This is a genomic window from Gordonia jacobaea (genome assembly GCF_965344965.1).
Taxonomy (GTDB): domain Bacteria; phylum Actinomycetota; class Actinomycetes; order Mycobacteriales; family Mycobacteriaceae; genus Gordonia; species Gordonia jacobaea.
Genome location: NZ_CBDRLS010000002.1, coordinates 629,512 through 860,197, shown reverse-complemented (window position 1 = coordinate 860,197; position 230,686 = coordinate 629,512). Strand labels below are relative to the sequence as shown.

199 protein-coding genes and 2 pseudogenes (2 of these 201 running past the window's edge) are annotated in these 230,686 nt (G+C 64.6%); 110 read left to right on the top strand and 91 right to left on the bottom strand.

Translation table 11 applies throughout. The features are described from left to right. Positions 1-135: the 3' portion of a UDP-glucose dehydrogenase family protein gene (locus tag ACRVY7_RS10040; protein ID WP_431816940.1), read on the top strand. Its footprint begins 1,287 nt before the window's first position; the window shows 135 of its 1,422 coding nt (coding positions 1,288-1,422); its start codon lies beyond the left edge, outside the window; the stop codon is at positions 133-135. A 135-nt stretch (positions 136-270) separates the two neighbouring features. Next, positions 271-1,662 (top strand): hypothetical protein, encoded by a 1,392-nt coding sequence (locus ACRVY7_RS10035; RefSeq protein ID WP_431816939.1) that lies wholly within the window; start codon positions 271-273, stop codon positions 1,660-1,662. Here the strand turns inward: ACRVY7_RS10035 and ACRVY7_RS10030 are convergent. Together ACRVY7_RS10030 and ACRVY7_RS10025 are read right to left on the bottom strand one after the other, a co-directional pair. Then, positions 1,639-2,493: a MerR family transcriptional regulator gene (locus tag ACRVY7_RS10030; RefSeq protein ID WP_049700486.1), complete on the bottom strand. Its 855-nt coding sequence runs from the start codon at positions 2,491-2,493 to the stop codon at positions 1,639-1,641. The two genes, ACRVY7_RS10035 and ACRVY7_RS10030, sit on opposite strands and share 24 nt — an antisense overlap. Positions 2,494-2,509: 16 nt before the next feature. After that, positions 2,510-3,088, bottom strand: a complete 579-nt coding sequence (locus ACRVY7_RS10025; RefSeq protein WP_431816938.1) for a TetR/AcrR family transcriptional regulator — start codon at positions 3,086-3,088, stop codon at positions 2,510-2,512. 48 nt (positions 3,089-3,136) lie between these two features. On the opposite strand from ACRVY7_RS10025, the gene ACRVY7_RS10020 reads away from it, so the two are divergent. Continuing rightward, a complete protein-coding gene (locus ACRVY7_RS10020; protein ID WP_431817072.1) occupies positions 3,137-4,741 on the top strand; it encodes a DHA2 family efflux MFS transporter permease subunit in 1,605 nt (534 codons plus the stop codon). Here ACRVY7_RS10020 and ACRVY7_RS10015 read toward each other — a convergent pair. The 5 genes from ACRVY7_RS10015 to ACRVY7_RS09995 all read right to left on the bottom strand — a co-directional run bounded on the left by ACRVY7_RS10015 (position 4,703) and on the right by ACRVY7_RS09995 (position 13,004). Further along, positions 4,703-5,842 carry a PDR/VanB family oxidoreductase gene (locus tag ACRVY7_RS10015; RefSeq protein WP_431816937.1) on the bottom strand — a complete coding sequence of 380 codons (1,140 nt, stop codon included), beginning with the start codon at positions 5,840-5,842 and terminating at the stop codon, positions 4,703-4,705. The genes ACRVY7_RS10020 and ACRVY7_RS10015 overlap by 39 nt on opposite strands. Before the next feature lie 23 nt (positions 5,843-5,865). Beyond that, positions 5,866-6,807: a metal-dependent hydrolase gene (locus tag ACRVY7_RS10010; RefSeq protein WP_431817071.1), complete on the bottom strand. Its 942-nt coding sequence runs from the start codon at positions 6,805-6,807 to the stop codon at positions 5,866-5,868. 47 nt (positions 6,808-6,854) lie between these two features. Next, entirely contained in the window at positions 6,855-7,856 is a 1,002-nt protein-coding gene (locus tag ACRVY7_RS10005) for an alpha/beta fold hydrolase (protein WP_431816936.1), read from the bottom strand. A gap of 164 nt (positions 7,857-8,020) precedes the next feature. Further along, positions 8,021-9,274, bottom strand: coding sequence for a pyridoxal phosphate-dependent aminotransferase (locus ACRVY7_RS10000; protein WP_431816935.1), 1,254 nt, complete (start codon positions 9,272-9,274; stop codon positions 8,021-8,023). A gap of 151 nt (positions 9,275-9,425) precedes the next feature. After that, positions 9,426-13,004 carry a (Fe-S)-binding protein gene (locus ACRVY7_RS09995; RefSeq protein WP_431816934.1) on the bottom strand — a complete coding sequence of 1,193 codons (3,579 nt, stop codon included), beginning with the start codon at positions 13,002-13,004 and terminating at the stop codon, positions 9,426-9,428. 758 nt (positions 13,005-13,762) lie between these two features. On the opposite strand from ACRVY7_RS09995, the gene ACRVY7_RS09990 reads away from it, so the two are divergent. Together ACRVY7_RS09990 and ACRVY7_RS09985 are read left to right on the top strand one after the other, a co-directional pair. Further along, positions 13,763-15,424: a glycosyltransferase family 2 protein gene (locus tag ACRVY7_RS09990; protein ID WP_049700423.1), complete on the top strand. Its 1,662-nt coding sequence runs from the start codon at positions 13,763-13,765 to the stop codon at positions 15,422-15,424. 38 nt (positions 15,425-15,462) lie between these two features. Then, positions 15,463-16,401, top strand: coding sequence for an STAS domain-containing protein (locus ACRVY7_RS09985; RefSeq protein WP_431816933.1), 939 nt, complete (start codon positions 15,463-15,465; stop codon positions 16,399-16,401). Here the strand turns inward: ACRVY7_RS09985 and ACRVY7_RS09980 are convergent. Continuing rightward, complete coding sequence (locus ACRVY7_RS09980) at positions 16,337-17,326, bottom strand: glycoside hydrolase family 26 protein (protein ID WP_431816932.1); 990 nt, start codon at positions 17,324-17,326, stop codon at positions 16,337-16,339. The two genes, ACRVY7_RS09985 and ACRVY7_RS09980, sit on opposite strands and share 65 nt — an antisense overlap. Before the next feature lie 49 nt (positions 17,327-17,375). On the opposite strand from ACRVY7_RS09980, the gene ACRVY7_RS09975 reads away from it, so the two are divergent. Next, positions 17,376-18,635, top strand: coding sequence for a glycoside hydrolase family 26 protein (locus ACRVY7_RS09975; protein ID WP_231894243.1), 1,260 nt, complete (start codon positions 17,376-17,378; stop codon positions 18,633-18,635). Between the two features lie 34 nt (positions 18,636-18,669). Here the strand turns inward: ACRVY7_RS09975 and ACRVY7_RS09970 are convergent, their stop codons facing one another. Beyond that, positions 18,670-20,064, bottom strand: a complete 1,395-nt coding sequence (locus ACRVY7_RS09970) for a WS/DGAT/MGAT family O-acyltransferase (RefSeq protein ID WP_431816931.1) — start codon at positions 20,062-20,064, stop codon at positions 18,670-18,672. Positions 20,065-20,216: 152 nt separating this feature from the next. On the opposite strand from ACRVY7_RS09970, the gene ACRVY7_RS09965 reads away from it, so the two are divergent. The 3 genes from ACRVY7_RS09965 to ACRVY7_RS09955 all read left to right on the top strand — a co-directional run bounded on the left by ACRVY7_RS09965 (position 20,217) and on the right by ACRVY7_RS09955 (position 22,928). Beyond that, positions 20,217-20,804: a SanA/YdcF family protein gene (locus tag ACRVY7_RS09965; protein WP_431817070.1), complete on the top strand. Its 588-nt coding sequence runs from the start codon at positions 20,217-20,219 to the stop codon at positions 20,802-20,804. Between the two features lie 203 nt (positions 20,805-21,007). Further along, complete coding sequence (locus ACRVY7_RS09960; protein WP_431816930.1) at positions 21,008-21,955, top strand: alpha/beta hydrolase family protein; 948 nt, start codon at positions 21,008-21,010, stop codon at positions 21,953-21,955. Between the two features lie 70 nt (positions 21,956-22,025). Then, positions 22,026-22,928 carry a transporter substrate-binding domain-containing protein gene (locus tag ACRVY7_RS09955; RefSeq protein ID WP_431816929.1) on the top strand — a complete coding sequence of 301 codons (903 nt, stop codon included), beginning with the start codon at positions 22,026-22,028 and terminating at the stop codon, positions 22,926-22,928. Here the strand turns inward: ACRVY7_RS09955 and ACRVY7_RS09950 are convergent. Next, positions 22,921-24,180, bottom strand: a complete 1,260-nt coding sequence (locus ACRVY7_RS09950; protein ID WP_064866078.1) for an acyltransferase — start codon at positions 24,178-24,180, stop codon at positions 22,921-22,923. The genes ACRVY7_RS09955 and ACRVY7_RS09950 overlap by 8 nt on opposite strands. A 220-nt stretch (positions 24,181-24,400) precedes the next feature. After that, positions 24,401-26,569 carry an acyltransferase family protein gene (locus ACRVY7_RS09945; protein WP_431816928.1) on the bottom strand — a complete coding sequence of 723 codons (2,169 nt, stop codon included), beginning with the start codon at positions 26,567-26,569 and terminating at the stop codon, positions 24,401-24,403. A gap of 150 nt (positions 26,570-26,719) precedes the next feature. Between ACRVY7_RS09945 and ACRVY7_RS09940 the strand changes: the two genes are divergently transcribed. Next, a complete protein-coding gene (locus tag ACRVY7_RS09940; RefSeq protein ID WP_431816927.1) occupies positions 26,720-28,084 on the top strand; it encodes a styrene monooxygenase/indole monooxygenase family protein in 1,365 nt (454 codons plus the stop codon). Positions 28,085-28,215: 131 nt separating this feature from the next. Here the strand turns inward: ACRVY7_RS09940 and ACRVY7_RS09935 are convergent, their stop codons facing one another. Then, the gene (locus ACRVY7_RS09935) at positions 28,216-29,244 is read right to left on the bottom strand and encodes an alpha/beta hydrolase family protein (protein ID WP_431816926.1); all 1,029 of its coding nucleotides are present in this window, start codon (positions 29,242-29,244) and stop codon (positions 28,216-28,218) included. 156 nt (positions 29,245-29,400) lie between these two features. On the opposite strand from ACRVY7_RS09935, the gene ACRVY7_RS09930 reads away from it, so the two are divergent. Beyond that, positions 29,401-30,402, top strand: a complete 1,002-nt coding sequence (locus tag ACRVY7_RS09930; protein ID WP_431816925.1) for an oxidoreductase — start codon at positions 29,401-29,403, stop codon at positions 30,400-30,402. Here the strand turns inward: ACRVY7_RS09930 and ACRVY7_RS09925 are convergent. After that, positions 30,378-31,403 carry an esterase/lipase family protein gene (locus ACRVY7_RS09925; protein WP_049700434.1) on the bottom strand — a complete coding sequence of 342 codons (1,026 nt, stop codon included), beginning with the start codon at positions 31,401-31,403 and terminating at the stop codon, positions 30,378-30,380. The two genes, ACRVY7_RS09930 and ACRVY7_RS09925, sit on opposite strands and share 25 nt — an antisense overlap. Before the next feature lie 16 nt (positions 31,404-31,419). Then, positions 31,420-32,925 (bottom strand): amidase, encoded by a 1,506-nt coding sequence (locus tag ACRVY7_RS09920; RefSeq protein WP_082938021.1) that lies wholly within the window; start codon positions 32,923-32,925, stop codon positions 31,420-31,422. A gap of 486 nt (positions 32,926-33,411) precedes the next feature. On the opposite strand from ACRVY7_RS09920, the gene ACRVY7_RS09915 reads away from it, so the two are divergent. The 3 genes from ACRVY7_RS09915 to ACRVY7_RS09905 all read left to right on the top strand — a co-directional run bounded on the left by ACRVY7_RS09915 (position 33,412) and on the right by ACRVY7_RS09905 (position 37,324). Then, positions 33,412-34,881, top strand: a complete 1,470-nt coding sequence (locus tag ACRVY7_RS09915; protein WP_431816924.1) for an APC family permease — start codon at positions 33,412-33,414, stop codon at positions 34,879-34,881. Positions 34,882-34,894: 13 nt separating this feature from the next. Continuing rightward, positions 34,895-35,632 (top strand): IclR family transcriptional regulator, encoded by a 738-nt coding sequence (locus ACRVY7_RS09910; RefSeq protein ID WP_431816923.1) that lies wholly within the window; start codon positions 34,895-34,897, stop codon positions 35,630-35,632. A gap of 171 nt (positions 35,633-35,803) precedes the next feature. After that, entirely contained in the window at positions 35,804-37,324 is a 1,521-nt protein-coding gene (locus tag ACRVY7_RS09905) for a catalase (protein ID WP_431816922.1), read from the top strand. 229 nt (positions 37,325-37,553) lie between these two features. On the opposite strand, the gene ACRVY7_RS09900 is transcribed toward ACRVY7_RS09905, so the two are convergent. Continuing rightward, entirely contained in the window at positions 37,554-38,660 is a 1,107-nt protein-coding gene (locus tag ACRVY7_RS09900; RefSeq protein ID WP_431816921.1) for an alpha/beta fold hydrolase, read from the bottom strand. 124 nt (positions 38,661-38,784) lie between these two features. Between ACRVY7_RS09900 and ACRVY7_RS09895 the strand changes: the two genes are divergently transcribed. From ACRVY7_RS09895 to ACRVY7_RS09885, 3 genes are read left to right on the top strand one after another with little or no spacing between them, the layout of a single operon-like run. Next, complete coding sequence (locus tag ACRVY7_RS09895; RefSeq protein WP_431817069.1) at positions 38,785-39,441, top strand: nitroreductase family protein; 657 nt, start codon at positions 38,785-38,787, stop codon at positions 39,439-39,441. A gap of 12 nt (positions 39,442-39,453) precedes the next feature. Beyond that, the gene (locus ACRVY7_RS09890) at positions 39,454-39,834 is read left to right on the top strand and encodes a DUF427 domain-containing protein (protein WP_431816920.1); all 381 of its coding nucleotides are present in this window, start codon (positions 39,454-39,456) and stop codon (positions 39,832-39,834) included. Between the two features lie 17 nt (positions 39,835-39,851). Then, the gene (locus ACRVY7_RS09885) at positions 39,852-40,286 is read left to right on the top strand and encodes a nuclear transport factor 2 family protein (protein WP_431816919.1); all 435 of its coding nucleotides are present in this window, start codon (positions 39,852-39,854) and stop codon (positions 40,284-40,286) included. A 22-nt stretch (positions 40,287-40,308) separates the two neighbouring features. Here ACRVY7_RS09885 and ACRVY7_RS09880 read toward each other — a convergent pair whose 3' ends face one another. Continuing rightward, a complete protein-coding gene (locus ACRVY7_RS09880) occupies positions 40,309-42,087 on the bottom strand; it encodes a glycoside hydrolase family 15 protein (RefSeq protein ID WP_064866062.1) in 1,779 nt (592 codons plus the stop codon). Here ACRVY7_RS09880 and ACRVY7_RS09875 point away from each other — a divergent pair. Together ACRVY7_RS09875 and ACRVY7_RS09870 are read left to right on the top strand one after the other, a co-directional pair. Next, a complete protein-coding gene (locus ACRVY7_RS09875; protein WP_431816918.1) occupies positions 42,086-43,609 on the top strand; it encodes a glucose-6-phosphate dehydrogenase in 1,524 nt (507 codons plus the stop codon). The two genes, ACRVY7_RS09880 and ACRVY7_RS09875, sit on opposite strands and share 2 nt — an antisense overlap. 12 nt (positions 43,610-43,621) lie before the next feature. After that, a complete protein-coding gene (locus tag ACRVY7_RS09870) occupies positions 43,622-44,110 on the top strand; it encodes an SRPBCC family protein (protein ID WP_431816917.1) in 489 nt (162 codons plus the stop codon). Here ACRVY7_RS09870 and ACRVY7_RS09865 read toward each other — a convergent pair. Then, a complete protein-coding gene (locus ACRVY7_RS09865) occupies positions 44,098-44,640 on the bottom strand; it encodes a hypothetical protein (RefSeq protein ID WP_431816916.1) in 543 nt (180 codons plus the stop codon). The two genes, ACRVY7_RS09870 and ACRVY7_RS09865, sit on opposite strands and share 13 nt — an antisense overlap. Positions 44,641-44,780: 140 nt before the next feature. Here ACRVY7_RS09865 and ACRVY7_RS09860 point away from each other — a divergent pair, with 140 nt between their 5' ends. Beyond that, a complete protein-coding gene (locus ACRVY7_RS09860; protein WP_431816915.1) occupies positions 44,781-46,265 on the top strand; it encodes an MFS transporter in 1,485 nt (494 codons plus the stop codon). Here ACRVY7_RS09860 and ACRVY7_RS09855 read toward each other — a convergent pair. Then, positions 46,223-47,101: an alpha/beta fold hydrolase gene (locus ACRVY7_RS09855; RefSeq protein WP_431816914.1), complete on the bottom strand. Its 879-nt coding sequence runs from the start codon at positions 47,099-47,101 to the stop codon at positions 46,223-46,225. The two genes, ACRVY7_RS09860 and ACRVY7_RS09855, sit on opposite strands and share 43 nt — an antisense overlap. A gap of 89 nt (positions 47,102-47,190) precedes the next feature. On the opposite strand from ACRVY7_RS09855, the gene ACRVY7_RS09850 reads away from it, so the two are divergent. Together ACRVY7_RS09850 and ACRVY7_RS09845 are read left to right on the top strand one after the other, a co-directional pair. Then, positions 47,191-47,802, top strand: a complete 612-nt coding sequence (locus ACRVY7_RS09850) for a TetR/AcrR family transcriptional regulator (RefSeq protein WP_431816913.1) — start codon at positions 47,191-47,193, stop codon at positions 47,800-47,802. Further along, on the top strand, positions 47,799-48,644 hold the full coding sequence (locus ACRVY7_RS09845; protein ID WP_431816912.1) for a hypothetical protein: 846 nt from the start codon (positions 47,799-47,801) through the stop codon (positions 48,642-48,644). The genes ACRVY7_RS09850 and ACRVY7_RS09845 overlap by 4 nt, the downstream gene beginning before the upstream one ends. A gap of 45 nt (positions 48,645-48,689) precedes the next feature. Here ACRVY7_RS09845 and ACRVY7_RS09840 read toward each other — a convergent pair whose 3' ends face one another. Further along, positions 48,690-49,037: a DoxX family protein gene (locus ACRVY7_RS09840; protein ID WP_064866050.1), complete on the bottom strand. Its 348-nt coding sequence runs from the start codon at positions 49,035-49,037 to the stop codon at positions 48,690-48,692. A 104-nt stretch (positions 49,038-49,141) separates the two neighbouring features. On the opposite strand from ACRVY7_RS09840, the gene ACRVY7_RS09835 reads away from it, so the two are divergent. Continuing rightward, positions 49,142-49,627: a MarR family winged helix-turn-helix transcriptional regulator gene (locus ACRVY7_RS09835; RefSeq protein ID WP_431816911.1), complete on the top strand. Its 486-nt coding sequence runs from the start codon at positions 49,142-49,144 to the stop codon at positions 49,625-49,627. Between the two features lie 70 nt (positions 49,628-49,697). Beyond that, positions 49,698-50,528: an SDR family NAD(P)-dependent oxidoreductase gene (locus ACRVY7_RS09830; protein WP_431816910.1), complete on the top strand. Its 831-nt coding sequence runs from the start codon at positions 49,698-49,700 to the stop codon at positions 50,526-50,528. Between the two features lie 16 nt (positions 50,529-50,544). Here ACRVY7_RS09830 and ACRVY7_RS09825 read toward each other — a convergent pair whose 3' ends face one another. The 3 genes from ACRVY7_RS09825 to ACRVY7_RS09815 form a co-directional block, all read right to left on the bottom strand. Beyond that, positions 50,545-52,635 carry an MMPL family transporter gene (locus ACRVY7_RS09825; RefSeq protein ID WP_431816909.1) on the bottom strand — a complete coding sequence of 697 codons (2,091 nt, stop codon included), beginning with the start codon at positions 52,633-52,635 and terminating at the stop codon, positions 50,545-50,547. Positions 52,636-52,856: 221 nt separating this feature from the next. Beyond that, positions 52,857-53,726 carry an immunity 49 family protein gene (locus ACRVY7_RS09820; protein WP_431816908.1) on the bottom strand — a complete coding sequence of 290 codons (870 nt, stop codon included), beginning with the start codon at positions 53,724-53,726 and terminating at the stop codon, positions 52,857-52,859. A gap of 9 nt (positions 53,727-53,735) precedes the next feature. Next, positions 53,736-55,148: a hypothetical protein gene (locus ACRVY7_RS09815; RefSeq protein ID WP_431816907.1), complete on the bottom strand. Its 1,413-nt coding sequence runs from the start codon at positions 55,146-55,148 to the stop codon at positions 53,736-53,738. Positions 55,149-55,543: 395 nt separating this feature from the next. On the opposite strand from ACRVY7_RS09815, the gene ACRVY7_RS09810 reads away from it, so the two are divergent. Beyond that, positions 55,544-56,647 carry a hypothetical protein gene (locus tag ACRVY7_RS09810; protein WP_431816906.1) on the top strand — a complete coding sequence of 368 codons (1,104 nt, stop codon included), beginning with the start codon at positions 55,544-55,546 and terminating at the stop codon, positions 56,645-56,647. Positions 56,648-57,285: 638 nt separating this feature from the next. Here the strand turns inward: ACRVY7_RS09810 and ACRVY7_RS09805 are convergent. The 3 genes from ACRVY7_RS09805 to ACRVY7_RS09795 all read right to left on the bottom strand — a co-directional run bounded on the left by ACRVY7_RS09805 (position 57,286) and on the right by ACRVY7_RS09795 (position 59,788). Continuing rightward, positions 57,286-58,260 (bottom strand): hypothetical protein, encoded by a 975-nt coding sequence (locus ACRVY7_RS09805; RefSeq protein WP_431816905.1) that lies wholly within the window; start codon positions 58,258-58,260, stop codon positions 57,286-57,288. A 124-nt stretch (positions 58,261-58,384) separates the two neighbouring features. After that, positions 58,385-59,092, bottom strand: coding sequence for a hypothetical protein (locus ACRVY7_RS09800; protein ID WP_431816904.1), 708 nt, complete (start codon positions 59,090-59,092; stop codon positions 58,385-58,387). Between the two features lie 174 nt (positions 59,093-59,266). Then, positions 59,267-59,788: an AlbA family DNA-binding domain-containing protein gene (locus ACRVY7_RS09795; protein WP_431816903.1), complete on the bottom strand. Its 522-nt coding sequence runs from the start codon at positions 59,786-59,788 to the stop codon at positions 59,267-59,269. 322 nt (positions 59,789-60,110) lie between these two features. Here ACRVY7_RS09795 and ACRVY7_RS09790 point away from each other — a divergent pair, with 322 nt between their 5' ends. Together ACRVY7_RS09790 and lon are read left to right on the top strand one after the other, a co-directional pair. Next, the gene (locus tag ACRVY7_RS09790) at positions 60,111-61,841 is read left to right on the top strand and encodes a hypothetical protein (RefSeq protein ID WP_431816902.1); all 1,731 of its coding nucleotides are present in this window, start codon (positions 60,111-60,113) and stop codon (positions 61,839-61,841) included. Between the two features lie 299 nt (positions 61,842-62,140). Next, entirely contained in the window at positions 62,141-64,477 is a 2,337-nt protein-coding gene (lon, locus tag ACRVY7_RS09785) for an endopeptidase La (RefSeq protein WP_431816901.1), read from the top strand. A gap of 94 nt (positions 64,478-64,571) precedes the next feature. Here lon and ACRVY7_RS09780 read toward each other — a convergent pair whose 3' ends face one another. Beyond that, the gene (locus ACRVY7_RS09780; protein ID WP_431816900.1) at positions 64,572-65,240 is read right to left on the bottom strand and encodes a fasciclin domain-containing protein; all 669 of its coding nucleotides are present in this window, start codon (positions 65,238-65,240) and stop codon (positions 64,572-64,574) included. A gap of 219 nt (positions 65,241-65,459) precedes the next feature. Here ACRVY7_RS09780 and ACRVY7_RS09775 point away from each other — a divergent pair, with 219 nt between their 5' ends. Beyond that, on the top strand, positions 65,460-67,022 hold the full coding sequence (locus tag ACRVY7_RS09775) for a molybdopterin-dependent oxidoreductase (RefSeq protein ID WP_431816899.1): 1,563 nt from the start codon (positions 65,460-65,462) through the stop codon (positions 67,020-67,022). Between the two features lie 66 nt (positions 67,023-67,088). On the opposite strand, the gene ACRVY7_RS09770 is transcribed toward ACRVY7_RS09775, so the two are convergent. Beyond that, complete coding sequence (locus tag ACRVY7_RS09770) at positions 67,089-67,616, bottom strand: DoxX family protein (RefSeq protein ID WP_431816898.1); 528 nt, start codon at positions 67,614-67,616, stop codon at positions 67,089-67,091. Between the two features lie 212 nt (positions 67,617-67,828). Between ACRVY7_RS09770 and ACRVY7_RS09765 the strand changes: the two genes are divergently transcribed. From ACRVY7_RS09765 to ACRVY7_RS09740, 6 genes are all read left to right on the top strand, one after another. Then, positions 67,829-68,182 (top strand): hypothetical protein, encoded by a 354-nt coding sequence (locus ACRVY7_RS09765; protein ID WP_431816897.1) that lies wholly within the window; start codon positions 67,829-67,831, stop codon positions 68,180-68,182. A gap of 295 nt (positions 68,183-68,477) precedes the next feature. Next, the gene (gene dnaK, locus ACRVY7_RS09760) at positions 68,478-70,331 is read left to right on the top strand and encodes a molecular chaperone DnaK (RefSeq protein ID WP_064866029.1); all 1,854 of its coding nucleotides are present in this window, start codon (positions 68,478-68,480) and stop codon (positions 70,329-70,331) included. Next, a complete protein-coding gene (grpE, locus tag ACRVY7_RS09755; RefSeq protein WP_049700452.1) occupies positions 70,328-70,915 on the top strand; it encodes a nucleotide exchange factor GrpE in 588 nt (195 codons plus the stop codon). Before dnaK ends, grpE begins: the two co-directional genes overlap by 4 nt. Positions 70,916-71,052: 137 nt before the next feature. Continuing rightward, a complete protein-coding gene (gene dnaJ, locus ACRVY7_RS09750) occupies positions 71,053-72,249 on the top strand; it encodes a molecular chaperone DnaJ (protein ID WP_431816896.1) in 1,197 nt (398 codons plus the stop codon). Positions 72,250-72,252: 3 nt separating this feature from the next. Beyond that, positions 72,253-72,645, top strand: coding sequence for a heat shock protein transcriptional repressor HspR (locus tag ACRVY7_RS09745; protein ID WP_049700454.1), 393 nt, complete (start codon positions 72,253-72,255; stop codon positions 72,643-72,645). Positions 72,646-72,741: 96 nt separating this feature from the next. Continuing rightward, positions 72,742-73,926, top strand: coding sequence for a DUF7159 family protein (locus ACRVY7_RS09740; RefSeq protein WP_431816895.1), 1,185 nt, complete (start codon positions 72,742-72,744; stop codon positions 73,924-73,926). A 16-nt stretch (positions 73,927-73,942) separates the two neighbouring features. Here ACRVY7_RS09740 and ACRVY7_RS09735 read toward each other — a convergent pair whose 3' ends face one another. Further along, entirely contained in the window at positions 73,943-75,094 is a 1,152-nt protein-coding gene (locus tag ACRVY7_RS09735; RefSeq protein WP_431816894.1) for an FAD-binding oxidoreductase, read from the bottom strand. 142 nt (positions 75,095-75,236) lie between these two features. Between ACRVY7_RS09735 and ACRVY7_RS09730 the strand changes: the two genes are divergently transcribed. Beyond that, positions 75,237-76,400, top strand: a complete 1,164-nt coding sequence (locus tag ACRVY7_RS09730) for an amidohydrolase family protein (RefSeq protein WP_082937971.1) — start codon at positions 75,237-75,239, stop codon at positions 76,398-76,400. A gap of 22 nt (positions 76,401-76,422) precedes the next feature. Here ACRVY7_RS09730 and ACRVY7_RS09725 read toward each other — a convergent pair whose 3' ends face one another. Beyond that, positions 76,423-77,904, bottom strand: a complete 1,482-nt coding sequence (locus ACRVY7_RS09725) for an amino acid permease (RefSeq protein WP_064866019.1) — start codon at positions 77,902-77,904, stop codon at positions 76,423-76,425. A 266-nt stretch (positions 77,905-78,170) separates the two neighbouring features. Then, the gene (locus tag ACRVY7_RS09720; protein WP_049700459.1) at positions 78,171-79,115 is read right to left on the bottom strand and encodes a serine/threonine-protein kinase; all 945 of its coding nucleotides are present in this window, start codon (positions 79,113-79,115) and stop codon (positions 78,171-78,173) included. Between the two features lie 125 nt (positions 79,116-79,240). Between ACRVY7_RS09720 and ACRVY7_RS09715 the strand changes: the two genes are divergently transcribed. Both ACRVY7_RS09715 and ACRVY7_RS09710 read left to right on the top strand, forming a co-directional pair. Further along, positions 79,241-80,608 carry an FAD-binding oxidoreductase gene (locus tag ACRVY7_RS09715; RefSeq protein WP_064866017.1) on the top strand — a complete coding sequence of 456 codons (1,368 nt, stop codon included), beginning with the start codon at positions 79,241-79,243 and terminating at the stop codon, positions 80,606-80,608. A 200-nt stretch (positions 80,609-80,808) separates the two neighbouring features. Then, on the top strand, positions 80,809-81,720 hold the full coding sequence (locus tag ACRVY7_RS09710) for a LysR family transcriptional regulator (protein WP_431816893.1): 912 nt from the start codon (positions 80,809-80,811) through the stop codon (positions 81,718-81,720). Here ACRVY7_RS09710 and ACRVY7_RS09705 read toward each other — a convergent pair. Both ACRVY7_RS09705 and ACRVY7_RS09700 read right to left on the bottom strand, forming a co-directional pair. Further along, the gene (locus tag ACRVY7_RS09705) at positions 81,695-83,377 is read right to left on the bottom strand and encodes an acyl-CoA dehydrogenase family protein (protein WP_431816892.1); all 1,683 of its coding nucleotides are present in this window, start codon (positions 83,375-83,377) and stop codon (positions 81,695-81,697) included. The two genes, ACRVY7_RS09710 and ACRVY7_RS09705, sit on opposite strands and share 26 nt — an antisense overlap. A gap of 203 nt (positions 83,378-83,580) precedes the next feature. Further along, positions 83,581-84,204, bottom strand: a pseudogene (locus ACRVY7_RS09700) (TetR/AcrR family transcriptional regulator C-terminal domain-containing protein); the annotation flags it as partial. Positions 84,205-84,697: 493 nt separating this feature from the next. Here ACRVY7_RS09700 and ACRVY7_RS09695 point away from each other — a divergent pair. Together ACRVY7_RS09695 and ACRVY7_RS09690 are read left to right on the top strand one after the other, a co-directional pair. After that, positions 84,698-85,369, top strand: a complete 672-nt coding sequence (locus ACRVY7_RS09695; RefSeq protein WP_431816891.1) for a DUF433 domain-containing protein — start codon at positions 84,698-84,700, stop codon at positions 85,367-85,369. Next, on the top strand, positions 85,335-85,754 hold the full coding sequence (locus ACRVY7_RS09690) for a PIN-like domain-containing protein (RefSeq protein WP_431816890.1): 420 nt from the start codon (positions 85,335-85,337) through the stop codon (positions 85,752-85,754). The genes ACRVY7_RS09695 and ACRVY7_RS09690 overlap by 35 nt, the downstream gene beginning before the upstream one ends. Before the next feature lie 1,314 nt (positions 85,755-87,068). Here ACRVY7_RS09690 and solA read toward each other — a convergent pair. From solA to ACRVY7_RS09675, 3 genes are read right to left on the bottom strand one after another with little or no spacing between them, the layout of a single operon-like run. Beyond that, a complete protein-coding gene (gene solA, locus ACRVY7_RS09685; RefSeq protein WP_431816889.1) occupies positions 87,069-88,223 on the bottom strand; it encodes an N-methyl-L-tryptophan oxidase in 1,155 nt (384 codons plus the stop codon). Continuing rightward, positions 88,220-89,347 (bottom strand): ornithine cyclodeaminase family protein, encoded by a 1,128-nt coding sequence (locus tag ACRVY7_RS09680; RefSeq protein WP_064865992.1) that lies wholly within the window; start codon positions 89,345-89,347, stop codon positions 88,220-88,222. The genes solA and ACRVY7_RS09680 overlap by 4 nt, the downstream gene beginning before the upstream one ends. 33 nt (positions 89,348-89,380) lie before the next feature. After that, positions 89,381-90,841: an APC family permease gene (locus tag ACRVY7_RS09675; RefSeq protein WP_049700130.1), complete on the bottom strand. Its 1,461-nt coding sequence runs from the start codon at positions 90,839-90,841 to the stop codon at positions 89,381-89,383. A 245-nt stretch (positions 90,842-91,086) separates the two neighbouring features. On the opposite strand from ACRVY7_RS09675, the gene ACRVY7_RS09670 reads away from it, so the two are divergent. Both ACRVY7_RS09670 and ACRVY7_RS09665 read left to right on the top strand, forming a co-directional pair. Further along, positions 91,087-92,583 (top strand): APC family permease, encoded by a 1,497-nt coding sequence (locus ACRVY7_RS09670; protein ID WP_431816888.1) that lies wholly within the window; start codon positions 91,087-91,089, stop codon positions 92,581-92,583. Continuing rightward, the gene (locus tag ACRVY7_RS09665) at positions 92,580-93,269 is read left to right on the top strand and encodes a helix-turn-helix domain-containing protein (protein WP_431816887.1); all 690 of its coding nucleotides are present in this window, start codon (positions 92,580-92,582) and stop codon (positions 93,267-93,269) included. Before ACRVY7_RS09670 ends, ACRVY7_RS09665 begins: the two co-directional genes overlap by 4 nt. Before the next feature lie 29 nt (positions 93,270-93,298). Here ACRVY7_RS09665 and ACRVY7_RS09660 read toward each other — a convergent pair whose 3' ends face one another. Genes ACRVY7_RS09660 through ACRVY7_RS09650 form a run of 3 tightly spaced genes read right to left on the bottom strand, consistent with a single transcriptional unit; the run spans position 93,299 to position 97,118 of the window. Then, on the bottom strand, positions 93,299-94,612 hold the full coding sequence (locus ACRVY7_RS09660; protein WP_431816886.1) for an FGGY family carbohydrate kinase: 1,314 nt from the start codon (positions 94,610-94,612) through the stop codon (positions 93,299-93,301). Beyond that, entirely contained in the window at positions 94,609-96,081 is a 1,473-nt protein-coding gene (locus ACRVY7_RS09655) for a mannitol dehydrogenase family protein (RefSeq protein WP_431816885.1), read from the bottom strand. Before ACRVY7_RS09655 ends, ACRVY7_RS09660 begins: the two co-directional genes overlap by 4 nt. Then, positions 96,078-97,118 (bottom strand): NAD(P)-dependent alcohol dehydrogenase, encoded by a 1,041-nt coding sequence (locus tag ACRVY7_RS09650; RefSeq protein WP_431817068.1) that lies wholly within the window; start codon positions 97,116-97,118, stop codon positions 96,078-96,080. Before ACRVY7_RS09650 ends, ACRVY7_RS09655 begins: the two co-directional genes overlap by 4 nt. 125 nt (positions 97,119-97,243) lie before the next feature. Between ACRVY7_RS09650 and ACRVY7_RS09645 the strand changes: the two genes are divergently transcribed. The 6 genes from ACRVY7_RS09645 to thpD all read left to right on the top strand — a co-directional run bounded on the left by ACRVY7_RS09645 (position 97,244) and on the right by thpD (position 103,792). After that, positions 97,244-98,308, top strand: a complete 1,065-nt coding sequence (locus ACRVY7_RS09645) for a sugar-binding transcriptional regulator (RefSeq protein WP_156525519.1) — start codon at positions 97,244-97,246, stop codon at positions 98,306-98,308. Positions 98,309-98,457: 149 nt separating this feature from the next. Beyond that, positions 98,458-99,687: an ABC transporter substrate-binding protein gene (locus ACRVY7_RS09640; protein WP_431817067.1), complete on the top strand. Its 1,230-nt coding sequence runs from the start codon at positions 98,458-98,460 to the stop codon at positions 99,685-99,687. A gap of 18 nt (positions 99,688-99,705) precedes the next feature. Further along, the gene (locus ACRVY7_RS09635) at positions 99,706-100,650 is read left to right on the top strand and encodes a carbohydrate ABC transporter permease (protein WP_231894201.1); all 945 of its coding nucleotides are present in this window, start codon (positions 99,706-99,708) and stop codon (positions 100,648-100,650) included. Beyond that, the gene (locus ACRVY7_RS09630; protein ID WP_049700064.1) at positions 100,650-101,528 is read left to right on the top strand and encodes a carbohydrate ABC transporter permease; all 879 of its coding nucleotides are present in this window, start codon (positions 100,650-100,652) and stop codon (positions 101,526-101,528) included. The genes ACRVY7_RS09635 and ACRVY7_RS09630 overlap by 1 nt, the downstream gene beginning before the upstream one ends. 42 nt (positions 101,529-101,570) lie before the next feature. Beyond that, a complete protein-coding gene (locus tag ACRVY7_RS09625; protein WP_049700063.1) occupies positions 101,571-102,680 on the top strand; it encodes an ABC transporter ATP-binding protein in 1,110 nt (369 codons plus the stop codon). A 188-nt stretch (positions 102,681-102,868) separates the two neighbouring features. Further along, positions 102,869-103,792, top strand: coding sequence for an ectoine hydroxylase (thpD, locus tag ACRVY7_RS09620; RefSeq protein ID WP_235434424.1), 924 nt, complete (start codon positions 102,869-102,871; stop codon positions 103,790-103,792). A 75-nt stretch (positions 103,793-103,867) separates the two neighbouring features. Here thpD and ACRVY7_RS09615 read toward each other — a convergent pair whose 3' ends face one another. Next, entirely contained in the window at positions 103,868-105,361 is a 1,494-nt protein-coding gene (locus tag ACRVY7_RS09615) for an MFS transporter (RefSeq protein ID WP_064866200.1), read from the bottom strand. A 105-nt stretch (positions 105,362-105,466) separates the two neighbouring features. On the opposite strand from ACRVY7_RS09615, the gene ACRVY7_RS09610 reads away from it, so the two are divergent. From ACRVY7_RS09610 to ACRVY7_RS09600, 3 genes and pseudogenes are all read left to right on the top strand, one after another. Beyond that, positions 105,467-105,973 carry a MarR family winged helix-turn-helix transcriptional regulator gene (locus ACRVY7_RS09610; protein ID WP_431816884.1) on the top strand — a complete coding sequence of 169 codons (507 nt, stop codon included), beginning with the start codon at positions 105,467-105,469 and terminating at the stop codon, positions 105,971-105,973. 8 nt (positions 105,974-105,981) lie between these two features. Next, entirely contained in the window at positions 105,982-106,857 is an 876-nt protein-coding gene (locus tag ACRVY7_RS09605; RefSeq protein WP_431816883.1) for an SDR family oxidoreductase, read from the top strand. Next, positions 106,844-107,997, top strand: a pseudogene (locus tag ACRVY7_RS09600) (CaiB/BaiF CoA transferase family protein). Before ACRVY7_RS09605 ends, ACRVY7_RS09600 begins: the two are co-directional and overlap by 14 nt. Before the next feature lie 2 nt (positions 107,998-107,999). On the opposite strand, the gene ACRVY7_RS09595 reads toward ACRVY7_RS09600, so the two are convergent. Beyond that, positions 108,000-108,293 (bottom strand): hypothetical protein, encoded by a 294-nt coding sequence (locus ACRVY7_RS09595; protein WP_049700058.1) that lies wholly within the window; start codon positions 108,291-108,293, stop codon positions 108,000-108,002. A 186-nt stretch (positions 108,294-108,479) separates the two neighbouring features. Here ACRVY7_RS09595 and ACRVY7_RS09590 point away from each other — a divergent pair, with 186 nt between their 5' ends. The 6 genes from ACRVY7_RS09590 to ACRVY7_RS09565 all read left to right on the top strand — a co-directional run bounded on the left by ACRVY7_RS09590 (position 108,480) and on the right by ACRVY7_RS09565 (position 113,742). Next, on the top strand, positions 108,480-109,316 hold the full coding sequence (locus ACRVY7_RS09590; RefSeq protein ID WP_431816882.1) for a sulfurtransferase: 837 nt from the start codon (positions 108,480-108,482) through the stop codon (positions 109,314-109,316). 187 nt (positions 109,317-109,503) lie between these two features. After that, a complete protein-coding gene (locus tag ACRVY7_RS09585) occupies positions 109,504-110,532 on the top strand; it encodes a zinc-binding metallopeptidase family protein (protein WP_049700057.1) in 1,029 nt (342 codons plus the stop codon). Between the two features lie 2 nt (positions 110,533-110,534). Next, complete coding sequence (locus tag ACRVY7_RS09580) at positions 110,535-111,347, top strand: crotonase/enoyl-CoA hydratase family protein (RefSeq protein WP_431816881.1); 813 nt, start codon at positions 110,535-110,537, stop codon at positions 111,345-111,347. Positions 111,348-111,521: 174 nt separating this feature from the next. Beyond that, positions 111,522-112,733, top strand: a complete 1,212-nt coding sequence (locus ACRVY7_RS09575; RefSeq protein ID WP_431817066.1) for an LLM class flavin-dependent oxidoreductase — start codon at positions 111,522-111,524, stop codon at positions 112,731-112,733. Beyond that, entirely contained in the window at positions 112,730-113,227 is a 498-nt protein-coding gene (locus tag ACRVY7_RS09570) for an NADPH-dependent FMN reductase (RefSeq protein WP_431816880.1), read from the top strand. The genes ACRVY7_RS09575 and ACRVY7_RS09570 overlap by 4 nt, the downstream gene beginning before the upstream one ends. Then, positions 113,224-113,742: a flavin reductase family protein gene (locus ACRVY7_RS09565; protein WP_064865956.1), complete on the top strand. Its 519-nt coding sequence runs from the start codon at positions 113,224-113,226 to the stop codon at positions 113,740-113,742. Before ACRVY7_RS09570 ends, ACRVY7_RS09565 begins: the two co-directional genes overlap by 4 nt. Here ACRVY7_RS09565 and ACRVY7_RS09560 read toward each other — a convergent pair. The 5 genes from ACRVY7_RS09560 to ACRVY7_RS09540 form a co-directional block, all read right to left on the bottom strand. Next, positions 113,739-114,224 (bottom strand): GAF domain-containing protein, encoded by a 486-nt coding sequence (locus ACRVY7_RS09560; protein ID WP_431816879.1) that lies wholly within the window; start codon positions 114,222-114,224, stop codon positions 113,739-113,741. The two genes, ACRVY7_RS09565 and ACRVY7_RS09560, sit on opposite strands and share 4 nt — an antisense overlap. A gap of 46 nt (positions 114,225-114,270) precedes the next feature. Beyond that, positions 114,271-115,095: a TIGR03619 family F420-dependent LLM class oxidoreductase gene (locus ACRVY7_RS09555; protein WP_431816878.1), complete on the bottom strand. Its 825-nt coding sequence runs from the start codon at positions 115,093-115,095 to the stop codon at positions 114,271-114,273. A gap of 161 nt (positions 115,096-115,256) precedes the next feature. Next, entirely contained in the window at positions 115,257-115,529 is a 273-nt protein-coding gene (locus ACRVY7_RS09550; protein ID WP_049700050.1) for a GlsB/YeaQ/YmgE family stress response membrane protein, read from the bottom strand. A gap of 228 nt (positions 115,530-115,757) precedes the next feature. Continuing rightward, complete coding sequence (locus ACRVY7_RS09545) at positions 115,758-116,630, bottom strand: formate/nitrite transporter family protein (protein ID WP_049700049.1); 873 nt, start codon at positions 116,628-116,630, stop codon at positions 115,758-115,760. A 139-nt stretch (positions 116,631-116,769) separates the two neighbouring features. Then, on the bottom strand, positions 116,770-117,819 hold the full coding sequence (locus ACRVY7_RS09540; RefSeq protein WP_431816877.1) for an NAD(P)-dependent alcohol dehydrogenase: 1,050 nt from the start codon (positions 117,817-117,819) through the stop codon (positions 116,770-116,772). 177 nt (positions 117,820-117,996) lie between these two features. On the opposite strand from ACRVY7_RS09540, the gene ACRVY7_RS09535 reads away from it, so the two are divergent. Together ACRVY7_RS09535 and ACRVY7_RS09530 are read left to right on the top strand one after the other, a co-directional pair. Continuing rightward, positions 117,997-121,326, top strand: coding sequence for an arabinosyltransferase domain-containing protein (locus tag ACRVY7_RS09535; RefSeq protein ID WP_431816876.1), 3,330 nt, complete (start codon positions 117,997-117,999; stop codon positions 121,324-121,326). Then, positions 121,316-124,693: an arabinosyltransferase domain-containing protein gene (locus tag ACRVY7_RS09530; RefSeq protein ID WP_431816875.1), complete on the top strand. Its 3,378-nt coding sequence runs from the start codon at positions 121,316-121,318 to the stop codon at positions 124,691-124,693. Before ACRVY7_RS09535 ends, ACRVY7_RS09530 begins: the two co-directional genes overlap by 11 nt. Positions 124,694-124,732: 39 nt before the next feature. Here ACRVY7_RS09530 and ACRVY7_RS09525 read toward each other — a convergent pair whose 3' ends face one another. Continuing rightward, a complete protein-coding gene (locus ACRVY7_RS09525) occupies positions 124,733-125,776 on the bottom strand; it encodes an ABC-2 transporter permease (protein ID WP_064865946.1) in 1,044 nt (347 codons plus the stop codon). A gap of 68 nt (positions 125,777-125,844) precedes the next feature. Here ACRVY7_RS09525 and ACRVY7_RS09520 point away from each other — a divergent pair, with 68 nt between their 5' ends. Beyond that, positions 125,845-126,321: a glutathione peroxidase gene (locus ACRVY7_RS09520; RefSeq protein WP_431816874.1), complete on the top strand. Its 477-nt coding sequence runs from the start codon at positions 125,845-125,847 to the stop codon at positions 126,319-126,321. Between the two features lie 45 nt (positions 126,322-126,366). Here ACRVY7_RS09520 and ACRVY7_RS09515 read toward each other — a convergent pair whose 3' ends face one another. Further along, on the bottom strand, positions 126,367-126,840 hold the full coding sequence (locus tag ACRVY7_RS09515) for a DUF2231 domain-containing protein (protein WP_431816873.1): 474 nt from the start codon (positions 126,838-126,840) through the stop codon (positions 126,367-126,369). A 71-nt stretch (positions 126,841-126,911) separates the two neighbouring features. Continuing rightward, positions 126,912-127,214 (bottom strand): DUF2316 family protein, encoded by a 303-nt coding sequence (locus ACRVY7_RS09510; protein WP_431816872.1) that lies wholly within the window; start codon positions 127,212-127,214, stop codon positions 126,912-126,914. Positions 127,215-127,346: 132 nt separating this feature from the next. Here ACRVY7_RS09510 and ACRVY7_RS09505 point away from each other — a divergent pair, with 132 nt between their 5' ends. After that, on the top strand, positions 127,347-128,120 hold the full coding sequence (locus tag ACRVY7_RS09505) for a glucose 1-dehydrogenase (RefSeq protein ID WP_431816871.1): 774 nt from the start codon (positions 127,347-127,349) through the stop codon (positions 128,118-128,120). A 2-nt stretch (positions 128,121-128,122) separates the two neighbouring features. Here the strand turns inward: ACRVY7_RS09505 and ACRVY7_RS09500 are convergent, their stop codons facing one another. Continuing rightward, positions 128,123-129,010, bottom strand: coding sequence for an alpha/beta hydrolase (locus ACRVY7_RS09500; protein ID WP_431816870.1), 888 nt, complete (start codon positions 129,008-129,010; stop codon positions 128,123-128,125). A gap of 80 nt (positions 129,011-129,090) precedes the next feature. On the opposite strand from ACRVY7_RS09500, the gene ACRVY7_RS09495 reads away from it, so the two are divergent. The 3 genes from ACRVY7_RS09495 to ACRVY7_RS09485 all read left to right on the top strand — a co-directional run bounded on the left by ACRVY7_RS09495 (position 129,091) and on the right by ACRVY7_RS09485 (position 132,112). Then, complete coding sequence (locus ACRVY7_RS09495; protein ID WP_431816869.1) at positions 129,091-130,893, top strand: N-acyl-D-amino-acid deacylase family protein; 1,803 nt, start codon at positions 129,091-129,093, stop codon at positions 130,891-130,893. Positions 130,894-131,079: 186 nt separating this feature from the next. Then, positions 131,080-131,577 carry a redoxin domain-containing protein gene (locus ACRVY7_RS09490; RefSeq protein ID WP_431816868.1) on the top strand — a complete coding sequence of 166 codons (498 nt, stop codon included), beginning with the start codon at positions 131,080-131,082 and terminating at the stop codon, positions 131,575-131,577. Positions 131,578-131,587: 10 nt separating this feature from the next. Further along, the gene (locus ACRVY7_RS09485) at positions 131,588-132,112 is read left to right on the top strand and encodes a DsbA family protein (RefSeq protein WP_431816867.1); all 525 of its coding nucleotides are present in this window, start codon (positions 131,588-131,590) and stop codon (positions 132,110-132,112) included. Positions 132,113-132,134: 22 nt separating this feature from the next. On the opposite strand, the gene ACRVY7_RS09480 is transcribed toward ACRVY7_RS09485, so the two are convergent. Genes ACRVY7_RS09480 through ACRVY7_RS09465 form a run of 4 tightly spaced genes read right to left on the bottom strand, consistent with a single transcriptional unit; the run spans position 132,135 to position 136,514 of the window. Next, positions 132,135-133,127: a pyridoxal phosphate-dependent aminotransferase gene (locus tag ACRVY7_RS09480; RefSeq protein WP_431816866.1), complete on the bottom strand. Its 993-nt coding sequence runs from the start codon at positions 133,125-133,127 to the stop codon at positions 132,135-132,137. Positions 133,128-133,141: 14 nt separating this feature from the next. Then, on the bottom strand, positions 133,142-134,176 hold the full coding sequence (locus ACRVY7_RS09475) for a 3-oxoacyl-ACP synthase III family protein (protein WP_431816865.1): 1,035 nt from the start codon (positions 134,174-134,176) through the stop codon (positions 133,142-133,144). Next, complete coding sequence (locus tag ACRVY7_RS09470; RefSeq protein ID WP_049700035.1) at positions 134,173-134,838, bottom strand: hypothetical protein; 666 nt, start codon at positions 134,836-134,838, stop codon at positions 134,173-134,175. The genes ACRVY7_RS09475 and ACRVY7_RS09470 overlap by 4 nt, the downstream gene beginning before the upstream one ends. 2 nt (positions 134,839-134,840) lie before the next feature. Continuing rightward, on the bottom strand, positions 134,841-136,514 hold the full coding sequence (locus ACRVY7_RS09465) for a thiamine pyrophosphate-binding protein (protein WP_431816864.1): 1,674 nt from the start codon (positions 136,512-136,514) through the stop codon (positions 134,841-134,843). Positions 136,515-136,668: 154 nt separating this feature from the next. Here ACRVY7_RS09465 and ACRVY7_RS09460 point away from each other — a divergent pair, with 154 nt between their 5' ends. Continuing rightward, complete coding sequence (locus tag ACRVY7_RS09460; protein WP_431816863.1) at positions 136,669-138,174, top strand: sensor histidine kinase; 1,506 nt, start codon at positions 136,669-136,671, stop codon at positions 138,172-138,174. Here the strand turns inward: ACRVY7_RS09460 and ACRVY7_RS09455 are convergent. After that, entirely contained in the window at positions 138,091-138,771 is a 681-nt protein-coding gene (locus ACRVY7_RS09455) for a response regulator transcription factor (protein WP_049700032.1), read from the bottom strand. The genes ACRVY7_RS09460 and ACRVY7_RS09455 overlap by 84 nt on opposite strands. Before the next feature lie 112 nt (positions 138,772-138,883). Between ACRVY7_RS09455 and ACRVY7_RS09450 the strand changes: the two genes are divergently transcribed. Beyond that, positions 138,884-140,191: a cytochrome P450 gene (locus ACRVY7_RS09450; RefSeq protein WP_431816862.1), complete on the top strand. Its 1,308-nt coding sequence runs from the start codon at positions 138,884-138,886 to the stop codon at positions 140,189-140,191. On the opposite strand, the gene ACRVY7_RS09445 is transcribed toward ACRVY7_RS09450, so the two are convergent. Then, complete coding sequence (locus ACRVY7_RS09445; protein WP_431816861.1) at positions 140,154-141,398, bottom strand: APC family permease; 1,245 nt, start codon at positions 141,396-141,398, stop codon at positions 140,154-140,156. The two genes, ACRVY7_RS09450 and ACRVY7_RS09445, sit on opposite strands and share 38 nt — an antisense overlap. Before the next feature lie 181 nt (positions 141,399-141,579). On the opposite strand from ACRVY7_RS09445, the gene ACRVY7_RS09440 reads away from it, so the two are divergent. The 4 genes from ACRVY7_RS09440 (at position 141,580) to ACRVY7_RS09425 (ending at position 147,173) form a co-directional block, all read left to right on the top strand. Beyond that, positions 141,580-142,944, top strand: coding sequence for an NAD(P)/FAD-dependent oxidoreductase (locus ACRVY7_RS09440; protein WP_431816860.1), 1,365 nt, complete (start codon positions 141,580-141,582; stop codon positions 142,942-142,944). Then, positions 142,941-144,005 (top strand): 2Fe-2S iron-sulfur cluster-binding protein, encoded by a 1,065-nt coding sequence (locus ACRVY7_RS09435; protein ID WP_431816859.1) that lies wholly within the window; start codon positions 142,941-142,943, stop codon positions 144,003-144,005. Before ACRVY7_RS09440 ends, ACRVY7_RS09435 begins: the two co-directional genes overlap by 4 nt. Positions 144,006-144,046: 41 nt before the next feature. Beyond that, positions 144,047-145,576: an aldehyde dehydrogenase family protein gene (locus ACRVY7_RS09430; RefSeq protein WP_431816858.1), complete on the top strand. Its 1,530-nt coding sequence runs from the start codon at positions 144,047-144,049 to the stop codon at positions 145,574-145,576. A 67-nt stretch (positions 145,577-145,643) separates the two neighbouring features. Beyond that, positions 145,644-147,173 carry a long-chain-fatty-acid--CoA ligase gene (locus tag ACRVY7_RS09425; RefSeq protein ID WP_431816857.1) on the top strand — a complete coding sequence of 510 codons (1,530 nt, stop codon included), beginning with the start codon at positions 145,644-145,646 and terminating at the stop codon, positions 147,171-147,173. Between the two features lie 26 nt (positions 147,174-147,199). On the opposite strand, the gene ACRVY7_RS09420 is transcribed toward ACRVY7_RS09425, so the two are convergent. From ACRVY7_RS09420 to ACRVY7_RS09405, 4 genes are all read right to left on the bottom strand, one after another. Continuing rightward, positions 147,200-148,318, bottom strand: a complete 1,119-nt coding sequence (locus tag ACRVY7_RS09420; RefSeq protein WP_431816856.1) for a LuxR C-terminal-related transcriptional regulator — start codon at positions 148,316-148,318, stop codon at positions 147,200-147,202. Positions 148,319-148,432: 114 nt separating this feature from the next. Then, positions 148,433-149,443 (bottom strand): acrylyl-CoA reductase family protein, encoded by a 1,011-nt coding sequence (locus tag ACRVY7_RS09415; protein ID WP_064865918.1) that lies wholly within the window; start codon positions 149,441-149,443, stop codon positions 148,433-148,435. Between the two features lie 43 nt (positions 149,444-149,486). Then, entirely contained in the window at positions 149,487-149,966 is a 480-nt protein-coding gene (locus ACRVY7_RS09410) for an ArsR/SmtB family transcription factor (protein ID WP_431816855.1), read from the bottom strand. After that, positions 149,963-150,931, bottom strand: coding sequence for a serine hydrolase (locus ACRVY7_RS09405; RefSeq protein ID WP_431816854.1), 969 nt, complete (start codon positions 150,929-150,931; stop codon positions 149,963-149,965). Before ACRVY7_RS09405 ends, ACRVY7_RS09410 begins: the two co-directional genes overlap by 4 nt. Positions 150,932-151,104: 173 nt before the next feature. Here ACRVY7_RS09405 and ACRVY7_RS09400 point away from each other — a divergent pair, with 173 nt between their 5' ends. After that, positions 151,105-152,568, top strand: a complete 1,464-nt coding sequence (locus tag ACRVY7_RS09400; protein ID WP_431816853.1) for an MFS transporter — start codon at positions 151,105-151,107, stop codon at positions 152,566-152,568. Between the two features lie 422 nt (positions 152,569-152,990). Here the strand turns inward: ACRVY7_RS09400 and ACRVY7_RS09395 are convergent, their stop codons facing one another. Next, positions 152,991-153,674: a type 1 glutamine amidotransferase domain-containing protein gene (locus tag ACRVY7_RS09395; protein ID WP_064865910.1), complete on the bottom strand. Its 684-nt coding sequence runs from the start codon at positions 153,672-153,674 to the stop codon at positions 152,991-152,993. A gap of 60 nt (positions 153,675-153,734) precedes the next feature. Then, positions 153,735-154,133 carry a hypothetical protein gene (locus ACRVY7_RS09390; protein ID WP_431816852.1) on the bottom strand — a complete coding sequence of 133 codons (399 nt, stop codon included), beginning with the start codon at positions 154,131-154,133 and terminating at the stop codon, positions 153,735-153,737. A gap of 62 nt (positions 154,134-154,195) precedes the next feature. On the opposite strand from ACRVY7_RS09390, the gene ACRVY7_RS09385 reads away from it, so the two are divergent. Continuing rightward, positions 154,196-154,627, top strand: a complete 432-nt coding sequence (locus tag ACRVY7_RS09385) for a MarR family winged helix-turn-helix transcriptional regulator (protein ID WP_431816851.1) — start codon at positions 154,196-154,198, stop codon at positions 154,625-154,627. 10 nt (positions 154,628-154,637) lie between these two features. On the opposite strand, the gene ACRVY7_RS09380 is transcribed toward ACRVY7_RS09385, so the two are convergent. Then, the gene (locus ACRVY7_RS09380; protein ID WP_431816850.1) at positions 154,638-156,008 is read right to left on the bottom strand and encodes a CoA transferase; all 1,371 of its coding nucleotides are present in this window, start codon (positions 156,006-156,008) and stop codon (positions 154,638-154,640) included. 64 nt (positions 156,009-156,072) lie between these two features. Here ACRVY7_RS09380 and ACRVY7_RS09375 point away from each other — a divergent pair, with 64 nt between their 5' ends. Then, on the top strand, positions 156,073-156,774 hold the full coding sequence (locus ACRVY7_RS09375; RefSeq protein ID WP_431816849.1) for an IclR family transcriptional regulator: 702 nt from the start codon (positions 156,073-156,075) through the stop codon (positions 156,772-156,774). An 80-nt stretch (positions 156,775-156,854) separates the two neighbouring features. On the opposite strand, the gene ACRVY7_RS09370 is transcribed toward ACRVY7_RS09375, so the two are convergent. The 3 genes from ACRVY7_RS09370 to ACRVY7_RS09360 all read right to left on the bottom strand — a co-directional run bounded on the left by ACRVY7_RS09370 (position 156,855) and on the right by ACRVY7_RS09360 (position 159,155). After that, the gene (locus ACRVY7_RS09370; protein WP_431816848.1) at positions 156,855-157,343 is read right to left on the bottom strand and encodes a hypothetical protein; all 489 of its coding nucleotides are present in this window, start codon (positions 157,341-157,343) and stop codon (positions 156,855-156,857) included. Positions 157,344-157,563: 220 nt separating this feature from the next. Further along, positions 157,564-158,268 carry a metal-dependent transcriptional regulator gene (locus tag ACRVY7_RS09365; RefSeq protein WP_431816847.1) on the bottom strand — a complete coding sequence of 235 codons (705 nt, stop codon included), beginning with the start codon at positions 158,266-158,268 and terminating at the stop codon, positions 157,564-157,566. A gap of 26 nt (positions 158,269-158,294) precedes the next feature. Next, a complete protein-coding gene (locus ACRVY7_RS09360; RefSeq protein WP_431816846.1) occupies positions 158,295-159,155 on the bottom strand; it encodes a COG4705 family protein in 861 nt (286 codons plus the stop codon). Between the two features lie 269 nt (positions 159,156-159,424). Between ACRVY7_RS09360 and ACRVY7_RS09355 the strand changes: the two genes are divergently transcribed. Then, entirely contained in the window at positions 159,425-160,234 is an 810-nt protein-coding gene (locus ACRVY7_RS09355; RefSeq protein WP_431816845.1) for a phosphatase PAP2 family protein, read from the top strand. Between the two features lie 35 nt (positions 160,235-160,269). On the opposite strand, the gene ACRVY7_RS09350 is transcribed toward ACRVY7_RS09355, so the two are convergent. Then, complete coding sequence (locus ACRVY7_RS09350) at positions 160,270-161,025, bottom strand: ABC transporter permease (protein ID WP_431816844.1); 756 nt, start codon at positions 161,023-161,025, stop codon at positions 160,270-160,272. Between the two features lie 182 nt (positions 161,026-161,207). Between ACRVY7_RS09350 and ACRVY7_RS09345 the strand changes: the two genes are divergently transcribed. Beyond that, positions 161,208-162,551: a sensor histidine kinase gene (locus ACRVY7_RS09345; RefSeq protein WP_431817065.1), complete on the top strand. Its 1,344-nt coding sequence runs from the start codon at positions 161,208-161,210 to the stop codon at positions 162,549-162,551. A gap of 11 nt (positions 162,552-162,562) precedes the next feature. Here the strand turns inward: ACRVY7_RS09345 and ACRVY7_RS09340 are convergent, their stop codons facing one another. After that, a complete protein-coding gene (locus tag ACRVY7_RS09340; protein WP_431816843.1) occupies positions 162,563-163,243 on the bottom strand; it encodes a response regulator transcription factor in 681 nt (226 codons plus the stop codon). A 325-nt stretch (positions 163,244-163,568) separates the two neighbouring features. Here ACRVY7_RS09340 and clpB point away from each other — a divergent pair, with 325 nt between their 5' ends. Next, positions 163,569-166,121: an ATP-dependent chaperone ClpB gene (clpB, locus tag ACRVY7_RS09335; RefSeq protein ID WP_431816842.1), complete on the top strand. Its 2,553-nt coding sequence runs from the start codon at positions 163,569-163,571 to the stop codon at positions 166,119-166,121. Between the two features lie 132 nt (positions 166,122-166,253). Here clpB and sigK read toward each other — a convergent pair whose 3' ends face one another. Beyond that, positions 166,254-166,823, bottom strand: a complete 570-nt coding sequence (gene sigK / locus ACRVY7_RS09330) for an ECF RNA polymerase sigma factor SigK (protein WP_049700012.1) — start codon at positions 166,821-166,823, stop codon at positions 166,254-166,256. 187 nt (positions 166,824-167,010) lie between these two features. Further along, complete coding sequence (locus ACRVY7_RS09325; protein ID WP_049700119.1) at positions 167,011-168,636, bottom strand: dihydroxyacetone kinase family protein; 1,626 nt, start codon at positions 168,634-168,636, stop codon at positions 167,011-167,013. 92 nt (positions 168,637-168,728) lie between these two features. Between ACRVY7_RS09325 and ACRVY7_RS09320 the strand changes: the two genes are divergently transcribed. The 5 genes from ACRVY7_RS09320 to ACRVY7_RS09300 all read left to right on the top strand — a co-directional run bounded on the left by ACRVY7_RS09320 (position 168,729) and on the right by ACRVY7_RS09300 (position 172,429). Next, positions 168,729-169,328, top strand: coding sequence for a DNA-3-methyladenine glycosylase I (locus ACRVY7_RS09320; RefSeq protein ID WP_431816841.1), 600 nt, complete (start codon positions 168,729-168,731; stop codon positions 169,326-169,328). Between the two features lie 107 nt (positions 169,329-169,435). Continuing rightward, positions 169,436-169,732, top strand: coding sequence for a WhiB family transcriptional regulator (locus ACRVY7_RS09315; RefSeq protein WP_431817064.1), 297 nt, complete (start codon positions 169,436-169,438; stop codon positions 169,730-169,732). Positions 169,733-170,620: 888 nt separating this feature from the next. Then, positions 170,621-171,067: a hypothetical protein gene (locus tag ACRVY7_RS09310; RefSeq protein WP_431816840.1), complete on the top strand. Its 447-nt coding sequence runs from the start codon at positions 170,621-170,623 to the stop codon at positions 171,065-171,067. A gap of 163 nt (positions 171,068-171,230) precedes the next feature. Next, positions 171,231-172,001, top strand: a complete 771-nt coding sequence (locus ACRVY7_RS09305; protein WP_431816839.1) for a maleate cis-trans isomerase family protein — start codon at positions 171,231-171,233, stop codon at positions 171,999-172,001. 38 nt (positions 172,002-172,039) lie between these two features. Continuing rightward, a complete protein-coding gene (locus ACRVY7_RS09300; RefSeq protein ID WP_431816838.1) occupies positions 172,040-172,429 on the top strand; it encodes a PPOX class F420-dependent oxidoreductase in 390 nt (129 codons plus the stop codon). On the opposite strand, the gene ACRVY7_RS09295 is transcribed toward ACRVY7_RS09300, so the two are convergent. After that, complete coding sequence (locus ACRVY7_RS09295; RefSeq protein ID WP_431816837.1) at positions 172,416-172,913, bottom strand: DUF6611 family protein; 498 nt, start codon at positions 172,911-172,913, stop codon at positions 172,416-172,418. The genes ACRVY7_RS09300 and ACRVY7_RS09295 overlap by 14 nt on opposite strands. Positions 172,914-173,271: 358 nt before the next feature. Between ACRVY7_RS09295 and kdpF the strand changes: the two genes are divergently transcribed. From kdpF to ACRVY7_RS09265, 6 genes are read left to right on the top strand one after another with little or no spacing between them, the layout of a single operon-like run. Continuing rightward, on the top strand, positions 173,272-173,370 hold the full coding sequence (gene kdpF, locus ACRVY7_RS09290; protein ID WP_064861331.1) for a K(+)-transporting ATPase subunit F: 99 nt from the start codon (positions 173,272-173,274) through the stop codon (positions 173,368-173,370). Between the two features lie 2 nt (positions 173,371-173,372). Then, positions 173,373-175,328, top strand: a complete 1,956-nt coding sequence (gene kdpA / locus ACRVY7_RS09285) for a potassium-transporting ATPase subunit KdpA (RefSeq protein WP_431816836.1) — start codon at positions 173,373-173,375, stop codon at positions 175,326-175,328. Between the two features lie 23 nt (positions 175,329-175,351). Beyond that, positions 175,352-177,463 (top strand): potassium-transporting ATPase subunit KdpB, encoded by a 2,112-nt coding sequence (gene kdpB / locus ACRVY7_RS09280; RefSeq protein ID WP_231894035.1) that lies wholly within the window; start codon positions 175,352-175,354, stop codon positions 177,461-177,463. Positions 177,464-177,470: 7 nt separating this feature from the next. Continuing rightward, positions 177,471-178,094, top strand: a complete 624-nt coding sequence (locus tag ACRVY7_RS09275; RefSeq protein ID WP_431816835.1) for a potassium-transporting ATPase subunit C — start codon at positions 177,471-177,473, stop codon at positions 178,092-178,094. A gap of 30 nt (positions 178,095-178,124) precedes the next feature. Then, positions 178,125-180,653 (top strand): DUF4118 domain-containing protein, encoded by a 2,529-nt coding sequence (locus ACRVY7_RS09270; protein ID WP_431816834.1) that lies wholly within the window; start codon positions 178,125-178,127, stop codon positions 180,651-180,653. Next, complete coding sequence (locus ACRVY7_RS09265; protein WP_431816833.1) at positions 180,650-181,420, top strand: response regulator; 771 nt, start codon at positions 180,650-180,652, stop codon at positions 181,418-181,420. The genes ACRVY7_RS09270 and ACRVY7_RS09265 overlap by 4 nt, the downstream gene beginning before the upstream one ends. Here the strand turns inward: ACRVY7_RS09265 and ACRVY7_RS09260 are convergent. Continuing rightward, positions 181,305-182,129 carry a maleate cis-trans isomerase family protein gene (locus ACRVY7_RS09260; protein WP_431816832.1) on the bottom strand — a complete coding sequence of 275 codons (825 nt, stop codon included), beginning with the start codon at positions 182,127-182,129 and terminating at the stop codon, positions 181,305-181,307. The two genes, ACRVY7_RS09265 and ACRVY7_RS09260, sit on opposite strands and share 116 nt — an antisense overlap. Before the next feature lie 73 nt (positions 182,130-182,202). On the opposite strand from ACRVY7_RS09260, the gene ACRVY7_RS09255 reads away from it, so the two are divergent. The 5 genes from ACRVY7_RS09255 to ACRVY7_RS09235 all read left to right on the top strand — a co-directional run bounded on the left by ACRVY7_RS09255 (position 182,203) and on the right by ACRVY7_RS09235 (position 187,053). Beyond that, positions 182,203-183,660, top strand: coding sequence for an amidase (locus ACRVY7_RS09255; protein WP_431816831.1), 1,458 nt, complete (start codon positions 182,203-182,205; stop codon positions 183,658-183,660). Further along, a complete protein-coding gene (locus tag ACRVY7_RS09250) occupies positions 183,657-184,154 on the top strand; it encodes a DUF3830 family protein (protein WP_431816830.1) in 498 nt (165 codons plus the stop codon). The genes ACRVY7_RS09255 and ACRVY7_RS09250 overlap by 4 nt, the downstream gene beginning before the upstream one ends. 15 nt (positions 184,155-184,169) lie before the next feature. After that, positions 184,170-184,856, top strand: a complete 687-nt coding sequence (locus ACRVY7_RS09245) for a GntR family transcriptional regulator (protein ID WP_049699998.1) — start codon at positions 184,170-184,172, stop codon at positions 184,854-184,856. A gap of 80 nt (positions 184,857-184,936) precedes the next feature. After that, on the top strand, positions 184,937-186,331 hold the full coding sequence (locus ACRVY7_RS09240; RefSeq protein ID WP_049700116.1) for an MFS transporter: 1,395 nt from the start codon (positions 184,937-184,939) through the stop codon (positions 186,329-186,331). Positions 186,332-186,429: 98 nt separating this feature from the next. Beyond that, on the top strand, positions 186,430-187,053 hold the full coding sequence (locus ACRVY7_RS09235) for a TetR/AcrR family transcriptional regulator (RefSeq protein ID WP_049699997.1): 624 nt from the start codon (positions 186,430-186,432) through the stop codon (positions 187,051-187,053). Here ACRVY7_RS09235 and ACRVY7_RS09230 read toward each other — a convergent pair. Genes ACRVY7_RS09230 through ACRVY7_RS09205 form a run of 6 tightly spaced genes read right to left on the bottom strand, consistent with a single transcriptional unit; the run spans position 187,004 to position 196,411 of the window. Beyond that, positions 187,004-188,194 carry a M20 family metallopeptidase gene (locus ACRVY7_RS09230; protein ID WP_431816829.1) on the bottom strand — a complete coding sequence of 397 codons (1,191 nt, stop codon included), beginning with the start codon at positions 188,192-188,194 and terminating at the stop codon, positions 187,004-187,006. The genes ACRVY7_RS09235 and ACRVY7_RS09230 overlap by 50 nt on opposite strands. Positions 188,195-188,242: 48 nt before the next feature. Next, the gene (locus tag ACRVY7_RS09225) at positions 188,243-189,451 is read right to left on the bottom strand and encodes an aminotransferase-like domain-containing protein (protein ID WP_431817063.1); all 1,209 of its coding nucleotides are present in this window, start codon (positions 189,449-189,451) and stop codon (positions 188,243-188,245) included. 19 nt (positions 189,452-189,470) lie between these two features. Continuing rightward, the gene (locus ACRVY7_RS09220) at positions 189,471-190,664 is read right to left on the bottom strand and encodes a M24 family metallopeptidase (protein ID WP_064904836.1); all 1,194 of its coding nucleotides are present in this window, start codon (positions 190,662-190,664) and stop codon (positions 189,471-189,473) included. After that, the gene (locus tag ACRVY7_RS09215; RefSeq protein ID WP_431816828.1) at positions 190,665-192,113 is read right to left on the bottom strand and encodes an NAD-dependent succinate-semialdehyde dehydrogenase; all 1,449 of its coding nucleotides are present in this window, start codon (positions 192,111-192,113) and stop codon (positions 190,665-190,667) included. Then, a complete protein-coding gene (locus ACRVY7_RS09210) occupies positions 192,110-195,097 on the bottom strand; it encodes an FAD-binding and (Fe-S)-binding domain-containing protein (RefSeq protein WP_431816827.1) in 2,988 nt (995 codons plus the stop codon). The genes ACRVY7_RS09215 and ACRVY7_RS09210 overlap by 4 nt, the downstream gene beginning before the upstream one ends. Positions 195,098-195,106: 9 nt before the next feature. Further along, positions 195,107-196,411 carry an aspartate aminotransferase family protein gene (locus tag ACRVY7_RS09205; protein ID WP_431816826.1) on the bottom strand — a complete coding sequence of 435 codons (1,305 nt, stop codon included), beginning with the start codon at positions 196,409-196,411 and terminating at the stop codon, positions 195,107-195,109. Positions 196,412-196,500: 89 nt separating this feature from the next. Between ACRVY7_RS09205 and ACRVY7_RS09200 the strand changes: the two genes are divergently transcribed. From ACRVY7_RS09200 to ACRVY7_RS09185, 4 genes are all read left to right on the top strand, one after another. After that, positions 196,501-197,514 carry a D-2-hydroxyacid dehydrogenase gene (locus ACRVY7_RS09200; protein WP_431816825.1) on the top strand — a complete coding sequence of 338 codons (1,014 nt, stop codon included), beginning with the start codon at positions 196,501-196,503 and terminating at the stop codon, positions 197,512-197,514. A gap of 162 nt (positions 197,515-197,676) precedes the next feature. Then, complete coding sequence (locus ACRVY7_RS09195) at positions 197,677-198,624, top strand: type III secretion system chaperone family protein (RefSeq protein WP_431816824.1); 948 nt, start codon at positions 197,677-197,679, stop codon at positions 198,622-198,624. An 80-nt stretch (positions 198,625-198,704) separates the two neighbouring features. Then, on the top strand, positions 198,705-199,283 hold the full coding sequence (gene pyrE, locus ACRVY7_RS09190) for an orotate phosphoribosyltransferase (RefSeq protein WP_064867377.1): 579 nt from the start codon (positions 198,705-198,707) through the stop codon (positions 199,281-199,283). Positions 199,284-199,287: 4 nt separating this feature from the next. Beyond that, positions 199,288-200,031: a TrmH family RNA methyltransferase gene (locus ACRVY7_RS09185; RefSeq protein ID WP_431816823.1), complete on the top strand. Its 744-nt coding sequence runs from the start codon at positions 199,288-199,290 to the stop codon at positions 200,029-200,031. Positions 200,032-200,040: 9 nt separating this feature from the next. On the opposite strand, the gene ACRVY7_RS09180 is transcribed toward ACRVY7_RS09185, so the two are convergent. Together ACRVY7_RS09180 and ACRVY7_RS09175 are read right to left on the bottom strand one after the other, a co-directional pair. Next, complete coding sequence (locus ACRVY7_RS09180; protein ID WP_431816822.1) at positions 200,041-200,778, bottom strand: DedA family protein; 738 nt, start codon at positions 200,776-200,778, stop codon at positions 200,041-200,043. Positions 200,779-200,947: 169 nt separating this feature from the next. Continuing rightward, on the bottom strand, positions 200,948-201,676 hold the full coding sequence (locus ACRVY7_RS09175) for a VTT domain-containing protein (RefSeq protein WP_049699989.1): 729 nt from the start codon (positions 201,674-201,676) through the stop codon (positions 200,948-200,950). A 177-nt stretch (positions 201,677-201,853) separates the two neighbouring features. On the opposite strand from ACRVY7_RS09175, the gene fbaA reads away from it, so the two are divergent. Beyond that, positions 201,854-202,888: a class II fructose-bisphosphate aldolase gene (fbaA, locus tag ACRVY7_RS09170; RefSeq protein WP_049699988.1), complete on the top strand. Its 1,035-nt coding sequence runs from the start codon at positions 201,854-201,856 to the stop codon at positions 202,886-202,888. Positions 202,889-203,390: 502 nt separating this feature from the next. Here fbaA and ACRVY7_RS09165 read toward each other — a convergent pair. After that, positions 203,391-205,808: an Rv0361 family membrane protein gene (locus tag ACRVY7_RS09165; protein WP_431816821.1), complete on the bottom strand. Its 2,418-nt coding sequence runs from the start codon at positions 205,806-205,808 to the stop codon at positions 203,391-203,393. A 260-nt stretch (positions 205,809-206,068) separates the two neighbouring features. Between ACRVY7_RS09165 and ACRVY7_RS09160 the strand changes: the two genes are divergently transcribed. Beyond that, positions 206,069-206,536: a DUF3151 domain-containing protein gene (locus tag ACRVY7_RS09160; protein ID WP_049699985.1), complete on the top strand. Its 468-nt coding sequence runs from the start codon at positions 206,069-206,071 to the stop codon at positions 206,534-206,536. Continuing rightward, complete coding sequence (locus ACRVY7_RS09155; protein ID WP_049699984.1) at positions 206,533-207,648, top strand: FUSC family protein; 1,116 nt, start codon at positions 206,533-206,535, stop codon at positions 207,646-207,648. Before ACRVY7_RS09160 ends, ACRVY7_RS09155 begins: the two co-directional genes overlap by 4 nt. A gap of 2 nt (positions 207,649-207,650) precedes the next feature. On the opposite strand, the gene ACRVY7_RS09150 is transcribed toward ACRVY7_RS09155, so the two are convergent. Next, the gene (locus tag ACRVY7_RS09150) at positions 207,651-208,067 is read right to left on the bottom strand and encodes a DUF2568 domain-containing protein (RefSeq protein WP_431816820.1); all 417 of its coding nucleotides are present in this window, start codon (positions 208,065-208,067) and stop codon (positions 207,651-207,653) included. 135 nt (positions 208,068-208,202) lie between these two features. On the opposite strand from ACRVY7_RS09150, the gene ACRVY7_RS09145 reads away from it, so the two are divergent. Continuing rightward, positions 208,203-209,120, top strand: coding sequence for a cation diffusion facilitator family transporter (locus ACRVY7_RS09145; RefSeq protein ID WP_431816819.1), 918 nt, complete (start codon positions 208,203-208,205; stop codon positions 209,118-209,120). 75 nt (positions 209,121-209,195) lie between these two features. Next, positions 209,196-209,996 (top strand): polysaccharide deacetylase family protein, encoded by an 801-nt coding sequence (locus ACRVY7_RS09140; RefSeq protein ID WP_049699981.1) that lies wholly within the window; start codon positions 209,196-209,198, stop codon positions 209,994-209,996. A 33-nt stretch (positions 209,997-210,029) separates the two neighbouring features. On the opposite strand, the gene ACRVY7_RS09135 is transcribed toward ACRVY7_RS09140, so the two are convergent. Both ACRVY7_RS09135 and ACRVY7_RS09130 read right to left on the bottom strand, forming a co-directional pair. Beyond that, on the bottom strand, positions 210,030-210,893 hold the full coding sequence (locus ACRVY7_RS09135) for a site-2 protease family protein (protein ID WP_064867391.1): 864 nt from the start codon (positions 210,891-210,893) through the stop codon (positions 210,030-210,032). Then, positions 210,890-211,516, bottom strand: a complete 627-nt coding sequence (locus ACRVY7_RS09130) for a hypothetical protein (protein ID WP_431817062.1) — start codon at positions 211,514-211,516, stop codon at positions 210,890-210,892. Before ACRVY7_RS09130 ends, ACRVY7_RS09135 begins: the two co-directional genes overlap by 4 nt. Positions 211,517-211,671: 155 nt before the next feature. Here ACRVY7_RS09130 and ACRVY7_RS09125 point away from each other — a divergent pair, with 155 nt between their 5' ends. The 3 genes from ACRVY7_RS09125 to ACRVY7_RS09115 all read left to right on the top strand — a co-directional run bounded on the left by ACRVY7_RS09125 (position 211,672) and on the right by ACRVY7_RS09115 (position 216,107). Then, positions 211,672-212,958, top strand: a complete 1,287-nt coding sequence (locus tag ACRVY7_RS09125; RefSeq protein WP_431816818.1) for an adenylosuccinate synthase — start codon at positions 211,672-211,674, stop codon at positions 212,956-212,958. A 231-nt stretch (positions 212,959-213,189) separates the two neighbouring features. Next, the gene (locus tag ACRVY7_RS09120) at positions 213,190-214,533 is read left to right on the top strand and encodes an NAD-dependent succinate-semialdehyde dehydrogenase (protein ID WP_049700111.1); all 1,344 of its coding nucleotides are present in this window, start codon (positions 213,190-213,192) and stop codon (positions 214,531-214,533) included. A 26-nt stretch (positions 214,534-214,559) separates the two neighbouring features. Further along, entirely contained in the window at positions 214,560-216,107 is a 1,548-nt protein-coding gene (locus ACRVY7_RS09115) for an adenylate/guanylate cyclase domain-containing protein (RefSeq protein ID WP_431816817.1), read from the top strand. Between the two features lie 3 nt (positions 216,108-216,110). Here the strand turns inward: ACRVY7_RS09115 and ACRVY7_RS09110 are convergent, their stop codons facing one another. After that, a complete protein-coding gene (locus ACRVY7_RS09110) occupies positions 216,111-217,700 on the bottom strand; it encodes a Na+/H+ antiporter (RefSeq protein ID WP_431816816.1) in 1,590 nt (529 codons plus the stop codon). Between the two features lie 77 nt (positions 217,701-217,777). Here ACRVY7_RS09110 and ACRVY7_RS09105 point away from each other — a divergent pair, with 77 nt between their 5' ends. Next, a complete protein-coding gene (locus ACRVY7_RS09105) occupies positions 217,778-218,122 on the top strand; it encodes a UBP-type zinc finger domain-containing protein (RefSeq protein ID WP_049700110.1) in 345 nt (114 codons plus the stop codon). Between the two features lie 112 nt (positions 218,123-218,234). After that, positions 218,235-219,881, top strand: a complete 1,647-nt coding sequence (purT, locus tag ACRVY7_RS09100) for a formate-dependent phosphoribosylglycinamide formyltransferase (RefSeq protein ID WP_431816815.1) — start codon at positions 218,235-218,237, stop codon at positions 219,879-219,881. A 22-nt stretch (positions 219,882-219,903) separates the two neighbouring features. On the opposite strand, the gene ACRVY7_RS09095 is transcribed toward purT, so the two are convergent. The 3 genes from ACRVY7_RS09095 to ACRVY7_RS09085 are packed head-to-tail and all read right to left on the bottom strand — an operon-like array spanning position 219,904 to position 222,865. Beyond that, positions 219,904-220,731 carry an ABC transporter ATP-binding protein gene (locus ACRVY7_RS09095; RefSeq protein ID WP_431816814.1) on the bottom strand — a complete coding sequence of 276 codons (828 nt, stop codon included), beginning with the start codon at positions 220,729-220,731 and terminating at the stop codon, positions 219,904-219,906. Continuing rightward, positions 220,728-221,834, bottom strand: coding sequence for a FecCD family ABC transporter permease (locus tag ACRVY7_RS09090; protein ID WP_270484429.1), 1,107 nt, complete (start codon positions 221,832-221,834; stop codon positions 220,728-220,730). The genes ACRVY7_RS09095 and ACRVY7_RS09090 overlap by 4 nt, the downstream gene beginning before the upstream one ends. After that, a complete protein-coding gene (locus ACRVY7_RS09085) occupies positions 221,831-222,865 on the bottom strand; it encodes a FecCD family ABC transporter permease (RefSeq protein ID WP_049699973.1) in 1,035 nt (344 codons plus the stop codon). Before ACRVY7_RS09085 ends, ACRVY7_RS09090 begins: the two co-directional genes overlap by 4 nt. Before the next feature lie 264 nt (positions 222,866-223,129). Here ACRVY7_RS09085 and ACRVY7_RS09080 point away from each other — a divergent pair, with 264 nt between their 5' ends. Continuing rightward, entirely contained in the window at positions 223,130-223,681 is a 552-nt protein-coding gene (locus tag ACRVY7_RS09080; RefSeq protein ID WP_064867441.1) for a hypothetical protein, read from the top strand. 84 nt (positions 223,682-223,765) lie between these two features. Here ACRVY7_RS09080 and ACRVY7_RS09075 read toward each other — a convergent pair whose 3' ends face one another. Beyond that, positions 223,766-225,157, bottom strand: coding sequence for an FAD-dependent oxidoreductase (locus tag ACRVY7_RS09075; RefSeq protein WP_431816813.1), 1,392 nt, complete (start codon positions 225,155-225,157; stop codon positions 223,766-223,768). 148 nt (positions 225,158-225,305) lie between these two features. Then, positions 225,306-226,346, bottom strand: a complete 1,041-nt coding sequence (locus tag ACRVY7_RS09070; protein ID WP_431816812.1) for an ABC transporter substrate-binding protein — start codon at positions 226,344-226,346, stop codon at positions 225,306-225,308. 114 nt (positions 226,347-226,460) lie between these two features. Here ACRVY7_RS09070 and ACRVY7_RS09065 point away from each other — a divergent pair, with 114 nt between their 5' ends. Further along, on the top strand, positions 226,461-226,961 hold the full coding sequence (locus ACRVY7_RS09065) for an Rv0361 family membrane protein (RefSeq protein ID WP_431816811.1): 501 nt from the start codon (positions 226,461-226,463) through the stop codon (positions 226,959-226,961). A 21-nt stretch (positions 226,962-226,982) separates the two neighbouring features. On the opposite strand, the gene ACRVY7_RS09060 is transcribed toward ACRVY7_RS09065, so the two are convergent. Then, on the bottom strand, positions 226,983-227,849 hold the full coding sequence (locus ACRVY7_RS09060) for a 3-hydroxyacyl-CoA dehydrogenase family protein (RefSeq protein WP_431816810.1): 867 nt from the start codon (positions 227,847-227,849) through the stop codon (positions 226,983-226,985). A gap of 63 nt (positions 227,850-227,912) precedes the next feature. After that, positions 227,913-228,827 carry a hypothetical protein gene (locus ACRVY7_RS09055; RefSeq protein WP_431816809.1) on the bottom strand — a complete coding sequence of 305 codons (915 nt, stop codon included), beginning with the start codon at positions 228,825-228,827 and terminating at the stop codon, positions 227,913-227,915. Positions 228,828-228,969: 142 nt separating this feature from the next. On the opposite strand from ACRVY7_RS09055, the gene ACRVY7_RS09050 reads away from it, so the two are divergent. From ACRVY7_RS09050 to ACRVY7_RS09040, 3 genes are all read left to right on the top strand, one after another. Beyond that, positions 228,970-229,836 carry a LysR family transcriptional regulator gene (locus ACRVY7_RS09050; protein ID WP_431816808.1) on the top strand — a complete coding sequence of 289 codons (867 nt, stop codon included), beginning with the start codon at positions 228,970-228,972 and terminating at the stop codon, positions 229,834-229,836. Positions 229,837-230,021: 185 nt separating this feature from the next. After that, entirely contained in the window at positions 230,022-230,435 is a 414-nt protein-coding gene (locus tag ACRVY7_RS09045) for a rhodanese-like domain-containing protein (RefSeq protein ID WP_431816807.1), read from the top strand. Beyond that, positions 230,432-230,686: the 5' portion of an O-succinylhomoserine sulfhydrylase gene (locus tag ACRVY7_RS09040; protein ID WP_049700107.1), read on the top strand. 945 nt of this gene lie beyond the right edge of the window; 255 of the gene's 1,200 nt are visible here — the first part of the coding sequence; it begins with the start codon at positions 230,432-230,434; its stop codon lies beyond the right edge, outside the window. Before ACRVY7_RS09045 ends, ACRVY7_RS09040 begins: the two co-directional genes overlap by 4 nt.

Sequence of the window (230,686 nt, the reverse complement as noted above, 5' to 3'; positions counted from 1 at the left end):
CGGGCAGGCTGGTCGTACGCCGCGCTCGGTGGCGCGGTTGCGACTCCGGAGAACGCGTTCGACGCAGATCAGCGTGCTTCGGCCGGTCTCGGCCGCGGGTCCTTCGAAGGTGCGACACAAGTGGCGCACCGCTGACGTCATGCTAGGTTGAACACTCAGAAGTGCGGGGGAGTGGTCGAACGAGCGCGGCACAGGTGAACGAACACAGGTTTACCGGCCCGACTCACGAGAATGCGCGTGGGGTTTCTCGATGACGGGGACTACCGAACTATGGACAACGGGGCGATCCCGAACGGGGTGATCGAAGACGGGCGGGTTATCGACGCGTCCGTGATCAGTCGTGTCTCCGACCACCTCCGACGCCGCCACTCGACGCTCGTCGACTCTTTCGCTGTGGTGAGCGTCGCCGAGGACGGTGTCGATGTGACGCTCGTCGACGTCGAATCCGGTGCGGCCGTCGTACGCAGACGCGCCGCAGGCACAAGTGGAGCCGAACTCGACGCCCTCATCTCCGACCACCTCGTGCGCGCGGGCCGCGTCGACGCCCCCGACTCCGACGAGTGGACAGCAGAACTGCACCTCCTGAGTCACAAGGGCCGATACCGCCTCGCCGAGTCCGACGGCACGTTCATCATGGGCGAGAAGCACGTCCGACTGTTCCGTGTCACCCGACGCGACGTCGCACAGTCGACACTTGCCCGCGCCGAGAACGTGCCCGACGCTGTTGCGCAGTGCGCGGAATCGACAGGCCGTCAGGTCAGCGCGATGGTTTTCGATTCGACGCACACCGTGTGGCCAGGACTCCCGGAATTGCTCGCTCCGGTCGCCGACGTCCCGATCGTCGTTCTCGACGACATGACACTGGCGATGCCCGACGTTGCCGCCGTGCAGGGGCCAGCCGCGGTACGGGGGCCAGAACCAGTGGCCGAGACCACCGATCACGTCGAGGTCCACCGCGAGCCGGTCGCGCACGTGGGTGCAGACCCCGTCGCGGAGCCCGAGGGCACCCCCGTTGCGGGAGTCCGTGGCGACTCCGTCGTAGAAGTGGGCCATGCACAACTGCCACTCGACCCGCCGCTCGCTCCGCCGCTGCGGTCCGTCGACAACGAGTTCGATGTGACGGATCGGATCGAGCCCGTCAGGCTCGCCTACTCAGATCCGTCGGCGCCCGCGTATCTGCACTCCGTGGGTGTTGGGCGAAACACCGAAAACTACTTTCCGGCAGACGAATTCGTTCCGATATCCCCCAGAATCGAACCTCGCGAGCAAGAAGCCGCAGCGGTTGATGCGGCAGCGGTTGACAAGACACCGCCGCGCGGTCGAAAGAAGATCCTGATCGGTGCCGGAGCAGTCGGCGTCGTCGGAGTTGCCTTGGCTGCCACCGCACTTGGGCTCAGCGGTGGTTCCGCTTCGCCATCGGCGTCGAACCCTGTCACCACGACGCACAGTTCGACGACTACGCAGTTGTACGCAGATCTTGCCGACCTCAACGAGGCTCGCGCACCCGCTGCTGCCTACGTGCCTCCACCCCCGCCGCCACCGCGGACCGAGGAGTCGCAGCGTGCCGAACAACCGCGCCCGCGCAGCAATCCTCGGCCGAAACCCAAACCGCGAGCGGTTATTCCGCTACCCGGAGGGTTACCCCCGATCGTCGTTCCCTGACCGCTTTCGTCCCTTGGCGGTCGAGCTCTGGCGTTCGCCCCGTATGTCGAGCGGATCCTGGTCGACCGAGTCGTCGGCGATGGCGAGATAGTCGTCGAGCTGACGAGCCATGTCGCGATCGAGCGCGCGGTCGAGAGCATTGTGTGCGATCGTCGACCCCGCTCGTCTGAATTCGACGAGAAGGTCACGCACCCAATCTGCCTCGGCAGCGGTCTGCGGTATCCAACCGTCCTTGTATTCTTCGGCGATCGTCCCGCGTCCGGCCGAGATGAGTGCCTCCGCAACCGAATCCATCTGTGTACTGAGGTTCTCATGCACGGAGAGAATCGAATTCAGCGTCAGACCGCGCCGCACGAGGCGGGCATATGCATCGATCGTGTCTTGGTCGAGCACCGTGAATGACGTTGGGGGATCTGCTGTCCCCTCCGGCTTGATCAATCCGAGGTCGGTCAATCGCGTGAAGTACGCGGGGTTGCTGTTGTTGAGCAACTCGCGCAGTTCGTCGGCGCTCACCGAGGTCTTCGTCGTGTTCCCCCACGGAGCGGCGACCACTTCGCGCAGCCCGAGGACGTCGGCGAGGTCGTCGCCGCGCTGGATTCCGGTGAGGAATTCGCCGATATGCCGGATGGTGAATCCACGGCGGAGCAGATCGTTGATCACCCTGAGTCGGTCGAGGTGAAGGTCGGTATAGATCGCGATCCGCCCGCGGCGCAAGGGCCTCGGCAACAGTCCGCGATCCTGATATCCGCGGACGTTGCGTGTGGTGGTCCCGGCCACCCGCGCCAGATCATCGATCCGGTACTCGTTGGTGGCCTTGTCATCGCTGCTCATCGCGCTCATTCTCGCATCACGCGCTCAGGCCGCGGAGCACCACGGCCAAGACGTGCTCGTAGTTCTCGACGGGATCGATCGTCGGGGGATGGGTACCTGCGAGTTCCAAGGCCACCGCACCGTGAACGCAGCTCCACACCTGCATCGTCGCCTGATGGGGATCGGTCTTCATCAGTAGTCCCGCGTTCTGGCCGTACCTGATGTGTTCGGTCAGCACCGAGAAGGCGTGTTCGGCGACGTCGGAGTCGGGGTGGTGCTCGCGCGAGAACATCAGTGAGTACGCGACCGGGTAGCGCAGCGCGAACTCCCGGTACGCCCTGCCGCTGTGCGCCAACCTCTCTCGGGCGTCGTCGTCTGTCACGTCGATCATGTGCGCGAACTCGACGAAGGCGTCGTTGACCAACGCGTCGAGTAACCCCTCCTTGCCGTCGAAGTGGTTGTAGACCCCCATGGGTGCGACGCCGGCGTCGGTCGCGACCACGCGCACGGTGAGGCCGGCGACACCGTCTCGTTCCAGAATTCGACGCCCCGACGCGATGAGGTTCGTGCGTACCTCGGTCGCCGGGGTACGACGCGTACTTCGTGTGGGAGCCATATTGACAACCTACTAGAACAGTGTTCTTCTAGAAAAGAACCACGTTCTATAACAGTAGAACGACAATCCACTATGAAGGGTTCTCGCATGCGTTCTCGCTGGTTGGCGCTGTGTGCGCTGTGTTTGGCTGCGCTCTTGGTGATGGTCGACAACACGATCGTCAACGTCGCGTTGCCGACCATGTCGCGTGATCTCGGGGCGGGGATCTCGGGACTGCAGTGGATCGTCGACGCCTACACGCTGGTCTTCGCCGGGCTGCTTCTCACCGGTGGTTACCTCGGCGACCGGTTCGGGCACCGTCGGATGCTCCTGGTGGGTATCGCGGGCTTTGCAGGGGTGTCGGCCCTCGCCGCCTCGGCGAACACGTTGGGTCAACTGATTGCTGCGCGTGCCGGCCTGGGAGTGTTCGCGGCGCTGGTGTTTCCCGCGACCCTCGCACTGATCGTCGCGATCTTCCCGGAAGGGAAGCAACGTGCCACGGCGGTCGCCGTCTGGGGTGCGACGTCGGGAATCGCCGTGGCGATCGGGCCGGTGCTCGGAGGGTGGCTGCTCGAGCACTACTCGTGGGCGTCGGTGTTCTGGGTCGGACTACCCATCGCGGCGGTGACCGCGATCGCTGTGCTCGCGGTGGTACCGGGCACGCGACCGGAATCGGTGTCGCGGTTCGACGTCGTCGGCCTGGTGCTGTCGGTCATCGGACTCGGCCTGCTGACCTACTCGGTGATCGAAGGTCCTCACCACGGGTGGACCGATGCACGAACCATCGTGGGAATCGTTGTGGCGATTGCGGTTATCGGACTCTTCGTCTGGCGTGAACTCGTGGTGGCGCACCCGATCCTCGACGTCGCGCTGTTCGCCAATCGCAGGTTTGCGACCGCAGCGGGAATGGTGGCGGTCGCGTTCTTCTCGCTGTTCGGATTCATCTTCCTGATCACCCAGTTCTTCCAGGCCGTGAAGGGATACGGGCCGTTCGAAGCAGGCCTGCGCACACTGCCTTTCGCGATCGTGACCGCGGTGTGCTCGCCGGTTGCCATGGCGCTGGCGCACCGATTCGGGCCACGCTGGGTGGTGACCTCGGGAGCGGTCCTGATGTCGGCAGGCTTTGCGCTGGTGGAGATCTCGTCACGGATGTCTGGTTACTGGGAACTCATCATCTGGTCGATGGCGCTGATGGCGGCGGGCCTCGCCGCGATCACGGGTCCGTGCACGCACGTGATCATGAACTCGCTGCGACCGGAGCAGGCGGGCGCCGGTAGCGCCGTCAACGACACGACGCGTGAGATCGGTGGAACACTGGGCGTGGCCGTGCTCGGCTCGGTGCTCACCTCGGTGTATGCGTCTTCCGTATCGGAAAGGATTGGCGCACTAGGACTTCCGCGCGAGATTGCCGAGATGGCCGAACAGTCGGTGATGGGCGGAGCGGAGGTCGCCGCCCGCGCCCCTGAGTCGATCTCCAGCCCTATGACCATCGCCGTGCAGGAGGTCTTCGTCGACGGGCTGCACAGCGCGGTCTGGGTGGCGGTTGCGGTGACCGCCGTGGCTGCCGTTGCCGCTGCGGTTCTACTGCGCGGCGAAAGTCACTCGCGCGGCGTCGAACTCACGTCGGATGCGCACTCAGAGGTCGACGGTCAGGTGATCGCCACCGGCGCGTGAGACGCAGGTGAGGATGGAGCCCGCTGCGCGCTCCGGCTCGGTCAGGATGTTGTCGCGGTGGTCGATTGCCCCCGACAACGTCCTGATCTTGCATGTGCCACAGAAACCCTGGCGGCATGAATAGGGCACTGACGGAACCTCTTTGCGGAGCGCGCTCAGCAAGGTCTCGTCCGCCGCGACGTCGATCTGCTGTCCGGTCGAGTCGATCGTGACGGTGAACGGACGACCGTTCTCCACCGGCGGCGGGCTGAAACGCTCGTAGTGCAGTTCGATGTCGGGGCGGTCGTGTAGATGGCGCCGCAACGACTCCAACATCGGTACCGGGCCGCAGCAGTAGACCGCGAGACCCGATGGGGCCCTTCCGGTCTGGGGGTCGATCGGTCCGAGCAATTCCTCCATGCTCGGCAGGCCGTGCTCGTCGTCGGTGCGGATGGTGATCTTGTCGCCGAATCGCGCGACCTCGTCGCGGAACGGGATCGAGTCCATACTGCGACCGGTGTAGATCATCGACCAGTCGAGACCGAGGCGCTCGGCGGCCGCCAGCATGGGCAGGATCGGCGTGATGCCGATGCCCGCAGCGACGAACCGGAGTGAGCGGGCTTGCGATCCGTAGCCGGGCAATGCGATCGGAAAGGCGTTGCGCGGACCCTTGATCTGAACGGTGTCGCCGACGCGCAGGGTGTCGTGCACCTCGACCGAACCGCCTCCGCCATCGGGGATGCGCCGCACGGCGATTCGGTAGGTCTTCCTATCGGCGGGATCGCCGCAGAGGGAGTACTCGCGCATCCTGCCCGACGGCAGCAGGAGGTCGAGATGCGCTCCGGCGTGCCACCTTTCGAGAAGCTGATCGTCGAGTCCGGCGAAGGTCAGAGCGACGACGTTCTCGTCCTGCGCGACGACCTCTCGTCCCACGATGCGCAGCGTCGTGACGCCGTCGTACTCCGCGGTCGACCGCAGTGGCGAGAACGGACGCCAAAACGGCAGCCACGTCTTGGACAGCACGGTGCCGAAGGTCATCAGGGGATCATGGCGCCATCGTCCGTAGAGATGTGGTGGCACCGAGGTCATTTCGGTGGTGTGCGGGTGTGCCCGTTGATTCATGGTCTGTTCGGTTCCGTGTGTACTCAGGAGGCGTTTCGTGCTGCCGGCGAGGACGCCAGGTAGGCGACAGCCTGTGCGGTCGAACCGATTTCGGTTGGATGAAAACCTGGCCTGAAGTAGCTCGCCGTCGCGAAGAGCACACTGCGGATCGTCGGGAGAACGCCTGCCCGAACGCCACGCGCGTAGTGATACTGGCGGTAGAAGTAGTTGTTGTGCTTGATCGCCGGATCCTGATGGGTGATGAAGCGGAAACCGCGGAAGAGTAGGAGCAGCAGGGTGGGCAGTGCGATCAGCATCGCCCGGCCGCGCCGGAGGTAGCTGTCACCGAAGTAGACCGCGACGTCGTGTGCGACCGCTCGGTGCTCGACCTCCTCGGCTCCGTGCCAGGTGAACAGGTCCGACATCGTCGGATCGGCCCCGACCTCGGTCCAGGTGTTGTTGAGCGCGAAATCGCCGAGGATCGCGGTGTAGTGCTCGATGGCTGCGATGAGCCACAGTCGTTCGATGAGGTGCTTCTGTTTGGCCTCTACGCTGCCCTTCTCCAGGGGGCCCAACACCTTTCGGAAGACCCACTCCATCTGGCGGCAGTACGGCCGTGGGTCGATTCCGTGGTGGTCGAGGAACTCCCAGAGCACGTGGTCGTGTGCCTCTGCGTGCATGGCTTCCTGGCCGATGAAGCCGCGCATCGTCGCAGCCAGTTCCTCGTCACGAACCAGGGGGAGTGCTTCGTTGTAGGTCTGGACAAACCAGCGCTCTCCCTCGGGGAGAAGCAGATTGAGCACGCTGATGAAGTCGGACGCGATCGGGTGACCCGGAATCCAGTGCAGCGGAACGTCGCTCCAGTCGAATGTCACGTTGCGTGCGTGGAGCTCGACGTCGCCGGGATCGGTGTCGTTGTCCTGAGGTGGGACTACGTGTGGTGTGGATGGGTGTGGTGCGAATGCGTGTGCTGAGGTGGTGTCCACCTTCTCGGCGTGTGCGTGCACGGTAGAAACTCCTTCGCGATGGCAGGTCAGCGGATAGCGGCGCGGTCGGGGGTGGTCGCGGTGGATGTTCGGGCGGCGATGCGTCGTACGAAGTCGCGGATCGAGTCGGCGACGTAACCGGGATTGGTCGTCGGGGCCCAGTGGGTGGTCGGTGACTCGAGACGGGTGAGATCGGGGGCGAATCGGTTCGTGTTGCGCAGCAGGTGTGTTCGCACCGCGAAGTCGCGGGTGTTGACCATCTCCAGCACGGGAACGTTGGTCGTGCGCGGGTTGGGTTTGCCGACCTTGCGCACCATGTTGGCTCGGTAATACCGCGCGCCAGAACGCATGTCGTGCCGCAGCGATGGCGCGACGACGATCTGCTCGGCGGGCGTACCGTCCATGAGTCGCAGAAAACGTCGCCATGCGCCGGGCGAGCCGAGCGTCGCGGAGATCAGCGTCGGACCGAATGGCAGGTGCAGCAGCATGATGTACGTCGAGAAGAACGACTGCAGGAGGGTGTCGAGCGCTCGACGAGGCGTCGGATGAGAGATGTTCTCGCGCAGGAGCACTCCCACGTGGTCCAGGCACGGGCCGGAGATGGTGGTGAACGACGCGAAGTGATCTGCGGCATCGGGGCGCGACATAGCCTCCCATGACTGGATGGAACCCCAGTCGTGCGCGACAACATGGACGGGCGCGTCGGGGCTCACGGCATTGGCGACCGCGTACAGGTCGTCCGCGAGCGTTTCGATGCGGTACGCCGACACTCCACGCGGGTTGTCGCTGACTCCGAGTCCGCGGGTGTCGTACGCGACGACCCGGACGTCGTCGGAAAGACGCTCCGCAACCTCGGTCCACACCTCATGCGTATCCGGCCATCCGTGCACGAACAGCACCGTCGGACGCTCGGCGTTTTCGGGAGTAGCTGGGCTGGCGGGGTTGTCGGCTCCCGAGACGGCGGATGTGTCACCGGCAGGATCGTCGAACTCGAAAGTCGCGAGACGTACGCCGTCGACGTCGATGAGTCGTTTGACCCACTGCTTCATGCGTCACCCCTTCGGTACCGTGATCTGGTTAACGTAACCGAGCGTCACAGCTATGTCCAGAGATGGTGACAACGAAGAGTGTCACATAACGCGCAGGCAGGGATCAGCGAATCGCGCAGAAGGTGCCGCCCCGCAGGTCATCGGGGGTATTTCCGGCCGGTGAACTACTGTCGATACGACGACAGGAAGTTGCCGATCCGTTCGACGGCGTCCTTGAGATCACGCGACCAGGGGAGCGTGACGATGCGGAAGTGGTTCTGATCGTCGAGGTTGAAACCGCTGCCCTGCACGACCAGGATCTTCTCCTGCAGCAGCAGGTCCTGGACGAAGAGCTCGTCGTTGTGGATCTCGTAGACCTCGGGATCGAGGCGCGGGAACGCGTAGAGCGCGCCCTTGGGCTTGACGCAACTGACGCCGGGGATCTCGTTGAGCTTCTCCCACGTCACGTTGCGCTGCTCGTAGAGGCGTCCTCCGGGCGCGACGAGCGCCTCGATGCTCTGGTACCCGCCGAGCGCCACCTGAATCGCGTGCTGGCCCGGAACGTTCGCGCACAGGCGCGTCGACGCCAGGATGCCAAGGCCCTCGATGAACCCCTTGGCGTGGTCCTTGGGGCCGGTGAGCACCACCCAGCCGGCCCGGTAGCCACAGACGCGGTACGCCTTCGAGAGCCCGTTGAACGTCAGGCAGAACAGGTCGGGGGCGAGCGACGCGATGTTGATGTGCTCAGCGTCGTCGTAGAGGATCTTGTCGTAGATCTCGTCGGCGAGGATGAGCAGCGAGTGGCGTCGGGCGACGTCGACAAGCTGCTCGAGCACCTCGCGCGAGTAGACGGCTCCCGTGGGGTTGTTGGGGTTGATGACGACGATCGCCTTGGTGCGGTCGGTGATCTTCGACTCGATGTCGGCGATGTCGGGGTTCCAGTCGTTGTCCTCGTCGCAGCGATAGTGCACGGCTGTGCCGCCGGAGAGGGCCGTCATGGCCGTCCAGAGGGGATAGTCGGGCGCGGGGATCAGCACCTCGTCGCCGTTGTTGAGCAGCGCCTGCATCGTCATCGTGATGAGCTCGGAGACACCGTTGCCGAGGATCACGTCGTCGACGTCGAAGTACGGGAAGTCGGGGAGGAGCTCGTAGCGCGTGACCACGGCGCGTCGTGCCGAGAGCACACCCGCCGACTCCGAGTACCCCTGCGAGTACGGCAGCGCGTGGATCATGTCGCGCATGATCACGTCTGGGGCCTCGAAGCCGAACAGCGCCGGGTTGCCGATGTTCAGCTTCATGATCCGATGGCCCTCGGCCTCGAGTCGCGCCGCATGCGCGTGCACCGGCCCACGGATCTCATAGCAGACGTTCTGCAGCTTCTCGGACTGCTCCAACGGCTTGAGGTTCTGGTTCAGGTGCGATACATACGGCCTACTCACGGGTTCAATTGTCTCAGCCGCAGGCAAATCGATTTTTTCGGGCCGTCGGAAATGCAGAAACACGCGCCTCTGACACCTGCGAGCGATACTTCACTCGCATGTGTCAGAAACGCGTGTTTCTGACGGGCGGCGGATTCTTACCGCCAGCCGATCAGCGCTGGCCGGGCCGCTTCTTGCCTGCGGCCATGCCGAAGCCCTTGGCCTTCGACGCTCCGGTCTCGGCGATCGTTCGGCCGTCATCAGCTGCGCCAGCGGGGGCACTGCCGTTCGACGACGCTGCCGCGCTCTCGGCCGCTGTGTCCGTAGACGCCTCTGCCGGGGTTTCTGCCGGTGCTGCTTGGGCTGACTCGGCTTCGGGCGCCTCGGCCTCTGGTGCAGCGGCCTCTGGTTCCGGAGTCGACGCTGCGGGAGCCGTCGACGCTGCCGGAGCTGCAGCCTTGGGAGCCGACGCCCCGCCCGGGCGCTTCTTGCCCGCGGCCATGCCGAAGCCCTTGGCCTTGGCAGGCTTCTCCTCGGTCACCGCAGCGGCCGACGCCGTTGCAGTCGACGCCGTTGCAGCGGGCGTCTCCTCCGTCGAACTGGCCTCGCCACCGGTCTCGGGCTGTGCAGGAGCTGCCTCTGCCGGAGCGGACTCGGCCGCCGACGTTTCAGCAGTTGCCGAAGCCTCTGCAGCCGGGGCGGCAGGCTTGGCAGCCCCCGACCCGGTGCCTCCCGGGCGCTTCTTGCCCGCGGCCATGCCGAAGCCCTTGGCCTTGGCGGGCTTCTCCTCGGTCACCGCGGCAGCGGAAGTGCTTGCGGCCGTTGCCGATTCGGTGTCGGCGGTCGGGGCGGCGTCGGGTGCGGACTCGGTCTCTGCAACCTTGTTCTCCGCGGCGGCGGTCACTCCGGCGTCCGACGCGGCCGCATTTGCGGTACTCGCTGCGCCCGGCTTCTTGGCGCCGGGCCGCTTGCCGGCAGCCATGCCGAAGCCCTTGGCCTTGGCCGGCTTCGGCGCATCGGCTGTGGTACTTGCTGCCGTGTCACTCGCCGCGTTCTCGACTGCCGCCGACGACTCGGCCTGAGCAGGTGCGGGCTGCGCGGACGCCGACGCAGGCTTCGCCGCCCCGCCTGGCTTCTTCATGCCGCCCTTCATGCCGAAGCCCTTTGCGGCGGGCTTCTTCTCGGCTGTGTCGGTCGACGCTGTGTCCGTCGGTGCCGACGCTGCCGGTGCCGACGCTGCCGCCGCCTTGGTCGCTGCGCTTCCGGCGCCGGGCTTCTTGCCGCCCTTCATCCCCAACCCGACCTTGGGCTTGGGCTTGGCGTCGGTTGTAGCACCCGCTGCGGCCGCGGCAGGCGCTGCGGCTGCCACCTTCTCGGGCTCGGGTTCCGGCTCGGGTGCGGGCTTGGCGACCGGTCCGAGGAAACGACCGCCCCGCTTGACCTCCGGCAGACCACGCTTGACCGAATCGAGCAGCATCTGCGAGACGTCGACCACCTCGATCTTGCCCTCGTTCTCGGTGCCGGACGTCCGTGCGGTCACACCGTCGGTCAGCATGACGCGGCAGAACGGGCAGCCCGTCGCAATCTTCTGCGGTGCCTCGCCGTCGCTACCTCCGGCTCCGTTCGCCGAAGCCAGGGTGTCGAGAGCCTCGTCGACGCGGTCGATGTTGATGCGCTTGCCGATCTGCTCTTCCATCCACATACGCGCGCCGCCGGCGCCACAGCACATGGACCGCTCGCCGTGGCGAGGCATCTCGCGCAGCGTCGAACCCGATGCTTCCATCAGCTCACGCGGGGCGTCGTAGACCTTGTTGTGTCGTCCCAGGTAGCAGGGGTCGTGGTAGGTGACGCCCTCGCCCATCGGTGCCACCGGTACGAGCCGCTTCTCCCGCACGAGGCGGTTGAGGAGCTGCGTGTGGTGGACCACCTCGTACTTCGCGCCGAGCTGCGGGTACTCGTTGGACAGCGTGTTGAAGCAGTGCGCGCAGGTCACGACGACCTTCTTGCGCTGCGTCGGCGCCGTCTCGAAGACCCCGTTGATGGTCTCGATGTTCTGCTGCGCCAGCATCTGGAACAGGAATTCGTTGCCGGCACGTCGTGCCGAATCGCCGGTACAGGTCTCACCCTCGCCGAGGACCATGAAGTTCACCGCGGCGATGTCGAGGAGTTCTGCGACAGCCTTGGTGGTCTTCTTCGCGCGATCCTCGTACGCGCCTGCGCAACCGACCCAGAAGAGGTACTCAAAGCCTTCGAACGATTCGACGTCGGCACCGAAGACCGGGATCTCGATGTCCATCTCGTCGATCCAGTTGGTGCGCGCCGACGCGTTCTGACCCCAGGGGTTGCCCTTGTTCTCGAGGTTCTTGAACATGCCCGCGAGCTCGGTCGGGAAGTCGGACTCGATGAGCACCTGGTAGCGCCGCATGTCGATGATGTGGTCGACGTGCTCGATGTCGACGGGGCACTGCTCGACGCACGCACCGCAGGTGGTGCAGCTCCACAGGGTCTCGGTGTCGATGACTGCACCGAGCTGCTCGGGGTCGAATGCGCCGTCTTCGTCGACGATGCCCTCGCCGCCGCCCATCGCGCCCTTCGACTCACCGACCAACTTGCGCGACGCCTCGGCCCGCGCGGCCTCGGGGATCTTGGCGAGCTTCGCCTCGTCGACGTTGCCCTCTGCGTCGACGAGACCGACCTCGTCGCCGCCCATGTCTTTGCGACCGCCGGCGATCAGATACGGCGCCTTGGCCTGTGCGTGGTCGCGCAGCGACATGATGAGCAGCTTCGGGCTCAACGGCTTTCCGGTGTTCCAGGCAGGGCACTGACTCTGGCAGCGACCACACTCGGTACATGTCGTGAAGTCGAGCCAGCCCTTCCACGAGAAGTCCTCGACCTTGCCTGCGCCGAACGCGTCGACGTCGGGGTCGGCGGTCTCCATGTCGAGGACCTTGCCCTGGCTCATCATCGGCTTGGCGGCACCGAGCGCGACGCCGCCGTCCTGCTCACGCTTGAGATAGATGTTGAAGAACGCGGCGAAGCGGTGCCACGCGACACCCCAATCGATATTCGCGCCGACGACTGCCAGCCAGATCATGCCGCTCATCAGCTTGACGACAGCGGCGGCGGTGACCCAGTAGACCGACGAGCCCTCGAAGAGCTGCGCGAAGTAGTGGGTGAAGAACGACGTCCAGATCGGCGGGTCCTCGATGCCAGACGAGATCTTGAACGTCTTCACGAAGATCATGCCGAGGCCCTCGATCAGGACCACGAGTTCGACGAAGTACGCGGCACCGAAGCGTGAACCCGAGAAGCGGGACAGGCGCTTGGGCATCCGCGGGTGGTTGAGCTGGCGGATGATGATCAGCGCCATGATGCCGATGACGGTGCCGAGGCCCAGCACCTCGTCGGCGAAGATGTAGATGTTCCACGAGCCGATCACGGGCCAATGGAACTCGGGGTCGAAGATCTGGCCGTATGCCTCGAACCAGAAGATCGCACCGATCATGAAGCCGAACATCACCAGCCAGTGCGCCCAGCCGACGGTCCGGAACTTCACCATTCGCGTGTGGCCGACGAACTCCTTGAGCATCGTCCACAGTCGCGGGCCGACGGGCCAGTAACGGGTGCTGTCGACCTTCTGGCCCTGGGCGATCGCGCGCACCATGGTCCACACGCCGCGCAGGAAACTGGCCCAACAGAACAAGCTGATGACCGCGGCAATAGTGCCGATGGTGATCGTCGTGGCATTCACGGCGTCCCGGCCCCTCTCATATTGATCATCGACCTAGTCGCGCAGGGCTGACGTGCGCGGGGTCGGACGTCTACTACAGGTAACCGTAATTCTTCCTCGGTACCTCGCGCTGCCAAGGCTGCCCTTACCTGGAGCTGGTACTAGGCGTTGCGATATAGGAATAATACTCACGAGTAACTGACTATCCAGTCAGTTCCGAGTGACGTAAACCTCTCTCGCTGCCCCGCCGGTGCCATTTTGCTTGATGAAGGGGCTCGCTGTGTGCTGCGGTCGCGCTCGCCGAAGGGAATAGCGTGATCCACGCCACATATGTTGGATAAAGCGTCGCACGTCTCAGCAGAAAGGAGTTTATTCGTCCACGGAATTGGGGACAAAAACCGTTTCGTGTGGCGCACAAATTTTGTATTTGGGTAAACAATTCAAATATGTACACCAGACGGAGTACGGCGGGTTGCGGGTGCCCCTGAACTGGGCAAGAATCGTGGATGAGCTGCGACGGGGCGGGTCGATGTTGTGGGATCGATGTCAACTCGGAGGTGGGGATCGTGGGGCCAGCGCGGCTGTTTGCCGTCAGAATCATTTCCATTCTTGTGGTTTCTTTCGGCTGTGCCTATATCTTTTGGCGATGGAGTGACACTATCGCCTGGTCCGCTTGGTGGATTGCTATTCCATTAGTTATTGCGGAAACATATTCGCTTTCTGAGTCCATTCTTTTCGCATTTATGATGTGGAATGCGCGCGAGCGGCCGGCTCCACCCATGGCGCGACCCGGCCTGACCGTGGATGTATTCATCACCACATACAACGAGCCCCTCGAGCTCGTGGTCCGCACCGCGATCGGCGCGCGCGATGTGAGATACCCCCACAACACCTGGATCCTCGACGACGGTGATCGCGAGGAGTTCCGGATCGCGGCGGCCGCGCTGGGCGTCGGGTACCTCACGCGAGGCGAGGAGTGGAACGGGCGCCAGCGGCATGCCAAGGCCGGCAACATCAACAACGCGCTGTTCCTCACCGACGCGGAGTTCGTGGCGATCCTCGACGCCGACCAGGTCCCCAAGCCGGAGTTCCTCGACGCCGTCCTCGGCTACTTCGACGACGACGCCGTGGCCTTCGTGCAGACGCCGCAGTACTTCTGGAATGTGCCTGACTCCGATCCGCTGGGCAGTCAGGCCGAACTGTTCTATGGCCCCATCCAGCAGGGTAAGGACGGCTGGGGTGCTGCATTCTTTTGCGGCTCGAACGCTGTCCTGCGGCGCGAGGCTCTGATGGCGCTGGGCCTACGGACGTACTCGCGCGGCGCTGACCCGCAGGTCAGAAGGGCTATTCGCGACGAATGGGCGCGCCTCGAGGGTCTCATCAACGAAGCGGGGCATGGATCGGGACTGCGCATCCCACTCGAGGATGCGCTCGACGTGGTGCGTGGCGCGCGACGCAGGTTGCGGCGTGGCGCGCCGGTCGGCGAGGTCGCCTTCGAACTGCGTGCCGGTATTCACGACGTCCTCGACTCGCACCCGTGGCTACCGGAAGAGGTCGTCGACGAGCTGCACAAGACAATGGACTCGGTTGAAGTGTCTCGGATCGACCAGGCATTGGCGATCCAGCCGATCAACACCGCCACGGTGACTGAGGACATGGCGACCGCCATGCATCTGCACGCCATGGGTTGGGAGAGCGTCTACCACCACGAGGTGTTGGTGGAAGGCCTCGCACCCGACGATCTCGCGACAATGCTCGGCCAACGCCAGCGATGGGCCACGGGGTCGATGCAGGTCTTCTTCGCCGACAACCCGCTCTTCCAATCCGGGCTGACGTTTGCGCAGCGGTTGATGTACCTGGCCACCATGACCTCGTACCTCAACGGTTTTGCAGCGGTGGTCTACATCGCCGCGCCGATCATCTACTTCACGCTCGGTGTGTTCCCCATGAACGCCTACCCCCTGGACTTCTTCGCCAGGTTCATCCCCTTCTTCGTTTGCTGTCAGTTGCTGTTCCAGGTGGCCGGGTACCGGTCCGGCGGTCTGTGGCGTGGGCAGCAGATGTCGTTCGCACTGTTCCCGATCTGGATATCGGCCACCCTCTCGGCTGCCGCGGCGGTCTTCTTCCGACGCCACATCTCCTTCTCGGTGACCTCCAAGGAGCAGGTCGACGCGCGCGTCGACTACCGGCCGATCATCCCGCAGATAGTCGCCATGGTGGCACTTGTCGCATCGTCTGTTGTCGGCATCCTGCGCTGGAGTCACGGCGATGCCGAGACTTTCCCGACCTTCCTGTCACTCGGGTGGGTCGGACTCGATCTCCTCCTGCTTTCGTCCGTCGTCCGCGCCGCCCACTACCGCCCGACACCCACCGACCCGGTCGACCAGTACATCAATGGTTCTGTGTTGACCAATAGCCCTGCGCCACAACGTTCTACCTGATTGACGACCTCCCAGCCCCCTGAATCCTGGAGAAGAACATGTCACTGGCCCACGAAGCATTCGCAGAGTTCGACGATGAGACCGCCGACGTCCGGGTATCCGGCCGGCTAGAAGTTAAGTCGCGTCTGTGCGACGACGTTGCCCGCGCATGTTCGGGCGGCGCGCGTCTCGTGCTGGTCGACGTCGGCGAGGTCACCACGGTGACACCATCCGGTATGGCCGAACTCATGCACGCTGTGCGCTGGGCAAGGTCGCGCCGCGCCGATCTGCGTATCTATGGAACATCGATGGCAATGCTCGACGCGCTTGACGCCCTCGATCTCGGTAGGGTCATGGTTCTCTACACCGACCGCGCCGCAGCTGCTGACCGCGATCAGACAAGGATCGAACAAGTCGCGCGCACAGCACGATTCGCACGACGCAGGCGTCTCTTCTCGGTCACCCGCGGGGCCACGGATGCGTCGGGTCCTGCTAGTAATGCTCTGGACGCAACGCTCCCCGAGGAGCTAGAGGTGGTCACAAAGCTTGGCGCCAATGACGCGATTCACGTCGATAAGCCGGCCGAGGTTGATGGTGGCAAGGCCATGGAGGGTTCATCGGGCATCGCCGATGTCGCCGTGAGTGGCCTGTGGGACGTGTCCTCGACTGTCCACATCGATGTGCACCAGCTGTGCACCGCCGGTGCGAGGCTGGTGCTCGTAGACGTTGGCGGTGTCTCCCGTGTGACGCCTTCGGGCATGGCCGATCTCATGCATGCGGTTCGGTCGGCGCGGAAGCTCCGTGCAGAACTGCGGATCTTCGGGCACTCGCCCGCTGTTGCCGACGCCCTCGACGCCCTCGGGTCGGGCAAAATTCTTGTGCTCTATCCGGATAGAAGTGCGGCGTTGATCTGTGATCGACGCGTACCCGACGCTAGGTCGCGGGGACGGCGTCCAATGCGGACCGGAATGCCTTCTCACTCTGTGGGTTCGAATTGAAACGCCAGTCTCGCTCCTTGTTCGCCTGGAACCACACGAACCCGTCGACGTCCGGCTCGCGACTGACGAGCGAGACAAAGTCATGGATCCACGTAGCTTTTCGTGTCGGATCCGGGTCGTCGGCGGATGCCACTTCGGTGACCAGGATGGGTTTGTCGCCGAGTCGGCGGAGGCTGACGAACGCGTCCGAGAAGATGAATTCCGGTGAGGCCCAACCGTGTTTGCCATCGTTGCCCCAGTTGTAGCCATCGATCCCCAGGTAGTCGACCTCGTCGTCGCCGGGGTAGGCGGCGTCGAATCCAGGGATGCCCGAAATCGCCGCCATCGGCGCCCAAACCATCGAGATGTTGTGCGGGTCAATCGAAGTCAAGATCGATCGGACGTGGCGCCAGGCGTCAATGTAGGACTGCGGCGTGTTGCCGTTCACGTGCATTCCCCACGGGTACCAGTCGCCGTTCATTTCGTGGGCGAACCGGACGATCACCGGCTTGCCGAACTCCTTCAGTCCGGTCGCCCATCGTCGGAGATCGGTATCGAACGCGCCGTCGGCAATTCGCGACAGTCGGTAGTCCGGTTGGTTGACACCGCCCGACGGGTTCCACGGTTCGATGCTCACGATCGGAACAGCACCCGTCTCGGCGATTCTGGCGAGATCCGCGTTCGGTACCGGCTCGCGGAGTCCGCTGAAGGTGAGGATCAGATCCAACGGGCGATCGGCAAGGGTGGTGACCCCGACCACCCCGGCGTCGGAGTCGACGTCGCTCCCCTTCAGGTCGGGAAGATAAGCGCCCCAACGAATGTGGTGCGGAGCGTCGGAGTCGCCGCCGTTGCTGCACGCGCCGAGCGTGAGCACCAGGATCAGTGCGACGAGCGGCAAGGCGATACGCGCGACGTCGACATTCTCTGTCTGTGTACGTGGTCTCACAACAGTTCCGTTCCGTTCGGTAGCACTGGTGAGGAAAGTGTGGCATGACATGACCAGCCCGCCAATCGATAGCGAGACGACGCGTCCAGATGACCTGGCGGAGCAGGGCTTCGCGGAGCGGTGGTCGCGGCGTCGTCGGCGTCGCCCCTCCGCACTGATCCCGATCATCGCCATGGTGGTCGGAATCGGCGCCGCGGCCACCCTGTTTCAGCACTACCTGCCCGAGCCGACACCGCCCTGCGCGGTCACCGACTACCATCGGGCAGTCCCGGCGTCGGGAGTTCTGTTCGGCGTCAATCTCGACTGGCAGTCCGAGAGCCTGCGAGAACATCACGACAACCTCGGGCACGCTCCCGCGGTTGCTGTGCAGTTCTCCGACATCCCGTACAACAACGAGACCTGGGCACATACTGTCGCCGCCGCCGATCAGGTGCGTAACGAACGCGGCATCATGGTGCTGACCCTGGAGCCTCACGCTGGATTGGCGGCGATCACCGAGGGCGTCGTCGGTCGTCTGGGTGACGACCTGCGCAAACTGAACGATTCGGGTGTGCCCGTTATCCTTCGATTCGCGCACGAGATGAACGGTTCCTGGTACGCGTGGGGTCAGCAACCCAGGGCCTACGTCGAGACATTCCGTCGGGTGGCCGCGATGGTCCATCGCAAAGCGCCTGGGACGGCGATGATGTGGGCGCCGAATTACGGCGGCGGGTATCCGTTTGAAGGCGGAAAGTACATGGCGCGTAGCGGAACAGAGGACTACCAGTTGACCGACACCAATGGTGACGGGAAACTCACCGCAGACGACGATGCGTATGCGCCGTACTATCCGGGCGACGACGCGGTCGACTGGGTGGGGATTTCGTTGTATCACTGGGGAAATCGCCGTCCGTGGGGCAACAACGACGTAAGCGAACCCGGAAAGTTCACCGCGATGCTGGAGGGTCGCTACAACGGAAGCGCGGGTCACGATCTCACCGTGCCGAACTTCTATCAGATCTACGGCGCGGAGCACAACAAGCCGGTGGCGATTGTCGAGACCGCCGCGATCTATACCCCGGCGCGTGCGGCTCAGGGTGCCTCGGAGCTTGCGGTGAAGTCGACGTGGTGGCGGCAGGTCTTCGCCGCCGACATACCGTCGCGTTACCCGATGCTCAAGATGATCAACTGGTTCGAATGGCGCAAGTACGAGATCGAGATCAAAGATGTCGTCGACTGGCGTGCTGCCGGTTCACCGGAAACCAGGGATGCATTCGTCAGCAGCCTGCCGAAGTGGCTCGACTACGCCGACGCGGTACACCCGTGCTGAAACACCTTGCTCTGCAATCTGTTTCAAGTTCAGATCATGCACCTACGTCCGCGACCTTCTCCAACTCCTCCAGCGAGGTGTCGAGGTGGGTGAGCAGCCGCTGCAGGCTCGGCACTTCCTTGCGGGCGCCGGTCAGACCGAAGTTGATGTGGTCGGCAGTGGTGGCGACGGTGATGTTGATCGCCTGCCCGCCGAGCGGGATCGACGCCGGATAGACACCGTCGAGTTTGGCTCCGTTCCAATACAAGTCGGTTCTCGGGCCGGGAACATTGCTGATGATCAGATTGAACTGCGGAGGCGTGTATCGCACGAATCCCGGGACCGTCGCGAGGGCGAGCGGTGCAAAATTGGCGGCGCCCAACGCCATCGACTGCACCGGAGACAGGCTCCGCACCAGTTCTTTGCTCCTGCGGGTCGACGCAATGATCGTGGCCAGCCGTCGTTCCGGATCCGGCTGGTCCGTGGCCAGATTCACCATGATCGCGGTGATGTTGTTGCCATCGGCATCGTTGTCGGTGTGTAGCGAGACCGGCATCGCCGCGATGAGCGGTGCGTCGGGAAGAGCGTCCTGGTCGATCAGGTAGGCACGCATCGCGCCCGAGCACATCGCGACCATGACGTCATTGATGGTGATCTGCATTTCGTCTGCGATCGCACGTAGGCGTGTGAGCTCCCACCGTTGCGCGGCGAACCGTCGGGCACTGCCGATGGGGACGTCGAGGATCGTCTTCGGTGCGGCATGTAGCGGCGGGACGAAGGCGTCGTCGGTGAGTCCGGTGTAGGCGACCTTCGCTGCGGCCATGCCCAGTCCGGCGACCTCACCCGCGAGTCCCGTTGCCGTTCCCGCGATGTCGCCGATGCGCGACAGCAGCCCCTTCGCGGGTGCCGTCGGCTTGGGGTGCCGTCGCTTCAATGACGGATCCCACGGCGCGGTACCCGACCGGTCGTCGGGGTCCTCGCTCAATGTGCGTTCCAGTAGCCGCAGCGCCGATACGCCGTCGACGATCGAGTGATGAATCCTCGTGTACAGCGCTACACGACCGTCGTCGAGACCGTCAATGATGTGGACCTCCCACATCGGACGGTTCCGGTCGAGGAGTGTGCCGTGATGGAGTGAGACGTAGCGGAACAGTTCGCGGATGCGCCCGGGACGGGGCAAGACGGCACGACGGACGTGATAGTCGAAGTCGATCTCGTCGTCGAACGACCACATCAACGAACCGATGAGGCTGACCGGCTGGGCAGGCCTCTTGCGGAACAGGGGATGCACGTCGGTGCAGGAGTAGAAGGTATCGAAGATCTCCTCGGCAAGTTCGGTCGACGACTGGCCCTCACGAGGAATGAAGAGTTGTAACCCGCCGACGTGGATCGGTTGATCGCGGGTCTCGGCGAGCAGGAACATCGACGCGGTAACCGGCATGTACGGCATGCTGTCCCCCTCACGGTTCGGAATAACCTCAGTATCGTCGTGACCGCGCGTCAGATACGTCGAACGGCGATATCGGGACTGTGTCCCGGCACACGTCGAGAGTGCGGTTACCGTGAGACGTGCTCAACCGTCGTCGTATCGGCTTGTCGCTGATGTGGGTGGCGGTACTTGTGGAACTGATTGTCACCGTCGCGGCCACCGTGGTCTTCGTCGGCGCGCACGGTCGGGTCTACGCCATCGACGATGCCGCGCTGCGGCCCGGCTCGGTCCCCGCGACGGCCATCGTCTTGGGTTCGCTGGTCTCTGACGGCGAACCCGGCACCTATGTTCGGGGTCGGCTCGACACGGTACTCGACCTCTATCACCGCCGAATCGTCACGCGAATCATCAATTCCGGCAACGGTTCTGCCGACGCGGGTGATGAACCGGCGGTGATGCGCGCGTATCTCGAAGAGCGCGGGGTTCCGCCACACGCCATCGTCGACGACGCTGCGGGCATGAGCACCGAACAGAGTTGCGTTCGCGCCCGCGATGCTTTCGGCCTGCGGGCGGCACTTCTGATCACCCAGGACTTCCACGCCGACCGTGCCGTCACCCTGTGCCGGGTGGCTGGAGTTGATGCGAGCGCGGTCATTGCCTCGTGTGAGTGCCCATGGCCGACAGTCGTACGAAACCACGTGCGCGAGAGCCTGTTCGCCAATCCACGGGCGCTGCTGTCCATGCTGTCCCCATCGAGATAGCGACCTTTTCGATCACGTGCGAGCGCTGTGGAACCGTGAGTAAAGTACCCGAACATCGCATTCGTGTTGTTAAACTTCGCGCGGTAAGGCGCTGGTAAAGGATCGTCGATAGGAAGATCGGTGGACGCAGTCGTGCGGGAAGTGGGCGTGCTCTCGTGACTCGACGGCGGTTATCAATCGGACCGTCGGGCATGCTGGCCGTCGTGTGTTCTGCCGTCATGCTCGCTGCGGGCTGCTCGGCGACCGACACGTCGGTGGGCGGGGGATCGTCTGCTCCTGCCGCGACCCCGGTCAACGCGGGCGCGGTCGACGGTCAACTCGCCAAGGTCAACTCGTCGTCGGATGTCGAAGCCAGTCGGTATCTGTATCCGACCACGACGGGCACCCGCGACGATCGGCAGAACTGGGCTGACCTCTACCTCCCTCCCGGCGATCACAAAGACGGATCAGTGCCGCTGGTGATTCTGATTCACGGAGGGTCGTGGCAGGCGCAGGTCGGCGCCGACAGTTTCGTCACCTTCTCGAGGCGTCTCGCGGAGCGGGGCCTGGCCGTCTACAACGTCGAGTATCGGCGAGTCGGGTCGGGCGGTGGCTGGCCGACGACCTTCAAAGACGTTGCCGCCGCGCTCGATTTCGTGCCGCAGGTCCGTAGCAGCAACCCGGAGATCAACACGACGAATGCCGTCGTCGTCGGACATTCTGCTGGAGGACAGTTGGCGATGTGGGCCGGAACCCGACACAACCTCGAGCCGCGCGAAGTCGGTGCATCGCCCGCCTTTTGGCCGACGAGCGTGGTCTCGCTGGCAGGGCCGCTCGACATGCGAACAGCCGTGAAACTCGGTGACGATCGGATCGTCACAGCGCTCGGCGGTCGGCCAGAGCAGGTTCCCGACCGTTACACGTCGGTCGATCCGATACAGAACATCGACCCGAAAGCGCCCATCATCGCGATGGTCGGGACCAACGATCACGTTGTCCCGCCGATCCTTTCGCAGAACTACGTCAAGGCAGTCAAACGTGAGGGCGGAACGGGCACGGTGGTTCTGCTCGACGGCGCCGACCACGTGTCGATCGTGACTCCCTCCGCCCCGACCTTCCCGCTCGTCGTCGAAACGATCAGCAGGGCCGCGCACAATGCTTCCCGGTCATGACGGGCTTGCAGGTCATGAGGAGCTTCCAGATCATGTCGAGACCACCGGTCGTGAGAGGAGGCCAGAACCCATGTGGCGCTTGAGAAGATGTCTGCGCTCGGCGAGTATCGCCGTGATCGTCGCGGTGAGTGCGGTCGCCCTCGGGGCATGCGAATCCGACTCGGCGAACAGCGGTTCGACGTCGACAGCGCCTGCGTCGCTGAGCGTCGACTCCGCACTCGCGGCTCAACTGCCCGCGCGCATCCGCGAGAGTGGGCAACTCCTCATCGCGACCGACGTACCCTACGAGCCGATCATCGCGTCGCAAGGCGGGAAGTACGTGGGATTCGACGCGGACGTCGCGACCGCGCTGGGCCAATTGCTCGGCGTCACACCGGTTTTCCGCACCACAGCGTTCTCGACGATCATTGCGGGGGTGCAGGACGGTACCTACGACACAGGGCTTCGCGGCATCTTTGACACCCTTGCCCGCGAGCGTCGGGTCGACCTGGTGAGCTACTTCTCGGCGGGTACTCAATGGGCCCAACCGACAGGAAAGCACGTCGACCCCAATAATGCGTGCGGACTGCGGGTGGCGGTGTCGGCAGGCACCGTGCAGGCAACCGTCGAGATTCCGGCGAAGAGTCAGGCGTGTACAACAGTCGGCGAAAAGGCAATCACTGCAGTGCCTTTCGATAGTATCGATGCCGCCGTCGCTGGGCTCGAGGCGGGCAAGGCCGATGCGATCTCGGCCGATTCGCCTGCTATCGCGTTCGCGGTGCACAAGTCTCACGACGCCCTGGCGCTGGCAGGAGACATCTTCGACACCGAGCCCTATGCGCTTCCGGTCGCCAAGAACTCGCCGCTCGGACCCACGTTGCGCGACGCGGTTCAGCGGCTCATCGACAGCGGCGAGATGCGTCGTATCGCACGCAAGTGGGGTCTCGAAGACGGCTTGATCAAGCAGTCGACGATCAACACCGCGATCAGCTGACGGCAGCGCCTTCGCGACGGCTCGGCGCATCGTCGGCGAGGGTCGGCGCGGAGTCCGCGCGCGGCGAACGGAACGGAACTCGCGGACGCCCCGTCAGGTACAGCGCGCCGGGGAGTCGCCGCAGAATCTCGACGAGGAGCAGCGACCCGGCCAGCGTGCCCACGTAGACGACGATGGTCGCCCACGGCTGTCCGATGGCGTCGAGCACCCACGACGTGCCGTTGCGCTGCGGGTACATGATCATCGTCAGCACCAGTACGTGGACAAGGAACACCGGGAACGAGCGATTGGACGCGTACTTCACGGCCCGGGCGAATCGCGGGGTGAACTCGCGTCGGTTCTCGGCCCAGTGCAGGGCAACCGCGTACAGGCAGGTCATCGCGACGACCAGGAACGGGAGCAACGTGGGGTAGAACGCCGAGTTGTTGTCGTGCACCGGTTTGCCCGCGAACCAGACGCCCCCGACGTACGAGCCGACGGCGATCGCTGCGGTCACCAGCAGTGCGCCGAACAACCACCAGCCCTTGCCCTGCAGCCATGCGCCGATCTGCTTGCGGTGTACCGCGGCGACAGCGCCGTACAGGATGAAGAACTGATACGGGATGAACGTCGCGTAGTTGTGCCACCAGTGGGCCGCGACGGCTGCGGGCGGATTCCAATGCGTGATGGTCGCGGCCACGGCGAACTGCAGCACCAGGCTGACACCGAGGAGTGCGACGTGGTGCCCGGCGGTTGCGCGCAGCAGCCAGACCACCAGCGGGAAGATCAGGTAGACCTGCAGCATCACGAACAGGAAGTACATCTGGAACCCGGAGAGACCCCAGCTGAGCTGGTAGAAGAAGTTGGTCAGGCTCGTCGGGACCTCGGTGAGCCTGCCCGCCAGCCACATGTTGACCACCCAATAGATGGCCGACCAGATCACGTACGGATAGATCACCAGCTTGATTCGACGCTTCCAGAACGTCGGCGCACTGAAATCCTGCTTGTCGAAGTTCTGGTACATCAGCACGAAGCCGGTGAGGGCGAAGAACGTGTTGCGCGTGAAATGCAGCAGCAGCGACGTGGTGTTCACCGGCATGCTGGTGAACTCGTTGGTGGTCTGCGTGAGGCAGTGCACGAAGATGACCAGCGAGAACGTCACACTGCGGATCAGGTCGACCTGGTGCAGATAGGGGCGGCGCGTCGGTCGCGTGGTCGAGGCGTCGGCACCTGCCGTCGACTCGTTTGCACGCGAAACCAACGTCGTCGACATACTCAGACTCGGCCCCTGACAGTTCTCGTGGACGGTGTGCGGGGCCGGATCTCTTCACGTTGACGGGGTGCTCGAGCCTCGACGCTCGCCCCGTGCGTCAACGTTGCGGCCGCATCGCGTTGATAGGCCGTGATCCTCCCGTTATCGCGTCTGAGCTTATCAGTGGAGTCTGGACGCTCCCTGAGACGTGGCTGTCAGCGAGTCTCACCGGCGCTCAGACTCACCACCACCGCAGCGCACGGCGCAGATCGGCGTCGACCGCAGGGATCAGGCTGCGGACAAACGTCGCGGACAGGTGGTGGTAGTCGTGCCAGACGAGGATGTTGCCGACGACAGCCGGGCAGTAGGCCGTACCGCACATCGCGTCGGTGTAGTCGAGAAACGACATGTTCGGATACTGCGACGCGATGGCCCCCGTAGGGTCCGTCTCCGCCATCGCCGCATCCCGGTCGACGCCGCAGACCTGCGGTTTCTTGCCCTGTGCCAGGCATTCCGGCGGCTTGAGCTTGCCATGCGCCCAGGGATTGTCGCGCACCGCGACGACCCGCTGTCCTCGGTCACGGAACTGCGTGAAGATGTCGGTGTAGTCCTTCGGAACGGTGTCGCCGGGCCCGTTCTCGACCGGGCGGGTGCTGTTGGTGAACACGACGTCGGGTTTGTCGACGGCCAACCTGTCCATCACCCGCCGTGACCAGTCGTTGCACTGGTAGTACTTCTGTCCGAACCAGGTGAAGACGTGTGAGGTGGTCAACGCGCAGCCGACCTTGAGGTAGGTGGTGACCCTGAATCCGCGCTGCTTGCCGACGGCGTCGAGCGCGGTGATCCACTGCTCGGCGTGCGATCCGCCGACCAGCGCTACGGTGCGCGTGGCCCCAGGATCGCCGTAGACGCCGACCTTGATCGACGGGTCCTTCCAGCCGCTGATCATCGAGTCGTACGAGGTGATCGGCCAGTCCTTGTCGACGACCTCCGGGCTCGGTTGGGGGTCGACGCGGGGCGTCGGCGCGCCGTCGAGGTACGCGCGCGCACCGGGGTAGAGCCGGGGATCGAGGTTGTCGGTGTTGACCGTCGCGTTCGCGGCATTGCGCTGCCAGACGACGGCCGTGGTGCCCGCGACGATCGTCGCGATCACGAGCACAGCGGTGAGCGTGACCCGATACGAGCGGCCGAAACCCGTGTCCCGTCCGGATCGCAGCGGAGCTTCGATGTACCGGGTCGTCAGCCACGCCAGCAGCAGCGACACCGCGAGGATCGCGGTGCCCTCGTACCAGCTCACGTCGTCCTGGAAGCGCCACGCGAGGTAGAAGATGAGCAGCGGCCAGTGCCACAGGTAGAGCGCGTAGGCCACCGAACCGAGCCACACCAGCCGCGGGTGCGCGAGTGCCCGGCTGACCAGCCCGGTGTCATTCGACGCCGCGTCGCGGGCGGCGGGTGAACCGGTCCAGATCAGCGCGAGCGTCGCGCCGACCGGTATCCACGCCCAGACGCCCGGATACTCCGACACCCCGCTGATCCACCAGCCGCAGCTCACGATCAGCGCAAGCGCACCAACACCGACGACGTCGCGCAGCCAACCGGGCATCGCGAGGCGGTTGCGGTGGACCTGCGTGAGCCTTTGGGGGATTGCGACGGCCAACAGCCCGCCCGCGAGTGGCTCCCACAGCCTCGCGACAGTGTCGTAGTAGTTGAACGGCTGGTTCACGTCGTGCCGGTAGACCGCCCAGGCGAACGAGACGACTGCGACGGCAAGCAGGGCGACGCCGACGATGCCACGGATGACACGGGCCTCGCCGAACACCGAGATGCGGCGTGCGAGCAGCTTCAGGACGCCGCCGAGCGCGAGCATGCACACGAGCGTGAGGACAAAGAACTGGCCCTGCATCGACATCGACCAGAGATGCTGCATCGGACTGTTCGCCGAATCGGCGGCAGCGTAGTCCTGTGAGTCGAATGCCAGGTGCCAGTTCTGGTAGTAGAGCGCACTCGCTTGGATCTCGGAACCCAAAGGGCCCCAACGAGTTGTGGGCATGATCAGCGCGATCAAGGCGGTGATGACAGCCAGGACGACGAGCAGAGCGGGCAGCAGACGCCGTGCCAGTCGCCAGAAGCGAGGCCACGGATCGACCGCCCGTCGCCACGACACGTTCGGCGGGTTGGTCGCGATGACGTGCTTGAGCAACGACGCGATGAAGAAGTAGCCGGACAGAGTGAGGAACACGTCGACGCCACCGGACACCCGACCGAACCACACGTGGAAAATCGCGACGAGTGCGATCGCGATACCCCGCAGGCCGTCGAGGTCGAGGCGGTACCCCGAGGTGTTGCCGGTGGCGGCGTCCTCGTTGGGGGTGCCGGGAGCGATCCCGGCGTCGGAAAGCGTGGAACTCACAGGCAGCGATGGTAGCGCGGCGAATGACCCAGTCTGCGGACCCCATCGGCGCGGGAGGTTTGCGCCTTCGTGCTTCTAAATCTTTTCCCACCAGAGTGCATCGCGCACGCTGTGTCCATTGTCGAAAAGTTCAGACCACAAGGAGCACAGATGGCAGACCAGAAGCGCGTTGCAGTCGTCGGCGCGGGAGTAACGGGTACGAGCGCTGCGCTCGGCTTCCTCGACGCGGGATTCGACGTCACTCTCTACTCTGACCGCGATCGAGAGTCGTTGCGAGACAAGGTCCCACCGACCGGTGTCGGCGTGCTGTTCGGTAGCTCGCGCGACTGGGATGCGCAGATCATCGACGACCTCTACGAGGTGGGCAACACCACCGGCATCAGCGTTCGACTGTCGTCGGGGGAGGGCACCGAGCGCGTCGACGTTCTCGAGTTCAACCCCGACTACGGCTACGTCGCGCAGGCCGTCGACCTGCGTCTACGTGCTGATGACCGCCTCGGTCGATTCCTCGAGCGCGGCGGCCGCTTCGAGGTCGAAGCCGTCGATCCCGACCGCCTGGACGAGATCGCTGCCGACAACGACCTGACCCTCGTCGCCACCGGCAAGGGCGGCCTGGCGTCGTTCTTCCCGGTCGACGACGAGCGCACGCACTATCGCGAGCCGCAGCGTCGACTCCTGCAGGTCACCCTGACCGGACTCGACCATGGTCCCGACACGTTCGCCTACCGTGCTGCCGACGGCGGACGTCAGTCGCTGTTCAACCTCGACAGCGACAACGGCGAGATCTTCGTCGGACCCTTCCTGCACAAGGACGCGGGCGCCACATGGTCGTTCATCGTCTTCGCCAAGCCCGACGGCGCGTGGGCGCCGAAGATCGACGAGGTCACCGACGCCGCGTCGGCGCGTCAAGCGATCGTCGACATCTTCGACGAATGGTTCCCCGCGGATGCTCCCGCGATCCGCGAGCTCGCGGTCATCGACTCCGACCCCTACTCGTGGTTGAAGGGCGCTGTCACCCCGACAGTCCGCAAGCCCGTCGGCACGACGAAGAACGGGCACGTCGTCGCGGCGATCGGCGACACAGCGATCGCTGTCGACCCGGTTGCCGGCCAGGGCGCGCAGAACTCGCTGATCCAGGTCGCCGAATTGGTGCAGGCCGCCAAGGCGCGCCTCGACGACGACCCGTCGGCGGAGTTCTCCGCACAGTGGCTGGCCGACGAATTTGAGAAGCATTGGGACAGGAGGGGACACGCGTCTGTCGAGGTGACGAGGCTTTACCTCGGCGACCCCGATTACGCGATGCACCTCGAACTGGCCTTCCCGGCCGCGGCTGTCAACGTCGACGTCGCCGCGGCGCTGTTCGGCTTGCTGTCCGACCCCAATCCGCTTCTCACGCTTGGTGATCGCGACGACGTGCTCGGCTTCATCTCGGCGGTGTCGGGCGAGCCGGCCGACGACGTGCTCGGACGGTTCGAGCCGCTGGGAAGCTTCAATTCGCGCGCAGTTCCCGCCTGATTGATTGGCAGCAAAAATTCTCTGACGCAACGGGTTCCGGCCACACTCCTGTGGCCGGAACCCGTTGTTCTGTCAGCCGGTTCGTGGCCGCTGGTTGGTGTCAGCCGGTTCGTCTCACGCGGCGCGGTGCGTCAGGATCCGTTGGCGTGCACGTCGTTGGTGACGCGGGTGATCAGCTCGAGAACCTGCTCGAACGCCCTCGACTTCGGATCGACCAGCGACGAATGTGTTTGTCCCGGCATGATGATCGCCCGTGCCCGGCCGCCCGCCTTGGCGTCGGCGGCGACGTAATCCTGCGAAAGCACATGCGGCACCACATGATCCGACGTTCCGGCGACTGCGATGACCGGCGTCTGCGGGTCGAGATTCTGGATCGGGTCGACCGACGCGTAACGGTCGGGAACCTCGTCCGGTGTGCCGCCGAGTACGCGCACGATGCGCGTGTCGCCCATTGCGACGGCCCTGCGCATGTCGAGCGGACCCGCGAGCGAGATGACGGTCGTCGGGCGGAACGTCGGGGATGCGCCGACCTCGCCCGGACGTAGATCCTGTCGCGTACTTGCCCAGACAGCGAGTTGGGCACCCGCAGAATGTCCGACGGTGACCGCATTGTTGAGGTTGAGCTGGGGATAGGCCTTCGCGAGGTCGGGGATGGCGTCCATCGCCGACGCGACGTCGACGAAGGTCGTCGGCCAGCCGCCGCCGTTGCCGAGCCGGCGATACTCGACGTTGACCACAGCGAGCCCGCGTTGAGCCAGGCGTCGCGCGAAGGTGGCGAACGTGCCTGCCCCGATCTTGGCCTGCCATCCTCCCCCGTGGATGAGGACTACCAGAGGGACCTTGCCCGCTCGAGGCGGAAGGTAGAGGTCCATCCAGTTCTGTCGCGGATCGGCCTGTCCGGTCGACACCGCGTAGAAGTAGCGATGCAGAGTGATCTTCGACTCGGTCGCCTGATTGTTGATGTCCTTGGCTGCGGCGCCCCGGGGAACAGCGGCCGACACCTTGGCGGTCGCCGGTACTGCCCCCGACGGCGCGGGAATCGATGCGCCTACGGACTCATGTGTCGGCGTCGAGCACGCTGCGGTCACCGCGCACACGAGAGCAAGCGCAGAGACCGTCAGCGCACGGACGGGTGACGGCTGGTCGCGGGGGGTGGCCACGTGAGACAAGGTCCTCGGCATTGGTGACGGGTGTCGGGTGCGGTTGGCAAAAGTGCGGCGAAGAGTTCGCGTATGCCATTGTGCCCGCGGGACGGCGCCCGATCCTTGTCAGAACGTGTGAGATCGTACGAATATCCGACGTGGGAGGATGCAGCGATGGGTAAATCGCGGTGGTCGGTGTCCGATGCGCCGGATCTGTCCGGACGTACCGCCGTGGTCACCGGTGCGAATTCGGGCGTCGGGTTGGCGACGGCGGGTCACCTGGCACATCTCGGAGCGCGGGTCGTGCTCGCGTGCCGCAACGTCGAGGCCGCAGAACGCGCGCGGGACGCGATCGTCGCGGACGCCGGGTCGGGTGGCCTCGGCAGCCGGATCGGTCCCGACAGCCAGATCTCTCCCGACATCGACATCGTGCAGGTCGATCTGAGTGAGCTGGATTCCGTGCGGCACGCCGCCGACGAGTTGGTCGAGCACTTTCCGACGATCGACATCCTCGTCAACAACGCCGGGGTGATGCGCGCGGAGCGTGAAGTCACGAAAGACGGCGTCGAGATGGATTTCGCCACCAACTTCCTCGGACATTTCGCGCTCACAGGGTTGCTGCTCGGTCCGCTGCGTGCCGCGCGTGGCGCCCGCATCGTCTCGGTGTGCTCGAAGCTGTCGACGGTTGGTCGACTCGACCCCGACGACCTCGCGATGACTACCGGCTACAGCGCCGCGGCCGCGTACTCGCGGTCGAAACTGGCTCAGGCGATCTTCGCCGTGGCGCTGCAGCGTCGGCTTGCGTTGCTCGGCGACGGTGCGCCGTCGTCGGTCCTGGCGCATCCGGGTGCGACCCACAGCGGGGTGATGCGCGATCAGGGAGTGCTGAGCTGGCTGTTCAGCACGCCGAGCCTGCGGTGGGTGCGACGGACTTTCATCATGGACCCGGCTGAGGGATCGCTGTCGTCTGTGCGTGCGGCGACCGATCCCGGTTTGCTCGGCGGCCAGTACATCGGGCCGGGAGGATTCCTGGAACTGTCCGGCGCGCCGGTCCTGGTCGCTCCGCCGGAGGAAACCGACGACCTTCGCCTGGCTCGCGCATTGTGGGAGGCTGCGGAGAAGGCGACGGGCGTCGGTTTCGACCTGCCGGACTACCCGGTCAATCCCCAGTCCTGATTCCACGGATGGAAGGTGCACACGAGCGGCGTCGAAACGCCGAGTGCACGTAGCGTCACGGAGATCGCCCGCGGGGAGTAGGTCATCACGGAGTGCCCCGAGATGTCGACCGGACAGCCATCCTGAAGCAGGACGTTGTTGACCCTCGCGCCGGGACCAGCAGTCAGGAACGTGGCGGCATACGGCGTCGAGAACTGGTCGAAGCGGGTCGCGATCACCGTGTAGTCGACGCCGGCGAATGTCTCGCCGCCGCGGTTGAGGTCGGTGATCATCGACGATCCGACGAGCTGTTCGTATCCCGCGCTTCCCGCAATGGCCGTGACGCCTGGTTCGACGTTGACACCGGCGTCCCGCAGCACCACGGCGAGCGCGCCCGAGCCACTCAGTGTCGTCCCGTGATTGGTGGCGCCGAGCGTCACCACGTTCGCGACGACGTTGTGCGTGGGGTCGGATGGATCTGCGCCGCCCTTGTACTTGAGGTAACGACGGATGAGCACGCCGCCCTGCGAATGACCGATGGCATCGATCTGGCTTGCTCCCGTTGCCTTCCGCACGCGTTGCACGAACTGCGCGAGCTGCTCAGTGGAGTCTTCGACGGGACCCGTCCCGTATAGCCCGGGGATCACCGACAGTGCGCCACCTTCTGCGACGCCGCCACGGCCGTAATTCTGTGTGAAGACGCAGAATCCGGCGCGCTTGAGGGCGGGCGAGAGTCGGGCGAACGTGCTGAATGCGCCCTCCCAGGTGCCGTGGACCAGGACAACCGGTCGAGGATGCGCGGCCGTCGGACGGCACGTCCAGTCGTTGGCGCCCGCCGGGGCCGCTTCCGGGAACGGGTAGGCGAAAGCGGCTTGGAACCCTTTGATTTCCGGTCCGACGCCGCGGGTGTCGGAGGCGTAACTGGTTGCGGCCGCTGCGGTGGGTGTTGCAACGATCGTCGCGGTGAGCGCGGCGATGGTCGCGGCAGCGACGGTGAATAGCGTTGTGAGATAACGGTTCATGATGTGTGTCCGGGCCTCAGCTGTTCGGCGGCGTCTGGTCGGGCCAGCGTCGAGCCTTTTGTAGTTGTGCCGCGACCTGGCAGATCAGGGGTTCGCTGTTGTTGGGGCCGACGAGTTGCACGCTCAACGGCAGGCCGCCGGAGAAGCCGGCAGGGACCGCCGCTGCCGGATTACCCACGACGTTCCACACGGATGTGTACGCCGCGACCGGCGACGCCTTGGCTGATGCCTCGACGAAGCCCGCGCCGTCGAGTTGTCCTATGGGATAAGCCTTTCCGGGCGTCGTCGGACAGATCAGCAGATCGTAGGCGGGAAACACCGACGCCAGGATCTGTTTTCCGACGGTCTTGCTGAGCTCGATGGCCTTGGTCACCGCGAGATCCGACGACAAGCCCGTGCTCCGTCCGACGTCGACACCCTCACGGGTTCGCCGCTCGAGCAGTTCGTAGTGGTCGGCGCGGCGGGCTTCGGTACTGAACCCACCGAGAACCTGCGGCTGGAATGCAGCGGTGAGCGTCGCAGGGTAGACCGGATCGTGTGCGACGACGCGGTGGCCCAGCTTGCCGAGTATGGCGCCGGTCTGCAGCACGGCCCGACGGGTGTCCTCGTCGAGGTGAGTGCCGGCGGGCTGCGCCGTAGAGATCGCAATCCGTAGTGGCCGAACACGTTTCGTCAACGCCTCGGTAAGGGAGTACGGCCACGGATCGGCCTTGTAGAGGTCCACTCCGGCGACGCTGCCGTGAATGCAGTCGAGAATCAGCGCGGTGTCTTCGACCTTCCGACACAGCGGGCCGATCACGCCGAGGGACTTCCACAGGTCGACATTCGGTGCAGCCGACACTCGGCCGCGCTGGAGCTTCAGTCCGTACAAGCCGCACCACGACGACGGCAGCCGAATCGATCCGCCACCATCGCCACCGATCGCGGCGGGCACCATGCCCGATGCCACCGCCGACGCGGTCCCTCCCGACGATCCCGCGGTGGAGTGCAGGATGTTCCACGGGTTTCGGGTGTATCCGTGTGCCGATGTCTCCGTGAACGGCCAGATGCCGAACTCCGGCATGGCGGTGATCCCGAGGATGACTGCACCCGCGGCACGCAGGCGTTTCACGACTTCGGCGTCGTCGGTCGCGGGAGTGGTGAATGCCGCACCGCCATAGGTTGTCGGGACACCTTTGACGTGATTCTCGGCTTTGATCCCGATCGGCACGCCGTGCAGTGGACCAAGGCGTGCGCCGCTCGCCTTCTTGGCGTCGAGAGCGTCTGCCTCGGCGCGGGCACGTTCGTGAAGCGGAATCGTCCACGCGCGCAACGTCGGATTGAGCATGTCGATTCGAGCGAGGAAGAAGTCGGTGATCTGTCGAGCGGTGAACTCGCCTGCCGCAATGCGTTTGGCGATCTCGACGACACCCGCGAACGCGATGCTTTTGTCGTTCGGGTCGAGGTCACGGCCCGCGGCAGCAGCGGGTGCGGCCCCCGTCACGCCTTGCAGCGCAACCGCACCCGCTGCCGCTGCAGCCATACCCCCGACGAGGACGGAACGTCTGCGGAATCCCGAACGCTGCGCGCTCTGGTCCTGCGATGCTGTCCCCGTTGAGTTTTCGTGTGAATGAGACGCACTCTCCGCGCCCCTTACCGCCTGTGATGCCGACATGGTTCCCCTTTGCCCCGGCCGTCGTGAGTCATCATCGCCAGCGCGTTCCGGTGGCGATGGCATGACTCTAGGAGTCAGGTGTGACCTGGCGATCGCCTCGGCGTTGCACTGACTGCGAAGATCTGCGTCCGTCACTCGCGAGCGGATTTACCTGTCTGTCACACAAGGATCCGTGACCGACGCCCGACCCGGCGCAGCCCGGGTGACCTGGATCAATTGCGCACGGCCGGCGTAGTACGTCTCTCACCCCGGTTAACGCGACCGTGACCTCAATTAGCCGAGGCGCAACGTGGGGGGTCCACTGTGAACGCGATCATGACCTCGACTTCCTCTTCACCGGTTCCCTCGCCGCCTGTGCCCTCGCCGCCCGTGCCGTCGGTGCCACTGATTGCCGACGAGTCGCCGGTCCGCGGACTCACGCGCAGGCAGCTCCCGTTCGTAGCGGTTGTCGCGCAGTCTGTCGCGGCGATCGCGCCTGCGGGCACCTCCGCCGTGACGCCACTCTTCGTCATCGTGGCGGCGGGTGGGGCGAGGAGCATCGCGGCATTCCTGACCGCGCTCGTGGTGATCATGTTCGTCGCACTCTGCATCCGGCCGATGGCGCAACGCGTCGCAGTCGTCGGCGGTCTTTATTCCTATGTGGCACAGGCGTATGACGCGCGGACCGCTTTGGTGACTGCGTGGTCGGCGGTCGTCGGCTACGCCTCCGTGAGCGTCGCTGGTCTCATGGCTGTCGGTCTGTACACGAATCACGTTGCGATCAGTGCCGGTGTGACACAACGGGTATCACAGGTGGCGATGAGTGTGATCGTCGTACTCGCCGCCGTCGTCATGGCTTTCGTGATGATCAGGGGAGTGAAGGTCTCGGCGGTGGTGATCCTTTGCATCGAGCTGCTCGCGGTGGTCGTGATGGTCGCGCTGATGCTGTGGCTCGGCTACACCCATCGCGACCAACCATGGCGGCTGTCCGACGCGCACCCGAATCCCGACGGCTCACTTGCGCTGAGTGTGGTTGTCGCGGTGAGTGCATTCGTCGGATTCGAGAGTTCGACGACGCTGTCTGCCGAGGCGCGTCGACCCTTCCGGTCGGTGCCGCGTGCGCTGCTGTGGACACCGTTGTTGGCGGGCGTGATCTATCTGCTTGCCGTGTCGAGTCAGTCGGCGGCAATGGCGGGAGCGTCGGAGTCGGTACGGGAGAGCAGCACACCGCTCGCTGCGCTGTTCCTCTCGGACGGAAGCCCTGCCGCCGCCGTGATTCTCGACGTCGGTATCGCCACCTCATTCCTGGCGTGCGCTATGGCATCGGTGAATGCGCTTGTGCGCGTGCTGTTCACGCTCGGGCGTGAGCACATCATTCCGAAGCAGTTCGGCGCCGCTCATCGTCGACTACACACGCCGGCGTTCGCCACCGCGTTCGCGACCTCGGTGGTGGCGCTCGGGCCGCTGATGTTCCTGTGGTTCGGCGGCGATCCCGAGGAGGGTGTCCGTGACTTCCTCACCCTGAGCGCTCTGGGTTACATGGGCAGCTACGTCGCGGCATGTCTCGCGGCGCCGCGGTTGTTGCGACGCATGGGGGAATTGACGCGGCCCCTGCTGGTCGCGAGTTGGGGCACCGCGTCGGGCCTGGTGATTCTTCTCGGGTTGGGCGCCACGATGTCGGACTCCGGTGATCGGGTGACGTTCCTGTGCTTCTTCGGTTCGGTGGCCGTCGTTGCGATCGCGGTGGTGGTGATCTATGCACGGTGGCCCGCGCGGTTCGCGCGGGTGGGTGTGTTCGACGAGACGAACCGTGACGACGTGCTGGCGTTACCGGGGCTGCGCTGATGGGGGTGGGCTGATGGGGATGGGACGTCCCGGCGCGGGTGAGTCGATAGCGCGGGCGATGCAGATCATCGAGGCCGTCGGTGATCTCGGGCCGGGAGCAACGAGCCGCGAGATCGCCGATCGTCTCGATGTGCCGCCTGCCAACATCTATCGCCTGTTGAACACGTTGGCCGTCGAGGAGTACCTCGTGCGGACAGCGGATCTGCGCGGTTTCGCGCTGGGAAACAGATTGAACACCATGGTGCACTCCGCGGTGACCCCGTACATGTCCAGCCGCGCACAGGAACTCTGCGAGAAGTTCCGCGCATCGGTGCGTTTCGGCGTGTACGTCATGCACTTTCGTCCCGCGACCCTTCGGATCGTCGACATGGATCCCGACCATCCGTTGGTCGCCGAGCACGAAATGATCCGATCCCTGCACGCGTCGGCCGCGGGAAAGTTACTGCTCGCGGCGGACTCGCAGTGGCGCGAGCTCTTGCCACCAACACTTGCAGCGCTGACGCCGTCGACCGTCACCGAGATGCGTGAACTCGCAGCGCAAGTCGAGGAGACGCGCCAACGCGGCTACGCCGTGTCCGTCGACGAAATGCTCGACGGAAAGGCGTCGATCGCCATACCGATACTCGACGTCGAGGGCGTGGTCCGCGGCGCGGTCACGGTGACAGGATTCTCTGCGCGCCTCGATGCCATCACCTCGCTGGTGCCCCGCTGTCGTGAACTCGCCGCCGAACTCGGCCCCCTGCTGTACTGACCCTTCTGTACCGACCCTGCTGTACTGACCCTGCTGGTTCAGGCCCTTTGGGCTGGGCAGTCGAAGTTTCTGCGGCATATCGGTCCGACGTCTAGTGTCGAGAGCACGGCGTTGAAACAGCCCGACGCCCCGTTGACAACTTTTCGCCGACCCCAGCCCCTTGGAGGCGATATGTCGGATCAGAACGATTTCTACACAACAAGAGACTCCGGAGCGCCTGCCGGAAGCGATGAGCATTCGCTCACCGTCGGAGCGGGCGGTCCCATCGTCCTGCACGATCACTATCTGATCGAGCAGATGGCGCAGTTCAACCGCGAGCGCATCCCCGAGCGTCAGCCCCACGCCAAGGGGAGCGGTGCATTCGGCACGTTCGAGACAACAGAAGACGTCTCGGCCTACACGTGCGCGGCGCTCTTCCAACCAGGTGTGAAGACGGAGATGGTCGCGAGATTCTCGACCGTCGCCGGTGAGCGGGGTAGCCCGGACACGTGGCGCGACCCACGCGGCTTCGCGTTGAAGTTCTATACCTCAGAGGGCATCTACGACATGGTCGGCAACAACACGCCGGTCTTCTTCATCAAGGATCCGCTGAAGTTCCAGCACTTCATCCGGTCGCAGAAACGCCGCGCCGACAACAACCTTCGCGACCACGACATGCAGTGGGACTTCTGGACGCTGTCTCCGGAGTCGGCGCATCAGGTCACCTGGCTGATGGGCGACCGCGGTATCCCCAAGACCTGGCGCCACATGAACGGCTACAGCTCGCACACCTATCTGTGGGTGAATGCCCAGGGCGTCAAGCACTGGGTGAGGTATCACTTCATCTCCGATCAGGGCGTCGAGTTCTTCACCCAGGACGAAGCCGACCAAATGGCTTCTGCCGACACCGATTTCCACACCCGCGACCTCTTCGAGAACATCGCGGGCGGAGGTCGACCGAGCTGGACGCTCAAGGTGCAACTGATGCCGTACGACGACGCCGTCTCGTATCGGTTCAATCCCTTTGACCTGACCAAGGTGTGGCCGCATGGTGACTACCCGCTGCACGAGGTCGGGAAGATGACGTTGCACACCAACCCGACCGACAATCATGCCCAGATCGAGCAGGCGGCGTTCGAGCCGAACAACGTCGTACCCGGTATCGGATTCAGCCCCGACCGCATGCTGCTCGGCCGCGTGTTCGCCTACGCCGACGCGCATCGTGCCCGGCTCGGCGTGAACTACAAGCAGATCCCGGTCAACGCACCTCGCAACGAGGTCCACACGTACTCCAAAGACGGTGCGATGCGTATCAATCCGGTGACCGACCCGGTCTATGCGCCGAACTCGAAAGGTGGTCCCGCCGCGACGTTCTCGGGTCAGCCGGAGCCGCAGTGGGCCGCCGACGGCGAGATCATCCGCAGCGCCTACGTCGACCATCCCGAGGACGACGACTGGAGCCAGGCGGGAACCCTGGTCCGTGAGGTACTCGACGACGCCGCGCGGGATCGACTGGCGGACAACGTCGTCGGCCACCTCCTCAACGGAGTGTCCGAACCGGTGTTGGCCCGGGCGTTCGACTACTGGAGCCGCGTCGACACCGACCTCGGCGCCAAGATCAAGAAGGGCGTCACGGAGAAGGCCGACGAGCCCGACCCCAAGGCCGCCGACCAGGGCAACCCCGCCCGGTCGTCGATGCAGCAGAAGGTCTGACGCGCACAGTCGCCTGCCTCGAGCGCCCAGTGGGCTGAATACAGCGCACAGTGGGCTGAATACGGCGCACAGTCGACGGGAACTCTCGCCGGCTGTGCGCCGAACTTCGTCGAGTGGGCGCTGTATTTCGTCGACTGTGCGCTCTGTCGTGCCGAGTGGGTGCTCCGTCCCGCCGAGTGGGTGCTCCGTCCCGCCGAGTGGGCGCTCCGTCCCGCCGAGCGGGCGTGCGTCACCCCTGCGCGGGCAGGATGCGGTGGAGGAACGCAAGCAGGTACATGAGGCCGGCGCCGTCGCGGACGTCGTCGTGGCCGGCGTTGACGGCGTGGAACTCGAAGCGCGTGCCCGCTCGCCGGAACTGTCGGAGCAGGCGCAGCGTCAGCGGCAGCGGTACGCGAGAGTCCTTCCAGCCGTGCACTATCAACACCGGAGCGCCGTAGCCGCCGGTGGGCACGGCCATGTACTCGGCCAGGGAGCGTCGAAAATCGCTGTCGCCCAGAGGTTTCGCCACTACCGAACCCGTCGATACCCCCGCTACGAGTTGTGGCCACGCGCCGCTGCACACACCGGTCATCTCGTCGGAGATTCGCTGACCGACCGGGGTGAGGTAGGACCGGACGTCCACCTTGGTCGGCGTCGCCGTCATCCCGGTCAGCACCGCCAGCAGGCTGCCGACCGGAAAGCCGGGAATCGACGGCATCTGAGGCCTGGCCATGGCGAAGACGTGCTCGATGTTCGACGCCGGGGCAAGGGCCGCGGTGCCGTGGAAGATCAGGTCGGGCGCATACGTCGCGGCGCGATGCCCGGCCGCCAGTGCCGCGTGGCCGCCCTGCGACTGGCCGGCGACGGCCCAGTGCTGCGACAACTCGCCAATGCCCATGCGCGCCGCGCAGACAGCGTCGATCGTCGCGGTCGATTCGGTGTCGGTGTGCAGGTACGGATGCGGACCGATGGTGCCCGGGCCCAGGCCGAGATAGTCGGGGGCCACGACGGCGTATCCAGCAGCGTTGAGCCGACCGATCACCTCGCCGGTCCCAGCCTCGAGATCCTGCGAGCCGGTCAACCCACAATGCTCCGACAGTCCAGACGTCCCATGGGTCCACGCAACCACCCGCCAACCCTCCGCGGGGGCGGGACCGTCGGGGAGACACACCAATCCCGTTGCAGTGACCGACGTTCCGTCCGGACCCGGAGTGGTGTACACGAGCCGACTCACGGCGTGCAGCCCGCCCCACGAACCTATCGGGTCGAGTCGCTGCAGCGTCGAACGTCGGCTCATCGTCACCCCCGTGATCTGTCCGCGTCGACCGCCGGTCGGCAATCGCGTGTCGACAGCCATTCAATCAGCACGGGCGCGTTGGTGCGCCGGATCGTCGAGTACGGCTCCCGCCGCCTGACCGGGTTGGCATAGTGAAGAGGTGGACTCCGACACAAGCACGAGCGGGTTCGACCTGAGCGAGGCGATGCGCACGACGTTCGCGGCGCGGTCGTACACCGACGATCCGCTTCCCGACGACGTGCTCTTCGACATCCTCGACGTCGCGCGCTTCGCTCCGAGCGGCGGCAACCGTCAGGGCGCGCACGTGACCGTGGTGCGCGACGCCGAGACGAAACGTCGGATCGCCGACCTCAGCAAACCTGCGGCCCGACGCTACCTCGCGCAAAAGGCGGCAGGCGAGAGTCCGTGGAATCCGGTCAACCCGACGTCGGTCACCGAGAGCGACCTCGAATCCGTCGACGGCGTCGACGCATTCGTCTCGCCGCTCATCAACGCCCCGGTGGTGCTCGTCGTGTCGGTCGACCTCGCCGTCGTCGCGGCGACCGACCAGGACCTCGACCGCATCGGTGTCATCAGCGGAGCGTCGATCTATCCGCTGGTGTGGAACATCCTGCTGCAGGCTCGCGCCCACGGATTCGGTGGCACGGTCACGACGATGGCAGCCGCGAGCGAGCCCGCCGTCCAAGAACTGCTCGGGTTGCCGACGACGCACGCCGTCGCCGCGGTGCTGCCCATCGGCAGGCCCGTCAAACAACTCACGAAGCTGCGCAGGCAACCCGTCGACGAGTTCGTGACGATCGAAAGATTCGACGGTCCGCCGCTGCGGGCCGCACACGAGTGACACAGGAGACCCATGAGCGAACGCCAGGTGCTACTACCGACCGACGACCATCCGATCACCGTCGAACCTGCCACCGAGCACGTGCGCATCCGCGTGGCAGATCGCGTCATCGCCGAGACCGACGACGCGCTCATCCTCCGGGAAGCGTCGTATCCGCCGGTCTACTACATTCCGCGCCACGACCTCGACGCCGACGTCTTCACTCCGAGTACGCATCAGACGTACTGCCCCTACAAGGGCGAGGCCGGATACCACGGGATAGTCGGTGCCGACGGTGCGACGCTCGCCGACAAGGTGTGGTTCTACGACGAGCCGTACCCCGCGGTCGCCGAGATCGCGGGTCACGTCGCGTTCTATCCCGACGCGGTGACCACCGATATCACACCGAATTGAGCAGGGGGAGAAACGAAGTGGATGCCCAGACCATCGGGGACACGGTGGAGATCCGACAGTTGCTGACTCGTTACGCAACCGCCGTCGACGCCCGGGATTGGCCGCTGTACCGCACGGTTTTCACCGAGGATGCCGAAATCGACTACACGGCTTCGCCCTTCGGAATCATCGGCAGCGTCGACGACGTCGTGGACTGGCTCGAGCGCGGGCTGTCGTCACTGGAGATGACGATGCACTACGTCCTGAACATCGACGTCGAGATCAGCGGCGACACGGCGACGGTTCGCGCGCAGTTCTTCAATCCCCTGCAGATCCCGGGACTCGGCGAGCAGAGTTCGTGTGGAGGCTACTACCATCACGACCTCATTCGCACACAGGACGGCTGGCGGAGCAGGTCGATGCGCGAGGAGATCGTGTGGTTTGTCAACTCCCCGTTGGGATCTCCCCGCTGACGCGGCTCGCCCCGCGTCGAGGTCAGTTGTCCGGGTAGTCGGCGAGCGCATCTGCGGCGCGCACAAATGCCAAGTGTGACAACGCCTGTGGCGTGTTCCCGACCTGCCTGCGTGCGTCGACGTCATACTCCTCGGAGAACAGTCCTACGTCGTTGGCCGTCGCCATACCCTGAGCCATCACCTTTTCGGCGTCGCCACGCCTGCCGCTGCGGGCGTACTGCTCTGCGAGCCAGAACGTACACGCCATGAAGGGGTGTTCGGTGCCGTCGAGGCCGTCGACGTGCGACGACGTCCGGTAGCGCAGCACCAACCCGCCCTGCATTAAAGTTTGCTCAATGCCCTCGACAGTGGCGAGCATGCGCGGATCGTCGAAGTCGCAGAAGCCGACCTGCGGGAGTTGCAGTAGTGAGGCGTCGACCTCCGTCGTGCCCGGATACTGGACGAACCGGCCGGTGTGCGGGTCGACCATGGTCTCCTCGATCTCGGCTCGAATCTTGTCGCGCAGCGCTTTCCAGTGGTTCGCGGGCCCCTTGAGTCCGTGCTCTTCGACGGCGCGTACGCCTCGGTCGAACGCTGCCCACACCATCGCCCGCGAGTGCGTGAACTTGCGAAGCGGCCCGCGGATCTCCCAGATGCCGTTGTCGGGTTTGTCGATGTTCTCCTCGGCCCGTTTGAGTAGTTCGCGCTGCAGCGACCACGAGATCTTGTTCTCCGGCAGGCCTGCGGCACGGGCGGCGTCGAGTGCGACGAGCACCTCGCCGATGGTGTCGGCCTGGAACTGGTCGACGGCGCCGTTGCCGACCCGTACCGGGGCTGAGCCCTCATAACCAGGGAACTGGGGCATCTCGATCTCGGGCAATTCGCGCTCGCCCGCGATGCCGTACATGATCTGCAACTGACTGGGATCGCCGGCGATGGCGCGCAGCAGCCACATCCGCCAGTGCTCGGCCACGCGGATGAATCCGTGGCAGACGAGGACGTCGAGCGTCAGGGCTGCGTCACGTAGCCACACATAGCGGTAGTCCCAATTACGTGATCCGCCAATGGATTCGGGTAGCGACGTGGTCGCTGCGGCGACGATCCCCCCGGTGTCGAGATTACTCAACGCGCGCAACGTGATCAGCGATCGGACGATCGCCGCGTCGCGTGACCCGGTGTGGTCGATACGGCCTGCCCACTCGGTCCACCAGTCGTGTGTTTCGCGCAGCGCCTGATCGACGTCGAGTGGTTCTGGCTCTTCGCGATATGAGTGGTACCAGGTCAACACCAAATCAAGGGTCTGGCCCGCGTGGATTGTCTTCGTCGCGCGGTGGACGTGGTCGGTGGCCTTCAGCGCGATGCCTCGGACGATCACGGCGTCTGGTCCCGCGACCGCCCTTAGCGCCGGTCGCTCGTCGTCGCCATGCTGCAGCACCCAGGGGACGACCCGCGAATAGTCGAAGCGCATGCGGAGTTCCGTGTCGATCTCGACCTTGCCGCTGATCCCGACCACTCGCCGCACTAGATCGACGCGCCCGCCGTCGATCGGCATGAACTCGTGGACCTCGGCGACACCGGTCGACGTCTCCCACCGCGTCACCAGGATCAACGTCTCGCCGTCGTAGCGTCGGCTCACCGTCGCGTCGAGGTCGGTTGGTGCGAGATGCCACGATCCGTGGTCGGGTTTGCCGAGGAGGCTCCCGAAGATCGAGGCGCTGTCGAAGCGTGGAACGCACAACCAGTCGACGTCACCATTGCGTGAGATCAGCGCTCCGGTGCGGCAATCCCCGACGAGTGCGTAGTCTTCGATATAGGCGGCCATGCTCTCGATTCTGCCTGTGATCGCAGTTGTCCGACGAAACTTCGCGAGTCGGGCACACGCCAATAGAGTCCGCACGGACGGGCTCATCGTCGAGGAGGACTACGTGACCGGACCGGCGTCGGACAACACCTCGAGCGCTGATGACCAGACGTCACCGCAGGTGACGACGCTGATCATTTTCGGCGCCACGGGCGACCTGACCAAGCGGCTGCTGCTCCCCGCACTCGGCCAGTTGCTCGGTCTCGAACCCGATCTCAACGTGCGTTTGATCGGCGTAGGAAGGCACGACCTGACCGACGACCAGTGGCGGGACAAGGTTCGCGAGGCCTTCGCCGACGAGCGGTCGGACGCGGGGGACCGGGTGGTGGAACAGACCGTGTACCGCCGGGGCGACCCGACCGACGCCGACGATCTCAGAAGTGTGCTCAGCGATATCGACGGCCGTCCTGTGCTGTACTTCGCGGTGCCGCCGTCGGTGACGCGCAAGGCGTGCGAGGCGCTGCGCGACGTCGACCTTCCGCCCGGCACCACGCTCGCCCCCGAGAAGCCGTTCGGGAGCGACCAGAAGTCGGCCCGCGAACTCAACGAGCTCCTGCTGGAGTTGGTGCCCGAGAACCAGATCTACCGCGTGGATCATTTCCTCGGTCAGTCGGTGTTGCTCGACCTGCTCGGGGTGCGTCTGGCCAACCGCGTGTTCGAGCCGGTGTGGTCGGGAACGCATATCGAGTCGGTCGTCATCCGCTACGACGAGAGCCTCGGATTAGAGGGCCGCGCAGGCTATTACGACGGGGTCGGCGCACTCCAGGACATGATCCAGAGCCACCTGCTGCAACTGGTTGCCGTCGTCGCGATGGAACCGCCTGCGACACTCGGCGAGCGCGATCTGCGTGACGCGATCGGCGCTGCGCTGCGTGCCGTGCACATCTGGGACGACGATGCCGTGGCATCGTCGCGTCGAGCCCGCTACACGGCGGGCGAAGCGGGCGGCGAGCAGTTGCCCAACTACGTCGACGAGGACGGTGTCGACGCATCGAACAACACCGAGACCCTGGCGGAAGCCACGTTCGAGGTTCGCACCAACAGGTGGCAGGGTGTGCCGTTCACGCTGCGCTCGGGCAAGGCGCTCGACCCGGAGGCGAAGGAGATCGTGCTGACCTTCCGTCCGCTGCGGCACGTCCCCGAGCAGTTCGAGGACCAGGTCGAGCCCAACGTCCTGCGTTTCACGTTCGGTCACGACGCGATGTCGGTGCGGCTCAACGTCCATCGTGGCTCACATCCGTTCGCGCTCAAGACCGTTGACCTCGACGCCGACTTCGGCAACGCGTCGATGCGCGCGTACGCCGAGGTGCTGTCGGGAATCATCAAAGGCGATGAGACACTTGCCGTTCGCGGCGACGCCGCCGAAGAGTGTTGGCGCATCGTCGATCCCATCGTCGACGCATGGCGTGCCAACAAGGTGCCGATCGACGACTACGCCGCGGGCAGTGCCGGACCCGACGCCTGGCCGACGCTGCCGCTCTAGACGGTGACGTTCATGCGCATTCCGTCGACCGTCCGCCGCGCCGTCGCCGACGTGTCGGTCGCCTTCGACGCCCCGCCCGACGAGGTCTTCGACTACCTCGTCGACCCGGCGAACCGTCCACAGTGGCAAGCCAGTTTGCGGGCGATCGCCGACCTGATGCCACTCGGCGATCATCCCGGCGACGTCGGAACGTCGTGGACAGACATCACTGTCGTCCCGGGTGTCCGCCCACGCATGGACGTCGTGCGGAGCGCTCGACCACAGCGCTGGGTAGAGATCGGGCAGTGGAGATTTGTCGACGCCGCGCTGGTGCTCACCGTCGACCGCGCAACCGACGGGTCGACGACCGTCGGGGCACGAGCCGTGTTCACGCTGCCGATCCTGCTCGCGCCGGTCTTCATCCCTCTGGCAGTGGTCGTCCCGCCTGCCGTTCGCCTCGACCTACGGAGTGCGGCGTCGGCGATCACGGCGAGGCGGGAGCGTGCCGATCAGGGCAGTTGAATCGCGTTCACACCTGGGATCACGCTGATCACCTGCGGCGCTGCATTCGGCTGCTCACGCAGCACGCTGACCGTCGCGACGACGGGACCCGACCCGGTCACCGCGACCGCGGACGTCTTCAGCGTCGACGGGTAGCCGCTCACCGGATAGCTCGGGAGCTGCCAGTGCCGCAGAGACACCACGCCGTGCTTGCCGGTACGCAGGTTGTTCCACGAGATCGACAGGAACCGATACGAGTACTGGTAGTGATACGGCGCCGGCGAGGGCACGGAGAAGGTGACGGCGGCGGGCGGTGGCGGGAACTGCAGGGTGCGCGGCGCAGGTTGCGCGACGACGGTGACCGGACGCAGCGACCCGCCGGGCACGCCGGCCGGACCGGTCTCGACGCCGCCGATCGCGGGGATCGAGAACGTCAGCACATCTGATCGCGTGGGAGCCGATGGCGCGGCATTCGCCAAGGCCGGTCCGCTGACCAGGGTCAACGCGACGAGAACGAACGCGGTCAGTAGGCGTCTAGCGGCGGTGGTCATCGTCGGCTCCTCTGGTGGTCAACACTGGCTGGTCTGCGTTCACTGGCAAGTCGTGCACGATCGGAGCATCGTGGGAACTACCTACGGCTCCGCGTGCCGCCGACACCACTGCACCACGACTGTGAGAGACGGGCAACGATATGCACACGTCTGCGCCGAATAATGGCTCTCCGGGGGTCAGCGCGTCGTCGGCGAAGGGGCGCTGGCTCATCGCGTCGGCTGTCCTCGGTTCGGGTGTAGCCTTCCTCGACGGCACCGTCGTGAACGTCGCATTGCCGACTATCGCGCGCGACCTCGACACCGGGCTCGCCGGGCAGCAGTGGGTCGTCGACGGGTACATGCTCACGCTGAGTGCGCTGCTGCTGACCGGCGGTGTCGCGGGAGATCGGTACGGCCGCAGGGCCGTATTCGTCGGCGGTTTGATCGTGTTCGCTATCGCCTCGATCGCGTGCGGTCTTGCCCCGACCATCGAGTGGTTGGTGGTGGCACGTCTCGTGCAGGGTGTCGCGGCGGCGGCACTCGTGCCGGGCAGCCTTGCACTGGTCAATGCCGGTATCCGCGAAGAGGAACGAGGGCAGGCAGTCGGCCTGTGGGCGGGGATGTCGGGGGCGACGAGTGCGCTCGGGCCGTTCGTCGGCGGATGGCTCGTCGACGCCGCGTCGTGGCGGTGGGTCTTCTTCCTCAGCGTGCCGCTCGCGCTTGTTGCGGCGGTAATCACGTTGCGGCACATAGACGAATCGAAGGAGCCCGACGTGGCAGGGCGGCCCGACATACCTGGTGCGGTCACCATCACGCTGGGACTCGCGGGTGTGATCGTTGCGCTGATCGAGGGGCCGTCGCGCGGGTGGACGCCGTGGATCATCGCAATAGGAGTCGCAGGTGTTGTGCTTCTGGTGGTGTTCGTGCTGATCGAACTACGCACGCCTGCACCACTTCTCGAGTTGTCGATGTTCCGCTCGGCGCAGTTCACCGGAGCGAATGCGACGACCCTGCTCGTCTATGCCGCGCTCGGAGGGGCGCTGTTCCTTGTTGCGCTGCAACTACAACAGAGCCTGGGGTACTCGGCATTGGAAGCCGGCGCTGCGATGGTGCCGAGCACCGTCGTGATGCTCTTCGGGTCGTCCCTTTCGGGGCGGATTGCGCAGAAGACGGGTCCTCGCATTCCGATGACCGTGGGTCCCATCATCGCGGGTATCGGGTTGGCATTGATGGCGCGGATCGTCCCTGGGGCAAGCTATCTCGGCGCGGTGTTCCCCGCGGTGATCCTGTTCGGTGTGGGTATGACCATCACGGTCGCGCCCCTGACCGCCGCGGCGCTCGCTGCGGTCGACGACGCGCACGCCGGCGCGGCGTCGGGCGTCAACAACGCTGTGTCGAGGATCGCGGGTCTGCTCGCCGTCGCGGTTCTTCCTGCTGTTGCGGGGATCAGCGCTGGACCTGGCCAGCCGCTCGGTCCCGGATTCACCACGGCGATGCTCATCTCCGCGGTCTTCTGTGCACTGGGCGGAGTGGTCGCGGCTTTCACGATCCGGTCCGGTACCGGCTTCCGACCACAGGTGACACCGGCAGTGAACGCCGCGTGTCAGGACCCCGCGACGCGGGTGCGTTCGTCGACGTCGGGCTGACGGGTCAGGAAAGCGCCGATCTCGCGGGCGACCGTGGCGGGATTGTCGAGCGAGAGGAGGACCGAGCCGTCGATCGTCCGTAAGCGGGCGGAGGGAATCAGGTCGGCGAGGCGGCGGCCATGCTCGGGCGGCATCACGTGATTGCGAACAGGCCAGAGAATCAACACATCTCCCGTGAATTCGCGAAGCGCCTCGGTATCACGGATGAGGCTCGATGCATCGAATCGCGTGGAGGCGTAGGAGTCCAGGTCGCGCGCAACGTTGCGGTCGGAGAGTACGGATTTCGTCCACCCCTCGACAACAGCGTCGGGAATCGGGCGAGCTGTCATCCAGCCGAAGAGCAACGGCGTGTTGCGCAGCCACCGGATTCGGAGTAGCCGTGCCGCGAGAGTCAGGCCGCCAGGAAGATGTGCCGACACGGTGGCCATTTTGCCGGGCAATCCTGGGGGGAAGTTCTCGAACGCCTCGCACGGCAGGATCACGAGTCGTCCCACCCGCTGGTCGCGTTTCGCCGCGGTCAGGAACAGTCCGCCGCCCCAATCGGAGTGAACGAGTGTCACGTCGTCGAGGTCGAGGGCGTCGAGGAAGTCTGCGACGAGGTTCACCATTCCCGGCATCCGCAGGTCGGCGTCGGAGTTCATTGCGCGACGATGCGCGCCAAGTGGGAGGACTGGTCTCAGGTAGCGGAAGCCGGACGGGAGCAACGGCATGACCTGATCCCAGAGGGTGTGGTCCATGAACAAACCGTGCAGCAACACCACGGGGGGACCGCTGCCCTCGTCGACGTAGTCGAGGCTCCCTGCGGGTATGTCGACGGAGCTGAGCTTGTGGTTCATCGGACCTCCACTGTTATTGGATCTACCGACCGGTCTGGAGCAAGTGCTCTAGAGCAACCACTCTAGAGCACTTGCTCTAAGCTGTGAAGGTGTCAACGGGAGCGCGGTCGGAAAATGTCACAGCCGAAGACGGCCAGACGGCGGAGCGGATCGTCGTCGCGATGGGTGAGTCGTTGCGCCGTCGTGGTTACTCGGCCACGGGCATCAAGCAGGTTCTCGACGCCGCGGGAGTGCCCAACGGCTCTCTGTACCACCACTTTCCAGGGGGCAAGCGACAAGTCGCAGGCGCGGCCCTCCGCTCGATGGGTCAGGCATACGCCCAGTTGGTCGGCGGATTGATGATGGCGGGCGACGACATTCCGACGGCGATCGAGACCGCCTTTCGCGAGGCGGCCGATGCCGCCGAAGGGACGGGCTGGGCCAATATGTGCCCGGTCGGGACCATCGCGGGCGAGGTGGCCGACGTCGAACCCGATCTGCGCGCGACGACCGGAGAGATCTTCGACGAGTGGATCACCGCGGGCACGAAGCTGTTGTCTGCGCGAGGAATGACAACACCAGCCGCACGCGATCTCGTCGTCGCGGTACTGGCGGCTCTCGAGGGAGCATTCGTGATGGCGCGTACGTTGAGGTCCCGCGATCCGCTCATCTCATCGGGCAAGGCCATGGCCGCGTACGCGGCGCTACTGTCGGTCGGGTGACGTCGACATCATCGGGTAAGTGGGCCGGAACGTACGCGGGCATACTCGCGGTGCTCGGCATCGCCTTCGTGTTCGCGCCCGCTTATCTCGCGGGCGGCCATTACGGGGGATACGGCGACAACACGCGACTTGTGCAGTCGATGCGCAACGCATTCATCGACTATTCGGGCTCGGGAAGCGCGGTGCTCCCGGATAGCCTCAGGACCGTCGTCGACTACTGGGCGCGCTATCACGTCGCGAAAGCGGTGATCGCCGCGCTGGCGCTGCTGGTGTTGTGCTCGGCGTGCCGACGACTCTGGGCGTCGTATCAGGGTAGGTCGTCTCAGGGGCGCCAGGCTGATAGCCGCGGGCGGACGGTGGGCTATGTGGTCGCCGGCGTGGCTGTTTCACTCGGAACGATCAGTGCTGCAGCGTTGCTCATGGCCAACATTCAGGGTGCGATTGCGCCGCTGTCTTCTGCGGTGTCATTGCTTCCCGCGCAACGTGATTCGTCACTGGCGGGGGCGATCGACGCTGTGCGTCTCGGGATCGCCACGCCGGGTGCGTCGCCGGTGGCCGATCACCTCGTCGCCGACTTCGCGCGCTACCACGTCGTGGTCGCGGTGCTGTCCGCGGTATTCGTGGCGCTGCTCGGCGTGCTCGCGGTTCGACTGTGGCGCGGCCGTCGTCCTGGCTTGAATGGCGTTGGCGCACTAAGCTATTCGACGCGTTCGGCAACCGCAACCGCAACCGCCGCGGCCACGTTGACGGTGGCCGCGGCGGTGCTGGTGCTCTGCGTCGCCAACATATCGAGCGCTCTGGAACCCGCGCGGGCGCTCAGCTTGTTCTTCGCGGGCGGCTGAGGCGGCCCGTTCGCTGCGGTCAGGCGCCCGCTTTAGATACAGCTGTCAGATGCTCAGCAGACGCAGGACGATGTAAGCGATCGAGACGAGCATCAGCACGACGACGGGCGCGATGTTCTTGTCGCCTGCGCGCAGGTGGAAGATCGCTGCGCCGAGGAAGTAGAGGAAGGTTCCGATCGCTGCTGCGACGCCGATCGGCCACCAGAACAAGCCGACGATGAGGCCGATCGCTCCCGCGAACTCGGCGAGCGCGAGGAGGCCCACCTTGTCCTGGGGGAATCCGACCTCGGTCATCACGCCCATCTGCTTGGGGTCGTGGCGCAGTTTGCCCACTCCCGAGAAGACGAGCATCAGTGCGAACACGATGGCGATGACGACGGTGGCGATGAACATGACAGCTCCTGGGTAAACCGCTGCGGTGGCAGACGGGTTGTTGAATGTTCAACCAAAGCTACACGCAGTTACTTGAATGTTCAAGTCAGCGTATGCTGGGCATCATGTCTGATGCACCATGGCTCGACGACGCGCAGCTCAGGGAGTGGAAATCGGTGATGGCACTACTGACGACGCTGCCCGCCGCGCTCGACTCGCAACTCAAACGAGACGCCGGGCTGAACATGTTCGAGTACCACGTCCTGGTCCGTTTGGAGTCGTCGCCCGACCGCACCCGCCCGCTGTCCGACCTCGCTCTACTGACGCAGAGTTCACTGTCGCGGCTGTCGCACGCGATGACGCGACTCGAACGTTCGGGCTGGGTGGCGCGCATTGCCAACCCCGGCGGTGGGAGGCACACGTTGGCGCAGATCACCGATGACGGCGTGCGCAAGCTGACCGAGTGCGCCCCCGGCCATGCGGCCGAGGTGCGTCGGGCGATCGTCGACCCGCTCAGTCCCGACGACCTCGCCGCACTCGGGAGGTCTGCGCGCTGCATCCTTCGCGAGATCGCCCCGGATGTCGCCGACGTTCTCGAGCGCGAAGGCTAGGTTTCAGGGGTAGGCACGAGGACGATGTGTACGTCGTGCACGCAGATGTGCCGCCTGATAGGGGGAATCGATGTCCATTCAGCGCAGGGTTCAGGCTCTGGTCCAACGTCGTAGTTTCGTCCCGGGGTTCGTCGACACCGCGCTGGCGGGGCGCGGCCGCGACATCGCAGATCTGACCGTCGTGATCACCGGGGCGTCGGCAGGGATCGGTCGGGAGTCGGCGCGCCAGCTCACCGCGCGCGAAGCACGTGTGATCGGTGTGGCGCGCGGCGAGGAGAAGCTGCGCGAGCTGGCCGCCGAGACCGGTTGCGAGTACCGGGTGTGCGATCTCTCCGACGAGGCGTCGACCGACCAACTCATCGCCGACCTCTCCGAAGAATCCGTGGACGTTCTGGTCAACAATGCAGGTCACTCGATTCGACGCACCATCGTCGACTCGACCGAACGATTCCACGACTATCAGCGCACAGCACGACTCAACTACCTTGCCGCCGTGCAGCTCTCACTCGGGCTGTTGCCTGGCATGGTCGAACGTGGCGAGGGGCAGCTCGTCAACGTGTGCACCTGGGCGCTGCACGCCAACACGTTTCCGCGGTTCTCGGCGTACGCGGGGTCGAAAAGCGCACTGGCGATCTTCAGTCGCAGCTTGAACGCCGAACGGCCAGAAGGAGTTACAGCGACCAACGTCTACTTCCCGCTGGTACGTACCGAGATGATCGCTCCCACAGCCGAATACGACGACGTCGGCGCGCTGGAGGTCGACGAGGCGGCGAGGTGGATCGTTCGTGCGATCACCCACCGACCCGAGGAGGTGTCGCCGGCTCTCGTGCGCTACCTGCTGCCTGCGATCGACCTGATGTCACCACGGATGTCGGATAGGACCATCGCTGCGATCACGTGAGGCAAGGCTCCGAGTCTCAACTGGCAGTGCGGCTTTCGGTTGGGGGTTGACGAGAGGCGCGACCGGGCCACCACTTCGGCACCCACCAGTTGGCGGGACCCAGCGCGGCAACGAGAGCCGGAGCCAGAACGCCGCGAACAATGGTGGCGTCCAAGATGATTCCGAGTGCCAGCGCTGTCGCGAGTATCTTGACATCGGTCACGGGCACCTGCGCGAGTGAGATGAATGCCAGGAACAGGATGAGCGCAGCCGAGGTCACCAGACGTCCGGTCCGCGCGACGCCGTCGATGGTGGCGGTGTCGGTACTGGCGCCGGCGTCGTGTTCTTCCTTGATGCGGCTCAGTAGGAAGACCTCGTAATCCATGGAGAGTCCGAACAGGAAGGCAAAGACGGCCACCGGAATCCAGATGGTGATGGCACCTGCACCATCCTGGCCGAAGAGCAGCGACGTTCCGTGGCCCTCCTGCCAGATGAACACCGTGACCCCGAATGCCGCCGCCAGCGAGAATGCGTTGAGCACAAGTGCTTTCAGCGGCAGCACGATCGAACGTAGTGCCGTTGCGAGCAGGGCGAACGTCACGACGACGATGAGAAGTAGTACCCACCAGATGTTTCCGTACACGGCGTCGATGAAGTCTGCGTTCTGGGCGGTTATCCCGCCGACTCTCCCTCCGTGCTGTTCGGCAACCGTGCGGATGTCGGCGGCGGCGCGACCTCCCTCCGGAGTGGACGAGTCCACCGTCGTCCAGGCGTCGACGATGTGCGTCGAGCCGCGCTGCCACTCGGTCGGCGCCACAACTCCTGCAACTCCCGGTTGGCCGCGAAGTGCTTCGACGATGCTCTGTGGTGAGTCCGTGACGATCTCGACGGGCGTGGTGAGCCCGGACCCGAGTCCGGCGTCGGCGACGGCGTCGACTGCCTGCCCGGCCGGGCCGCCGACGGACGCGAGTGACGCGTTCGTCGGGGACGAGAGATTCAGTGAGGCAACAGGTATAGCGAGGACGGCCAGAACGATGATGGCGATCGCGGTCGACGCCCAGCGGTGTCTGACAACTACCGTCCCGACGCGTCGCCACAACCGGCTGTCCGGCGATGTCGATCTGCGGTGGGGCCATTCGAGCTTGGTTCCCGCGACGGACAGCAGCGCGGGCACCAACGTGAGCGCGGCGACCACACTGATCAGCGGGATGAGCAGCCCGGTGAATCCGATACTCCGCAGAAACGGCACGGGGAGAGCGATCAGCGCCGCCAGACTCACCGCGACGGTGATGCCCGAGAACAGCACGGCGCGGCCTGCGGTCGCCAGCGTCTGCTCGACCGCTTGCTCGCCGTCGTACCCATTGCCGCGGGCCTCTCGCCATCGGGTGACGATCAGGAGCGCGTAGTCGATCGCCACTCCCAAACCGATCAGCGCGAGGAGATACTGCACGATGAACGACACCTCGGTGATCGACGTCAGTCCCCAGAGAATGAGGAACGTCGTGAGGATCGACGCCGCCGCGGTGAGCAGCGGTGTGATGGCCAAGAACGATCCGAAGACGAGCGCCAGCACCACCAGGGCTCCGACGCCACCGACGATGGTCTCCACGAGAACGTTGACGCCGCCCCCGCCTCCCGCGTTCAGGGCGTCGACGCCGGTGACCGCGACCGATGTGGTTGCCGACGTCGACTCCTTCGCCACCTGCTGCAAGGCGGGCAGGCTTGTGACGTAGGGGTCGGCGCCCGGAACCACCTTCGGATAGACCACCGTGACCGCCGTCGACCGGTCGCGGGAGATCAGTTCGGGATGGGTTGTGTAGGAAGCGATTCGGGCTCCCGGTGCCGCCGACGCCGCCGCTGCCGCGATCCGGCTACCGGACTCGACGTCGACGCTGCCGCCCTGCACGGCCTTGCTGACCAGCAACACCGGCGCATTGTCGCCACCGGAGCCGAATTCTCGTGTGATGTCGGCGTTGGTCTCATACCCGGACTGGCCGGGGAGGCTGAAGTCGTAGCTCAGCGCACTCGTCGCGCGGGATGCCCCGAACGCACCGCAGAGCGCGACGACGATCCACGCCGCGATAACCCACCATCGATGACGAACCACCAGCCGTGCAAGCGTTGTCACGTGGCCGTCTCCATATTCGTCCGTTGCCTCCGGCGGCGGGTTCCCCACTCACTGTTCGTGGACGCTGGCACATCGGATTGGTTCGCGCGGGGTCACAGTCGACGCGCCGCGCCCTGAATGTGTGTGCAATCGAAGGATGTGGGTGCTGCAGCACCCACATCCTTCGATACGACACATATTTGGCTGGCGGGTTGGCGCGGAGGACGGTGCTTCGGAGCGCTCTAGTCCAGCTCGAACATCCAGGGTGGGTTCTGAATGAGTTCGACGGGCAGATAGTCGGAGTCGACGTCGATCGTCATACCCTCGTCGAGCGCCATGGCGCACAGGCCGAACAGCGGGAGCGAGAAGAAGCCGCGGGGTGTGCCGCTGCGTTCTTCGCTGGCACCCCAGAAGGCCCGGTGGTCGGTCAGGGCGTCGGTCAGTTGCTCGGTGAAGTTGCCCTGGTCGTCGGGTTCATTGCCGATGGTGGCCAGTACGCCGAACAGGTCCAGCTGCAGCAGCCTGGCCTCTTCCTTCGTCGAAATCGTTGGCGAATTGACCTGTGAGACACAGGCGCTGAGCATCTCAGCCCACTGCGGGTCTTTGCGGTCGCGTGCCTGTAGCGCCTCGACGAGTCCGAGCATCGCCGGGTCGTTGCGGCTGCCCTGCGTCAACAGTGCGGGGTCGATAGCGTCGAGCGTCTCGCGTGCGGTCCCGTTGCGTGTGGCGCGCGCCCACCAGTACGCGTCGAGCCAGGTCTGTGCGTTCACCGCGCGGGGATTGTGCCCGGTGCCGTGACTGCGCAGACCCGCAGAGTCCATCTCCAGGACGAATGGTTCGCCCGGCGGGAGCGCTGCGAGTTGGTACATCCCGAGGTAGATCTGCTCGGCCCGTCGGGCAGCGACGCGGGTCTCGACGCGTGCCCCGGAAGGGTCCGATCCAAAGTGAAGTGCTGCGGCGCTGGTGGCCGCGAGTGCCGCGGTCGGCATCGTCGACTCCGGGTAGAGGCTGATGTCCTCGAAGTGCGATACCAGGGCGTCGTCTGATTCGGTTGCCAATTCACGCAGTTCGTCGATCGATCGGCCAAGTGCGTGCCTTGTCACTGATTGCATCGTGTCGTCCTATCCGATGTCGAAGTTGCGAACGCTGTAGCCTGCCCACTCGTCACCCGACACGCGCGCCTTCACGAGACGGTAGCTGAGTGCACCGCGGTTGAGCGCGCTCCGCATGCTCAATGCGCGTGGGTCGCCGTTTCGGGCCATCTCGTCGATCAGTGCATCCAAGTAGCCGCGGGTTCCCTGTTCGTACCGTTGGCCGTCGAGGCCGATCCGAGATCCCGCCTTGGACGACGGCCCCTTGACCTCCTGGACGACCATCCTCTCGGAGCCTCCCGCTTTGGGTCGCACCACGAACACCTGGTCCGGGCTGCCGGCACCCGATTGTCCACGGGCGCTTGTCAGCTCACGAACGTCGTACTTCGACGACGGGTAGTCACGCGCGATGGCCTGTCGCCCCGCCGCCTCGCCGAGCTGCTCGCCCTGCGTGGTTTGCCGACGGTACGCATCCTTCAGCTCGGACTCGGTCCGTGGATCGACCTTGCCGTCCGTCTTCTGCTGGGTCGCGCTTTCGGCCTTGAGTCGCTTCACGTCACCGACGGCACGATTCCGGGCAGCGACACTCTCGCGCATCTGCGACGATTCGGCACTGGTCGGCGCGCGTTGCTGAGCCGGGCCGTCGAATTTGGCACGGACGGTCGGCGACGAGTGGGATTCGACGAAGCTCCCCGGCTTCTTCGGATTCTCGCGGATGGCCGGAACCAGATCGCCATTCGCGTCGACGCCGCTTCCCGGCTTGCGCTTGATGACACCGTCGGATCCCTGCTTCTGGTAGTACTTCGCGCGGTACTCCGGATCGTTGACCTTGCTCTGCATCGGAGCGTTGCGCTGCTCGACGCCGGTCGGCTTCGCTGTCGTGGTTTGCTTCGGTGCGGATTGCTTCGGTGCGGGTTCGGCGGGCTGCGGTTTCGCGGGCGCCGGCTGCGCGGGTTTCGGTGCGGTGGGTTTTGGTGCCGCGGGTTTTGGTGTGGAAGGTTTCGGTGCGGAGGGTTTCGGTTGTGCAGGCTGTGCGGGTGCGGACTTCTGCGGCGCGGGCTTGGCGTCCGACTTCGGGGGTGCGGGCTTCGCCGGCGCAGGTGGCGCAGGTGGCGTCGGCGTGCTGCCGTCGGTGTTCGGGATCGCCGGTGCTGTCTCCTTCGAACCGCACGCTGAAAGTTCCGACTGCAGCCCGTTGGCCTGTGCCTGCAGGGCATCGCGCTGGCCGTTGAGTTGCTGAGCTTCGGCGTTGTAGGCGCCGACGGCCCCGGCATTCGTCCTGTCGACGCCGCCGGCGCGGGAGTTGTGCGCGTCGATCTGGCCCTTGAGCGTGTTCGCCTGCGACTGGAGTGTCTGGACTCGCGAGTGGAGCGTCGAGCAATCCGGTGCGGGCGCGGCAAAAGCCTGTGACGGCGTCGCCACGATCAGGGCGATCGACGCCATTACGGCGAGAATCACGCCGACCACTGCTCGTCGACCAGATCTGAGCAGGCTCCCCGCTGGCGATGGTGGGCGAGCACTCGTGCTTCGAGACATTGTCGGACCTTCCGTGACGTCGAATCGGTATGTGTCGGTTCGATTCGTCCGGCCACCCGAAATGTTCCGGCAGCTGTGAAAGTGGTCCGTTCCTACAGCGTCGGAGAGTGATTAGGCCCCCGCGCCCCTCAATGTGTGTCCAACCGAAGGATGTGGGCGTTGCAGCACCCACATCCTTCGATAAGACACACATTCAGGGCCGCCGCGCGTTCATCAACTTCCTCCGCTCGAGTGGGCAAGGGTGGCAAATTGCACTACAGCTGGCAGAGAGCGGTGTCATAACCGTCGCTTATGATTCGGTCATGCCACCGACTCCGAATCGGCTTTTGTCAGACTGGAAGTCCGCGTCTGATGTCGATGAGTGGGCTCGCGCGCACGAGTTCGGGGAGCCGATCGAGCTGACCGATCGCAATCTGCGTGCGCTATCCCGCGCTCATTCTGGCCACCCCGTAGGCCTGTATCTGTGGGAGGGGGCCGAGCATGAGATTTACCTCGGGATCTCAGCTGATTCCGTAGTCAAGCGGCTACGCCGTCATCTGATCGACTATGACTTCGCGAACATCCAAAACTTCCGGTACCGGCATCATGCCGGTACCAGCAGGGAGCTGCGCGACATTGAGAGGCAGTGCATTTGGGAGGCGATATGGACTCAGCGCCTCGTCGTGTTTAACACGGAGCACGCCTCGTCAGTTCTTCACAACACGGACTTCGACCGTTTGGTTACAGAAGACGAGCAATTGGTGTGGTTCGAAGATCCGGCGACAGCCAATCTCGCATCTGACCACGCATATCGCACTCCCGATCCCAGCGAATTGGCTCGCTCGACCAAGAATTATCCGCGATTCATGCGCATGCCGGACGCGGACCGCATCATTTCGGCCGTCAGCCTCTACCTGCGCGCGGCGGTCCCGTTTCCGTTCCAGACTCAGGTCCAGTACTGGTCCGTCTCTTGCTTGCCAGCCCTCAGGCTGACTGACGGATACAAGCGACTTGTGACTCTTAGTATGGGCATCCTCGAAATGTTGTGGATCAATCAGGCGCCGTCGGGAGCAGTCGACGTTCGTATGGGGACCGATTACCGATTCCTGCCTCCGGGCGACACCGAAGCCGTACTACGCAGACTGGGTGTCACGATGGCTGGCATCGTTCATGATCGCGGTGGCGCAAACGAAGAGGTACTTGTGTTTCCATCGACCGAGACATTCGTCCACGCTCTGCAGACGTCTGCTCCGATCCGGATAGCCGCAGCCCGATTCGCGCTCGACCGAATGCGGATGGGAAAGGTCACTCGCCACAAAGAATCACACAACTACCTTCTGGCAGAGGAGGCACTGAGTCGTGCTGACGGATGGCCTATCGCATCGGAATCTCTAGATCTTTCCGACACTCTTGAGACCACATTGTGACACCGATCCGGTCCGCGAAATGCCCGACCAAGGTCCGGTAGGTACGCCCTGCGCTGGCGCTGCAGAGCCCTCAAAGTGTGTCCAATCGAAAGATGTGGGCGTTGCAGCACCCACGTCCTTCGATACGACACACATTTAGGGCCACCGCGCCGCCCTTCAGCCGGCTCGGGCCAGGTGATCGCCCACCCCGAATGTAGGTTCTCATCCTCGGTGTCAAAGGTGACCTGGGGTTTCTCAGCATCGTGTCATCCGGGAATTCTTACCAAGTTGTCATGATCCTTGCGGTGGTCTCGGGGTTCTTGACAGTCCGCGGTATGCCGCTCTCAGATGACTCGCAAATTAGCTTTCCGCAAGCGCCAAGGGGCGTCTCATCCCCGGTCGGGAGGTCTACCGAGCGGGCCCTTTGTGCTCGTCGAGCCACCCGGCGGAAATTGTCACCAGTTTGTCGGGGAAGGTGCAGTGATGCCCTTCGGTAATGCACACGAGGTGCAGGCCGAAGCCGCGGCTGAAGTGCGCCAGGGGATTTCGGGCGGGCCCTTTGCCTCGGACACGGGTTATCGAGGAGCACCAGTGACGGGCTCGCCCGATGCTCGGCCACGGGTGAGTCCGAGAATAGGAAGTTGGTGGCTGACACATTGTCAAACTGGCCATCGCTCCTTGGTGAGGCTATGTGCCTCCTCCAGGGTCGATGCGGTCAGTAGAAGGTCTAGTGCAACCCACAATCGGGAATCCCGGTAGTTCTTGCCTGCGGGCAGTGGCTTGGATGGGCCAATTTTCGGCCCAAGCGAATATGCCAGGTAGCCGTGCTCTGAGTTGTGTGCGGGCGCGTCCTTGATGAAGTCACTTGGGTCGTCGACCAGTTGGCAGTCCTCCACATGATGAATGATCTGGACCCTTCCGTCCCATCTGAATGCAAGGTAGTTCGGAGGGAGCTTAGGCCATCCACCCGCAGCGTACGGATGGGTGTACTTGCGATCCTCGAGGACAATCTGCCTGGTGGTTCGCTTCCATCCTTCGCCGAGCACACCCCCGAGGGCAACGCAGTACGTCTTGGCACTGTAGGGGTCGGTCGGTTTCACAACACTCCTGAGGTATTCGGTCAGTTCTTGTAACAGGCGCTTTTCCTTGTGTGAATTGGTGCTTCCTATAGAGCTCTCGGCGTCAGAAATCAATCGATTCCACTGGATGTACTTGACTGGGATTCCATCGATTTCCTTAGGTATTCCACCAACTTTTCGGCGGGCGTAGTCTTCGGTGGCTTCGCTGAGCACCACGAGTGCGGGAACCGTGTTCTTGGGGAACGTGTGCTTGGCGTACTGCTCAAGCTGCCCTGGCCGCGGCAGGTCCCAGCCGACTTTCGCTTCGATGATCACGAGAGTCTCGGGAAACAGGAGTTCGACGTCGGTCCTGCCGAGGCCGCTCTGCGTTTGCTGAAGGCGAACGTCGGTCAGGTGCCCGGCCTTGTCAAGCCCGATCAGACCCATCACGGCATTGACGAGTTGCGGTGAGTGCGTCAGGCCCCACCCGAGCGCATGAGTCAGATCGTCCTCGCTTCGACCCAGCAGGTCGAAGACTGTGTGGATCTGCCTGCTGCCGCTGTACAGATCAGGCATGTTGTGGTCCTTTGCTCAGCCATTCTCGCAACCCAAGATATCCGGTTGTTGAACGACTCGGCCCAAATATGATTGGGCACGGACCTTCGGTATCGGATCGGTGAGGTGGACGTTCCAGCGCGAACTAGTTGAACGAGAAATTCTTGTACGTGTTGTGCACGTTGAATCGGCGGCCGTCCTTGCGGCGCTGCAGAAGGCCTGCCACAGTCTCGGCGTCGTTCGGGCGCATCCCTAGTTCCTTGCACTTGGCGCGAACCTGATCCACTGATGCTTCGCTCCACCGCTCAGGGCGGTTCATCATATCGGCCTTCAGTTTGTCCACCTCATTCCACTTCAGACCTGAGTTGTAGCCAGCTGCCCATGCCGCAACACTGGCCAGAACATCGTCAACCCCGTTTGGTAGGGGCGGCACCGCAGCGTTGGTCTGGTCCTCAGATGGTGGGATCGTCTCCCCAGGTAGCAAGCGTGTGGGGTTGGCGTCCGCTATCCATTCGGCCGTTTCATTTTCACCCCACTCGATGATGACGACCGCGTCCGCTTCCTTGTCCCAGAGGTCGTTTAGATGCTGGCGATCAGGCCACGCATACACGACTCTGTGGCCAGCGAACGTTGCTGTGGACATCCCTCTCCAGGTGACGTGAGTTGTCGTTGACCTGCCCACGAGTGCCGCGACGACGGCATTGTCGAACCTCTTGTTTGGCGTGACGACTAAGAGCGGACCACCAGGCTGGTCGAGCAGCCACTCGATCGCTCGTTTGCTCTGCCGTTCGCGTGAATCAGGCATCCTGAGCTGCGAGACCGCAACTGGGGTATCGATCTTGTTCCCGAACATGTCACCTGACTCCTCACCGCCGGTGTGCAGATCGTAATCAAGAGCTACGACAGGAAACGTCCTTCCACTTCGAGCGTTCCCCCGTCGCGGTGTTCACCGCGGTCCCGCGACGCAGTCCGGGCCGAGGATTGAGCCGGTCGACGCTTTCCAGCGGATGAATTCCCCCGCGTCGGCTTAGAAGATTGCAAGTCTCTCAACATTTTCGAATACTTCGCGTGCCATGTTTCGTGTCAACCGGTCCGAAAGCCGCGGAACACGAGGATGCGCGACTGCAATTAACCAGGCGCGCTCCGTGGTGTCCCTGCCAGCCGCGGCATCGTCATTCAGAAGGTCCAGCGCCTCGGTGGCGTGACGACGCTCCTCGAACCGTGTGCGATACATCGCCTCGATCTGGCGCCCCCTCATCCAGACCGTGTCCGAGTCGTTGCGGAGTGGAGCTCCTAAGTAGTCGTTCCTGTAGATCAGGTGAGGCCCGTCACTGCTCGGTGGTACCTCCACGATGACGGCTCGGTTTCCTTCGCTCCCGAGCCGATGCACGTGCAAACCGAGGACCGGCGGGGAGATTGCCGTGATAGCGGCGCTACGCAGCGAGCGTTCGTGTGCCTCGTCGAAGTCTCCAACATTTACCCGACCGCTCGCTGCCTTTTGCGACTCCGTCACGCCGTAGACGATCACGCCGCCGCCGCTGTTCGCCATCGCTGCAACATCCTTGGGAAAGTCCGTCTGTGTGATTCCCTTAGCCGGCGGCGGTTCGGACTACCAGTCCAGATCGTTCGTTTCCACGACGCCGGCAGCAACTGCGTCATCAAGAAGGGCTTCATCCAAGTGGCCAGGCGAAGCTCCGACCGCCCTATGGAGCGCTGTGAATGTCATGGGCTCAGCGCAGGGGCGGGCGCGGCATCCAACGGAAGCTGCCGCGTCCGTCGTCGCGAATCCGCGTGGACCGGAGGTAGCGTGCGACTCTTGGGTTGTGCTTCAGGTAATCACGGGGATGTATTTCGGGGACGTGCGGCTAAACGTGACCGAGCATCGCCGGACGCTTTACACAAACACCAACTTTCTACACGAGCGTCACGTCGCTCTGCCGGTCGGCCAGCTGACGCCATCCACGGAGTACGCCGAGGTCAATACCGTGCTGGCGCACTTCACCGAGCGACTTGAAGCAGTTCGGCCCGATGGTACGGACGATTTCATGCTCTCTACTGGCGGCGACGCAATCGCTGACGATCTCGCCGCGGTCTTGTCGTTCGCTCTCAATGCGACTTTTACGCCGATCCGCGGTAAGGCCGACCGCCTGATCAGCCAGCCAACAGGGTCGCACCACCATCCCAGGCCCGCCGATATCCTTCCTCACACTTTCGGTGCCAATTTGATGGTTCGCGACGACGACATCACAGATCTTCAGGACTTCATGAGTGCGCTCCTCGCCCTCAACAGGGTTGCGTACGAGGCGGCGATGCGCGCCATACGGCGAATCGTCACGGCAAGCGAACGAGTTGCCGACGACCCGACACTCGCCTACACGGACTACGTGGCCGCCCTTGAATCCTTATCTGCCGGGTTCAACGTCGCGACGCCAACCTGGGATCGTCTCGATCCACGCAAGCGCCGAATTCTCGATCCAGCACTTAGTGGGCTCTCGGCAGGCGACGCTGAGCGTGTACGCGCGGCGATCCTCGGATCGGAGCGCGCTGGCATCAAGAACCGATACGTCGAGTTTGTACTCGACCACATCCGGCCCGCCTTCTACCGCGAGGAGGCCACGGGCCTGAACCGACCAGCGCAGCGAGCCTCGCTCAGACACCTAGTGGCGAAGGCATACGACGCTCGCTCGAAGAGTTTGCATGAGCTCCGCGAACTTTCCATCGGCACTTGGCTTCTCGTGGGTGGTGCTCAGACAGTCACACCACCAGGAGAGTCACTTATGCTCACCCTCGAGGGGCTCAACACGGTTGCTCGCCATGTTGTCCGAACCTACGTCCAACGGGCACCGACCGACAAGGACACCGAATACCAGTGGAGAGAAAACCTCCCCAACGTCATCCAGGTTCAGTTGGCCCCCGAGCTGTACCTAGGGTCTGGCGATGCCATGCACTCGACGACTGCCGCCACACGAGCAGGTGAGTTCCTCGCTCACACCATCGAGGTGCTCTCTGGCCGGAGCGATTTCAAGATCGACATGCGGCCGGCCCTCACCAGGATCGAGCAGCTGCTTGTCACTGAGCGCTCATCTAGTGTCCGCGAACCTATGCTTGCCGTGTATCTGTTGTGGCATAGCCTCCTTCGGCCAGAGTTCCACCAGCCAGCTCCCGAGACGACAATTGAAGCGGCCACGGACGAGCTTCAACGCCCGGGCTTGTATTCGTTCGCGGTTGCCGTGCTGCTCGACCTGGAGCCTCTCTGGGACGTAGACGACTGGTGCGAGTTGGCCGAACAGCGATACGAGGACCTCCATAGCCGTCGGCCCGTCGAGTTTCCCGCTCGGTTTGACTCCGCGCTCTGGCTTCGCCTTTGCGAGGTCCTCCAGGTCGAAGGCGCGCAATCCGCTGCGCGTGCGGCGCTCAGCAGAGCCGTCGAATGTTCCCCCGGTAATCAAGAATTGGTGTCGCTGGAACGCGATATGGAAGCAGGTACAGCGATCACGCTGGACGTGAGAACGTTCCTGATCGACCCACTCCCGCAGAACGACGAGCGCTCAGAGGAAGACAACGTGGCGGGGGACGCCAACAGCCAGAACGGTGTGGTGTGAGAGGTAGACCTTGCCATGGTCAACCACGGTGGACTCGGGTAAGCAGCCTGGGATACTCGGCGCGGCACCGTCTGTGGTCCGTTCGTCGCCTTCGATGGCGATCGCACTCGGAACTCCGTGAAACGGCCACGTTCCGTCGTCCGTCGGTTCTTGCGGTGTGACCGACTGGTGCAACACATTGGCCATGTCGATTGCTTTGGTTTATCGCCCACCCCGAATTCCGCCCCAGGCGAAATCTGCCCGGGAACAAACATCCTGCCACCCAGGTTGAGTCCATCAGACTGAACTTTGGAGGTTAAATGTCTGACACGTATTCAGTGCCCGTCCTCTTCGTTCCTGATCTGGTCGTCCTGCCCGGCATGGTTGTGCCGGTGCCTCTCGACGACGCTGCTCAGGCGACGGTGGACGCGGCCCGGGCCAGTGAGTCCGGAAAACTGCTGGTCGCTCCACGCCTGGACGACCGGTATCCCACCTATGGCGTTCTGGCGTCGATCGTGCAGGTCGGGCGTATGCCCGGCGGTGTGCAGGCTGCCGTCGTCAAGGGCGAAACGCGCGCCCACATCGGCACCGGAACCACCGGCCACGGCAACGCGCTGTGGGTCGAGGTGACCGAGGTCGACGACGTCGAGGCGACGCCCGAGACCAAGGCGCTCGCCGCCGAGTACAAGAAGCTCGTACTGGCCATGCTGCAACGTCGTGAGGCGTGGCAGATCATCGACGCGGTCAACAAGATGACCGACCCGTCGGATCTCGCCGACACGTCGGGCTACTCGTCGTGGCTCGACGACGTCCAGAAGCGACAGCTTCTCGAGACGCCGGACGTCGGCGAACGACTTCAACTGCTGATCGACTGGACCAGCGAGCACATCGCCGAGACCGAGGTCTCCGACAAGATCGCCGACGACGTCCGCAACGGGATGGAGAAGCAGCAGAAGGAATTCCTGCTTCGCCAGCAACTCGCCGCGATCCGCAAGGAACTCGGTGAGGACGAGCCCGACGGTGCTGACGACTACCGCGGTCGCGTCGAGACGGCCGATCTTCCCGACAACGTGCGCGAAGCCGCACTGCGTGAGGTCGGCAAACTCGAACGCGCCAGCGACCAGTCACCCGAAACCGGTTGGATCAGAACATGGTTGGACACCGTGCTCGATCTGCCGTGGAGCGTCACCACCGAGGATTCGACAGACATCAAGGGTGCCCGCGAGATCCTCGACGCCGATCACCACGGTCTCGACGACGTGAAAGATCGCATCGTCGAATATCTGGCGGTGCGTGCCCGACGTGCCGAGCGCAAGCTGCAGGTCGTCGGCGGACGCGGGTCCGGTGCCGTAATGGTGCTGGCCGGTCCTCCCGGTGTCGGCAAGACGTCGCTGGGTGAGTCTGTTGCCCGTGCGCTCGGTCGCAAGTTCGTGCGCGTCGCTCTCGGCGGTGTGCGCGACGAGGCTGAGATCCGCGGTCACCGTCGTACCTACGTCGGCGCACTGCCCGGACGCATCGTGCGTGCCATCGGCGAGGCGGGATCGATGAATCCCGTTGTGCTGCTGGACGAGATCGACAAGGTCGGCTCCGACTTCCGGGGCGATCCCGCGGCCGCGCTGCTCGAGGTCCTCGACCCCGCGCAGAACCACACGTTCCGCGATCACTACCTCGATCTCGACCTCGACCTGTCCGACGTCGTGTTCCTCGCGACAGCCAACGTCATCGAGAACATCCCGTCGGCCCTGCTCGACCGTATGGAGCTCGTCACGATCGACGGCTACACCGAGGACGACAAGGTGGCCATCGCCCGCGACTTCCTGCTCCCGCGGCAGGAGGAGCGTGCTGCGCTCACCAAGGATGAGGTTTCGGTTACTGAGGATGCGCTGCGCGAGATCGCTGCCAACTACACCCGCGAGCCGGGTGTGCGGCAGTACGAGCGACTGCTCGCCAAGCTGTTCCGCAAGGTTGCGACCAACGTCGAAAGCGGCAAGGCCACAACGCCTGTCACGATCGAGGAGTCCGATGTCAAGGAGTACCTCGGCCGTGCCCGGTTCACGCCGGAGTCCGAAGAGCGTACGGCTGTGCCCGGTGTTGCCACCGGACTTGCCGTGACCGGAATGGGCGGCGACGTGCTGTTCATCGAGGCCAATCGCACCGACACGGGCGAGGGTAAGGGAGGTCTGCAACTGACCGGCCAGCTCGGCGACGTCATGAAGGAGTCCGCGCAGATCGCACTGTCGTACGTCCGTGCACACGCACGCGAACTCGGCGTCGATCCGAAGAACCTGGAGGGCACGATCCACGTGCACGTTCCGGCGGGCGCGGTGCCGAAGGACGGTCCGAGTGCCGGCATCACCATGGTGACAGCCCTGGTGTCGATGGCAACCGGCCGCAAGGTGCGTGCCGAGGTGGGCATGACCGGCGAGGTCACACTCAACGGTCGCGTGCTCCCGATCGGCGGGCTCAAGCAGAAACTGCTTGCGGCACAACGCAACGGGCTCACGCAGGTGTTCATCTCACCGCGCAACGAGGCCGACCTCGACGACGTCCCGGCAGAGATTCTCGACGCCGTCACGGTCACCCCGGTGGCCGATGTCGCCGACGTCGTCGCACAGGCTCTCGAGCCGGTCGCCGACGCCGCGCGGACTGCCGCTTGATCCTGGTCGATCAACCCGACCTTTGATCACGATGGGGCGCACCGATTACGGTGCGCCCCATCGCTTTATCCAGAGAACCTCATCGGTGAAACGATCACATGGTCGGCGGCATGAGCACCGTGTCGATCATGTACACCGTGGCGTTTGCGGTCTTGACGCCACCACAGGCGACGCCTGCGTTGTTGACCTTGAGATCGTTGCCGGATCCGGTGACCGTGACATCCTGACCCTCGAGGGTCTTGTGTGTTCCGTCGATCATGTCGGGTGCGATCTGTCCCGAAACAACGTGGTAGGTAAGGATTTTCGTGAGCAGATCCTTATCGGTCTTCAGCTTGTCGATCGTCGCGGCGTCGAGCTTCGCGAAGGCGTCGTCGGTCGGCGCGAAGACGGTGTACTGGCCGTTGTTGAGCGTATCCACCAGGTTCACCTGCGGATTGAGCTGCCCCGACACCGCCTGCGTCAGCGTCTTGAGCATCGGGTTGTGGGATGCCGCAGTAGCTACCGGGTCCATCGCCATACCCTCGACCGAGCCACTGCCCGACGGATTGGCCTTCGCGTAGTCGGCACATCCCGGCCCCACGAGCGACGCCGGTTCGGCAGTACCGCTGCTCATCGGCATTGCCGACGACGACATCGGGGCCATCGACGACGTGGCCGAATCCGACGACGAACTGCTGTCGTCAGAGCATCCCGCGATCACTCCCACGGTCAGTACGGCGCCTGCTGCTGCGAGAGTCAGGCGTTGAAATCTGTTGGCTACCATGATCGATCCAATCATTGAGGAACAAACCCACCGTGCTGTGAGTCTCGGAGGGCATTCGCAGGAGACCAGACCCCGGATGGGTGAAAAGAAAAGAAATCTCACGACCCATCCGCACAGGGCACTCGAACGAAGTACTGCAGAAGTCGACGATCGACGACGCTGACTTCGGTGAGGAGTGTGGCCATGGGTCAGCGATCAAAAACGCGTCAGCGATCCGAAATGCGTCGGCCGTTCGAAACGTGGCTTCGTGCTGTGGTTTCCGGCATGCTTGCCGTTTTCGGCGGTATAGCGGCAGGCGAGTTGGCGGCTATTCCCTTGTCTCGCATGGCCTCACCTTTCCAGGCGGTAACCGCGTTTCTCGTCGACAATTCACCCGCTCCTGCTCGGGAGTGGGCCATCACGACGTTCGGAACCAACGACAAACCGGCGCTGATGATCGGTGTCGCAGTCGCTCTCGCCCTACTCTCGATGCTTGCGGGCATTCTGCAGGTGGCGCGGCCCCCGGCGGGCGTCGTTCTCGTCATCCTCGTGGCGGCGTTCGGCGCATTCGCGGCGGCCACACGTCCCACCGCAGACGCGAGCTACGTGATACCGGCGATTGTCGCAGGTGTGGTCGCAGTTGCAATTCTCATAGTGCTGGGTCGCAAATCGATTGTGACGCAAAAGGTTAGCCCAGGCCCCGATGAAGTACTCGAAAACACCGACGACACAACTAGTTCCGGAACATCGCGACGTGCCTTCCTTGTCGCGGCAGCGGTCGTTGCAGGGGCATCCGCGGTCTCGCTGGTGGTTGCCCGACGCGTCGCCGACGCGGGCGGAGTGATCGCGGAGCGAGCCCGACTCGTGTTGCCCCGAGCAAAGTCTGCTGCGCCACCGATTCCGTCAGGCGTCGATGTCAAAGGCGCAACCGCGTTTCTCACCAGCAATGCGGACTTCTATCGCATCGACACAGCCCTGCAGGTCCCGCAGTTGTCGACGTCGGATTGGCGGCTGCGAATCCACGGCATGGTCGACCGCGAGATCACGCTCGACTGGAACGATCTCATGGCGATGTCGGCGCAGGAGAGGATCATCACCCTGACGTGCGTTTCCAATGAAGTCGGCGGCGATCTTGCGAGCAACGCGAGGTGGATCGGCTATCCGATGCGTGACCTTCTCGCGATGGCGAAACCGCACGCCGACGCGGACATGCTGCTCTCGACGAGCGTCGACGGCTGGACGTCTGGCACGCCGCTCGAAGCGATCACCGACGGACGTGACGCGATGTTGGCGGTAGGTATGAACGGCACGCCACTGCCACTCGAGCACGGGTATCCCGCGCGGCAGGTCATTCCGGGACTCTACGGCTTCGTCTCCGCCTGCAAATGGGTGATCGACTGGGAGATAACACGATTCGACCAAGCCCAGTCGTACTGGGCGAAGCGTGGCTGGGGTGTGAAAGCGCCCATCAAGACGGCCTCGCGCATCGATACCCCGGCGCCGCTGTCGAATATCGCCGCCGGTCCGGTCGTCGTCGCGGGAACTGCCTGGGCGCAGCACCGGGGCGTGCGCAAGGTCGAGGTGCGCGTCGACGACGGTGAATGGAACACGGCGACGCTCGCGACCGAATACTCGACCGACACCTGGCGACAGTGGAGCTGGACCTGGGGTGCAACGCCCGGAAACCACACGTTGTACTGCCGCGCGACCGACGCCGACGGCAAGACGCAGACCGACCAGCGGGTGGCGCCGATACCCGACGGCGCCACCGGATGGCACAGCCGCGTCGTCCGTGTTGCCTAGCGCAGGGTCACTTGCGAGACGTCCTGCACAAACACGAACGACGCGGCTGTGCTCTTGGTGTTCGGCTCAGCCGACCTTCAGTGCCAGTGCCTTCTTGCGACGAGTGAGCACGCCTGCTGCGCCTGCCGCGGACGCGACCAGCGCGGCAATGCCTGCACCCTCACGTGAGAGGGGATGCTTCACGACGGCGTCGACGGAGTAGCGTCCCGGCCCGGTCAGAGCCAGTGCAGCAGAGGCGAGTCCGAGGACGGCCGGGTACTCGAAGCCGCCCTCCTGAGCGAAGAATCCGCTGGGACGGTGCACGTCGGCGGCGGCGATCATCGCTGCTGCGCCTGCCGCTGCTGCCACGCGGGTGCCGACGCCGAGCGCGACGAGTCCACCGGCGGCCTCGCTGACGCCCGCGGCTACGGCCGACGTCTTGGCGGGCTCGAATCCCATGTGCTGCATGCCCGCGGTCGTCCCGTCGATTCCGGGGCCGCCGAACCAGCCGAGCAGCTTCTGGGCTCCGTGCGCGAACAGGGTGGCGCCCACGGCGACGCGCAGGGTCAGCAGACCGGCATCGAGCGCGCGGGAGTTGGTTGTTTTCTTCGGCATTGTTCTTAACCTTCCTACAGATATGTCCTAAGAGGACTGTAGTCCGCTTAGCGTCGAGCGGCCACGTGTCGCTGGTCACGCAGCCATCGCGGGCGTCCGCGGGCGTCGCGCAAGGTTCATGAGAGTAGGTTCCGTGCGCATGCGGGCGGCCGTAGGCTGGCCATTGAGAAGTCTTGATTGTGAAGTTGCCATTGCGATCGCGAGGAGCCGAGATGCCCGACCTGCCCGAGATCACCGACGCCGAGATGCAGACGATTCTCGAGTACGCCCAGCCGTACACGGTGTCGATCCTCCGTTCGGGACCGAACTTCAGCTCGGCCGATGCCGGACAGTTCCTCAAGGAGCACGGCCGTCGCACCCTCGCGCTGCGCAAGGCGGGCGAGCTGGCCGTCGTATTGCCCATCGGCGGCAACGCCGACATCCACGGCGTCGGCATCTTCGACCGCGACGTCGACACGGTCACCAAGATCATGAACGACGACCCGGCCGTCCAGGCGGGCGTCTTCACCTTCGAGGTCTATCAGGCCGAAGGTCTACCGGGCGACGCGCTGCCGCCCGCGCCGTAACCAGCGAGACATCGACCTCCGCATAGTTGCGCGAACTGCGCTCAACTTTTTTCTCCGAATCGGGAACAACCCGGATCTGTGCACAGTTGGACCTATCGAGAAACCTGAGTCGGTCAGACTCAAGTAGACTTGACGCGGTGAGGCTCAACCAGTAGGACTTGAGTCGGACGCGCTGAAGTCTCTGGTCCCCGACCAGACGCAGGTTTGCATCGACCAACCCCCTCGGTCGTGCCGTCAGCTCGACCAGGGGACCGAGAACTTGGGTGCACACCCACAAACTAGGAGGAAATAACAGATGTCTCGTGCTGTTGGAATCGACCTCGGCACCACCAACTCCGTGGTGTCCGTGCTCGAGGGCGGCGAACCGACTGTCATCGCCAACGCCGAAGGCTCGCGGACCACTCCGTCCGTCGTCGCATTCGCGCGTAACGGTGAGGTACTCGTCGGGCAGCCCGCCAAGAACCAGGCCGTCACCAACGTCGACCGCACCATCCGGTCCGTCAAGCGCCACATGGGCGAGGGCGACTGGAACGTCGAGATCGACGACAAGAAGTACACCCCGCAGGAGATCAGCGCGCGCACGCTCATGAAGCTCAAGCGCGACGCCGAGTCCTACCTGGGTGAAGACGTCAGCGACGCGGTCATCACCGTGCCCGCATACTTCAACGACTCGCAGCGTCAGGCCACCAAAGAGGCCGGCCAGATCGCGGGCCTCAACGTCCTGCGTATCGTCAACGAGCCCACCGCTGCCGCACTGGCATACGGACTCGACAAGGGCGAGAAGGAACAGACCATCTTGGTCTTCGACCTCGGTGGCGGCACCTTCGACGTCTCGCTGCTCGAGATCGGCGACGGCGTCGTCGAGGTCCGTGCGACCTCCGGCGACAACAACCTCGGTGGTGACGACTGGGATCAGCGCATCGTCGACTGGCTCGTGGAGAAGTTCAAGAGCAGCTCCGGCATCGACCTGACCAAGGACAAGATGGCCATGCAGCGTCTTCGTGAGGCTGCCGAGAAGGCCAAGATCGAACTGTCTGCCTCGCAGAGCACCTCGATCAACCTGCCCTACATCACCGTCGACGCCGACAAGAACCCGCTCTTCCTCGACGAGCAGTTGAGCCGCAGCGAGTTCCAGAAGATCACCTCTGATCTGCTCGAGCGCACCCGCGCACCGTTCCAGGCCGTCATCAAGGACGCAGGCATCTCCGTCGGCGACATCGATCACGTTGTGCTCGTTGGTGGTTCGACTCGTATGCCCGCCGTGACCGATCTGGTGAAGGAACTCACCGGAGGCCAGGAGCCCAACAAGGGTGTCAACCCCGACGAGGTCGTCGCGGTCGGTGCTGCTCTGCAGGCCGGCGTGCTCCGCGGTGAAGTGAAAGACGTTCTGCTGCTTGATGTCACCCCGCTGTCGCTCGGTATCGAGACCAAGGGCGGCGTGATGCACAAGCTGATCGAGCGCAACACCACGATCCCGACCAAGCGGTCGGAGACCTACACCACGGCCGAAGACAACCAGCCGTCGGTGCAGATCCAGGTCTACCAGGGTGAGCGCGAGATCGCCTCGCACAACAAGCTGCTCGGTTCGTTCGAGCTCGGCGGTATTGCTCCTGCGCCGCAGGGTGTTCCGCAGATCGAGGTGACCTTCGACATCGACGCCAACGGCATCGTGCACGTCACCGCGAAGGACAAGGGCACCGGCAAGGAGAACTCCATCCGCATCCAGGAGGGCTCGGGCCTGAGCAAGGACGAGATCGACCGGATGATCAAGGACGCAGAGGCCCACGCAGAAGAGGACCGCAAGCGTCGCGAGGAGGCCGAGACCCGCAACCAGGCCGAGTCGCTGGTCAACCAGACCGAGAAGTTCCTCAAGGACAACGAGGACAAGGTTCCCGGCGAGGTCAAGGACAAGGTCAACGCCGCGATCTCCGAGGCCAACGATGCCCTGAAGGGCACCGATATCTCGGCGATCAAGAGCGCGATCGAGAAGCTGTCCGCGGAGTCCCAGGAGATGGGCCAGGCGATCTATGCAGCATCTGCTGCTGAGTCGCAGAACGGCGCATCCGCCGAGGGTGCCACCGCAGACGCCGACAGCGACGTCGTCGACGCAGAGGTTGTCGACGAGCCGAACTCCGGGGACACCAAGTGACCTCACCGGAGCCCGAGCTCGACACGACTGCGGCAGACACCGCAGCAGTCGACGTGGAGTCGACGGTCGAACCGACCGCCGACCCCGCGTCGGGTTCGGAAGAGGCGACCGGCGGAAACTCGGCCGAGGTGGCCGAACTGACCGCCGCCCTGCAGCGTGAACGCGCACAGTTCGCCAACTACAAGCGGCGAACCGAAGAAGAGAAGCAGGGACGCGTCGCCTACGGCAAGCAGATCCTGATCGACAAGCTGCTACCGGTTCTCGACGACCTCGACCGTGCCCGCGAGCACGGCGATCTCGAGAGCGGACCGCTCAAGGGTGTGGCCGACAAGCTGATCGCCACACTCGACGCAGAGGGATTGGCGAAGTTCGGTGCGCCGGGCGATCCGTTTGATCCGGAACTGCACGAGGCCGTCCAAAATGACGGCAGCGGAACGGAACCCGTCATCGGCGCGGTCTACCGCGGCGGTTATCGGCTCGGCGACAAGGTGATCCGCACGGCGATGGTCACCGTGACCGACCCGGACCCGCAGACCGATCCCTCGGCACAGCCGAGTACGACCGGTCACAGTGGTGCACAATAATCACCTGCATATGCTCCGACGGCGCGTCGCGTGAGATGACGCGGCGCGCCGTCGGCGCAACAGGGCGCCACAACCCACGACTTTTTCACAACTCAAGACCAGACAACTTCACACAACTACGAAGGAGGTGACGTCTGGTGGCTCCACAACGAGAATGGCTCGAACACGACTTCTACAAGGACCTGGGCGTTGCTTCTGACGCTTCGGCTGAAGAGATCAAGAAGGCTTACCGCAAGCTCGCTCGCGAGCTGCATCCCGATGCCAATCCGGGAGACAAGGAAGCCGAAGAACGCTTCAAGCGGGTGTCTGAAGCCCACAGCGTGCTCTCCGACGCCGACAAGCGTAAGGAGTACGACGAGACCCGTGCCATGTTCGCCGGCGGTCAATTCCGCGGCGGCGGAAACGGTTTCCCGGGAGGGTTCCCCGGTGGCGGCGGGACTCGTTATTCGACGAGCAACGGTGCCGATTTCAACCTCGGCGACCTGTTCGGTGGCGGAGGTGAATCGAGCGGCGGCTTCGGCGACTTGTTCGGCGATCTGTTCAACCGCGGAGGTTCATCGCGCTCATCGACGGCAACGCGGCCGCGTCGCGGCAACGATCTCGAGACCGAGACCACGCTGTCGTTCAAGGATGCTGCGGTCGGTACGACCGTACCGCTCCGCATAACAAGCCCGGCCCCCTGTACGACATGCCACGGAAGTGGCGCCAAGCCGGGCACGAGTCCGCGAGTCTGCCCGACCTGCAACGGATCCGGGCTGGTGAGCCGCAATCAGGGCGCGTTCGGTTTCAGTGAGCCGTGCCAGGATTGCCAGGGCACGGGTTCGCGGATCGACGATCCGTGTAGCGACTGCGACGGCTCCGGCGTGAAGGTCAGGGCGCGCACCATCAACGTGCGTATCCCGGCAGGCGTCGAAGACGGACAACGAATTCGGTTGGCAGGCCAGGGCGAAGCGGGCCGACGCGGTGCACCGTCGGGCGACCTTTATGTGGTCGTCCACGTGACCGCCGACAAGATCTTCACCCGCAGCGGCAACGACCTCAAGGTTCAACTGCCGGTCAGCTTCTCCGAATTGGTGCTCGGTGCAACGGTTTCCGTGCCGACGCTCGAGGGGTCGGTGGGAGTCAAGATCCCGCCGAACACCACAGACGGACGCACTTTGCGTGTCCGTGGACGTGGTGTGCCGAAGCGTTCCGGAGGCGCGGGCGACCTGTTGGTCACCGTGAAGGTCGAGGTGCCGGGCACACTCGACGACGCCGCGACCGAGGCACTCAAGAAGTACGCCGAGGCCGAGAAGGCGAGCGGATTCGACCCCCGTGCAGGATGGGGGCGATGAGCCATGGCGAGTCGAGACTTCGAGGATTCGAGCGCGACGTTCATGATCTCGGTCGCCGCCGAACTGGCAGGGATGCATGCGCAGACACTGCGCACGTATGACCGGCTCGGACTCGTCACGCCGCAACGCACGACGGGCGGCGGACGCCGCTACTCGCCGCGCGACGTCGAACTCCTGAGAGAGATCCAACGTCTCTCGCAGGAGGAAGGCGTCAACCTCGCGGGCATCAAGCGCATCATCGACCTCACCAATCAGGTCGACGCGCTCCAACAGCGAGTCGGTGAACTGCAGAGCCAAGTCGAGCAGTCCGGTCGCCGCGGTGGCGAGTTGGTGCCGGTCCCACGCACGAGCGCGTTGGTCGTCTGGCAACCACGACGCACCAAGCGCAAGGACTGAGCAGACGCTGTTTTCTACCCATGCTCCCCGACGGCCGGTTGGCCGCCGGGGAGCACACGTTAGGCTGACTTCTCACAGCAACGTGGGGAGTCAACGGTGACACAGCCGACCGGGACGCAGGCATCAGGCGCAGGGCAAACAGGGCCGGTGTCCCTGGGCGTGTCTGTTGTCGGCGACGAGATCGCGTCGGTCGTCATACGCTCCGGTGCCGGCGGTGCAGACGAGATCGCGGCCAGCAATCTCGTCGATCTGCCCGATTACCTCCCCGAATCGGCGGCCGCGGCCATCACGGAACTGGTCGAGTCGGTCCCGTTCGAGGTCGATCACCTCATCGTTTCCTGCTCGCGTCCGAGCACCCGCAACTACCTCGCGCAGGCCTTCACACCCGGACCGTCGACGCCGCCCTGGTACCGGATCACCAGCGTCGACGACATCGCGGGCGCCATGCTCGCCGTCGCGCGCTCGTCCCCGGGCGGCGCAGGCGTGACGGCCGTGGTGAACCTTGCACGTACAGGCGAGCCCGCCGACGGCGTGTGCGTGGCGCTCGTCGACAACACCACCGGCCAGTTGCTCGACACCCGCGACAACTCGACGCTCGAGGGGATTCCGGTCACCGATGCACAGGGCGCCGACGATGTCGCGCGATTGATCCTCGACGCCGATGGCGGCTCCCGGTTGAGCTCCGTCGTCTGCACCGGGTCGGGCGCAGAATTGCCCGGCGTCGCGCCTGCGCTCGAATATGCGGTCACACGCCCGGTGTCGATAGCCGAGATGCCTGCCCTCGCTCTTGCCGCGGGCGCTGCCGCCACCCCGGCGAAGACGACGGTGTTGCCGGCAGGCGCTTCGGAACAGGGCGCCTATGCCGCCGCAGCACCCATGCGCGCTCCTCGCGATGCGACGGGGCTGCGCTGGTGGGCGCTGGGTGCGGCGATCGGGGTCGCCGTGCTACTCGGCGCCATCGGACTGACGGCACTGCACGCCAGCAACGACAACGAGAGCGCCACACCGAACACCACGCCGTCCACGGTGACGGTCACCGACACCCAGCAACAGGCAACCGTCACGCGCGAGGGCGACGCCGTCACCGAAACGCAGACCGAGACCAGGAGTGAGGTCCGCACGACCACGGTCCGACCGCCGACGGTCACCAGGACGGTGGAAGCCCCGGCAGGTACCGAGACAGAGACCGCGACGGTCACCGAGACCTCCACGGTCACTGTCACCGTGCCCGGGCAGTCCGAAGGCGGCGGCGAGCAAGGGCAGGGGACAGGCGAGAACTGAGGGCGCCGCGGCGCCGTCAGAACACGGGATCGGATTGGATTCTGCTCGCCCGCACGCCGGCGATGATGAGTCGACGACGCGTGGCCGTCACCATCTGCGGAGAGCCGACGACGAGCGCCTGATGGCCGCTCCAATCTGTCTCTGCCGCAACAACATCTGGCAGCACACCGATCCGGTGATCGACGCCGAGTTCCTCGGGTGACGCGATCGAGTTCAACCACCACGGGTCGTCGGTCTCCTGCGACACCGCGGTGACGCGCAACCACGGATTGGTCGACGCGATGCGCGCCAGCACCGCCAGATCGTAGAGTTCGCCGGGGTAGCGCATGCCGTAGAAGATGTGCGTCGACGGCGAGTCGGCCCGCTTCGACATCTCGATCAGCAGCGCACGCAGCGGAGCGAGTCCGGTACCGCCCGCGACCATGAGGACGTCCTGGTCCCGTTCGATGTGCAGTGTTCCGTGGTGCTGCGCCAGCTTCCAGACATCGCCGACGCGCGTCGTCGACACGATCGCAGAACTCACGACGCCACCGGGAACGGCGCGGACGTGGAATTCGATCTCGCCATCCTCATTGGGTGGAATCGCAGGCGAGAGATGCCGCCACTCGTGCGGCCATTGCGGAATTGCCACCTCGAGATACTGCCCGACCGAAAAGCGCAGCGGATCGTCGCTGACGAGCCGCACGACAGCGAGGTCGCGGGTGATCCGATACTTCTCGACCACCTGCGCGGTCCAGGTCGGCGGCCCGGACGCCATCTCGGCCGCACCTCGCATCACGCCGGTGGTCAACATCATCGCCTGGGTGACCGTCTCCTCGGTGTCGCCGTCCCAGTAGCCGTCGAGCAGCGCGCGGAACTCGCCGATGAGCGCGGTGCACATCAGGGGGTAATGCGCAGGCAGCACGCCGAACTTGCGGTGATCGCGCCCGAGCTGTGCGAGCAGTTCGACGAGGTCGGTGTGGCCGTCGTCGGCCGGAATCACTTCGAGAGCGTGGTCGATCACTCCGAAGAACGCCTCACGCAGATGCGACATCTGCGCGGGAAACAGGTCGCGAAGGTCGGGATCGAGAGCAAAAAGGCGCGTGAAGACGCCGCGCGTGAACGCGTCGGGGTCGCGTCCGATGACCTGACGCACGTGGTGCAGCGCGTGGCGCGAGTGCCCGCCCATGCTCACCTCCGATCGTGTGGCCTCGTCGACAACCTCCTTATTCTGCCCCCTCGTCGGCGCGGGGTGCCCGAGGCGGCGAAAGGTGTGTCAGTGGAAAGAATCCGCACCTTCCAGATAGCTAATTGATCCAAAAATATGCAGGATGTGGGATCCTGTACTTGTGGTCTCCCTGGAAAACGTGCTTCCGGGAATCGTCGACGCGCATATGTTGCAATGGAATCCGCGTCAGACTCCTTGGCGGGCAAAGGGCCTCGCGCGGGTACGACGACTCACGCCGTGGCTCGGCGAACGCGCATTCACCCTGCTGGTCTCACAGGCCGACAGAGAATACGTTCTGACGCCGTCGGTCATCGCGCGCCCCTACGAGACCGAACACTATGTCAAAGACATCGCGGGAGTGCCCACGGTCGCAGGCGCCGCGATCGACACCGTCATCGTCGCTGATTCCCACTGGCGGGCATACGCGGGCGATATCGACATGATCTCCGACGTCGAGGCCGAGGAACTATCGGAAACCCGCTACACGATCGGACTTCCCTTCGGTCGCGACGGTGCCCCGCGGCTGGGAGCGATCATCGTGCACGGCGATCCGAGTTCGCCCAACTTTGCGACGCAACTCGACGCACAACTCGACATCACGCCTCTCGTGCGCGCAGTCAGAGTGCTTGCAGCACGCCATCCCGATCCACGCGTTCGTGATTCGACGCCGGACGATGGTCTGCTGGCGTCGACGTCCGCACTACGCGGCTTCGGTGAGGCGGTGCGTCGGGGCTTGGTGTTGGAGGCGTTTGTCTATTCACATCAGCTCTACGACGTGATCAGTTTGGCGCGGGAGTATCCCGAGGCCACGGTCGTCGTCGACCACATCGGAGCGCCGGTGGGTGTTTTCGGGCCGATGGGTGTGCGGACCGGCAACACCGCCGCGGCGCGTGCAGACATCATGCGCCTGTGGCATGAGCGGGTGGTGAGCCTTGCCGCGCAACCGAATATCGTGATGAAGCTGTCCGGATTGGCGATGCCGATTCTCGGCTACGGACACGACCCCCACGGCAACATCGGGAGCCGGAAGACCCTCGCCGAGATGATCGGTCCTCTCATCGGGCACATGGTGAGCCATTTCGGATCGGAACGACTTCTGTTCGGGTCCAACTTTCCCCTCGACCGGCCCAATGCGACGATGTCGATGGTCGTCGGCGCACTCCTCGACGTACTCAGTCCGTGGGGAGACGATCTCTTGCGAAAGGTCCTCCGCGACAACGCTCTACGTGTGTACAACGTCGACGACGCCCCTCACGGCCAGGCGTGAGGGGCGTCGTACGAAGAGACTGCTATTTGTCCTCGGGGCCCTCCGGAACCGGAGGCTCGGGCATGACGGGATATTCGCCGGTGTAGCCCTGACGCTGCGCCGCGAGTGCCAGCACCTTCGACCGGCAGGCATACCAGCCCGCGACCAGCAGCGGCGCTCCGACGATGATCGCGATGAGATTCCAGATGTCGTCATAACACATCAGGACGACCACCGCCGCGAGGAAGATCAGGGTGGCGTAGCTGGTGTACGGCGTGCCCGGGAGTCGGAATGAAGGCCGTGTGAGTATGCCCTTCTTCTCCCACCGGTACAGCTGGATCTGACAGGCGACGATCATCGCCCACGTGGAGATGATTCCGAGTGCGGAGAGGTCGAGCGCGATGTTGAAGGCGTCTTCGGGAACGAACAGGTTGAGGATGACACCGAGGAAGGTCAGCGCTCCTGTCAGCGCGATGCCACCGAACGGAACGCCGTTCCTGTTCATCTTGCCGGTGAATGACGGTGCAGTTCCGTTGAGCGCCATGGAGCGCAGGGTGCGGCCCGTCGAGTACAGGCCTGCGTTGAGACTCGACATCGCCGCAGTGAGCACGACGAGGTTCATGATCCCGCCCGCCGCCGGTACGCCGATCTTCGAGAAGAACGTGACGAACGGACTCTCGTCCGCCTTGTAGGTGGTGTAGGGAAGTAGCAGGGCGAGAACGATCAGGGACCCCACGTAGAACACGGCGATACGCAGGATCACCGAGTTGATCGCTCGCGGCATCACTTTCGCCGGCTCGGCAGTCTCGCCCGCAGCGGTGCCGACCAATTCGACTGCGGCATAGGCAAAGATGACGCCCGACGTCACGATCACCAACGAGAACAATCCCGTGGGGAACATTCCGCCGTTGTCGGAGATGACGCTGAACCCGGTCGAGGCGCCCTCGATGTCGAAACGTCCTGCGAGGAAGACGATTCCGACGACGAGGAACGTCACGAGTGCGGTGACCTTGATGATCGACGCCCAGAATTCCATCTCACCGAAAAGTTTGACCGAGATGATGTTCATGGTCAGCACGATGCAGAGGGCGATGAGCGCGATCAGCCATTGCGGGATCGCCCCGAACATCCCCCAGTAGTGCACGTAGAGTGCCACGGCCGTGACGTCGACGATCGCGGTCGCGGCCCAGTTGAAGAAGTAGAGCCAGCCGGTGACGAATGCTGTTTTCTCACCGAAGAATTCGCGCGCGTAGGAGACGAACGAACCCGATGAGGGTCGGTGGAGGACGAGTTCGCCGAGTGCGCGGAGGATGAAGAAGACGAAGACGCCGCACACGGCGTAGGTGATGAAAAGGCCGGGGCCTGCGTCGTGGAGGCGGGAACCCGCACCCATGAACAGGCCGGTTCCGATCGCGCCACCGATGGCGATCATCTGGATCTGCCGCGGTTTGAGCGCCTTCTGATAGCCCTCGTCCTCGTGGGCGAGTGCTGAATTGTCGTACTGCGTCGTTGGTTCGGCTGTCATGGCTCCCCGTGCGCTTGTGGACGATAGACCGTGTGGACAACGTGGACGGCCCCTGACGCTATCGGCTCTTCGCTACGTCGAGATGACGCAGAATGTTAACGATCTCGACACCCAATGGCCGTCGATTTGACGGCGCGCTGGCCCAATTGTGTTGAGACGCGGCCCGAATGCCGATCCGATGTCCGATTTAACAATCGAAGAACTGTGTCGTGTGTCACAGATCGAAAGCGGGTCGGTCGTCTCAGAATGTCGCTCGGGCGCCGCTCTCAGGGGCGACGCCACGGTCGGCGCCCCGCGGCGGGCTGGGGGACCGGAACGTCGCGGAGGTTGCGGGCGACGATGTCGGCGAACTCGCTACACGTCGAGTAGCGATCGGCCGGCTTCTTGGCGAGGGCCTTGGCGAATACCGAATTGAGCGCCGACGGAAGCCAAGGTCGACGTCGGGTCAGTAACGGCGGGTCGTCGCGCAGATGCGCGTTGGTGATGCCGAACGCCGTCGCACGTGGGTAAGGCGGAGCACCGGTGAGGAGTTCGGTGAGCGTGCAGGCGAAGGCGTATTCGTCGGTTGCCGGTGAGAGTTGCTTGGCCTGAAGGAGTTCCGGAGACGCGTAGGCGATCGATCCCTGGACTCGGCCGTTGCGCGCGAGTGGCCGATTGTCGTCGACGAGCTGTGCGATGCCGAAATCGGAGAGCAACGCGTCGGTGTCGGGGCGCGATGAGGTCAGCAGGATGTTGGCGGGCTTGACGTCGCGATGCAAGACGTCGCGGGAGTGCGCGAAATCGATTGCCGCCGCGATCTGTTTGGCCACATGGACAATGGTCGGTACTGCCGGTTCGGTCGTCGGCGAGGGGATCAGGGCAACAGCAGCGGGGCCGTCGACGTATTGCATGGCGATCCACAGCGTCGGCGGAACACGGTCTGCGGGGACGCCGAGAGCCTGTGCTCGGCGGTTCGTCTGTGCGTCGGGTTGGATCTTCCCGCGCGTGTACATCTCGACGATGTTCGGGTGGTGGAGTCGGGATGCGATGGTGAACTCGCGCTCGAAACGTTCGGCGGCGCGGGTATTGCCGGTTTCATCGGAATGCAGCACCTTGAGCGCCTCGGGGGTGCGCTCGTCGCCACGGTGAACGCGGTACACATCAGCACTACTGCCGCTACCCACCAGCGCATCGATGGTGTAGCCGGCCACGTCGCTTCCCGGCTGGTACACCTCGTCAGGGTATCCGCGCGGTGACCATCGGGTGGAGCTGCGGTCCGATGGGCATCGTTCTCACCGAATGAGCGGTCCGTCCAACACGCTCATCGATGATGGGCACGAAGCCTAGGCTTGGGCTTATGAGCAGTGCGCCACTCGACGAACTGATCGCCTCGCTCGGCGATCAGATGGTCGTCACCGACCCCGACATCCTTGCCGGCTACCGCCACGATCGTGCCAACGATCCCGACGCCGGCACGCCGATGGCACTCATCCGCCCCGTGACGACGGCCGACGTCCAGGTCGTCGTGCGATGGTGTGCCGCCCACGGGATTCCGGTGATCACCCGCGGCGCCGGAACGAGCCTGTCCGGCGGGGCCACGGCGGTCGACGGTGCAGTGATGCTCTCGACCGAGAAGATGCGGAATCTGACGATCGATACCGCGACCCGCACGGCGGTGTCGCAGCCGGGCTTGTTGAACGCCGAGGTCAAAGCCGCCGCCGCGGCACACGGCCTCTGGTATCCGCCCGATCCGTCGTCGTTCGAGATCTGTTCCATCGGAGGAAATGTCGCCACCAACGCGGGTGGACTCTGCTGCGTGAAGTACGGCGTCACCACTGACTATGTGCTCGGACTCGAGGTAGTCCTCGCCGACGGCCGCGCGATCAGGATCGGCGGCAAACAGCTCAAGGATTCGGCGGGGCTGCCGCTGACGAAGCTGTTCGTCGGCAGTGAGGGTCTGCTGGGCATTGTCACCGAGGTGACGCTGCGGCTGCTGCCGCCGCAGGCGTCGGCGTGCACGGTGGTCGGAACGTTCGCGTCGGTGCACCACGCGAGTGAAGCGGTACTCGCGATCACCGCCAAGATCCGACCGGCCATGCTCGAATTCATGGACTCTGTGTCGATCAACGCCGTCGAGGACATGCTCAAGATGGGTCTCGATCGGGAGGCCGGAGCCCTGTTGGTCGCCCAATCCGACGCTCCGGGACCAGCGGGCATCGCTGAGGTGGAACTGATCGAGAAGGCGTTCTCCGGGTGCGGAGCGACCGAGGTGTTCGCGACATCCGACCCCGCCGAGGGTGAGGCGTTCACCGCTGCGCGCCGCGCGGCGATTCCGGCCGTCGAACGGCTCGGATCGTTGCTGCTCGAGGACGTCGGGGTCCCGCTGCCCGCCCTGCCGGAGCTGATTGACGGGGTCGAGGCCATTGCCGCGCAGAACAAGGTGATGATCTCGGTCATCGCGCACGCGGGCGACGGCAACACACATCCGTTGATCGTGTTCGATCCTGCGGACGCCGACGAGAGCGCGCGTGCGCAGACGGCCTTCGGCCAGGTCATGGATCTTGCGATCGGTCTCGGCGGGACGATCACCGGCGAGCACGGCGTCGGGCGATTGAAGAAGGGATGGCTGCCTGATCAGCTCGGACCCGATGTCATGGAACTCACCGCGAGAATCAAAGCTGCCCTGGATCCGGAGGGGCTACTCAACCCCGGTGTGCTTCTCTAGGGTGAAACAACACCGGTCCGCATGTCGCAACGCCCCCTCTGTGCTGCGACATGCGGACCGGGATCGAGCACAGCTATCGTCTTCAAGTGGAAGGCGCTGACTCCAAGTTTGTACCGCTGAGGACACTGTAATCACCTTTTGCACAACCATCCATCGAGAATATCCGGACAATTGTCAATCTCAAATTGATAATGGGAGCTATGACGAGTTCATCTGATCGTGACCTGGACCTTCGCCGTCTCAGAATGTTCGTCGAAGTAATCGAAGCGCCGTCATTACGTGTTGCTGCCGAGCGTCTGTTCATCTCGCAGCAGGCGCTGTCGTCGGCGATCAGGGATCTCGAGCGGCAGCTCGGCGTGCAGCTGTTCTCGCGGTCGCGTCGATCGCTCACGCCGACTGCTGCCGGGACAGCGCTGTACGAGGGTTCGGTCCCACTGCTCGCCGGTGGCTCGCACCTTGCGTCGGAAGTGCGGATGGTCGACGCGCAGAATCCCGACCCCTACGTGATCGGATACACCCAGGGCCTGGCGCCGTCGGAGGTCTTCCAGGTGATCGAGGGGGCCGTGCAGCAGGACTCGACGATGCCGATCACCGTCCGTCCGGTTGCCGCGGAGTTCATTCGTGAGGAGTTGCTCGCCGGGAGCATCGACCTCGCGCTCGCGCGCACGGTCGAGGCTCCGCCAGACCTCGCGGGCGCGATCGCGACAAGTCACGAACTGCGTCTTGCCGTCAATGCGCGCCACCCGCTCGCGCAGAACGAGACCTGCGCGATGAAGGATGTCGCGTCGTGTCAGATCGTGATCTCCGAGCTCGAGCCCGACTACACCAACATGATCGTGTCGTACTGCCGTCGCGCCGGCTTCGAACCCGAGATCATCGTCTCGAACCTGCGCGGCACCCCGCCGCACACGTCGGTGATCGCACACCCGCAAGCGGTCGCGTTCGTCACCAACCAGCCCGGATGGCTGTACGACGACCAGATCCGCGTCATCTCGTTCGACAATCCACCGCTGACCCCTGTCATGGCGATGTGGCTGCCCAACACCGCGCCGCGGATGCGCAACCGCATCCTCGACGCCGTGGGTGTCAGTGCCGTTGCAGAATCGCAGTGAGATCTGCACCGACGGGAAGCGTGCCGTACTCGGCTCCACGATCGTCGCCAAGTCTGGCCTCGATGAAGGCCTCCGAGACGGGCGTCGGCGAAAACCGAACCAGCAGTGAGGCTTCGAGCGCCAGAGCCATGGATTCGACGACGCGCCGCGCTAGACGCTGAGCCGACGACGCGTCGAGCGTTGCCAACTCGGAGAGCTGCGCACGGACGGTGTCGAGATGGGCGTCCAGGATTGTGCTCGCGCCACGCGCGAGATTGACCTCCGCATCGAATGCGGCGATCGATTCGGGTTCGCGTGTCATCGCCCGCAGCACGTCGAGTGCGATGACGTTGCCCGAACCCTCCCACACTGCCATCACCGGCTGCTCGCGGTAGCGCATAGCCAAGGGAAAATCCTCGGTATATCCGTTTCCGCCAAGGCATTCCAGTGCCTCGTAGGCGTGGTGCGGGCCGCGCTTGCAGATCCAGTACTTGGCGACCGCCGTGGCGAGCCGGCGGAAGGCGCGTTCGGTGTCGTCGGCATCCTCGTCGTGTGCCCGTGCGAGGCGCATCGCCGTGACGGTTGCGGCTTCGGACTCGAGCGCCAGGTCGGCGAGCACCGCCGCCATGGCCGGTTGGTCGGCGAGCGTTGCTCCGAATGCCGCGCGATGACGGGCGTGCCAGGTGGCCTCGGCGACCGATTGCCGCATACCGGCGGCGCTGCCGAGCACGCAGTCGAGTCGCGTCTGGGCGACCATCTCGATGATCGTGCGCACACCACGACCCGGCTCGCCGACCATCAATGCGACGGTGCCGTCGAGTTCGATCTCACTCGACGCGTTGGACTTGTTGCCGAGCTTGTTCTTCAGCCGCTGGATGCGGAACGAATTGCGCGTGCCGTCGGGCAGGATTCGGGGGAGCAGGAAGCACGAGAGTCCCTCTCCACCAGCACCTTCCGCCTGAGCGAGGACGAGAAACGCGTCGGACATCGGTGCCGAGCAGAACCACTTGTGACCGGTCAGCAGATACTCCGCACCCGGACCGCCGGCCCCGACTGGTCGGGCGACGGTGGTGTTGGCACGGACGTCGGAACCGCCCTGCTTTTCCGTCATCGACATGCCGAAGATCGCCGACGGCTTGTCGGCGGACAGCTCGGGAGAATAGCTGCGCGACAACGCTTTCGGCACCCACTGGGCCGCGACGTCTGGCTGCAGCTCCAGCGACGGGATGACCGCGTGCGTCATCGACACCGGGCACGCGTGGCCCGGCTCGATCTGCCCGAAGAGCATGAAGATCGCCGCGCGCGCGACGTGCGAACCCGGCTGCGGGTCGGCCCAGCAGCGGGTGTGCGCACCGTACTCGACCGCCGCGGAAATGATCCGGTGATAACTCGGGTGGTACTCCACCTCGTCGATCCGGTTGCCCCACCGGTCGAAGGTGTGCAGTTCGGGCGTGATGGTGTTGGCCAGCTTGGCGTCGTGCTGGAACTGCGCGCTGCCGACGAGAGTGCCCGCGTCGGTGAGTTCGCTTGTGGCCCAAGCGGCGTCGTGCCGGTTGACGGCCTCGACGAGCACGGTGTTGAGCTCGTACTCATTGACGTCGACCCGCGGCGCCGACTGGTTGAACACCGTGTGCGTCACGTGCGGCTGCGGCTGCGTGGTCGGGGTGGTTGAGGTCATCGTGATGCCTTTCGTCGATCGCCGCGCGGGCCGGGTTTTCCCCGCTGCCCCCGCTGGTCGGGCTGCCTTCTCCGCTGGTCGAGCTTCCCCCGCTGGTCGAGCTTGTCGAGACCACGTAACGCGGGCTGGTCGAGTTCACCCCGCTGGTCGAGCTCCCCACGCTGGTCGAGCTCCCCCCGCTGGTCGAGCTTGTCGAGACCACCTAGCGGCGCGTTGAGAACCTCTTCGGATATGCCGAGGTTCGTGAAGATCACCGTGACCGCGTCGGTGAGCGAAGGCCCCAGACTGTCGTCCGTCGCCGACTTCTGCACCGCCAGACCGAAAATCGCCGACCAGAACGCCTTGGCCTCGACGTCGATCGAGGCGCGCAGCTGCCAGCCGGTGCGCACCAGCTTCTGCATAAGTGCTTCCTCGCCGCGCTCGTGCAGAGTGTGCAGCGTGGTGGTGATGAACTCGCGCAGGTCAGGTCGGCGCGATACGAGAAGCATTGCCGTGGTGAACATCTCGACGCCCCGGAGTTCCGGTCCGAGCAGCGTGGTCACGAGTGTTTGCGCGTAGTCGCGGACAGTCGGAGTGGCCTCGGCCGCTTCCTCGGCATGGCGTCCCGCGCGGAGAACCGCTGCGCACGCCACCTCGACGAAGAGTTGCTCCTTCGAGCCGAAGTAGTACGTGACCTGATTGGGAAACGTGCCTGCGCGTTCGCAGATCTGCGCGACCGACGCGGTCTCACCCTCCGCGCGGAACACGTGGTCGGCGGCGTGCAGCAGTGTCTGGCGCGTCTGCTTTCCCGCGCTACGCGTCGCACGCTGCGATGTAGAAGAAGCCACGCCACCTCGCTGTTTGTATGGCCGACAAGTTTGTACGACACACAATAAACGTGCTCGACGCCGAGGTCAATGGAGCGGCCCCGACGTCGAGAGAGAGATCCAGGTGCAAACCCGATCTGTTCAAGTCTTTCTCGGCGCATTTCAGATGCGCCACGTGTAGATGAGATGTCGGCGTCGTCGTCCACGGAGAGCGAGATTCCGGAGGTCGGTCCACGATGGAGGGCGGCATGGCTGCAACATCGAACCTGGCCAGATAACGCTTGGTGACGCGACAGTGGTCACGATCGACGCTATCGATAGATCGCAGTCAGGCTGCTTGCGCTCAGTGCAACTGCGCGCAGGGTTGGCGATCCTCGCCACAGTCAGGCACTGAGGTACCCGTTGCACCCAACGTGCCCAGGCGTCGGATCACACACGCGCGGCCGGTCCCCTCGATAGTGTCGACACACGGGGCTGGTCGCGATCCATTCAATTGCACGGGAGAGGGATTTCCATGGGAGCAACCGCTGTGCGGGATGTCCGCTTCACGTCTGCGATTTGCACTCCCGGGGAAGCGGCAGCGCTCGCCGCGATGCCCACGGGCACTGTTCGTTCTTGGATGCGCACCGGGCCGAGGAACGCTCCTATCGTCCACAGTGTTAAAGCTGCCCGCACCGGCTGGCCGACCCTTCCGCTCGTCGGAGTCGTCGAGACGTGGTCGCTGCGTACCCTCCGACGGTCGGGCGTACCGATGCAGAAGCTCCGAAAGGTCGCCGAGAGCCTTCAGAACGAGTACGGCGATCCCTACGTCCTGGCCCGCCCGGTCCTGTTCACCGATGGAATCGATCTCTACCGTCGGGATCGCGGCCACCTATTCCGAGTCGAAGACGGGCAGCAGCCAATCGAGGAGGTCATCGCTGAGTACCTCTCGCGTGTCGATCTCGACCTCGACGACGACCCGACAGCGTTCCGCGTCCCGTTGACCGACGAGGTGTCACTCCTCATCGATCCACGATTTAACGCAGGCCGACCATCGTTTCCTAAGTCGCGCGTCGCGGCCTTCGCAGTGCTCGGATCGCTGGAGGCCGGTGAGTCGGTTAAGTCCGTAGCCGAAGATTTCGGCGTCACTGTTGAGGAGGTGAGCGCGGTCAATGAGCACAGCCAGTGGATCTCGCGGTTCGCGTAAGCGCCCGACGGTCCTTCTCGATCGGTGCGTTCCAGACGGCGTCGGCCGCGCGCTAAACCACTTTGACATCGACTACGTCGCGCTCGCCGACGTGTATGGTGCCGGTGCTGCGCAAGAGGTCACGGATGTCGAATGGATCAACCGGAGCGCTGAACTTGGGTGGATTGCCCTCACCCAAAACTTCAAGATCCCGCGTGTCCCGCATGAGGCGGCCGCGATCCGCGATAGCGGCGCGCGTGTTCTCTGCTATCACCGGGCGAATCTCACCAAAGAGGCGAAATCGCTAATACTGGGGAGGCATATTCTCGCCGTGCGCCGAGTCGTCGATCATCGCGGTGCGGCGTTCTGGAGGATCTCCCCGCGGGATGTGCTGCGCGACATCTGACTGTGTCGCTTAGTGAAGTTGACAGGGTTCAATCATGTGGACCTGCGGCGCGCCCGGACCAGTTGTTGTCAGTAACAATTGGCGTATAGAAATGCTCTGAAGAAGCTCCTGTTCAGCATCTACCACCTCTTCGAATTGGCTGGACAGCCACGACTATGCATCTGAATCCTCGATATTCGCCATAATGGATACCGATCCCTCCACCCCGAGATCGGAACGTGCTGCCAAGTAAAACTGGTCTCGCGAGTGTCCACATCTAGTGTAGATATCCGATAATCTCACGTGCTCTACTAGAGCCCCGCCGATGACCGCTTTTCGAAACGCGGAGACCTCGTTCTGCCACTCGCGTGCTGATGTGACTACATCGGGGCTGCCGACAAGGAGTAGGTCCTCGAAAACACGAGCTCGTTCGAGATTGGCCTCTGCGACTGCTCTGCCCCCCGTCGTGGGGTCGAGTGGATTGGACGCAGCCAAACCGAGTCCCTTGTAAGCGGCCATTCTGCGGCATAAGACCGTCTCGTGCTTTAGCGATCGCGCCAGGCTCCCATACGCTGCTCGCCGCAAGTCGGCAGTACGGGCCCTCTCTGAACGCTCCCATTTGATCTTCTCGTTTCGGAACCCAAAGACGTACGCCAAGAACGCTCCGGCGACCACCCCGACGAGAGGGAGTAGGGATGTAACGAACTCCATCTGAGTAGCTTACGAGGGCAATCCACTGTGCCGGTCAAGGGATGCGGCGTTTGGCACATGGATCGTCTTCGGCCGTCTCGACTACGGCCGCGCGGCGGCAAAACAGATCCCCTAGGGGGTACTGCTGTCATGGGACCTTCGTCTGCCTTGACTTCATAGCTACAACCTGAGCGCGACCTAGGAGGGGAAGACCTGCTCGCCGGCCCGCAGCATGTCCGACTTGCGAAATGGCATTCGACTTACGAGTCAGCTTCCCTGCGAGGGGATCCGACCACCCGCTCCCACCGCCATCGTAGGTCGAACTGCTCCACTTCCGTGCCATGCTCGGTCGCCGCGAACGCGCGAACCTGAGTCACGGAGGAGTCGAGCACATCAGCCGCAGCGAACGTCTTGCTGATCGTGCCGCCGTGCCGGGAGAGTCATCGGCAGGAGTTGCCGCGTATCCGACGCGCGGGAGAATATCTAATGTGCGCCTGTGTAAGTGCACTTCGCCAAGTACGGCGCGAGTGGACGACCTCAGGTCGAGTTGTCGAGCTTGGCTTGGAGATTCTGAAGTCGACCCGGATCTCACAGTCGTCGTGAGAGAAGACCGTGATTAAGGCGGGCAGCCTGGTGCCGACACACTCACGCCAACGCCACCGCCCGGTGGCTCGCGACGCTGAACGCGTCGTCGCCGAATGGGTTCCGGCCGCCGATCGCAAGCGTGGCCAGGCATTCACCCCACACCGGCGCGAACTTGAATCCGTTGCCGCTGAACGCTGTTCCCACGATCACGCCGTCGCCTACGCTGTCGATGATCGGCATCTTGGTCGGCGTCCACGAATCCGAATGCAACGACCACCGCACGACGTCGGGGATCAGATCGGGGATCATGCGTGCCGCCTGCTCACCGATCCAGCGAAGTTGTTCGCGACTCAGCGTCGTCGGTCGGTCGGCCCAGTCGTCGAATGCGTCGAGGTCGATGTGCGGGCAGATCTTGATGCTGTAGCCGTCGAGTGTCGGTACTCCGAAGGCGTGCACGTCGTCGAGGTCGCGCATGAATCCGGGGAAGACGTCGGGCGTGAACCGCTCTACGTGGCGCGGCATGAGCCACGTCAACGCAAAGGTCTTAGTCTGCACCACATCTCGCAGGTCGGGGAGTAGTCGAGCCGTCCACGGGCCCGCGGTCACGACGACGCGGTCGGCGGTGAACTCACCGCGACTTGTGCGCACGAGAACGCCGCTCGATGTCTCCACGATGTCGAGCACTTCGGTGTCGTAGACGGCCGACGCCCCGCGCGAGAACGCTTGGTCAGTGGCGGCCGCTACGGCCATCTCCGGACGCATGGCGCCACCGAGGAGGTCGAGCACGCCGATGTCGTCGTCCTCGATGTGGAACTGCGGGAGACGAAGTCGCATCTGCGCAGCGTCGAGAATCTCGTGCGGCAGGTCGAAGTGCTCGATCGACGCCAGTGTCGGCTGCAGATCGGGATGATCCGACGGTGCGACGCTGAGTGCGCCTGCAGGAAGAAGAATGTCGCGTCCGTATCCGGTTCCGAGTTCTTGCCACAGTTCGCGTGACCGCAGCAGCGCGGGAGTGAACAGTTCACCCTCCTTCGCTGCGACGCGGAACAATCGCGACTCACCCGCGTACGCACCCTCGGTGTGGACGCGGCCGAACTGCTCGATACCGAGAACGTCGACACCCTGTTGCGCCAACTGCCACAACGTCATCGATCCGATGGAGCCGAGCCCGACGACGATGACCGAATGGTGTGCGGCCACTGAACTATCGCTCATGACAGGGCCGGGCTTTCCCACAGGTTCAGCGGGGTTCCGATGCCGCGCTCGACCGCGTTGCGGTACACGACGGTGCCCCACGCGACGTCTTCGACGGGCATGCCGCCCACGGACAGGATCACGATCTCGTCGTCGTTGCGTCGTCCCTCGACGGCGCCCGCTGCAACCGCGCCCAGATCGACGAGCTCCTCACGCGGCATGGAGCCGTCGTGAATCATGTCCATGAACTTGCAGCCGATGATGGGAATCGAGTTGTGCGAGGGGTATTCGGTCTCGTCGAACCATGCGTCGTAGAGGCCGATGTTGTCGACGACCTTGCGGACGTCGGATGCCTTGAGTCCCTCGTCGATCTCGCAGCTGGCGGGCATGCTCAAGAACGCTCCCGGCTTGAGCCAGTCGCGGCGGACGAGGGGATACGTCGACGGATCACCGATCTCGCCCGAGGTGCAGTAGGTGACGATGTCGCTGTCGCGCACGGCATCCTCGATGTCGTCGACCTCGATGACCGTCAATTGCGGGTACTCCTGCGCAACCCAACCGGCGAAGTTGTCGAGGCTGCTGCGGCTGCGGCCCTTCACCTTGACGGTGTCGATCTTGGGGCAGGTTGCCATGAATGCTGCCAGCGAGGTACGGGCCATGACGCCGGGGCCGACGATGCCGACGACCTGTGCGTCTTCGCGTGCCAGGAATCGCGCGCCGACACCGGGCACAGCGCCGGTTCGGTACGCCGACAACAGGTTTGCCGACATCAATGCCAGCGGAGCACCGGTGTCGGTGTCGTTAAGCATGAACATGAGAATCGACCTCGGCAGGCCCTTCTCGCGGTTGGCGATGTTGGAGCCGTACCACTTCATACCGCTCGTGCCGAAGCTGCCACCGAGGTAGGCGGGCATGGCCATGAAACGACGATCCGCCGTGTTCTTGGGCATGGTCTCGAACGGAGACTCGTCGGGGAAGGTGACCATTGCGCCGTGGGAGTCGCTGTTGGTGCCCGCCATGCGGTAGTCGCCGGAATGCAGCAGTACAAAGGTCTCCTGCATGGCGTCGACACACGCGGCCATGTCGGTGACGCCTGCGGCGATCATGTCGGGTTCGGAGAGGTAGCGAAAGTCGATGGAGGTCATGGGTTTTCCTGTTCTGTGTTGTAGAGAAGGGGGTCAGACCGCGATGGCCGAGGTCAGGGAGTCGTACGCAACGACGTTGCGGCGTCGCATGATCAGTGCCTGGACCACGCCCAGTACGAGTGCCGCGACAACAAGAGCGATGAAGAAGTCGGCAAGCGACTGCGAACCACCGATCAGCGTCGGGAAGTTCCAGATGACCGCCACGAGGATGGTGATGAGTCCGATGAACCCGAGCGTCGGTGCGATCACCGCTCGCCAGAGGCCGGCCTGAATGTTGTTGCGGCGGAAGTACACCAGCACCGCGAGGCAGGTCAGTGCCATCAGCACGACGATGCCCAGAGTTGCGACGCCGGAGAACCAGGCGAAGACCTCGAGTTCGGGGTCGAGAGACAAGGCGGCGAAGACGACGATGAGCAGTGCTGCGGTGATGGTCTGCACGAACGAACTGACGTGGGGCGACAGGTGATTCGGGTGCACCGTGCCCAGCTTCGACGGCATGGCCGTCGCCGAGGCCATCGAGTGCTGGTAGCGCGAGATCACGTTGTGGAAGCTGAGGATGCACGCAAAGAGACTCGTGATCAGCAGGACGTTGACCGTCGTCGACGCCCAGGTGCCCAGGTAGGTCTGCGCCGTCGCCATGATCATGCCTGACGGGTCCTTGGCGGCAGCGGCGACCACGTTGTCCGGTCCCCACGCCATGACGAGTGCCCAGGACGAGAAGGCGTAGAAGACGCCGATGAGCAGGACGGAGACGTAGGTGGCGCGCGGGATGGTGCGGTCGGGGTCACGAGCCTCGTTGCGGAAGATCGCGGTTGCCTCGAAGCCGATGAATCCGGCGACGGCGAACATCAGGCCGATGCCGGGTGCACCCGACATCACCTCGGACGGCTTGAACGAAGCCATCGAGAGTCCCTGATTGCCGCCCTTGGCCATGATGGCGATGTCGAGGATCAGCACGATCCCGATCTCTGCGATGAGCAGCAGACCGAGGACCTTGGAACTCAACTCGATGTGCCGGTATCCGAGGATGCCGGTGAACGCCGCGATCACCAGTGCCCACACCCACCAGGCGATCGACGGTCCGCCGAGGTCGGAGACGCCGGAGGAGATCAGCACACCGATCAGGCCGTACACCGCTGCCTGGATCATCGTGTAGGTCAGCAGCGCCAGATGCGCGGTGCCGAGTCCGAGCGGCCTGCCGAGTCCGTAGCCGACATAGGTGAAGAAGGCGCCCGGCCGGGGGATGTAGCGGGCCATCGTGCTCAGTCCCACCGAGAAGAGCAGCAGGACGACGGCGGCGATGACGAACATCGACGGCACGCCTGCGCCATTGCCGAGCAGGAACGCGACGGGTACACCACCGCCGACGACGGTGAGGGGAGCGGCCGCGGCGACCACCATGAAGACGATGGCTCCGACGCCGAGCGACCCCTGCAGGGATCGAGACGAGCCGGGTGAACTGGCGGTGGCAGCGCCGCTATCGATAGATGTCATGTGATTCTCTTCTGCGATCAGACGGGCGACATCAAGCAACGAATGGTGCAAGGAGATGTCGTGAGGACTGGGCGTCGATGCCCGTGCATATATGTTCTGACCGCCCCGTCGCGGCGTCGTTGCCCCGCGGTAACACGTCTGGACACCTTCGTGGGACGACGCTCGACGCCGAGACCCGTTGCGTGTCACGCCCACAACACCATCGAGTAACACGGCGGAAACACGCTGTCGTTAGCGTCCGCGCTATGCCGGGACCAGCCAGAGATCGCGTTCGTGCGCGACTACGTCTGGGCGCTCGCACCCAGTTGGTCGGGCTTGATCGTCGAAGTCTCGGATTCACCGATGTGGTCGCGCAGTCGGTCGCCGTCATGGCGCCATGCGCTGCAGCCGCAACGATACCCATGCTGCTCGGCCAGGCGAATGCTCCGCTGGTGTGGTGCGTCGTCACGGCTACCGTGCTGTGTGCGTTGGTCGCGTCGACGCTCGGTGTCTTCGCGTCGCGCGTGGTTGCCCCGGGCGCTCTCTACACCTATGCGGCCAAGGGCCTCGGCCCCTCCGCAGGCGCTGCCACCGCGGCCGCGATGACGCTCGGCTACGGGTCGCTGGCGATGTTCACGCTGTCGCAGACCGCAGCCTATGGGTTGCGGATATTCGGGGTCACGGCACCGTCGACGCTGACGATGTGTCTTGCCGTTGCGGGGATCGCGGCGGCCATGGCTGTTCTCTTGATTCGCGGGGTCCGAGTCTCGGCGCGGGTCGGGCTGATCATCGAGGCCGTTGCGGTCGCAGGATTGTTGACCCTTGTCGGTGTGTTGGTCGCCCGCAATTGGGACCACATGTCGGTGCGTTCAGCGGTTGCGGTGCCGACCGGATGGTCGCACTACCTCGCGGGCGTAGCCGTCGCGACGTGCGGAATCATCGGATTTGAAAGCGCCGCAACTCTGTCGGTCGAAGCGAAGCGCCCGCTGCGCACCATCCCACGGGCGATCAACGCCTCGCTGTTCGTCGGAGCCGTCGTGGTTCTCATCGCGACACTGGCACAGGCGGGCGGAGCGACAGTGCTCGACGGCATCTCCGCGCTCGGCGAGGGAAACGTCGACGTGCTCACCGAGAGCATCGGGGCGTCGTGGGTTGCCCCACTGGTGAATCTCGGTGTGTGCGCATCGTTTCTCGCGTGTGCGCTTGCAAGTACGACGGCGCTGACTCGAACTCTGCTGTCGCTGGCCCGAGAGAGCGTGCTCCCTAGCCGACTCGGTTACACACATCCGCGTTTCAAAACGCCGGTCGTCGGCGTGGTTGTGAGCCTGCTCGTGATGGTCGCGGTGATCGTCATATCCCTGGCTGCGGGTGCGTCGGAGAGTTCCATGCGCGGCTCGATGGCGGCAGCACCTGCCATCGGATTCATGGTCGCCTACGTTCTTGTCTGCGTTGCGGCGCCTGCCTTTCTGCGCAAAACCGGTGAACTACAACGTCGGACGACGGTGATAGCCGGGCTCGCCGCGGTCGGATTCGGCGGCATCCTGGTTGTCTTCGTCGCGACGAACATCGGCGGTACCTGGGCACCGGGAATCATCGGTGCATTGGTCTGGCTGGCGCTGGCGGCAGTCGGCTACGTGACGCTGCGTCGCATTCGGCCACTGATCACAGCTCGTATAGGAATTCACGAAACACCAATGCGCTCAGAGGTGTTCAGTGGACACCTCGAGGCCGACGCCGCAGTCAATGGCGGACCGTCGCGATGAGTCCTGCCTTCGGGGGCGACTCGTCGTCGAAATCGGTGATCAACGCTCTGCAGATCCTTGAAGAGGTCGCGACGATGGGGCCGGGTGTGACCGCCGTCGAGTTGTCCAGGCATCTCGGATTGTCGAAGTCGGCGACGTACCGTCTCGTGAATCTGCTTGCGCAGGAGGAGTATTTGGTCCGCACGCCCGACCTGGGCGGCTTCGCGCTCGGCGCCAGAATCGATCGCATGATCGGCGCCGCTGCCGGGCCGCCGGTCTCCGACCAGCTCCGTACCGCTCTCGACGAGGTGCGCGCGGGTCTGCGGTTCGGCGTGCACCTGTTCGGTTGCCACCGCGCGGGGACGTCGCGGGCCCGGTTGAGCCTGATGGACATCGATCCGGACTATCCGCTCAGTGATCCCGGCCGGCTTCTCCACGATCTGACCGCGTCCGCGGCGGGCAGGCTGATGACCGCCATCGGATCCGGGCATCCGGCCGCGGCACCGACGCACGCGAGCCAAATCGGTTCGTTCATACCCAACTTCGGCTGTGTCTCGGTGCCGGTGTGGGGAGCAGACGCGACGCTGGTCGCCGCGCTCACCATTGCCGCACCCGGCAAGCACATCGAGAACCCGGAGACGCTGGTCCGACTGCTCGCCGACCCTGCGCGACGGGTCGCCGAGATCATGGCTTCCGGCGAGGAGTGAGCTGAAGGACGGGGAATAGCTCATATCCGCTACGTCGCCACCGACCACCCCGGCAGATGCCCGGTCAGTGTCCAGGCAGCCTGTCGGGCCGCCCCGAGTGCGACCCATTCACTTTCGGCGGGAAAAATGACGGTGCCTTCGAAGACTGATGGTGCGACGGCACGTATCGCCGGCGACTTCGCTCCACCTCCGATGAGAAGGACTCTCTCGACGTCGACACCCTGCGCCTCGATCTGCTCCCGGCACCACACCAGCGAGCCGAGTAGTCCTTCAACGGCAGCACGTGCGACCGATGGCGCCGTGAAGTTCTCGGTCGTGATCCCCGTCAGCGATCCAGTCGCATCGGGCAGGTTCGGTGATCGCTCTCCGGCGAAGTAGGGCACGAGACGCAATCCGTGTGCGCCTGCGGGGGCCGAGATCGCCAGTCGTGCAAACTCATCGAGGTCGACGCCGAGCATTCTCGCGGTTGCGGCGAGAACCGGTGCACCGTTCAGCGTGCACACCAACGGCAGATGGCGGCCGGTGCCATCGGCAAACCCCGCGACAATGCCGGATGGATCGCACGGCGCAACATCGGTGACAGCACTGATGACTCCGGAGGTGCCCAGCGAGACAATGGCGTCGCCCGGACCGGCCTGTAGTCCGAGTGCCGCGGCGGCGTTGTCGCCGAGTCCTGCGCCGAGTAGCGCGCCACCCGGGATTCCTGCGGCGGCCTGTTCAGGCCCGATCACCGCGGGCAACAACGGAGTTCGTCCGCGCAGTGCAAGTTCAAGCAGGTCGAGGCGGTATTCGTCTCGGGCCGCGCTGAAGTATCCCGTTCCCGAAGCATCGCTGCGGTCGGTGGTCAGTGCGGCGATGTCGTTCGACCCGGACAGTCTCCACGTCAGCCAATCGTGGGGAAGACACACCGCGGCAGTTATGTCGGCGTGCTGAGGCTCATTGTCGGCGAGCCAACGTAGCTTTGCCGCAGTGATCGAGGCAACCGGGACGACGCCGACCGCTTCCGCCCACTTCTCGGGTCCGCCGAGCTCGTCGATCAGGTCGGTGGCGCTCGTCGCTGACCGGGTGTCGTTCCACAACAATGCATTTCGAATCACCCTGCCCGACTCGTCCAGGCAGATCATGCCGTGTTGCTGTCCGGCCACGGACACGGCCGCGACGTCGTCGAGACCGCCTGCGGCGGAGACGGCCTCGCGCAACGCGGTCCACCAGTGCTCGGGATCTACTTCGGTGCCCGGCGGGTGTGGCGCGCTCGCCGAGCGAACGACGGCGCCGGTCTCGGCGTCGCAGATCACGATCTTGCAGGATTGCGTTGACGAGTCGACCCCCGCCACGAGTGTCATGAGAGCAACTCCTTCAGGGTCTCGCGGGAACCCTTGGTACGCAGAGTTTCCAGCGCCCACAGGTAGGGCTTGGTGAAGCCGTCATGGTCGGCGAGTTCGCCGAAGAGCCCTCGTTCCGACACGAAGGCGAGCGGTTCGGTCCGCGACTTCTGTGCCAGTGGCACGAGCTCGTCGGCCTTCGGATCGACGACATCGATCGCATCGCCGTTCTCGTCGATGCCCTCGGCATATCGAGTCCAACTCGCCACCACGGCAGCGGCAAGATCGACGTTGCCACCCGCGCAGAGCCGCTCGCGAATCACGGGTACGAGCCACTTGGGAATTCGGTCTGAGGAATCCTGGCACAGGCGTGCGATCGTGTCGGCGATGGCGGGATTGGCGAAGCGCTCGAGAAGTGTGTCTATATATGCGTTGACGTCGACACCGGGCAATGGTGCAAGTGTCGGTTCTGCTTCGTCGAGCATGTAGCGGCGCAACAGTTCACGGATGTCGGAATCGCTTGCGGCGTCGTGCACGTAGCGATAGCCGAGTAGGTATCCGAAGTAGCACAACGCTTGGTGGCTCGCGTTGAGCAGACGTAACTTCATGAGCTCGTACGGCGTGACGTCGTCGACGATTTGTACACCGACGTTTTCCAGCGCGGGTCGTCCGTTGCTGAACGAGTCCTCGAGGACCCATTGGGTGAATGGCTCGGCGACGACGGGCCAGTTGTCGACGATGCCGGTTCGTGCCTCGACCTCCGCCGCCAGTTCAGGTGGGGTGACCGGCGTTATCCTGTCGACCATCGAATTGGGAAACGACGTGCGGGTGTCGATCCACCGGGCGAGCTCAGGATCACGCAGATGCGCGTAGGCGAGGAACGTCGAGCGGGCGATGTGCCCGTTGCCCTGGATGTTGTCGCACGACATCACGGTGAACGACGGAAGTCCGCGTGCACGTCGGCGTGCGAGAGCTTCAGTCACCAGCCCGAAAACCGTTGTCAGAGCCTGAGTTCCGCTCAGATCTGCGACTATGGCGGGATTCTCGACGTCGAATTCACCTGTCGCAGGGGAGAAATTGTAGCCGCCCTCGGTGACCGTGAGCGACACGATGCGGGTGCCGGGGTCAGCGAGCTTTTCGAGGACAGTCTCGGGATTGTCTGGAGCGTAGAGATACTCGACGATCGATCCGATGACCGAGGTCTCGACAGCGCCATCAGGAGTCTTGAGGGTCAATGTGTAGAGCCCGTCCTGGGGCACGAGGGCGTCGCGCATCGCCTGATCGGCAGGCCGGACACCGACACCGCAGATACCCCACGATCGTGCCTCGGATTCGGCGAGAAGGCGATCGACATACATTGCCTGGTGCGCACGGTGAAAGCCGCCCACACCGAAATGGACGATTCCGACGGTGACGTGTGCGCGGTCGTAACCGGGCGTCGGAATGCTGGTGATTGTTGGGAGAGCGTCGTTGCTGAGCCGGATACTCACGAGTGCGCCTTTCGGGTGTCGGGTCGGGGTTCGGTGTAGCGCGAGAGTGCCGGATACACAACAGCTTTGATATGGCCGGTGATGTGATCGGCGTTGAGCGCCTCAGACAGCTCGTCGAGTCCGAAACGGGCGGTGACCATGGAGTCGAGGTCGACGGCGCCGGTGGTGGCAAGTCGGGTCGCCGTTGGCCAGGTGTTTGCATAGCGGAAGACGCCCGTCAGGACGATCTCGCGGTTCTGTATCAACGATATGGGCAGTTCCATGGTGTCGGCACCCATGCCGACGAGCACAGCACGGCCTCCGGGTCGAAGAGCGGAGATGCCCGCGGTGACCGCTGCCGGCGCGCCACTCGCGTCGACGAATGCGTCCACGGGTGCGATGGCTGTGCCGGGAACGGCGACATCGGTTGCCCCGAATCGGAGTGCCTGCGACCGGCGCTGTTCGTCGGGCTCGCTCACGACGATTCGCGAGAGCCCGGCCGCACGGGCTACCTGCGCGCACATCAGCCCGATCGGCCCCGCTCCGCTGATCAGAAGTGAATCACCAAGTCGAACCGATGCTTTCGCGATCGACGCGAGACCGACCGACAGGGGTTCGAAAAGTGCGGCAGCCTCGTCGCTCACGTCGTCGGGTACGGCATGCGCGAATGGGGAACCGATCGTCACGAACTCGGTCAGCGCGCCGTCGACCGGGGGCGTTCCGTAGAAGCGCATGGCCGGGCACAGGTGGTAGTCACCACGCATCGTCTCCGTGCTCGTCGGGTCGGGTCGCTGCGGCTCTATCGACACGCGCTGGCCGATTCGTGAGGATTGGACACCCGCTCCGACGTCGACGATCACCCCGGCGGCCTCGTGTCCGAGGATCAGCGGCTCGCGCACCACGTGCTCACCAATGCGTCCGTGGCGCAAATAGTGCGTGTCCGAACCGCATATTCCGACCGCGCTGACCTGCACAAGGACATCTCCGGGGCCGGGTCGGGGTACGGGTCTGGTCTCCACGGTCAGCTGTCGGCCAGGCGAGAGAACCGAAGCCCGCATCGCGTGGAGTCCCTGATCACTCGTCGTCGAGGATGTTGCGTGGCTCACATTACAAATGTTAGCGTATTGAGCATATTCACCGCTAGTGAGCAAATGCTCACCGGTCGACATCACGCGAACAGGCGATGCTCATGGCGACACGCAACAAGACACCGGCACAGACCCGAGCCGAGGCCACGCATTCCGATGCCGGTACCTCTTCACGTTCGACGTCCCGCGCGACGTCGGATAGTGGATCGGATCTGAGGTTGCTGGTCCGGGCGGCAACGATGTACCACCTCGAGGGCCTGACCCAAGCCGAGATCGCCGCGCGTCTCGGCGTCTCACGCCCGACCGCCGGGCGGCTGGTGGCACGTGCTCGGGCGCAGGGCCTCGTTCAGGTGACGGTCTCGGCTCCACCGCACCTCTCCGCGTCGATTCACACCGATCTCGAGCGGAGTGTCGAGCGGGCTTTCGGACTCGACGAGGCGCTGGTCATCGATGAAGTCGCCGACGGGACCACGTCCGGTAACGCAGCACTCGGTCGAGCCGGGGCTTCGGTCCTCGCACGCCGCATCCAGTCCACGGACACATTCGGATTCACCTGGGGCCCTGAACAAGTCGCGGTCGCCGATGCGATGAGCGCCTCGGGGTCGTGTCAACGGGTGGTCCAGATGGATGGTTCGATGACATCCGTCGAGTACCACACCGGCGTCGATCACGCGCTCGCGAGATTCTCCGAACGACTGCATGCGCAACCACTGCGGCTGGTCGCCCCGCTCTACGTCGATGCAGAGACCGTTACCGCCCTCAACCGTGATTCGATTCTGTCCCAATCGCTTTCCGCGGCGCGAGGTGCTCACATCATGCTCTTCGGGGTGGGCTCCGTGTCCACTTCGACGACGCTGTTCGAGGGTGCGTACATCGACGCCATCGTGCTCGACGAGCTCATCGAGCTGGGCGCGGTGGGAGAGATCGGTGGACGCTTCTACGACGCCGCGGGCGAGCCCGTTTCATCGAGCCTCGTGGAACGGACGGTCTCTGTGCCGCTCGACGCCGTGCGCGCTTGTCCCACATCCATTCTCGTATCCGGTGGAGTTCACCGCCGTGAATCGATACTCGGAGCCCTGCGCGGAGGTTTCGCCACCATTCTGGTGACCGATACCGAAACCGCCGAATGGCTTGTCACGCAAGAGAAAGGCCGACAGTGAGGTCACTGAGACTCCGGAGCCATCGCGCTGTGCGACGACGGACGACATACATACTTGCCGCGGTGTGTGCCGCTGCATCACTCGCTTTCGTCACCGGGTGTTCGGGCGCGGGTTCGCTTGGCGGAGGCAGCCGAGAGGTCACCGTCGCCATGGTGTCGAACTCGCAGATGCAAGACGCCGTCAAGCTCTCCGAGCAGTTCGAACAACAGAATCCGGGTGTGCACGTCAAGTTCGTGACGTTGTCGGAGAACGAGGCACGAGCGAAGATCACCGCGTCGGTCTCGACCGGCGGTGGCGAGTTCGACGTGGTGATGATCAGCAACTACGAGACACCCATGTGGGCCAAATATGGCTGGCTGGTCAACCTGACGCCCTACATGAATGCCGATTCGTCCTACGACGCAGACGATTTCATACCGTCGCTCAAATCAGCACTTTCCTACAACGGGCAGATGTACTCGGCGCCCTTCTACGGTGAGTCGTCGTTTCTGATGTACAACAAGAAGCTCTTCGCAAAGGCGGGTGTGAATCTACCTGCCACCCCGACGTGGCCACAGGTCGCCGACGCAGCACGCCGTCTCACCAACGACCAGACAGCGGGAATCTGCCTACGTGGCAAGCCCGGATGGGGCGAGGTGCTTGCGCCGCTCAACACGGTGATCAACGCGTACGGCGGACGTTGGTTCGACGAGGACTGGAACGCTCAACTGACCAGCCCGGAGGTCGAGGCGGCGGTGCAGATGTATGTCGACACCGTTCGCAGGTACGGCGAGGCCGGCGCATCGTCTTCCGGTTTCCAAGAATGCGGAAACCTGATGTCGCAGGGGCAGGTTGCGATGTGGTACGACGCCACGTCAGCGGTCTCGGTTCTCGAGAGTCCAGACGACTCCACGATCGCCGGCGACGTCGGCTACCTACCCGCGCCGACCATGGCCAAGAATGACAACGGGTGGCTCTACACCTGGTCACTCGGTATCCCGTCGAGCAGCGACAACAAGGACGACGCCTGGAAGTTCATCGACTGGATGACCAACAAGAGCTACATCCAGCACGTCGCAACAACACTCGGTGCGACGCACGTGCCGCCGGGTAGCAGAATGTCGACCTACCAGTTGCCCGCTTATCAGAAGATCTCGCAGCCGTTCGCCGAGCAGACGCTGTCGGCGATGCAGGCGGCAGATCAGCTCAAGCCGACGCTCAAGCCGGTGCCCTACACCGGAATCCAGTTCCTCGCGATCCCAGAGTTCCAGGACCTCGGTACCCGTGTCAGCCAACAGATCTCGGCCGCGATCGCAGGTCAGATCAGTGTTCATGACGCACTGGAGCAGGCGCAGCAGTACGCGCAGGTCGTCGGTAAGTCCTATCAGAGGGAGAGGTAGACCATGGCGACTGCAGTCATGACACCGCCGGCGCAACCCGATGCCGGTTCGGGTAAGGCGGTAACGTCCAAGCGCGACCAGATCACGCGCGCCGAGGGTTGGCGCAGGCGGGGACCGCTGCTACCCGCGCTGATCTTCATGATCGTGGTGACACAGATTCCGTTCGTGTTCACCCTCTACTACTCGACACAGTCCTGGAATCTGGTGCGCCCCGGTTCGCGTCGATTCGTCGGACTCGACAACTACGGCGCCGTCTTCTCCGATAGTCAGTTCTGGAAGGTCACCCTCAACACCATCGTGCTGATTGTGGGAACGGTGCTGATCTCGGTCGCATTGGGTCTGCTCTTCGCGCTGCTGCTCGACCGAAAGTTCTTGGGGCGAGGGATCGTACGCACCCTGCTCATCACCCCATTCCTGGTGACACCCGTTGCGGCGGCACTTCTGTGGAAGACCAGCCTTCTCTCGCCGACCAATGGTTTGGTGAACTGGGCGTTGAGCCCCTTGGGAATTCACGTCGACTGGCTGTCGCAGTTCCCACTAATGAGCGTGATGGCCGAATTGATCTGGCAGTGGACGCCGTTCATGATGCTTCTCATTCTCGCTGGGCTGCAGTCGATGCCGCGCGACATCCAGGAGGCAGCGCGAGTCGACGGTGCGACCAGCTTCCGGCTGTTCCGCGAGTTGACGCTCCCGCACCTGCGTCGCTTCATCGAACTGGGCACAGTACTCGGTGCGATCTATCTGGTGAACACCTTCGATGCGGTCTACATGATGACGGCGGGCGGGCCGGGTGTGGCCAGTTCCAACCTGTCGTTCTACATCTACCAGCGGGCGTTCCTCGGATTCGACATCGGCCAGGCCGCCGCGATGGGTGTCGTCACCGTCATCGGGACGATAGTCGTTGCCTCGCTAGCACTTCGACTGATCTTCAAATCATTCACCGGAACCGAGGAGGCAGCCTGATGACCGCCACCGCCACCCCGACAACGTCGACGTCTCCCTCGACGGAGACCCCGACCATCCGACGTCGACGCGATCCGCGCGGCGGAGTGCTGACAGCGATCACCTGGATACTCGCCATCGGGTTCTTCTTCCCGGTGTTGTGGATGGTGTTGACGGCGTTCAAGCAGGAGAGTGACGCGGCAACCAACCCGCCCACCTTCTTCTTCACGCCCACGCTGCAGCAGTTCCGCAATGTGTTCGACGCCGGGATCGGCACCCCGCTGCTGAATTCGTTGTGCGCCACCGTGGTCTCGACGATCCTGGTGTTGCTTCTCGGTGTACCAGCAGCTTTCGCGCTGTCGCTGCGCCCGGTGCGTAAGACCAAGGACGCTCTGTTCTTCTTCATCAGTACGAAGATGTTGCCCATCGTCGCGGCGATCATCCCGCTGTACGTGATCGTCGGAAAACTGGGGATGCTCGACAACGTCTGGACGTTGATCATTCTGTACACGGCGATGAACCTGCCGATTGCCGTGTGGATGATGCGGTCGTTCTTCCTCGAAGTGCCCGGAGAACTGTTGGAGGCGGCCAGTATCGACGGCGCGAGTATGTGGACCGCCGTGCGCGAGGTGATCTTGCCGCTCATCTCGCCGGGCATCGCCGCCACTGCATTGATCTGCGTCATCTTTTCGTGGAACGAGTTCTTTTTCGCCGTCAACATGACCGCGGTCAACGCGCAAACCATGCCGGTCTTCCTCACCGGGTTCATGTCCGGGCAGGGACTGTACTGGGCGCAACTGTCCGCGGCGTCGGTGTTGACCGCACTTCCCGTCGTCGTCTGCGGGTGGATCGCGCAGAACAAGCTCGTCCGCGGCCTGTCCTTCGGCGCCATCAAGTAGTCACTAGACAATCCAACATCTTTCAGCACACAGGAGTTCACAATGGCTTCCATCACCTACGACAAGGCTTGCTGCGTCTATCCCGGCGCCGAGAAACTGGCTGTCGACTCACTCGACCTCGATATCGAGGACGGCGAGTTCATCGTTCTGGTCGGTCCGTCGGGATCAGGCAAGTCGACTGCCCTTCGAATGCTCGCAGGGCTCGAAGAGATCGACTCCGGCGCAATCCATATCGGCGGGAACAGCATGGTGGGTGTTGCACCCAAGGACCGGGACATCGCGATGGTGTTCCAGAACTACGCGCTGTACCCCAACAAGACGGTCGGGGAGAACATGGGATTCGCGCTCAAGATGCGGGGAGTACCCGCAGACGAGCGTAAGGCCAAGGTCGCCGAAGCGGCAAAGCTACTCGACCTCACCGACTTCCTCGATCGCAAACCCGCAAAGCTCTCGGGCGGGCAACGGCAACGAGTGGCGATGGGCCGTGCGATCGTGCGTGAACCGCAGGTGTTCTGCATGGATGAGCCGTTGTCGAACCTCGACGCCAAGCTGCGGGTGCAAACCAGAACTCAGATCGCGGCACTGCAGCGTCGGCTCGGCACCACGACGGTGTATGTCACCCACGACCAGGTCGAGGCCATGACGATGGGTGATCGGGTTGCGGTACTGAAGAACGGAGTGCTGCAACAGTTCTCCACTCCGACCGAACTCTATGACCGACCTCGCAACGCATTCGTGGCAGGCTTCATCGGGTCGCCGTCGATGAACCTGTTCACCGCTCCGGTCACCGACGGCGCTGTGGGGATCGGTAACGCAAGTGTGGATCTTGACGCGGAATCTCAAGCGGCGCTGCGTAAGTCTGGCGTGTCATCAGTGACTGTTGGTATTCGGCCGGAGCACCTCGCCCTGGCAGACGACGGAGATTCGGGTATCGACGCCGACGTCGCTCTTCTCGAGGAACTCGGTAGTGAGACCTACGTGTACGCGTCCCTGGTGGACGACTCGATCAGGAATCTCGACGGCGATCCGATGACCGTGGTGATCCGCTCGGCCGATCGCGCGCCGGCCAAGCGGGGCGACGGTATCCGACTGCGCCAAGCCGATCGCGCGGTACACCTCTTTCATCCCGAGACGGGGGAGCGGCTGAACTGATTCCTCTTGCCATCTGTGCAGGTGGCACTGCCCTTTCGGTGGTCTGAGAACCACTTCGATGGTTTACGCGCCTGGTTTGGGTACGTAGACTCCGCGAGTGCATGGGCCGCGGCGTGGTTTCGTGCCAACCCGCCATCTGCAGGCCGGTACGAGTTTCCCTGCGGCCCCGCTGCATGACCACTCGAACCATGGCGAAATGCAGATTGAGGGAAGGATCAGCGTTGATCACAGAAACTCGAACGGCCAGCCGCCCGGTGGACGTGTACCGAACACGTCTTGCCGATCACGGAGAGATAGAACCGCGCCCACACCCCGTTGTCTGGGAGCACGACGCGCGAGGGCCGCTGTCGGTTGCCGAGGTTGACGGCTACCGCGACCGTGGCTACCACGTCGCCGAAAATGTGTTGTCCGACAGCGACATCGACACGTGCCTGACAGAGGTCGCGGCCATCACCGACAGGCTGGGCGTCGATGAACGCGTGGTTCGCGAGTCGTCGAGCGGCGACGTGCGTTCACTTTTCGCGGTCCACCAGCTCAGCGACGCGATCGCCGACATGTGTGATCGCACCGAAATCGCCGGTGTCGCAAGGCAAATACTTGGCGACGACGTCTACATCCACCAGAGTCGCATCAACCTCAAACCAGGATTTGCGGGTGGCCCGTTCTACTGGCACTCCGATTTCGAGACGTGGCACGCCGAGGACGGCATGCCGACACCGCGTGCACTCAGCGTGTCGCTTGCTCTGACCCCGAATCTCGTCACCAACGGCGCGTTGATGATCATCCCGGGTTCCCACGAACAGTTCGTCGGGTGCGTCGGACAGACTCCCGACGGCTACCACAATCAGTCACTGGTGTCGTACCGTCCGCCGTTCGGGACGCCCGAGGAATCCGACGTGACGGCGCTGGCGGACGAGCATGGCATCGACATGATCACCGGCCCTGCGGGTACGGCGCTGTATTTCGATTCGAACTGCATGCACGCGTCGTCGGGCAACATCACGCCCTATCCGCGCAGCAACCTCTTCGTCGTGTTCAATGCGAAATCGAATGCGCTGCAAGCGCCTTTCGCGTCCGGCGCACCACGCCCGGACTATCTGGCGCATCGCTGAGTGAACGCGAAGAGTGGGGGACGAGAACTCGTCCCCCACTCTCGGTGAGATGCTCGTGCGCGTATCTGCCGGCCGTCAGTTGGCGGCGGGCACCGCCGGAGCGTCGTCCGACGACACCGCAGTCGGTACCGGCTGCGGGCCGCGCTTGGGGATCGTGAGCGTGATCGCGGCGCCGACGAACGCTGCAATCGCTCCGACGAGGAAGCACAGACGGAACGACGTGTGCGACGGCATGTCCTGGCCGCCGAGCGACACCGTTGCAGTGGTGAGCAGGACCGCCATGACGGCCGATGACACCGTGGTGCCGATCGATCGCATCAAGCCATTGAGGCCAACGGCCGCACCGGCTTTGGTCATCGGCACCGAACCCATGATCAGTGTCGGCATGGCCGCGTAGCCGATTCCGACGCCGGACGCCGCGATGATCGACGCGACCATCAGCTGCCACGGCGAGTTCATCAGGAACAGGGCGATCAGGTAGCCGACGCCGAGAACGGTTGCGCCGATCACCAGGGTGTACTTGGCGCCGATCTTGTTGATCAGGATGCCCGACACCGGCGAGAAGACCAGCATCATCAAGCCACCCGGAGCCATCCAGAGTCCCGCTGCCAGCATCGTTTGGCCGAGTCCGATCCCGGTTTCCTTCGGCATCTCGAGCAGAGCTGGGATGACGACCGACTGCGCCATCATGCCGAAACCGATCGCGATCGCGGCGATGTTTGTCAGCAGCACCGCAGGCTGCGCGGTGGTGCGCAGGTCGACGAGTGGGTCGGACGCGCGCAACTGATAGAAGCCCCAGGCGATCAATACGACGATGCCTGCCGCGAGAAGGCCGAGCGTCGTACCCGATGCCCAACCCCAGTCATTGCCCTTCGAGACTGCGATCAACGCAGCACACAGACCGATGGCCAGGCCGATGGCGCCGATGATGTCGAGCCGACCGCCCGCGGCGTCGGGAACATGTGGCACGACGAAGATGACCAGCAGCAGCACGACTGCACCGAGTGCCGCAGCAACCCAGAACAGGGCGTGCCAGTTCCACGTCTGCGCGATCCATGCCGAGAGCGGCAGACCGATTGCGCCGCCAACGCCGAGGGTGGCACTCATCGCGGCGATGGCCATCGACGTGATCTTCGGTGGGGTCACCTCACGCATCAGGCTGATACCGACCGGGATGAAGCCCATCGCGAGACCCTGGATGGCGCGACCCACGATCATCGGGATGACCGAGTCGCTGAGCGCACACACAACCGAGCCGACGACGAGTAGGACGCCCGAGCCGACCAGTACGCGCTGCTTGCCGAACATGTCACCGAGTCGGCCCGCGATGGGCATGGCAACGGCCGCGGCGAGCAGCGTTGCGGTGATGACCCACGAGGCATTCGAGCGCGACGTGCCGAGCAACTGTGGCAGTTCAGGCTGGATCGGGATCACGAGCGTCTGCATCAACGCGGCGACGAGTCCGCCGAGGCAGAGGACGATCACGGTGGCGACCGCGCCGGTCGCGGTCTTGTTCTCCACGTGCGGCAGCGAATTCTCTGCAGCAGGGGATGATTGAGTGTCGGACATGAACACCTCCTTGGGATATGCACACTACATATGTAAACTACATATGCCTAATCCCTTAGGATATTTCGGACATACTGGACAGCGTTGAGGGCGAAGGGAATTCGTGTGACAAGGGAACGCGTAAGCGGCGCCGACGACTCGAGCGATGATTACGCACCCTGGCCGTCGCCGCTTTATCGCGATCTCGCCGAGGAATTCCTCCGCATGACGCGTCGTCGCTCGCACGTCGATCCCGACTCGATCCTCGAGGTCTCCGCTTTCAACCTGCTGTGGATACTGTCCGACGGCAAACCTCGCACGCTCCGACAGTTGACCGACGCGATGCAACTGGAGCAGTCGACCGTCAACCGACAGGTGAACGCGGCGATCAAGCACGGCTATCTCGAGCGCTTCGACGTCGCGGGATCGATCAGCAAGCAGGTCAGGCCGACGAGAGCGGGTCTCGACGCCTTCGAGCACGACGGCCTGCTGCGCGCGCGACGCCTCGAGCGTGTGCTCTCCGACATGGGGCCAGGATCTCCGGAGGCGTTGTTTCGCCAACTCCACGCGTTCAACAACGCGTATGACCGTACGCTGGCCGACGACGACCGCGACAGGCGGCGACACGGATAGGAGGCACGATGGCCGACGCTCCGCGTCGCTACGTGGTCACCGGAGCCGCCTCCGGGATGGGTTCGGCAGTGGCGGAATCCCTTCGGACACAGGGTCACACCGTCATCGCTGTCGACCAACGAGATGCCGACATCATCGCCGATCTCGCGACGCCCGACGGTCGACGCGCCGCAATAGCGGCCATTCTCGCGCTCTGCGACGGCGTCCTCGACGGTGCGGTACTCGCCGCGGGAGTCGGCCCCAAGGCGGGTGCAGAACGCGCGATTGTCGAGGTCAACACCCTCGGTGTCACAGAACTGCTCACCGGGCTCCGCGACGCGCTCGCGGCGTCGAACAAGGCGAAAGTGGTTGTCTTCGGTTCCAATTCGACGACGTCGACGCCGTTCGTGCCGAAGTCCGCGGTGCGGAAACTGATGAAGGGCGATGCGGCTTCGGCGGCCACGATCATTCGACGCCGCGGTAAGGCGCTGTCGGGGCCGGTCGCCTACGCGGCGTCGAAACTCGCTGTGACCCAATGGTGTCGTGTGCGCGGTACCGATCTCGACTGGGCAGGTGCGGGTATCCGACTGAACGTGATCGCTCCTGGGCCGGTGATGACCCCGCTGCTGCAGGCGCAGCTCGAAGGGGCGTCGGGTAAGAACGTCCGGGCCTTCCCGGTTCCGTTGCGCGAGTACGGCACGCCGGAGCAACTCGCGGCGTGGGTCATGCTCATGCTGTCGTCGGATGCCGACTTCATGTCGGGTTCAGTGGTCACGGTCGACGGCGGCACGGAGGCGTATCTCCGGTCGCGCGATTGGCCGGTCCGGCTGCCGTTGCACGAGGTCCCTCGCACGTTGTGGCGTATGTACCGAGCTCCCAAGGAGGGTCGCGTTGTCAATTACTGAAAGCTCATCACCCGAGAACGATTGGGCGCCAGGAGCTCTCGACGGTCTCGTTGTCGCCGACTTCACCCGCGTGCTTGCCGGACCATACGCGACGATGATGCTCGCAGATCTCGGCGCTGACGTCGTCAAGATCGAACGTCCGGGGGCGGGCGACGACACGAGAACGTGGGGGCCGCCATTCACCGCTGACGGCACCGCAACCTATTTCGCGTCCGTCAACCGCAACAAGAAGTCGGTGACGCTCGACCTACGCGATCCGGACGATCTGGCCCGTGCGCGCGAGATCGCGCTGCAGGCCGACGTCGTGATCGAGAACTTCCGGGCCGGACGATGGAACGCCTCGGTCTCGGATACGACCAATTACGTTCGGGAAAACCAGATCTCGTGTACTGCTCGATCACCGGATTCGGTCGTGACGGGGGCGCAGCGTTGCCCGGATACGACCTGCTCGTTCAAGCGGTCGGCGGATTGATGAGTGTCACCGGATCGGGACCCGACGAACCGGTGAAGGTAGGAGTCGCCGTCATCGACGTACTCGCGGGATTGCACGCGGGCCTGGGAATCCTTGCCGCACTCCGCCATCGCGACCGGACCGGCCAGGGGCAACGTGTCGACGTCGACCTGTTCTCGGCGTCGTTGTCGTCGTTGGTCAACCAGGCGTCTGGGTTTCTCAACGCAGGTGTGGTCCCTGCGCCAATGGGCAACCGCCATCCGAGTATCACTCCCTACCAGGTGTTCTCGACGGCAACCCGTCCAATCGCGTTGGCGGTCGGCAACAACGGCCAGTTCGAGAAGGCTGTCGCGGTGCTGGGTCGCCCGGAACTGGCTGCGGACGAACGCTTTACGTCGAACTCGGCGCGGGTCGCCCATCGCGACGAGTTGATCGACGAGATCACCACCGTGCTCGTCAGCAAGGACGCCGATCACTGGTATGCCGAATTCACAGCGGCGGGAGTGCCTGCGGGACCGATCAACTCGGTAGCCGAGGCCTTTGACTTCGCCGACGAACTCGGCATCGATGTACGCGCCTCCACCCCGGACAGCGCGATCGTGACGACCGCGAACCCGATACGACTGTCGGCGACACCTGCCACCTATCGCAGCGGACCGCCGGAACTAGGCGCCGACAACGAGGACTGAGGTCACTCGTTGTGATCCTTGGGCCAATCGCCCTCGGTGATCAGCTCTTCGAAGTTCTTGAGGAGATGCGGATTGAGCTCGTCCTCGACGGCCTTCTCGTAATTGCCGTCCCACTTGGCGAACCACTTCTCGTCGCGATCCATCAGATAGATCGGCCAGCCGTGCGTGATGATCAGTTCGTCGGAGTACAGGTCCGTCGACCCGTCGTCACGCATGTACCAGTACTTCTGGCCTGAGTCGTAGAACGCGGCCAGTTCTTCGGCCGTCACGAAGTATGTGCCGTCTGCCTGCCTCATGGCGACGATCCTACGGAGTCGGGCGGGCCTGCGGGCCGTACTCGACACACGGGTGGTGGGCGGTGGTGGCGAGTACGGGCGTCGACAGGGCACGATTGGTATGCGCGGGTCGCCATGAGTCCACCTCCGCCATGACAGGTCCGTGTTCGTTGTGTGCCCAGATCGTTGTTCCCAGAGAGGTGCCGTGTGTCATCCGTGCTGATCGACGTCGCGCAGCTTGCCGACGCCATGCTCTCCGACACCCCGCCGGTCGTGCTCGACGTCCGGTGGCAACTCGGCGACGACGACGGTCACGCGCGCTACCGCACTGGACACATTCCGGGAGCGGTGTATGTGGACCTCGACTCCCAACTTGCTGGACCGCCTTCGCCCGAGGCCGGGCGGCATCCGCTACCCGAGATCGATGCGCTGACCGAGGCCGCGCGGTCGTGGGGTATCGACGACACCTCACCCGTCGTGGTCTACGACGACAACGGCAACCTCGCCGCCGCCCGCGCGTGGTGGCTCCTCCGGTGGGGCGGCCACCGCGACGTTCGCCTTCTCGACGGCGGTCTCGCGGCATGGCGTGATTCCGGCATGCGTTTGTCGACCGGCGACACCCCCGTCCGGACAGGAAGCGTCACACTGCGGGCGGGATCACTGCCGACCGCCACGATCGACGACGTCGCGGCGCTCGGTTCCGATCACTCAAAGACAGTCCTCGTCGACGCGCGGGCGGCCGAACGCTATCGCGGTGAGGTCGAACCCATCGACCCAAGAGCGGGGCACATTCCAGGCGCGATCAGCGTCCCCACCAGCGAGAACGTCGACGAGTCCGGACGCTTCCGCGCCGCGTCGGAACTGCGTGCGCGGTTTGCGCAGGCCGGCGTCACGGACGGGACACCGGTCGTCGCCTACTGCGGTTCGGGCGTGAATGCCGCACACGAGATCGCCGCGCTAGAGATCGCCGGATTGTCGGGGACTCTGTTTCCCGGCTCGTGGTCGCAATGGTCGGCCGACCCTGCGCGTCCAGCGGAGATATGACCGAACTGGAACCTGAACACCATCGAATTCGACGAATGTACTGCGAGAACAGGGTGACACTGGTCACGAACGCGTGCAGAAGGCTGCGCGGCTCCGACCTCCATCACGATGCACAGCTCTGAGACGTAAACGGCTCAGAGTTCACCACCGGGTTACGTCCGGACTGACGAACGAAAAGAGTGAGTAGATGCGCGATTTCCATTGTTCCAACTGTGGACAGCAACTGTCCTTCGAGAACACTGTCTGTCTCAATTGCGGGCGCAACCTGGGGTTCCACCTGCCCAGCCACACGATCCAGGTACTCGACGACGACGAGAAGGGCTCCGTCGAGGGCGCGACCATCGTGCGCTGTGCCGACAACCTGACCGCCGCGTGCAACTGGATGGTCGAGGAGGGTCCGGAGCTGCCGGCGCTCTGTGAATCGTGCCGCTTGACGCGCACCAGGCCGTCGGATTCCGACGAGCAGGCGATGGCCGCCTTCGCCGAGTCCGAAGGCGCGAAGCGTCGAGTGATCTACGAGCTCGACGAGCTCAAGCTCCCGATCTTCGGCAAAGACACCGACCCGGAGACCGGGCTCGCATTCGACCTGCTGTCGAGCCGCGATCAGCCGGTCACCACCGGCCACGCTGACGGCGTGATCACGCTCGACCTCGCCGAGGGCGACGACGTGCACCGCGAGCGACTGCGCGTCTCGATGGACGAGCCGTACCGCACGTTGATCGGTCACTTCCGTCACGAGATCGGGCATTTCTATCAGATGGTTCTGGTTGGCGATGGCCCGAACCTCGCGCGCTACACCGAGCTTTTCGGTGACCCCAATACGAGCTACCAGGACGCGATCGATCGTCACTACAACGACGGCCCGCCGGAGAACTGGGAACAGGACTACGTCTCGTCGTACGCCACGATGCATCCGTTCGAGGACTGGGCGGAGACGTTCGCTCACTACCTGCACATCCGCGACACCCTCGACACCGCAGCCGCTTTCGCGCTGGCACCCGCGGGCGCGACGCTGGAGGCAGATCTGCCGGGCAAGGTCGGGTTCGAGCGGATCATCGACTGGTGGCTGCCGTTGACCTGGGCGCTCAACCAGATCAATCGTTCGATGGGACATCAGGACCTCTACCCGTTCGTGCTGCCGCCGAAGGTGCTCGAAAAAATGGAGTTCATCCACGAACTCATCACCTCCGACGACCGTGCGGTGGTCGCGCAGTAGTCATGCCCGGGCCGGTGCTCTACGAGGTCGACGGGCCGGTCGTCACCATCACGCTCAACCGGCCCGAAGTACGCAACAGCGTCGACGGGCCGACTGCGCGCGCCCTGCGAGCGGCCTTTCACCGATTCGACGACGATCCGGACGTCAAGGTTGCGGTCCTCGTAGGCGCTGGCGGAACATTTTGCGCCGGAGCCGATCTCACGTCGGTCGGCGATCCGTCGCGCCGCAACGACCTCGATGCCGACGGCGGGGGAGACGGTCCGATGGGGCCGACCCGCATCCCCTTGTCCAAACCGGTGATCGCGGCGGTCAGCGGATACGCGGTGGCCGGCGGGTTGGAGTTGGCGCTGCTCGCCGATCTTCGTGTGGTCGAAGAGGACGCGACGCTCGGCGTGTTCTGCAGACGGTGGGGCGTGCCGCTGATCGACGGTGGGACGGTCCGCCTACCGCGCATCGTCGGCCTGGGCCGGGCGCTCGACCTGATCCTCACCGGAAGGCCGGTCGACGCCGAGGAAGCCTTGGCGATCGGGTTGGCCAATCGGGTTGTGCCGCATGGCGAGTCGTTGGACGCTGCTCGTGAACTCGCGCAGCAGATCGCGCAGTTCCCGTTCGAATGCGTGCTCACCGACCGTGCGTCGGTGTACGCGGGACTCGACCTCCCCCTCGGCGACGCGCTCCGCGCCGAGGGGGCGGCCGGCGTACCCATCGTCGAACGCGAGGGCGTCGCCGGTGCTGCGCGCTTCGCGGACGGGGCGGGACGTCACGGCAGCTTCTCGAGCGGACCACGATCCAAGCGCGGCGACGGGACCAGTTGATCGTTGCCGAACCGAGGACGGCGAGACCTCCTCGGGCCGGACTCACCGGCCGTCATCAGTTAGGTGGCAAATCTAGTAATCAGTGCGAACGCAACCCTTGGAAATCGGTCCGACCTCGACTGAACTGGTGTAGTTGCGCCTACGGCGCGCCACCTGATGGCGCTCGACGCCTGGATGCGTCGAGCGACGAGATGCGTCGATCGAGGAGAGAGGCTTTACGTGAGCTCCCTGAAGTTCCACTGGTTCCTGCCCACCAACGGCGGTGACAGCCGCAACGTCGTCGGAGGTGGTCACGGCGTCGCTGCCGAAGCCGCTGGTCGACCGGCGTCGGTGCAGTATCTGGGACAGATCGCGCGCAGCGCCGAGCAGCTCGGCTTCGAGGCCGCGCTCACTCCGACGGGCGCCTGGTGCGAGGACGCGTGGGTCAGCACGGCCATGATCAGCAGCCTCTCGGAGCGTCTGAAGTTCCTCGTGGCGTTCCGCCCGGGGATGACCGCGCCGTTCCTGGCCGCGCAGATGGCCGGGACGTTCCAGAATCTCTCCGGTGGTCGACTCCTGCTCAACGTGGTCACCGGCGGCGAGGACGCCGAGCAGCGGATGTTCGGCGACTTCCTCGACAAGAAGCAGCGCTACGCCAGGGCCGACGAGTTCCTGGAGATCGTGCGACGGCTCTGGACCGGCGACACGGTGAACTTCGACGGCCAATACCTCTCCGTCGAAAACGCGGTGTTGCACCAGATCCCGGATCCGTTGCCGCAGATCTACTTCGGCGGCTCGTCGCCCGAAGGAATCGCGGTGTCGGCGAAGCATGCCGACGTCTATCTCACCTGGGGCGAGCCGCCAGAGGCAGTGGCGGAGAAGATTTCTCGCGTCCGTGCAGCCGCGGAGGAGCAGGGTCGCGAACTGAAATACGGAATCCGGTTGCACACCATTGCGCGCGACACCTCCGAAGCCGCGTGGGCCGAAGCCGATCGCCTGCTGGCCAACATCTCCGAAGACGACATCGCGCGCATCCAGGCGGGGCTGAAACGCTCGGCGTCGGAAGGGCAGCAGCGCATGCTCGCGCTGAACAAGGGGTCCAAGGACGGATTGGAGATCTACCCGAATCTCTGGGCGGGCGTCGGCCTGGTGCGTGGCGGTGCAGGGACCGCGATGGTCGGCTCCTTCACCGAGATCGCCGACTTGATCGAGGCGTATCACGAGGTCGGGATCGACGAGTTCGTGCTGTCGGGCTACCCGCATCTCGAGGAGTCGTACTGGTTCGGCGAGGGTGTACTTCCCGAACTCACCCGTCGAGGACTATGGGAGCACCCCGCCCCTGTCGCGGTCAGTGCCTCGGTTCCGTTCGGAGCGCAGGCACCGCTCAAGCGGGTGTCGGCATCGTGACGACCGCTGTCGTCGTCGGCAATCCGAAACCAGGCAGCCGAACACTCGGTGCCGCAACGTATGTGGCCGCAGAGCTGTCGGGATCTGAACCCGATCTGATCGTCGACCTTGCAACACTCGGCCCGACGATCCTCGATTGGGGCGACGAGCATGTCAACGATCTCGTGACACAGGTCGGTGAGGCTGAACTCGTCGTATTCGCCAGTCCCACATACAAAGCCGCATATACCGGCCTGCTGAAGCTGTTCCTCGACCGCTTCGCGGGCGGGACAGGACTCTCCGGGATCGCGATTCCGTTGATGCTCGGCGGTAGCCCCGCACACTCGCTCGCGCCGGAACTCACGTTGCGTCCCGTGCTCACCGACATCGGCGGCACGGTGCCGGGACGTGGTCTCTACGTCATCGATTCCGCATACGACGACCCTGCCGCATACGCCGAATGGCTCACTGCGACAAAGCCGATCGTCACCACATTGCTGAAGGCAGGCTCATGAGCGAACCGCGCACCGACCAGCTACAGACCAATCAGGATCTCGATCCCGCGCGTCTACGTAAAGCGTTCGGCATTTTTCCGACCGGCGTCGTCGCGGTTGCCGCAGAGGTCGACGGCCAGTTGACCGGCCTCGCCGCCAGCTCGTTCACCAGCGTCAGTCTCGACCCGCCGCTCGTGTCGGTCTCGGTGGCGTCGGGGTCCAAGACCTGGCCGGATCTTCGACGCGCAGCACACCTCGGCGTCACAATCCTCGCCGACCATCAGGGTGCCGCTTGTCGACAACTCGCCGGAGCGGTCGAGCACCGATTCGACGGCATCGCGGTGAAGGCATCCGACGAGGGCGCGGTGACTCTCGATGAGGGACTCGCGCATTTCGATTGCACCATCTACCGCGAGGTCGAGGCGGGCGATCACATCATCGTGCTGCTCGAGCTGCACGGGGTCGACCATCCGGAGACCGGCAACCCGCTGATCTTCCACCGCAGCGGGTTCGGCAAACTCGCGCAGGCGGTCTAGTCCAGAGTCGCGATGAACGCCTCGGCGATTGCTTCGAGGCCCGCCTGATCGTCGGCGCCGAAGCGGTCGGGTACTGGACTGTCGAGGTCGAAGACCCCGATGAGCTCGCCGTGGTGCACCAGTGGCACAACGATTTCCGACCGACTATCTGCGTCGCAGGCGATGTGGTCGGGGACGGCGTGCACGTCGGCGACGCGTTGCGTGGTGCGGGTTCTTGCAGCCGCCCCGCAGACGCCGCGATCCAACGGGATGCGTACGCAGGCGGGTTTTCCCTGGAACGGGCCGACCACCAGCTCGCGGCCGTCGAAGAAGTAGAAGCCAACCCAATTGACCTGTGGCAGAGCTTGATAGACGAGTGCTGACAGGTTGGCCGCATTGGCTACGCGATCCGATTCGCCCTCGATGAGTGCGCGCGCCGCGCCGGCGAGCTCGGCATAGTCGATCGCGGGGTGGTCGGTGGGCGGGAGGGACTCGGTGCTCATGTCACCACTGTGCCCGCATCGGTGGTCGCTGCGCCAGCGTGGGTCTTCACGTATTGACCTGTGCCTTGCGTGCGAAACGTTCTTGGAGAGGGCCGAATACCGCCGGTTCGCCGAACCAGACGACGACGTCGTCGGCCCCGGCGCGACGCCACGTGTCGAGTTCGTCGACCAATGCGTCGACCTGGTCGGCGGTGCGGACGAAGCGTTTGATCGCCGTCGTGACGCGACCCTCGGTACGACGTTTGAGATCTGCTGCTATCACCCGGAACGTTGCAGGGTCGGTGCCCGAGTTGTTGAAGTAGATCGACTGCCAACGATCACCAAGGCGTGCAGCACGATTCACCGCAGCAGTGGAGTGCCCGCCGATCGTGATCGGAATGCCCTGTGGGCGTACCGGGGTGGGATACCCGCCGCCGAAGCTGTAGTGCTCGCCCAAGAGTCCGTCGGTGTTGCCTGCCCACAGGTGGCGCAGCACGCCGATCGCCTCGTCGGTTCGACGCCCACGATCGTGGAATTGCGCTCCCACGGCAGTGAATTCGTCTGCGTCCCACCCGACGCCGACCCCGAGTTCCAGCCGCCCGTCGCTCAGCGCGTCGACGGTCGCGGCCTGCTTCGCGACAACGAACGGATTCCGCAGGGGGAGAACGAGTATGGAGGTGCCCACACGCACGGTGGTCGTGTGTGCGGCGATGAACCCGAGCAGCACCAGTGGGTCGTACTCGGCGGCATACGCCGGATCGGGATGCTTGATCGGTGGCAGGACGTGCTCGGCCAGCCATACTCCGTCGAAGCCGAGGTTCTCAGCCGCGGTCGCGAGTTCGGTGAGCTGTTCGATGCTGCCGTCGTTGGGCAGTGCGACGTGAAAACCCATGCACACCATAGTGTGACGTACTCGTCCCACAGACGATCATTGTGCCCACGGCGATCACAAGTGGACCCGTTTGCAAGTCGCTGTCGCGGCGGTGATTACGGCGGGCGAACACAACTGTGGCCGGGAAGCCCCCGTGCTTCCCGGCCACAGTCGTGACGGTGCTACTGGCGTACGGTGCGCCCTCGGAGCGAGAGGTATGCGGCGATCAACACGATCGCCACGACGATGCCGACGATGAACGGGATGACCTCCCAGCCGCCGTTGGCGTTGCTGTAGCCGAACTGGTAGGTCAGCCACGATCCGATGAGCGACCCGAGGACGCCGAGAACGATGGTCATGATGATGCCGATGTTCTGCTGGCCCGGCATGACAAGCCGTGCGAGTGCGCCGATGATCAGGCCGACGATGATGGCGCTGATGATTGTTCCGATCACGTGAAACTCCTCCGATAGCGGGCCCTGATCCCCCTTGGATGTTCCACGACTGCTTCATGGAAGGAAGGTCGATTCTTCGACGCATCCGCAAGGCCCCGAGTCAACGTACGACCGGGGACCAGCGGCAAAGCTCATCGCCGACCGCGTCGTGATCCAATCGCAATGTCGGACAAATGACCCATCTCGGCTGGGCACCGGTTGGTGCGCCGCGGGCGGGGACGCGCCGGCTCAATGCCGGTGTCGTCGGAGGTGCACCAGATGGGTGTCGCGCTCGTCGTTGACCCACGCGTAGTAGAAGCCGATGAGAATTCCGCCTCCGACGAAGTTTCCCAGCAGCACCGTGCCTAGATTGCCGAACACCAAACCTATTGGCATGTCGTGTTGGAATCCAACAATCATGAAGAGCACTGTGTTGGCCACGGAGTGCTCGAAATCAAGAAACGCGAAGACGAAGACGGCGGTGATCATCGCCATGCATTTCGCGATGTCCTCGGTCAGGTAACCGTTGTAGACGAGCAACATCGCGAGGTTGATCATGAAATTGCACAGCACGGCTCGGATGAACAGGTCGAGCCAACCGCTGAATCCGTTACTGAGGTAGCCGGTCTTGACGTCGACCGCGTGCACCATCGCGTTGAGTACAGGACCGTCGAGAAGTGTTGTGCCGCGCAGCATCACAGCGATCAGCAGGCCGCCGAGGATGTTGCCGAGATAGCAGAACAGCAGGATGCGCATGATCAGGACCGGCGTCACGCGTCGGTAGTAGGCGCCGACCGAGACGATCATCATGTTCGAGGTGAGTAGCTCGGACTTGGTGTAGTAGATGAACACCAGCGCCCAGCCGAAGGCCAGCGCTCCGATGAGTTTGCCGACCGCGTGCAGTTGCCCGGGCGGATCGGTCATCGTGTCGAACGCGGCGACGATCGTGTAGTTGATGACGTAGAAGATCGCGATGATGATGCCGGCCATCGCGGCGCGTTGGATGAAACGGCGCCGCAGATGGCCGGTCATTTTCTTCTTGGACTCGAGCACGTCGAGCGTTGTGCTGATGAAGAACTTGCCCGGGAAGAGCTTGTTCACATCGAACTCGGGGTCGCTCATGTGTCAACGGTTCCACAGCACATGCCACGGCGCCCGCTATACGTACACAACTGCGACCTCAGCGCGAGGCCATCGAAATTATTGTCGTGGCCGCGCGCTGACGACCGAGTTGTGTACGTACCCGGTCGAGGGTCGGGGGTCAGTCGGCGAGAGTCGCGGTGTCGATCACAAATCGATACCGCACGTCGCTGTCGACGACGCGGTCGTAGGCGGCGTTGATCTCGTCGGCGCTGATCTTCTCGATCTCTGCTCCGATCCCGTGTTCGGCGCAGAAGTCGAGCATCTCCTGGGTGGCGGGAATGCCTCCCACCATCGATCCGGCGATCGAACGCCGGTTGGCCAGCAGCGAGAATGCCTTGATCTCGAGCGGATGCTCCGGAACCCCCAGCTCGACAAGGGTGCCGTCGATGGCCAGTAACCCGAGGTAGTCGTCGAGGTCGAGGTTGACCGACACGGTGTTGATGATGAGATCGAACTCCCCGCGCAGTGTCCGGAAGGTCTCGGCATCCTTCGTCGCGTAGTAGTGATCGGCGCCGAAGCGTTCGCCGTCCTCCTTCTTGGACAGCGTCTGACTCAAGACGGTCACCTCTGCGCCCAGCGCGTGGGCGATCTTGACGCCGATGTGTCCGAGGCCGCCGAGACCGATGATGGCGACCTTCTTGCCGGGGCCGGCTCCCCAGTGCTTCAACGGTGCATACAGCGTGATTCCCGCGCACAGCAGCGGTGCCGCGACGTCGAGGTCGACGCCCTCCGGGATCTTCAGCACGAAGTCCTCGGTCACGACGACCTGTTGCGAGTACCCACCGTGGGTGAACTCGCCCTCGTAGGTCTTGGAGTTGTAGGTCTGCACGACACCCGTGGTGCAGTACTGCTCGTCGCCGTTCTTGCACGCGGCACATTCGCCGCACGAGTCGACGAAGCAGCCGACGCCGACGCGATCGCCGACCTTGTGCCTGGTCACCTCATCGCCGACAGCGGCGACCGTTCCGGCGATCTCGTGTCCTGGCACGACGGGGTAGGTGGTGCCGCCCCATTCGTTGCGGGCGGTATGGATGTCGGAGTGGCAGATCCCGGCGAAGGCGATGTCGATCAGGACGTCCTTCGGGCCGAGGTCCCTGCGCTCGATGGTGGTCTTCGATAGTGGCGCATCAGGAGCTGTTGCCCAGAAAGCATTGACGGTTGTCGTCACTGTGTTCCCTATCCGGCGTCCGCGGAATCCACGACGATCTGCCGGTGCCGCGGGCACCTCACTACATCCAGCGTGCCGACGTATTGCCGGATGCGCATGCGACTGTGTCGCGTGACACGCCAGGCCGAAAGGGGACCGACTTGGTTTTGTCACAGGCAACCTGACTAGCATTCGCGTGTGACCGAATCGCCGGAGAAGACGACAGCAACGCTGCCCAACCGTCGATCCGACGACCCCAATGGCCGTGCACGACGCCTCTCACCTGGGCCGACGTCAATCGTTGCCGTCGTGGCCGGTGTGATCGCGATTGTTGCGGCTGTGCTCACGCCTTTCCTCCCGGTCACCACGACGACGGCAACCATCACGTGGCCGCAGGGTCAGCAGCTCGGTTCGGCAAACGCCGACATCACCTCTCCGCTCGTCGCCCAGATGGCGCAGGATCTCGACGTCACCATCCCGTGTTCGCTTCTGCGTTCTGCGCCGGCCGATGCGTCGTCGACGATCCTCACGACGATGCCGCCCGCTGCGAAGAACCAGCGGACATCGGCGCTGAACGTGACGGCAGACGCGAACACAGTGACGGTGACGATGCGTGGCGACACGGTCGCGTCGGCCCCGCGCGCCGACGTCGCGTCGGATCGGTGCACGCAGCTCCACATCTTCTCGTCGGCGGCGGGTTCGGGCGCACGCTTTGTGGGACTCGGACCGGTGCAGATGGCGCCGGAAGCCGACCGTCCGCAGGTGGCAGGCCTGTTCACCGACATCCCGACCTCGACGATCACCTCGACGCCCGGATTGTCGGCGCGCATCGTCGTCGACGATCGGTTCGATTCGAGTCCGTCGATCATCAAATGGCTCGTGATGATCGTCGGCGTCCTGGCGGCGATCGTCGCACTCGGTGCGCTTGCTCAACTCGACCGCATCTACGGCTACCACCGGCGAGTCGGTCGGGTGCGGTGGTTGGAGCTGCTTCGTCCACGCGCCACCGATATCGCCGTGACCGCGATCCTGCTCGTCTGGCACTTCCTCGGAGCAGGCTCGTCCGACGACGGCTACATCCTCAACATGGGCCGGAACGCGGAGCACGCGGGCTACCTGGCCAACTACTACCGCTTCTACGGCATCCCCGAGGCGCCGTTCGACTGGTACTACGACTTCCTCGCACACTGGTCGGCGGTGTCGGCGACGGGTGTGTGGATGCGCATCCCGTCGTTGGTGATCGGGCTGGTGAGCTGGTTCATCCTCAGTCGGGTGCTGCTCCCGCGTCTGGGACGTGCCATCCGCACGTCGCAGTGGGCGATGGTGACCGGCGCCGCGGTCTTTCTCGCATTCTGGCTGCCGATGGCCTCCGGCCTGCGCAGCGAGGGCGTCGTGGTGCTCGGCAGTCTGCTGACCTGGTGGGGCGTCGAGCAGGCCATCGCGACCCGGCGCATGTTGCCTGCCGCGGGAGCGGCCTTCGCCGCCGCCCTGACCCTTGCGACCGCGCCGACGGGTGTCATCGCGGTCGCACTCCTGATCACCGGTGCGCGGCCGATGCTCAAGATCCTTGTTCGACGACGCCGCGAATCGGGCCTTGCCTCTCTTCTGCTTCCGCTGTTGGCGGCTCCGGCGATTGTGGTGATCATCGTGTTCCGCGACCAGACGCTCGCGTCGGTGTTCGAGGCGATCCGGGTGCGCTACACCGTCGGGCCGACGCTGGCCTGGTACCAGGAACTGTTGCGGTACTACTTCCTCGCGGTCAACACGCGCGACGGCTCGCTGGTGCGAAGGGTGCCGGTGCTGTTGCTACTGGTCTCACTGTTCGTGGTTCTCGCGATCATGCTGCGGCGCAAGCAGATCCGTGGGGTCGACAGCGGACCGGTCTGGCGCATCACCGGGGCGGTGCTGATCACGATCGGACTGCTCTCGCTCACCCCGACCAAGTGGACCATCCAGTTCGGTATCTTCGCGGGCCTCGCAGCGGCGCTCGCTGCGGTCGCCTGTGTTGCGATCGGCCAGGTGGCGCAACGTAATACGCGTAACCTGTCGATCCTGATCGCAGGCCTGCTCGTCGCCTGTGCGGCCGCGGCGGCCGGATACAACGCATGGCCGTGGTCGTACGACTTCGGCATCTCGTGGTTCGACAAGGCGCCAGTGGTTGCGGGACTGCAGGTCTCGTCGATGTTCCTGGTGCTGGCCGTGATTGCACTCGTCGTCGCGGTGTGGCAGCACCTGCGCCTCGACTACGTCGCCGACACCGGACTGCACCACGACGCGGGCAAACCGCCGAACCGGTGGCGAACCGGCATCGCGTCGTCGCCCATTGCCGTCATCGCGGTGATCATCCTGCTCGCAGAGCTGGCCGTGTTCGCCAAGGCGGCCGTGGCTCGCGCCGACACCTACTCGGTGCTGAAGGGCAACGTGCACGCGGTCACCGGAGGCTGCGGTATGGCCGATTACGTTCTCGTCGAACCTGATTCGAACAAGGGGAGCCTCGCTCCGGTCGACAACGCTTCGCCGTCACAGGCGTTGGAGGGCACCGCACGGGGCTTCTCGGCCCAGGGTGTCGCCGACGACCTCACGCCGGAGGCGGATTCGATCAAGCCGGGTACGCAGAACACCTCGGCCGATCTCTCGAAGACATTCGTCGTTGCGGGCGGTGCCCCGGGTACGACGGGCGGTCGCGGACCGGAAGGGGTCAACGGCAGCACCGCGGCATTGCCCTTCGGGCTCGACCCCGCGACGACGCCGGTGATGGGCAGTTACGGAGCCGACGGGCAGGCATCGCTGACGACCGACTGGTATCGACTGCCCGCGCGCGACTCCTCGCCGCTGATCGTCATCACGGCGGCAGGTGCGCTCGCCTCGACCGATCCCGACGGTGTCACGACGTACGGGCAGTCGCTGCAGGTGGAGTTCGGCGTCGAGCAGGACGGAAAGTTCCAGCAGGTCGGTGCCGCCGTGCAGCCGATCGACGCCGACCGCAAGGCGAATCGGCCGTGGCGCAACCTGCGCATCCCGATGTCGTCGGTACCCGCCGGTGCGACAGCGATGCGGATCGTCGCCACCGACAACAACCTCGACCCCGACCAGTGGCTCGCGGTGACGCCGCCGCGCGCTCCCGAGTTGAAGACGTTGCAGGATGTCGTCGGATCGTCGGATCCGGTGCTCGTCGACTTCGCGGTCGGCGCGGCATTCCCGTGCCAGCACCCGATGGATGCGTCCAACGGCGTCAACCAGATTCCGCAGTGGCGAATCCTGCCGGAGCTGTCGGTGGCGAACTCGCAGTCGAAGACGTGGATGGCCACCGTCAACGGTGGACTGCTCACCACGGCGGAAGCCTTGACGACGCCGTCGACGATGGCGACGTATCTGAAGAACGACTGGTACCGCGATTGGGGCAGCCTGCAACGGTTGTCGCCGTTGGTGCCGGATGCGGTGCCCGCAGCGGTGAGTACCGGAACGTCGACCAGGTGGGGCTGGAGCCGTCCCGGAGCAATGCAGGTGGTGCCAGAAGATGATGAGTGAGACGTCGGTGAACGCAACGGGGAACGGCGACGAGAAGCCGAGCGACAAGGGCACGGGCGGATCGGTGTCGTCGAAGTCGGCCGATCGGATCAGGATCGCGAAGATCGTCGCGGTGGTCGCCGGTCTCATCGGCATCGTCATCGCGTTGCTGACCCCGTTCCTGCCGGTCAATTACACCAAGACCGAACTGACCTGGCCGCAACAGAATTCGGTCGGCAGCGTGGCGGCGCCGAGCGTCTCGTTCTCGCCGGTCTCGATGGACGTGTCCGTCCCGTGCTCACTCGCCAAGAGTCTGCCCGCCTCGGGTGGCGTGATCGTCTCGACGGTGCCGTGGAACGGAGCCGACGCCAACAAGGTCGGTTTCTTCATCCGCGCCACCCGCGACTCTTTGCAGTTGACGCAGCGAAACATCGTGTTGCTCAGTGCGCCTCGAACCGCGGCAGAGAACTCTCCCGGGTGTCGCGTCGTCTTCCACGCCGACACCGACGGCGCTGCAGGCAAATTCGAGAACCTCTCGACAACCGACACCGGTCTGGGGTCATTCGACCTACGAGACGCGACGGCACGCCCGCAGATCATCGGTGTGTACTCGCAGTTGCCGCAGGATGCGCCGACGGAAGGCCTGTCGTTCCGCGCGACACTGGACACGCGTTTCGTGTCGACCCCGACAACGCTGAAGTTCTGGCTCCTGGTCATCGGCGTCGTCATGACGATTGCCTCGATGCTCGCGCTGGCCGTGCTCGACGCCCGTGACGGACGCGGCGTCCACAAGCTCTTCCCGCAGGGCTGGTGGCGACCGCGCTGGGTCGACGCCTTCGTCACGCTCGTCCTGCTGATCTGGTTGTTCGTCGGTGGCAACACGGCAGACGACGGGTATCAGGTCACCGTCGCACGAGTCGCCCGCAACGCCGGATACCTCGACAACTACTACCGGTACTTCGGTGTGCCGCAAGACCCGTTCGGTTGGCACTACCAGTACCTCTCGCTGTGGATGGAGGTGAGCACGGCGACACCGTGGCTGCGGCTGTTGCCCTTCCTCTACGCGGTGGTCGGCTGGTGGCTGATCAGCCGCGCAGCCATCCCACGACTGGGCTACGCGGTCCGGACGTCGCAGTCCGCGATCTGGGCGGCCGCCCTCGTGTTCCTCGCGGTATGGATGCCGTTCAACAACGGGCTTCGCGTGGAACCGATCATCGCCGTCGGCACTCTGCTGGCGTGGGTACTCGTGGAGCGGGCGATAGCGACCGGAAGATTCTTCCCGCTCACGCTCGCGATCGTGGTCGCCGCGTTCACCCTCACGATCCACCCGACCGGCGTGATCGCTGCCATCCCGCTCATCGCGGGAATCCGACCCCTGCTGAAGCGTCTGATGATCAGACGACGACGAGACGGGTTGTGGCCCATCCTCATACCGATTCTGGCGTCGGGACTCGTCGTGCTCTACGAGATCTTCGCCGACCAGACACTCGCTGCGATTCGCGAAGCCATCAGGGTCAACTCTGCCGTCGGTCCGACCAACAAGTGGTGGGAAGAGGGCATGCGCTACTACATGCTCATGAATCCCACCGCAGACGGTGGCATCGCACGCCGATTCGGTGTGCTCATCACCTTCGTGTGTCTGATCGTCGTGGTGGTCATGCTGCTCAACCGTCGACGGCTGGCGGGCATTGCGTCGGCTCCCACCTGGCGGTTGGTCGCCACGGTCGCGGGTACCGCAGTGATGATGGCGTTCCTGCCGACCAAATGGACACACCAGATGGGCGTGTATGCCTGCATCGCAGGCGCTTTGGCCGCCGTCGCAACCGTGTGCGTCGACCGCGCGGTGATGCGTCGACGACGCAACCGCACGCTCTTCGCGGCGGCGTGCGCCTACGTGCTCGCGCTGGCTTTCTCCGGACGCAACCAGTGGTGGTACGTCGGTAGCTACGGAATTCCTTGGCGCGACGCCGTTCCCGACGTGAAGGGCATCCCTGTCTGGGCGGTCATCCTCACTGTCGCGGTGCTGCTCACCATTCTCGGTCTCTGGCAACACTTCCGCGACGACTACGTCTCCGACGACGTTCGACGCGGCGAGGAGCGGGTGTCGAAGAACCGGTGGACAGCCTGGCTGCGCTCGCCGTCGATCATCGTCGTGTCGGTGATCATGCTGCTGTTCACGCTGGTCTCCTTCGCGAAGGCGGATTGGACACAACGTAATTCGTGGTCGTGGCTGAGTTCGAACGTTGCCGCGGTACGCGGTGAGCCGTGCGCGCTCGCCGACGCGGTGCTCGTCGAGAAGGACGTCAATTCCGGTCTGCTCGCGCCGGCACGTGTTGCGGGACAGAACAACCCGTCGCCGGGGGCTGCGCTCGCGGGTGCCGACGCGACCGGCTTCGACCCGAACGGCGTCGGATCTGATCTGTCCGACGACGGCACCGAATCGGACTCGTCAACGGGGACATCGTCGGCCGAGGTCGACCGGACACAATCGGACGCGACCGAACAGACCGGAACCGACGGTAGTAGTCCGTCGAGCGACACCGCAGGCGGAACGACGTCGACCACCGGCGTCAACGGCTCCCAGGTGAAACTGCCATTCGGGCTTTCGCCGCAGCGCACACCGGTGCTCGGTACGTACGGATCGCCGTCGGGCACAGGCAGTCTGACTTCGGATTGGTATCAGCTACCCGCGCGCGGTGCCGATACTCCGCTCATCACGATGTCGGTTGCCGGACAGATCGAATACGTCGACGATCTCGCCGTCACGCGTTCGGGACAGCAGGTTCGCCTCCAGTTCGGCCGTGTGGGTCCTGACGGTTCGGTGACACCTGCGGGGATCATGACCCCGATGGATATCGGCGGTGCACCTGCATGGCGCAACCTGCGGTTCCCGCTCGACGGTGCTCCGCAGGGTGCGACGGTGGTGCGCGTGCTCGCGCAGGACACGTCGACCAACTCCGATCAGTGGCTTGCCGTCACTCCACCTCGTGTCTCAAAGATGGTCACGCTCAACGACCTCGTGGGTAGCGAGGCTCCCGTGATGATCGACTGGGAGGCTGCACTGGCATTCCCGTGTCAGCGTCCCGCACAGGTGCACAACGGCGTGCTGGAAACACCGGAGTGGCGGATCTCGCCCGACCGTGAAGGCGAGCGGGTCAATTCCCAGCGCTGGATGGCGGGGACCGCGGGCGGTCCGCTCGGCATCGTCGAGAACCAAATGCGCCCAACGGTGTTGCCGTCGTATCTACGCAACGACTGGGCCAAGGACTGGGGCATGCTGCAGCGGCTCACACCGCTTGTGCCCCAGAAGCCCGCAGAACTCACGGTGACGACCGACGTCCACAACGGACTCTGGTCGCCGGGACAGATTCGCGCAGTTGGGTTCTGAGTCCTGCCGGGCCCTGTAGCCTTGCCTGTTTCTGCGATCTCAGGCGGCGCCGATGTCGGAGGTGGGTGCGTTCGGGGTCTTGTGGCCCCGAACGCGCCGCTCGAACAGGTAGACGGCGACACTCACCGCAGACCACGTGGTGAGCACCAGGAACGGCCAGACATGTTGATGCCCGCGGAAATACACTGCGGTGTGCAGCGCGTTGACCGACGCGCCGGGTGGCAGCCAGCCGCCGATGGTCGCGATCACCCGGGGTAGCAGCGGCCACGCGACGGAGCCCCCCGACGATGGATTACCCAGCAGCACCATGACCGCCCATGTCGGCAGAATTGCCCAGCGGCCGAACATCGCGCTGAACATCGTGAAGATCATGCCGCAGGTGAACATCGTCAGAGCAAGAATGAGCCACACCTCGAACACCGGCAGCGTCAGCGCACCGATGATCCAGTCGATCATGGCGCAGATGGTGAACCCGCCCAGTAGCGAGTACAACGCGGTGAATCCGATTCTCTCCCAGGGCCGCAACTTGTTGGCATGCACGCCGAGCTGGATCGCGCCGACGAATCCGATGATGACCGCGGCAAGCATCATGTAGAAGATGGTGAGCCCGTGCGGATCTCGGGGTTGTAGTGGATTGACGTCGCGGATGCTCACCCGGTAGCCGGTCCCGGCGGCCGCACGCGGCATGCTCTGCTCGAGGAGTTGCGCGACCGTCGCACCGGACGCACTCGACAGTTCGACGTCGATGGTGCGCGCCGTGGTGTCGATGTCGACAACCGCGAAGACCTGTTGGTTCTGCAACTGTTCGACGGCTTCGGCATGGGTTGGTAGATGACGCACATCGACCGAACTGCCGAGTTCGCGCGCGAGCCGTGCCTCGACATCGGCTGACTGCGGCGGTGGCAAGTCACCGACGACGGCGATCGGCACACGTTCGGGTTTCGGGTTCGCCGTCGAGTACGTGTAGGAGCCGACGAACAACGCCGCCGCGATGCCGAGGATCACCACGATCACCAGCGCGGGCGCGAACCGAGAGGTGCGGATGGCGTGCCAGGCCCTGCGGAAGTCATCTGTGGTGCGCACGCCTCGAGGCTATTCGTTCGTCGGATAGGCTGCGGAGAAGCTGATCGGAACGACCCGGAGGTAAGTCCATGACCAGTGCCTACGACTTCACGGCGACGGACATCGACGGCAACACCGTCGACCTCGACGACTACCGGGGGCAACCGTTGCTGATCGTCAACACCGCGTCGAAGTGCGGTTTCACCCCGCAGTACAAGGGACTCGAAGAGCTCAGCAAGACCTACGCCGAGAGCGGACTCGTCGTACTCGGGTTCCCCTGTGATCAGTTCGCTCATCAGGAACCGGGCGACGAGGCGGAGATCAAGAACTTCTGCACGCTCACCTACGACGTCAGCTTCCCGATGTTCGCGAAAGTCGACGTCAACGGGTCCGACGCGCATCCGCTCTTCGCGTGGCTACGCGAGCAGAAGTCGGGCGTGCTCGGCAATCGCATCAAGTGGAACTTCACCAAGTTCCTCGTCGACCGCGACGGTCAGGTCGTCGACCGCTTCGCGCCGACCGTGAAGCCCGAGAAGCTGACCGGAGACATCGACAAGGTGATCTGAGAACGGGAGTGCGCTGCGTGGCCGTTGTGTGCCGTGTGACCGTCGTCAGCCCAGCCACACAGACCGCGCCCCGGAATCGCCGACGCGGACGACCATCACCAGGGCGCCAAGCGCCACAACGATAGTCGCCACCGCGAGCACGACCCGCAGCCAACCGTGCGCGCGTACCGAAGCCACAGCAGGTATCCGGCGCGCGATGGTGTCGTCGTACATCGCCCAGGAGAGTACGACCAGTACGAAAAGCGCTGCTACCCAATAGAGCATCTGGCCGCCGAGCTCGGTATGGCGGTGCAGTGCTTCTGATCGCGGTACCTGCTTCTCCAATGCCTCACCCGCGGAAGTGGTGAGCGGTGTGATGGCCATCGCGACAACCGCGACCGCCGGTGTGAACCAGCCGAGCCGTCGGCGTGCTGCCGGCCATACGCTCGCCAGGATCGCCAGGACGGCCGTGAGGGGAATCGCCACCACTGCAAGGTGAACAAACAGCGGGTGCGCGGGCAGTCCGGCAATCGTGTCCATCGCACGAGTGTGACGGTCAGTCGCTGAAGGACCGCTGAGAATGCGTCGGCAAGCCCATCGCGTGGAGCGACTCAGTCCGAGAAGCGATGATCTCCGACGCCGAACCAGGCCTGCGCGGCCGATCGCATCCGCTCGGGAAGGTACGTGTACTCGTGTGGCTGGGCGCTCGCCGCGCGGGCCGCGGATTCGAGGTGATCGCGCAGACGCCACACCAGTGCGGGATCGGTCGCGGCTCCGATGTCGAGCGCATCCTCGACGGCCGCCGTCGACAAACCGAGTTGTGCTGCGAGAGTTGCGGTATCGAGACCGGCGAGGTCGAGATTTGCGCGCAGCTCCGAACTGGTGACGCGGCGTTGGTGAGCGTTCAGAGACATGATTGTCGTCTCCTTGTCATTAGTTGGTCTGCGCAGTCATGAGTTGGTCTGCGCACCAGTCTATGAAATTCACGCCATACAGAGACAAGGCAAGCGTATGGTCGCCCGAGACGGAGCCTGGAAGGGGAGACGATGAGCGAGCGGCTGGCAGGCAAGGTTGCACTGGTGAGTGGCGGTGCGCGGGGCATGGGTGCAGCGCACGTGCGCGAGATGATCGCGGAGGGCGCGCGTGTGGTCGCCGGCGACATCCTCGACGACGAGGGCAAGGCGCTGGCCGACGAACTCGGCGATGCGGTGCGCTACGTCCATCTCGACGTCACCGAACCCGACGACTGGCAGGCGGCTGTCGTGTTCACAGTCGACACCTTCGGGCGGCTGGACGTCTTGGTGAACAACGCGGGAATCGTGAACTTCGGTCTGTTCGAGGACTATTCACTCGACGACTGGCGCACTATTCTCGACGTGAACCTGACCGGAGTGTTCCTCGGCATCAAATCTGTTGTGCCGCAGATGAAGCAGGCCGGCAGCGGCTCGATCATCAACATCTCGTCGATCGAGGGGTTGGCGGGGACGATTGCCACGCACGGCTACACAGCGTCGAAGTTCGGTGTGCGTGGACTCACCAAGTCGGCTGCGCTGGAGTTGGGGCCGAGCGGCATTCGGGTCAACTCGGTGCACCCCGGCCTGATCAAGACGCCGATGACGGAATGGGTGCCCGACGACATCTTCCAGACCGCACTCGGTAGGGCTGCGGAGCCGTCCGAGGTGTCGAAACTTGTTGTCTACCTGGCTTCCGACGAGTCGAGCTACTCCACGGGGGCCGAGTTCGTCGTCGACGGTGGTGTGGTTGCGGGACTGGCGCACAAGGACTTCGGAGTCGTCGACGCTTCGGAGGTTGGCGGCTGACCTCACACGGCGACAAGCTCTCTACGCAGGAACGAGCGCAGCGACTCGTTGAAACGCTGCGTGGTAGGTGCTTTCGGCGCAATCTGATCGAACGCGTGGAAGGCGCCGACTGCGATCTCGACATCGCAGTCGATCCCTGCCTCACGAAGTCGTCGTGCGTAGTCGAGTGTCTCGTCGTGGAACAGGTCGCAGGTTCCGACGCCGAGCCACGTGGGCGGTAAGCCGTCGAGGTCTGCGCGGCGTGCGGGGACGGCCTGCTGCCTGTCCGCAGTGCCGAGGTAGAGATCCCACCCCCGCTGATTGTCACGCTCAGACCAGAGCACGTATCGACGTCCCGTTGGTGTCGCCGCGGTCCGGTCGTCGAGCATCGGATACACGAGAGCCTGTGCGGCAAGAGGGATGTCGCCGCGATCGCGTGTCAGCAGTGCGAGTGCGGCGGTAAGGCCGCCTCCCGCGCTGGCGCCGGCGATTGCGATTCGATCGCGGTCGACCCACGGTTGCTCGGCCAGCCATGCGAGCGCGGTATAGCAGTCCTCGAGCGGTGTCGGATACGGGTATTGCGGCGCGAGTCTGTAGTTGACGGCAGCCACCGTGATGCCGGTGGCGTCGGCGAGGTCGCGGCAGTAGATGTCATCTTGTCCGGCAGAACCGAGCACGTACCCGCCGCCGTGGATCCACAGCATCGCGGTGCCGGTGTTCTGTGCTCCGGTTGGCCGGTGCAGGCGAATCGATACCCCTGGCGCGATAGCGACCGTCGGGACGCCGCGCACGCGGGCCAGGGGCATACCGCCGAGTCGTAGGACGCCTCGCGGCATGTGCCGCAGTCCGATTCCGCGAGGAATCCAGCGTGCGGTGCGTCGAAGGTCGGGAGCGATGTCGGCGGTCGTCACCAACTGGACTATACATTTTCAAGAAAGTGTCTACATCGAGTGTGATCTGTGCCACGATGAGCCCGGCGAAGGGAGTGGCCATGTCCACATTTGACACAGTCGTTCGAGGTGGCCGGTGGTTCGACGGCACGGGGGCGCCGTCGGCGATCCGTGACATCGGTATTCGCGACGGTCGTGTGGCCGCGATCAGTACCGAGCCGCTCGACACCGACGGCGCGCAGGTCATCGACGCCGAGGGGGCGTGGGTGACGCCGGGTCTGATCGATATCCACACCCACTACGACGTCGAGGTTCTCGACACCCCGGAGCTGACCGAGTCGCTTCGTCACGGCGTGACGACAGTGTTCATCGGGTCGTGCTCGCTGTCGACGATCTATGTCAACGGGGAGGAGGCGGGCGACCTCTTCGGACGCGTCGAAGCGATCCCGCGCGACCACGTCATCTCCGCGGTGGACGAACACAAGGACTGGTCGTCGCCGAGGGAGTACGTCGAGCGATTGGAAGGTCTGCCGCTCGGGGCGAATCTCGCTGCATTCATCGGACATTCGGACATGCGGACGTCTGTGATGGGTCTCGATCGTGCGACACGATCGGATGTACGACCCACACGCGCCGAGCAGGCACGGATGGAAGAGATGCTCGGCGACGCGCTCGTCGAGGGATTCGTCGGACTCTCGTCGCAGCAGCTCAAGTTCGACAAGCTCGACGGCGTGACATGTCGGTCGCGCACCCTGCCGTCGACGTACGCCAAACCCAAAGAGCTGCGCCGACTCAAGAGCATGCTGCGCCACAGTGGCCGGGTGCTGCAGTCGGGGCCCGACATTCAGAACCCGCTCAATCTGCTGTCGCAGATGGTCCAATCGATCGGCTTCGGGCGCCCTGTGCTGAAGACGTCGCTACTGTCTGCGGCTGACGTGAAGTCGAACGAGAAAGCGCTGATCCTGATGGACCGGCCCACTGCGCTCATCAACCGCTTGGGCGGCGACTTCCGCTGGCAGCACCTGCCGGTGCCGTTCGAGGTGTACGCGGACGGCATCGATCTGGTGATCTTCGAGGAATTCGGTTCCGGCGCAGCGGCATTGCACCTGCGTGACGACATCGAACGAGATGCGCTCATCCAAGATGAGGAGTACCGGCGCAGGTTCCGCAAGGACTACGAGCAGAAGTTCGGCATCAGGGTGTGGCACCGCGACTTCTTCGACGCCGACATCGTCGCGTGTCCCGACGAGTCGGTGATCGGAAAGTCGTTCGGTCAGGTCGGACTCGATCGTGGCGGACTCCACCCGGTGGACGCTTTCCTCGACCTCGTCGTCGAACACGGCCGTGAGATCCGTTGGCGCACAACCATCTCGAATCATCGTCCGGAAATGCTCAAGAAGATCGCCACCTGGCCAACGGTCCAGATGGGCTTCTCCGACGCCGGAGCGCACCTGCGCAACATGGCCTTCTACAACAGCGGGCTGCGGTTGCTGCGCCATGTCCGTGACGCCGAGCAGGCCGGAAAGCCTTTCATGAGTACCGAATACGCGGTCCATCGCCTCACCGGTGAGGTCGCCGACTTCTACGACATCGACGCGGGACACCTGCGCGTCGGCGACCGCGCCGACCTCGTCGTGATCGATCCCGCACACCTCGACGAGCAACTCGAAGCGTACGGTGAGGCGCCGATCGAACAGTTCGGCCAGATGTCGCGCATGGTGAACCGAAACGACGCCGCAATCAGAGCCGTCATGGTGAGCGGACAGACCGTGTTTGCCGACGGTGAGTTCGCGTCGTCGGTCGGCACAACGCGCACGGGAAGCTTCCTGCGGGCCGGACACACCACGCCGCCGACAATGGCGCCGACGGCGACAGCTGAGCGTGAACTCATCCGGACGAGCTGAGTGCGGTCGAACTGAGTGCGGTCGGGGAGTCATTCAGGACTTCCCGACAGGCACTACGCCTCGAAAGTCACTGTTACGTATAGGTGCGACAGCGGTTTGCGTCGCATCTTCACTGGCAGACGTCAGTACGCAGAAGTCGCCGGGCTTTCAGTGCGGTGACCCCCTCTTGCGTGCAACGATCGGAGTATGGCCGACACAAGCACCGCACCAGACAGCATCCTTGAGGCCGGTACCACCGCGCCCGATTTCACCCTCAAGACGACGCCCGATCAATCGCTGAGCCTCTCTGAACTCAAGGGCAATCCCGTTGTCCTCGTGTTCTATCCCGCCGACTGGAGTCAGGTATGCGGCGACGAACTCGCCGTCTTCAACCAGTCGCTGCCGCTGCTACAGGATTACCGCGCGGTTCTCCTCGGCATCTCGGTCGACAGCGCGTGGAGTCACCAGGCGTTCAAGGAGTCGCGCAAGCTCGGCTACGACCTCCTTGCTGACTACAACCCCAAGGGCGCGGTCTCCAAGGAGTACGGCGCATACGACGAACAGGCCGGCTGCTCCAAGCGCGCTCTGTTCGTCGTCGACTCAGACGGCGTCATCTCGTGGAGCTACCTGTCGCCGATGGCCATCAACCCGGGTGTGAACGGGGTGCTCGACGCCCTCGAAGCCCTCAAGAACAAGAACGCGTGAGGAGCCGACAATGCCACTGACCCAACCCGTGGGATCCGACGACTACATTCAGGGGCCGTCTGACGCCGCTCTCACACTCGTCGAGTACGGCGACTATCAGTGTTCCTATTGCGGGCAGGCCTATCCGATCGTGAAGCAACTCCAGCGCAGCTATCCCGACTCGCTGCGATTTGTCTTTCGCAACTTCCCGATCCCCGAGATCCACCCGCAGGCACTCGCAGCGGCGGAGTTCGCCGAATACGCGGGCGACCACGGCAAGTTCTGGGAGGCGCACGACGCCTTGTATGAGAATCAGGATCAGCTCGGCGACGGCTTCTATCGCGAGTTGGCGACGAGTCTCGGACTAGACCCTGCCGCAGCTGAGGCCGCAATGAGTGCGCAGCAGTTCGGTGATCGCATCCAGGGTCAGATCAACAGTGGGCTCCGCAGCGGCGTCAACGGCACTCCCGCCTTCTTCATCAACGAGCAGTTCTTTCCCGGACCCTTCACCGAACTCCCCGACGTGCTCGAGCAGATCTTCGCGTCGGGACGCTGACACCGCTCAGGCGGTTGCTCGCTCAGGCAGTTGCTGCCGTCGCGCGCAACGCGGCGAGTACACGCGCGTTGCTGAAAGTGTCGCCGACGGTGATCCGGACGCCGTGACCGCGAACTGTCTTCACCGCAACGCCGCATGTCCCGAGCAGCGAGCCTAGCGCCACTCCGTCCGCGCCGGGTAGATAGACGAAATTGCCCTCACCAGCGATAGTCGACGCGCCTATCGCGTGCAGTTGCGCGGACAGCCGATCACGCGCGGCGCGCATGGCCTCGACGCGGTGCGCGAGCGCCGTCGTCGCGGCCAATGCCACCGGCACCGCCGCTTGGGCCGGCGCACTCACCGCAAACGGAATCTCGAATCGACGGATCTCAGACATCAGCCGCTCGTCACCGACGCCGTAACCAACCCGCAGAGCCGCGAGACCGTGTGCCTTGCTGAAAGTGCGGACGACCACCAATCGGGGATGTCGTGCGATCAACCGGTGCAGATCTGGTGCGGCAGTGCTGAACTCGATGTAGGCCTGATCGAGGATGGCCGTCACGTGGTCGGGTAGTGAGGTCAAGAACGCATGTAGTTCGCGTTCGTCGACGATCGTGCCTGTCGGGTTGTGTGGGGAGCAGACGATCACGGCGACGGTCGACGCGGTGACGGAGGTGCGCAGCGCGTCGAGGTCGACCCCTCCGCCGCGATCAAGCGGCACACCGCGAAAGTCCATGCGCAGCAACTGCGCGAGGATGGGAAACCCGTCGAACGTCGGGGTCGCGGTCACCAGTTCGGGCCCGACGCCGTCGTATTGGTCGAGAGCTGCCTGCAGTGCCTGGAGGATGACCCCCGTTGCTCCAGCGCCGACGGTGACCATGTCGTCGGACACTCCCAGATGATGTGCGATGACGCGACGGGAACCGTGCGGAGTGAACTCCGGGTAGCGGTGTGCCGACAGCACCTGTTGATGGAGAACTTCGGCGACCGCGGGCAGTGGCGGATAGGCTGACTCGTTCAGGTTGAGTCTAATCATGTTGTCGGCGAACACTAGTGACGATCCGACCAACGAATCGCCGCCGCTCCCGCGAAGTCTCCGGCGTGGGCGAACGCCGACATCATGACAACGTCACCGGGCTGGATGCGCCCGTCGGACACCGCCGTGTCCAGAGTGATCGGAAGCCCGACGCCGAACAGGTTTCCGCACTCGTCGAAGGTGTCCGGGTGTCGTTGCTCGGGCAACTCGAGCGCGTCGCGCCAGTTGCGTAGAAAGATGCGGTTCGGCTGGTTGGTGATGAACCAGTCGAGCTCGGACGGGCGGATGTCGATGGAGTCGGCCACCTCGATGGCAGCAGCGGGAACCATGCGATTGCCGCGCGCGAGAACCTTGGTGATCTTCGCTTCGGTGAAGCCGATGTGAATTTCTCCGGTGCCCGCTTCCCAGTAGCGACGGTCGGGTTCTGCCACCGATGTCATGTCGGCCGAGTACTCGCCGTACGAGTGGGTGACCAGTCCGAGGACCGGGGAACCCGCCGGACCGTCGAGGCTCACCACGGCGGCTGCGGCGCCGTCACCGGGGATCGCAGCCTGTGCCTTGCCGCGAACCTGCTCCTGGGTGAAGATCTGGGATGCGCTGTTCTGCGCCAATCCCAACAACGCCTTGCCGCCACCCGCCGCTACGAGCAGCGCAGCCGCTAGATCGAGCATGTGGATGAACGCGGCGCAGCCGCCGTTGTGGACGTCGAGAACCGTGGTGGGCCGCAGACCGAGACGATCGGCGAGCTCGCCGCCACATCCACGAACCGGTACCTCGGGAAGTTGGCTGTGCGTCAGGACGACGGTGACGTCGTCGAGGTAGTCGTCCCCATGTCTTTCGGTGAGAGTTCTTGCGGCAGAAACCATCATGTCGGCCGACGTCTCGTCTTCTGCTGCGTGGTGCCGGAATGCCGGCGCCGAGAACATGATGTTGTCGGCGAGGTCGTCGTTCTCGGCGAACTGGCTGAAATAGGATGCGGGAACGCGATTCTCGGGCAGATACCCCGCAACGTCCGCGAGGACGACGGCGGGCGCAGTCGGGTTGTTCATGAGCGCATCCAATCGGGCGTAAGGGGCAAATTGTTGGCGTGGCGATACTCGGCGATCGCGGTGAGATTGTTCAGTTCGAGCTGGTGTCCTGCGGCGAACATGTCCCAGAAGTCGCCGACCCAGACCGGACGGTCGGCCGGTGCCGTTTCTGGATACGGATTTCGCTCATAGAAGGGATGTCGGCAATTGGTCCACAACACCACCGACCCCGGCTTGTCGAGCACGACCTGCGCGTCGACGACGCGCATCAGATAGATCATCCACAGGTGTTTGCCCTGATCCCACGCGCAGTGATAGTCGACGGTCATGGCGTCCGGATTGGCGACCGTACGTGTGTAGATGTCGGTGGCGTCGCCCAGTCTGTCCGACGCCAACCACAGTCCCGGCTCGTCGGTCGGCGTGAATCCGCGGAGGCTGTAGGTCCACTCCTCGAGAGACCGTGTGTCGGAAAGCCATTCGTACAGTTCGCGGGGCGGCGCGTTGACGTAACCCTGCACCGGACAGAAGTCGCCGAAGATCTGGTCGTGCGGATAGACCGATCGCAGCATGTCGAGAATGATCGGTGTGGCGGTCTGTCGCGGGTGGGTCTCGATGCGGGTCAACCCGTCGAGCTCGTCGGCCTGCCGGCCGAGGTCGGCCAGCGGTGTGGTCTCGATGGTCATGACTATTGTCCCTTCGGCAGAAACGGTTGGAATGGTGGCACTTCGTCCGGATCGCAGTCGACGACGATGACGTTCGGTCCGGTATCCGCGAACAAGTCGGCACACGCGGAGTCGAGATCGCTGAGAGAAGCAGGATGACGCACCTCGGTGCGAGTGCCGAACATGGCGGCCAAGCCGCCCGCGATGTCCGTCGGCCGGAAGCGATTGACGCTGGCGGCCTCCGGGAAGAAGAGGTGTTCTCGGGTGACGCACATGCCGTGTGCGTCGTTGTTGAGGATGACGAGGGTGACAGGAGCGTCGTATTCGAGGGCGGTGTGAAATTCCATGCCGTGCATGAAGAATGCTCCATCTCCCGCGACGATCACCACCCTCCCTTGATGGGCGGAGCCGATCGCTGCTCCGATTCCTGCCGCGATCGCATATCCCATGCCACCCATACCGAGGGCCACGGTGAATCTCCCGTCACTGATCGGAGTGAGATAGTGGATCGCTGCGGCGCCGACGTTGCCTGCGTCGGCGAAAACTCTTGTGCCACTGCGAAGGTGTGATGAGACGGTGTTCATGATCTGGCGTAGGCTCGGAAACGCAGAGTGCGGGAGCTCCGGTGTATCGAGGTAATCGATGTCGACGGTCGGCGCGGCGCCCTGTGTCAGTCCAAGTGCGGCGAGTGACTCATCGAGAAGTCGGAGCGCACTGGGCAGCGAGTCGACAAGGATCGACGATCCGCGTTGCGGTCTGGCGTCGTTGATGCCGATGTGAATGATCTCCGTGTCCGCAAGCTCCGCGTCGAACCCGCCCCGATCGGTCGCTGTCATCCGGCATCCGATGCTGACGCAGATCGACGCGGCCACCAGTTCGGCGTGTGCCGACGGATGCCCCATTACTCCGGTGATGCCGGCATGGCCGTCGACGTCCTCGAGTGCGTCGGCACCTCCCGGTGCGGCCACGACACTCGCACCAAGGCGAGACGCGATGCGGCGCAACGCCGTTCCGGCGCGGGTTCGGGAGGCCTCGTCTCCGATCCAAAGGCAGATCCGCTCGCCACGCCCGACGGCGTCGGCGAGTCGGCCGGCAGTCTCCATGAGCGCGGTGGGACTCCTGGTCGTCGAGTGTGTTGCCGGTTCGTGGTGTGCGTCTACTCCTGTGTCCCAGATCGTCTGTGATTGGACGTCTTTGGGGATCACAAGTGCAGCAGGCAGTCCGCGATCAAGAGTGGCGAACACGGACTTCAACGCGGGTTCGAGCTCGCTCGCGTCTGCGACCAACTCGACGTGGCCGGTCACCGACGTGAGGAGCCCGACGATGTCGATCGTGTCGGGCGGGTCGAGCATGTCTTGGAATGCGCCGCGAGTGGTCAGCGACGAGGGGGCAGCGCCGACGACGGCGAGCACCGGAACCCTGCTGTCGTACGATTCGGCAAGCGCAGGAACGATATTCATCGCTCCGCCGCCAGAGGTTGTGAGTACCAATGCCGGCCCGTTCGTCATCCGAGCAAGGCCGTCTGCCATTGCGCCTGCTGCGAATTCGTGTTTGGCCACGACAGCAGGCATTCCGAGCCGGGACGCGGCGTCGTAGATGTCTTCGATGTTGGCCCCGTGTACGCCGAATGCGTGGGAGATACCACGTCGACGCGCACTTTCGAGGAGATGCAGAGCGACGCTCCGTCGGCTGGACATGTCGCAAGAGTGCCCGCAGACACCTGAAGGTTGGCTGAAACCGGGTACCTGTTGCTCCCGCCGCGAACGGCATACACTCGACGACCACAGCTCATTGGTCACCTTCCGGTGGGCGACCGTGGTATCGATACAGCTTTGGCCATTGGATGAGCTCGTGAACGTACGCACCCGTATTCGTAGACGAGTAGGCGGCTACGGCGTGCGAAAGCAACTCACGATCGTGTCGGCTTTTGTACTTGTCGTCGCATTGGCCATCAGTGGCGCGGTGATGCTCCTCATGCTGCATCGCGAGAACACAGCGCAGATGTACCGAGCGACGGGGCGTCAGGCGTATCAGATCGCTACCGCGGTCAACCGTGGTGGCGTGTCGGCGGTCGATCCCGACGACCTGACTCCCGGAGCGGGCATCGACATCACGCAGGTCGTCGACGATCGGGGAGTTGTGGTGGCCGCGTCGCCTGGCGCACCACGTACGGCGATCCGGGTCGCGGATGACTCGAATGCTGATGAATCGAAGGTGCGCTACGCCGACCACGTGAACGTCCCCGGGTACGGAGACGAGTTCTGCGCATCGGTGAACACCGCGTACCACGCCGACCGTGAGTACACGATCCTCGCGCTCGACAAGGCGACGGGCATAAGGAGCAGTGAATGGACCACCGCGACGCTCATGGCGATCGAACTGCCGATCATCGTGGCACTCGGGGCAGGTGCGGTCTACCTGCTCGTCGGTCGGTCGCTTCGGCCCGTCTCGCGTATCACCAAGCAGGCCAATGAGATCACCTCCACCGAGCTCGAACAGCGGGTTCCCGTGCCGACCGCAGACGACGAGATCCGCACACTCGCGGTCACCGTCAACAGCATGCTCGGGCGACTCCAACGCGGGCGGGAATCGCAACTCCGTTTCATCGGCGACGCGTCGCACGAGTTACGAAGCCCGCTCACCACCCTTGTCGGGTTGCTCGACCTTGCCGACGACACATCGACGCCGATCGATGTGGAGACCGTCCGCACCATCCTCCTGCCCGAGGCGCGTCGAATGCAGGCCATGGCAGAAGATCTGCTCTTGCTGGCACGCGCCGATGAACAGGGGTTGACCGTCGTGGCGGGCGATGTGGACCTCGACGACGTCGTCGTCGAGGAGGTCGCACGGTTACGCGCGATGGACGCGGCCAAGGTGACCGCACACGTTATGCCCGTACGAGTGTCGGGTGACCGCGAGATGATTCGACGCGCGGTGCGCAACCTCGTCGACAACGCCAGCAGGCATTGTGACTCGGCGGTCTGGGTCTCACTGCGAGCTGATCGATCGAACGCCGTCATCGCGGTGAGCGATGACGGGCCCGGCATTCCCGACGACAGGCGGTCGGTGATATTCGACAGATTCTCGCGACTCGACGTCGATCGTCAGCGTGATTCGTCGGGAGCCGGTCTCGGCCTGGCGATCGCTTACGAGATCGCACAGGCGCACGGTGGCTCGGTCTCAGTTGTCGACGGCAGTCACGGCGGCGCTACGTTCGAACTGGTTCTGCCACTAGGAAACTCGTCCGATGGTTCCGAAGAAGCCAGGAGCCGTTCACAGCGCGATCAAACGGTACCCGGCGCCCCGGATCGTCTGGATGGAGGCGATCCCGAACGGGGCGTCGATGCGCTTACGTAGATAGGCGATGTAGACCTCGACGATGTTCGGGTCGCCGTCGTAGTTCTCGTCCCACACCGATTGGAGAATGGCATGTTTCGACATCACCTGCCCCTGGTTGCGCAACAGCAGTTCGAGTACCGCGTACTCGCGGGGAGTCAGGGCAATGGGCGCCCCGTGACGCGTGACGACGTGTTGGGCGGGATCGAGACACAGCGATCCCGCCGAGAGTATCGCGGGCCGCTCGCGCTGACCGCGCCGGGCGACCGCCCGTAGATGAGCCTTCAGTACGACCACGGAGAACGGCTTGACGAGGTAGTCGTCAGCGCCGAAGTCGAGTGCTTCGGCCTGGTCGTACTCGCCGTCCTTCGCGGACAGCATCACGATCGGCACCCACTGCGATCGTCTGCGCAACTCACGCACGACCTCATAGCCGTTGAGACCGGGCAGCATGATGTCGAGCACCACTGCGTCGAATTCCTCGTCAACGGCACGCTGTAGCGCCTGCGCGCCGTTGTGCAGGACTGACACGTTCCACCCGTCGCTGACCAACACTCGACGAATGGTCTCGGCCGCCCGCACGTCGTCGTCCACCACCAACACACGCACGTCGGACATCGCCCTTCTCCCCGATGCTCAGGCACCGCGGCTCCCGGCGTCGCCATCAGAAAGGACCCCGATGCGTCACCGCACACTGACCCGACCACGTAACAATTCGACCCTACTCCCGGTGCGTGGACCACGAACCCTTCCGCTGCAGTCCGCGCTGCGGCTGCGGGCCGACCCGGCACAGTTCGCAGAGAATCTTCGCGCCGACTACGGCGACATCGCCTTCATCACGGTGCTCGGACGCAACATCGTGATCGTGCAGGGCCCCGAGGCACTCGGCGAGTTGGTTCGCGACGCCGACCGCGCGTTTCGCAACGAGCCGGTATACGGATTTGCCCTCGGCACCCTCTTCGAACGCGGAATCCTGCTGATGGACACCGACGAACACCGCAAGCATCGTCGAATAATGCAGGCGGCTTTCACCGCCGACCGCCTGGCGGGCTACCAGGATCAGCTCAATTCCCTTGCCGCCGAGGCCGCGTCACGATTTACTCGCGGACCAGACGTCGACATGCGTACCGAACTCAAAGCGATGGCACTCGATGTCGCGTTGGAACTGTTTGTCGGAGAGAAGCTTTCGCGCGACGACGCCGATCGGATGAACGCGGCGTTCGTCGATCTCATCGAGGCGGGCAGTGCGCTGGTTCGGTTTCGAATCCCGGGCACCATGTGGGCGCGTGGACATCGGGCGCGCGGCGTCGTCGACGAGTTCTTCAGCGATCTTCTGCCCGCGCGGCGCGGCTCCGACGGCCCGGACCTGATGTCGGCGCTGTGCCATGCACGCGGCGAACACGGCTCGCAGCTCTCCGACCAGCAGGTCGTCGACCACATGCGATTCATGCTGTTCGCCGCTCACGACACCGCCACCATAGCGATGACATCGATGGCCTATCGGTTGGGACGTGACGCACGGTGGCGTGCGCGCGTCGTCGACGAGGCGCAACGTCTGGGTGAAGCGCCGTCAGCAGCGGAGTTGAAGGAGTCCGACATCTATCAGGCGGTGTTCAAGGAGTCGCTGCGGTTGCGCCCGCCGGTGCCGGTGATCCCCCGTGCGGCGATTGCGGACACTTCGATTGGCGGCCACTTCATCCCGAAGGGCGCATTTGTCATCGCGGTCAGCGCGAGCAATCACCGGATACCCGAAATATGGCCGCGCCCAGATGACTTCGATCCCGAGCGGTTCATGCCGGAGAACGCGGAGCGACGGCATCGGTTGGCATGGGCGCCGTTCGGCGGTGGTGCGCACCAGTGCATCGGCATGAACTTCTCGTACCTGGAGGCGGCGACGATGATTCACCATATGATTCGATGGCTCGACTGGGTGGTCGGCTCCGACGACTACGAGCGTCGCGACGTCGCACTGACAGCCAATGTGGGTTTCAGCGCCGCGGTCACCGACGCGCGAGAGCGATGCGACACGCGTAGATAGCGATACCGATGACGATGACCACGACGCCCGAGATCACCGAGGCGCGGGGGAGTGTGCACGCGAGCACCACGCAGCCGACGAGGCCGACGGCGCAGACGATGAGAGGTGGGCGCCGCTCCACGCGAGAAAGTGTCATGGCCGACGCGTTCGCGATCGCGTAGTACAGCAGGACTCCGAACGACGAGAATCCGATGGCGCCACGGACATCTGCGGTCGCGGCGACGACAGCGACAACCGCACCGACGGCGAGTTCGGCGTGATGCGGCACGCCGAATCGGGGGTGAACCTCCGCCAACGTTCGTGGCAGGTGTCCGTCGCGTGACATGGCCAACGTCGTCCTGGAGACGCCGAGGATCAGCGCGAGCAGGGAACCGAGCGCTGCGATAGCGGCGCCGATCCGAATGACAGGAGTCAGCCAGCCCGCGCCTGCGGCCTGCGTCATTGCGGCCAGTGGCGCTGTCGCCGTGGCAAGTCCCGATGCGCCGAGCGCCCAAAGAGCGGTGGCTGCGACGGTCGCGTAGACGACCAGTGCGATCCCCAACGCGACGATGATCGCGCGAGGAATGATGCGTGCCGGCTCCCGCACCTCCTCGCCGAGGGTCGCGATGCGCGCGTAGCCGGCGAAGGCGAAGAAGAGGATGCCCGCGGACTGCAGTATTCCGGTGACTCGTGCATCCGAGCCGACCTCGAGTGAGTCGACGCTGCCCGCGTCGGACGCGAGCGTCGTCACGACGACGACGGTGAGCACCATCAGCACCACGGCGACGATCGCGCGTGTGAGCAACGCCGACTTCTGCACTCCGACGTAGTTCACCGCGGTGAGCGCGACAACAGCGGCGACTGCCACCACGTGTGCGTGCGCCGGCCAGGCATACAGTCCGACGGCCAGCGCCATCGCGGCGCACGACGCTGTCTTGCCGACAACGAACGCCCACCCGGCGAGGTATCCCCAGAAGTCGCCGAGGCGCTCGCGGCCGTAGACGTACGTCCCACCGGAGACCGGGTACATGGCCGCAAGTCGCGCCGACGACATCGCGTTGCAGTAGGCCACAACAGCGGCGATGACCAGCCCGATCAGCAGCGCCGATCCGGCTGCGGCGGCCGCGGGCGTCAGCGCAACGAAGATCCCGGCGCCGAGCATCGAGCCGAGGCCGATGATCACGGCGTCGGACATGCCGAGCCTGCGGTGCAGCGACGGTTCAGTCATGGGTCGAGCGCGGTCGAAGCATGGTCGAGACTCTCAGTAGAAGGTGAATGGCAGGTGGCGTGCGACCTGCGGACTATCCGTAGGGGGTACTCGAAAGTTCTCCCTTTGGGGTGATTCGCAACACCCTGAGCCCTTCGTATGGTGGCAATCACCAAGGTCACACGTCCGGGTCAGGAGCACCATGAACCCCACAACAGAGAACTTCGACGCCATCATCATCGGCACCCGCTGCGCGGGAAACGCGGCTGCGGTGGCTTTGGCTGAGCGCGGAGCGAAGGTTCTCGGGATAGACTCAGCCGCCTTCCCGTCTGACACACTCTCGACCCATTTGCTGTGGCCGAGCACGTTGGCGGAGATCCATGCCATCGGAGCCCTCCAGGGCGTCGAAGCCCTCGGCGCCCCACGGATGCCGCTTGCCCAGGCCGACCTCGAGGGAATTGAATGGCAGGTCGGCTACACGCCGTATAACGGCATCAACTATGCGATGTGTGTGCGGCGCAAGGGACTTGACGAGGTCTTCCTCAACGCTGCGATTCGTGCGGGCGCCGACATGAGGCAGGAATGCCGTGCCACCGAGCTCATCCGCCGCGACGGCAGGGTCTGTGGTGTCACATACGTCGACAAGGCCGGTACCGAACATGTGGTGAACGCCCCGCTGGTGATTGGCGCCGACGGCCGCAAGAGTTTCGTCGCAGAGCAGGTCAGAGCAACTGAGCCCTACCGATCCAAGCCAAGCGGGCGAGCATGCTTCTTCGCCTACTGGAGTGACCCGCAACCGGAACTACGCCACATCGCGGCGCAGTGGCGTGTCGGAGGGCTACTCGGTACCGCGTTCCCGTGCGACGACGGCGATCTACTCTCACTGCTGCAACCACCCGTTGCGATGGCCGCCGAGTTCAAGGGCCGCAAGGCGCAGGATGCATATCTGCGGGGCATCGAGGCGATTCCTGGTCTCGCAAAGCGTTTGGCGGGAGCAGAACTGAAGTCGCGGGTGCGGTCGTGCACAGATATCGAGTCGTACTTCCGCACCGCGGCGGGCCCGGGCTGGGCGTTGGCCGGAGACGCGGGACACTTCAAGGATCCAGTTACGGCACAGGGGATTCGAGACGCCCTACGCTATGGGCGACTGCTGGGCGAAGCAGTTGCCCCGGTCCTCGGTGCAGCAGGACCCGTCGACGTCGCCGCACTGGATACTGCTACGCGCGGTTGGGCCCGGCGGCGTGAACTCGATTGCCTCGAGATCTATCAGTGGACCAACATGCTCGCCGAGGGGCAGCCCCCGACACCGATTGAACACGAGGTCTATCACCGGGCGGCAGGGGATTCCGCCTACGCCAACATATTCACTGACGTGTTCTCACGCAGTGCTAGGCCAGCGGAGATGACCAGAGCGATCCCCGTCTTGGAGATGACTGCAAAGGCGTTGCGGCGGCCGGGAAATGATCGCCGTGCAGTGCTGGGCGATCTCGTCGGGCAGGGAAAGCGAATAGTACGCAACGGGATCGAGCGTGAACGCGTCGCGCACACAACCACTCCGGTGGCGTGACTGACACGGTTGCGTCCGTCGACGGGACGCCACGGACTCTGGGGGTCGAGTTGCGCGTACGCGAGGTTCGGCACGAGACTTCGGAGTCGGTCTCGATTACCTTCGACGCTACGCCCGCATCACACTCATCCCTTCGATTTCGCCCGGGCCAGTTTCTGACGCTTCGCATTCCGAGCGACAGGACTGGTTCGGTTGCACGTTGCTATTCGCTTGCGAGCGCGCCGTCCAATAACGAACATCTGCGAATTGCAGTGAAGCGGACGGTAGATGGCTATGGGTCGAATTGGTTGTGCGACAACGTGTCCGTTGGAATGACACTGCGTGTATTGCCCCCCGCGGGACGCTTCACCGTCGATGAGCCTGATTCTGATCTTTTGTTGTTCGCGGCGGGTAGCGGCATCACGCCGATGCTCTCGATTGTGAAGACGGCACTGCGGAATTCGCCCGTGACGGTGTACCTGTACTACGCGAATCGCGATGATGCATCTGTAATCTTCGCCGAAGAGATCGCTTCACTCGTCGACGAGTATCCGGAACGCCTCGTCGTCGAGCACTGGCTGGAAGATGCCGCAGGGCTCCCGACTGCTTCGTCGATCGAGAGTTTTGCGGCGCGAGCCGAGGCCAGCACTCAAGCGATGATCTGCGGCCCAGCGCCATTCATGAGCCTCGCATCGCAGACGTTGAGCGCTCTGGGCGGGCTCACGATTCGCACGGAGGAGTTCGTTTCCATCGACGGCGATCCGTTCGTCCTCGACGCGCAGATCGACGCCGCTGACGCGGCGGACACGAGCACTGTGCAAGTGCACCTCGATGGAGTCGAAACGTCGGTGCGGTGGCCCGCGGATGTGGTGCTGCTCGACGCGCTATTGGCCGCAGGTCTCGATGCTCCGTACTCGTGTCGTGAAGGAGAGTGTGGATCGTGCATGTGTCTGCTTCGCAGCGGCGAGGTCACTCGCGGTGTGACCGATGCGCTTGACGACGACGATGTCGAGGAGGGCTTCATCTTGGCGTGCCAGGCAACGGACCCGCGTGGAGAAGTCAGCGTCGATTTCGATGCCTGACTGCAGCTTTCGTCAACCGAGCCGGGAGGGAACAGGTGGATATGACTCGTGCAGATGACCATGTGGATGCGGACGCTCATAAAGATACAGAGGCGGGCGCTTCAGAGAACACGCTGGAGAGTTACGACCCGTCATCTGGTGCGCTCGTGGCGGTTGTAGCCGACATGGAGGCGGCCGCCGTCAGCGATACCGTGGTTGTGGCCAGGGGTGCCGCCACGTGGTGGGCCGCGCAGGGCTTCAACGGGCGCCGGAGGCATCTCACCGCCTGGCGCAAGTACATGGCCGCCCATTCGACCGAGATCATCGCGCTGATCCACCGCGAGAACGGTAAGCCGGAACCCGACGCCGCACTCGAGTTGATGCTGACTCTTGAACACATCAGTTGGACGGCCAAGAATGCCGGAAAGGTACTCGGTTCGCAGCGTCGTCGAACCGGATTGTTGACGGCGAACTTCGCCGCGCGGGTCGATCATATTCCGTTCGGGGTCGTGGGCGTCATCGGTCCGTGGAACTATCCGCTGTACACCCCGAATGGGTCGATCGCGACGGCCCTTGCTGCCGGGAATGCGGTGGTGTTCAAACCGAGTGAATACACCCCAGCCGTTGCCCAGTGGTACGTCGAGGCGTTTGCACGCGCGAATCCCGCTGCGCCGGAGGGAATTCTGCAGATAGTGACCGGAGGGCCCGCAGCAGGAGAAGCGCTCTGTACCTCCGGGATCGACAAGCTGGCTTTCACGGGCTCGGCGAAGACCGGCGAGAAGGTGATGGCGACATGCGCGCGCTCACTCGTTCCGGTGGTGATGGAACTCGGCGGCAAGGACGCCGCGATCGTCGCCGCCGATGCCGACATAGACGCAGCAGCTGAGTCGATTGCGTTCGGCGCCATGGGCAATGCGGGCCAGACATGTGTCGGCATCGAACGTGTCTACGTGGAACGTGTAGTGCGAGAACGTTTTCTTGCGGCACTGCGCCGGGAGCTGGACAATGTCACGCCGGGTGATCGGCCTGGCGCTTCGTACGGACCCATGACCATGCCGTCGCAGATCGATGTTGTGCGGAGCCATGTTTCGGATGCCATCGAGCGTGGTGCAGATCCCGTGCTGGGCGGACTCGACAGCATCGGCGACCGATACATCGAGCCGATCGTGCTGCTCGACCCGCCGCATTCCGCAGCTGCTGTGCAGGAGGAGACATTTGGTCCGACGGTGACCGTGACAACGGTCGACTCCGTCGATGAGGCGGTGGAGTTGGCCAACGACGTGCGTTACGGGCTCGCCGGAGCGGTGTTCTCACGTCGTCACGGCCTCGAAATCGCACGGAGAATCGACGCGGGCCAGGTGTCTGTCAACTCGGTGCTCGGCTTTGCCGCGATAGCCAGTCTCCCCCTTGGAGGCAGGGGCGCAAGCGGATTCGGACGGATTCACGGACCTGAAGGGTTGCACGAGTTCACCCGCCCCAGGGCCCTGGCGATCCAGAGGTTCGCGTTACCGGTCAATCTGCTCAGTCTGCGTCGCCCTGGCTGGCTCGATCGGCTGCTGCCACGTCTCATCAGGTGGCTGTACTCCCACTGATCTTGTCCGAGCTGTTTTCATCCCAACTGATCTACTCAGCTTCGCTGATGCGTCCGAAAGGCACACCGTGTCCGAATCGCAAACTCTACGCAACAACACCTGGTCGACCCAGCTCACGTTTCACGCCCTCGCTCGACCCGAGGACGCTGCCATCCGGTTTGGCGGTGAGACACTGACGTGGCGAGAACTCGATCGACGTGTCACTCAGCTTGCATCGTGGCTCGTATCCCGCGGTGTCTCGAAGGGGTCGCGCGTCGCGTTGGTGATGGGCAACCGGCCTGAGTTCCTCGAGACGATGTACGCCTGCGCGCGTGTCGGGGCTATCGCGGTGCCGATCAACTTTCGCCTCACCGCACCAGAGATCGACTACATACTGACGAACTCGGGTGCGAGTGTCGTCATCACCGAATCGCTCTTCTCCGATGCGGTTTTCGCGGCCGAGGCAGCGCAGGGCGTCGACGTGGTCTCAGTCGGGTCGGCCTGTGACGAACAGTTCTCGCAGATCATGGAAGAAGCGTGGCCGGAGGTCGAATTCGACGATGTGAGCGGTGACGATCCGGCTGCCATCATGTATACCTCCGGCACCACGGGGAAGCCGAAAGGCGCTGTGCTGACGCATAACAACTTCGCTGCCACGGCGGACGTCGTGATCGATGCGTGGCGGTTGTCGACGCCTGGCCATGTCGTTCTGGCGGCCACACCCCTGTTCCATATCGGCGGCTTCGGGACGACAACCGGACCGCTTCGTCTCGGAACACCGTTGGTCATCCACCCGTCGGTTGCCTTCGATCCGGTCGAGGTGCTCGCGTTGATAGAAGCCGAGCGGGTGACGGCGACCTTCATGGTTCCTGCGCAGTGGCAGGCGATTTGCACGCAGCCGTCGGCGTCGACATCCGGGGCAGGCCTCCGGGTGGCAGGGTGGGGTGCGGCACCCGCACCGATGTGGCTGCTCGAACGATTGGGTGAGGTCTTCGAATCGGCGTCGGTTGTCGCGCTCTTCGGGCAGACCGAGATGTCGCCGATCACGTGTGTGCTCCGAGGCAGTGATGCGTTGCGCAAGAAGGGGTCCGTTGGTCGGCCCGTCTTCAACGTCGCAGTCCGAGTCGTCGACGCGGATATGAACGACGTTGACCACGGTGAGATCGGTGAGATCGTCTACCGCGGACTGGGACTGATGGCGGAGTACTGGGAGAATCCGGAAGCGACCGCACAAGCGATGGCCGGCGGATGGTTCCACTCGGGTGACTTGGTCCGACGCGACTCCGAAGGCTTCGTTTTCGTCGTTGACCGCAAGAAGGACATGATCATCTCCGGGGGAGAGAACATCTACTCTGCGGAGGTCGAAATGGCCTTGAGTTCGCACCCCGGTGTGCGTGACGTCGCCGTCATCGGTAGGCCGGACGAGAAGTTGGGCGAGGCCGTGGTGGCCGTGGTGGAGCCAGTGGATATCAGCAGTCCGCCTGATCTCGAGACGCTGGTGGCCCACTGCCGCACACAACTCGCCTCGTACAAGAAGCCGCGCGACCTGGTCATCGTCGAGGCGCTACCACGCAATTCGACAGGCAAGGTGACCAAACAGGCGTTACGCGCTGAGTGACTTCGCTGATTGACCGGGCATCGAGCTCACTGAGCTTGATGCCATACGGCGGCGGCCTCGGACCGGTTCTGCGCCTGCAACTTTCGCAGTACGTGCTTGACGTGGTGCTTGACCGTGCCTACCGAAATGACCAGGGTGTTGGCTATACCGTCGTTGGTCAGTCCCTGTGCCATGAGCTCGAGTACTTCACGCTCTCGCGCTGTGAGTCCGGCGCGCTCGAGGCGTCGCGTCGAAGATCGAATGTCTCGGACGGACTCCGGTGCGACTGATGGCTCGTCGCGGACCAGAGCGCGACCTGTTCCATCGATCATCGTTGTGAACTCACTTGCGGGGGAGAGACTTTCAGTCATCATCTGCAGTCCAGAACGAACCGAGGTGAGCTGCTCGTGCAACTGCGCTCGTCCGAGCGCCAGTTGCAGACTCTGGGTGAAGGCACTCAGCAGCTGACAATCACCCGCTGTGAGTTCGCTTCTCGAGCGAAAACGGTCGGCATGGATAAACCCGCGGACGCGTCCTTGCGACATCACCGGAACGGCGACATAGGAGTCGCATTCGGAGGCTTCCGCAATGGGCCTGTTGACCCGCGGGTCCTCCTGGACCTCCGTGACCAGCAATCCGACCTGGCGCCGCACGATCTCGGTCTCGTGCAGACCTGCGTCGAGCTGCTGGGGCTGTTCTCGGCCGGCGCGATTGATCTCATTCGACCAATCGGGTTCGTCGGGTATATAGGCGAGCTCCGATGTCCACATTCCGTCGATCACGCTGGAGATCACGGCTCTATCGAACCCAAGGCTGCAAACCAACCGGGGCGCGGACTGAACAATCGTCGAGACGTCGCAGGGCAGCGCTTCCAACTGTGCAATCACAGGGGTGAGCCGCGCCCCGATCGTGTCGACTGTGTGCAGTAGCAACTGATCGATGCTCTGCAGACGAGTGAGGGCCCTGGCGAGTTCTGGAGATGGCTCGCCGATCTGAGCCTGCAGTGCGGAAGCCACCTCATCCCACGCATCAGCGAGAAGTGCGGAGGGCCCAGAGTCCACAGAATCGTCGCTGCCAGGTCGCTCTCTGAGGAGTTCGAGAATGTCTGGTTGACCGTTGCGCGGGCACAGTTCGCTGGGATGGTGGACGCGAATAGTGTGACGCATGACTCATCAGTATAGGCACTGCTTCCGCGTGTCTGGTACCGATCACCAGCACCTTCTTCACAGGAGCAGGATCTGACCACCAAGGCGCAGGTTGCATGACGCCGCCGCTGCAGCTCAGCTCTGAGCGCTGATAGGCACAACGGTTCGTCCCGTCGTTCGGCCCGCCCGTATCTCGGCGAGTGAGCCGTCTAGGTCGTCGACCCCGATCTCGGTGATGAGTCGATCGAGATGGGCTGGGCGCAAGTCGGTTTCGAGGCGTGCCCAGACCGACCGGCGAAGCTCGGGTCCGATGGACACCGAGTCGATTCCGAGGAGCGCTACGCCGCGCAGGATGAAGGGCATGACGGTGGTGGGGAGGTCGGCGCCTCCGGTGAGACCGCTCGCGGCTACCGAGCCGCTGTGATTCATCGTCGACAACACGTAGGCGAGTGTCTTGCCGCCGACACAATCGACTGCGCCCGCCCACTGCGACTTCCCGAGCGGACGAATCTTGGTGTCGTCGTCGACGAGTCGGCCGACAACCGACGTCGCGCCGAGCTCGGTCAATAGCGCTGCGGCGTCGGACTTTCCACTTGATGCGGTGACCGAGAACCCGAGCGCGCTGAGGAGATCGACGCTCACCGAGCCGACTCCGCCACTGGCTCCGGTGACCACCACGGGGCCGTCGTCCGGGGTGAGCCCGCGGTCGAGAAGCGCGACAACGCTGAGTGCCGCGGTGAACCCCGCCGTGCCGATGGCGGCGGCTTCGCGCGTCGAGAGGGTGTCGAGTCGTACGACCTGCGCGGCGGGGACCCGTGCGTAGGCGGCATAACCGCCGTGTTGCGCGGTTCCGATCGGACCGCCATGTGCCACAACGCGATCGCCGGGGGCGAAGTCGAGTGTCGACGATGCGATCACCTCGCCGGCGAGGTCGATGCCCGGCACGATGGGGTAGTCGCGGACGACGCCGCCTCGCGGTGTGACAGCGAGTGCGTCCTTGTAATTGACGCCGGAGTAGTCGACAGCGATCGTCACCTCGCCGTCGGGCAGTTGGGTGGCGTCGAGTTGCTCGCTTGCCAAGGTGATTTCGCCGTCGGACTCGCGGGCCATCAGGACGGTGAACTGATCGGGCAGGGTGCGCGTCATTGTGCTCCTCGAATCGTCATGGGTCGTCGAAATCCAGCGTAGGTCAGAGCAATCCTCCGATGTCGCCTGCGGCGAGCAGACAGATCAGCACCGGGACCAGGTGCGTCGGGGTGATTCCGTAGTCGTTGCGACCGACTTTGGTGACGATCGACGCCGCGGTCAGGATCTTCAGGTGGTGGTAAAGCTGACCCGATGTTCCGAAGTCGCCTGACTCCTGCAGATGTGCGACCGAGGCGTTGCCGCGTGCCAGGATGCGCACGATCTCGACGCGTGCGGGATGGCCGAGTGCGGCGAACACGTTCGCAGTCGTCTCCGGCGCGAGATCGAGCGTCGCGTCGGCCGAATAGGCGATGTTCCAGGTGACAGGTCCGGTGAAGTCGACGCTGCCGGAGTATTCGAGCATGCCCGACAGGCCCTCAGCGGCCGAGTCCGGTTCGCTGTCCATGCGGTCGCCCGCGGCGAAGACCGCCGCTTCGAGGCGCGCGACTCGGGCTGCGAGGTCGTCGGACGGATCACTGCTCACCCCAAGCACCGTAGCGCGTGTCCGACGTCGCGATCGGTGATGGCTGCGAGGAGCAGTTTCTGGTGGGTGAACTTGTCGGCCTCGGCGTCGCGCTGGGAGACGCCGCGGACCATCAGCGTGCCGGTCCCGATCCTGCCGTCGGGCGTGCGGTATTCGAAGACCTCGGTGATCACTCCGGGGAGGCTGCCGCCCTTGAATCCGAGCACCGAGCCGTCGGGCATCGGTCCCTGGTATTCGAGATGGCGGCGCGCAAGCTCTGCGCCAGGCCCGAACGAGCCGTCGGCCAAGCTCGTCATCAGTGCGCTGAGCGCGTTAGACGTCGCCTCGAGATACGAATCAGTCTGTGGTCGAAGAGGATTGGCGATAGCGAGGTACGTGTCGAAGAGGCTCGGTACCGGACCGGTGAATCCGTAGCGCACTATGACGTCACGTAACGCGTTGTCGCCCAGCGTGTTACGAAGCAGGTCGGGAGCTGCGGAGTCGGAGAAGCGGATCATCACGTCGGCGAGTTGGCGGTAGGTCACCGTGGCCGAGGGGTCGAGCGGGATGCCCTCGCTTGCGGGAATCCGGAGGTACTCGAGCGCTCGAACGTGCGCTCCGCCGTCGAGCGGGACGTACCAGCGCTGCCAATCCGTGACGGGGACACGCGCTTCCGGGTCGAGCCGGCCGTCGGCAACCGCCCGCGAATACGCCGCGAGATGGATGAGTTTGATCGACGACGCCGCGGGGAACTGCACGTCGGCGTTGTGCGTGATCGGGTCGCCGTCGAGGGGACGGACCGTCAGTGCGTAGTTGCTGCGATGGGCGGCGAGGTACCCGATCCAGCCGGGCACGGTGGCGACGTTCGGCTGTGCGGGTGGAGCGCACATCGAGGCTTCGGAAGGGAGTGCGGCGGGGGCGTACGCGGGGGTGAAGAGACCCACGGCTACGGCCAGCACGAATGCGAGGTAGGAAGCGGGGCGCATCGGAACTCCTCAAGTTCGTAAGTACGTAACTACGAAACTATCGAACAGTTTGTGTCGCCGCAACCATCGAGTTATCGACTGTCAGGCCGACGACAGGCGACGGCAGGGCCGCGTAAGCGCAGCTCCCTAGCGTCAGTGTCAACAAATCCTGACTACTGATAGGAGGTGCTGTCATGGCAACCACCACTGATGCCGCGACGCAGAGTCCGTCGCGCACCTATACGTCTCTCGCCGCAGCAGCCATACCGCTTGCTGCGCTCTGCCTGGCCTTCTTCGTCGAGATGGTCGACAACACACTGCTCTCGATCGCGCTGCCGACTATCGGTCGCGACCTCGGCAGTAGCACCACTGCGCTGCAGTGGATCACCGGTGCGTACTCGCTCACCTTCGGCGGGCTGCTGCTCACCGCGGGCTCGATCGCGGACAGATTCGGTCGACGACGCGTCCTGATGATCGGTCTGGCCGCGTTCGGGCTGCTCAGCCTGCTGGTCGTGCTCGTGAACTCGACGACCGAACTGATCGCGTTGCGAGCCGCTCTCGGCGTCGCCGCCGCGATGATGGCCCCGATCACCAACTCGCTGGTCTTCCGTCTCTTCGATGACCAGAAGCTGCGCATGCGCGCGATGACCGTGATGATCGTCGTCGGCATGGCCGGATTCGTGCTCGGTCCGATACTGGGTGGCTCCGCGCTTGCTCACGTGCGGTGGGAATGGCTGCTCGTCGTCAATGCGCCGATCGCGCTCATCGCAGGCATCGGCATCTGGTTCGGCGTCGCGTCGGATCGTCGTGAAGACCTCACCGACTACAAACTCGACATCCCGGGAGCGCTGCTGAGTATCGCGACGATCGGCCTCGCGTGCTGGTCGCTGACCAGCGGCGTCGACCACGGCTGGGCGTCGGCGATGACGCTGGCGTCGATCATCGGCGCGGTGGTCGCAGGTGCGGCATTCGTCTGGCATGAACGGCGAAGTGCAGCGCCGATGTTGAACCTCTCCCTGTTCCGCAACGGCACCGTGCGCGGTGCGACGATCGCCCAGGTCGGCAGCGCAATCGCGATGGCCAGCGTGATGTTCGGACTCATCCTGCACTTCCAGTACGCCTACGGCTGGAGTCCGATGAAGGCCGGTCTGGCCAACCTGCCGATGATCGCGACGATGCTCCTCGCAACACCGCTGTCGGAGGCGCTGATCACCCGTTTCGGTCACCGGATGACCTGCTTCATCGGCGCGATGGCGCTCGCAGTGGGCACCGCGGGTCTCGGCTGGGGTGTCACGCACGGGTATCTCGCGATCGCGATCTTCATGGTCGTGATGACCTTCGGATTGCGGACGGTCATGACGATCTGTGCGATCGCACTCGTCGACGCGATGCCCGAGAACCAGACGTCGATCGGCACCGCGCTCAACGACACTGCGCAGGAGGTCGGTAGCAGCGTCGGCACGGCGATCGTCGGCACGATGCTCGCGACGCTCGTTGCGGCGCACCTACCGGAGGGGAAGTGGACTGCGGCCTTCACCGACACGTTCTTCCACGGGGAGAGCATCACGTATGTCGTGCTGGGGATCGTCGTCGGCGTGATCGCGGGCATCGGCGCCCTCACGCTGACCAACTCCCGCAACGCCGAGGAAGCTCACTAGGGGACGCGACGACGTTAGCCAGCGCCAACAGTCAGAGGGGTTGGCGAGCGACTGAAAGCCGAAGGACTATCCAGAAGCTCTGGTTAGCCACCAGATTGTCAAGGCGATGACGACGATTGGGCAACACCCCATCTCGCCGCCGCCAGAAACACTCCCTCATCTACGCAGATGAGGGAGTGTTTCGCTGTCTGGGGGTAGCCGGCTGTCTCGGCTCTCCCGTTTTCAGTCATTTCTGAACGATCCCGACGAGCCGACCTGGGCTTTTGCCGCCGGGCATATCTGAAAATGACTGAAAACGGGAGCGACCCGGAACGTACTCGGACGGATCACGTGCTGGCGAAAATTCCTGGGACGGGGGAATCTGTGAGCTCCCACGGGCCGCATCGGTTATCTCTGGAGGACCCCCGGTCGCTGTGGCGTGTTCAGAGGACCGAAACCACCTTCTGCGCAGTCTCTTTCGCTGATCCGGGGTTCTGGCCGGTGACAAGGCGACCGTCGACGACGGTGTAGGAGACGAACGGCAGTTTCGCCTTCTGGTAATTGGCGCCGCGGCTGCGCATCTCCTCTTCGGCGTTGTACGGCACCAGCTTGTTGACCCGTGCGAGAACCTCTTCCTGCCAGGCGAATCCGGTGACATCACGGCCGGCAACGAGCAGCGAGCCGTCGGACAACGTGGTGTTCAGTAGTCCGCAGTAGCCGTGGCAGACCGATGCGACCACTCCGCCTCGCTCGAAGATCTCGCGGGTGATGCGTTGCAGCCCAACACTGTCGGGGAAGTCGTACATCACCGCGTGGCCGCCGGTGAAGAAGATGGCGTCGAAGTCGGCGGAGTCGATGTCGTCGGGAGCCGCGGTGGTGTCGAGGAGCGCCATGCGGTCGGGGTCGGCGCGCCATGCCTTCGCGGTCTTGTCGTAATTCGGAAACTTCAGCGACCGCGGTTCGAGCGGTGAGTGTCCACCCGCTGGGCTGACAAGAGTCTGTTCATAGCCGGCGTCGTCGAAGATCTCCCACGCGTGGGTCAACTCGGACAACCACAGGCCGGTGGCGTGCGATGGATCGTCGTAGTGGCTCACGTTGGTGACGACGTTGAGTATCCGTGTGACCATCGCGTGCGGCCTTCCGTCGGTGGTGTGTTGATCCGACGTTAGGGGCGAATGTAAGCAGTGTCAACCGGCCGTGGTCTGCGTGCGAGCTCGCTGTTGGACGAGTTCGAGAGTCCTGGCGGTGGTCTCGATGTCGGATGCGTCGATGTCGGCGGTCAGTTGCGTCGTTGCTGCGCTGACGGATTCGCGTGCGGCGGTGAGTAGGTCATTGCCGGCACTGGTGAGTGCACCTGCGGCGTCGAGGATTCCGTTGTGTTGGAGCGTGATTCGTATGCGCTCTACGGATTCGACGGACTGCTGCAGGGTTGTCGCGATCGCAGGAAGTGGTGCACCGGCGAGGCTCATGTTCAGGTAGATCCACTCGTCTCGACCGAGGGCTGGGAGTGGTGCCAGTGCGTGATCGAGGAGTGCGCCGAGCGCGCTCTCGGTAGAGCCGATGATCTGGGGCAGTGAGCGTGTCATGGGAACCTCCCGCGTGTACCGTTGGTGTGACCAACAGTAGCAGACCATTGGTGGTACCAACAGTGAGTGATTCTTCGACGCCGCATCGACTAACCGACCTGCCGACGTGGCAGCTCTCGCGCGTCGCTGCGCGTTCGCATCAGGTGCTGCACGAGCGACTGCGCACGGAGGGCGTCACGGGCTACGAGTTTCGCGTTCTCGCTGTCGTCGCCGACCTCGGTCCGGTGAGTCAGACGGAACTCGGCCGTGCGGCAGAACTCGACCGTCGAGACGTCGCGGTGACGGTCCGCGACCTCGAGTCACGAGGGATGGTCGAGCGAGCACCCGATCCAGCACACCGGCAACGAAAGCTGGTGTCGCTGACCGCTTTGGGCGAACACACGCTGGCTGAATTGGAACAAGTGATTGCGGCGGTTCAGCGTGAGGTGTTCGGCGCCTTGGACGACGCCGAGATGTCGACTCTGCTGGGGTACCTGTCCCGGCTCGGTGGCTAGTGCTGTGTTGTCACCACGCCAGTGGGGATGTGCCGAGCGGGCGCGCGGGTAGCGGTCGCGGCGTGGGCATGCCGTCGAAAATGATGGGGATGACCGGTTCGTCGATACGGCCGAACGGACCGTCGACTGTCGTCAGATCGATTGACCTTGTGCCCCAGTCGGTGTCGGGGGCGGCGCTCGACGCGCCGAGGGATTGCACCCAGGTGCACACGCGCGCTAGTCGCACGCGCACCCTCCATGAACCGCCCTCGGATTGTCGACGACGAAGCGCGGCAACGATTCCCGTCGCGCCGAGGTAAGCGGCCAGATAGTCGTTGAGGAGGTGCGTCGGGGGTAGTGTCGGCGGCCCGCCGCGCCCCTCTTCCAGGCTGAAACCGGTTGCTGAACAAGCAAGTTGGTCGAATCCGCCGCGGTCTCCCCACGGTCCGTCGGAGCCCCAGCAGTGGTATTCGACGACGATGATGCCCGGTCGTCGCTGCGCGAGGTGCTCGGCATCGAGGCCGTGGCGCTGTAGGCCGCGGTAGGCGTTCACGAAGACGTCGGCGTCGGCGATCAGATCGGTGAGTTCGGCCAACTGGTCTGGGTCGCGAATATCGCAGTACGCGTTGCGTTTTCCGCCACCGGTGAGCGCAGGCATGGGGTGCGGGTCGACGAGGTCGGGTCGGGTGACGTGCACGACGTCGGCTCCGAAAGCGGCCAGCAGTTCGGTGCTCACCGGGCCGGCAATCACGTGAGTCATATCCACAACTCGAACGCCATTCAGCGGCGGCCATTCTCGGGGTGCGGTGAGGGATTCGGGGTCGGAGTCGTCGATGCGTTCCAGGTCGATGACCGGTCGTCGTGCGACGTCGATACCCACCGGCGACGCGGCCCACTGTTCGGCGGTTCGTGCTGCGGCCGCAACGCCGCCCGCCGCAACCACGGCCTCTTCGAGGGCAACGCAATCCCATGCGAGAGCGGCCTGCGCGATTCGCTCCTTTGTCGGCGGGCAGTTCAGGACGGAGCAGACGGCGTCGCGTTGGTGCGGAAAGGTGGTGATCAAGAACGTCCAGCCGTCGGCAGTGCGATAGAAGTCGTTGTTGCGCAGTGCAGTCGGGTCTTCTGCGACCGATCCGGTTGATTGACCGTTGATCGTCGTCAGGTATGCGGCACGCAATTGGTCGACGGCGTCGGAGACACTGACGGACACTCCCGAGCTGTCACCCAGCGCTGAGATCTGGGCGCCGAACGCCGCGATCGCGGCTGCCGATGCGTCGCCGATTCGGTGGGGTGATGGTGTGATCGGGTCGGCTCCGGAGATGCGCGTCGGGCCGACGTCGGTTCCCGTGAGCGCGGTCAGGCCGTCGACGATGTCGGAGACGCGCGGCGAAGTGGTTGGCATGGCTTCAGTCTTCGCGTCGAGGCTGCACCGCTGGTGATCTTCCGAATATACGTAAGATGTCGGCGTGGGTGGACAACGCGCCGTCGTGCGAGCCGACCGGGTACTGGAAGAGGTCGCGCGTGCGTCGAAACCGTTGTCACTGAGCGCGATTGCGCGTTCTGTGGACGCACCGGTGTCATCGACGTCGGATCTGCTCGATGACCTGGTGTCGTGTGGATACCTGGTTCGATCCGACCGCAGGTACCGTCTGGGGCCGCGGCTGATGACGTTGCGGCTGATCGCGGCCCATGCCGATGCGCCGCCGATTGACGCAGATGGGCTCGCGACGCTGGCGGAGTACACGGGTCTGCCGGTGGCGCTTGCCGTGCTCGTCGGCTCCGACGTCGTGTACCTCGGGAGCGTCGGCGAGGTGTCGAAGCATGCAGAAGCCGTGGTCGGGGAGTACCGCCCGCGACCACTACTTCGCACGGCGGCCGGGCGTGCGTTCCTGGCTTTCGCCGACGACGGTGAGCGCGACCGATTATTGGCGATTCACGCCGGACCGGCCGACGCCGCTGGTTTCCAGCGTGAGGTCGCCGCGATTCGACGTCGCGGTTATGCACTCAGCGACGGGCTCGCCGATCCCGAGATCCGCGCCGCTGGTGTTCCGGTGTTCGAGCGCGGGCTGCTGGTCGGCGTCGTTGTGGTGGTGGGTCCTCGAACCGGCACCGGGCGGGGCGTGGACAAGGCCGCGCGGCGGGCGCGGGAGTGGCTCGCCGGCAAGTGAGGTCTATAGATGTGTGTCTTGCGTAAGGAGTTGGGTGCTGCAGCACCCAACTCCTTCAATAAGACACACATCTGGGTGCGCTATCGGATGGTGAACACGTCTGAGCACTGCGAGGTGGCCGGTGTGGTCAGCAGTGCGCCCCGATTGGTCGGGCGGAATTCGATGCGGACGCGGCCCGGGCCGGTATTCACGCCCTCGAACGTCTTCATCGTGCCACCGTCGGAGAGGCGCACGCCGAGTTGGCCGCGTAACTGCCCGGTCTTGCCGGTGCCGAGGTTCCGCCAGCGGACGTCGATCAGGTTGGTATAGCCCCAGACCGACATGTTCGCGTCGATCCGGATGTCGGCATAGCCGCTTCGGAGCGGATTGGATTGCGACACAAAGATTCTCCCGAAGTAGGGAAGATCGATCACGTTGGGGCTGATGCCTGTACAGGGGGCCGCGGAGGTTTGGAATCCACCGCCAGGACCGTTGTGAAAGATCGACGCCGAGGCGGTGCCTGCGGTGATGCCCGAGCCGATGATCGCGGTCGCCGCAGCCGCCGCGCCGAGCTTTTTGAGGTGTCCCATACTGGTCTGTCGAGATCGGGGCGGGATGTGTTAGCCGATTGCGCGGATGCGTGGCATTTCCGTTGTAAAGCGGGCGCGACCATGGGCGCGTCTGGCGTCGAAGGGGTGCGGTAAATGTGTGTCTTACGTGAGGATGTGGGCGCTGCAGCACACACATCCTTCGATTCGACACACATTTGTCGATCGGGAGACGGTCGCGCGACCGCGGCGATCAGTGGGTCTATGCGTCCGTGTCCGCGGCGCCGAGCAGCGTCACACGAATCGAGGCCGCCAATTGTGGTGGAAGCTCGACTGATTCGTCGCCGGATACGGACACGGCAGCGCCCTGCTTTCTGGCGACTATGGTTGCGCCCGGTTCGATGCCTGCTTCAAGCAGACGTGTGATGGCGGATTCGTCGTTGAGCACATGCTCGGAGAACGCTTGCACCGATAGTCTGGCGGAGCCTGTGTCACGTATGGCCTCGGACAGTGGGAGGCCGGGTAGCAGGATCGGGCTATCGTGAAAGCCTAGTTGCCAGAGTGCGGGTATCGGATTTCCCCAGGCATCGGTGGTTGGGTACCGCAACAGGTGCATGAGTTGAGTTTCGGTGGCTTTGTCCATGGACAGCTCCCAGCCCGACGCAACTCGGTGAGCCTGTAAGCGAGGTAGGCCGACGACGTCGACCAGCATCCTCTCGGCAAGTCGGTGCCGCCTGGTCAACGCGACGCCGAGATCGCGCCCCGCCTTGGTGGGAACCACGAGCCGCTCGTCGGTAAAGTCGAGCAACTCTTGATCTCTCATTCTCCGAAGCATCTGGGCGACAGATGCTTTGCTGTTCCCTGTGCGTTCGGCGATGCGTGCGCGACGAACCTCCACGCGATCTTCCTCAAGGTCGAAGATGGTGCGAAGGTAGTTTGCGACGGTCGCCGTAACCTGTGTTGTCATCAGCGAGCATGATGCCGGTGGTGAGCTTAGGAGACCCTGAGTGTGCGCTGGAGAGGCCAGGCACGAGGTGCGGAATCGTTAGGGTCATCGGACCCGGTCAGCCAGAGAAATGCGACGAGAATCGTCGCAAGGACGAGCGATCCGATGGCGACGACACCGTCGCCGAAACCCAGTCCGATCGGTTGCGGCTTGCCGAGCCAATCAGCCACCGACGCACCAAGCGGGCGGGTGAGCACGTAAGCGGTCCAGAAGGCGGCGACGGCGTTGAGGTGGAGGTACTTCCAGCCCACGCCGGGCACCACCATGAGACATGCGTAGAGCACGATGGAGCCGGCGAATCCCAATCCGAGGAAGAATGCGCTCCAGTCTCCCAACGCTGTCCCGAGCGCGAAGGTCAACAGGACTGTGCCCCAGTAGAAGATCTCTCTTCGTCGCGTGGTGATCTCATGGATGTTGAGCGTGTGTTCGGTTCGGTACCACAGTGTCATCCACAGTCCGAGTGCGATCGCGTAGCCAAGACTTGTTTCCGTTGTGGACAGTCCGACGACGTGCAGCCCGTCGGCAACGACCGTGCCGAACACTGCCACTCCCGCTACCGCGAACCAATAGGTGGGTGCGTGGTAGGCACGCGACCGGAGCTGCAGCCACAAGCTCATACCCATCCAGACGACGCCCACGACCACCGGAACCGCAAGACCGAATGTCGCCAGATAGTCCGACATCGCCTCTCCCATACCGGTTGTCACGATCTTGACAACCCAGAACATGACGCCGATCGCGGGCACCTTGATGGCCAGCTGCTCGTTCAGGCCGACACGAATTCGGCTCGGCGACTTCGCTTCGGTAGGCGCCACTGACGCCGAAGCGTCGTGAGAGGACTCCGACATAGAGATTCCTATCGTAGGTTTCCGGAAGGGAGACGCGCTTGCGCGTCGTCGCGAAAGCCGCTTGTACAAAGGGTGATTGAAGGACTCCGCGTCCGCGCCGAATCACCGACGCAGTCAACAGTATTGAGGCCGCGGCACGGCTGCGAATCGGACTCAGCACCGGTTAAGAAACTCAGCGCCCGTTGAGATGGCCCGCGGCTTCGTCGAGCGAACCCTTGTACTCAGTGTGACTCAGCATCTCCACAGGGCTGCTGATCAATAGTGACATCATGTCGAGCTACATTCGCGTGTCGGGCGGATTGGCGTTGGCCCTTGTCCTTGTGGTTGCGTGTGTCGCACTGCGCATCTCGGGCGGCGGCCCACTGCCCATTGACACAACGATCATGTCTGCGGCGAATCGACTTCATACGCCTCACCGGACATCGGTCGTCGACGTTGCGACTCAGGCTTTTAGCCCGTGGGCGATCGCTGTCTGGACTGCTCTCGCGGCGCTCATTCTGTACGTGTGCGATGCGAGTGTCCTGCGCGCCGTCATGTTGATTGCCACAGTCGCGAGCGCCGGGGCGCTGTGTGCGACGTTGAAAGTGCTGGCTGCGCGCCCGCGCCCGCCGGTCGCAGACCAGGTGGGCGTATTGGAAACCACCTATTCGTTTCCCTCTGGCCACGTGGCTGGGACTGCTGCACTGGTGGTCGCCGCGGCTTCCCTCGTAGCACGGTCGGCGGGCGGTGGTGCTCGCACTGCGTTGTGGGTGTGCGCCGTCGTCGCGGTTGTGTTCGTCTGCGCAACGCGCCTGTATCTCGGTGTTCAGTGGATGTCAGATGTGGTCGCTGCTGTTGTTGTCGCCTGCGCTGCAACGCTACTCGTGCTCCCTATCGTTGAATTGGCAGTGGCGAAGTGGACGTCCCGAAGACGCAGCGTCCTCATCGTGGCGATCCTGTTGGTTCTCAGTGCCGTCGCGGTGATTCTGGCAGTCGACGGTGACGGCATATCCGATGGAGCGTCCGCGGCGCGACAGGCAGGACACCTGGCTGGTGTATGGGCCACCGAGTATGCGGAGTGGTTCTCTGCCCATCACTGATCGGAGAGGCCGGTGGCATCCCACCTTCGCCTCTGTCAGAGAAGGTCTCGGGAAACCATTTCGACAGTGACGAGCGCGGCCACTGCACTCACCGCCAGCAACGAGATCAAGACGAAGAGTTGCATGATCGCCGCTGCGGTGGTCGAGGCTCCACCGAGAACCATCCCGACGAACGCGCCCGGAATGGTGACGAGGCCAACTGAGCGGGTCTGATCCAGTCCGGGAATCAATGCTGTTGCCGCAGTAGGCCTGATGATCTCCAGTCGGGCATCGCGCGACGAGAACCCCAGTGACAGTGCCGCTTCGACCTCGCCGTGCCGAGTGCGAAGTTCATCGTGCGCGCGCTTGCCGGCGATCGACGTCGTATTCATCGCACCTCCGAACATGATTCCGGCGGTCGGGATGATCGCGATGCCAGTGGCGGGTAGTACGCCCACAGCAACCAGTGTCACGACGATCAGGATTGTGCTGGCTGCTACCGGGACGAGGCACCGGATTGTCTTCCGCACGCTCGCACGGTGTGCTGCTGACACGCGACCTGCCGAGGTCGCCGCGGCGGTGATCGCCATGACGACTACGAATACTGCCGATGCCCACAGGGCGTGGATGACTAGCGCCAATACTGCTGCCAGAACAGCTAACTGGCAGACTGCGCGGGTCGCGGACCGTGCGGTCGCTGCGGCGAGTGCGCGATCGTTGTATCGGTTGACGGCGATCGCGATCACGGCGAGCACTGCGATGGAGACTGCCAGGGCTGGACCGAGATGGACGACGGTGTGGTCAGCTTTCACGAGCGGCTCCGTCTGCCGACTCGGGAAGACCGACACACATGTGGGGCATCCTTGCTGGTGGAAGCTTAGGGGACGCTGAGTAGCGCCACTATGGATACATACGGCCGACTAGGCTTCGGAAGGTGTATCAGCGTGCAAGGACGATTCTTGGCCGACTTGTCGCCTGGACTCGTCCCGTACGCATGCGGCTCACGCTTCTCGCGACCGGCCTCGTCGCATGCGCGTTGGCAATCGCGGCGGTGGTCATGGTCGAAGCACTACATCACGTGTTGCTGCGGAGTGCTGATGCCGCCACATTCGCGCGCGCAGAGCAAATAGCGAGCTCGTTGTCGGCTGAAGGTGTCGGGGGTATCGACCCGGCGCTGCTCGCGAGCGGCCAGAACATAGCGGTCATACAGATCACCGACGAGTCGGGCGCTCTGAGGTTGGCCAACAAACCCGTCTACTCGCGACCGATGTCACCTCCGTTGGCCGCCGGGCAGCGGTTGACGATCCACGGCGCGCACGCCACCGACACCGAGCAGGAATTCCAGGCGAGCGCCTACGGGGTCAAGACACCCGAAGGAGTCTTCACCATCCAGGTCGGCGCGGAAGAGGCGCCCATCAATGCCACCGTTGTCGCGCTCGGGATACTGTGCTCCATCGTCTTTCCATTCGTCGTTGTCGGAATGGCCTTCCTCACTTACGTTTTCGTGGGGCGCGCACTTCGTCCCGTCGACGATATCCGCGCACGCGTCGAGGAGATCTCGGGTGGTGACCTCACCCAACGGGTCCCGGTACCCGCTACGGGCGACGAGGTGTCTGCGCTGGCCGTGACCATGAATGAGATGCTCGCCCGTATCGAGGTGTCACGAACGCAGCAACTGCAGTTCGTCAACGATGCGTCGCATGAGCTGAACAGTCCACTGACCACACTTGTTGGGCTGCTGGATCTTTCGAGTGTCAAACGCCAGCCCATCGATCCGGACACGGTCGATTCCGTGATGCTCCCCGATGCTCTGCGCCTTCAACAGATGGTTGCCGATCTCCTGCTTCTTGCCCGCGCCGATGAAAGTGGAGTGCCACTACTTCTCGATGACGTCGATCTCGACGAGATCGTCAGTGCAGAAGTCACCCGACTCGACGCGGTGACCGATCACGTCGTCGACGCTCGAATCGTTGCCGCTCGGGTTCGCGGCGACGCAGACAAGCTCGCACGCGCGTTACGCAACATCGCCGACAATGCTGCGCGTCATGCCTCCAGTCGCCTGTCGGTGACGATGTCGAGAGACGTCGCGGATGCGACCGTCACGATCATGGTTGCCGACGACGGTGACGGTATCCCTGACGGCGACAAAGCCCGTGTCACAGAGCGATTCGTGCGCCTCGACGCCTCGCGGCAGCGCGAATCAGGCGGTTCGGGTCTCGGACTGGCTATTGTCTCGGAGATCGTCCGCGCCCACGGTGGGACCGTGGTGATCACGGACGCCGATGGTGGGGGAGCAGCAGTCGGCTTTCGGCTGAGCGTCGAGCAGAGCTTGGACTAGCCCGGACGTGCCTAGCCGCCCCCGTCGGCCGCCAGGCGATATCCGACGCCGCGCACAGTCTGAATTGCCTTGCACCCGAACGGGGTATCGATCCTCTTGCGGAGATAGCTCACGTAGACTTCGACGACATTCTCGTCGCCGCGATAGTTCACGTCCCAGACGGAGTCGAGAATCTCCGCTCGGGTGACCACCTCACCTTTGTGGCGCATCAGGAACTCCAGCATGCTGAATTCCCTTGGCGTGAGGGTGAGTTCCGTCTCGCCGCGGGACGCGACGTGGGCTGCCGGGTCGAGAGACAGGGTGCCGGCAGTGAGTACTGCCGGTCGTTCGGGTGCGCCGCGGCGGGCAAGTGCGCGCATCCGCGCGATCAACACGATGAACGAGAACGGCTTGGTCAGATAGTCGTCGGCGCCGAAATCGAAGGCGTCGGCTTGGTCGTACTCGCCGTCCTTGGCCGTCAGCATCAACACGGGTGTCCACACCTGGGAACGTCGTAGCGAACGTACGACCTCGTATCCGTTGAGGCCCGGCATCATGATGTCGAGCACGATCACATCGAAGCGCTCGGAGGTGGCCTTCTCCAGGCCGAGCGCACCGTCGTGCACGACGTCGACCACCCAGCCCTCGGCCACCATCATCCTGCGGACCGTCTCGACGACGTTACGGTCGTCGTCGACTACAAGGATGCGCACGCCACCTTCACCGCCTCTTCTCCGAACACAGTGTGCGCGATCGCCGCTGTGGAGACACTGAGTGGTCCCGTGTGGGCCGAGGGGGCGGTAGATGTGTGTCGTACGTGAGGTTGTGGGTGCTGCAGCGCCCACATCCTTCGATTCGACACACATTTGTCGGCCGGGGAGCACCGTCGCGTGACACGAGCGGTGACTTATGTCACAAAACTACCAAACCTGAGTGGAATGGACTCAACTCTACTCGCGTTGAACAACTCGAGTGGCCATAATTGAGCCACGGAGACTTAAGAACGCAACGCAAACGTAGAGAAAGAGGTACCACGAAGTGGACAGCTTCACCCCGACCACCAAGACACAGCAGGCGTTGAGCGCTGCCGTGCAGGCGGCGGCCGCTGCTGGTAACCCCGACGTACGTCCCGCCCACATCCTGGTGGCATTGCTCGACCAGTCCGATGGGATCGCATCGCCGCTGCTCAAGGCGGTCGGAGTGAATCCGTCGACTATTCGCGCACAGGCCCAGGCCATGGTCGATCGGGCGCCGACGGTGTCGAGTGCCAGCGCTCAGCCGCAACTCTCCCGCGAGTCGATCGCGGCGGTCACGGCCGCCCAGCAGCTCGCGACCGAACTGAACGACGAATATGTCTCCACCGAGCACCTCGTCGTCGGATTGGCGACCGGTGATTCCGACGTCGCCAAGCTGTTGCATGACAACGGCGCAACCCCGCAGGCGCTGCAGGAGGCGTTCGTCGCCGTCCGTGGCACCGCGCGCGTGACGTCCGAAGACCCCGAATCCACCTATCAGGCGTTGGAGAAGTACTCGACCGACCTGACCGCGGCTGCCCGTGAGGGCAAGCTCGACCCGGTCATCGGGCGCGACTCCGAGATCCGTCGTGTGGTGCAGGTGCTCAGTCGTCGTACCAAGAACAACCCGGTGTTGATCGGTGAGCCAGGTGTCGGCAAGACCGCCATCGTCGAGGGGCTTGCTCAGCGCATCGTCGAAGGTGACGTGCCGGAGTCGTTGCGCAACAAGACCGTTGTCTCGTTGGACCTCGGATCGATGGTCGCGGGCGCCAAGTACCGCGGCGAGTTCGAGGAGCGGTTGAAGGCCGTGCTCGACGAGATCAAGGGATCGGCCGGACAGGTCATCACATTCATCGACGAGCTGCACACCATCGTAGGTGCCGGTGCCACAGGCGATTCCGCCATGGACGCGGGCAACATGATTAAGCCGATGCTTGCTCGTGGTGAGCTGCGACTCGTCGGTGCCACGACCCTAGAGGAGTACCGCAAGTACATCGAGAAGGACGCCGCACTGGAGCGTCGTTTCCAGCAGGTGTACGTCGGCGAGCCGAGCGTCGAAGACGCAATCGGCATCCTGCGTGGCCTGAAGGAGCGGTACGAGGTGCACCACGGTGTGCGCATCACCGACTCCGCATTGGTCGCTGCCGCAACACTTTCCGATCGCTACATCACCTCGCGCTTCCTGCCCGACAAGGCCATCGACCTTGTCGACGAGGCGGCGTCGCGCCTGCGGATGGAGATCGACTCGCGCCCCGTCGAGATCGACGAGGTCGAGCGTGTCGTCCGACGCCTCGAGGTCGAAGAGGTCGCGCTCGAAAAGGAGCACGACGAGGCGTCGAAGCAACGTCTGGAAAAGCTGCGTCAGGAACTGGCCGATCAGAAAGAGAAGCTCAACGAGCTCTCCGCGCGCTGGCAGTCGGAGAAGACCGCCATCGACGCCGTTCGCGACACCAAAGAAGAGCTGGAACGCCTTCGCGGAGAAGCGGATCGCGCTGAGCGTGACGGCGATCTCGGCCGCGCGGCCGAGCTGCGCTACGGCAAGATTCCGGGCTTGGAGAAGGAGTTGGAGGCCGCGATCGAGAAGACCGGCACCGACCCTGACGAAGACGTGATGCTGCAGGAGGAGGTCGGCCCCGACGACGTCGCACAGGTCGTGTCGGCGTGGACGGGCATCCCCGCGGGCAAGATGCTCGAGGGTGAGACCGCCAAGCTGCTGCGCATGGAAGACGAACTGGGACAACGCGTCATCGGTCAGAAAGACGCTGTCGTCGCGGTCTCCGACGCCGTGCGGCGTGCACGCGCAGGCGTCGCCGATCCGAACCGGCCACTGGGATCGTTCCTGTTCCTCGGACCGACGGGTGTTGGCAAGACCGAGCTGGCCAAGGCGCTGGCGGAGTTCTTGTTCGACGACGAGCGCGCGATGGTGCGCATCGACATGAGTGAGTACGGCGAAAAGCATGCCGTCGCAAGGCTTGTCGGTGCACCTCCCGGCTACGTCGGCTACGAGCAGGGCGGTCAGTTGACCGAGGCTGTGCGGCGTCGTCCGTACACGGTGGTCCTCTTCGACGAGGTCGAGAAGGCTCACCCCGACGTCTTCGACATCCTGCTGCAGGTTCTGGACGAAGGACGCCTGACCGACGGTCAGGGCCGCACCGTGGACTTCCGCAACACCATCCTCATCCTGACGTCGAACCTCGGTTCCGGCGGCGACAAGGACCAGGTGATGGCGGCAGTGCGCGCGGCCTTCAAGCCGGAGTTCATCAACCGACTCGACGACGTCGTGATCTTCGACGCGCTGAGCCCGGAGGAACTGGTGTCGATCGTCGACATCCAGCTCGGCCAGCTGCAGAAGCGACTCGCACAGCGTCGCCTCGAGTTGCAGGTCACGCCCAAGGCCAAGGAATGGCTCGCCGAGCGGGGATTCGATCCGCTCTACGGTGCGCGTCCGCTGCGTCGCCTGGTGCAACAGGCCATCGGCGACAAGCTCGCCAAGGCGTTGCTCGCCGGTGACGTCCGCGACGGCGACGTCGTGCCGGTCAACGTGAGCGCCGACGGCGACGGGTTGGTTCTGGGCTGACCGCCACAGGATTGACACGTCGACACGGCTGACACGCCGACAGGCCAGAAAGGTCCCGACCCATTCGTGGGTCGGGACCTTTCTTTTTTGAGGGGGCCTTGCGGTTTGGGGACTCTGTGCGCGTTCAGGTGCTCAGGCGGCAGGAACCGCCGCGATGTGCGGCTCGAGACGCTTGAGGGCCTGCCGGATACGCGACTTCGCGGTCGGCAGCGCGACGCCGAGTTCGTCGGCCACCTCGCGGTAGGTCATGCCGCGGAAGTAGGCGAGCTCGATGGCTTCGCGCTGCAGTTCGGTCAGCCGTGAGAGCAGGGATCGCACCTCGCGAACGGTTTCGCGACGCTCAGCCGATTCGCTGACGACGTCGTGTTCGATCCGGGTGGACTGTTCGGCCGTGCTGTAGACGTGAAGTCGACGCTTTGCCGCGGTCTCCGAGCGGACCCGGTCGACGGCTCGTCGGTGCGCGAGCGTCATCAGCCACCCGAGCGGCGAACCCGACTCCGGGTCGAAAGTGTGCGCTGACCGCCACACCGTGAGGAAGACCTCCTGCGTGGTTTCCTCGCTGAGGCCTCGATCGCGCACGATGCGCAGAACCATGCCGTAGACACGGTGACTGGTTTCGTCGTAGAAGGCGGCAAAGGCGTGCGCGTCTCCCTCCGCGATGCGGGAGAGCAGTGCAGACAGGCGTCCCGTTGAATCACTCATGTCGAGCTCCTGTTGTCGTAGTGCGCAGCGCCGACTTCTCGACGTGGGCTAAACGCTAGGTCTTCGGAGGCGAAGACCGTCAGGGGCAACGGCGGATTGCGACGAACTCGAAACCGAGGGCACCCGCGGTCACGAAGTAATAACGCGACGGGACGTTATAGGTTAACGATTTTCATGGATGAACGCGTCAGTCGTCAGTCAGAGCTTGATAGAGCCAGGAAACGACGAGCGCACCCGGATCGACGACGCCGCGCGCATTCTCGCCGACGTAGCTTGCTCGACCCTTGGTTGCGGTTGTGTCACGCGTGGATTCGGCGCCATCAGCAGCCTTCTGGGCGACGTCGGCGAGAGAGTCGCCATTCTCCAACGCGTCGACGGCCGGGCTGAGAGCGTCGACCATCGTGTTGTCACCGACCTGGGCGCCGCCGAGATCCTGGATCTCTGCGAGCGCATGCGAGGAACCCTCGCGGATTGCGGCCTCGACGTCGTCTGTCTCGGTGAAGGCGTTGGCCAACTCGCGGAATAGCACGCCGAAGATGACGCCGGACGTCCCGCCGGAGCGGACGAGATACGACGTGCTGATGGCGTTCAATACCTGGCTGTCGGTACCGCGCACCGGAAGGCTGAAGTGAGACAGGGCGGCTTCCATGTTGGTTCCGAAATCGCCGTCACCTGCCTTTTGGTCGAGCTCGGTCAGATCGTCGATCGACTCCTGGACGTGTCGGACAAAGCGTGTCAGCCACTCGTTCTCAGCTCCGTCGTCTGCGGAGTCCGAGGGTTCGGCGAACGTGGTGTCGCTCAGCGGGGCGGTACCACGCGCCGGATTGGCCGCCCATCCCGGCGCGGTGGTCGGGGCGTCGAAGAGCGACACGATCTCGTCGTCGGCTCGCAGTAGGGTGATCGAGACGCCACGCATGTCGAGGGCCGTGACGAATGTTCCTACCATCGGCCTGGCGATCGAGATCCCGCGACGATCAAGGTCTGCGACGACCTCACCGAACACGAGGTCGAGTTCGAGTGGGTGGGCGGCGCCCAAGCCGTTCACCAGGCAGATCACTTCTTCGCCGTGGGTGAGTGAGAGTGCGTCGACGAGCGGGTCGACCATGCGATTGACGAGTTCACGGGCACCGACGCGGGCGGTGCGTTCACGGCCGGCTTCGCCGTGGATGCCCACTCCGAACTCCATCTCGTCGGCGTCGAGCTCGAAGGTCGGCGCAGACTTCGACGGCATGGTGCACGCGTGATAAGCCACCGAGATGCTGCGGGCGTTGTCCGCTACGCGCCGGCCGATGTCGGCGACGGTGCCGAGATCGTCGCCGCGAGCTGCTGCGGCTCCACAGATCTTCTCGACCAGGATGGTCGCTCCGGTTCCTCGACGACCGGGGCCGGTTGCGGAGTCTGATGCCACGTCGTCGGCGACGATCACATGATCGGTCTCGATGTCATCGCGCACCAGGTGCCGCGCGATGCGGAAGTTCATGACGTCGCCGGTGTAGTTCTTCACGATGTGCAGCACGCCCGCGCCGCGGTCCGCCCACCGTGTGGCACCGACGATCTGCAGGGCATTGGGCGAGGTGAAGACCAGTCCGGGGCATGCGGCGTCGAGCATGCCGGTGCCGATCATTCCGGAGTGCATGGGTTCGTGGCCTGACCCGCCGCCGGAGACGAGGGCGACGTTGCTTTCGCCGTCGCGCTCGCGCAGGTGGAGGAAACCGGGGTCGGACTGCCAGACGATGTCGGGGTGAGCGGCAACAAAACCGCGGAGCGAGTCGGTGATGAAGGTGCCCGGTGAATTCAGGATGTAGTCGCTCACGCAATCCACCGTATCGGTAAAGCGGATGGAGGTGCCGATCGTGTCGGAGTCCCGCGATACGCTCGGCGGCGGCGGACTGGGAGGCAGGGCACATGGTGGACGTGATCGTTGGCGACGATGGTGTGTCGCGTTGTACCTGGGCAGCGGTCGAGCCCGAGACGACCTATCACGACACGGAGTGGGGATTTCCGCTCACCGGCGACACCGCGCTGTTCGAGCGGGTCTGCCTCGAAGGCTTCCAATCCGGCCTGAGCTGGCGAACGATCCTCACCAAACGCGAAAACTTCCGAGCCGCATTCGCGGGTTTCGACGTCGAGAAGGTCGCCCGCTTCACCGAGCGTGACGTCGAACGTCTTCTCGGCGACGCCGGGATCATTCGTCATCGCGGGAAGATCGAAGCGTCGATCAACAATGCGCGTCGGGCGAGCGAACTCATCGATGCCGAGGGGTCGTTGGAATCCTTCTTCTGGCGGTACGCGCCTGCAGCAGAACATATTCCGGGTTCGATGACGTTGTCCGAGGATTCGACGAGGCTCTCGAAAGATCTCAAGAAGCGCGGTTGGAAGTTTGTCGGTCCGACCACGATGTTCGCGCTGATGCAGGCGTCGGGGATGGTCAACGACCACGCCTACGACTGCGTGACCCGGCCGACAGTTGCCGCGGCCATCGAGGATTATCTGGCGTTGCAGTGACCCTTGACTTCGAGTGAGGTTGAACTTTTAGCCTCGTCAGCATGACCGCCGATGCCAGTTGTTCATCGCACCACTCACGCGTCATGCGTCGCGCGCATGTGCCGTCACTGACCACTCCCGGCGTGCTGCGGACCTGCGGCGGCCTGCACTGTGTCAGTGCGGCACCGAGCGCATCGGCCCTTCCGTGTCAGGAAGCCGACGCCGACCTGTGGTTCGCCGACGACCCTCGTGACCTCGAGCGGGCGAAGGCGATGTGCGCCGACTGCCCGCTGCGGGCGCAGTGCCTGCAGGCCGCGCTTGATCGTGCCGAGCCCTGGGGTGTCTGGGGCGGCGAGATCTTCGAGCGTGGTGCGGTGATCGCGCGCAAACGTCCTCCCGGCCGCCCGCGCAAGACCGCAGCCTGACATGGACGGGCACGACCCACGCGGCCCCCGGCTGTAGCCCCCGAGACGGTGTCTGGGGCTGGCGCTCGCGCGGGCGCCGAGCGATCCGTATGACGTTCACGCCGGAAATGGGCCCGGACTGTCATACGGATCTGCGGCGCTGCGCCAGGTCGGGGTGCTGCTCGAGCGTCCGGCGATCCGTATGACGTCGACCCCGGAAATGGGCCCAGGTTGTCATACGGATCTGCGGCGCTGCGCCGGGTCGGGGTGCTGCTCGACCGCCCAGCGATCCGTATGACGTCGACCCCGGAATCCGGCCAAACTGTCATACGGATCGGGCTCATGCGACAAGACGATGTCACCCCGGCTAGGTGGTCACCGCGGGTAGGTGGTGATGGTTTCGCCTGTGCGGGTGCTGGTCCAGGTGATGGAGAGGTCGGTGTGGTCAGCCCGGGGTGTTGCGACCCAATCCAGCCATATCCGTTAGTTCCGCAACCCAACGTAGTCGCAGCGGTTAACGTATGACGCGGCGCACATTTGAGTCGAAGGAGCTTGAGTGGTCAAGGCGACGAAGACGATATGAGAAAGAGTGGGATACCGCTGGCTGGAGGGCGACTGTTCGTACGGTATCAAATCCCTATTTGATGAGGCTCATGCTAAATGACCCGAGCCACTACTTGCAGGTCGATCGGATCGAAGGAATGGCTCCGTAGTTACTGGATCAATTTGCCTCTAGAGCGAAAAGAGGTATGCGCGACAAGGCTGGCCGCGCAGGATGAGGGAACCTTCGACTGTTTCTCACTATCCGATATCTCTGGATAAATGGACCGGGATGACTTCCATACGGTGCTGGGCAAGGGTTCCCGTGTTGGCGTACCTGGGGTCCGACTCTACAGAAATTAGGGCGTGATGAAGTCTGACAAGTCAGTATCAATCTACGCGGTAGTCGCCGGATTAGTCATTTGGTTGGCTGCTAACACATTCTTTGTACTGTTTGGCGAAGCGGTGGTGCCGGAGAGCAGGGCTGCGGCGGCCATTTTCCTGATAGCGTTCGCTCTGCTTGCTGCGCTGGCTGGAGTCGGTGCAACTGCAATACCCGCACTCTTAGGAAAAGCTTCTGCGTATATCCCTGAAATGTCGCAACGTATCGCGCTTGGTTTGGTACTTGTGGGGGTAACAGGGGACGGGATAATCATGATGATTTGGGACGGAGGGTATCCCAGACTTTCAGATAGACAGTTCGATGTGTTCGTCACGTCGTTGTTCGTCGCATACGGATTGATGGGCGTCGGCGCGCTTGCAGGCCGCTACTTTGTGCCAGCGAGTGCGCAGCGCAGCATCCCGGACAGGACATAACGTCTGGGTGCACGTCGACCGGGACGTTGTCGGGCGGCGAAGCGGGCGAGGATTGACTCCTGCGATTCGATGTTGCCGCCGGCTACCTACACGGCTCAGCAGCGGGTCGAAAAACTTGTGCGCTCAAACTGTCAACAATCCGACAATGTGTCATCATGCCTGCATGGAGTACGAATTCGGGTGGGGTGATGGCCCCGGCGAGCAGGTTGGCATCGGGATCGTCTGCCCGTTCGATATGGCTCTCGACCGCGAGCTGTGGCGCTGGATGCCCGACGGCGTCTCGCTGTATTTCACCCGAACCGGATTCATCGACGCTCCGGTCGACGTCGACATGTGCAAGGACCTGAACAACCACGCCGAGATCGCGGCGGCGGTGCGCGCGATATCGGCCGTTCGGCCCAGTGCATACGCGTACGCGTGTGCGTCGGGCAGCTTTGTCTACGGCATCTCCGGGGCCGTCGAACTCTCCAACTGCATGTTGGGTGCCGGTGCGCAGCGTGCGGTCACGACGTCGGAAGCGCTGTTACGCGCGTTGGATGCGTTGGGAATCAGTCGGATAGCCGTGGCGACGCCCTATACGAATGCGCTCACCGGGTTGCTGTGCGACTTTCTCGCGCAGGCCGGACGCAGCGTGGTGGCGCAGGCCGGACTCGGTCGTGACCACGACATCTGGACCATTCCGTATTCGGTCACGGCCGATCTGATCCGTGGCGCCGACCATCCGGACGCGGACGCGATCTTCGTGTCCTGCACCAACCTCTGGACCTACGACGTCCTCGGCGCACTCGAAGCCGAACTCGGCAAGCCGGTGCTCTCGGCCAACCAGGTGACCGCGTGGGCGACGCTCGTCGACGCCGGCGTGCTGTCGCCAGGGATCACTCACTCCTACGCGGTACGTGCTGCCGACCAGTCGCTGTTCGCACGCGCCGCGTGAGCGACTCCGATATCGGGTTGAGCGAAGTAGGGTTGGGTATGGCCACCGATAAGCCCTTCGACGCTGCGACCGATGCAAAGTACGTGCAGCTGACCACTTTTCGCAAAGACGGGACGCCGGTGTCGTCGCCTCTGTGGGCGGCCTACGACGGCGGGTCGCTACTGATGTGGACAGAGACCGACTCGTGGAAGGTCAAGCGGATTCGACGCGACTCGCACGTCGTCGTCCAGGCGTGTGATGCGCGCGGAAAGAAGCTCCAGGGTCAACCGGTGGACGGAACCGCGACGATCCTCGACGCCGCCGGTACCGATCGCGCGCGCAGCGCGATCTCGAAAAAGTACGGCATCGTCGGCTGGGGTCTCGTCAAGGCAAGCCTGATCCGTCGTGGCAAGGATGGGACGATCGGCATCGCGATCACACCGCGCTGAGGCGACGCCGCCGGGCAGCGGGAATCTCGTGATAGCAACGTGCCCACACCATTTCGTGTTCGACGGGGCTGATCGCACCTGAAGCGAGACGACCATCGGCGTCGCGCAGGGCAGCGGCGAGTTCGCAGATACTCCGCTGGGTAGCTCGGGCGGTGGCGTCGGTTCCGTAACCCGTCCACGCCTCCATTGTGCGTGTCTGCGTGCGCACCAGGTGGGTCCGCTGCCCCACGACCACAACCGTCGCGAACGCGACAACCATTCCACTCAGCATTCCGGCAAGCCCGGAGCGACCCATCCACGACGCGATCAACGCTGCGGTCAACACCGTCGCGATCGCGACGAAGGGTAGTGCCCGCCACACGCGCAGCCAGCGCGCGTCGTCCTCGCTGGTGCCGGGCGGATACACGACGATGCGATGGCAGACCCAATGGCGCGCGTAGCCGACCTGGACGTATCCCCAGCGCGACGATCCTGACTCGTTCATGTGATCGGTTCTAACTCCTACACACGCGGGAGAGCATATTCCTCACGACTTCTCGACGCCGTGAGCGCAGATCTTGACGCGCCTTTGACGCGCCTTTGACGAGGCCCGCTGCACGGCTGAGTCGGTTGGCGCGAAGGTTGCGTCAACAAACCCCGGTGCCGCGTATGGAACGCGTTAAGAGGTCTTCCAACACAGACGAATTAGACAGAAGCTGTGGTGCGCCGTTCGCCAGCTCGACGTTCGGCATGCCCAGCCAAGGAGTGTGACAAGTGGCCGATGTGCTTTATGTACTCGCCGCGTTGATCGGCTTCGCGATATGCGTCCTGGTGGTCCGGGGCGTCGACGCGAGGATCGGCCGATGACTGCAGACGGAGTGTTGAACGTGGTTCTGCTGGTCCTGTCGGCGGCGACAGCGATCTACCTCATGATCGCGCTGATCAAGCCGGAAAGGTTCTGAACGTGAATTCATCCCTTGCGGGGGCGCTCCAGGTGGCGTTCGTCGTCCTGGTTCTCGCAGTCGTCTACGTGCCGCTGGGCGACTACATGGCCCGCGTGTACCGCAGCACTCGCGACCTGCTGCCCGAGCGCGTGATCTACTCGTTGGCTCGCGTCGACGCCCGACGCGAACAGACGTGGGTCGGCTATGTGCTTGCGGTACTGGCCTTTTCGCTGATCTCGTTTCTCTTTCTCTATCTGCTGCAGCGGCTACAGGGCGTGCTGCCCTGGTCGGACGGCAAGGCAGGTGTCAATCCCGCGACGGCGTTCAACACCGCGATCTCGTTTGTCACCAACACCAACTGGCAGTCGTATTCGCCAGAAGTGGTGATGAGCAACCTTTCCCAGATGCTCGGACTCGCGGTGCAGAACTTCGTGTCTGCCGCCGTCGGCATGGCTGTGGCCGTAGCGCTCATCAGGGGATTGGTGAACCGACGCGGCGACGGCCTGATCGGCAACTTCTGGGTCGACCTCACGCGTACATGCGTGCGTATTCTCCTGCCACTCAGCGTGATCGTTGCGATCGTCCTGCTGACTCAGGGTGTGGTGCAGTCGTGGCACAGCGGCTTCGGCTTCACGACGATGTCGGGCGATCCTTCTCGAAGCATGGTGGGGCCGTTCGCTTCTCAGGAGGCGATCAAGGAACTCGGAACCAACGGCGGCGGCACGCTGTCGGCGAACTCGGCGCATCCGTTCGAGAATCCGACGCCGTTCAGCAACGTCGTGGAAATCCTTGCGATCCTGATCATTCCGATCTGCCTGACACGTACCTATGGCACGCTGGTGCGCGATCGACGCCAGGGCCTCACGCTGCTCGGCGTGATGGCGGCGATCTGGGGCGTGATGCTCGCGATCGTGTGGAGTTTCGAATCGCACACCAACGGTCTCGCCGCTCAGGCTGCCGGCGCGATGATGGAGGGCAAAGAACAGCGTTTCGGTATTCCCGGAAGTGCGTTGTTCGCCGTCTCGACGACCGGAACATCAACGGGCGCAGTCAATGCCGCGCACGACAGCCTCTCCGCCGGTGGTGGCGGAGCGGTGATCTGGAACATGCTTCTAGGCGAGGTCGCGCCCGGCGGCGTCGGCACCGGCCTCTACGGAATCCTGATGATGGCTGTGGTCACGGTGTTCGTCGGCGGTCTACTCGTCGGACGCTCGCCGGAGTTCCTCGGAAAGAAGATCGGCCAGAACGAGATCACCATGGCGGCGCTGTACGTACTGGTCATGCCCGCTCTGGTGCTCGTCGGCGTCGGTGTCAGCGTTGCGATGGGTTCGACGCTCGACGCCCAGGGCAACAGCGGCGACCCAGGGACTCCGGGATCGATCCACGGGTTCTCCGAGGTGATCTACGCGTATGCGTCGGCAGCGAACAACAACGGCAGCGCGTTCGGTGGGCTGACGGTCACCAGTGACTGGTTCCAGACGTCGCTCGGAATGGCGATGCTTCTCGGCCGGTTCTTGCCGATCGTGTTCGTGCTCGCGCTCGCGGGGCTGCTCAGCCGCCAACGCCCGCGCGGGGTGGTCTCGACAGGCTCGACCAGCGGTGGGAGCTCGACCAGCGAGGAGGGCTCGACCGGCGAGGTGGTCTCGACAAGCTCGACCAGCGGTGGGAGCTCGACCGGCGGTGGGGTGGTCTCGACAAGCTCGACCAGCGGTGGGGGCTCGACCAGCGAGGTGGGCTCGACCAGCGGGCAGGGCTCGACAAGCTCGGCCGGCGAGGAGGTCTCGACAAGCTCGACCAGCGGTAGCGGCGGGGTGGTTGCCGTCCTCGAGCGGCAGGAGGCCGTGCGCGCCGAGGCCAATCTCCCCACGCACGGAGTTCTGTTCGGCGTATTGCTACTCGGCACGATCCTTCTCGTGGCCGGTCTCACCTTCTTCCCGGCCATGGCGCTGGGACCCATCGCGGAGGCACTTCTGTGAGCGTCAACACCATCGAATCCGATGTGACACCCGAGGAGGCGACGGTCGAACAGCGTGAGGAGACACAACTGGTCTCGCGCGGCTCGTTCGATCCTCGTCAGCTCATCACGTCGGTTCCGCAGGCACTGCGGAAACTCAACCCGCGCGACCAGGCGCGCAATCCGGTCATGTTCGTCGTGTACATCGGGTCGATCGTGACCACGGTGCTCGCGATCTGGCGGCCGTCGTGGTTCGCCTGGCTGATCGCGGCGTGGCTGTGGTTCACCGTGCTCTTCGCCAACCTGGCCGAGGCCGTCGCCGAGGGCCGCGGTCGGGCACAGGCCGATTCACTGCGAAAGGTGAAGCGCGACAGCTTGGCTCGTCGACTCGACGAGAGTGGTTCGATCTCGCAGGTCTCGGGAACGGCCCTGCGGGTCGGCGATCTGATCGTCGTCGAGGCCGGTGAGGTGATCGCGGGCGACGGCGACGTCGTCGACGGCATTGCGACGGTCGACGAGTCGGCCATCACCGGCGAGTCCGCTCCGGTGGTGCGTGAGTCCGGCGGCGACCGCTGCGCGGTGACGGGCGGCACGGTGGTTCTCAGCGACCGGATCGTCGTCAAGATCACCGCCGCGCCCGGAGAGAGCTTCGTCGATCGGATGATCGCGCTCGTCGAGGGTGCGTCGCGCAAGAAGACGCCGAACGAGATCGCACTCGACATCCTGCTCGCGAGCCTGACGCTGATCTTCCTGCTCGCGGTGGTCGCAGTCGGGCCGATGCAGCAGTATGCGGGCCAGAGTCCCGATGCGATCAAGCTGATCGCGCTGCTCGTCTGCCTGATCCCGACGACGATCGGTGCGCTGCTCAGCTCGATCGGTATCGCGGGCATGGACCGGCTCGTGCAGCGCAACGTGCTCGCCATGTCGGGCCGTGCGGTGGAAGCCGCGGGCGACATCGACACCCTGCTGCTCGACAAGACCGGCACCATCACCTTCGGTAATCGTCGAGCCACCGAGATCTTCCCCGGCCCGGGCACCTCGACGGCCGAGCTCGCCGAGGTGTCCTACCGCTGCAGTCTCGCCGACGACACTCCCGAGGGCCGCAGCATCGTCGAATTGTGTTTGGACGAGCACGATGTGGTGCCCGCCGACGCGGAAGCGCTTGCCGCGACGCGTGGTCACGAGCATCCCGAGTTCGAGGTCGTGCCCTTCACCGCGGAGACGCGTATGAGTGGCATCGATGTACGCACGGGTCCCGGCCCCGTCGTCGAGTACCGCAAGGGTGCCGCCGACGCGGTCGCGCGCTGGGTGACGAAGCTCGGTGGCGACATGCCGGTCGAGGTGACCGAACGGGTCGCCGAGATCTCGAACGGCGGAGGTACGCCCCTGGTCGTGGCCGTCAACGACGAGACGCCGCGTGTGCTGGGTGTGATCCAACTGTCGGACGTCGTGAAACCCGGTATGACAGAACGCTTTGCGCAATTGCGTGAGATGGGTATCCGCACGGTCATGGTGACCGGCGACAACCCCCTCACCGCGAAGGCGATCGCCGCCGAAGCAGGCGTCGACCACTTCGTCGCCGAGGCGACACCGGAGGACAAGCTGGCACTGATCCGTGCCGAGCAGTCGGGTGGACGACTGGTCGCGATGACCGGTGACGGCACCAACGACGCCCCCGCGCTCGCGCAGGCCGACGTCGGTGTGGCGATGAACTCGGGAACGTCGGCGGCGAAGGAAGCCGGCAACATGGTCGACCTCGACTCCGACCCGACCAAGCTCATCGACATCGTGGCCATCGGCAAACAGCTGTTGATCACTCGCGGCGCACTGACCACGTTCTCGCTGGCCAACGACCTCGCGAAGTACTTCGCGATCCTGCCTGCGATGTTCGTGAGCATCTATCCGCAGCTCGACACGCTCAACATCATGCGGCTCCACTCGGCACAGTCGGCGATCGTGTCGGCGGTGGTGTTCAACGCGCTCATCATCGTCGCGTTGATCCCGCTCTCGCTGCGTGGTGTGCGGTACCGACCCAGCTCGGCGTCGAAGTTGTTGGGGCGCAACCTACTCGTCTACGGCGTCGGCGGTGTGATCACCCCCTTCGTGGGGATCTGGCTCATCGATCTCGTCGTCCGCTTCCTCCCGGGAATGGGGTAATCGCAGCATGAACACCATCACGTCCGGATTCCTCCGGCAGTGTGCCGTCGCGTTCGCGATGCTCGTGGCGCTGACAGTGATCCTCGGCGTCGCCTATCCGACGGTTGTCTGGGCGGCATCGCGCATCGGGTCGAACTCAGCAGAGGGGTCGCAGGTGACCGACGCCAAGGGCTGTAACGCCGGGTCGTCGCTGATCGGGGTCGATCCGAAGGCACCCGCTGGGACTCCCGACAGCTATCTGCACGCACGGGTGCTCGGCTCGGCCGACGATCCGATGGCCACCGGCGATCCGTCGGCCTCGGCCGCGAGCAATCAGGGCCCCAACAGCGAGACGCTCGCGCACAACATCACCGCGCGCCGCGCGTTGATCGGCGAGCGTGAGGGCGTCGCACCGTCGGCGGTGCCCGCGGACGCCGTGACGGGTTCCGGCTCGGGCCTCGACCCGCAGATCAGCCCCGAATACGCAGCGATCCAGATCCCGCGGATCGCCCGGAACAGCGGAAAGTCGCAGGCTGCCGTCCGTGAGATCGTCGACGCTCACACGTCGGGTCGGCAGTTCGGATTCCTGGGGCAGCAGCGCGTCAATGTGCTCGAGGTGAACCTCGCGCTGGGTCACACGGTGTGCAAGTGATCGCCGGTCGCGCTGATTAGACTCAGTTCCATGGGTTCAGGTGCTGACACCCGGGGACGACTCGAAGTCTTCCTCGGGTGTGCGCCCGGAGTCGGCAAGACCTACGAAATGCTTTCGCATGCACGAGGTCTCGCCGACGAGGGTGTTGATGTGGTGATCGCGGTTGTCGAGTCGCACGGGCGCTCGGCAACCGCGGCTCTCACCGATGGTCTCGAGGAGATTCCGCGCCGCGAGGAGGTGTATCGCGGGGCCGTCCTCGACGAGATGGATATCGACGCCGTGCTGGCGCGTGCCCCACGCGTCGCACTCGTCGACGAACTGGCGCACACGAATGCTCCCGGATCGCGAAATGCCAAGCGCTGGCAGGACATCGAGGAGTTGCGCGACGCGGGCATCGACGTGCTGACAACGGTCAATGTGCAGCATCTGGAGAGTCTGAACGACGTCGTCGCACAGATCACCGGTGTCATCCAGCGCGAGACCGTTCCCGACGCCGTGGTGCGTGCCGCTGACGAGATCGAGTTGGTCGACATCGCCCCGCAGGCGCTGCGTCAACGACTCAGCGCGGGCAAGGTGTACCCGGCCGGACGCATCGACGGGGCGCTCTCGAACTACTTCCGCCAGGGAAATCTGACGGCCCTGCGCGAACTGGCACTACTGTGGCTCGCCGACCGCGTCGACGACAATCTCGCCGACTACCGCGCGGCGCACGCGATCACCGACACGTGGGAAGCACGCGAGCGCGTGGTGGTCGCGATCACCGGTGGACCCGAATCCGCGACCCTTATGCGTCGAGCGAGTCGCATTGCGTCACGGTCGAGCGCGGAACTGGTTGTGGTGCATGTGGTCCGCGGAGACGGACTCGTCGGGACGCCCGCTGCCGAACTGTCCCGGCTGCACGAGTTGGCCGAAGGGTTCGGCACGCGAATCCACACCGTCGTCGGCGACGACATCCCGTCGACGCTCCTCGACTTCGCACGCGGCGTCAACGCGACGCAGTTGGTGCTGGGTACGTCGCGCCGCCCGCGCTGGCAACGACTCTTCGACGAGGGCGTCGGCGCGAATGTCGTTGCGCACAGCGGGAAGATCGACGTCCACATGGTCACCCACGACGAGACGCGTCGTCGAAACCGGCTCGACATTCGCGACACGCGCTTCCATCGTCCGTTGAGCTGGGTCGCGGCGGTCGTGGTGCCGGTGATCATGACGGTCATACTCGCCGTCCTGGACCGTTGGTTGGGGTTCGCCAGCGAGTCGGCATTGTTCTTCGTGACGGTGCTCGCGGTCTCGCTGTTGGGCGGCATCGGGCCTGCGGCATTGTCGGCGGTGGTGGCCGGCCTGCTGCTCAACTACTTCTTCACCAACCCACGGTTCACGTTCACCATCAACGAGCCCGACAATCTCATCACCATCCTTGTCATGCTGGTGATCGCGATAGCGGTTGCCGCACTGGTCGATTCGGCCGCGAGCAGGCGTCGGCAAGCCAGCCTGGCGAGCCGTGACGCCGAGTTGCTGGCGCTGTTCTCCGACGCCGTGCTCGGCGGGGCTGACGTGTCGGCACTGCTGCAGCGCGTGCGTGAGACCTACGACCAGGCCGCGGTGTCGGTGGTGCACAAAGCGGATGGTCGACGCGTCGTCGACGCCGCCGTCGGAGACGACCCGCCGCAGCGCGCCGAAGACGCCGATACGATCTGCCCGGTCCCCGGTGGAGAGTACGAATTGCTGTTGCGCGGGCCGAAACTCGGCGGTCGGGATCGACGAGTACTCACGTCGGTGGCAATCCAGGCCGCCGGCGCGGTGCAGCGTCGTCGACTCGAAAGAGAGGCGTCCGAGGCACGTGCACTGGCCCAGACCGACGAGATGCGTCGTGCACTGCTGTCCGCGGTGAGCCACGATCTGCGCACACCGTTGGCCGGCGCGAAAGCCGCGGTCTCGAGCCTACGTGCGGGCGACGTGACATTCAGCCCGGAGGACACCTCAGAACTCCTCGAGACAATCGACGAGTCGGTCGACCATCTGTCGGCGCTTGTCGGAAATCTGCTCGACTCGTCGAGGCTCGCGGCAGGTGCCGTGCGGCCAAGACTCGCGCGCACCTACCTCGTCGAGGTGGTGCACCGTGCAGCGACCGCGGTGAGCTGGGTCGGTGGGCCCATCCCGGAGATCGCCTTCACCTTCCACGCGATGTGGGCATACACCGACGGTGGACTGCTCGAACGCGTCCTGGCCAACCTGATCGACAACGCGGTGCGCCACGGTGGGGGAGGTGGCGCCGGTGTCGAGGTCACGGCAGAGTCCGAGACCGACGACGACGGTATGCCGCGTACCGTCATTCGTGTGATCGACCACGGCTCCGGGATTCCCGCCGACAGACGCGGGCAGATCTTCGACGCCTTCGTTCAGGGTGGCGACCGCAACGGTGCCGACGGCGGCGTCGGGCTGGGTCTGTCTGTCGCGCAGGGGTTTACCGCCGCGATCGGCGGCACGCTCGGTGTCGAGGAGACACCGGGCGGCGGCACCACGATGGTCGTCTCACTTCCGGCGGAGGACGACGAGTCATGACCGACGGAATCCGAGTTCTCGTTGTCGACGACGAACCACAGTTGTTGCGGGCCTTGCGAATCAATCTGAGCGCCCGTGGTTTCGCTGTCACGACGGCGTCGACGGGAACCGCGGCGCTGACCGCGGCAGCCAAGGTCAACCCGCAGGTGGTTGTCCTCGACCTCGGGCTTCCCGACATCGACGGCTTCACGGTTCTGGAGGGATTGCGCGGGTGGACCAACGTGCCGGTCATCGTGTTGTCGGCGCGCGGCGAATCGGTCGATAAGGTGGCTGCGCTCGACGCGGGTGCCGACGACTACGTCACGAAACCCTTTGGGATGGACGAGTTCCTGGCGAGACTGCGTGCAGCGGTGCGTCGTGGAGTCGCTGCACCGGATGCGTCGGAGGTGCCGGTCGTCGACGCGGGAGACTTCGTGGTCGACCTCAGCGCGAAGCAGGTGTCGCGCCACGGTGAGCAGGTCCACCTGACGCCGACCGAGTGGGGGATTCTCGAACTGCTCGTGCGCAACGAGGGAAAACTGGTGGGGCAGAAGGACATCCTGAGTACCGTGTGGGGTCCCAAGTACCTCAACCAGACCAACTATCTGCGCGTGTACCTGGCCAGTCTGCGCCGCAAACTCGAAGACGACCCGGCGCATCCGGTGCATCTGCTCACCGAGGCCGGGATGGGGTATCGCTTCGTACGGGGACACTCGGCACCTGAGCAGGCTGGGTCTGATCAGGCGGAGTCTGAACAGGCTGGGTCTGAAGAAGCAGTGTCTGACTGAACAACGCGCCCAGCTTGTCGGAGCGCGGGGTTGCGCCCGCCAGCCGCGCACCCTCCCAGGCGGTCACCTGGTTCGCGGTGAGGACCGGTTTACCCACCTGCGCCTCGAGGTCGTTGATCCAGGTTGCCGTGTGTAGTGCGGTGTCGGGAATCAGGATGGCTTGTGCCGCAGGCTGATCGGCGGTGACGACCATGTCGAACAGGGTGTCGCCGTCGATGAACCCGGCGTCGGTCGCGGTCAGAATGTCGTTGGCGCGCATGCCGACCACCTCGATGTCCGCGCCGGCGAGGAACGTCGTGAATCCCGCGGCGACGTCGCTCGGATAGCTCGCCGCGACCGCGACCGAGTCGATTCCGAGCGCTCTGCACGCCTCGGCAAACGCGAGCGACGTCGACGATGCGGGTAGTCCCGCAACCTCGGACAACTGCGCGGCCTGCCGTTGTGCGCCCTCCCACCCGTAGAGGAAGCTGCCCGAGGTGCACGCCCACATCAACGCTGCGGGGTCGTGCGTGCGTGCGCGCTGTGCGCCGTCGAGCAGTCGGTCGGACTCGCCGACAGCCCGCATGGCGCCGACGGTGTGGTCGTCGGAGTCGATCTCGGTGATCACCACGGGCAGGCGAATCGACGGGCCGAGTGCGTCCTCGATGAGCTGGTAGTCGTCCTCGGCCGCGTGTCCCGGGTAGAGGACCGCGGTGATAGCGGTTGTCACGGGTTGACCTCCCGACTAGATTGTCAACAATCAAACAATTGTTGTTCTCACCGTATCGGAACCGGAGGTGACCATGCAGGACTCAGTGCGCACGATGTCGGCGTCGGAGCTCGGTGACGCCTACCGCAGTGGATTGCTGAGCCCTGTCGACGTCGCTGCCGAGTTACTGGACACCATCCCGCAGGTGAACGCCGAGATCAATGCCTTCTGCGTCGTTGACCCGGACACGACGATGGCTGCCGCACGCCAATCGGCGGCTCGCTACGCCGCGTCGACGCCCATCGGTCCGCTCGACGGCGTACCGGTGTCGATCAAGGATCTCCTGCTCACCGAGGGTTGGCCGACGCTGCGCGGCTCGTTGACGCTGAGCCCTGACACACAACGATCTGATGTCGACGCTCCAGCGGTGGCACGACTGCGCGAGGCGGGAGCCGTGCCACTCGGCAAGGTCACGACGCCTGAGTTCGGCTGGAAAGGCGTGACCGATAGCCCCCGCACCGGCATCACGCGCAATCCGTGGTCGACCGATCGGACGTCTGGCGGTTCGAGCGGAGGTAGTGCCGCTGCCCTCGCGTCGGGACTCGGGCCCCTGTCGGTCGGCACCGACGGTGGCGGCTCGATTCGTATTCCGGCTGCGTTCTGCGGAGTCGTCGGACTCAAGCCGACGCTCGGCCGGGTGCCGATGTATCCGCCGAGTCCGTTCGCGCCGGTCGCACACGTCGGACCGATGACGCGCAGCGTCGTCGACTGCGCGTTGTTGCTCGACGTCATCAGTGGTTTCGACTCGCGCGACTGGTCGGCGGGGCCGACGCCGCAACCTGTCGCCCCGGAGATCATCGCAGGCGCGCGGGGTTTGGACGGCGTCCGCGTCGCTTACAGTCCCGACCTCGGCTATGTCGTCAATGATGCTGCGGTGCAGTCGAATACCGAGGCTGCGGTCGGCGTTCTACGCGACCTCGGAGCCACGGTCGACGAGGTCGACATCGGGTGGGACGATCCGGTCTGGGCGTACCACACGGTGTGGTTCGCGGGAGCGGCCGCGGTGGTCGGGGCTCTGGACCCTGCCCTGCGGGATCGCGTCGACCCGAAACTGCTTGCGGCACTGGAACGTCACCACGACTTCAGTGCGGCCGACTATGTGGATGCCACTGCGCTGCGAATGGCAATGGGTACACAGATGGGTGCACTGCACGAGGACTACGACGTTCTGGTGACACCGTCGATGCCGTCCGTCGCATTCGAGGCGGGCGTCGACGTGCCTGCAGGTTCGTCGTCGCAGGACTGGACGTCGTGGACGCCGTACAGCTATCCGTTCAATCTCACCGGCCAACCTGCGATCACGGTGCCGAGCGGGTTTGCGCGGGACCCGCTGCTGCCCACTGGCATTCAGATCGTGGGAGCACGCCACGACGACGCGACAGTGCTGCGTGTGGCTGCGGCATATGAGTCGGTCGCGAACGTCGGCACGCTCGCAGATGCAGACTTTCGACGAAAGTCTGCTCACCTCAACGAAAGTCGAGATGGCTCGTGACCGATCGCTTCATCATCGTCAGCCTCACATCGCGCGATGTCAGCGCCAGGGCGAGACTGCTCGACGCCGAGGCGCCGCGCACCGCAGCCGCGGTGTGGGACGCTTTGCCGTTGGGGGGTCAGGTCTTTCACGGCAAGTTTGCGCGCAACGAGATCTACACGTTGGCGCCCGCGTTCGCGGCGCATGAACCGGGACCGGAGAACACGACGGTCACACCGATACCGGGCGACCTTTGCTATTTCACCTTCGACGGTGTATTGGACAATCCCGCTTACGGTTACGAATCCGGCGCCGCGCCGTCGGAACACTCACTGCTCATCGACCTTGCAGTCTTCTATGGTCGAAACAACTTGCTGGTCAACGGGGATGTCGGATGGGTTCCCGGAAATGTGTTCGCCACCATCACCGATGGTCTCGTCGAGTTCGCCGCGGCATGCAACGACATCTGGATGGGCGGCGCGCGCGGCGAAACCCTGACATTTGCGCGTGCATAGAGTACGAAGAAGAGGATGGTCACGATGACAATGGAGCGAACTCGATCGGAAGGTCGCCGTAGGGTTCTCGAACCGATCGAGCAGGAGTCGACACCTGCGATCATCGCCAGAAAGTTGCACGATGCGATTGCGAACGGTAACTTTCCGTCCGGTTCACAATTGACCGAAGCGGGTCTCGCAGCAGACCTGGGAGTGAGTCGGGGGCCACTGCGAGAGGCGATGCAACGCCTGACTGCAGAAGGGTTGCTGGTGAGTCACCGCAACCGAGGCTTGTTCGTCGTCTCGATGGATGACGACGACATCCGGGACATGTACATCGCCCGGACGGCCGTTGAACGTGCGGCAATAGAGCAGGTGATCGAACACGGCGACCCTGCGGCGGTGCAAGCTCTCACCGACGTGGTTGCGTTGATGCGTCGTCATATCGACGATCCGAACGGCGAAGACATGGCCGAAGCGGATATGCGGTTCCATCAGACTTTGGTGGAGTACGCGCGGAGTCAACGATTGTCGCGCTTGCACAGCACGATCCTCGTGGAAACGAAGATGTGTCTACGCGCGATGCGGGGAACGTATTCCTCGGGAAAGGAACGTACCGACGAACACCAGGCATTGGTGGACGCCATCGCGGCTGGAGATGCGAAGGCGGCCGACGAGCTGATGATCGAACACATGAGAGACGGTCTCCGCCGACTGCTCTAGACGACGTGTACTGATCACCGCCCACCGATGTGAGTCAGCGCGAAGACACACTGGCCCCGAGTCCACCCAGGAAGGCACAGATGGCTACGGCAAACTCCTCGGCAACCTATGAGGATCTCGCACCCGACCCCGAGTCGCGAGAAGGAAAAGCTCTACTCCGCAAAGCAATTGGCGCGTCGGCGATCGGCAACGCAACAGAGTGGTACGACTACGGCGTCTACGCCGCGACCGCCACCTACCTCACGCAAGCATTCTTCCCGGGGTCGCTCGGCTCGATAGGCACCATGCTCGGGTTCGCGATCTCATTCGTCCTACGCCCGTTGGGCGGCATGATCTGGGGTCCCATTGGTGACCGGATCGGACGAAAGTCCGTGCTGGCCATGACGATTCTGTTGATCGCCGGTGCCACTGCGCTGATCGGTGTCCTTCCGACACACGCCGTCGCCGGGATCTGGGCGCCGATTCTGTTGATAGCGCTGCGCGTGATTCAGGGCTTCTCCACCGGCGGCGAATATGGCGGTGCTGCGACGTTCATGGCCGAGTATGCGCCGGACAACAAGCGCGGCAAGTACGGATCGCTGCTGGAGTTCGGCACACTCGCCGGGTTCAGCGCGGGCACCGCGATCGTTCTGTTCCTCGAGCTGTTGCTCTCCGACGAGCAGATGCAGACGTGGGGCTGGCGAATTCCGTTCCTGATTGCGCTGCCGCTCGGGTTGATCGGTCTGTATCTGCGCTCGCAGCTGGAAGACACCCCAGTGTTCCAGGAGCTGGACAAGCGCGACGAGATCACCGGAAGCGCCTACACCCGCTTCAAGGATCTGCTGAGCAACTACTGGAAGCCGATCCTGATCATGTTCGGCATGGTGATCGCACTCAACGTCGCGAATTACACGCTGCTGGCGTATCAGCCGACGTACCTGAAGGAGACGATCGGGCTGTCGGAGTCGTCGGGTTCGACGGTGGTGCTCATCGGTCAGCTCGCGATGATGGTGGTGATCCCGTTCTTCGGAGCGGCGTCGGACAAGACCGGGCGTAAACCGATGTGGTGGTTCTCGCTCATCGGACTCTTCGTATTCGCGATACCGCTCTACTGGTTGATGGGTAAGGGATTCGCTTGGGCGATAGTGGGATTCGTGATCCTGGGACTGTTCTATGTGCCCCAGCTCTCGACCATCTCCGCGACGTTCCCGGCGATGTTCCCCACTCAGGTGCGCTACGCGGGCTTCGCGATCTCCTACAACGTGGCGACCGCCGCGTTCGGCGGTACCGCACCGCTCGTCAACGAAGCGGTGGTCAACGACACGGGCTGGAACCTGTTTCCCGCCGTCTACATGATGGGCGCGTGCGCGATCGGCATGGTGGCGCTGATCTTCTTGAAGGAGACGGCCGGAGCGTCGTTGCGCGGCACCGAGATTCCCGAGCGGACCGAGGACATCACGGTTCCGGAGAGCTCCACGGCGGTGACTTCGCGCTGACACGCGCGGACACCGGCTCGGTCGTCACGCGCTGACACCGGCTCCGACGTGCAGTGCTGACGGTCTGCGGCGGCTCGACCAGCGATAGAATCTGGCATATGTCGAGGCCCGAGTCGTATCACCACGGTGATCTCGCCGCAGCGCTGGTGCAGTCGGCGATCGAGTTGCTCAACGAGGACCGCTCTGCCGAGTTGTCGTTGCGCGCTGTCGCACGGCGCGCGGGCGTCTCACCCGCGGCGCCCTACCGGCACTTCGCTGACCGTGAGGCATTGGTCTCGAGCGTTGCTGCGGTGGGCTATCGCGAGCTGACTGCGCGGCTGAGAGCGGCGAGCGAGTCGCCGTCGAGCGTCGACGATGTAGCCGACATCGCCGTCGCCTACGTGCGGTTCGCGTTGGAGCGGTCGGGGTTGTTCCGCGCGATGTTCGCCGAGCGGTGCGACCCGACGAGCCCGGATCGGGTCGAGGCCGTCGAGGCGATCCATGGGTATCTGAATACCGTTGTCGCCGCTACGGTTTCGACGGCAGAGCCGGAAGAGGTTGCGACCGCGATGTGGGCGCTGGTGCACGGGCTGGCGTTCTTGTACCTCGGCGGAAAGTTCCCCGAAAGCTCTCCGGCTGAGGTCGACGCGCGGGTGCGTTCGACGGTGCGCGCTGTGCTCGGGGCGGTCGGCGTCAGCCGAGCAGTTCCAGCGCCACCAACGCGTAAGCCCGTGCGGCAGTGACCAGATCGTCGACCGCGACGGATTCGTCCGGCTGATGGGCCTGGGTGTTGATGTTGCCCGGACCGCAGACGATCGCCGGGATGCCGAGGTCGCGACTGACGAAACCGCCGTCGCACGCCGCGGTCCAGCCGCCGACGGACGTCTGGGCGTCGAGTGAGTTCAGCGCGTCGACGGTTGCGGTGACCAGTGTGTGGTCGGCAGGAGTCTCGAAGCCAGGCATCTCCATGGTGACCGCGACGTCGACCTCGATGCCGTCGGACTCGATGCCTGCGGCGGCGATTCGGCCGCGCAGCCAGTCGGCGATGGCCTCCGCGCTCTCGTCGGGCATCAGTCTGCGGTCGACGCCGAGGGCTGCCATCGGCGCGACGACGGAGATGCCCTGCCCGCCGCTCATCGTCCCCACGTTCCAGGTTCCAGAGCCGAGAAGACCTGCGGCGCCCGCGGTCATCGCCTCGTGGTCGGCCCGGATGATGTCGATGATCGACGCCGCCGCGTAGATCGCGCTGCGGCCGTCGTCGGGGCGACCGGAGTGGGCGGCCCTGCCCCGAATGTCGATCTCCAGATACGACGCCCCGCGACACCCGCGGACGACGACCAGATCGGTGGGTTCGGCGACGACGCAACCGATGAAGTCGCGGGAGGTGTCGGCGCTGGCCACCAGGTCGCGGACGCCCGCGCCGTGTTCCTCCTCGTCGACTGTGCAGACCAACTGCACCGGACCGGAGAGTCGTCCCTGCGCGGCCAGCGGCGCCAACGCCGACATCGCCTCGACGACCGAGGCCAATCCGCCCTTCATGTCGACGGTGCCGCGCCCGGTCAGCACGCCGTCGGACAGCCGGGTGCGGTAGGGATCGCCGGTCCAGCCAGGGCCGGCCGGGACGACGTCGGAATGGCCGAGGAACATCAGTCCTGGCCCGTCGCCGCCGGGTAGCGTCGCGATGAGGTTGGGTCGGCCGGGCGTCACCTCATGGGTGGTGACAGTGAAACCGGCATCGCGGCAAGCATTTTCGAGGACTGCGACGGCCAGGGCCTCGGTGCCGCCCGGGTTCTCACTCGGGGCGTCGACCAGAGCTCTGGTGAGCGCGACGATCTCGTCCGGACGGATCCGGGCCACCACCGCGTCGGACTCGCTCGCCGTCACTGGAATCCCCTTCGTGATTGTCGGCTGGCTATACCGACCTCAGCTACCTCATCTGTTCTGTGTCATCCTCTCGCAGCTTCCGGCGAGACGTCGAATTCCCTCGTCGATGCGCTCGGGCGTGCTCGACGCGAAGCACAGACGCAGGGCGTTGCGGAACCGGCCTGTCGGTGACAGTGCGGGACCGGGGATGAACGCGACGCCGTCGGCAAGAGCGGTCTCGAACAGTTCGCGGGTGTCGATCTCGGCGAACTCGCCGCGCAGGGTCAGCCAGAGGAAGAAGCCGCCCTCGGGGTGCGTCGTCGACACGCGGTCGCCGAAATGGCGCTCGACCGAATCGAGCATCGCGTCCCTGCGTTCGCGGTAGAGAACCCGCAGGCCGGCGAGGTGATCCTCGAGTCCGCCGCGCGCGATGTACTCGGCGACGATGTGCTGGTTGGGCACGTTGGTGCAGGTGTCCATCGCCTGTTTGCCGTTGATGAGCAGTTGGCGCAGCGACGGATCGGCGTCGACCCATCCGACCCGCCAGCCCGGCGCCAGTATCTTGGAGAACGTCCGTACCGAGAAGATCAGCGGATCGTGCGGCGACAGGGTCTGGAACGTCGGGACGTCGTCGCCGGAGAAGCGCAGGAGACCGTACGGGTCGTCGTCGATGATGACGGCGCCCCACTCGTGCGCCAGCCGCAACAGCTCGCGTCGACGCTCCTCGGAGAGGGTGACGCCCGACGGGTTCTGGAACGTCGGGATCGTGTAGATCGCCTTGGGGGTGCGTCGGGTGCGGGAGACGAGGTCTTCGAGGGTGTCGACCTGCATGCCGTCGTCGTCGACGGGCACTTCGAGAAGCTGCGCGCCGTACGACAGCGCCGTGGCACTGCCATTGGTGTACGTGGGTGATTCGACGACGACGAGGTCGCCCGGGTCGACGAACAGTTTGGACGCGAGGTCGAGGCCCTGCATGCCGCCGGTGGTGATGACGAGGCGATCGAGGCTCGACGGGTCGGGTGTGGTGGCGAGGTAGTCGACGAGGAGCTGGAGCAGCCGTGGTTCTCCCTCGGTGGCGCCGTAGGTGAACGACGAGTTGTCGAGGATCTCACCGGCGATCTGCCGGAACTCCGCAGCGGGGACAGCCTCGTCCGCTGGTGAGCCCATCGCGAAGCGCACGATGTCGTGCGTGTGAGAGGCCAGCAGGGACGTCGACGAATCGATCATCGAGCCGACGAGATCCTTCGCGCGTCCGGCGAGCGGGAGCGTGTAGTTCATGGTGGTCACTGCTGACACCTCATTTCCTGATCAGTTCCCGTGGGAACGCGGTGAAGGTTTCGACGCCCGTCGGGCTGACTCGTACCGACTCGGAGAGCTCGAAACCGTAGTCGTCCATCCACATTCCGCACACGATGTGGAACGTCATGTTGGTTTCGAGGATGGTTTCGTCCTCGGTGCGGATGCTGATGGTGCGCTCACCCCAATCCGGTGGGTAGCCGATCCCGATGGAATAGCCGAGGCGAGAGGGCTTTTCGAGACCGTACTTGGCGAGGGTCCAGTTCCAGGTCGACGCGAGCTCACGCGTGGCGACACCGGGTTTGATCGCGTCGAGGACGTTGTTGAGGCCCTCTGCCGTCGCGCCCGCCACATAGTCGAGATCCTTCGACGGTGCGCTCAGCGCCACGGTGCGGGCGAGGGGACAGTGATACCGGTTGTGCGCACCGGACAATTCGACGACGACGGCCTCGTCAGGCGTGAAAGTGCCCTGGTGCCAGGTCAAATGGGGAGTGTCGGCGGCGGCACCGGTCGGCATCATCGGCACGATCGCGGGATAGTCGCCGCCGAACTGGTCGGTGCCGGTGATCTGTGCCTGTGAGATCGCTGCTGCCGCATCACATTGCCGCACACCGACATCGATGGTCTCGATGGCAGCCCGCATCGCCTCTGAACACACCATGCCGGCCTGTCGCATGAGCTGCACCTCGGCGTCGGATTTCACCGAACGTACCCAGTTGACGAGTTCGAAGTTGTCGACGAGCTTCCACTCGGGGATGGCGTTGTGCAGTGCGCGGTAAGCCTTGGGAGAGAAGAAGTGTGAGTCCATCTCGAGTCCGACGGAGCCGCCCTTCGACGCCGGTGCGACCTGGTGACGTTGCCGCAGCGCCCACGCGACCCAGTCGAACGGGTGCACGTGCGGGCGGTGTACGTAGCTCTCGGGATAGCCGACGATCTGCTCGTCGGGTAGCCAGGTGGTGCGGTGTGCGCCATGTGCGTCCATCTCGCGGGCGAAGAACAGCATCTCGCCGTCGATGGGGACGAACAGCATCTGCGGGGTGTAGAACGACCACGCGTTGTACCCGATGAGGTAGAAGATGTTCGCGGGGTCGGTGACGATGATCGCCGAAAGTCCTTGCAGATCCATCAGTTCGCGCACGCGGGTCAACCGCTGTTGGTACTCGCTGTCGGTGAAGAGTTGGGCGCCGAGATACACCTATCGCCTCCGTCGGATCGGGGTGGACGTGTAGGTGACGTCGAGAAACTCCTCGATGCCGAGACGTCCGCCCTCGCGGCCGAGGCCCGACTCCTTGATCCCCCCGAACGGGGCCGCAGGGTTGGAGACCAGACCCGTGTTGACCCCGACCATACCCACCGCGAGGCTCGACGAGATGGCGTCGAGACGCTCGGCGTCGCGACTGCAGACGTATCCGACCAGGCCCGCGGGCGTGCTGTTCGCGGCTGCGACCACGGTGTCGTCGGCCTCGATTCCGGAGCCGTCGAACGGGATCAGAGCCGCGACGGGACCGAAGATCTCGGTGCTCATGAGAGCGGACTCGGGGTGTACGTCGGTGAGGACCGTCGGCGGGTAGAAGTGGCCGGGACCATCGGGACGGGTGCCGCCGCACCGGAGTGACGCGCCACGTCGAACGGCGTCGTCGACGAGCTCTTCGACCTTGTCGACGGCCTTGCGTTCGACGAGGGGGCCGACCTGGGTGCCCTCGGACATTCCGTCGCCGACGGTGAGTGTTGACATGCGTTGCGTGAGACCGCTTGCGAACTCGTCCATGACGTCACGATGCACGAAGATGCGATTGGCCGCAGTGCATGCCTGTCCCATGTTGCGCATCTTCGCGACCATCACGGCGTCGAGCGCGGTGTCGAGATCGGCGTCGTCGCAGACGATGAAGGGTGCGTTGCCGCCGAGCTCCATCGAGGTGCGCATCACCGTGTCGGCGGCCTGGCGTAGCAACAGCTTTCCGACGGCGGTGGAGCCGGTGAAGCTGACCTTGCGGGCGAGACCCGACGACATCCATGCGCCGACGACGTCACCGGGATCGCTTGTGGTGACCACGTTCAGGACGCCGTCGGGCAGACCCGCCTCGCGGAGCACGTCGGCGAGGAGTAGCGAGGTCAACGGTGTCAGCTCTGCGGGCTTGAAGACCATGGTGCAGCCCGAGGCTATCGCCGGGCCGATCTTGCGTGTTCCCATCGCCAATGGGAAGTTCCACGGCGTGATCAGGATGCACGGGCCGACGGGGCGATGCCGGACGACGACTCGGTTGTTGCCGTCCGGGGTGAGGAAGTGGTCGCCGCCGATGCGTACGGCTTCCTCGGCGAACCAGCGGAAGAACTCTGCGCCGTAGGCAACCTCGCCACGCGCTTCGGGGTACGGCTTACCCATCTCGGTGGTCATCAGGGTCGCGAACTCGTCGGTCCGCGCGATGATGAGTTCGTATGCGCGGTAGAGGATCTCGCTACGCGAGCGGGGACTGGTTGCCGCCCAGTCGGATTGGGCGTCGGCGGCACGACGCAGGGCGTCGAGCGCGTCGTCGGCGTTGCCGTCCGGGACCGACGTGATGACCTCGCCCGTCGCCGGGTTCTCGACATCGAACCGACGTTTCGAGGCCGCGGGTGCCCAGGTTGTGTCGACGAGAAGTGTCATCGGAGTCCTTCCTCTGGTGATGGCTGTGCGCGGGGTAGTTCTGGTGCAAGGGGCAGCGCCTGTGCGAGCAGTTCGGCGAGGTGCTGCCCGTGGGCGTTGATGAGGGGGTCGGTGGCGGTCAGGTGGTCGACGCTCATCGCGCAGCTGAACCCGTCGGTGATGACCGGGGTCTCCGGCGCGGCTCGGAGCGCGGGCGCGAGGGCGTTCTCGGCCACCGCGACGCTGACCTCGTAGTGGCCCTTCTCGAAGCCGAAGTTGCCTGCGACGCCGCAGCATCCGTCGGCCGTGGTGACCTCGACGCCGAGCGACCTCAGTGCGGCCGTCGAGGCGTGCGCACCGAAGGCCGCGTACTCGTGGCAGTGGGTTTGGACCGTGACCGAGTCGGGGAGGTCCGGGATGTGCAGCCCCGCGTCGACGAGTGTGGGCAGGTAGGCGGCGAAGCTCGTCACTCGTGCGGCGACACGATGTGCGGCGGGCGAGTTGATCAGTTCTGGTAGGTCCGTGCGCAGCGCGGCAGCGCAACTGGGTTCGGCGACGATGAGGGGGCGGTCGGTGCCGTCGTCGAGTCGATCAGCGGTGCGGGTCAGTACCTTTCGAGCGTGATCGAGTTGGCCGGTCGAGATCCAGGTCAGGCCGCAGCACACGTCGGTGCGGGTGGCGACGGCGTCGCCGGTGGCCGCCAGGACCCGCGCCGCGGCGGTTGCGACGTGCGGACGGAACGCCTTGGTGAAGGTGTCGACGATCAGCACGACGTCGGAGTCGGCCGGGTTGCTGAGTGTGCTGAGCGCCGCGCGCCTGTCTCGGCGAGTGGTGAAGCGAGGCATGGAGCGTCGAGCGTCGAGGCCGCCCGCGCGAGCGGCGAGGCGTCGGGCGACGGGGGCTTCGAGAACTCGATTCAGCAGTGGTGCAACGGATGTCGCGACGGGCAGCCACGCGGGCATCCAGCCGAGGGAGTAGTGCGAAAGAGGTCGTAGTCGGCGTCGGTAGTGATGGGAGAGGAACTCGGACTTCAGTGACGCCATGTCGACGCCGGTAGGGCAGTCGCTCGAACACGCCTTACACGACAGGCAGAGATCGAGCGCGTCGGCCACATCGGCAGACTGCCAACCGGATTCGACGCTGGGTGCGGTGCGCACCATGTCTTGCAGAACGCGTGCCCGGCCGCGCGTCGAGTCCTTCTCGTCGCGGGTCGCGCGAAAGCTGGGGCACATCACCCCGCCACTGGTGGTGCGGCAGCGACCGACACCGATGCAGCCCTGCACGGCGTGGATGAACGGATCGAGCCCGGTGTGTTCTGACGAGTGCTCGGTGGAGTGCCACGGCCGATTCGGAACGTCGGCGAGTGCGAGGTCGGTGGTGATGGGTGCAGGGTCGACGATGTTGCCCGGGTTGAGAATTCCCACGGGGTCCCAGATTCGTCGGAAGTCGTCGAAGGCGCGCAGCATCTCGGCGGAGTACATGAGCGGCAGCAGGGCCGAGCGGGCGCGACCGTCGCCGTGCTCACCCGACAGCGAACCGCCATGAGCAACAACCAGTTCGGCGGCACGCGTGCAGAACCGCGACATCACCGCCCGACCCTGCTCGGTGCGCAGGTCGAAGGTGATCCGCACGTGCATGCAGCCCGCGCCGAAGTGCCCGTACAGCACGCCGGTGAGGTCGAACTCGTCGAGGAGTGCCGTGAAATCCTGCAGGTAATCGGCGAGACGTTCTGGTGCGACGGCGGCGTCTTCCCAGCCTGGCCACGACTCGTGCGTCGTCGGCGCATCGCTCTCCGGATCGACGAGGCGCGCGGACAGGCCGGCGCCGTCCTCGCGGACGCGCCACAGCGCGCGGCGTCGGGTCTCGTCGTCGACGAACGCGGCGTCGACCATGCGCCCTCGCGTGCGTAGGCGTTCGATCAGGCGTTTCGCGGTGGCGGGAACGTCGGGTTCGGATTGCGCTGCGGCGCTCTCGTTGTCGAGGTCGATGAAGAGCCAGGAGTCGCCGTCGGGGAGGCCAGCGACGGTGTCGGGTCCGCGCCGGGCGGCCATGGTGGCGACGATGCCGCGGTCAATGCCCTCAATGGCCGACGGCGCGAACGGAAGAATGTCGGGAACGTCGCGGGCGGCGTCGGCAACAGATCGGTAGCCGACGCAGACGAGCAGCTGAGATGTCGGGGCAGCGACCAGTCGGACCGTGGCGCCGACGACGATCGCGCACGCGCCCTCGCTGCCCACGAGGGCGCGTGCGACGTCGAATCCGTTCTCCGGCAACAGATGTGCCAGATGATATCCCGACACCTGGCGGGGGATCTGTTCGAGTTGGGTGCGGAATGCCGCGAGGTTGCGTGTGGTGAGGTCGGTGAGTTCGCGGGTGAGTTCGGCGGCTCGCGCGGTAGCTGCCGGATCAGTCGGTAGCGTCGGTTCGATGCCCGATCTCGTTGCGGTCAACCGTAATCCGTCAGCGGTGACGAGATCGAGTGCTTCGACGTGGTCGGTGGTGCGGCCGTGGCGTACCGAGTGATTTCCACACGCGTCGTTACCGATTGCCCCGCCGATGGTGGCGCGCGACGCCGACGATGGGTCGGGCGCGAACGTGAGGCGGCCATCGGTTGCTGTGCGGGCGGCAGCAGCCAGGTGAGTGAGGACGACCCCCGCATCGACGTGGGCGGTCGACCTCTCGCGGTCGATGTGGTGGATACGGGTCATGTAGCGCGAGAAGTCGAGGATGACGCCGTCGCCGATAGCGTTGCCCGCCATCGATGTTCCGCCACCGCGTGCGGTGAGGGGCGTCCCGAGCTGATGGCAGCAGGCTGCGATCCGAGCTACCTCGCCGGCGTCGCGGGGGAACGTAACTGCCACTGGCCGAACCCGGTAATTGGATGCGTCGTAGGAGTATTCGGCACGCCGACGCGACGAAGCATCGACCTCGATGCCGAGCTGGGTGAGTTCGGAGACGATCGTCGGTGTGGGCGTCGTGGGAGTGGGTAGTGGATGTAAAGCCATTGCGAGCGGCTAGGGGCCGTCGTTGCGGGTGGCGACGTCGGACAGGGCTGCGCTGAATCGTTCGACGCCGGTCGCGATTTCGTGCTCGGTGACGACGAGGGCGGGAATCAAGCGGACCACGTTGGCCTCTGGTCCACAGGTGAGCGTCAGTAGTCCGTGTCGAGTGGTGGCCTGCTGGACGGCGAGAGCTGTTGCCGCGTCGGGTACCGGGGTGTCGCCGTCGCGGGAGACGAATTCGATGCCGACCATGAGGCCGAGTCCGCGTACGTCGCCGACGGCGTCGTAACGGGAGGTGGCAGAACGTATTCCGGACAGAAGCTGTTCGCCCCGGACACGTGCGTTCTCGACGAGATTCTCGTCGTCGATGACGTCGAGCGTCGCGATGGCTGCTGCGGCGGCAACGGCATTGCCGCCGTATGTTCCGCCCTGGGAGCCGGGCCATGCCTTGCTCATCAACTCCGTCGATGCGGCGATCGCGGAGATCGGGAAGCCCGACGCGAGTCCCTTTGCAGTGACGAGGATGTCGGGGGTGAGACCGTCGGCGTGCTGATGTCCCCAGAACTCGCCCGTGCGGCCGAAACCGGCCTGCACCTCGTCGATGACGAGCAGGATGCCGTGGCGGTCGGCGCGCTCGCGGAGTCCTGCGAGGAAGCGTGGCGGCGTCGGGAGGTATCCGCCGTCGCCGAGGACGGGTTCGATGAGGAACGCCGCGGTGTCGTTCGGCGCAACCCGGGAGGCGAGCAGATAGTCGAGTTCCTTGAGCGCGAAGTCGATTGCGGCGTCGTCGTCCCAGCCGTAGCGGTAGGCGTAGGGGAACGGTGCCATGTGCACGCCGCCCATGAGGGGTGAGAAGCCCGCGGAGAATCGGGTGCCCGCGGTGGTGAGGCTCGCGGCGGCCACGGTGCGCCCGTGAAACCCGCCTTGGAACACGATGATGTTGGGCTTCGCGGTTGCCATGCGGGCCAGGCGCACCGCTGCCTCGACGGCCTCCGACCCGGAGTTCGCATAGAAGACGGAGTCGAGTCCCAGTGGGAGGACTGCGCCGAGTTTCTCGGTGAGTTCGAGCAGCGGCTGGTGCATCACCGTCGTGTACTGCGCGTGGATGATCTTGGTGCATTGCTCCTGAGCTGCGGCGACGACCCTCGGGTGGCAGTGGCCGGTGCTGGTGACCCCGATGCCGGTGGTGAAGTCGAGGTAGCTGTTTCCGTCGGTTCCGTGAATCCACGAGCCGAGTGCGTGATCGACGACGACGGGCGTCGCCTGCTTGAGGATCGGCGACAGCGACGCGGTCTGAGGCGTAGCGGCGAGGGTCATGGGTACACGGTGTACTCAGATCGTCGGATTGTCAACAATTAGACAGGGTGCTGTGTCCGGTGGGTGCGTACACGGATACGGTGACGGGTGTGACGACCACCAAGCCGCAACTCGTCCTCCTCGGCGCCGACGACGCGCCGGGTCCCTACAACCTCGCCGAAATCGAGGCGCTGGCCGACGTGCGGCAGTGCACCGTCGAGACCTTGCCGCAGGTGCTGTCGGGCGCCGATGTTCTCGTCGTGTGGGACTTCTTCTCCCGCGCGCTGCGCGACAACTGGGGCGGCGCAACACAATCGCTGCGCTGGGTGCACGTCTGCGCCGCGGGCGTCGACTCGCTGCTGTTCGACGAGCTCGCCGACTCCGACATCGTGGTGACCAACGCACACGGCGTCTTCGACCAACCGATCGCGGAGTTCGTGCTGGCGTCGATCCTGGCGCGAGACAAGCGCTTACACGAATCGGCGCGCCTGCAGTCGGCGCACGACTGGGTGTGGCGCGAGACGACGCGGACCGCGGGGTCGTCGGTTCTGGTCATCGGGACCGGGGGCATCGGACGCGCGATTGCGCGGCTGCTGCGCGCCGTCGGGATGCGCGTGACCGGCGCCGGGCGCACGGCACGTCACGACGATCCCGACTTCGGCGAGGTGCGCGCAACCGACGAATTGAGCACGTACGTCGGCGAATTCGACAACGTCGTCGTCGTCGCGCCGCTCACCGCGCAGACCGAGGGCATGATCGACGCGTCGGTGCTGTCGGCGATGCGCCCCGACGCGCACCTTGTCAACGTCGGCAGGGGCAGGCTCGTCGACGAGGCGGCGCTGGCCGACGCGCTGCGCAGCGGCGGGATCGGCGCGGCCTCGCTCGATGTCTTCGTCACCGAACCGCTGCCAGACGACAGCCCCCTGTGGGACTTCGACAACGTCGCGATCTCGGCGCATATGAGCGGCGACGTCGTGGGGTGGCGCGACGAGCTCGCCGACCAGGTGCTCGACAATCTGCGGCGGTACGTCGAGGCTGGGCGCGGGGCGGGCGGCGAGAAGTTGTCGACGGCGCTGCGGAACGTCGTCGACAAGCGGCGGGGCTACGTGGCGGCGGGGAGGTGATCTCGACAGGCTCGATCAGCGAGGGTGGGCTCGATCGGCGGGTGGTGATCTCGACAGGCTCGATCAGCGGGGTGGGCTCGATCAGCGGTTGGGTGGGGCGCGCTCGATCAGCAGCGAGGCATTCTCGATCAGCGGCGCGGCCCTGAAGTAGGCTGTAGCGCGATGACCATCGTCTATTTCGTGATCGCAGCCGTGGCGCTGGCCGGTGCGGCGGCCCTGCTGTGGCTCGACCGCAAGCGTTCCAGCGGCACCCGCCACCAGCGTGCCGTGTGGGGTGATGCCCACGACTTCTCCTACCGTGCCTCAGATACCAAGCTGCGCAAGGTGTTCCACCGCGCGACGATGAATGTTCCCGACAGCGTCGGGGTTCAAGATGTCGCATACGGAGTTTATGGCGGTGCCGAGGCTGTCGTCTTCGACCTCGCTGATACCGCAACCGTGATCGCGGTGCGTCGTAACGCGCCGTCGAACGTGATCGTCGACCTTCGCCACGAGGACGTGCTCGCGCCTGCAGAGGACGACGTCGAACTGCTCGGTGCGATGGGTCCCCGTGTCATGTTCTCCAACGACCTCGACGTCGCACGAAGGGTGTGCGACCGGAGGATGGTCGCGCTGGCCAACAACGCGCCGTCGTACGTCGAGGTGCTGTGGGACGAAGGCAACTGGGCGCTCGGTTCGATGCCGTTGACCGATGACGCGACCAAGCTCGACACGGGACTCGAAGTGGTTCGACGCTTCGCTGACCTGCTGCGTGTACTCCCGCCGGTGCAGGACCCCCAGGATCCGCCGGACCCGCGCGATCCGCACGGGCCGACGCGCGAAGAGTTCGCCGACGAGAAGACCGAGTCGATGCGCGACAAGGAACGTCGGGCGCGCATTCAGGCGCAGGAGGCAGCAGCTCCCGCGACGCGCCGCCAACCGCCGCCCCGGAACCAGCAACCACAGAACCAGCAACCACAGGCCGAGCAACCGCAGAGCGAGACCAGAGCCAGGCGTGCGTCGACGCCGTCGACCGGCCGCGGCATGACCCCGATGCCGGTGCGGCGATCACGCAGCGCGCAGCCGCCCGAGACGGGTGAACGCTCCAATCGGCATCATCGTCGTGACTGAGTGTTTCACGCAGCTTTCGAGACACACATAGCCATCGAGATATCCCACCGCGACGCACGAGCAGGAAGAGTGAGCCGACTGTGACCTCCTCAACGCCCTCCGCATCTGCGACCCCCGAGGTCGACGGCGACGCCCGCGCGGCGCTCGCGCGACTCGTCGCCGAACTGTCGGTGGTGCACGGCAAGGTGACGTTGTCGTCGGGACGTGAAGCCGACTACTACGTCGACCTGCGACGCGCCACGCTGCATCACGAGGCGTCGCCGCTGATCGGCAAGCTCATGCGACAGCTCACCGCCGACTGGGGATACCAGTCGGTCGGCGGGTTGACGTTGGGTGCCGACCCGGTTGCGACCGCGATCATGCACGCGCCCGGACGCCCCATCGACGCATTCGTGGTGCGTAAAGCGGCCAAGGCGCACGGAATGCAGCGTCAGGTAGAGGGCCCGGACATCGCAGGCAAAGCAGTACTGATCGTCGAGGACACCAGCACCACGGGCAATTCGCCGGCAACTGCTGTGGCGGCTGCGCGCGAGGCCGGAGCCGTTGTGGTGGGTGTTGCGACCGTCGTCGACCGCGCAACCGGCGCCGACGACGTGATCACGAAACTCGGTGTGCCGTACCGATCTCTCCTCGGTCTCGCCGACATCGGGCTTGCCTGAGGCGATGTCGACCGGCGGCATGTCGCCTGAGGGATCTGTGCCACCCGAGGGATCTGTGCCACCCGAGGGATCTGACTCGCCCGAGGGTTCGGACGTAGCCGGACCCACCGAATGGCAGGCACGGCCCGCCGTCGGAGTGGGGCCGTGGGACGTCGAACGGGATGGTCGAATCCCCGACGATCCGCGCTACGACGCGGAACTGCTCGCCGAGGGTGATACCCGGAATGTCGTTGATGCATACCGGTATTGGCGCCGCGAGGCGATCGTCGAAGACATCGATGCGCGCCGACACCCGTTTCACGTGGCCATCGAGAACTTCGCGCACGACGCCAACATCGGGACCGTGGTGCGGACCGCGAATGCGTTTGCCGCGTCGGCGGTGCACATCGTCGGACGACGCCGCTGGAATCGGCGCGGAGCAATGGTGACCGATCGCTATCAGCATCTGCTGCACCACGATTCGGTGTCGGAGCTGATGACGTGGGCGCGCGATAACGGTCTCGCCGTGGTCGCCGTCGACAACACTCCGGGGTCGGTGCCGCTGGAAACCGCTGATCTCCCACGCGAATGCGTACTGCTCTTCGGTCAGGAGGGGCCCGGCGTCAGTGACGACGCCCAAGCGCAGGCGGACCTGACGGTGTCGATCGCGCAGTTCGGATCAACACGGAGCATCAACGCCGGGGTAGCCGCGGGAATCGCCATGCACGCGTGGATTCGGCAGCACGCCGACCTCGACGACGCGTGGTGACGCCAGGCGTCAGACGTTGTCGGAGGAGTGCGGATCGGCCGTGGCCGTCGCCTCCGAGGTCGCGACGGCATCGGTCGCGACCTTCTTCGCGGCGCGTCGTCGGCGATACCACTCGATGAGCATCGGGGCGATCGACAGGATGACGATCAGGATGAAGATCGGCTCGATGAGCTTCTGCACCACCTCGAACCGGCCGAGCCAGTAGCCGAGGAGCGTGATACCCGCGCCCCAGACGATGGCGCCGATTACGTTGTACAGCGCGAACACCGACCACTTCATGCGTGCGGCGCCGGCGACGATGGGAGCGATGGTGCGCACGATGGGCACGAAGCGGGCCAGGAAAATGGTGATCGGGCCGTGCTTGTCGAAGAACTCCTGCGCCTCGATCAGATAGCGCTCCTTGAGGAACCGGGCATCGGGTTTGAACATCTCGGTCCCGATGAATCGGCCGATCCAATAACCCACCTGACCGCCGAGGATCGCGGCGATCGGCACGAAGACCAACAGCTGCCATAGCGACGCGAACTGGTCGATGCCGTCCTTACCGCCTGCCGCGACCACCATGCCCGCGACGAACAGCAGCGAGTCACCGGGGAGGACCGGGAACAGCACACCCGACTCGATGAAGACGACCAGGAGCAGCCCCCAGAACGCCCAGGCGCCGAACCAGCTCAGCACGTTGATGGGGTCGAGAATGCCGGGGAGAGCGACCACGGTGGTCGTATGGGCAAGTGCGGTGTCGATCACGGGTCACCAGGCTACTTGGCGAAGCTGTCCGAGAGCTAATGAGTGGCTGTCAGAAGTGGCCGTGCCCGGCGTGCAGGGCCGAATGTGGCGCAGCCCCATCGAAGGAGCGCTACACAGCGGTGTCCACTATGTCCGCTACGCGGCGGTGTCTATGCGCGGGGGCGGTGTCCTATGCGCGCTCCGCGGCGTCGACCTTCTCTTCGACGACGGGTTGGCGGGAGCGCCGCCAGCGCTTGACCACCTCGGAGATGATCGGGAGCACGGAGATGAAGACGATCAGCAGGAAGATCACGTCGACGTTGTCGCGAATGAACGCGATCTGGCCGAGGAAGTAGCCCAGGAGCGTCACGCCTGCACCCCAGACGACTGCGCCGATCGCGTTGTAGGCGAGGAACGTCGAGTAGCGCATCTTTGCAGCTCCGGCGACCAGCGGTGCATAGGTGCGCACGATCGGCACGAAGCGCGCCAGGAAGATGGTGATGGGGCCGTGCTTCTCGAAGAACTCGTGGGCCTCGACGATGTAGGACTGCTTCAAGATGCGGGCGTCCGGCTTGAACAGGGAGTACCCGAGTCTGTTGCCGATGAGGTACCCGACCTGGTCGCCGAGGAACGCCGCGATCGGAATGGTCACCAGCAGCACCCACAGTGGGGCGAACGGCTCGATGTCGGCCGACTTCGCAGCCACGATCAGGCCCGCGGTGAAGAGCAGTGAGTCGCCTGGGAGTAGCGGGAAGAGCAGTCCTGACTCGATGAAGACCACCAACAGCAGTCCGGCGAGAATCCAGGTGCCGAAGGAGTTCAGCAGGTTGACGGGGTCGAGGAAGCCGGGGAGGAGGGCGAGGTCGGTCGTCGTTGCTGCGAGAACGGGGGCTGTGGCGTCGAGAACAGAGGCGGTCACGGCTCCGAGGGTAGCGGAAACGGACAAAGCGTCCTATTCGCGCGCGGGCGCAGGTGTCGACGCGGAGGTTTAGACGCAGGTGAGAGCGTCCTGCACGCGCTGGAGTGGCACTTGCCATACTGAGGGGGACTCAACAGAGCTCGAAGTGTGAGATCCCACCCGGTTGGAGGACGTGACATGCCCATTGCAACCCCAGAGCAGTACGCCGAGATGTACGCGAAGGCGAAGGAGGGTGGCTACGCATTTCCCGCGATCAACTGCACCTCGTCGTCGACGATCAATGCGGCCATCAAGGGCTTCGCCGATGCCGGGAGTGACGGCATCATCCAGTTCTCCACCGGTGGGGCCGAGTTCGGCTCGGGCCTCGGCGTCAAGGACATGGTGACGGGCGCGGTTGCGCTCGCCGAGTTCGCGCACGTGGTGGCCGCCAAGTACGACGTGACGATCGCGCTGCACACCGACCACTGTCCCAAGGACAAGCTCGACACCTACGTGCGTCCGCTGCTCGCGATCTCCCAGGAGCGCGTCGACGCCGGCAAGAACCCGCTGTTCCAGTCGCACATGTGGGACGGCAGCGCTGTGCCGATCGACGAGAACCTCGAGATCGCGCAGGAACTGCTCGCCAAGGCCGCTGCGGCGAAGATCATCCTCGAGGTCGAGATCGGCGTCGTCGGTGGTGAAGAAGACGGTGTCGAGGCGGAAATCAACGACAAGCTCTACACCTCTGCTGAGGACTTCGAGAAGACCGTCGACGCGCTCGGTGCTGGTGAGAAGGGCAAGTACCTGCTCGCGGCCACCTTCGGTAACGTCCACGGCGTCTACAAGCCTGGCAACGTGAAGCTGCGTCCCGATGTGCTTAAGCTTGGCCAGGACGTCGCCAGCAAGAAGCTCGGCCTGCCCGAGGGCTCCAAGCCGTTCGACTTCGTGTTCCACGGCGGATCGGGCTCGCTCAAGAGCGAGATCGAGGAAGCGCTCACCTACGGCGTCGTCAAGATGAACGTCGACACCGACACCCAGTACGCCTACACGCGACCGATCGCCGGGCACATGTTCAGCAACTACGACGGCGTGCTGAAGGTCGACGGCGAGGTCGGCAACAAGAAGGCCTACGACCCACGCGTCTGGTCGAAGAAGGCCGAGACCAGCATGTCCGAGCGCGTCGTCGAGGCGTGCGATGACCTGAAGTCGAACGGCAAGTCGATCAGCGCCTGACGTTTCTCTCACACAACGCGCGCCCCCTCCCGGTTCGGGAGGGGGCGCGCGTTGTGTGTGTCGGGGTGGCGGAAGAGGATGCGATCGGCGGCGAGTTGCGGTTGCCCAGAAGCGCGGTTTCCGAGCCTCTAGGCAACCGCAACAACGGGCCGACGCGCTGAGTGCGGTCAGGACCAGATCAATCCGACGGCAACGGTCAGGGCCAACACCGCCATGGCGATCGCCGCGCAGATCACAGCTGGGTCGGCTCGACGCTGCACCCTGACCCGCTGAGAATGAACGCTCCGAGGATCGGGGCGCCGCGCAGGAGCGTCGTGGTGCGTCGGGTGGACGGACGGTATGGCGCCCGGCGCGTCGGCGGACGGGACGTAGGAGCGTCGCGCTGGTCGAGGCGTAACCCGTAACGGCTGGGTCGTCGGACGGTGGACCGGCGCGTGACCACCCGGCACCCACCCTGTGCCGGGTATGTCGTCGCGTACGGGACCTGGCGCCCTGCGACCGGTCACCGCGGCGTGCAGACCTTCCAGTCGCTGCCATCCTTCTGGAGATTGATGGTGACGGTCTGAGGCTCGTTGGGCTTGCTGGTTTGGTAGGCAGTCACCTCGACGACCGCCTTGGCCCCGTCGTCGGTCACCTTCGACGCCTTGATGTCTCCGGTGCGGACCAACTCGTTGCGCGCCTTCTGCGCCGAGTAGATCTTCTGGAAATCTGCGTCGGAGATGTTGGTATAGAACTGATTCTCCTGGCCGCACGTCACCGACCGCAGGGTCGAGAGGTCGCCGTTGTAGAGGGCGGTGGAGAACTTCGACGCTGTGTCGGCAGCCTGGTCGGCTGCAGGCTTGGCGCGCGATGCGATAACGCCCCACACAACTCCGACGACGACCAGCGCCAGGACGACGAGCGCTCCGACTGTCAGCAGCACACGACGACTGGAGCCTCCCTTGCTCTTCGCAGGGGTCGGTGTCGACGTTCCGGCAGGCGGAATCACCTGGGGCTGGTGCGGGGTGGTCGACCAACCGGAAGACGTCGAGGGACGAGCCGTCGACGTTTGTGCGGTCTTCGCTGTGGACCCTGCTGCTGCGCCCGCTCCGACTGCGGCGGCTCCCGCGGCGGCCGCGCCGCCGACAACCGCCGCGCCCTTGCCGATGTTCACCTTGTCGGTGGTGGCGCTGTCTGTCGGGGCGTCGGGCTTCTGTGCCTTCAGCGCGACGGTTTCCGCCTCGCCGTCGATGGTGTCTTCGTCGTCAGCGGGCTGCTCGTCGGTGGGCTCTTCGCCTGTGGGTTCCTCGTCGGTGAGCTCTTCGTCGACGGGTTCTTCGTCGACAGAAGTGCTGTCATCTTCTGCGGTTTCTGCGTCGGCCGCCTCGTCGGTGTCGGCTTGTTCGGCGTCGTCGGTTTCAGGCTCGGTCTCAGCCGATGCGTCGTCGACGTCGTCAACGTCGGCGGGTTCGTCGCCGTGCGCGGTCTGGTCTTCGGCAACTGTCTGGTCTTCGGCAACTGTCTGGTCTTCGGCAACTGTCTCGTCGTCGACGCCAGTCTCCGTGCCGTCCTCGGTGTCGGCGGTGTCGTCGGACTCGGCGGTGTCGTCTGAGTCGGATGAGACGGCGGCTGCGGAAGTGGCAGCAGCCGCGGAAGCCGCTGCGGCCGTTGGTGTTTCGTCGCCGGACTCGTCGGCCTGGTCGATCTCGTCGATGGGTTCGAAGTCGCCGATGTCTCCGTCGGTTGCGGCTTCTTCGACGCTCAGGTCGCCCGCGTCCGTGGTCACTTCGAAGGCTTCGAGGCGAGCTTCGGCGTCTTCCTTCTCGTGCTCGGCATCGGTGGCGTCGACGGCTTCGGGATCGGCGTCGTCGAGCTTCGCTACGTGATCGGCACCGTCCAGCTCCGCTTCGGACTCCGCCTCGGCGCGGTCGGCAGCGACGGCGTCCGCGGTGTCGTCGGCGTCTTCGATCTCGGCGGCAGACGACTCGTCAGCCGCAGGGAACTCGGCGGCGTCGTCGGCTGTCTCGTCGACTACCTTCTCGTCGACTGTCTTCTCGTCGGTGTTGGTCTCGTCGGTCCCGGCGTCGTCGGTGTCATGCGCTGCCACGGCGGCCGCGCCTGCGACTCCCGCTGCGACCGCGCCCGCGGCCGCGATCTTCCCCGCGTTACCCTGACCGTCTTGGTCGGTGCTGTCGGTGTCCTCGGTGCTCGCGGTCTCTTCAGCGCTGTCGTTGGACTCTTCTGCGCCGGACTCTTCAGCGCCGGACTCTTCTGGGGAGTCGGTGCCCGTGATGTCGACGTCGTCGAGGTCGGGCATGTCGCTGGTGTCCGGCAGGTCGTCGCGATTAATCACCGTGGTGTCGGTGGCGCTCGGCGAGGCCGTCCCGGCGACCTTCACTACCGGGCGCTTGTCGTCCGAGCTCTCGCTGTCCGAACTCTTCGCCTCTGAACTCTCTGTGTCAGTTGCTGCGGAGTCGGCTTCGTCAGCCTCGGTGCCGCCCGCGAGGGGGTCGATGTCGTCGAGGTCGTCAAGCGTGCTGGGGTCGGGAAGCTGATCTCGCGAGATCACTTTGGTCGCGGAGTCGATGCCTCGACCTCCACGCGGCTTCGGGCCGCTCGGGCGTGAATCTGTCCCCTGCGCGCCGCCGGCGCCCGCTTCATCGACCTGAGACTTGTCCACAGATGTTCCCGATTCCCCCGATTGTGTATCCGTGCCAGTTGTTGCCTCGGCGCCCGCCGGTTTTTCCTTGTCCGCCGACTGCTTATTGCCCGCTGTCTCGCTGGGCGTCGACGTTCCGGCGGTAGGTGCAGCCGCGGCTGAGTTCTTGGTCGGCGACGAGTAGGTCCGGCTCGACGCCCCCTCCAGGCGTTCGGCGGCCTTCTTGCGTATCACCGAGAAGGCCTTGGTGACAGCCGATTTCCGATCACCGGATTGAGGCATCGTCGATCACCATTCCTTCCTCGAGCAAGTGGATTCTGCGGCGCACCGCGGCATCGGGGCCGTTCAGCGACCAAGTGCGCCATTCACCCTAGCGAATCGCCGTTGTCGCGGGCACCCGGGCAGGGGATGGGCATCTGCGAAGACTACTACCGGCGCACAGATGCCGCGGAGGGCGTCGCGCGGCGCGCCACGCCGCCGACCGGTCGGTGTGTGTTGACCGGAGCGGACACCGTGTCGCGGCTCGATGCTTGAATAGAGGAGTGACTTCCTTCGGAGACTTGATGGGCCCCCAACCGACGCTCCTCCCGGGAGACGACGAGGCCGAATCGGACCTGCTCAACGGTGCTTCGCCGGCTGCGGTAGCTGCGGAACATCCCACAGCGTCGATCGCCTGGGCATACCTGGCAGAAGCGGCATTGACAGCGGGCGGCGTCGGAGCCGACGGCGAACCCGCGGGTGAGCAGACACCGAACGTCGACGACGTGATCGCCGCATACGCCTACGCCCGCACCGGGTACCACCGCGGGCTCGACCAGCTGCGCCGCAACGGGTGGAAGGGATTCGGACCCGTCCCGTGGGCGCACGAGGGCAATCAGGGCTTCCTGCGCTGTGTCGGTGCGCTGGCCAGAGCTGCTCGAGTCATCGGCGAGCGCGACGAGTACCTGCGCTGCCTCGACCTTCTGAACGAAAGCGACCCGACCGCGGCAGAACAACTCGGCCTGGTGTGATCGCAACGCTGCGTTCGCGGGTCAGCGCCAGGGTCAACGCGCTGCCGCGCCCCCTGCGTACCCGCATTCGGCGGCTATATCTCTCGCTGCAGCCGATCCTGCAGTGCTCGATCGCGGCAGGTCTGGCGTGGTGGATCGCGCTTGACCTGCTCCATCACTCACGCCCGTTCTTCGCGCCGATCGCGGCCGTCATCTCGCTGGGGCTGTCACTCGGTCAGCGTTGGCGCCGCGCCGTCGAACTCGTCGTCGGCGTCTCCATCGGCATTCTCATCGGCGATCTGCTCATCTCTCGGATCGGCTCGGGGACCTGGCAGATCATGGTCGTCGTCGCACTCGCGATGGCGACAGCCGTGTTTCTCGACGACGGTCCGCTGATCCCGATGCAGGCGGCGTCGTCCGCGGTCCTCGTCGCAACGCTTCTGCCACCCGGCGAGGCCGGTGGGTACTACCGCGCGTTCGACGCGCTGATCGGCGGACTCGTCGGCATCGCCGTGGGTGCGCTTCTCCCTGCGAACCCGGCGTCGCGTGGGCGGCGTGATGCCGCCGGGATTCTGGCGACGATGCGCGACGCCGCGAAGACTCTCGCGGCAGGTCTGCGGGTCGGAGACGCCGACGTGGTGTTCTCGGCGCTCGAGAGTGCGCGCGGAACCCAGGCCGCGATCAACACCATGCGCTCGGACATGCGTGGCGGCAAAGAGATCAGCACCATCTCGCCGCTGCATTGGCGGCAGCGAATACGACTGCAGAGAATCGCCGCGACGGCCGACCCCATCGACAACGGGGTACGCAACTTCCGGATTGTCGCTCGTCGCGCGCTCGGCATGACGCAGCGCGGCGAGAAGCTCCGCCCCGAACTGATCGAGATCATCGACGACCTCGGCGATGCGTTTGAGACGCTGCGTCGAATGATGCTGGCCGACCCCGGCGAATCGCCCGACCCTGCCGACGCTGCGCGGGTACTGCGCACGATCGCGCGTAAGGCTCGCGCCGAACTGGTCGCCGAGAGTGGCATGAGTGAGACCGCGCTGCTGGCAGAGATACGTTCGCTGCTGATCGACCTGCTGATGGTGTGCGGGCTCCGACGCTCCTCCGCGCAGGCGACGCTGCGCTGAACTCAGGCTTTGCCGTCGATCGCGCGTTGTCCTATCGCGAAGGTCGATACCGCCACCACGACGCAACCGATTGCGCCCGCGACCCCGATGAGTGGGCTCGCCGCGGCTGCGGCGACGGCGATCAGGCAGACGCCGAGCGCAATACGCGGGACCAGAGCGAGGCGGCGTCGCGCTTTGGGCGACATCCAACGCCCCCACGCACCGCCGATCACCGCGAGCGCGACCACACCGAGCAGTACGCCTGCGGCGGGACCCGCGAGTGCCGCGCCCCAGTGATAGCCGACGGCCACCGCGGCTGTCCAGAGCATGACCTCGACAGCGAATACCAGCGCGCCCCAGGTGTAATCACGCGGGCCAGACAGTTGACCGGGCGCGGTGGTGCGCCGCCCAGCAGTTTCGAGAGCGGTGCTCTTGTTCATGATTCGAGTCTGCGCCCATGCGGCTTGAAAAACAAGAGCAGTGATCTCGTTTCAACTGAATCGGCCTCGATGTAGAGATTTAGGCGACCCTAACCCTTGTCATATATGCGAAAAGATGCATATATTGACGAGACCATGGGTCACTCGCATACACACACGCACTCGCACGGCACCGGGGCCGCGACGTCGAATCGGCGCATCTGGCCGATGGTTGTCGCCGTGGCGATGATCGGGACGTATTTCTTCGTCGAGCTCGGCGTCGGAATCGCCGTCAACTCGCTGGCATTGATCGCCGACGCCGGGCACATGTTGACCGACGTCGTCGCGCTCCTGATGGGTCTCGTCGCACTTTTGCTCGCACGCCACGGATCGACGACCGCCGAGCGGAGTTTCGGGTGGCATCGCGCTGAGGTCTTCACCGCTGTTGCCAATGCGGTCCTGCTGATCGGTGTCGCGGTCTTCGTCCTGTACGAGGCGATCCGACGCATCGGCTCCGATCCGGAAGTGCCCGGGCTGACGCTCATCGTGGTGGCGCTGATCGGCTTGGCCGTCAATGTCGCGATGATGCTGCTGCTACGTGCGGACTCCAAGGAGTCGATCGCCGTGCGCGGGGCATACATGGAGGTGCTGGCCGACGCCGTCGGCAGTGTCGGCGTGCTGGTCGCGGGCATCGTGACGATGACAACCGGTTGGGGTTACGCCGACATCGTCGTCGCGGTCCTGATCGCGATCTGGGTGGTACCCCGAGCGGTGCGTCTGGCTCGCGATGCCCTGCGCATTCTCAACCAGCAGGCGCCAGATCACGTCGACGTCGACGCCCTCGAGCACGAGCTCGCAGCGATCCCCGAGGTCATCGACGTCCACGATTTGCACGTCTGGTCGCTGACCACCGGAATGGACGTCGCGACAGTGCATCTGGCGAGCAACTGTCCCAACGACGAGGTGCTCCCGCAGGCGCGCGCCGTGCTGGCCCGCCACGGCCTCACCCACGCGACGATTCAGGTCGATCCGGACCAAGCGGGCAAGCGCTGTCGCGACGATATGGGCTGGTAACGCGACACACTCGATCTCGTTGCCCTCACGCCACCTTGGTGGGCTATCTTCACAGCCGTGAGACGTCGGGGGTTCATGACTGTCTTGGCTGCAGGGTTGGTCACTGCACTCGGGGGATGTGCGACAGCGCGCGTCGACGCGTCGGCACCGACGGCCTTGCCGTCGACCAACCCGATGTCGCCGACTCCGAAATCGGTTGCGCAGACGCCTGTTCCGCAGGTACCCCCACCCGACGTTGCACGACGGGTTCCGGTTCCCGCGGGCACACTGACCGGATTGCCGGGTACGGGAAGGCATCTCGCGCTGACCGTCGACGACGGCGCGAGCTCCGAGGTCGTCGGTGCGTACATCCGATTCGCGCGTGACACGGGCGCGCGGTTCACCTTCTTCGTCACCGGCGGCTTTGATTCCTGGACAGACCACAAGGCCGAGCTACGGCCGCTCGTCGAATCCGGTCAGATCCAGCTCGGCAATCACACGTGGACCCACGCCGATCTGACATCGCTCTCGACAGAGGGTGTCGCGGACGAGCTGTCGCGGTGTAAGCGGTTCCTACGCAACACGTTCGGCGTCGACGGCACTCCGTTCTTTCGTCCGCCGTACGGCTACCACAACGACACGGTCGACGCCGTGGCCGCAGAACTCGGATACACGACGCCCGTGCTCTGGTTCGGGTCGCTCTCGGACTCGGGATTGATCACCGAGCGCTATCTGGTGCAGTGCGCGCGGCAGTACTTCCATCCGCAGACCGTGATCATCGGCCATGCCAATCATCCGCCGGTGACCCACGTGTATCCGACGCTGGTGGAGATCATTCGCGAGCGTCGACTCAACATGGTCACGCTCGACGACTACTTCGTCACGCGCAGGGCGTGAATTGCGGAGCGGCCCGCCAGCCCCGCTGGTACATCACGTCCGCCAGAACATGAAGACGTTCCAGCCCTGGTTCGCGAGATTCGATGGCACGCCGGACAATTCGAACAGCCAGCGGATGAGGTCGAAGAAGGCGGCGTTCAGTTGAGGAATGAACAGTAGCGCGAACACGATCAGGAACCCGTAGGGCGCGATCTTGGCGGCGCTCGCGCGTGTCTGCTGCGACAGGTACGGCTCGATGGCGTTGTAGCCGTCGAAACCCGGCATCGGAATCAGGTTGAGCACGGCCGCGGTGATCTGCAAGAAGGCGAGCATCGCCAGTGCCGCCCACAGATTGATGCCGTCGACGGCCAGGATCATCCCCGACATCAGACCCGAGTGGAGGGGGATGTAGGCGTCGGGTGCGGCGATGCGGATGACCAGCAACAGGATCGCCGCGAGCAGGATGTTCATCGCGGGTCCGGCGAGTGAGACCAAAGTCTTCTGCCGATTGGTCATCCCGCGTTCGTCGAGATACACAGCGCCGCCGGGGAATCCGATACCGCCCAGCAGAATGATCAGCAGCGGCAGGCCGAGCGACAACCCCGGATGCGTATAGCGCATCGGGTTGAGCGTGAGATAGCCGCGCAACTCGGCATTCCGATCGCCGAACCGGAACGCGGTGACGGCGTGGCCGAATTCGTGCAGACACAGCGAGATGACCCAGCCGGCGAGTACGAGCAGCAGGGTTCCGCCGATCGACATCGCGTTGCGACCGGGTGCCGAGACCGCGCACATCCAGCCGCCGACGGCCGCGACGGCGATGAACGCGAAGAACAACCATCCCGGCCGTATCGCGCGGGCGATCTCGCCGGGCGTCGGATGCCCCGACCGATCGCTCGCCCACGCATTGCCCGTCATGAGTGGCAGACCAGCTTCCAGTCGATGTGGTGGCGGTAGAACGTCGAGCGTTTGACGGTCCGCTCGGTCAGGACGCCTTCACGCTCGACGACGAGGTTGCTCCCGCCGGTCTGTGCCGCGCGCCCGACGTGCCAGCTGCCCTGCCGGAGTGTGCGTTCGACACGGGCGCGTACGCCCGGTGCCTCGCGGGTCGGTTCGATCCGCACACCGCGTACCGAACCGGTGAACAGTCGGGCGTCGTCGACATAGCTCTCGCCGTGCAGCTTTGCGCCCTCGGCACCGAGGTGTCGTGCGAAGCCGACGAGGACGGTGGCGGCGTCGTCGCGGATCAGCGGCAGGTCGTGAGCGTCGCCGTCACGGGCGAGGTCGACGGCCGCTTGTCCGTGCGGTAGGCCATAGCGCCGGGTTGCCGGGGTGGCGACGCTCGGCGTGTACGCGACCTCGACGTCGAGTCGTTCGGTGATCATCAGGATCGCGACCACCTCGGCGAGCAGAACGTCGGGGTGTGCACTGTCGCCGGGCTCGACGATCAGTCGGCTCGGTGCGTCGGAAAGCGCGCTCTCGACGACTCGTCGTACCGCCTTGCGGGTCGGTGGAGTCTGCCGGGCGTCGTCGACGATCACCGTCGACGACGAGATAACTGCATGGGACACGCCGACGAGCGTAGTCGGGCCGCAACGTCGATGTCGGGGCGTCGCCCAAGGGTTCTGCCCGGTCAGCAAGTAGGGTAGGTCCGTTACGGCGCGTTCCGCATGCGCGCGACTAAGGAGTAGGGGACATGGCAGCGATCGTGCTTATCGGCGCCCAGTGGGGCGACGAGGGCAAGGGCAAGGCGACCGATCTACTCGGCGAGAAGCTGCAGTGGGTTGTTCGCTACCAGGGCGGCAACAACGCGGGTCACACCGTCGTTCTCCCGAATGGTGAGACGTTCGCCCTGCACCTGATCCCCTCGGGCATCCTCACGCCGGGCGTCAACAACGTCATCGGCAACGGCGTCGTCGTCGACCCCGGGGTGCTGCTCACCGAACTGAGCGGTCTCGAGGACCGCGACGTCGACACCACCGGCCTGATGATCTCGGCCGACGCCCACCTGCTGATGCCCTATCACGTGGCGATCGACAAGGTCACCGAACGATTCCTGGGCAACAAGAAGATCGGCACGACCGGACGCGGCATCGGACCCTGCTACCAGGACAAGATCGCGCGCGTCGGCGTGCGCGCGGCCGACGTCCTCGACGAGAAGATCTTCGCGCAGAAGGTCGAGGCCGCACTCGAACTCAAGAACCAGATCCTGGTCAAGATCTACAACCGCCGCGCACTCGAACCCGCGCAGGTCGTCGACGAGGTCCTCACCCAGGCCGAGGGCTTCAAGCATCGCATCGCCAATACGCAGCTCCTGCTCAACGAGGCACTCGAACGCGGCGAGACGGTGCTGCTCGAGGGTTCGCAGGGCACGCTGCTTGACGTCGACCACGGCACGTACCCGTATGTGACGTCGTCGAATCCGACGGCCGGCGGCGCTGCGGTCGGGTCGGGTATCGGACCGAACAAGATCACCACGGTGCTCGGCATCCTCAAGGCCTACACCACGCGCGTCGGCTCGGGTCCGTTCCCGACCGAGTTGTTCGACGAGTGGGGCGAGTACCTCGCGAAGACCGGCGGCGAGGTCGGTGTGACCACGGGTCGTGCCCGTCGCTGCGGTTGGTTCGACGCCGTGATCGCCCGCTACGCGACACGCATCAACGGCATCACCGACTACTTTCTGACCAAGCTCGACGTGCTCTCCAGCCTCGACCGCGTCCCGATCTGTGTCGCCTACGAGGTCGACGGCGAGCGCGTCGACGAGATGCCGATGACCCAGACCGGCTTCCATCACGCCAAGCCGGTCTACGAGTACATGCCCGGCTGGTGGGAAGACATCTCACAGTGCAAGACGTTCGACGACCTGCCGAAGACCGCCCAGGACTACGTGCTGCGACTCGAAGAGCTCTCGGGCGCGCACATCTCGTGCATCGGCGTCGGCCCCGGTCGCGACCAGACGATCGTCCGCCGGGCCATCATCTGAGATCGGACTCCCTCACCGGGAGATTCACACCCTGGGGACAGGACTGTACGGAATCCGTCAAGAAGTGGCCGGTTGTCACCGAAAACCGTGACTTGGCGCTGACATGAGTTGCGGATTCCGCAACAATCGGGTCGTAAAATTGTCGATTCACTCAGCGCACGGCCTCGTCGACTACTACATTCGTAGGTGAAGTCGGCCGAGCGGCCGTGCGTGCAGACGAGGAGAATCGCAATGAGCTTGTACCAAGTCGTCGACCCCGCGACCGGCGACGTCGTCAAGGAGTATCCGACCGCCACCGATGAGCAGGTCGAAGCGGCGATCACCGCGGCGTCGGATGCGTTCGCGACGTGGTCGAAGAACTCGACGGTCGCCGAGCGGGCAGCGCTGATCCGCCGCGTCGGCGAACTGCACACCGAGCGCAAAGACGAGCTCGCCAAGATCATCGTGCGCGAGATGGGCAAGCCGTACGACCAGTCCGTCGGCGAGGTCGAGTTCAGCGCCGCGATCTACGAGTACTACGCCGACAACGCCGAGAAGTTCCTCGCCGACGAGCCCATCGCGCTGCTCGAGGGCGAGGGATCGGCGTTCATTCGACGCAGCGCGGTCGGCGTGCTGCTCGGCATCATGCCGTGGAACTACCCCTACTATCAGGTCGCGCGATTCGCCGGTCCAAACCTGGTGCTGGGCAACACAATTGTGCTCAAGCACGCCCCGCAGTGCCCCGAATCCGCCGCCGCCCTGCAGCAGATCTTCCTCGACGCCGGGTACCCGGTCGGCGCGTACGTGAACGTCTACGCCACCAACGAGCAGATCGCCGAGGCGATCGCCGACCCGCGCGTGCAGGGTGTCTCGCTGACCGGATCGGAGCGCGCGGGCGCCGCCGTCGCAGAGGTTGCCGGCCGCAACCTGAAGAAGGTCGTCCTCGAACTCGGCGGGTCGGACCCGTTCATCCTGCTCTCCACCGACGACCTCGACGCAACTGTGTCGGCAGCGGTCGACGGACGATTCGAGAACACCGGTCAGGCGTGCAACGCCGCGAAGCGCTTCATCGTCGACGAGAGCGTCTACGACGATTTCATCGTCAAGTTCACCGAGAAGGTCAAGGCCGCCGGAGAGGGACTGGGGCCGCTCTCATCGGTTGCCGCTGCCGAGCGCCTCGAGGAGCAGGTGAATTCGGTGCTGGCCACCGGCGCGAGCCTCGAGTCGTCAGGCGAACGCAAGGGCGCATACTTCCCGCCCGGCGTGCTGACCGGCGTCGACCCCGACTCGATCGTCGCCAAGCAGGAGCTGTTCGGCCCGATCGCGACCGTCTACAAGGTGTCGGGTGAAGACGCCGCCGTCGAACTGGCCAATGACACGCCGTTCGGTCTGGGGTCGTATGTCTTCACCACCGACGCCGACCAGGCGCTACGCGTCGCCGACAAGATCGAGGCGGGAATGGTCTTCGTCAACGCCGTCGGCGCCGAAGGTGCGGAGTTGCCGTTCGGCGGCGTCAAGCGTTCGGGCTTCGGTCGAGAGCTCGGACGTTTCGGCATCGACGAGTTCGTCAACAAGAAGATGATCCGGATCAGCTGACTCGTTGCCTGTGACACAGTAGGTGGATGATCCGCGGCAGGGGGGAACGCGACTACGGCTCGGTCCTGCTCGGGTCGGCGAGTGACGGCCCAACCAAGCGTCGTATCCGCATTCAGACGATCCTCACCGGGTCGATCGTCCTCTCCAATTTCGTCGGTGCTGTCGTCACCATCTCGCTGTCGTCCGTCGGCATCCCCGAACCGTCGACGTTCGCGCCGGAGATGTGGTGGATCAACTACATCGCGGTGCCGATCTACGTGGCGCTCGCCTTCGTCGTCGGAATCGGCTGGGGTACCTACACCATCACCCGCGACCTGCGCTGGGCCATTCGACGACAGCCGCCGACCGCGGCCGACGCGCGCCGGACGAGGCGCGTCGCGGGCAGGCTGCTGCGACTGCAGGCCGCGCTCTGGCTCGGAGCGGTCGTGATGTTCACCATCATGTACGGGATCCAGAGTCCGATGCTCATCCCGAAGATGTTCTTCGTCATCGGGTTGTCGGGTGCCGTGGTCGTCGGTGTCACGTACCTGTTGATCGAGCTCGCGCTGCGGCCGGTGTCCGCGGATCTGATCAGTGCGGGTTACCGACGTCGCAAGCGTTCCGGCGTGCTGTCTCGCGCGGTGGTCGCGTGGATCGTCGGGTCGGCAACGCCGATCGTCGGCATCCTGCTTCTGGTGTCCTTCGGGGCGTTCCGCCAGGACACCAGCAAGCTCGACCTCTTCGTCGGTGTGTTCGTGCTCGCGGTGATCTCACTCGGTACCGGGCTACTCCTGACGTGGCTGACCACGACGAGTGTCACCGGTCCGCTGCGGAGTGTCCGCAACGGGATGAACAAGGTGCAGGCGGGCAATGTCGACGTCGACCTCGTCGTCTACGACGGCACCGAACTCGGCGACCTGCAGGTGGGCTTCAACTCGATGGTCAGTGGCCTGCGTGAGCGCGAGCGGATGCGAGATCTGTTCGGCCGCCACGTCGGTCGTGAGGTGGCTGAAGCGGCGTTGAGCTCCGACCCCGCACTCGGCGGAACCGAACGCACGGTCGCGGCACTGTTCGTCGACGTGATCGGTTCGACGACGCTGGCCGCCGAACGATCTCCGACGGAGGTTGTGGAGATCCTGAACCGCTTCTTCGCGGTGATCGTGCGGGCCGTCGAGCAACAGAGCGGGCTGGTCAACAAGTTCGAGGGCGACGCCGTGCTCGCCATCTTCGGTGCACCGATCGACCTCGACGACGCCGCGGGTGCCGCGCTGTGCACAGCCCGCGAGATCGCTCGGGAACTCGAGCGTCGGGTGCCAGAACTGTCGGCGGGGATCGGGGTCGGCTTCGGGCCCGCGGTAGCAGGCAACGTCGGGGCGATCGAACGGTTCGAGTACACGATCATCGGCGACCCGGTCAACGAGAGCGCGCGGTTGTCCGAACTCGCCAAGCGCGATCCCCGTCGACCGCTGGCATCCGGACGAACCGTCGACGTCGCGAATCCACAGGAAGCGGCGCACTGGGAGGAGCAGGAGACGACCTCGCTGCGTGGGCGTACCGAGGAGACGCGCGTCTACGCCGCGGTGGTCGACGACTGACCGCTATGCCTCGCGGTCGTTGACGCCCTCGGCGAAGTCGAGGCGACGCAGCGCGGTACGCAGCACCTCGTCGTCGATGTGCCCGGCGTCGCGCTCGTCGATGAAGACTCTTCGTTGGATCGCAAGCATCTTGCTGCGCATGCGGTTTCCGGCTGCCGTCGGACTCTCGCCGATGTCCTCCGGGCCGCGCCCGAGCTCCTCCCAGGCCGTATTGCGTTGTGTGGTAATCCATTTGCGAAGCATCGCCACCTGGAGATGTCGCGGGTCGTGTTCGCCGATGTCTGTTGCCATCGTGTCGAGGTAGGCCTCGGCCTCGCGTGATGCCCGATCCTGGGCTGCCGCGTATGCGAGCCGGTCGGTGGCGGCGTCGTCGTCGTAGACGCCGAGTCGGCGGATCACCCACGGCAGGCTGACACCCTGGATCAGCAGGGTGCCGACGACCACCACGAAGGTCAGGAACAGGATCTCCGCGCGGGCGGGGAACGGTTCGCCCGACTCCGTTGTCAGGGGGATGGAGAACGCCGCGGCAAGCGAGACGACGCCGCGCATGCCCGACCACCCGACTACGAACAACCACGACGGTTTGGGCGGAGGTTCTCGTCGTCGAACTCCCGGCAGCAGGCGGGAGGCGTAGGTGAACAGGTACACCCACGCGAAGCGCACCAGGATCGTGGCGATCAGGACCATCGCGGCGTCGAATGCGATGTGGAGCCAGGACTGTCCGGCGAGGCCTCGGATGAGATCGGGCAACTGCAGGCCGATCAGTAAGAAGACGAACGCTTCGAGAAGCGCGTCGATCGATTTGCGGACGGCTTCGTCCTGAAGTCGTGTCGCGTAGCCGACACGGACCGACCGCTGCCCGATGAACAGTCCCGCGACGACGACGGCGATCACGCCGGAGGTGTGCAGTTCCTCGGCGACGAAGTAGGTCGCGAACGGCACCATGAGCCCGATGGCCGTCTCGATCGTCGGGTCGGTCAGCCAGTCGCGGACACGGAACACCAGGTAGCCGATCAGCAGGCCGATGACCACACCGCCGATCGCCGCGAGCAGGAACGTCTCGATGCCGTCCCATACCGACGTCGTCGCACCGACCGCGGCCGCGAGCGCCACCCGGAGTGCGGTGAGCGCGGTCGCGTCGTTGAGCAGGCTCTCGCCGCCGAGCAGGGTCATGATCCGACGCGGAAGCCCGACCCTGCGCCCGATCGCCTGGGCAGACACCGCATCGGGCGGCGCGACGATGGCACCGAGGACCAGCGCGGCGGCCAGCGGCAGGTGCGGCACCGATAGGTACGCCACGAGGCCGACGACCACCGCGGTGGCGAGCGGAAGACCGATGGCAAGCATGCCGATCGCACGACGATTCGCGCGGATCTCCTGGTACGAGCTGTCTTGCGCCGCGGAGTAGAGCAGTGGCGGCAGAATGACGAACAGCACGAACTCGGGGTCGAGTTCGGCCGCGGAGAGGCCGGGTATCCACCCGATCGCCAGCCCGGCGAGAACCAGAACCAGGGGCGCCGACAGGTTGTAGTGCCGTGACAGCGCTGCGATCACCACCGACAGCACTCCGACGAGCAGAAGAGAAGCGCTCACTGCGCAAACCTAGCCCTAGTTGGCGACTTTGACGCGACGCCATCGGGGATAGCGGGCCGTTGGGGATAATGGAGGGTATGCGTTTGTTCGGTCGATCCCGTACCCGCGCCGGTGACCCCCGTGGTGAATCCGGTGGTGTCGAGGCCAGATGTCCAGAGCTCGCGGAGATCGGGGTCGACCCGGCGGCCGACCCGGGTCCGTCCCGCGGCGACATCAGTGTGTGCGAGGACTGCATGCAACTCGGTGAGCAGCACTGGGCGCATTTGCGGATCTGCCTCGAGTGCGGCCACGTCGGCTGCTGTGATTCGAGTCCGCGCAAGCACGCGACAGCCCACTTCCACGACGTCGGCCATCCCGTCATGCGTTCGGCCGAGCCTGGCGAGGTCTGGCGCTGGTGCTACATCCACGAGGTCATGGGTTGACCACGGTCTGATGGGTTGAGGCGGCGGTCGGGTGCGCGGGGATGAGTTCGAGTGAATGAGTACCGGGGAGATGGGGCGCGTAGGCGCAAATCCGGCACGTAGGATTGCTCCTATGACCTCGATCAACGGGAGTAGCGCGGACGACCACGCCACCGGCGCGGCGACACCTGATGTGTCGCCCGCGCAGCCGACCGTGGGGCCGCCCGACATCATCGGCACGCCACTGTCGCCGAACGCCACCAGGGTGATGGTGCTCGGCGCCGGAGAACTCGGCAAAGAGCTGATCATCGCCTTCCAGCGATTGGGCGTCGAGGTGATCGCTGTCGACCGTTATGCGGGTGCGCCCGGGCAGCAGGTCGCGCATCACGCCGAGGTGATCGACATGACCGACGGCGATGCGCTGATCGGCCTCGTCGAGAAGTACTCGCCCGCGTACGTCGTTCCCGAGATCGAGGCCATCGCCACCGACGCGTTGGCGACCATCGAGCGCCGCGGCCTCGCGGAGGTCATCCCCACCGCTTCCGCGGTGATGGCGACGATGAACCGCGAGGGAATTCGACGCCTCGCCGACGAGGAGCTCGGCCTGCCGACGTCGCCGTACCTGTTCGCGGGCTCGCACGACGAGCTGACTGTCGCCGCCGAACAGGTCGGGTATCCGTGCGTGGTGAAGCCGGTGATGTCGTCGTCTGGCAAAGGCCAGACCGTGGTGCGCGGTCCGGAGGACGTCGACAAGGCATGGGAGACCGCGACGACCGGCGGACGTGTTGCCGGCGAGCGTGTCATCGTCGAGGGCTTCATCGATTTCGACTACGAGATCACCCTGCTCACGGTGCGAGCGATCGACCCGGCGACCGGCCGGTTGGTGACGCACTTCTGCGCGCCGATCGGGCATCGGCAGGTCAACGGCGACTACGTCGAGAGCTGGCAACCGCACGAGATGAGTGCCTTCGCGCTGGGCGCCGCGACCTCGATCGCCGCACGCATCGCGACAGCGATGGGCGATGGAAACCTCGGTGGCCGTGGCATTTTCGGCGTCGAACTGTTCGTCAAGGGTGACGACGTGTACTTCTCCGAGGTCTCACCGCGCCCGCACGACACCGGACTCGTGACCATGGCGACGCAGCGCCTCTCGGAGTTCGAGATGCACGCCAGGGCGATCCTGGGACTTCCGGTCGACGTGACGCTCGCTTCACCGGGTGCGTCGGCCGTCATCTACGGGCAGCTCGACGAGAAGGGAATCGGGTTCGAGTACGTCGCGCAGGCACTTGCTTTGCCCGAGACCGACATTCGACTTTTCGGCAAGCCCGAGAGTTTCCGCCGTCGCAGGATGGGCGTGGTCACCGCAACCGCGGACGACGTCACCACCGCCCGTGAACGCGCCGTTCGTGCCGCGTCGATCGTCACACCCGTTCCCGGCAGGCCTGCTCGACGTGGCGTCGTCGTGCCGCTTCGTGCTCCCGGTCCGCCCGCGCCGCCGAAACCGCCTGTGGGGCAACGTCCTCAGCCAGCCCCGCAACGCGCGCCGGCTGCGCAGCAGCGCCCGCAGGCAGCAGGGCAACGCCCACCGGCGGCACAGCAACGTCCCTCGGCAGAACAACGGCCGCCCGCGCCGGAACAGCGTCCCGCGGCGGGGGCGCAGCGTCCGCCGGTGGCCGGACAGCGACCGCAGCAGCCCGCGCCTCGCCCGGTGCGGCAACCCGCGCCGCACCCCGCCGCGCCGAATGGTCGCCCGGTGACGCCCGGTCGGTCGTCGAACTAGCTCGAAGGTTCAGTTCGAGAGCTCAGCTCGAGAGTTCTCCGGCGGACGAGCCGACTTCGGTTCGCGCACTGCGGGTTCCGATCGGAATGATCAGTGGGTCGCCGTACACGGGGTCGGTGATCACGCGCGCGTTCAGTCCGAACGCGTCGTCGAGTAGTTCTTCTGTGATGACCTCATTGGGAGTGCCCTGCGCAACGATCTTTCCCGCCGTCATCACGAACAGCGAATCGCTGTAGCGGGCAGCGAGATTCAGATCGTGTAGCACCATGACCACGGTTTTGTCGTGTTCGGTGCGCAGCGAGTACACGAGGTCGAGTACCTCGACGGAGTGCGCGAGGTCGAGGTAGGTGGTCGGCTCGTCGAGCAGGAGAAGGTCGGTGCCCTGCGCGAGCGTCATCGCGATCCACACGCGCTGGCGCTGACCGCCGGACAATGCGTCGATGTGCCGATCGGCCAGGTCCGTCGTCCCGGTCATTTCCAACGCCGACGCCACTGCGGCCTCGTCGTCGGGAGATGCCTGCTGGTACCACTTCTGGTGGGGGAACCGGCCACGGCCGACGAGGTCGGCGACGGTGAGTCCCTCTGGTGCGACGGGATTCTGGGGGAGTATCCCGAGCTTGCGTGCGACCTCTTTCGGTTTGGTGTGGTTGATGTCGGAACCGTCGAGAAGCACGACGCCTTCGCGCGGGTGGAGCAGGCGCGACATGGCACGCAGCAGCGTCGACTTGCCACATCCGTTGGGGCCGATGATCGTCGTGACCGCGGCGTCGGGGATCTCGACGTCGAGACCCTCGATGACGACGCGGTCGTCGTAGCCGACGGAGAGTCCTTGGCCGACGAGTCTGCTCATACTGTCGCCTTCCGTGACATCGAGATCATGAGATAGATGAGGAACGGTCCGCCCACTGCTGCGGTGACGATGCCGACCGGAAGTCCATTGGGAAGTATCGTGCGGCACAACAGATCACCGGCGAGGACGAGGATCGCTCCGATCACGCCCGCCAGCAGCGGCGTTGGGACCGGAGTCCTGGCCAACCGCATCCCGATCTGCGGTGCGAGCAGGGCGATGAACGCGATGGGGCCGGCTGCCGATACCGCCATCGCGGTCAATCCGACCGCGACGAGCAGCACCGTGGTCGACACCGCGGTGGTGCGCACTCCGAGCCCACGCGCCATGTCCTGGCCCAGCGACAGCGCGTCGATCTGGCGGGACATCATCGTGATCACGACGATGCCGAGTACGACTGCGATCGCGACGGGCCATACGCTCGACCAGGTCGATTGGGATACCGACCCGACGAGCCAGACCTGTGCGCGGGCAACGTCTTTGATGTCGGCGCGGGTGAGGAGGAAGGACGTCAGGGCCTGCAGCAACCAGGTCACGCCGACGCCGATCAGCACGAGTCGGAGCGGGTTGATGCCGTGGTTGGCCTTACGTCCGGGCCAGGCGAGCACGTACATGACGATCGCTGTCACGAGACCGCCGATGAGCGCAGCGGCGGGGACACCGACGCCGGCGAGCCATGCGCCCCAACTGTTTGCGAAGGCGATGGCGGCGACAGCGGCAGCGCTCGACCCTGCTGTGATACCCAGAATGTCTGGCGTGGCAAGGGGATTGCGCGCAATCAACTGGCTCAGTGCGCCTGCCGTACCCAACGCGAAACCGACCAACACCGAGACCAGTGCGCGGGGAAGGGAATCCGAGAGCACGACGACGTTCTCGATGCGGGTGCCGCCACCGAGAAGAATGCGCGCGACGTCGAGCGGTGTCAGCGGATAGTCGCTGACACCGACACTCAACAGGAACAGCAGCAGCATCAGTGCGAGTCCGGTGAGTGTCACCGCGACCATGCGGGGACGCACCACCCACGACGACGGACCGATGCGGACGACGAGGCGTCGGCGTTCGGGAGTCGGTGCGGCCGTGGTCTCGGGCTTGGTCTCGGTCGTCATACGTTTGTCAGCTTCTGTCGGCGGACCATGGCAATCAGGAACGGCGCCCCGACCATCGCGAGGACGACGCCGACCTGGACCTCGCCGGGGCGGGCGATGACTCGTCCGATGACGTCGCAGACCAGCATGAGTGTCGCGCCGATAAGTGCCGAGTAGGGGATGATCCAGCGGTAGTCGGGTCCGGTGAACGCGCGGGCGATATGCGGTACGACCAGTCCGAGGAACACGATGGGGCCACAGGCGGCGGTCGCCGCCCCGACGAGCAGGGTGATCGCAGCGATACCGACAGCACGGATCACCAGCACGCGTGAGCCGAGCGCCGTCGTCATCTCGTCGCCGAGACTCAGGATGTTGAGAAAGAACCCGCTCGCCAGCGCGAGGACCAGTCCGGCGACGATGAACGGCAGCGCCGCCCAGAAGATGTCGATGCCGCGCCCGGACGTCGAGCCGACACTCCAGAACCGCCAGGCGTCGAGCGAAGCCGTATCGGAGAGAACCACGGCCGACGTGATCGCCGTGAGCATCGCCGAGAGCCCGGTTCCCGCGAGGATCAGCGTGACCGGGCCGGTACCGGTGAGTGCCGAGACGCCGAAGACCGCGCACGACGCGACGATGGCGCCGAGTAGGCCGAATCCCATGAACGCCATCGGCGAGGAGATCCCGAGTACGTAGACCCCGCACACCACAGCGCACGCGGCGCCCGCGTTGACGCCGAGCATGCCGGGATCGGCGATGGGGTTGCGGGTGTGTCCCTGCGTGATCGCACCCGCTGCGCCGATCGCCAGACCGCAGAGCAGCCCGAGCACGGTTCGCGGGATGCGCAGATCCCAGACGATGCCCGCGACGTCGTCGGGCTTGCTGACCGATGGTGCGCGCAGGTGGATGATCGAGTTCCAGATCTGGCTGACACCTGAGGTGAACGCATCCCAGGTTTGCGCAGGTGGGACGTTGCGTGTGCCGATGATCACCGACGCGACGACCGCCGCGGCGAGGACCGCAACGATCACCAACAAACCGGATATTCGACGCACGAAGGGCAACCTTACCTGAGTCGCGATGTCCGTTATTCGGTCCAGGTCGGAGTCGCACAGTGAAGCCCAGGAGGGATGTCACAGAGTGATTGCTGAACGGGCAAGATGTTCAGCGCCGGTAACAAGTTCCTGTGAGTTTCCGATAAGCATGTTCAGACGGGACGAACCGTCGGGGTGAACGTCCACAGTCGCATCCCGGTGCGTCGACAGCTCGCAGGTCGGTACACGCACGACGAAACACGTGAATCAGGAAGGTCATACGACATGAAGAAGTCTGTGAAGCGCGCCATCGCCGCGGTTGCCGCCGCCAGCGGTATCGCCGCCGGCTCCATCGCTGCTGCTACACCCGCCCACGCTGCCGATCCCGCCGGCGATCTCGCGCTATACGGCGGAGTCAACTGCTACTTCAAGGGTTGGGGCCCCACCTGGGACAACCTACCGGGCTGGCGCATGCACCGCTGGATGGGCGTGAAGAACATCGGCGGATCGACCATGACCAACGTGAACGTCACCGAGTTCGGTGGCCCGACGAAGAAGACCGCGATCAAGGGTCAGCCTGCGGGTGTGCTGAAGCCGGGCCAGTTCTACATGGCATCGGAGACCACCTGGCGTAGCTGCTTCCCGTCGTCGATCTCCGGGTACACCATCGGAGCCCAGACCGAGAACATTCTCAACAACGCGGGCTTCTGGTGGAACATTGACCAGCAGAAGGGCGAGAACGGAACCGCCCCGAACACGCAGAAGGTTGCGCCGTCGAACAACAACGCGGGTAACCAGGCTCCTCCGGCCGCCGCAGTCACGGCCGCACAGAACTGATACACCCCGATCGCCCGGCGATCGGTCCCTCTCACATAAAGAACGCCGACCGGAAATCCGGTCGGCGTTCTTTATTGCTGTCTGTCAGGCCTTCTGAACCTTGTGCGGTTCCGATGCGGCGATCATGTCCTCGCGCTCGACGACCTTCACGCGCTCGCGGCCCTCAGCGGCGCCGAGGGCGCGCTCGTGCTCATCGAGGCGGTACCAGCCGTCCCACGTGGTGAACGGGATGTTCTTGGACTCCAGCAGCTCGATGATCGCGTCTTCCGACGGGTTGGCGGGGTCGAGCAGTTCGCCATTACCCATGTCTTCGATGATGCACTCGACGGTCTCGTTGGCGTCGCCCTTGGTGTGACCGATGAGGCCGACCGGTCCGCGCTTGATCCAACCGGTTGCGTAGAGGCCGGTGAGGTGGGAGCCGTCGTCGAAGATGCGGCCTGCCTCGTTGGGAATGACGCCCGCCTGCGAGTCGAACGGGATGTGGGGCAGGTTGTCCGAGAGGTAGCCGACGGCGCGGTACACCGCGGTGACGTCCCAGTCGGTGTGCTTGCCGGTCGGCTTGACGTTGCCGGTGCCGTCGAGCTGGGTGCGCTCGGTGCGCAGTCCGACGACCTCGCCGTTCTCGCCGAGGATCTCGATCGGGCTCTCGAAGAAGTGCAGGAAGAGCTTGTGGATCGCGCCTTCCTTCGGCTCACGCATCGCGTAGTTCTCGATGATCGTCGCGACCTGGTCGGTGATCTTGGAACCGCGACGGGCGACGGCCGAGCCCTCGTCGTAGTCGATGTCCTCGGGGCTCACGACGACCTCGATGTTGGGCGAGTGGTCGAGCTCCTTGAGCTCGAGCGGCGTGAACTTCGCCTGTGCGGGGCCGCGGCGTCCGAATACGTGGACCTCGACGGCCTTGTTGGACTTGAGGCCCTCGTAGACGTTGGCGGGGATCTCGGTGGGGAGCAGTTCGTCGCCGGTCTTGGCCAGCACGCGCGCGACGTCGAGTGCGACGTTGCCGACGCCGATGACCGCGACCTTCTCCTGCTCGAGCGGCCACTCGCGCGGGAAGTCGGGATGTCCGTCGTACCAGGCGACGAACTGTGCCGCGCCGTAGCTGCGATCGAGGTCGATACCGGGGATGTCGAGTGCGCGGTCGTCGGTGGCGCCGGTCGAGAAGATCACGGCGTCGTAGTGCGACTTGAGCTCGTCGAGTGTGATGTCGGTGCCGTAGTCGATGTTGCCGAGCAGGCGGACCTGCGGCTTGTCGAGGACCTTGTGCAGCGCGGTGATGATGCCCTTGATGCGCGGGTGGTCGGGCGCGACGCCGTAGCGAATCAGGCCGAACGGCGCGGGCATGCGCTCGTACAGATCGATGCTGACGCCGCGATCCTTGGCGGTGTCGGACTTCATCAAGGCATCGGCGGCGTAGATGCCGGCGGGGCCGGCTCCGACGATGGCAACCCGCAGCGGGCGGCTCTGATCAGTCATAGAGTGTCGTCTACCTCGTGCTCAGGGGTTTCTCGACGCGCCAGGTATGTCGCTGGAGTGCGGCGGAGCGTCGACGCTTATCCCCTCTACGGTAGGCGCTGGGCACCGCTAACCAAAATCATCTGTGAGGGTTACCTCAGTAGTCTCGCTAACTCGTCGGGCGCTTACCCGCTGCTTCGGCGATCGGTGTGACCGCCTGGTCGGCGACCCACGGAACCGTCAGCACCGTTGGCACCGACATCGCGCTGCCGACCTGCTGGTCGAGATAGACGGTTCGGCCCTGCGTGACGTACGCCTGGCGGTTCCACGTCGGATCGGCCTTGAGCTTGGCGTTCGCGCCTGACCAGTCCACGGTGACCACCACGTCCGCTGCGTTGAGCATGTCGAGCCTCTCGGCCGAGATCGAACCGTAGAAGCCGCTGGTGATCGTCGGTTTGAGCGACTCGGGGAAGCTGAGTCCGTAGTCGGCGAGCATCTGCGCACGCCCGTCACCCGGCCCGTAGATGGAGACACCACCGTCTGTCGACCCGGTGACCACGACACCTGTCTTGCCCTTGAGCTCCGGATGCTGGGCAACCAGATCGGCGACGTGCTTCTTTGACTCGGCGATCTTCTTCGACGCCGCGTCGGGAAGTCCGACGGCCTTACCGATCTCGGTGGTCTGGACGTCCCACGGCACCTGCCAGTCCTGGTACTGGGCGGGTCGCACGATGGTCGGCACGGCCTTGCTCAGGGTGTCGTACTGCTCGCGGGTGGGCGCCGCGCCGACCGCGGTGACCAGCTGCGGGTTGGTCGAGAGTGCCTTGGAGATCTGCGCACCGAACTCCGCCGACACGTTGGGCAGAATCTCGGGCTTTGCGTCGCCGAGGAGTTCGGCATTCCACGGGGCGCTGCGCTGTGTGGGATCGGCGAACGGAGCGATCGTCGTCGGGGTGATCCCGAGGGCGAGCAGCGTGTCCCCGTCGCCAACTCCCATTGCGGCGACGCGAGAAGGCTGGGTGGAGATGGTCGTCGAGCCGTACTTGTGCTCGATGGTGACCGGCAGTGCGCCAGGTTCGGCCGCGGGTGCCGACGAACCGGCAGAGTCTTCTTGTTCGTCGGGGGCCGAGCATCCGACGAGAACCAGAGTCGACGCCGCGATGGTCGCGAACACGGCGAGCAGTGGGCGGACGTGTCGTGAGTGGGGCACGGGGTGGTCCTCTCGTAGATGGCGCTCTTAGGGTCACCTTACGAGATGTGTTGCCGCAGATGTCCGGATCGGGGGTAGTGAAGGTCGGATTCGACGATGACTACACTGCCCGGCATGGCCAGCGGTGCACGTGACAGCAAAAACCCCGGTAGCGATCTCGATGCCGACGACGAGCGCCCACGCACCTGGAAAGACGCCTGGCCGTTCTGGGTTGCGTTGGTGATCGTGGTGCTGGCGATTCTCGGCGTCGTGTTGTCCAACGTGCTGCGTCCGGCGGAGGAGCGCGCAAGCGATTCCGGACAGGTCCAGTTCGCGATCAACGACAACTACACAGCCCGCAACAACGTCGACTACGGCAAGTACAAGCAGACGACGTGCGCTGTCGACACGTCGTCGTCGTCGTTCATCTCCGAGCAGGAATTCGTCAGGCAGAACCGGACGTTGGTGGAGTCCAAGGGGCGCATCGTGATTCCGGAGATCACCGACGTGGCGGTCAACGGCGACCGCGCGACGGCAAAGGTGAACTGGCACTACGACAAGACGCCCGACGACAAGCAGACCACCAGCGTCGTCGTGGTCAAGGACGACGGTACGTGGAAGCTCTGCACGAGCTGACGGTTGACTCGTGGATAGAAGTCACTCGTAGGTGTAGAAGCCCTCGCCGGTCTTGCGGCCGAGCTTGCCCTCGTCGACGTAGCGCTTGAGCAATTCACGCGGACCGGTCGGCAGGTTCGGATTCTCTGCGGCGTAGTGGTTTTCGATGTCGAGCACTACGTCGAGGCCCACGCTGTCCATCATCGCGAACGGGCCGGTTGGCATATGCCAGTTGATCTTGAACATCTCATCGACGTCGTGCGGCGTCGACACGCCCTCTGCGACGACTTCGAGCGACTCCCGCTTGATGGCTGCCCAGATGCGGTTGAAGATGAATCCCGTGCTCTCCCTGCGTGCTTCGAACGGGTGGATACCGAACTCGGGTAGCACGGTGAGCAGTGAGTCGAGGACGTCGCGGGCCGTGTCGCCGTCGGACATGAGGTCGACGGCGTTCGCCGTCGGCGGCATGTAGAAGTGCATGTTGCACAGACGTTCCGGGTTTCGCACGTTCTCGGTCATCGTCGACGACGCATACGACGACGAGTTGGTCGCGAAGATCGCGTCGCCGTCTGCGGCGGCGTCGATCTCGCCCCACAGTGGGATCTTGATGTCGAGGCGCTCGGGTACGGCCTCGACGACCAGCCACGCACCGGCAACCGCATCTGAGAGGGTTGATGCCGGGATGACCTTTCCCGCAGCGCCTTTGCCGATGATCTTCAGCGTTTCGTCGATGGTGTCATCGACGTACTGAACGGCTGCTTCGCGTTGGTCGGCGCTCTGGTCGAAGATCCGCACCTCGCCGCCCCGGGTGGAGAACATGAGAGCGATTCGACGTCCGAGGGTGCCTGCCCCGACGACGGCAACCGGCCGTGCGTCGATGTCGTCGAGGGATTTCGCGTAATTGCTCATCGCGTGTACTTCTTTCGAGAGATGTTGTGGTGGTGGATGTTCGGTGTCCCTCGGCCCCGCGTCTCAGATGCCGGCGATGCCCGTCAACGACGAGTCGGGCAGATGGATGATGTCGCGTACGGTGTGGTCGCCACCGATCTCGACAGACCGGATCGACCCGCCGAGGTCGCTGACGTAGACCAATCCGGCGTCGGAGTCGACGGCCAGGCCGATCGCCTCGTCGAAGCCGCGCGCGAGGATCTCCGGGGTGGCGCCTGCGTGACCCTTGTCGGGTATCGCCGCCTGGTTGAGCGTGTTGCCCGACGGCGCTGCTCCGCGATCGGTCCAGAAGACTGTGTTCGTGTCGAGGTCCAGGTGGAGGTCGATCGGCTCCGGTAGGTCATGCCACAGCACTTCGATATCCGTTCGGGTGGAAGCGGTTTCGCCCTCCGGGAGGTCGAGGCCTGCGCGCAAGATCTTTCCGCGTCCGCCCTTGCTCGGGCCCTTCTGCGTCCAGTACAGGAACCCGCCGACAGGGTCACTCGCGACACCGACGCATTCCTGTGTCCAGGTGTCGTCGCGGGTGTTGTGCACCAGCGGGGTGAGGCCGGTGCCGTCGGTGGCCACGCGATAGACCGTCGTGCCCTCGCGGTCGCAGAAGTAGAGCATACCCGCGTCGAAGTCGGCGGTGAGCTGCTTGCCGGTGGTGATGGCGCCGTCGGGAACCAGTTGGGTCTGTCCGGAACCGTCAAGGGCACAGGTGCGCACCGAGCCGTTCGGAGCGCTGAAATCCCAGGCCTCGTCTGACGAGGTGTCGGCTGTCACCGCGGCGCGGGTGGGCTTGCCCATCGTCGTCCAGTAGATGCGGTCGGGCGTGGTGACGATCCCGTCCGGCATGTAGCCCGTCTCATCGGTCACGGTCTCGACGGAGCCGTCACCGGGATCGACCCGCACGATGGAGTGGTTGCGGCCATCCAGAACGTACAGATGCTCGAACATGGTGCCTCCCGGTGTGCTCGCGAACAGAGCTCATTTACCTCCACGCTAGGAGCGTCGTGAACGGAAGGGAACGATCGGTTTGGACGCTCCTGTGTTGCCCAAACGGAAATACCAAGTTCGATGTGGAGCGTTGGATATTTCTATGGATGTCATGCACCTGCGGTACTTCCTCGCTGTGGCACGTGAGCTGAACTTCACCAGGGCGGCGGAATCACTCCACATGTCCGCGCCTCCGCTGAGTAAGCGGATCAAGGCGCTGGAGTCCGAGCTCGGCGTCCGCCTCTTCGACAGGTCGACACATCACACCGCACTCACCGATGCGGGTCGAGCATTGATTCCGCTCGCAGAACGGGTCGTCGCAGATCTCGACGCACTACCGTCCGCGGTGCGCGCGACCCAGCACACGGACCTACGGGTTGCCGTTCCGGACGAGCTCACACAGGCACAGCGTCGACGCATCTCGGCGGTTGCCGACCAGGTTGACGAAACGCATCGGGTGATCTTCTCCCAGATGCCGTCGCTGGAGATGCCGGAGCAGCTCCTCGGCGGCGAGATCGATCTCGCGATTTCGCATCTTCCCGAACACCATCCCGACCTTGTGGGCACGTTGCTCGCGTCGTCGAGAGTCGTGGCCGTCGTCGACGCGTCGCGATTCGCTGGGGCACCCACAATCACGACCGCTGACCTGCGGGGCATGACGTTGGTGTCCGGCCCGAGGCACTGGGACCTGCGGTACGGGCCGTACACGCGGCTCCTGCGCGATCTCGGTGTGCTGGTCGACGCCTCGCACCGCTACTCCACCATCTCAGGAATGGCATTGATGCTCCGCGGCGGCGACCGCTTCACCCTGGTTCCGGAGGAGACGGAGTCGATGCGCGCTATCGATCGCAGTGAGTTCACGCTTCTTCCCATCTCCGATCTCGCCATGCCCATGGACACGTGGGCGATCAGGCGCGCCGACAGCGACGATCTCGACGCCGTCGTCGCAGCACTTGCGGTGGACGCGTGACTGTCGGGGTCCGGGTGGGACAGTCTGCGTCGTGGTGGGCTCGGGTCGTGGCGGGCCGGGGTCATGGCGGGCTCGGGTCGAAATCACGCCATGACCGGCGCGCGAGTACATTGCTAGGCGACGAAACTCCCGGCCAGCAGTGCGTTCGGGATAGGCGACAACAGAGAGCGGAAGGTGTGCAGGGCATGACCTATGCAGGCGATCTGACTCCCCAGCAGGCCTGGGAGATGCTGGAGACCGACCCCAACACGGTTCTGGTCGACTGTCGCACCACGGCGGAATGGGCATTCGTCGGCGTTCCGGATCTGGAAGTCATCGAGAAGAACGCCGTCTTCGTCGAGTGGAACACCTTTCCCGACGGGTCGCCCAACCAAGCATTCATCGCGGAACTGCGCGATGCGGGTATTCGTGACGACAACGAAGTGATCTTCCTGTGCCGCTCGGGTCATCGCTCGATCGGAGCCGCCGAGGCCGCGACCGCAGCGGGAATCACCAAGGCGTACAACGTTCTCGACGGATTCGAGGGTGGGCTCGACGAGAACGACCACCGCGGTGCCGTCGGGTGGCGTGCGTCGAATCTTCCGTGGAGGCAGTCGTGAGTCACGAACTGCCAGAAGGCGTTTCCTTCGACACCCTCGCCGTCCGCGGTGGCCTGGCTCGCTCCGGCTTCTTCGAGACCTCCGAGGCGCTCTATCTCACCAGCGGCTACGTCTACGACTCCGCGGAAGCGGCCGAGCGCGCATTCACCGGTGAGGACGAGCGATTCGTCTACTCCCGCTACGGAAATCCGACGACAGCCATGTTCGAGGAGCGACTGCGCCTGCTCGACGGCGCTGAGGCATGCTTCGCG

What these genes read in the sequence shown, in the direction of transcription:
- ACRVY7_RS09925 (WP_049700434.1), bottom strand. Translation starts at nt 31,403, where the DNA reads ATGAACCGTTATCTCACAACGCTATTCACCGTCGCTGCCGCGACCATC.
- ACRVY7_RS09795 (WP_431816903.1), bottom strand. Translation starts at nt 59,788, where the DNA reads ATGGCGAACAGCGGCGGCGGCGTGATCGTCTACGGCGTGACGGAGTCG.
- ACRVY7_RS09215 (WP_431816828.1), bottom strand. Translation starts at nt 192,113, where the DNA reads ATGACACTTCTCGTCGACACAACCTGGGCACCCGCGGCCTCGAAACGT.
- ACRVY7_RS09580 (WP_431816881.1), top strand. Translation starts at nt 110,535, where the DNA reads ATGCCCGGGCCGGTGCTCTACGAGGTCGACGGGCCGGTCGTCACCATC.
- ACRVY7_RS09880 (WP_064866062.1), bottom strand. Translation starts at nt 42,087, where the DNA reads ATGGCCGCCTATATCGAAGACTACGCACTCGTCGGGGATTGCCGCACC.
- ACRVY7_RS09730 (WP_082937971.1), top strand. Translation starts at nt 75,237, where the DNA reads ATGTGGGATCCTGTACTTGTGGTCTCCCTGGAAAACGTGCTTCCGGGA.
- ACRVY7_RS09455 (WP_049700032.1), bottom strand. Translation starts at nt 138,771, where the DNA reads ATGTCCGACGTGCGTGTGTTGGTGGTGGACGACGACGTGCGGGCGGCC.
- ACRVY7_RS09595 (WP_049700058.1), bottom strand. Translation starts at nt 108,293, where the DNA reads ATGAGGCAGGCAGACGGCACATACTTCGTGACGGCCGAAGAACTGGCC.
- ACRVY7_RS09660 (WP_431816886.1), bottom strand. Translation starts at nt 94,612, where the DNA reads ATGACACTCGTGGCGGGGGTCGACTCGTCAACGCAATCCTGCAAGATC.
- ACRVY7_RS09650 (WP_431817068.1), bottom strand. Translation starts at nt 97,118, where the DNA reads ATGCGGGCTTCGGTTCTCTCGCCTGGCCGACAGCTGACCGTGGAGACC.
- ACRVY7_RS09830 (WP_431816910.1), top strand. Translation starts at nt 49,698, where the DNA reads ATGTCCATTCAGCGCAGGGTTCAGGCTCTGGTCCAACGTCGTAGTTTC.
- ACRVY7_RS09050 (WP_431816808.1), top strand. Translation starts at nt 228,970, where the DNA reads ATGGATGTCATGCACCTGCGGTACTTCCTCGCTGTGGCACGTGAGCTG.
- ACRVY7_RS09575 (WP_431817066.1), top strand. Translation starts at nt 111,522, where the DNA reads ATGCGTCGAGCGACGAGATGCGTCGATCGAGGAGAGAGGCTTTACGTG.
- ACRVY7_RS09950 (WP_064866078.1), bottom strand. Translation starts at nt 24,180, where the DNA reads ATGTCGACGACGTTGGTTTCGCGTGCAAACGAGTCGACGGCAGGTGCC.
- ACRVY7_RS09065 (WP_431816811.1), top strand. Translation starts at nt 226,461, where the DNA reads ATGGCCAGCGGTGCACGTGACAGCAAAAACCCCGGTAGCGATCTCGAT.
- ACRVY7_RS09440 (WP_431816860.1), top strand. Translation starts at nt 141,580, where the DNA reads ATGAACCCCACAACAGAGAACTTCGACGCCATCATCATCGGCACCCGC.
- ACRVY7_RS09860 (WP_431816915.1), top strand. Translation starts at nt 44,781, where the DNA reads ATGCACACGTCTGCGCCGAATAATGGCTCTCCGGGGGTCAGCGCGTCG.
- ACRVY7_RS09675 (WP_049700130.1), bottom strand. Translation starts at nt 90,841, where the DNA reads ATGACATCTATCGATAGCGGCGCTGCCACCGCCAGTTCACCCGGCTCG.
- ACRVY7_RS09670 (WP_431816888.1), top strand. Translation starts at nt 91,087, where the DNA reads ATGCCGGGACCAGCCAGAGATCGCGTTCGTGCGCGACTACGTCTGGGC.
- ACRVY7_RS10025 (WP_431816938.1), bottom strand. Translation starts at nt 3,088, where the DNA reads ATGGCTCCCACACGAAGTACGCGTCGTACCCCGGCGACCGAGGTACGC.
- ACRVY7_RS09495 (WP_431816869.1), top strand. Translation starts at nt 129,091, where the DNA reads ATGTCCACATTTGACACAGTCGTTCGAGGTGGCCGGTGGTTCGACGGC.
- ACRVY7_RS09985 (WP_431816933.1), top strand. Translation starts at nt 15,463, where the DNA reads ATGTCACTGGCCCACGAAGCATTCGCAGAGTTCGACGATGAGACCGCC.
- ACRVY7_RS09680 (WP_064865992.1), bottom strand. Translation starts at nt 89,347, where the DNA reads ATGACCTCCATCGACTTTCGCTACCTCTCCGAACCCGACATGATCGCC.
- ACRVY7_RS09665 (WP_431816887.1), top strand. Translation starts at nt 92,580, where the DNA reads ATGAGTCCTGCCTTCGGGGGCGACTCGTCGTCGAAATCGGTGATCAAC.
- ACRVY7_RS09615 (WP_064866200.1), bottom strand. Translation starts at nt 105,361, where the DNA reads ATGTCCGACACTCAATCATCCCCTGCTGCAGAGAATTCGCTGCCGCAC.
- ACRVY7_RS09165 (WP_431816821.1), bottom strand. Translation starts at nt 205,808, where the DNA reads ATGCCTCAATCCGGTGATCGGAAATCGGCTGTCACCAAGGCCTTCTCG.
- ACRVY7_RS09565 (WP_064865956.1), top strand. Translation starts at nt 113,224, where the DNA reads ATGAGCGAACCGCGCACCGACCAGCTACAGACCAATCAGGATCTCGAT.
- ACRVY7_RS09080 (WP_064867441.1), top strand. Translation starts at nt 223,130, where the DNA reads ATGAAGAAGTCTGTGAAGCGCGCCATCGCCGCGGTTGCCGCCGCCAGC.
- ACRVY7_RS09055 (WP_431816809.1), bottom strand. Translation starts at nt 228,827, where the DNA reads ATGTTCGAGCATCTGTACGTTCTGGATGGCCGCAACCACTCCATCGTG.
- ACRVY7_RS09480 (WP_431816866.1), bottom strand. Translation starts at nt 133,127, where the DNA reads ATGATTAGACTCAACCTGAACGAGTCAGCCTATCCGCCACTGCCCGCG.
- ACRVY7_RS09715 (WP_064866017.1), top strand. Translation starts at nt 79,241, where the DNA reads ATGAGCAGTGCGCCACTCGACGAACTGATCGCCTCGCTCGGCGATCAG.
- ACRVY7_RS09810 (WP_431816906.1), top strand. Translation starts at nt 55,544, where the DNA reads ATGCCACCGACTCCGAATCGGCTTTTGTCAGACTGGAAGTCCGCGTCT.
- ACRVY7_RS09875 (WP_431816918.1), top strand. Translation starts at nt 42,086, where the DNA reads ATGCTCTCGATTCTGCCTGTGATCGCAGTTGTCCGACGAAACTTCGCG.
- ACRVY7_RS09120 (WP_049700111.1), top strand. Translation starts at nt 213,190, where the DNA reads ATGAGCTTGTACCAAGTCGTCGACCCCGCGACCGGCGACGTCGTCAAG.
- ACRVY7_RS09515 (WP_431816873.1), bottom strand. Translation starts at nt 126,840, where the DNA reads ATGGACACGATTGCCGGACTGCCCGCGCACCCGCTGTTTGTTCACCTT.
- ACRVY7_RS09635 (WP_231894201.1), top strand. Translation starts at nt 99,706, where the DNA reads ATGACACCGCCGGCGCAACCCGATGCCGGTTCGGGTAAGGCGGTAACG.
- ACRVY7_RS09780 (WP_431816900.1), bottom strand. Translation starts at nt 65,240, where the DNA reads ATGGTAGCCAACAGATTTCAACGCCTGACTCTCGCAGCAGCAGGCGCC.
- ACRVY7_RS09420 (WP_431816856.1), bottom strand. Translation starts at nt 148,318, where the DNA reads ATGCGTCACACTATTCGCGTCCACCATCCCAGCGAACTGTGCCCGCGC.
- ACRVY7_RS09725 (WP_064866019.1), bottom strand. Translation starts at nt 77,904, where the DNA reads ATGACAGCCGAACCAACGACGCAGTACGACAATTCAGCACTCGCCCAC.
- ACRVY7_RS09765 (WP_431816897.1), top strand. Translation starts at nt 67,829, where the DNA reads ATGCCCGACCTGCCCGAGATCACCGACGCCGAGATGCAGACGATTCTC.
- ACRVY7_RS09545 (WP_049700049.1), bottom strand. Translation starts at nt 116,630, where the DNA reads ATGAGCGACCCCGAGTTCGATGTGAACAAGCTCTTCCCGGGCAAGTTC.
- ACRVY7_RS09820 (WP_431816908.1), bottom strand. Translation starts at nt 53,726, where the DNA reads ATGCAATCAGTGACAAGGCACGCACTTGGCCGATCGATCGACGAACTG.
- ACRVY7_RS09640 (WP_431817067.1), top strand. Translation starts at nt 98,458, where the DNA reads ATGGTGTCGAACTCGCAGATGCAAGACGCCGTCAAGCTCTCCGAGCAG.
- ACRVY7_RS09695 (WP_431816891.1), top strand. Translation starts at nt 84,698, where the DNA reads ATGGGAGCAACCGCTGTGCGGGATGTCCGCTTCACGTCTGCGATTTGC.
- ACRVY7_RS09930 (WP_431816925.1), top strand. Translation starts at nt 29,401, where the DNA reads ATGGGTAAATCGCGGTGGTCGGTGTCCGATGCGCCGGATCTGTCCGGA.
- ACRVY7_RS09060 (WP_431816810.1), bottom strand. Translation starts at nt 227,849, where the DNA reads ATGAGCAATTACGCGAAATCCCTCGACGACATCGACGCACGGCCGGTT.
- ACRVY7_RS09365 (WP_431816847.1), bottom strand. Translation starts at nt 158,268, where the DNA reads ATGACAACACAGGTTACGGCGACCGTCGCAAACTACCTTCGCACCATC.
- ACRVY7_RS09890 (WP_431816920.1), top strand. Translation starts at nt 39,454, where the DNA reads ATGAGCGAACGCCAGGTGCTACTACCGACCGACGACCATCCGATCACC.
- ACRVY7_RS09225 (WP_431817063.1), bottom strand. Translation starts at nt 189,451, where the DNA reads ATGAACTACACGCTCCCGCTCGCCGGACGCGCGAAGGATCTCGTCGGC.
- ACRVY7_RS09630 (WP_049700064.1), top strand. Translation starts at nt 100,650, where the DNA reads ATGACCGCCACCGCCACCCCGACAACGTCGACGTCTCCCTCGACGGAG.
- ACRVY7_RS09360 (WP_431816846.1), bottom strand. Translation starts at nt 159,155, where the DNA reads ATGTCGGAGTCCTCTCACGACGCTTCGGCGTCAGTGGCGCCTACCGAA.
- ACRVY7_RS09710 (WP_431816893.1), top strand. Translation starts at nt 80,809, where the DNA reads ATGACGAGTTCATCTGATCGTGACCTGGACCTTCGCCGTCTCAGAATG.
- ACRVY7_RS09530 (WP_431816875.1), top strand. Translation starts at nt 121,316, where the DNA reads ATGATGAGTGAGACGTCGGTGAACGCAACGGGGAACGGCGACGAGAAG.
- ACRVY7_RS09145 (WP_431816819.1), top strand. Translation starts at nt 208,203, where the DNA reads ATGGGTCACTCGCATACACACACGCACTCGCACGGCACCGGGGCCGCG.
- ACRVY7_RS09445 (WP_431816861.1), bottom strand. Translation starts at nt 141,398, where the DNA reads ATGACTGAACCGTCGCTGCACCGCAGGCTCGGCATGTCCGACGCCGTG.
- ACRVY7_RS09895 (WP_431817069.1), top strand. Translation starts at nt 38,785, where the DNA reads ATGCGCACGACGTTCGCGGCGCGGTCGTACACCGACGATCCGCTTCCC.
- dnaK (WP_064866029.1), top strand. Translation starts at nt 68,478, where the DNA reads ATGTCTCGTGCTGTTGGAATCGACCTCGGCACCACCAACTCCGTGGTG.
- ACRVY7_RS09205 (WP_431816826.1), bottom strand. Translation starts at nt 196,411, where the DNA reads ATGACCCTCGCCGCTACGCCTCAGACCGCGTCGCTGTCGCCGATCCTC.
- ACRVY7_RS09900 (WP_431816921.1), bottom strand. Translation starts at nt 38,660, where the DNA reads ATGGCTGTCGACACGCGATTGCCGACCGGCGGTCGACGCGGACAGATC.
- fbaA (WP_049699988.1), top strand. Translation starts at nt 201,854, where the DNA reads ATGCCCATTGCAACCCCAGAGCAGTACGCCGAGATGTACGCGAAGGCG.
- ACRVY7_RS09905 (WP_431816922.1), top strand. Translation starts at nt 35,804, where the DNA reads ATGTCGGATCAGAACGATTTCTACACAACAAGAGACTCCGGAGCGCCT.
- ACRVY7_RS09505 (WP_431816871.1), top strand. Translation starts at nt 127,347, where the DNA reads ATGAGCGAGCGGCTGGCAGGCAAGGTTGCACTGGTGAGTGGCGGTGCG.
- ACRVY7_RS09305 (WP_431816839.1), top strand. Translation starts at nt 171,231, where the DNA reads ATGGAGTACGAATTCGGGTGGGGTGATGGCCCCGGCGAGCAGGTTGGC.
- ACRVY7_RS09150 (WP_431816820.1), bottom strand. Translation starts at nt 208,067, where the DNA reads ATGAACAAGAGCACCGCTCTCGAAACTGCTGGGCGGCGCACCACCGCG.
- ACRVY7_RS09805 (WP_431816905.1), bottom strand. Translation starts at nt 58,260, where the DNA reads ATGCCTGATCTGTACAGCGGCAGCAGGCAGATCCACACAGTCTTCGAC.
- ACRVY7_RS10005 (WP_431816936.1), bottom strand. Translation starts at nt 7,856, where the DNA reads ATGAAGCAGTGGGTCAAACGACTCATCGACGTCGACGGCGTACGTCTC.
- ACRVY7_RS09775 (WP_431816899.1), top strand. Translation starts at nt 65,460, where the DNA reads ATGCGTCGGCCGTTCGAAACGTGGCTTCGTGCTGTGGTTTCCGGCATG.
- ACRVY7_RS09865 (WP_431816916.1), bottom strand. Translation starts at nt 44,640, where the DNA reads ATGACCACCGCCGCTAGACGCCTACTGACCGCGTTCGTTCTCGTCGCG.
- purT (WP_431816815.1), top strand. Translation starts at nt 218,235, where the DNA reads ATGACCTCGATCAACGGGAGTAGCGCGGACGACCACGCCACCGGCGCG.
- ACRVY7_RS09295 (WP_431816837.1), bottom strand. Translation starts at nt 172,913, where the DNA reads ATGAACGAGTCAGGATCGTCGCGCTGGGGATACGTCCAGGTCGGCTAC.
- ACRVY7_RS09270 (WP_431816834.1), top strand. Translation starts at nt 178,125, where the DNA reads ATGGGTTCAGGTGCTGACACCCGGGGACGACTCGAAGTCTTCCTCGGG.
- ACRVY7_RS09210 (WP_431816827.1), bottom strand. Translation starts at nt 195,097, where the DNA reads ATGGCTTTACATCCACTACCCACTCCCACGACGCCCACACCGACGATC.
- ACRVY7_RS09415 (WP_064865918.1), bottom strand. Translation starts at nt 149,443, where the DNA reads ATGACGCGCACCCTGCCCGATCAGTTCACCGTCCTGATGGCCCGCGAG.
- ACRVY7_RS09380 (WP_431816850.1), bottom strand. Translation starts at nt 156,008, where the DNA reads ATGCCAACCACTTCGCCGCGCGTCTCCGACATCGTCGACGGCCTGACC.
- ACRVY7_RS09300 (WP_431816838.1), top strand. Translation starts at nt 172,040, where the DNA reads ATGGCCACCGATAAGCCCTTCGACGCTGCGACCGATGCAAAGTACGTG.
- ACRVY7_RS10015 (WP_431816937.1), bottom strand. Translation starts at nt 5,842, where the DNA reads ATGAATCAACGGGCACACCCGCACACCACCGAAATGACCTCGGTGCCA.
- ACRVY7_RS09345 (WP_431817065.1), top strand. Translation starts at nt 161,208, where the DNA reads ATGCGGCTCACGCTTCTCGCGACCGGCCTCGTCGCATGCGCGTTGGCA.
- kdpF (WP_064861331.1), top strand. Translation starts at nt 173,272, where the DNA reads ATGACTGCAGACGGAGTGTTGAACGTGGTTCTGCTGGTCCTGTCGGCG.
- ACRVY7_RS09855 (WP_431816914.1), bottom strand. Translation starts at nt 47,101, where the DNA reads ATGAACCACAAGCTCAGCTCCGTCGACATACCCGCAGGGAGCCTCGAC.
- ACRVY7_RS09745 (WP_049700454.1), top strand. Translation starts at nt 72,253, where the DNA reads ATGGCGAGTCGAGACTTCGAGGATTCGAGCGCGACGTTCATGATCTCG.
- ACRVY7_RS09240 (WP_049700116.1), top strand. Translation starts at nt 184,937, where the DNA reads ATGGCTACGGCAAACTCCTCGGCAACCTATGAGGATCTCGCACCCGAC.
- ACRVY7_RS09585 (WP_049700057.1), top strand. Translation starts at nt 109,504, where the DNA reads ATGCGCGATTTCCATTGTTCCAACTGTGGACAGCAACTGTCCTTCGAG.
- ACRVY7_RS09405 (WP_431816854.1), bottom strand. Translation starts at nt 150,931, where the DNA reads ATGCGCCCCGCTTCCTACCTCGCATTCGTGCTGGCCGTAGCCGTGGGT.
- ACRVY7_RS09815 (WP_431816907.1), bottom strand. Translation starts at nt 55,148, where the DNA reads ATGGCGTCGATCGCCCTGATCGTGGCGACGCCGTCACAGGCTTTTGCC.
- ACRVY7_RS09645 (WP_156525519.1), top strand. Translation starts at nt 97,244, where the DNA reads ATGCTCATGGCGACACGCAACAAGACACCGGCACAGACCCGAGCCGAG.
- ACRVY7_RS09465 (WP_431816864.1), bottom strand. Translation starts at nt 136,514, where the DNA reads ATGTCCAGCCGACGGAGCGTCGCTCTGCATCTCCTCGAAAGTGCGCGT.
- ACRVY7_RS09870 (WP_431816917.1), top strand. Translation starts at nt 43,622, where the DNA reads ATGCGCATTCCGTCGACCGTCCGCCGCGCCGTCGCCGACGTGTCGGTC.
- ACRVY7_RS09990 (WP_049700423.1), top strand. Translation starts at nt 13,763, where the DNA reads ATGGCGCGACCCGGCCTGACCGTGGATGTATTCATCACCACATACAAC.
- ACRVY7_RS09605 (WP_431816883.1), top strand. Translation starts at nt 105,982, where the DNA reads ATGGCCGACGCTCCGCGTCGCTACGTGGTCACCGGAGCCGCCTCCGGG.
- ACRVY7_RS09800 (WP_431816904.1), bottom strand. Translation starts at nt 59,092, where the DNA reads ATGTTCGGGAACAAGATCGATACCCCAGTTGCGGTCTCGCAGCTCAGG.
- ACRVY7_RS09185 (WP_431816823.1), top strand. Translation starts at nt 199,288, where the DNA reads ATGTCGACCGGCGGCATGTCGCCTGAGGGATCTGTGCCACCCGAGGGA.
- ACRVY7_RS09355 (WP_431816845.1), top strand. Translation starts at nt 159,425, where the DNA reads ATGTCGAGCTACATTCGCGTGTCGGGCGGATTGGCGTTGGCCCTTGTC.
- sigK (WP_049700012.1), bottom strand. Translation starts at nt 166,823, where the DNA reads ATGAGTGATTCAACGGGACGCCTGTCTGCACTGCTCTCCCGCATCGCG.
- ACRVY7_RS09095 (WP_431816814.1), bottom strand. Translation starts at nt 220,731, where the DNA reads ATGAGCAGACTCGTCGGCCAAGGACTCTCCGTCGGCTACGACGACCGC.
- ACRVY7_RS09430 (WP_431816858.1), top strand. Translation starts at nt 144,047, where the DNA reads ATGACTCGTGCAGATGACCATGTGGATGCGGACGCTCATAAAGATACA.
- ACRVY7_RS09370 (WP_431816848.1), bottom strand. Translation starts at nt 157,343, where the DNA reads ATGGGACACCTCAAAAAGCTCGGCGCGGCGGCTGCGGCGACCGCGATC.
- ACRVY7_RS09195 (WP_431816824.1), top strand. Translation starts at nt 197,677, where the DNA reads ATGACCATCGTCTATTTCGTGATCGCAGCCGTGGCGCTGGCCGGTGCG.
- ACRVY7_RS09705 (WP_431816892.1), bottom strand. Translation starts at nt 83,377, where the DNA reads ATGACCTCAACCACCCCGACCACGCAGCCGCAGCCGCACGTGACGCAC.
- ACRVY7_RS09045 (WP_431816807.1), top strand. Translation starts at nt 230,022, where the DNA reads ATGACCTATGCAGGCGATCTGACTCCCCAGCAGGCCTGGGAGATGCTG.
- ACRVY7_RS09520 (WP_431816874.1), top strand. Translation starts at nt 125,845, where the DNA reads ATGACCAGTGCCTACGACTTCACGGCGACGGACATCGACGGCAACACC.
- ACRVY7_RS09105 (WP_049700110.1), top strand. Translation starts at nt 217,778, where the DNA reads ATGCGTTTGTTCGGTCGATCCCGTACCCGCGCCGGTGACCCCCGTGGT.
- ACRVY7_RS09115 (WP_431816817.1), top strand. Translation starts at nt 214,560, where the DNA reads ATGATCCGCGGCAGGGGGGAACGCGACTACGGCTCGGTCCTGCTCGGG.
- ACRVY7_RS09255 (WP_431816831.1), top strand. Translation starts at nt 182,203, where the DNA reads ATGCAGGACTCAGTGCGCACGATGTCGGCGTCGGAGCTCGGTGACGCC.
- ACRVY7_RS09485 (WP_431816867.1), top strand. Translation starts at nt 131,588, where the DNA reads ATGCCACTGACCCAACCCGTGGGATCCGACGACTACATTCAGGGGCCG.
- ACRVY7_RS09400 (WP_431816853.1), top strand. Translation starts at nt 151,105, where the DNA reads ATGGCAACCACCACTGATGCCGCGACGCAGAGTCCGTCGCGCACCTAT.
- ACRVY7_RS09490 (WP_431816868.1), top strand. Translation starts at nt 131,080, where the DNA reads ATGGCCGACACAAGCACCGCACCAGACAGCATCCTTGAGGCCGGTACC.
- ACRVY7_RS09395 (WP_064865910.1), bottom strand. Translation starts at nt 153,674, where the DNA reads ATGGTCACACGGATACTCAACGTCGTCACCAACGTGAGCCACTACGAC.
- ACRVY7_RS09235 (WP_049699997.1), top strand. Translation starts at nt 186,430, where the DNA reads ATGTCGAGGCCCGAGTCGTATCACCACGGTGATCTCGCCGCAGCGCTG.
- ACRVY7_RS09625 (WP_049700063.1), top strand. Translation starts at nt 101,571, where the DNA reads ATGGCTTCCATCACCTACGACAAGGCTTGCTGCGTCTATCCCGGCGCC.
- ACRVY7_RS09840 (WP_064866050.1), bottom strand. Translation starts at nt 49,037, where the DNA reads ATGTTCATCGCCACCGTCGTCATCGCCATCGTGTTCGCACTGATGCTC.
- ACRVY7_RS09690 (WP_431816890.1), top strand. Translation starts at nt 85,335, where the DNA reads ATGAGCACAGCCAGTGGATCTCGCGGTTCGCGTAAGCGCCCGACGGTC.
- ACRVY7_RS09920 (WP_082938021.1), bottom strand. Translation starts at nt 32,925, where the DNA reads ATGGCTGCAGCGGCAGCGGGTGCGGTTGCGCTGCAAGGCGTGACGGGG.
- lon (WP_431816901.1), top strand. Translation starts at nt 62,141, where the DNA reads ATGTCTGACACGTATTCAGTGCCCGTCCTCTTCGTTCCTGATCTGGTC.
- ACRVY7_RS09470 (WP_049700035.1), bottom strand. Translation starts at nt 134,838, where the DNA reads ATGACCATCGAGACCACACCGCTGGCCGACCTCGGCCGGCAGGCCGAC.
- ACRVY7_RS09770 (WP_431816898.1), bottom strand. Translation starts at nt 67,616, where the DNA reads ATGCCGAAGAAAACAACCAACTCCCGCGCGCTCGATGCCGGTCTGCTG.
- ACRVY7_RS09140 (WP_049699981.1), top strand. Translation starts at nt 209,196, where the DNA reads ATGACTGTCTTGGCTGCAGGGTTGGTCACTGCACTCGGGGGATGTGCG.
- ACRVY7_RS09475 (WP_431816865.1), bottom strand. Translation starts at nt 134,176, where the DNA reads ATGAACAACCCGACTGCGCCCGCCGTCGTCCTCGCGGACGTTGCGGGG.
- ACRVY7_RS09735 (WP_431816894.1), bottom strand. Translation starts at nt 75,094, where the DNA reads ATGGGCGGGCACTCGCGCCACGCGCTGCACCACGTGCGTCAGGTCATC.
- ACRVY7_RS09275 (WP_431816835.1), top strand. Translation starts at nt 177,471, where the DNA reads ATGAACACCATCACGTCCGGATTCCTCCGGCAGTGTGCCGTCGCGTTC.
- ACRVY7_RS09390 (WP_431816852.1), bottom strand. Translation starts at nt 154,133, where the DNA reads ATGACACGCTCACTGCCCCAGATCATCGGCTCTACCGAGAGCGCGCTC.
- ACRVY7_RS09555 (WP_431816878.1), bottom strand. Translation starts at nt 115,095, where the DNA reads ATGGGTTTTCACGTCGCACTGCCCAACGACGGCAGCATCGAACAGCTC.
- ACRVY7_RS09125 (WP_431816818.1), top strand. Translation starts at nt 211,672, where the DNA reads ATGGCAGCGATCGTGCTTATCGGCGCCCAGTGGGGCGACGAGGGCAAG.
- ACRVY7_RS09245 (WP_049699998.1), top strand. Translation starts at nt 184,170, where the DNA reads ATGGTCACGATGACAATGGAGCGAACTCGATCGGAAGGTCGCCGTAGG.
- ACRVY7_RS09955 (WP_431816929.1), top strand. Translation starts at nt 22,026, where the DNA reads ATGTGGCGCTTGAGAAGATGTCTGCGCTCGGCGAGTATCGCCGTGATC.
- ACRVY7_RS09090 (WP_270484429.1), bottom strand. Translation starts at nt 221,834, where the DNA reads ATGACGACCGAGACCAAGCCCGAGACCACGGCCGCACCGACTCCCGAA.
- ACRVY7_RS09310 (WP_431816840.1), top strand. Translation starts at nt 170,621, where the DNA reads ATGAAGTCTGACAAGTCAGTATCAATCTACGCGGTAGTCGCCGGATTA.
- ACRVY7_RS09940 (WP_431816927.1), top strand. Translation starts at nt 26,720, where the DNA reads ATGGCAGACCAGAAGCGCGTTGCAGTCGTCGGCGCGGGAGTAACGGGT.
- ACRVY7_RS10035 (WP_431816939.1), top strand. Translation starts at nt 271, where the DNA reads ATGGACAACGGGGCGATCCCGAACGGGGTGATCGAAGACGGGCGGGTT.
- solA (WP_431816889.1), bottom strand. Translation starts at nt 88,223, where the DNA reads ATGAGCGATAGTTCAGTGGCCGCACACCATTCGGTCATCGTCGTCGGG.
- ACRVY7_RS09975 (WP_231894243.1), top strand. Translation starts at nt 17,376, where the DNA reads ATGACCAGCCCGCCAATCGATAGCGAGACGACGCGTCCAGATGACCTG.
- ACRVY7_RS09265 (WP_431816833.1), top strand. Translation starts at nt 180,650, where the DNA reads ATGACCGACGGAATCCGAGTTCTCGTTGTCGACGACGAACCACAGTTG.
- thpD (WP_235434424.1), top strand. Translation starts at nt 102,869, where the DNA reads ATGGCGAAATGCAGATTGAGGGAAGGATCAGCGTTGATCACAGAAACT.
- ACRVY7_RS09075 (WP_431816813.1), bottom strand. Translation starts at nt 225,157, where the DNA reads ATGACTGATCAGAGCCGCCCGCTGCGGGTTGCCATCGTCGGAGCCGGC.
- ACRVY7_RS09965 (WP_431817070.1), top strand. Translation starts at nt 20,217, where the DNA reads ATGTGGGTGGCGGTACTTGTGGAACTGATTGTCACCGTCGCGGCCACC.
- ACRVY7_RS09510 (WP_431816872.1), bottom strand. Translation starts at nt 127,214, where the DNA reads ATGTCTCTGAACGCTCACCAACGCCGCGTCACCAGTTCGGAGCTGCGC.
- ACRVY7_RS09320 (WP_431816841.1), top strand. Translation starts at nt 168,729, where the DNA reads ATGGTGGACGTGATCGTTGGCGACGATGGTGTGTCGCGTTGTACCTGG.
- ACRVY7_RS09835 (WP_431816911.1), top strand. Translation starts at nt 49,142, where the DNA reads ATGTCTGATGCACCATGGCTCGACGACGCGCAGCTCAGGGAGTGGAAA.
- ACRVY7_RS10030 (WP_049700486.1), bottom strand. Translation starts at nt 2,493, where the DNA reads ATGAGCAGCGATGACAAGGCCACCAACGAGTACCGGATCGATGATCTG.
- ACRVY7_RS09970 (WP_431816931.1), bottom strand. Translation starts at nt 20,064, where the DNA reads ATGCCGTACATGCCGGTTACCGCGTCGATGTTCCTGCTCGCCGAGACC.
- ACRVY7_RS09910 (WP_431816923.1), top strand. Translation starts at nt 34,895, where the DNA reads ATGGGGATGGGACGTCCCGGCGCGGGTGAGTCGATAGCGCGGGCGATG.
- ACRVY7_RS09560 (WP_431816879.1), bottom strand. Translation starts at nt 114,224, where the DNA reads ATGAGCACCGAGTCCCTCCCGCCCACCGACCACCCCGCGATCGACTAT.
- ACRVY7_RS09135 (WP_064867391.1), bottom strand. Translation starts at nt 210,893, where the DNA reads ATGACGGGCAATGCGTGGGCGAGCGATCGGTCGGGGCATCCGACGCCC.